Origin of the sequence: Pantoea sp. AG1095, assembly GCF_003208415.1 — a bacterium.
GTDB classification, from domain to species: domain Bacteria; phylum Pseudomonadota; class Gammaproteobacteria; order Enterobacterales; family Enterobacteriaceae; genus Pantoea; species Pantoea leporis.
This window is the reverse complement of the sequence record NZ_QKMJ01000005.1, coordinates 115,343-325,552: the sequence shown is the minus strand read 5'-3', so window position 1 is coordinate 325,552 and position 210,210 is coordinate 115,343. Positions and strand designations below refer to the sequence as shown.

The 210,210-nt window shown below is 54.5% G+C and carries 208 protein-coding genes, 5 tRNA genes, 3 rRNA genes, 1 other RNA gene and 1 riboswitch (1 of these 218 running past the window's edge); of the genes, 134 read left to right on the top strand and 83 right to left on the bottom strand.

Translation table 11 applies throughout. The features are described from left to right. The 4 genes from DEU53_RS13645 to rrf (DEU53_RS13630) all read left to right on the top strand — a co-directional run. Positions 1-206, top strand: a 23S ribosomal RNA gene (locus DEU53_RS13645); the annotation flags it as partial. 102 nt (positions 207-308) lie between these two features. Beyond that, positions 309-424, top strand: a 5S ribosomal RNA gene (rrf, locus tag DEU53_RS13640). Between the two features lie 15 nt (positions 425-439). Further along, positions 440-515, top strand: a tRNA-Thr gene (locus DEU53_RS13635). A 36-nt stretch (positions 516-551) separates the two neighbouring features. Further along, positions 552-667 (top strand): 5S ribosomal RNA (gene rrf, locus DEU53_RS13630). Positions 668-823: 156 nt separating this feature from the next. Here rrf (DEU53_RS13630) and DEU53_RS13625 read toward each other — a convergent pair. The 15 genes from DEU53_RS13625 to msrP all read right to left on the bottom strand — a co-directional run bounded on the left by DEU53_RS13625 (position 824) and on the right by msrP (position 14,892). Next, the gene (locus tag DEU53_RS13625) at positions 824-1,585 is read right to left on the bottom strand and encodes an amino acid ABC transporter ATP-binding protein (RefSeq protein ID WP_061720213.1); all 762 of its coding nucleotides are present in this window, start codon (positions 1,583-1,585) and stop codon (positions 824-826) included. An 8-nt stretch (positions 1,586-1,593) separates the two neighbouring features. Then, entirely contained in the window at positions 1,594-2,694 is a 1,101-nt protein-coding gene (locus tag DEU53_RS13620; protein ID WP_061720212.1) for an amino acid ABC transporter permease, read from the bottom strand. A 15-nt stretch (positions 2,695-2,709) separates the two neighbouring features. Continuing rightward, a complete protein-coding gene (locus tag DEU53_RS13615) occupies positions 2,710-3,888 on the bottom strand; it encodes an amino acid ABC transporter permease (protein WP_110867453.1) in 1,179 nt (392 codons plus the stop codon). A gap of 66 nt (positions 3,889-3,954) precedes the next feature. Further along, complete coding sequence (locus tag DEU53_RS13610; RefSeq protein WP_101762828.1) at positions 3,955-4,980, bottom strand: amino acid ABC transporter substrate-binding protein; 1,026 nt, start codon at positions 4,978-4,980, stop codon at positions 3,955-3,957. Positions 4,981-5,522: 542 nt separating this feature from the next. Then, positions 5,523-5,819 (bottom strand): DNA-binding transcriptional regulator Fis, encoded by a 297-nt coding sequence (gene fis, locus DEU53_RS13605; RefSeq protein ID WP_007891954.1) that lies wholly within the window; start codon positions 5,817-5,819, stop codon positions 5,523-5,525. 24 nt (positions 5,820-5,843) lie between these two features. After that, positions 5,844-6,809, bottom strand: a complete 966-nt coding sequence (gene dusB, locus DEU53_RS13600; protein WP_101762829.1) for a tRNA dihydrouridine synthase DusB — start codon at positions 6,807-6,809, stop codon at positions 5,844-5,846. A 364-nt stretch (positions 6,810-7,173) separates the two neighbouring features. Further along, a complete protein-coding gene (locus tag DEU53_RS13595) occupies positions 7,174-7,863 on the bottom strand; it encodes a carbonic anhydrase (RefSeq protein WP_110867452.1) in 690 nt (229 codons plus the stop codon). Positions 7,864-8,103: 240 nt separating this feature from the next. Beyond that, positions 8,104-8,985 (bottom strand): 50S ribosomal protein L11 methyltransferase, encoded by an 882-nt coding sequence (gene prmA, locus DEU53_RS13590; RefSeq protein WP_110867451.1) that lies wholly within the window; start codon positions 8,983-8,985, stop codon positions 8,104-8,106. Positions 8,986-8,996: 11 nt separating this feature from the next. Then, entirely contained in the window at positions 8,997-10,442 is a 1,446-nt protein-coding gene (panF, locus tag DEU53_RS13585; protein WP_101762832.1) for a sodium/pantothenate symporter, read from the bottom strand. Continuing rightward, positions 10,432-10,674 carry a YhdT family protein gene (locus DEU53_RS13580; RefSeq protein ID WP_110867450.1) on the bottom strand — a complete coding sequence of 81 codons (243 nt, stop codon included), beginning with the start codon at positions 10,672-10,674 and terminating at the stop codon, positions 10,432-10,434. The genes panF and DEU53_RS13580 overlap by 11 nt, the downstream gene beginning before the upstream one ends. 72 nt (positions 10,675-10,746) lie before the next feature. Further along, positions 10,747-12,096 carry an acetyl-CoA carboxylase biotin carboxylase subunit gene (gene accC, locus DEU53_RS13575; RefSeq protein ID WP_008101999.1) on the bottom strand — a complete coding sequence of 450 codons (1,350 nt, stop codon included), beginning with the start codon at positions 12,094-12,096 and terminating at the stop codon, positions 10,747-10,749. A gap of 11 nt (positions 12,097-12,107) precedes the next feature. Then, the gene (gene accB, locus DEU53_RS13570; RefSeq protein ID WP_101762834.1) at positions 12,108-12,578 is read right to left on the bottom strand and encodes an acetyl-CoA carboxylase biotin carboxyl carrier protein; all 471 of its coding nucleotides are present in this window, start codon (positions 12,576-12,578) and stop codon (positions 12,108-12,110) included. 21 nt (positions 12,579-12,599) lie between these two features. Continuing rightward, positions 12,600-13,052 carry a type II 3-dehydroquinate dehydratase gene (gene aroQ / locus DEU53_RS13565; protein ID WP_101762835.1) on the bottom strand — a complete coding sequence of 151 codons (453 nt, stop codon included), beginning with the start codon at positions 13,050-13,052 and terminating at the stop codon, positions 12,600-12,602. A gap of 232 nt (positions 13,053-13,284) precedes the next feature. After that, positions 13,285-13,887 carry a protein-methionine-sulfoxide reductase heme-binding subunit MsrQ gene (gene msrQ / locus DEU53_RS13560; RefSeq protein ID WP_110867449.1) on the bottom strand — a complete coding sequence of 201 codons (603 nt, stop codon included), beginning with the start codon at positions 13,885-13,887 and terminating at the stop codon, positions 13,285-13,287. Further along, entirely contained in the window at positions 13,888-14,892 is a 1,005-nt protein-coding gene (gene msrP, locus DEU53_RS13555) for a protein-methionine-sulfoxide reductase catalytic subunit MsrP (RefSeq protein WP_101762837.1), read from the bottom strand. It lies immediately after the preceding gene. A 324-nt stretch (positions 14,893-15,216) separates the two neighbouring features. Between msrP and csrD the strand changes: the two genes are divergently transcribed. The 8 genes from csrD to tldD all read left to right on the top strand — a co-directional run bounded on the left by csrD (position 15,217) and on the right by tldD (position 27,623). Continuing rightward, positions 15,217-17,163 carry an RNase E specificity factor CsrD gene (gene csrD, locus DEU53_RS13550; RefSeq protein WP_110867448.1) on the top strand — a complete coding sequence of 649 codons (1,947 nt, stop codon included), beginning with the start codon at positions 15,217-15,219 and terminating at the stop codon, positions 17,161-17,163. Positions 17,164-17,473: 310 nt separating this feature from the next. Beyond that, a complete protein-coding gene (gene mreB, locus DEU53_RS13540; protein WP_007891976.1) occupies positions 17,474-18,517 on the top strand; it encodes a rod shape-determining protein MreB in 1,044 nt (347 codons plus the stop codon). Positions 18,518-18,667: 150 nt separating this feature from the next. Beyond that, entirely contained in the window at positions 18,668-19,702 is a 1,035-nt protein-coding gene (gene mreC, locus DEU53_RS13535; RefSeq protein ID WP_008101989.1) for a rod shape-determining protein MreC, read from the top strand. Further along, a complete protein-coding gene (gene mreD / locus DEU53_RS13530; protein WP_110867447.1) occupies positions 19,699-20,187 on the top strand; it encodes a rod shape-determining protein MreD in 489 nt (162 codons plus the stop codon). Before mreC ends, mreD begins: the two co-directional genes overlap by 4 nt. Positions 20,188-20,195: 8 nt before the next feature. Further along, complete coding sequence (locus DEU53_RS13525; protein WP_101762840.1) at positions 20,196-20,789, top strand: nucleoside triphosphate pyrophosphatase; 594 nt, start codon at positions 20,196-20,198, stop codon at positions 20,787-20,789. Further along, complete coding sequence (gene rng, locus DEU53_RS13520; RefSeq protein ID WP_101762841.1) at positions 20,779-22,248, top strand: ribonuclease G; 1,470 nt, start codon at positions 20,779-20,781, stop codon at positions 22,246-22,248. Before DEU53_RS13525 ends, rng begins: the two co-directional genes overlap by 11 nt. A gap of 46 nt (positions 22,249-22,294) precedes the next feature. Next, positions 22,295-26,113, top strand: a complete 3,819-nt coding sequence (gene yhdP, locus DEU53_RS13515) for an AsmA2 domain-containing protein YhdP (RefSeq protein ID WP_110867446.1) — start codon at positions 22,295-22,297, stop codon at positions 26,111-26,113. Positions 26,114-26,177: 64 nt separating this feature from the next. Then, the gene (gene tldD / locus DEU53_RS13510; protein WP_110867445.1) at positions 26,178-27,623 is read left to right on the top strand and encodes a metalloprotease TldD; all 1,446 of its coding nucleotides are present in this window, start codon (positions 26,178-26,180) and stop codon (positions 27,621-27,623) included. A gap of 41 nt (positions 27,624-27,664) precedes the next feature. Here tldD and aaeR read toward each other — a convergent pair whose 3' ends face one another. After that, positions 27,665-28,582: an HTH-type transcriptional activator AaeR gene (gene aaeR, locus DEU53_RS13505; RefSeq protein WP_101762846.1), complete on the bottom strand. Its 918-nt coding sequence runs from the start codon at positions 28,580-28,582 to the stop codon at positions 27,665-27,667. A 258-nt stretch (positions 28,583-28,840) separates the two neighbouring features. Here aaeR and aaeX point away from each other — a divergent pair, with 258 nt between their 5' ends. The 5 genes from aaeX to DEU53_RS13480 all read left to right on the top strand — a co-directional run bounded on the left by aaeX (position 28,841) and on the right by DEU53_RS13480 (position 33,809). Beyond that, a complete protein-coding gene (gene aaeX, locus DEU53_RS13500) occupies positions 28,841-29,044 on the top strand; it encodes a p-hydroxybenzoic acid efflux pump operon protein AaeX (RefSeq protein WP_021508145.1) in 204 nt (67 codons plus the stop codon). 10 nt (positions 29,045-29,054) lie between these two features. Further along, positions 29,055-29,984 carry a p-hydroxybenzoic acid efflux pump subunit AaeA gene (aaeA, locus tag DEU53_RS13495; RefSeq protein ID WP_101762847.1) on the top strand — a complete coding sequence of 310 codons (930 nt, stop codon included), beginning with the start codon at positions 29,055-29,057 and terminating at the stop codon, positions 29,982-29,984. 11 nt (positions 29,985-29,995) lie between these two features. Further along, positions 29,996-31,948 (top strand): p-hydroxybenzoic acid efflux pump subunit AaeB, encoded by a 1,953-nt coding sequence (gene aaeB / locus DEU53_RS13490; RefSeq protein ID WP_110867444.1) that lies wholly within the window; start codon positions 29,996-29,998, stop codon positions 31,946-31,948. Between the two features lie 111 nt (positions 31,949-32,059). After that, a complete protein-coding gene (locus DEU53_RS13485) occupies positions 32,060-33,514 on the top strand; it encodes an NAD-dependent succinate-semialdehyde dehydrogenase (RefSeq protein WP_110867443.1) in 1,455 nt (484 codons plus the stop codon). A 25-nt stretch (positions 33,515-33,539) separates the two neighbouring features. Continuing rightward, positions 33,540-33,809, top strand: a complete 270-nt coding sequence (locus DEU53_RS13480) for a hypothetical protein (protein WP_110867457.1) — start codon at positions 33,540-33,542, stop codon at positions 33,807-33,809. 50 nt (positions 33,810-33,859) lie between these two features. Here the strand turns inward: DEU53_RS13480 and yhcN (DEU53_RS13475) are convergent, their stop codons facing one another. From yhcN (DEU53_RS13475) to argR, 4 genes are all read right to left on the bottom strand, one after another. Further along, positions 33,860-34,126: a peroxide/acid stress response protein YhcN gene (yhcN, locus tag DEU53_RS13475; RefSeq protein WP_008101968.1), complete on the bottom strand. Its 267-nt coding sequence runs from the start codon at positions 34,124-34,126 to the stop codon at positions 33,860-33,862. 101 nt (positions 34,127-34,227) lie between these two features. Further along, a complete protein-coding gene (locus DEU53_RS13470; protein WP_110867442.1) occupies positions 34,228-34,494 on the bottom strand; it encodes a YdgH/BhsA/McbA-like domain containing protein in 267 nt (88 codons plus the stop codon). A gap of 90 nt (positions 34,495-34,584) precedes the next feature. Then, positions 34,585-34,848: a peroxide/acid stress response protein YhcN gene (yhcN, locus tag DEU53_RS13465; protein WP_101762851.1), complete on the bottom strand. Its 264-nt coding sequence runs from the start codon at positions 34,846-34,848 to the stop codon at positions 34,585-34,587. A gap of 489 nt (positions 34,849-35,337) precedes the next feature. Beyond that, positions 35,338-35,808 (bottom strand): transcriptional regulator ArgR, encoded by a 471-nt coding sequence (gene argR / locus DEU53_RS13460; protein WP_008101964.1) that lies wholly within the window; start codon positions 35,806-35,808, stop codon positions 35,338-35,340. Between the two features lie 424 nt (positions 35,809-36,232). Between argR and mdh the strand changes: the two genes are divergently transcribed. Continuing rightward, positions 36,233-37,168, top strand: coding sequence for a malate dehydrogenase (mdh, locus tag DEU53_RS13455; protein WP_101762852.1), 936 nt, complete (start codon positions 36,233-36,235; stop codon positions 37,166-37,168). A 52-nt stretch (positions 37,169-37,220) separates the two neighbouring features. Here mdh and mscM read toward each other — a convergent pair whose 3' ends face one another. The 3 genes from mscM to rsgA all read right to left on the bottom strand — a co-directional run bounded on the left by mscM (position 37,221) and on the right by rsgA (position 42,605). Continuing rightward, a complete protein-coding gene (mscM, locus tag DEU53_RS13450; protein WP_110867441.1) occupies positions 37,221-40,556 on the bottom strand; it encodes a miniconductance mechanosensitive channel MscM in 3,336 nt (1,111 codons plus the stop codon). A gap of 15 nt (positions 40,557-40,571) precedes the next feature. Then, a complete protein-coding gene (asd, locus tag DEU53_RS13445; RefSeq protein ID WP_101762854.1) occupies positions 40,572-41,468 on the bottom strand; it encodes an archaetidylserine decarboxylase in 897 nt (298 codons plus the stop codon). A gap of 93 nt (positions 41,469-41,561) precedes the next feature. Then, entirely contained in the window at positions 41,562-42,605 is a 1,044-nt protein-coding gene (gene rsgA, locus DEU53_RS13440) for a small ribosomal subunit biogenesis GTPase RsgA (RefSeq protein ID WP_101762855.1), read from the bottom strand. A 103-nt stretch (positions 42,606-42,708) separates the two neighbouring features. Between rsgA and orn the strand changes: the two genes are divergently transcribed. The 4 genes from orn to DEU53_RS13420 all read left to right on the top strand — a co-directional run bounded on the left by orn (position 42,709) and on the right by DEU53_RS13420 (position 44,018). Further along, positions 42,709-43,257 (top strand): oligoribonuclease, encoded by a 549-nt coding sequence (gene orn, locus DEU53_RS13435; protein WP_101762856.1) that lies wholly within the window; start codon positions 42,709-42,711, stop codon positions 43,255-43,257. A 308-nt stretch (positions 43,258-43,565) separates the two neighbouring features. Continuing rightward, positions 43,566-43,641, top strand: a tRNA-Gly gene (locus DEU53_RS13430). Positions 43,642-43,669: 28 nt separating this feature from the next. Further along, positions 43,670-43,745, top strand: a tRNA-Gly gene (locus DEU53_RS13425). 197 nt (positions 43,746-43,942) lie between these two features. Continuing rightward, positions 43,943-44,018 (top strand) — tRNA-Gly (locus DEU53_RS13420). Between the two features lie 435 nt (positions 44,019-44,453). Here the strand turns inward: DEU53_RS13420 and queG are convergent. Further along, on the bottom strand, positions 44,454-45,593 hold the full coding sequence (gene queG, locus DEU53_RS13415) for a tRNA epoxyqueuosine(34) reductase QueG (protein ID WP_110867440.1): 1,140 nt from the start codon (positions 45,591-45,593) through the stop codon (positions 44,454-44,456). On the opposite strand from queG, the gene nnr reads away from it, so the two are divergent. The 15 genes from nnr (at position 45,592) to DEU53_RS13340 (ending at position 63,723) form a co-directional block, all read left to right on the top strand. After that, positions 45,592-47,109 (top strand): bifunctional ADP-dependent NAD(P)H-hydrate dehydratase/NAD(P)H-hydrate epimerase, encoded by a 1,518-nt coding sequence (gene nnr / locus DEU53_RS13410; protein WP_110867439.1) that lies wholly within the window; start codon positions 45,592-45,594, stop codon positions 47,107-47,109. The genes queG and nnr overlap by 2 nt on opposite strands. 3 nt (positions 47,110-47,112) lie before the next feature. After that, a complete protein-coding gene (tsaE, locus tag DEU53_RS13405) occupies positions 47,113-47,589 on the top strand; it encodes a tRNA (adenosine(37)-N6)-threonylcarbamoyltransferase complex ATPase subunit type 1 TsaE (protein ID WP_061723444.1) in 477 nt (158 codons plus the stop codon). Continuing rightward, complete coding sequence (amiB, locus tag DEU53_RS13400; RefSeq protein ID WP_110867438.1) at positions 47,586-49,241, top strand: N-acetylmuramoyl-L-alanine amidase AmiB; 1,656 nt, start codon at positions 47,586-47,588, stop codon at positions 49,239-49,241. The genes tsaE and amiB overlap by 4 nt, the downstream gene beginning before the upstream one ends. Before the next feature lie 43 nt (positions 49,242-49,284). Beyond that, a complete protein-coding gene (gene mutL, locus DEU53_RS13395) occupies positions 49,285-51,138 on the top strand; it encodes a DNA mismatch repair endonuclease MutL (RefSeq protein ID WP_110867437.1) in 1,854 nt (617 codons plus the stop codon). Continuing rightward, entirely contained in the window at positions 51,131-52,072 is a 942-nt protein-coding gene (miaA, locus tag DEU53_RS13390; RefSeq protein WP_110867436.1) for a tRNA (adenosine(37)-N6)-dimethylallyltransferase MiaA, read from the top strand. The genes mutL and miaA overlap by 8 nt, the downstream gene beginning before the upstream one ends. 110 nt (positions 52,073-52,182) lie before the next feature. Continuing rightward, a complete protein-coding gene (hfq, locus tag DEU53_RS13385; protein ID WP_101762863.1) occupies positions 52,183-52,500 on the top strand; it encodes an RNA chaperone Hfq in 318 nt (105 codons plus the stop codon). Positions 52,501-52,580: 80 nt separating this feature from the next. Beyond that, a complete protein-coding gene (gene hflX, locus DEU53_RS13380; protein ID WP_007892011.1) occupies positions 52,581-53,861 on the top strand; it encodes a ribosome rescue GTPase HflX in 1,281 nt (426 codons plus the stop codon). A 227-nt stretch (positions 53,862-54,088) separates the two neighbouring features. Next, entirely contained in the window at positions 54,089-55,324 is a 1,236-nt protein-coding gene (gene hflK, locus DEU53_RS13375; RefSeq protein ID WP_101762864.1) for an FtsH protease activity modulator HflK, read from the top strand. A 3-nt stretch (positions 55,325-55,327) separates the two neighbouring features. Beyond that, the gene (gene hflC / locus DEU53_RS13370; protein ID WP_101762865.1) at positions 55,328-56,332 is read left to right on the top strand and encodes a protease modulator HflC; all 1,005 of its coding nucleotides are present in this window, start codon (positions 55,328-55,330) and stop codon (positions 56,330-56,332) included. 57 nt (positions 56,333-56,389) lie between these two features. Beyond that, positions 56,390-56,587, top strand: coding sequence for a DUF2065 family protein (locus tag DEU53_RS13365; RefSeq protein WP_008103612.1), 198 nt, complete (start codon positions 56,390-56,392; stop codon positions 56,585-56,587). A gap of 180 nt (positions 56,588-56,767) precedes the next feature. Beyond that, a complete protein-coding gene (locus DEU53_RS13360) occupies positions 56,768-58,066 on the top strand; it encodes an adenylosuccinate synthase (RefSeq protein ID WP_008103611.1) in 1,299 nt (432 codons plus the stop codon). A 191-nt stretch (positions 58,067-58,257) separates the two neighbouring features. Continuing rightward, on the top strand, positions 58,258-58,701 hold the full coding sequence (gene nsrR / locus DEU53_RS13355) for a nitric oxide-sensing transcriptional repressor NsrR (protein ID WP_008103609.1): 444 nt from the start codon (positions 58,258-58,260) through the stop codon (positions 58,699-58,701). A gap of 16 nt (positions 58,702-58,717) precedes the next feature. Then, the gene (rnr, locus tag DEU53_RS13350) at positions 58,718-61,168 is read left to right on the top strand and encodes a ribonuclease R (protein WP_110867435.1); all 2,451 of its coding nucleotides are present in this window, start codon (positions 58,718-58,720) and stop codon (positions 61,166-61,168) included. A 108-nt stretch (positions 61,169-61,276) separates the two neighbouring features. Then, complete coding sequence (gene rlmB, locus DEU53_RS13345; protein WP_101762868.1) at positions 61,277-62,011, top strand: 23S rRNA (guanosine(2251)-2'-O)-methyltransferase RlmB; 735 nt, start codon at positions 61,277-61,279, stop codon at positions 62,009-62,011. An 83-nt stretch (positions 62,012-62,094) separates the two neighbouring features. Beyond that, entirely contained in the window at positions 62,095-63,723 is a 1,629-nt protein-coding gene (locus tag DEU53_RS13340) for an isovaleryl-CoA dehydrogenase (protein WP_110867434.1), read from the top strand. Here the strand turns inward: DEU53_RS13340 and bsmA are convergent. Together bsmA and DEU53_RS13330 are read right to left on the bottom strand one after the other, a co-directional pair. Beyond that, positions 63,697-64,023: a biofilm peroxide resistance protein BsmA gene (gene bsmA, locus DEU53_RS13335; RefSeq protein WP_110867433.1), complete on the bottom strand. Its 327-nt coding sequence runs from the start codon at positions 64,021-64,023 to the stop codon at positions 63,697-63,699. The two genes, DEU53_RS13340 and bsmA, sit on opposite strands and share 27 nt — an antisense overlap. A gap of 54 nt (positions 64,024-64,077) precedes the next feature. After that, positions 64,078-66,009, bottom strand: coding sequence for a methyl-accepting chemotaxis protein (locus tag DEU53_RS13330; protein WP_110867432.1), 1,932 nt, complete (start codon positions 66,007-66,009; stop codon positions 64,078-64,080). A 158-nt stretch (positions 66,010-66,167) separates the two neighbouring features. Between DEU53_RS13330 and yjfP the strand changes: the two genes are divergently transcribed. Continuing rightward, positions 66,168-66,917 (top strand): esterase, encoded by a 750-nt coding sequence (gene yjfP / locus DEU53_RS13325; RefSeq protein ID WP_110867431.1) that lies wholly within the window; start codon positions 66,168-66,170, stop codon positions 66,915-66,917. A 46-nt stretch (positions 66,918-66,963) separates the two neighbouring features. On the opposite strand, the gene DEU53_RS13320 is transcribed toward yjfP, so the two are convergent. Then, positions 66,964-67,173, bottom strand: coding sequence for a hypothetical protein (locus tag DEU53_RS13320; protein ID WP_101762873.1), 210 nt, complete (start codon positions 67,171-67,173; stop codon positions 66,964-66,966). Positions 67,174-67,559: 386 nt separating this feature from the next. Here DEU53_RS13320 and rpsF point away from each other — a divergent pair, with 386 nt between their 5' ends. The 4 genes from rpsF to rplI are packed head-to-tail and all read left to right on the top strand — an operon-like array spanning position 67,560 to position 69,000. Continuing rightward, on the top strand, positions 67,560-67,955 hold the full coding sequence (gene rpsF / locus DEU53_RS13315) for a 30S ribosomal protein S6 (protein WP_101762874.1): 396 nt from the start codon (positions 67,560-67,562) through the stop codon (positions 67,953-67,955). Positions 67,956-67,961: 6 nt separating this feature from the next. Beyond that, positions 67,962-68,279: a primosomal replication protein N gene (gene priB, locus DEU53_RS13310; protein WP_007892027.1), complete on the top strand. Its 318-nt coding sequence runs from the start codon at positions 67,962-67,964 to the stop codon at positions 68,277-68,279. Positions 68,280-68,283: 4 nt separating this feature from the next. After that, the gene (gene rpsR / locus DEU53_RS13305) at positions 68,284-68,511 is read left to right on the top strand and encodes a 30S ribosomal protein S18 (protein WP_002210155.1); all 228 of its coding nucleotides are present in this window, start codon (positions 68,284-68,286) and stop codon (positions 68,509-68,511) included. A 39-nt stretch (positions 68,512-68,550) separates the two neighbouring features. Next, a complete protein-coding gene (gene rplI, locus DEU53_RS13300; RefSeq protein ID WP_008103594.1) occupies positions 68,551-69,000 on the top strand; it encodes a 50S ribosomal protein L9 in 450 nt (149 codons plus the stop codon). A gap of 56 nt (positions 69,001-69,056) precedes the next feature. Here the strand turns inward: rplI and DEU53_RS13295 are convergent, their stop codons facing one another. Then, positions 69,057-69,710 (bottom strand): LysM-like peptidoglycan-binding domain-containing protein, encoded by a 654-nt coding sequence (locus DEU53_RS13295; RefSeq protein ID WP_158527636.1) that lies wholly within the window; start codon positions 69,708-69,710, stop codon positions 69,057-69,059. Positions 69,711-69,926: 216 nt separating this feature from the next. On the opposite strand from DEU53_RS13295, the gene fklB reads away from it, so the two are divergent. The 3 genes from fklB (at position 69,927) to DEU53_RS13280 (ending at position 71,230) form a co-directional block, all read left to right on the top strand. Next, complete coding sequence (gene fklB, locus DEU53_RS13290) at positions 69,927-70,547, top strand: FKBP-type peptidyl-prolyl cis-trans isomerase (protein WP_008103590.1); 621 nt, start codon at positions 69,927-69,929, stop codon at positions 70,545-70,547. A 128-nt stretch (positions 70,548-70,675) separates the two neighbouring features. Continuing rightward, the gene (locus tag DEU53_RS13285; protein ID WP_101762875.1) at positions 70,676-70,924 is read left to right on the top strand and encodes a type II toxin-antitoxin system Phd/YefM family antitoxin; all 249 of its coding nucleotides are present in this window, start codon (positions 70,676-70,678) and stop codon (positions 70,922-70,924) included. Then, positions 70,925-71,230 (top strand): type II toxin-antitoxin system RelE/ParE family toxin, encoded by a 306-nt coding sequence (locus tag DEU53_RS13280; RefSeq protein WP_101762876.1) that lies wholly within the window; start codon positions 70,925-70,927, stop codon positions 71,228-71,230. A 3-nt stretch (positions 71,231-71,233) separates the two neighbouring features. Here the strand turns inward: DEU53_RS13280 and DEU53_RS13275 are convergent, their stop codons facing one another. After that, positions 71,234-73,180, bottom strand: a complete 1,947-nt coding sequence (locus DEU53_RS13275; RefSeq protein WP_110867428.1) for a bifunctional 2',3'-cyclic-nucleotide 2'-phosphodiesterase/3'-nucleotidase — start codon at positions 73,178-73,180, stop codon at positions 71,234-71,236. 293 nt (positions 73,181-73,473) lie between these two features. On the opposite strand from DEU53_RS13275, the gene cysQ reads away from it, so the two are divergent. Next, positions 73,474-74,220, top strand: coding sequence for a 3'(2'),5'-bisphosphate nucleotidase CysQ (gene cysQ / locus DEU53_RS13270; protein WP_101762878.1), 747 nt, complete (start codon positions 73,474-73,476; stop codon positions 74,218-74,220). 35 nt (positions 74,221-74,255) lie between these two features. Here cysQ and DEU53_RS13265 read toward each other — a convergent pair whose 3' ends face one another. Further along, complete coding sequence (locus DEU53_RS13265; protein ID WP_101762879.1) at positions 74,256-74,819, bottom strand: YtfJ family protein; 564 nt, start codon at positions 74,817-74,819, stop codon at positions 74,256-74,258. 313 nt (positions 74,820-75,132) lie between these two features. Between DEU53_RS13265 and DEU53_RS13260 the strand changes: the two genes are divergently transcribed. Next, on the top strand, positions 75,133-75,339 hold the full coding sequence (locus tag DEU53_RS13260) for a DUF1107 domain-containing protein (RefSeq protein WP_007892150.1): 207 nt from the start codon (positions 75,133-75,135) through the stop codon (positions 75,337-75,339). Between the two features lie 64 nt (positions 75,340-75,403). Here DEU53_RS13260 and DEU53_RS13255 read toward each other — a convergent pair whose 3' ends face one another. Continuing rightward, the gene (locus tag DEU53_RS13255; RefSeq protein WP_110867426.1) at positions 75,404-76,753 is read right to left on the bottom strand and encodes a hemolysin family protein; all 1,350 of its coding nucleotides are present in this window, start codon (positions 76,751-76,753) and stop codon (positions 75,404-75,406) included. 451 nt (positions 76,754-77,204) lie between these two features. Here DEU53_RS13255 and DEU53_RS13250 point away from each other — a divergent pair, with 451 nt between their 5' ends. The 3 genes from DEU53_RS13250 to DEU53_RS13240 are packed head-to-tail and all read left to right on the top strand — an operon-like array spanning position 77,205 to position 83,067. Further along, positions 77,205-78,944, top strand: coding sequence for an autotransporter assembly complex family protein (locus DEU53_RS13250; RefSeq protein ID WP_101762881.1), 1,740 nt, complete (start codon positions 77,205-77,207; stop codon positions 78,942-78,944). Further along, positions 78,941-82,711, top strand: a complete 3,771-nt coding sequence (locus DEU53_RS13245) for a translocation/assembly module TamB domain-containing protein (RefSeq protein WP_110867424.1) — start codon at positions 78,941-78,943, stop codon at positions 82,709-82,711. Before DEU53_RS13250 ends, DEU53_RS13245 begins: the two co-directional genes overlap by 4 nt. 2 nt (positions 82,712-82,713) lie before the next feature. After that, on the top strand, positions 82,714-83,067 hold the full coding sequence (locus DEU53_RS13240; RefSeq protein ID WP_101762883.1) for a gamma-glutamylcyclotransferase: 354 nt from the start codon (positions 82,714-82,716) through the stop codon (positions 83,065-83,067). Positions 83,068-83,120: 53 nt separating this feature from the next. Here DEU53_RS13240 and ppa read toward each other — a convergent pair whose 3' ends face one another. From ppa to DEU53_RS13225, 3 genes are all read right to left on the bottom strand, one after another. Continuing rightward, a complete protein-coding gene (ppa, locus tag DEU53_RS13235) occupies positions 83,121-83,651 on the bottom strand; it encodes an inorganic diphosphatase (protein WP_007892166.1) in 531 nt (176 codons plus the stop codon). A gap of 100 nt (positions 83,652-83,751) precedes the next feature. Continuing rightward, on the bottom strand, positions 83,752-84,201 hold the full coding sequence (locus DEU53_RS13230; RefSeq protein WP_008103576.1) for a DUF441 domain-containing protein: 450 nt from the start codon (positions 84,199-84,201) through the stop codon (positions 83,752-83,754). A 70-nt stretch (positions 84,202-84,271) separates the two neighbouring features. Beyond that, positions 84,272-84,685, bottom strand: coding sequence for a lysozyme inhibitor LprI family protein (locus tag DEU53_RS13225; protein ID WP_110867422.1), 414 nt, complete (start codon positions 84,683-84,685; stop codon positions 84,272-84,274). Between the two features lie 169 nt (positions 84,686-84,854). Between DEU53_RS13225 and DEU53_RS13220 the strand changes: the two genes are divergently transcribed. Continuing rightward, positions 84,855-86,426, top strand: a complete 1,572-nt coding sequence (locus tag DEU53_RS13220; RefSeq protein ID WP_110867420.1) for a methyl-accepting chemotaxis protein — start codon at positions 84,855-84,857, stop codon at positions 86,424-86,426. A 51-nt stretch (positions 86,427-86,477) separates the two neighbouring features. On the opposite strand, the gene fbp is transcribed toward DEU53_RS13220, so the two are convergent. After that, the gene (fbp, locus tag DEU53_RS13215; protein WP_008103565.1) at positions 86,478-87,485 is read right to left on the bottom strand and encodes a class 1 fructose-bisphosphatase; all 1,008 of its coding nucleotides are present in this window, start codon (positions 87,483-87,485) and stop codon (positions 86,478-86,480) included. Between the two features lie 166 nt (positions 87,486-87,651). On the opposite strand from fbp, the gene mpl reads away from it, so the two are divergent. Next, the gene (gene mpl / locus DEU53_RS13210) at positions 87,652-89,007 is read left to right on the top strand and encodes a UDP-N-acetylmuramate:L-alanyl-gamma-D-glutamyl-meso-diaminopimelate ligase (protein ID WP_101762887.1); all 1,356 of its coding nucleotides are present in this window, start codon (positions 87,652-87,654) and stop codon (positions 89,005-89,007) included. 128 nt (positions 89,008-89,135) lie between these two features. Here mpl and yjgA read toward each other — a convergent pair whose 3' ends face one another. Continuing rightward, positions 89,136-89,678, bottom strand: coding sequence for a ribosome biogenesis factor YjgA (gene yjgA / locus DEU53_RS13205; protein WP_101762888.1), 543 nt, complete (start codon positions 89,676-89,678; stop codon positions 89,136-89,138). A gap of 115 nt (positions 89,679-89,793) precedes the next feature. Here yjgA and pmbA point away from each other — a divergent pair, with 115 nt between their 5' ends. From pmbA to DEU53_RS13150, 11 genes are all read left to right on the top strand, one after another. Next, positions 89,794-91,134: a metalloprotease PmbA gene (gene pmbA / locus DEU53_RS13200; RefSeq protein WP_110867418.1), complete on the top strand. Its 1,341-nt coding sequence runs from the start codon at positions 89,794-89,796 to the stop codon at positions 91,132-91,134. Between the two features lie 73 nt (positions 91,135-91,207). After that, the gene (gene cybC, locus DEU53_RS13195) at positions 91,208-91,597 is read left to right on the top strand and encodes a cytochrome b562 (protein WP_110867416.1); all 390 of its coding nucleotides are present in this window, start codon (positions 91,208-91,210) and stop codon (positions 91,595-91,597) included. 253 nt (positions 91,598-91,850) lie between these two features. Then, on the top strand, positions 91,851-92,189 hold the full coding sequence (locus tag DEU53_RS13190) for a glycine dehydrogenase (RefSeq protein WP_007892186.1): 339 nt from the start codon (positions 91,851-91,853) through the stop codon (positions 92,187-92,189). Positions 92,190-92,206: 17 nt separating this feature from the next. Then, positions 92,207-92,563, top strand: coding sequence for an SFCGS family glycine-rich protein (locus DEU53_RS13185; RefSeq protein WP_008103553.1), 357 nt, complete (start codon positions 92,207-92,209; stop codon positions 92,561-92,563). Positions 92,564-92,565: 2 nt separating this feature from the next. Then, the gene (locus DEU53_RS13180) at positions 92,566-92,862 is read left to right on the top strand and encodes a DUF4312 family protein (RefSeq protein ID WP_110867415.1); all 297 of its coding nucleotides are present in this window, start codon (positions 92,566-92,568) and stop codon (positions 92,860-92,862) included. 27 nt (positions 92,863-92,889) lie between these two features. Then, positions 92,890-93,666 (top strand): DUF4311 domain-containing protein, encoded by a 777-nt coding sequence (locus DEU53_RS13175; RefSeq protein ID WP_110867413.1) that lies wholly within the window; start codon positions 92,890-92,892, stop codon positions 93,664-93,666. 12 nt (positions 93,667-93,678) lie between these two features. Next, entirely contained in the window at positions 93,679-94,326 is a 648-nt protein-coding gene (locus DEU53_RS13170) for a DUF4310 family protein (RefSeq protein WP_064738408.1), read from the top strand. A gap of 103 nt (positions 94,327-94,429) precedes the next feature. Then, positions 94,430-95,563, top strand: coding sequence for an amidohydrolase/deacetylase family metallohydrolase (locus tag DEU53_RS13165; protein WP_110867411.1), 1,134 nt, complete (start codon positions 94,430-94,432; stop codon positions 95,561-95,563). Continuing rightward, the gene (locus tag DEU53_RS13160; protein WP_110867409.1) at positions 95,547-96,668 is read left to right on the top strand and encodes a DgaE family pyridoxal phosphate-dependent ammonia lyase; all 1,122 of its coding nucleotides are present in this window, start codon (positions 95,547-95,549) and stop codon (positions 96,666-96,668) included. Before DEU53_RS13165 ends, DEU53_RS13160 begins: the two co-directional genes overlap by 17 nt. After that, the gene (locus tag DEU53_RS13155; protein WP_101762895.1) at positions 96,665-97,402 is read left to right on the top strand and encodes a KDGP aldolase family protein; all 738 of its coding nucleotides are present in this window, start codon (positions 96,665-96,667) and stop codon (positions 97,400-97,402) included. Before DEU53_RS13160 ends, DEU53_RS13155 begins: the two co-directional genes overlap by 4 nt. A gap of 24 nt (positions 97,403-97,426) precedes the next feature. Then, a complete protein-coding gene (locus DEU53_RS13150; protein WP_110867408.1) occupies positions 97,427-99,337 on the top strand; it encodes a transcription antiterminator in 1,911 nt (636 codons plus the stop codon). A gap of 178 nt (positions 99,338-99,515) precedes the next feature. On the opposite strand, the gene DEU53_RS13145 is transcribed toward DEU53_RS13150, so the two are convergent. Further along, a complete protein-coding gene (locus DEU53_RS13145) occupies positions 99,516-100,415 on the bottom strand; it encodes a LysR family transcriptional regulator (RefSeq protein WP_101762897.1) in 900 nt (299 codons plus the stop codon). 129 nt (positions 100,416-100,544) lie between these two features. Here DEU53_RS13145 and DEU53_RS13140 point away from each other — a divergent pair, with 129 nt between their 5' ends. After that, on the top strand, positions 100,545-101,246 hold the full coding sequence (locus tag DEU53_RS13140) for a pirin family protein (protein WP_110867406.1): 702 nt from the start codon (positions 100,545-100,547) through the stop codon (positions 101,244-101,246). A 54-nt stretch (positions 101,247-101,300) separates the two neighbouring features. On the opposite strand, the gene dolP is transcribed toward DEU53_RS13140, so the two are convergent. From dolP to DEU53_RS13120, 4 genes are read right to left on the bottom strand one after another with little or no spacing between them, the layout of a single operon-like run. Further along, positions 101,301-101,873 carry a division/outer membrane stress-associated lipid-binding lipoprotein gene (gene dolP / locus DEU53_RS13135; protein WP_101762899.1) on the bottom strand — a complete coding sequence of 191 codons (573 nt, stop codon included), beginning with the start codon at positions 101,871-101,873 and terminating at the stop codon, positions 101,301-101,303. 14 nt (positions 101,874-101,887) lie between these two features. Then, positions 101,888-102,475: a DnaA initiator-associating protein DiaA gene (gene diaA / locus DEU53_RS13130; protein ID WP_007890352.1), complete on the bottom strand. Its 588-nt coding sequence runs from the start codon at positions 102,473-102,475 to the stop codon at positions 101,888-101,890. Positions 102,476-102,489: 14 nt separating this feature from the next. Further along, on the bottom strand, positions 102,490-102,885 hold the full coding sequence (locus DEU53_RS13125) for a YraN family protein (RefSeq protein ID WP_008103534.1): 396 nt from the start codon (positions 102,883-102,885) through the stop codon (positions 102,490-102,492). Then, positions 102,843-104,861: a penicillin-binding protein activator gene (locus DEU53_RS13120; protein ID WP_110867404.1), complete on the bottom strand. Its 2,019-nt coding sequence runs from the start codon at positions 104,859-104,861 to the stop codon at positions 102,843-102,845. Before DEU53_RS13120 ends, DEU53_RS13125 begins: the two co-directional genes overlap by 43 nt. A 62-nt stretch (positions 104,862-104,923) precedes the next feature. Between DEU53_RS13120 and rsmI the strand changes: the two genes are divergently transcribed. The 4 genes from rsmI to mdtI all read left to right on the top strand — a co-directional run bounded on the left by rsmI (position 104,924) and on the right by mdtI (position 107,384). Continuing rightward, entirely contained in the window at positions 104,924-105,787 is an 864-nt protein-coding gene (rsmI, locus tag DEU53_RS13115) for a 16S rRNA (cytidine(1402)-2'-O)-methyltransferase (RefSeq protein WP_101762901.1), read from the top strand. A 33-nt stretch (positions 105,788-105,820) separates the two neighbouring features. Beyond that, positions 105,821-106,199, top strand: an RNA gene (gene rnpB, locus DEU53_RS13110) — RNase P RNA component class A. Positions 106,200-106,717: 518 nt separating this feature from the next. Further along, complete coding sequence (mdtJ, locus tag DEU53_RS13105) at positions 106,718-107,068, top strand: multidrug/spermidine efflux SMR transporter subunit MdtJ (protein WP_101762902.1); 351 nt, start codon at positions 106,718-106,720, stop codon at positions 107,066-107,068. Beyond that, positions 107,055-107,384 carry a multidrug/spermidine efflux SMR transporter subunit MdtI gene (gene mdtI / locus DEU53_RS13100; protein ID WP_110867403.1) on the top strand — a complete coding sequence of 110 codons (330 nt, stop codon included), beginning with the start codon at positions 107,055-107,057 and terminating at the stop codon, positions 107,382-107,384. The genes mdtJ and mdtI overlap by 14 nt, the downstream gene beginning before the upstream one ends. Before the next feature lie 34 nt (positions 107,385-107,418). Here mdtI and DEU53_RS13095 read toward each other — a convergent pair whose 3' ends face one another. From DEU53_RS13095 to DEU53_RS13050, 10 genes are all read right to left on the bottom strand, one after another. After that, a complete protein-coding gene (locus DEU53_RS13095) occupies positions 107,419-108,393 on the bottom strand; it encodes a glutathione S-transferase family protein (protein WP_110867401.1) in 975 nt (324 codons plus the stop codon). 80 nt (positions 108,394-108,473) lie between these two features. Beyond that, positions 108,474-108,884: a DoxX family protein gene (locus DEU53_RS13090; protein WP_008103518.1), complete on the bottom strand. Its 411-nt coding sequence runs from the start codon at positions 108,882-108,884 to the stop codon at positions 108,474-108,476. A 208-nt stretch (positions 108,885-109,092) separates the two neighbouring features. After that, the gene (locus tag DEU53_RS13085) at positions 109,093-109,377 is read right to left on the bottom strand and encodes a YqjK-like family protein (RefSeq protein ID WP_008103516.1); all 285 of its coding nucleotides are present in this window, start codon (positions 109,375-109,377) and stop codon (positions 109,093-109,095) included. Further along, a complete protein-coding gene (locus DEU53_RS13080; RefSeq protein ID WP_192236531.1) occupies positions 109,374-109,772 on the bottom strand; it encodes a phage holin family protein in 399 nt (132 codons plus the stop codon). The genes DEU53_RS13085 and DEU53_RS13080 overlap by 4 nt, the downstream gene beginning before the upstream one ends. 2 nt (positions 109,773-109,774) lie before the next feature. Beyond that, positions 109,775-110,080 carry a YqjD family protein gene (locus tag DEU53_RS13075; protein ID WP_007890363.1) on the bottom strand — a complete coding sequence of 102 codons (306 nt, stop codon included), beginning with the start codon at positions 110,078-110,080 and terminating at the stop codon, positions 109,775-109,777. Positions 110,081-110,115: 35 nt separating this feature from the next. Further along, a complete protein-coding gene (locus tag DEU53_RS13070) occupies positions 110,116-110,487 on the bottom strand; it encodes a DUF1090 domain-containing protein (protein ID WP_146001298.1) in 372 nt (123 codons plus the stop codon). 174 nt (positions 110,488-110,661) lie between these two features. Then, a complete protein-coding gene (mzrA, locus tag DEU53_RS13065) occupies positions 110,662-111,030 on the bottom strand; it encodes an EnvZ/OmpR regulon moderator MzrA (protein ID WP_101762907.1) in 369 nt (122 codons plus the stop codon). Continuing rightward, positions 111,027-111,704: a DedA family protein gene (locus DEU53_RS13060; protein ID WP_110867399.1), complete on the bottom strand. Its 678-nt coding sequence runs from the start codon at positions 111,702-111,704 to the stop codon at positions 111,027-111,029. Before DEU53_RS13060 ends, mzrA begins: the two co-directional genes overlap by 4 nt. A gap of 334 nt (positions 111,705-112,038) precedes the next feature. Continuing rightward, complete coding sequence (gene exuR / locus DEU53_RS13055; RefSeq protein WP_008103503.1) at positions 112,039-112,812, bottom strand: transcriptional regulator ExuR; 774 nt, start codon at positions 112,810-112,812, stop codon at positions 112,039-112,041. Positions 112,813-112,900: 88 nt separating this feature from the next. Then, positions 112,901-114,202, bottom strand: a complete 1,302-nt coding sequence (locus DEU53_RS13050) for an MFS transporter (RefSeq protein WP_101762910.1) — start codon at positions 114,200-114,202, stop codon at positions 112,901-112,903. Between the two features lie 372 nt (positions 114,203-114,574). Here DEU53_RS13050 and uxaC point away from each other — a divergent pair, with 372 nt between their 5' ends. From uxaC to DEU53_RS13035, 3 genes are read left to right on the top strand one after another with little or no spacing between them, the layout of a single operon-like run. Continuing rightward, on the top strand, positions 114,575-115,990 hold the full coding sequence (gene uxaC / locus DEU53_RS13045) for a glucuronate isomerase (RefSeq protein ID WP_110867398.1): 1,416 nt from the start codon (positions 114,575-114,577) through the stop codon (positions 115,988-115,990). Positions 115,991-115,992: 2 nt separating this feature from the next. After that, positions 115,993-117,441, top strand: a complete 1,449-nt coding sequence (locus tag DEU53_RS13040) for a tagaturonate reductase (RefSeq protein ID WP_110867396.1) — start codon at positions 115,993-115,995, stop codon at positions 117,439-117,441. 4 nt (positions 117,442-117,445) lie between these two features. Beyond that, complete coding sequence (locus tag DEU53_RS13035; RefSeq protein WP_110867394.1) at positions 117,446-118,936, top strand: UxaA family hydrolase; 1,491 nt, start codon at positions 117,446-117,448, stop codon at positions 118,934-118,936. Positions 118,937-118,978: 42 nt separating this feature from the next. Here the strand turns inward: DEU53_RS13035 and sstT are convergent, their stop codons facing one another. The 3 genes from sstT to DEU53_RS13020 all read right to left on the bottom strand — a co-directional run bounded on the left by sstT (position 118,979) and on the right by DEU53_RS13020 (position 122,688). Then, positions 118,979-120,226 (bottom strand): serine/threonine transporter SstT, encoded by a 1,248-nt coding sequence (gene sstT, locus DEU53_RS13030; RefSeq protein ID WP_110867392.1) that lies wholly within the window; start codon positions 120,224-120,226, stop codon positions 118,979-118,981. Positions 120,227-120,458: 232 nt separating this feature from the next. Further along, the gene (locus tag DEU53_RS13025; RefSeq protein ID WP_008103489.1) at positions 120,459-121,430 is read right to left on the bottom strand and encodes a TerC family protein; all 972 of its coding nucleotides are present in this window, start codon (positions 121,428-121,430) and stop codon (positions 120,459-120,461) included. 271 nt (positions 121,431-121,701) lie between these two features. After that, positions 121,702-122,688 (bottom strand): Gfo/Idh/MocA family protein, encoded by a 987-nt coding sequence (locus tag DEU53_RS13020; RefSeq protein ID WP_110867390.1) that lies wholly within the window; start codon positions 122,686-122,688, stop codon positions 121,702-121,704. Between the two features lie 139 nt (positions 122,689-122,827). On the opposite strand from DEU53_RS13020, the gene DEU53_RS13015 reads away from it, so the two are divergent. After that, positions 122,828-124,516: a chloride channel protein gene (locus tag DEU53_RS13015; protein WP_110867389.1), complete on the top strand. Its 1,689-nt coding sequence runs from the start codon at positions 122,828-122,830 to the stop codon at positions 124,514-124,516. Here DEU53_RS13015 and DEU53_RS13010 read toward each other — a convergent pair. After that, positions 124,513-125,013 carry a M48 family metallopeptidase gene (locus tag DEU53_RS13010; protein WP_101762916.1) on the bottom strand — a complete coding sequence of 167 codons (501 nt, stop codon included), beginning with the start codon at positions 125,011-125,013 and terminating at the stop codon, positions 124,513-124,515. The two genes, DEU53_RS13015 and DEU53_RS13010, sit on opposite strands and share 4 nt — an antisense overlap. An 81-nt stretch (positions 125,014-125,094) precedes the next feature. Between DEU53_RS13010 and rlmG the strand changes: the two genes are divergently transcribed. Next, positions 125,095-126,213 carry a 23S rRNA (guanine(1835)-N(2))-methyltransferase RlmG gene (gene rlmG, locus DEU53_RS13005; RefSeq protein ID WP_110867387.1) on the top strand — a complete coding sequence of 373 codons (1,119 nt, stop codon included), beginning with the start codon at positions 125,095-125,097 and terminating at the stop codon, positions 126,211-126,213. On the opposite strand, the gene DEU53_RS13000 is transcribed toward rlmG, so the two are convergent. The 3 genes from DEU53_RS13000 to DEU53_RS12990 form a co-directional block, all read right to left on the bottom strand. Then, a complete protein-coding gene (locus DEU53_RS13000) occupies positions 126,214-128,217 on the bottom strand; it encodes an NADPH-dependent 2,4-dienoyl-CoA reductase (RefSeq protein WP_110867385.1) in 2,004 nt (667 codons plus the stop codon). A 322-nt stretch (positions 128,218-128,539) separates the two neighbouring features. Continuing rightward, positions 128,540-129,163 carry a response regulator transcription factor gene (locus DEU53_RS12995; RefSeq protein ID WP_101762919.1) on the bottom strand — a complete coding sequence of 208 codons (624 nt, stop codon included), beginning with the start codon at positions 129,161-129,163 and terminating at the stop codon, positions 128,540-128,542. A gap of 99 nt (positions 129,164-129,262) precedes the next feature. Then, positions 129,263-132,895, bottom strand: coding sequence for an ATP-binding protein (locus tag DEU53_RS12990; RefSeq protein WP_110867383.1), 3,633 nt, complete (start codon positions 132,893-132,895; stop codon positions 129,263-129,265). Positions 132,896-133,377: 482 nt separating this feature from the next. Between DEU53_RS12990 and DEU53_RS12985 the strand changes: the two genes are divergently transcribed. The 4 genes from DEU53_RS12985 to DEU53_RS12970 all read left to right on the top strand — a co-directional run bounded on the left by DEU53_RS12985 (position 133,378) and on the right by DEU53_RS12970 (position 137,453). Next, on the top strand, positions 133,378-134,079 hold the full coding sequence (locus DEU53_RS12985) for a response regulator transcription factor (RefSeq protein ID WP_101762921.1): 702 nt from the start codon (positions 133,378-133,380) through the stop codon (positions 134,077-134,079). 170 nt (positions 134,080-134,249) lie between these two features. Then, positions 134,250-135,281 (top strand): L-idonate 5-dehydrogenase, encoded by a 1,032-nt coding sequence (idnD, locus tag DEU53_RS12980; protein ID WP_110867381.1) that lies wholly within the window; start codon positions 134,250-134,252, stop codon positions 135,279-135,281. A 9-nt stretch (positions 135,282-135,290) separates the two neighbouring features. Next, positions 135,291-136,055, top strand: coding sequence for a gluconate 5-dehydrogenase (gene idnO, locus DEU53_RS12975; RefSeq protein WP_110867379.1), 765 nt, complete (start codon positions 135,291-135,293; stop codon positions 136,053-136,055). A gap of 78 nt (positions 136,056-136,133) precedes the next feature. Continuing rightward, positions 136,134-137,453 carry a gluconate:H+ symporter gene (locus DEU53_RS12970; protein WP_008103467.1) on the top strand — a complete coding sequence of 440 codons (1,320 nt, stop codon included), beginning with the start codon at positions 136,134-136,136 and terminating at the stop codon, positions 137,451-137,453. A gap of 30 nt (positions 137,454-137,483) precedes the next feature. Here DEU53_RS12970 and DEU53_RS12965 read toward each other — a convergent pair whose 3' ends face one another. Beyond that, a complete protein-coding gene (locus tag DEU53_RS12965) occupies positions 137,484-138,203 on the bottom strand; it encodes a polyphenol oxidase family protein (protein ID WP_110867378.1) in 720 nt (239 codons plus the stop codon). A 109-nt stretch (positions 138,204-138,312) separates the two neighbouring features. Between DEU53_RS12965 and DEU53_RS12960 the strand changes: the two genes are divergently transcribed. Both DEU53_RS12960 and DEU53_RS12955 read left to right on the top strand, forming a co-directional pair. Then, positions 138,313-139,122, top strand: a complete 810-nt coding sequence (locus tag DEU53_RS12960) for a 5'-nucleotidase, lipoprotein e(P4) family (RefSeq protein WP_101762925.1) — start codon at positions 138,313-138,315, stop codon at positions 139,120-139,122. A 682-nt stretch (positions 139,123-139,804) separates the two neighbouring features. Continuing rightward, positions 139,805-141,280, top strand: coding sequence for a SulP family inorganic anion transporter (locus tag DEU53_RS12955; RefSeq protein ID WP_110867376.1), 1,476 nt, complete (start codon positions 139,805-139,807; stop codon positions 141,278-141,280). A 129-nt stretch (positions 141,281-141,409) separates the two neighbouring features. On the opposite strand, the gene DEU53_RS23080 is transcribed toward DEU53_RS12955, so the two are convergent. Continuing rightward, positions 141,410-141,667, bottom strand: a complete 258-nt coding sequence (locus DEU53_RS23080; RefSeq protein ID WP_199559720.1) for a hypothetical protein — start codon at positions 141,665-141,667, stop codon at positions 141,410-141,412. On the opposite strand from DEU53_RS23080, the gene DEU53_RS12950 reads away from it, so the two are divergent. Then, entirely contained in the window at positions 141,575-142,999 is a 1,425-nt protein-coding gene (locus tag DEU53_RS12950) for a GGDEF domain-containing protein (RefSeq protein WP_110867375.1), read from the top strand. The two genes, DEU53_RS23080 and DEU53_RS12950, sit on opposite strands and share 93 nt — an antisense overlap. 16 nt (positions 143,000-143,015) lie before the next feature. Here the strand turns inward: DEU53_RS12950 and ddlA are convergent, their stop codons facing one another. Further along, positions 143,016-144,110 carry a D-alanine--D-alanine ligase gene (ddlA, locus tag DEU53_RS12945; RefSeq protein ID WP_110867374.1) on the bottom strand — a complete coding sequence of 365 codons (1,095 nt, stop codon included), beginning with the start codon at positions 144,108-144,110 and terminating at the stop codon, positions 143,016-143,018. Positions 144,111-144,377: 267 nt separating this feature from the next. Here ddlA and DEU53_RS12940 point away from each other — a divergent pair, with 267 nt between their 5' ends. From DEU53_RS12940 to DEU53_RS12920, 6 genes are all read left to right on the top strand, one after another. After that, entirely contained in the window at positions 144,378-146,678 is a 2,301-nt protein-coding gene (locus tag DEU53_RS12940) for a type I secretion system permease/ATPase (protein ID WP_110867372.1), read from the top strand. After that, positions 146,675-147,916 carry an HlyD family type I secretion periplasmic adaptor subunit gene (locus tag DEU53_RS12935; RefSeq protein ID WP_101762930.1) on the top strand — a complete coding sequence of 414 codons (1,242 nt, stop codon included), beginning with the start codon at positions 146,675-146,677 and terminating at the stop codon, positions 147,914-147,916. Before DEU53_RS12940 ends, DEU53_RS12935 begins: the two co-directional genes overlap by 4 nt. A gap of 5 nt (positions 147,917-147,921) precedes the next feature. After that, positions 147,922-149,805: a TolC family protein gene (locus tag DEU53_RS12930; RefSeq protein ID WP_110867370.1), complete on the top strand. Its 1,884-nt coding sequence runs from the start codon at positions 147,922-147,924 to the stop codon at positions 149,803-149,805. A gap of 341 nt (positions 149,806-150,146) precedes the next feature. Next, positions 150,147-150,851, top strand: a complete 705-nt coding sequence (locus DEU53_RS12925; protein WP_110867369.1) for an MgtC/SapB family protein — start codon at positions 150,147-150,149, stop codon at positions 150,849-150,851. Between the two features lie 468 nt (positions 150,852-151,319). Further along, on the top strand, positions 151,320-151,766 hold the full coding sequence (locus DEU53_RS22960) for a hypothetical protein (RefSeq protein ID WP_146222854.1): 447 nt from the start codon (positions 151,320-151,322) through the stop codon (positions 151,764-151,766). Continuing rightward, positions 151,763-152,119, top strand: a complete 357-nt coding sequence (locus tag DEU53_RS12920; RefSeq protein ID WP_110867367.1) for a hypothetical protein — start codon at positions 151,763-151,765, stop codon at positions 152,117-152,119. The genes DEU53_RS22960 and DEU53_RS12920 overlap by 4 nt, the downstream gene beginning before the upstream one ends. A 94-nt stretch (positions 152,120-152,213) precedes the next feature. Here DEU53_RS12920 and DEU53_RS12915 read toward each other — a convergent pair whose 3' ends face one another. The 3 genes from DEU53_RS12915 to DEU53_RS12905 are packed head-to-tail and all read right to left on the bottom strand — an operon-like array spanning position 152,214 to position 155,187. Next, complete coding sequence (locus DEU53_RS12915) at positions 152,214-153,539, bottom strand: DUF4062 domain-containing protein (protein ID WP_110867365.1); 1,326 nt, start codon at positions 153,537-153,539, stop codon at positions 152,214-152,216. Next, positions 153,539-154,558 (bottom strand): tyrosine-type recombinase/integrase, encoded by a 1,020-nt coding sequence (locus DEU53_RS12910; RefSeq protein ID WP_110867364.1) that lies wholly within the window; start codon positions 154,556-154,558, stop codon positions 153,539-153,541. Before DEU53_RS12910 ends, DEU53_RS12915 begins: the two co-directional genes overlap by 1 nt. An 8-nt stretch (positions 154,559-154,566) precedes the next feature. After that, positions 154,567-155,187: a phage repressor protein CI gene (locus DEU53_RS12905; protein WP_110867362.1), complete on the bottom strand. Its 621-nt coding sequence runs from the start codon at positions 155,185-155,187 to the stop codon at positions 154,567-154,569. 90 nt (positions 155,188-155,277) lie between these two features. Between DEU53_RS12905 and DEU53_RS12900 the strand changes: the two genes are divergently transcribed. The 11 genes from DEU53_RS12900 to DEU53_RS12850 all read left to right on the top strand — a co-directional run bounded on the left by DEU53_RS12900 (position 155,278) and on the right by DEU53_RS12850 (position 162,045). Further along, positions 155,278-155,514 carry a hypothetical protein gene (locus DEU53_RS12900; protein ID WP_034911927.1) on the top strand — a complete coding sequence of 79 codons (237 nt, stop codon included), beginning with the start codon at positions 155,278-155,280 and terminating at the stop codon, positions 155,512-155,514. Between the two features lie 34 nt (positions 155,515-155,548). Beyond that, positions 155,549-156,058, top strand: a complete 510-nt coding sequence (locus tag DEU53_RS12895; protein ID WP_110867361.1) for a phage regulatory CII family protein — start codon at positions 155,549-155,551, stop codon at positions 156,056-156,058. A gap of 2 nt (positions 156,059-156,060) precedes the next feature. Continuing rightward, entirely contained in the window at positions 156,061-156,252 is a 192-nt protein-coding gene (locus DEU53_RS12890) for a phage filamentation protein Fil family protein (protein ID WP_110867359.1), read from the top strand. After that, on the top strand, positions 156,216-156,554 hold the full coding sequence (locus DEU53_RS12885; RefSeq protein WP_110867358.1) for a DUF5347 domain-containing protein: 339 nt from the start codon (positions 156,216-156,218) through the stop codon (positions 156,552-156,554). Before DEU53_RS12890 ends, DEU53_RS12885 begins: the two co-directional genes overlap by 37 nt. Before the next feature lie 67 nt (positions 156,555-156,621). Then, the gene (locus DEU53_RS12880) at positions 156,622-156,849 is read left to right on the top strand and encodes a DUF2732 family protein (protein WP_110867356.1); all 228 of its coding nucleotides are present in this window, start codon (positions 156,622-156,624) and stop codon (positions 156,847-156,849) included. Continuing rightward, positions 156,849-157,076: a TraR/DksA family transcriptional regulator gene (locus DEU53_RS12875; RefSeq protein ID WP_110867355.1), complete on the top strand. Its 228-nt coding sequence runs from the start codon at positions 156,849-156,851 to the stop codon at positions 157,074-157,076. Before DEU53_RS12880 ends, DEU53_RS12875 begins: the two co-directional genes overlap by 1 nt. Beyond that, positions 157,073-157,390 (top strand): DUF5405 family protein, encoded by a 318-nt coding sequence (locus DEU53_RS12870; RefSeq protein ID WP_110867354.1) that lies wholly within the window; start codon positions 157,073-157,075, stop codon positions 157,388-157,390. The genes DEU53_RS12875 and DEU53_RS12870 overlap by 4 nt, the downstream gene beginning before the upstream one ends. Next, complete coding sequence (locus DEU53_RS12865) at positions 157,383-159,392, top strand: replication endonuclease (RefSeq protein WP_110867352.1); 2,010 nt, start codon at positions 157,383-157,385, stop codon at positions 159,390-159,392. The genes DEU53_RS12870 and DEU53_RS12865 overlap by 8 nt, the downstream gene beginning before the upstream one ends. Before the next feature lie 101 nt (positions 159,393-159,493). After that, positions 159,494-159,682 (top strand): hypothetical protein, encoded by a 189-nt coding sequence (locus tag DEU53_RS12860; RefSeq protein WP_049850574.1) that lies wholly within the window; start codon positions 159,494-159,496, stop codon positions 159,680-159,682. Between the two features lie 112 nt (positions 159,683-159,794). Then, positions 159,795-160,052, top strand: coding sequence for a hypothetical protein (locus tag DEU53_RS12855; RefSeq protein WP_110867351.1), 258 nt, complete (start codon positions 159,795-159,797; stop codon positions 160,050-160,052). Between the two features lie 304 nt (positions 160,053-160,356). Next, positions 160,357-162,045, top strand: coding sequence for an ATP-dependent endonuclease (locus tag DEU53_RS12850; RefSeq protein WP_110867349.1), 1,689 nt, complete (start codon positions 160,357-160,359; stop codon positions 162,043-162,045). A gap of 32 nt (positions 162,046-162,077) precedes the next feature. Here the strand turns inward: DEU53_RS12850 and DEU53_RS12845 are convergent, their stop codons facing one another. Both DEU53_RS12845 and DEU53_RS12840 read right to left on the bottom strand, forming a co-directional pair. After that, positions 162,078-163,112, bottom strand: a complete 1,035-nt coding sequence (locus tag DEU53_RS12845) for a phage portal protein (protein WP_110867347.1) — start codon at positions 163,110-163,112, stop codon at positions 162,078-162,080. A gap of 1 nt (position 163,113) precedes the next feature. Then, positions 163,114-164,880, bottom strand: a complete 1,767-nt coding sequence (locus DEU53_RS12840; protein WP_110867345.1) for a terminase ATPase subunit family protein — start codon at positions 164,878-164,880, stop codon at positions 163,114-163,116. A gap of 142 nt (positions 164,881-165,022) precedes the next feature. On the opposite strand from DEU53_RS12840, the gene DEU53_RS12835 reads away from it, so the two are divergent. The 11 genes from DEU53_RS12835 (at position 165,023) to DEU53_RS12785 (ending at position 170,457) form a co-directional block, all read left to right on the top strand. After that, positions 165,023-165,853, top strand: coding sequence for a GPO family capsid scaffolding protein (locus tag DEU53_RS12835; RefSeq protein ID WP_110867344.1), 831 nt, complete (start codon positions 165,023-165,025; stop codon positions 165,851-165,853). A 16-nt stretch (positions 165,854-165,869) separates the two neighbouring features. Further along, positions 165,870-166,925, top strand: a complete 1,056-nt coding sequence (locus DEU53_RS12830) for a phage major capsid protein, P2 family (RefSeq protein WP_110867343.1) — start codon at positions 165,870-165,872, stop codon at positions 166,923-166,925. A 3-nt stretch (positions 166,926-166,928) separates the two neighbouring features. Then, positions 166,929-167,579 (top strand): terminase endonuclease subunit, encoded by a 651-nt coding sequence (locus tag DEU53_RS12825; RefSeq protein ID WP_110867342.1) that lies wholly within the window; start codon positions 166,929-166,931, stop codon positions 167,577-167,579. A gap of 98 nt (positions 167,580-167,677) precedes the next feature. Further along, positions 167,678-168,142: a head completion/stabilization protein gene (locus DEU53_RS12820; RefSeq protein ID WP_110867341.1), complete on the top strand. Its 465-nt coding sequence runs from the start codon at positions 167,678-167,680 to the stop codon at positions 168,140-168,142. After that, the gene (locus DEU53_RS12815) at positions 168,142-168,345 is read left to right on the top strand and encodes a tail protein X (protein ID WP_061720352.1); all 204 of its coding nucleotides are present in this window, start codon (positions 168,142-168,144) and stop codon (positions 168,343-168,345) included. The genes DEU53_RS12820 and DEU53_RS12815 overlap by 1 nt, the downstream gene beginning before the upstream one ends. Before the next feature lie 3 nt (positions 168,346-168,348). Beyond that, positions 168,349-168,561 carry an HP1 family phage holin gene (locus tag DEU53_RS12810; RefSeq protein WP_009127601.1) on the top strand — a complete coding sequence of 71 codons (213 nt, stop codon included), beginning with the start codon at positions 168,349-168,351 and terminating at the stop codon, positions 168,559-168,561. Beyond that, on the top strand, positions 168,542-169,057 hold the full coding sequence (locus DEU53_RS12805) for a lysozyme (protein WP_110867340.1): 516 nt from the start codon (positions 168,542-168,544) through the stop codon (positions 169,055-169,057). Before DEU53_RS12810 ends, DEU53_RS12805 begins: the two co-directional genes overlap by 20 nt. Continuing rightward, entirely contained in the window at positions 169,054-169,482 is a 429-nt protein-coding gene (gene lysB, locus DEU53_RS12800; protein ID WP_110867339.1) for an Rz-like lysis system protein LysB, read from the top strand. Before DEU53_RS12805 ends, lysB begins: the two co-directional genes overlap by 4 nt. Then, on the top strand, positions 169,367-169,615 hold the full coding sequence (gene lysC, locus DEU53_RS23195; protein ID WP_233501783.1) for an Rz1-like lysis system protein LysC: 249 nt from the start codon (positions 169,367-169,369) through the stop codon (positions 169,613-169,615). The genes lysB and lysC overlap by 116 nt, the downstream gene beginning before the upstream one ends. Next, positions 169,578-170,018 (top strand): phage tail protein, encoded by a 441-nt coding sequence (locus tag DEU53_RS12790; RefSeq protein ID WP_110867338.1) that lies wholly within the window; start codon positions 169,578-169,580, stop codon positions 170,016-170,018. The genes lysC and DEU53_RS12790 overlap by 38 nt, the downstream gene beginning before the upstream one ends. Then, complete coding sequence (locus DEU53_RS12785) at positions 170,011-170,457, top strand: phage virion morphogenesis protein (protein WP_110867337.1); 447 nt, start codon at positions 170,011-170,013, stop codon at positions 170,455-170,457. The genes DEU53_RS12790 and DEU53_RS12785 overlap by 8 nt, the downstream gene beginning before the upstream one ends. A 12-nt stretch (positions 170,458-170,469) precedes the next feature. Here DEU53_RS12785 and DEU53_RS12780 read toward each other — a convergent pair whose 3' ends face one another. Continuing rightward, the gene (locus DEU53_RS12780) at positions 170,470-171,678 is read right to left on the bottom strand and encodes a hypothetical protein (protein ID WP_110867336.1); all 1,209 of its coding nucleotides are present in this window, start codon (positions 171,676-171,678) and stop codon (positions 170,470-170,472) included. 82 nt (positions 171,679-171,760) lie between these two features. On the opposite strand from DEU53_RS12780, the gene DEU53_RS12775 reads away from it, so the two are divergent. The 14 genes from DEU53_RS12775 to DEU53_RS12710 all read left to right on the top strand — a co-directional run bounded on the left by DEU53_RS12775 (position 171,761) and on the right by DEU53_RS12710 (position 183,264). Beyond that, positions 171,761-172,339: a phage baseplate assembly protein V gene (locus DEU53_RS12775; RefSeq protein ID WP_110867335.1), complete on the top strand. Its 579-nt coding sequence runs from the start codon at positions 171,761-171,763 to the stop codon at positions 172,337-172,339. Continuing rightward, entirely contained in the window at positions 172,339-172,692 is a 354-nt protein-coding gene (locus DEU53_RS12770) for a GPW/gp25 family protein (protein WP_110867334.1), read from the top strand. Before DEU53_RS12775 ends, DEU53_RS12770 begins: the two co-directional genes overlap by 1 nt. After that, positions 172,679-173,593 carry a baseplate J/gp47 family protein gene (locus tag DEU53_RS12765; protein ID WP_110867333.1) on the top strand — a complete coding sequence of 305 codons (915 nt, stop codon included), beginning with the start codon at positions 172,679-172,681 and terminating at the stop codon, positions 173,591-173,593. Before DEU53_RS12770 ends, DEU53_RS12765 begins: the two co-directional genes overlap by 14 nt. Then, entirely contained in the window at positions 173,590-174,198 is a 609-nt protein-coding gene (locus DEU53_RS12760; protein ID WP_110867332.1) for a phage tail protein I, read from the top strand. The genes DEU53_RS12765 and DEU53_RS12760 overlap by 4 nt, the downstream gene beginning before the upstream one ends. Beyond that, positions 174,195-175,352 (top strand): phage tail protein, encoded by a 1,158-nt coding sequence (locus DEU53_RS12755; RefSeq protein ID WP_110867331.1) that lies wholly within the window; start codon positions 174,195-174,197, stop codon positions 175,350-175,352. Before DEU53_RS12760 ends, DEU53_RS12755 begins: the two co-directional genes overlap by 4 nt. Next, entirely contained in the window at positions 175,352-175,951 is a 600-nt protein-coding gene (locus DEU53_RS12750; protein WP_110867330.1) for a tail fiber assembly protein, read from the top strand. Before DEU53_RS12755 ends, DEU53_RS12750 begins: the two co-directional genes overlap by 1 nt. 118 nt (positions 175,952-176,069) lie before the next feature. Further along, complete coding sequence (locus DEU53_RS12745) at positions 176,070-177,239, top strand: phage tail sheath protein (protein WP_110867329.1); 1,170 nt, start codon at positions 176,070-176,072, stop codon at positions 177,237-177,239. Between the two features lie 12 nt (positions 177,240-177,251). Next, a complete protein-coding gene (locus DEU53_RS12740) occupies positions 177,252-177,767 on the top strand; it encodes a phage major tail tube protein (RefSeq protein WP_101762972.1) in 516 nt (171 codons plus the stop codon). A 54-nt stretch (positions 177,768-177,821) separates the two neighbouring features. After that, complete coding sequence (locus tag DEU53_RS12735; RefSeq protein ID WP_110867328.1) at positions 177,822-178,124, top strand: phage tail assembly protein; 303 nt, start codon at positions 177,822-177,824, stop codon at positions 178,122-178,124. Positions 178,125-178,138: 14 nt separating this feature from the next. Next, on the top strand, positions 178,139-178,258 hold the full coding sequence (locus DEU53_RS12730) for a GpE family phage tail protein (protein ID WP_071531062.1): 120 nt from the start codon (positions 178,139-178,141) through the stop codon (positions 178,256-178,258). Then, complete coding sequence (locus DEU53_RS12725; protein WP_110867327.1) at positions 178,251-181,403, top strand: phage tail tape measure protein; 3,153 nt, start codon at positions 178,251-178,253, stop codon at positions 181,401-181,403. Before DEU53_RS12730 ends, DEU53_RS12725 begins: the two co-directional genes overlap by 8 nt. Then, the gene (locus tag DEU53_RS12720) at positions 181,400-181,885 is read left to right on the top strand and encodes a phage tail protein (RefSeq protein ID WP_061720452.1); all 486 of its coding nucleotides are present in this window, start codon (positions 181,400-181,402) and stop codon (positions 181,883-181,885) included. Before DEU53_RS12725 ends, DEU53_RS12720 begins: the two co-directional genes overlap by 4 nt. Further along, positions 181,882-182,982: a phage late control D family protein gene (locus DEU53_RS12715; RefSeq protein WP_110867326.1), complete on the top strand. Its 1,101-nt coding sequence runs from the start codon at positions 181,882-181,884 to the stop codon at positions 182,980-182,982. The genes DEU53_RS12720 and DEU53_RS12715 overlap by 4 nt, the downstream gene beginning before the upstream one ends. Before the next feature lie 63 nt (positions 182,983-183,045). Next, positions 183,046-183,264, top strand: coding sequence for an ogr/Delta-like zinc finger family protein (locus DEU53_RS12710; protein WP_110867325.1), 219 nt, complete (start codon positions 183,046-183,048; stop codon positions 183,262-183,264). Positions 183,265-183,333: 69 nt separating this feature from the next. On the opposite strand, the gene DEU53_RS12705 is transcribed toward DEU53_RS12710, so the two are convergent. The 4 genes from DEU53_RS12705 to DEU53_RS12690 all read right to left on the bottom strand — a co-directional run bounded on the left by DEU53_RS12705 (position 183,334) and on the right by DEU53_RS12690 (position 185,867). After that, complete coding sequence (locus DEU53_RS12705; RefSeq protein WP_110867324.1) at positions 183,334-183,744, bottom strand: hypothetical protein; 411 nt, start codon at positions 183,742-183,744, stop codon at positions 183,334-183,336. After that, positions 183,737-184,447: a hypothetical protein gene (locus DEU53_RS12700; protein WP_110867323.1), complete on the bottom strand. Its 711-nt coding sequence runs from the start codon at positions 184,445-184,447 to the stop codon at positions 183,737-183,739. The genes DEU53_RS12705 and DEU53_RS12700 overlap by 8 nt, the downstream gene beginning before the upstream one ends. Before the next feature lie 373 nt (positions 184,448-184,820). Further along, a tRNA-Ile gene (locus DEU53_RS12695) sits at positions 184,821-184,896 on the bottom strand. Between the two features lie 188 nt (positions 184,897-185,084). Continuing rightward, the gene (locus DEU53_RS12690; RefSeq protein ID WP_110867322.1) at positions 185,085-185,867 is read right to left on the bottom strand and encodes an SDR family oxidoreductase; all 783 of its coding nucleotides are present in this window, start codon (positions 185,865-185,867) and stop codon (positions 185,085-185,087) included. A gap of 134 nt (positions 185,868-186,001) precedes the next feature. Here DEU53_RS12690 and DEU53_RS12685 point away from each other — a divergent pair, with 134 nt between their 5' ends. Beyond that, positions 186,002-186,589 carry a TetR/AcrR family transcriptional regulator gene (locus DEU53_RS12685; protein WP_110867321.1) on the top strand — a complete coding sequence of 196 codons (588 nt, stop codon included), beginning with the start codon at positions 186,002-186,004 and terminating at the stop codon, positions 186,587-186,589. Next, positions 186,586-187,101 carry a G/U mismatch-specific DNA glycosylase gene (gene mug / locus DEU53_RS12680; RefSeq protein ID WP_110867320.1) on the top strand — a complete coding sequence of 172 codons (516 nt, stop codon included), beginning with the start codon at positions 186,586-186,588 and terminating at the stop codon, positions 187,099-187,101. The genes DEU53_RS12685 and mug overlap by 4 nt, the downstream gene beginning before the upstream one ends. A gap of 63 nt (positions 187,102-187,164) precedes the next feature. On the opposite strand, the gene rpoD is transcribed toward mug, so the two are convergent. The 3 genes from rpoD to rpsU all read right to left on the bottom strand — a co-directional run bounded on the left by rpoD (position 187,165) and on the right by rpsU (position 191,465). Continuing rightward, complete coding sequence (rpoD, locus tag DEU53_RS12675) at positions 187,165-189,006, bottom strand: RNA polymerase sigma factor RpoD (RefSeq protein ID WP_064738465.1); 1,842 nt, start codon at positions 189,004-189,006, stop codon at positions 187,165-187,167. 379 nt (positions 189,007-189,385) lie between these two features. After that, positions 189,386-191,131, bottom strand: coding sequence for a DNA primase (gene dnaG, locus DEU53_RS12670; RefSeq protein WP_110867319.1), 1,746 nt, complete (start codon positions 191,129-191,131; stop codon positions 189,386-189,388). A 118-nt stretch (positions 191,132-191,249) separates the two neighbouring features. Continuing rightward, positions 191,250-191,465, bottom strand: coding sequence for a 30S ribosomal protein S21 (gene rpsU, locus DEU53_RS12665; protein WP_008103436.1), 216 nt, complete (start codon positions 191,463-191,465; stop codon positions 191,250-191,252). Positions 191,466-191,746: 281 nt separating this feature from the next. On the opposite strand from rpsU, the gene tsaD reads away from it, so the two are divergent. After that, positions 191,747-192,760 (top strand): tRNA (adenosine(37)-N6)-threonylcarbamoyltransferase complex transferase subunit TsaD, encoded by a 1,014-nt coding sequence (gene tsaD, locus DEU53_RS12660; protein ID WP_110867318.1) that lies wholly within the window; start codon positions 191,747-191,749, stop codon positions 192,758-192,760. Between the two features lie 29 nt (positions 192,761-192,789). Here tsaD and plsY read toward each other — a convergent pair whose 3' ends face one another. Further along, positions 192,790-193,389, bottom strand: a complete 600-nt coding sequence (plsY, locus tag DEU53_RS12655) for a glycerol-3-phosphate 1-O-acyltransferase PlsY (protein ID WP_101762983.1) — start codon at positions 193,387-193,389, stop codon at positions 192,790-192,792. Positions 193,390-193,496: 107 nt separating this feature from the next. Here plsY and folB point away from each other — a divergent pair, with 107 nt between their 5' ends. Continuing rightward, entirely contained in the window at positions 193,497-193,856 is a 360-nt protein-coding gene (gene folB / locus DEU53_RS12650) for a bifunctional dihydroneopterin aldolase/7,8-dihydroneopterin epimerase (RefSeq protein ID WP_110867317.1), read from the top strand. A gap of 191 nt (positions 193,857-194,047) precedes the next feature. Then, positions 194,048-194,866, top strand: a complete 819-nt coding sequence (bacA, locus tag DEU53_RS12640) for an undecaprenyl-diphosphate phosphatase (RefSeq protein WP_101762986.1) — start codon at positions 194,048-194,050, stop codon at positions 194,864-194,866. A gap of 18 nt (positions 194,867-194,884) precedes the next feature. On the opposite strand, the gene DEU53_RS12635 is transcribed toward bacA, so the two are convergent. After that, on the bottom strand, positions 194,885-196,117 hold the full coding sequence (locus DEU53_RS12635) for a multifunctional CCA addition/repair protein (protein ID WP_110867316.1): 1,233 nt from the start codon (positions 196,115-196,117) through the stop codon (positions 194,885-194,887). A gap of 142 nt (positions 196,118-196,259) precedes the next feature. Next, positions 196,260-196,883 (bottom strand): TIGR04211 family SH3 domain-containing protein, encoded by a 624-nt coding sequence (locus DEU53_RS12630; protein ID WP_101762988.1) that lies wholly within the window; start codon positions 196,881-196,883, stop codon positions 196,260-196,262. Positions 196,884-197,087: 204 nt separating this feature from the next. Here DEU53_RS12630 and DEU53_RS12625 point away from each other — a divergent pair, with 204 nt between their 5' ends. Genes DEU53_RS12625 through hldE form a run of 3 tightly spaced genes read left to right on the top strand, consistent with a single transcriptional unit; the run spans position 197,088 to position 202,766 of the window. Then, complete coding sequence (locus DEU53_RS12625; protein WP_110867315.1) at positions 197,088-198,398, top strand: inorganic triphosphatase; 1,311 nt, start codon at positions 197,088-197,090, stop codon at positions 198,396-198,398. 25 nt (positions 198,399-198,423) lie between these two features. Next, complete coding sequence (glnE, locus tag DEU53_RS12620; protein WP_110867314.1) at positions 198,424-201,282, top strand: bifunctional [glutamate--ammonia ligase]-adenylyl-L-tyrosine phosphorylase/[glutamate--ammonia-ligase] adenylyltransferase; 2,859 nt, start codon at positions 198,424-198,426, stop codon at positions 201,280-201,282. A 59-nt stretch (positions 201,283-201,341) separates the two neighbouring features. Beyond that, on the top strand, positions 201,342-202,766 hold the full coding sequence (gene hldE, locus DEU53_RS12615; RefSeq protein ID WP_110867313.1) for a bifunctional D-glycero-beta-D-manno-heptose-7-phosphate kinase/D-glycero-beta-D-manno-heptose 1-phosphate adenylyltransferase HldE: 1,425 nt from the start codon (positions 201,342-201,344) through the stop codon (positions 202,764-202,766). Positions 202,767-202,803: 37 nt separating this feature from the next. On the opposite strand, the gene DEU53_RS12610 is transcribed toward hldE, so the two are convergent. Further along, entirely contained in the window at positions 202,804-203,109 is a 306-nt protein-coding gene (locus tag DEU53_RS12610) for an accessory factor UbiK family protein (protein ID WP_110867312.1), read from the bottom strand. 171 nt (positions 203,110-203,280) lie between these two features. Continuing rightward, positions 203,281-203,430, top strand: a riboswitch (FMN riboswitch). Between the two features lie 105 nt (positions 203,431-203,535). On the opposite strand from DEU53_RS12610, the gene ribB reads away from it, so the two are divergent. Continuing rightward, on the top strand, positions 203,536-204,192 hold the full coding sequence (ribB, locus tag DEU53_RS12605) for a 3,4-dihydroxy-2-butanone-4-phosphate synthase (RefSeq protein ID WP_008103416.1): 657 nt from the start codon (positions 203,536-203,538) through the stop codon (positions 204,190-204,192). Between the two features lie 59 nt (positions 204,193-204,251). Here the strand turns inward: ribB and DEU53_RS12600 are convergent, their stop codons facing one another. Further along, complete coding sequence (locus tag DEU53_RS12600; RefSeq protein WP_110867311.1) at positions 204,252-204,635, bottom strand: cell wall hydrolase; 384 nt, start codon at positions 204,633-204,635, stop codon at positions 204,252-204,254. A 272-nt stretch (positions 204,636-204,907) separates the two neighbouring features. Between DEU53_RS12600 and ygiD the strand changes: the two genes are divergently transcribed. Beyond that, the gene (gene ygiD, locus DEU53_RS12595; protein ID WP_110867310.1) at positions 204,908-205,693 is read left to right on the top strand and encodes a 4,5-DOPA dioxygenase extradiol; all 786 of its coding nucleotides are present in this window, start codon (positions 204,908-204,910) and stop codon (positions 205,691-205,693) included. A gap of 38 nt (positions 205,694-205,731) precedes the next feature. Here ygiD and DEU53_RS12590 read toward each other — a convergent pair whose 3' ends face one another. The 4 genes from DEU53_RS12590 to DEU53_RS12575 form a co-directional block, all read right to left on the bottom strand. Further along, on the bottom strand, positions 205,732-206,895 hold the full coding sequence (locus tag DEU53_RS12590) for a glutathionylspermidine synthase family protein (RefSeq protein ID WP_110867309.1): 1,164 nt from the start codon (positions 206,893-206,895) through the stop codon (positions 205,732-205,734). Positions 206,896-206,903: 8 nt separating this feature from the next. Next, positions 206,904-207,578 (bottom strand): DUF1190 family protein, encoded by a 675-nt coding sequence (locus DEU53_RS12585; RefSeq protein ID WP_061720467.1) that lies wholly within the window; start codon positions 207,576-207,578, stop codon positions 206,904-206,906. Between the two features lie 140 nt (positions 207,579-207,718). Then, positions 207,719-209,191, bottom strand: a complete 1,473-nt coding sequence (gene tolC, locus DEU53_RS12580; protein ID WP_110867308.1) for an outer membrane channel protein TolC — start codon at positions 209,189-209,191, stop codon at positions 207,719-207,721. Continuing rightward, positions 209,188-209,391 carry a hypothetical protein gene (locus DEU53_RS12575; RefSeq protein ID WP_008103404.1) on the bottom strand — a complete coding sequence of 68 codons (204 nt, stop codon included), beginning with the start codon at positions 209,389-209,391 and terminating at the stop codon, positions 209,188-209,190. Before DEU53_RS12575 ends, tolC begins: the two co-directional genes overlap by 4 nt. Positions 209,392-209,404: 13 nt before the next feature. On the opposite strand from DEU53_RS12575, the gene nudF reads away from it, so the two are divergent. Together nudF and DEU53_RS12565 are read left to right on the top strand one after the other, a co-directional pair. Continuing rightward, positions 209,405-210,040 carry an ADP-ribose diphosphatase gene (gene nudF / locus DEU53_RS12570; protein WP_110867307.1) on the top strand — a complete coding sequence of 212 codons (636 nt, stop codon included), beginning with the start codon at positions 209,405-209,407 and terminating at the stop codon, positions 210,038-210,040. Further along, positions 210,037-210,210, top strand: partial view of a DUF1249 family protein gene (locus DEU53_RS12565; protein WP_008103400.1) — the 5' portion only. The gene runs 252 nt beyond the window's last position; 174 of the gene's 426 nt are visible here — the first part of the coding sequence; the start codon lies at positions 210,037-210,039; its stop codon lies off the right edge, out of view. The genes nudF and DEU53_RS12565 overlap by 4 nt, the downstream gene beginning before the upstream one ends.

Below are 210,210 nucleotides of genomic sequence, written 5' to 3'. Positions count from 1 at the left end.
CATGCCAATGGCACTGCCCGGTAGCTAAGTGCGGAAAAGATAAGTGCTGAAAGCATCTAAGCACGAAACTTGCCCCGAGATGAGTTCTCCCTGACTCCTTGAGAGTCCTGAAGGGACGTTGAAGACTACGACGTTGATAGGCCGGATGTGTAAGCGCAGCGATGCGTTGAGCTAACCGGTACTAATGACCCGTGAGGCTTAACCTTACAACGCCAGAGGCGTTTTGGTCCGAGAGACCGGAGATTTTCAGCTTGTTTACGGACTGGTCTGCGGCGCCTGAGAGGGGGCTGCGGACAAAACAGAATTTGCCTGGCGGCTTTAGCGCGGTGGTCCCACCTGACCCCATGCCGAACTCAGAAGTGAAACGCCGTAGCGCCGATGGTAGTGTGGGGCCTCCCCATGCGAGAGTAGGGAACTGCCAGGCATCAAATTAAAGTGTGCTGATATGGCTCAGTTGGTAGAGCGCACCCTTGGTAAGGGTGAGGTCCCCAGTTCGACTCTGGGTATCAGCACCAGTTTTAAAGCGTGAGTTCGGTAAATTACAGAATTTGCCTGGCGGCTTTAGCGCGGTGGTCCCACCTGACCCCATGCCGAACTCAGAAGTGAAACGCCGTAGCGCCGATGGTAGTGTGGGGTCTCCCCATGCGAGAGTAGGGAACTGCCAGGCATCAAACACAGAAGCCCTGAACGAAAGTTCAGGGCTTTTTTGTATGCATCAGAAACCTTCCGCTGTCACTCACAAACCTAACCCAATTCAAATTGCAGTTATAAAAAAAGCCCCTGCTTTTCAGCAGAGGCGTTTCTTAATCTAACTCACTGGATATCAATGAATAACCTGTGACAGAAACGCACGTGTACGTTCTGATTTCGGATTGGCAAAGAACTCCTGAGGCGGGGCTTCTTCGACAATTTCACCCCGATCCATGAAGATCACACGATCCGCCACCGTACGCGCAAATCCCATCTCATGGGTAACGCACAACATGGTCATGCCATCTTCTGCCAGGCCAATCATCGTATCGAGTACTTCTTTAACCATCTCGGGATCGAGCGCGGAGGTTGGCTCATCAAACAGCATAATTTTCGGCTTCATACAGAGTGAACGGGCGATCGCCACACGCTGTTGCTGACCACCTGAAAGCTGGCCAGGAAATTTATGCGCATGCTCAGCAATGCGTACACGCTGAAGGTAATGCATGGCCAGCTCTTCTGCTTCTTTCTTCGGCATTTTGCGTACCCAAATCGGTGCCAGCGTACAGTTTTGCAAAACGGTAAGATGCGGGAAAAGATTAAAGTGCTGGAAAACCATGCCTACTTCGGTTCGAACTCGTTCAATATTACGCACATCGTGATTGAGATGGATGCCATCCACCACGATGCGTCCTTGCTGATGTTCTTCGAGGTGATTGATACAACGAATAGTGGTCGATTTACCCGAACCGGACGGTCCGCACAGTACGATACGTTCGCGTGGTTTTACTTTTAAATTGATGTCTTTCAATACATGGAACTGACCGTACCATTTGTTAACGTTTTCGAGTGTAATCATCATGGCATCAGCCGCATTAGTCATAGTTTGTGTCATGTTAAACCTCAGTGCGATGCACGCCCGGTGTGAAAACGCTTCTCCAGATACTGGCTATAGCGCGACATGCTAAAACAGAAAATCCAGTAGACCATGGCAGCAAATACATAGCCTTCCGTCGACATACCCAACCAGGTTGGATCAACGGTGGCTTGCTGCACGCTACTGAAGAGATCGAATAAGCCGATGATGATCACCAGGCTGGTATCTTTAAACAGCGCAATGATGGTATTCACCAGGCCGGGAATGGTCATCTTGAGCGCCTGCGGTAAAATCACCAGCATCTGGGTTTTCCAGTAGCCCAGCGACAGAGATTCAGCGGCTTCATATTGGCCTTTTGGTAGCGCCTGCAAACCGCCGCGCACCACTTCCGCGACATACGCAGACTGGAACAAAATCACGCCAACCAACGCACGCACCAGTTTGTCGATGGTGGTACCTTCCGCCATAAACAGCGGCAGCATCACCGACGACATAAACAGCACGGTGATCAGCGGTACACCACGCCAGAACTCAATGAAGATGATCGAAAGTGTACGCACCACCGGCATTTCAGAGCGGCGTCCCAGCGCCAGTAAAATCCCCAACGGCAGCGCGCCGGCAATCCCCACTGAAGCGATAATCAGCGTTAATGTCAGGCCGCCCCACTGGCGAGTCTCTACGCGCTCTAAACCGAAATAACCACCGTACATCAGGAACCAAACCACAATCGGATAGACCACCGCCCAACAAGCGATGTAGCGACCGCGACGCGGCATTGATTTGATGAACATCGGAATAATCGAGAGCAAGCCGATGACCAGCGACAGGTTGATGCGCCAGCGCAGTTCATGCGGATAGAGCCCATACATAAACTGGCCAAAGCGTGCATGGATAAACACCCAACATGCGCCTTCTTTGGTACAGTCTGCGCGCGTCTCACCAATCCAGTTAGCCTGAAATACCAGCCAGTTCAGTGCCGGAGGAATCACGTTCCAGATAAGCCAGATGCTGAACAACGTCAGCAATGTATTCAGCCAGCTGGAGAACAGATTTTTGCGTGCCCAGAGCCAAGCCTTGCTAAGTGGATTGGTCGGAATCGGCGGTGTTTCATGTGTAGTAACAGACATAATGATCCCGTTCTCTTAACGCTCAACCAGCGCAATTTTGCGATTGTAGAGGTTCATCAGCAGTGAAATGATCAGGCTGATAATCAGGTAAACCGCCATGGTAATCGCGATGGTTTCTATCGCCTGACCGGTTTGGTTCAGCACGGTACCGGCAAACAGCGAAACCATATCTGGATAGCCGATAGCGGCCGCCAGCGATGAGTTTTTCACGATGTTGAGGTACTGGCTGGTGAGTGGCGGGATAATCACACGCATTGCCTGCGGAATGATCACCTGACGCATGGTCACTGGATTAGGTAAACCCAGCGAACGTGCAGCTTCACTTTGACCATGTGGCACCGACTGAATACCGGAACGAATCACTTCGGCGATGAACGACGAGGTATAAACCGACAGCGCGAGAGTCAACGCGGCGAGCTCAGGGATCATCACGAAACCGCCACGGAAGTTAAATCCACGCAGTTCCGGCACATCCCAATGCATGGCAACGCCAAACAAGGTATGAGCAATCAGCGGCAGCAAAATCAGCAACCCAACCGCAGCCGGCCAGGTGCGACGCAGTTGGCCGGTTTTTAACTGATGCTTACGGTTGTAGCGGAACAGCGCCATGCAACCCAGCACCGCTAACGCCAGCGCGATCAGGAATGGCCATGTGCCAGGTGCGTACTCTGGCCACGGAATATACAAACCGCGATTGCTGACGAATGCCAAATCAAAAGCGTTGAGTGCCTGACGTGGGCCGGGCAGGTTACGCAGTACCGCGAAGTACCAGAAAAAGATCTGCAGCAGCGGCGGGATATTACGGAAGGTCTCGATATAAATGGTTGAAAGCTTGCGCAGCAGCCAGTTCTCAGACAAGCGAGCCAGGCCCACGGCAAAGCCAAGGATCGAAGCGAAAACAATACAGAGCGCGGAAACCAGCAGGGTGTTGGTCAACCCCACCATAAACACGCGCGCGTAGGTGTCGCCTTCGGTGTAATCGATCAGGTGCTGAACGATGCCGAAGCCGGCACTGCGATCCAGAAACCCGAATCCGGAAGTGATGCCACGATTGGCCAGGTTGATTACGGTGTTGTGGATTAAATATCCCACCACAGCAAGCACGGCAACAATCGCGACGATCTGGTAAAGCCAGGCGCGAACCGTAGGATTACCGAACGAAAAATCCCTTTTTACGGTTGGGCGTTGCGACATGTTAAAACCTCAGTGAAGATTACGCGTGGGCACCGCAGGATGCGGTGCCCGACTGGCAGAATGGAATTAACGAACTGGCGGAGCGTACTGGATGCCGCCCGCATTCCACAGCGCATTCTGGCCGCGCTTAATTTTCAGTGCGCTGTCTTTACCGACGTTACGGTCGAACACTTCCTGATAGTTACCCACTTGTTTGATGATGTTGTAAGCCCACTTGTTATCGAGCTTCAGGTCTTTACCGAAGTCACCTTCCGCGCCCAGCAGATGTGCCATATCCGGCGTAGTCGGTTTCGCTACCATGTCATCGACATTTTTAGAGCTGATACCCATCTCTTCCGCGTTCAGCATGGCATACAGCGACCATTTGACGATGGTGAACCAATCGTCATCACCGCGACGTACCACGGGCCCCAGCGGCTCTTTCGAGATCACTTCTGGCAGTACAATGAACTCGTCTGGCTTGCCAAGTTTGATACGCAGCGCATACAGCTGAGATTGGTCAGACGCGAGGGTGTCGCAACGGCCGCTGTCGAGCGCTTTAGCGGATTCGTCAGAGCGGTCGAAGGTCACGGGGGTGTACTGCATTTTATGGGTTTTGAAGTAATCAGCCACGTTCAGCTCGGTATCAGTACCGGCCTGAATACACACGGTGGCGCCATCCAACTCTTTAGCACTTTTCAGACCGGCTTTCTGGTGCGTCAGGAAGCCGATACCGTCGTAATAGTTCACGCCTGCAAACAGGAAGCCCATGCCGCCATCGCGTGATGAGGTCCATGTGGTGTTACGAGATAAGATGTCTACTTCGCCAGACTGCAGCGCGGTGAAGCGTTCTTTCGCGGTCAGCGGGGTGTATTTCACTTTAGTTGCGTCGCCAAATACTGCGGCAGCGGCTGCACGGCATACATCCACGTCAATACCGGTGAATTTGCCGTTAGAGTCAGCATATGAGAAGCCAGGCAGGCCGTCACTGATGCCGCACTGTATAAAACCTTTCTTCTTAATGGCATCCAGCGTGGTGCCAGCGTGCGCTTGTTGAGCAACGGCTAACAGCGAGGCTGCAGCGACCAGAGTGGAAAGCATCATCTTTTTCATAAAGCATCCTGTGTGGCGATATCGTGTGTTGTTATGTTTGCGCGCACTTTAATGTGCGCTGTTTTCTGTCTGTGGTGGTTAGCCATCCACAACTCTGCAAACCTGATGCCAGGTTTGCAGAATCCTGAATTCTCTGGAAAGATCTTTTAATAAACTGAAGCACTCAGAAGATTCTGGCTAATATGGCGCACCAAAAGGCAGCATGGCGAGACGACACGATCACAAATAGTGCAAAAAGTTTCACTATATGGAAGCAGTGTGAGCTAACGCTCAGGAGTGGATGTATGAGTTTGCACACTTACGGCCGAAGCGGTTGAGGATCACAGAGAAAGCGGGCTGAAGGGTGATGAAAGGATAAATGAGCGCGTAATAAAGTGAGGGTAAATGCGTTGCTAAGAAGGATGGGATATCACCGCTGCAATTGCAACTATCGTTACCATTATCGCGCCAATTGTTTCATGCGTTTTTAACCTCAGGAAATTACCGGCAGCAGAAACAAAAACGCCAGCCGCAAGGCTGGCGTTATCGCAGCAACGAACAGATTAGTTCATGCCGTATTTTTTCAGCTTCTTACGCAGGGTACCGCGGTTGATACCCATCATCAGAGCTGCACGGGTCTGGTTGCCACGGGTGTACTGCATCACCATGTCCAACAGAGGCTGCTCGACTTCTGCCAATACCAGCTCATACAGATCACTCACATCCTGACCGTTCAGTTGAGCAAAATAGTTCTTCAGTGACTGTTTAACCGAATCACGCAGTGGCTTTTGGGTCACCTGATCCTGAGAGTTAACGGTAGAAACGGTGAGTACGTCAGAATTTACGCGTTGTTCGAACATAGTTCTTTCAGCTCTTTATTTCGTTTACGCAAGATTTTCGAAGTATGCCTCCAACGCCTCCAGCTGTTCGCTGGCATCCTCTATGGCGTTGAATGTGCGCCGAAACTGGTCATCAGGAGCACTTTCCTGCAAATACCAGGAAACGTGTTTTCGGGCAATACGGTATCCTTTGCGCTGACCGTAAAAGTCGTGCAGCTCCCGTATATGTCCAATCAGCATTTGCTTCACTTCAGCCAGCGGCTTCGGTGCCAGCAGCTCCCCTGTGTCCAGATAATGCTGGATTTCCCGGAAGATCCACGGTCTTCCCTGAGCGGCACGGCCAACCATAAGAGCATCGGCTCCGGTATAGTCGAGCACCGCTCTGGCTTTATGCGGGTCAGTAATGTCGCCATTCGCAATAATCGGAATGGAAACGCTCTGCTTAACTGTCCGAATGCTGTCGTATTCAGCAAATCCCTCAAACAAACAGGCGCGCGTGCGGCCATGAATGGTGAGAGCCTGAATGCCACAGCGTTCAGCCAATTGGGCAATCTCTACACAATTACGATTTTCTTTGTCCCAGCCGGTACGAATTTTCAGCGTAACCGGTACATCCACTGCATTAACCACCGCGGTGAGAATCGACTCCACCAGTTGCGGATGTTGCAGCAGCGCTGAACCTGCCATCTTACGATTCACTTTTTTGGCCGGGCAGCCCATGTTGATATCGATAATCTGCGCGCCAGACGCCACATTAATGCGCGCGGCAGCAGCCATCTCATCAGGATCGCAACCGGCAATTTGCACGGCGCGGATACCAGGCTCGTCACTATGCACCATGCGCAAACGGGATTTGTCACTGGCCCAAACTTCCGGGTTCGACGACAGCATCTCGGAGACAGTCATACCGGCGCCGTTCTCGTAACACAGGGTGCGAAATGGCTTATCGGATACTCCGGCCATAGGCGCAGCAATGAGTCGATTACGTAGCTGATGTTGTCCAATGCGCATGAAAAAAGAAGTGACCCTAACTGTTCGCAAGGCGGCGTATATTACGCATTTTTTAAAGAAGATGAAAGGCCAAACTTTGAACAATTCGCTCTCAGAGAGCACGGAAATAGCGTTATCCAGTAAGGGATGAGTTATTAATCTTTATAATTCATGAGATTAAAAAAATATGCTGAAATTGTGTACAAAAATTTTTCTCAAAACATGACCGAAATCACAACATAAAAACCGCTTCTTCCATTAATTAGCGAAAGAAATGACGCCATTATGATTATTAATTGAACTACTTAGTCACGTAGGGTTAGCGTCACTCCCCAGAAACCTACGTCGTGGAGGAGTGACAGATATAACCTCAGACATCAGGCTACTATTCAATAACCACGCGACCATTCAGCGGCTGAACTGGGCGACTGTTGCCGTGCTCACCTAACAGTTTGGCGAACGTTTTAAGCTGTTCAGTTGATGCCGAAACAGTTTGCTTCATCACTAACCAGCGCACACCTTCGGTACAAGGTGGCGTCGTCAACGAACCGCTAAAGCGATAGTAGTTCTTTTGACCCGGAATCAAAGCGCTGAGATTAAGTGGCTGTTGCAGCGCCGCCTCTTTGTTAACTTCAGGTGGCAGTTCACGCAGGATCTCCGCCAGCGCAGGGTTTTCCGCCCCGGCTTCAAACATCACGCCAACCACCGCCAGATGTCCCTCTTCGCTGGCATGGACGAAATGCGCGGCCAGCGGAAAGCGTTTGCCATCAATCAGATTTTCGCTCGGCGTATGGAAGTGGAACTGACGCAGCGTATAAGCTTCGCCATCCAGCGCGAGCGCATCGCCATCTTTGACGTTGATCTGGATGGTGTGACCGTTATTGATGATGGATTTTTGTTTGGCTTGATAGCTCAACGTTAGCGGCGGCAATTGTCCATTCACCACCTTGCGGATAACGACAGGCGACTGGTTCACACCGCTTTTACAGGTGTGATAATCGGCGTGCAGATTGCCCCATTCATCCGGCGCTTCATAAGACCAGTTTGAGCTGTGAGCGTGCGCATACGATGCCATGCTTGTCAGCAGAGCGAATAAACAAAGTTTCTTTTTCATCATCCATTACTTTCAGCGATTTATCGAAGTGAAATGCCATCAAAGGCATTGCCAGCAGGGATAGCGCTATCGCCTGGAGCAGGATTGTAATGACTGAAATGTAAAGAAACGGCAAGGGTTGAGAAGGGCTGGCGCTTTGAGACGGGTCTCAGAAAAATAGTACGGCTTGCCAGTCAGTTAGCCGACTGGCAAGCGGGCAGGTTAGCGGCGTACGCCGGTGATGCGGCACCACTCTTCTTTCTCTGCAACCGCGTCGAGCTCAAAACGCTCAGCGTAGGCTTCACACACGCTTTCAGCCTGGCTCGCTAACACGCCGGACAATCCAAGATGACCGCCGGCTTTCGGCAGCACGCTAATCAGCGGTGCCAGCTCACGCAGCGGACCCGCGAGGATGTTGGCGACCACCACGTCAGCCTGCAAGTTTTCCGGCTGCTGGTGGGGCAGATAGAGCGCCAGACGCTCAGAGACGCCATTACGCTCGGCGTTATCACGGCTGGCCTGAATCGCCTGCGGATCGATATCAATGCCGATCGCCTGCGCCGCGCCCAATTTTAGTGCAGCGATAGCGAGAATGCCGGAGCCACAGCCAAAGTCGATCACCGTTTTGCCCTGCAGATCCAGGCCATCAAGCCAGGTCAAACACATCGATGTGGTAGGATGCGTGCCGGTACCAAAGGCTAGGCCCGGATCCAGCATCACATTGACGGCATTTGGATCCGGCACATCGCGCCAGCTTGGGCAGATCCACAGACGCTCACCGAAACGCATCGGGTGGAAGTTATCCATCCATTCGCGCTCCCAGTCCTTGTCTTCGATCTGCTCGATCTTATGGCGAAACGCGGATCCCAGCAGCGGATGCTGGCTTAACTCGGCCACCACATCGCTCATCTCGGTTTCAGCGTCGAACAGGCCGATGACATCGGTATCGCCCCACAGCAGCGTTTCGCCCGGCAGCGGCTCGTACACTGGATTGTCGTGCGTGTCCTGGAAAGTGACCGACACCGCGCCAACCTCCATCAGCGCATCGCTCAGGGTTTCGGCGTTTTCGCCGGTGCTGTTAATTTTGATTTGAATCCAAGGCATAGCGTTTCTCTTTATTCCAGTGCCGCGGCATGCGTTGCAGGCGTGCGGCCAAACAGATTGCCCACCAGGAAGGCCAGCAGGCTTAAGGTCAATGACGGAACGATCGGGTGGAAGCCCCACCACTCAATATTCAGGCTGGCAAGCAGCGTATAGCATCCCGCGCCGACCAGCATGCCGCTGATCGCGCCGGTGGAGTTGGCGCGCTCCCAGTACAAACCCAGCACCAGCGGCCACAGAAAGACCGCTTCAAGGCCACCAAATGCCAGCAGATTCAGCCAGATAATCATATCGGGCGGATTCCACGCTGCCAGCAATAGCAGCACACCGAGCACAAAAGTGATGGTGCCTGACAACATGCGCAGGCGCGCTTCATTTTCACTGTGCTGCGGGGCAATGCGCAAATAGAGATCTTTGATCAGCGTAGCGGAGGATTGCAGCAGCTGCGCGTTGATGGTCGACATAATGGCCGCCATCGGCGCCGCAAGAAATACGCCCGCCGCCATGGGCGGTAATACGGTAATCATCAGCGTAGGAATCACGCGATCGGGGATGGTGAGATCGGGCAAAATCACGCGCCCCAGCGCGCCGGCCAGATGCATACCAAGCATCAGGATCACCACTACAATGGTGCCGAGCACAATGCCACGATGCATGGCTTTGCTGTCTTTATACGAAATACAGCGCACCGCGGTGTGGGGCAGGCCAATCACCCCGAAACACACCAGCACGGCAAACGAGCTGAGGAAGGTTGGGTTGATGACATTGCCCACGCCTTCCGGTGAGGTCAGCTGCGGATCGATATCATGCAGTTTGGTCACTGCGGAGGCTAATCCGCCAGCGTGGTGAATCACTGCAAACAGCAGCAGGAAGGTGCCGATCAGCATTACCAAACCTTGCATCGCATCGTTCAGCACGCTGGCGCGGAAGCCACCGAAAGCGGTGTAGAGCGCGATGGTGCCGCCGAAGATCAGCAGGCCGGTGTCATAAGGAATGCCGGCCGCTGTTTCCAGCAGGCGCGCACCGCCAATGAACTGCACGGTCATTGCGCCGATAAACGCCACCAACAAACTGATGCTGGAGAGCCAAATAAGCAGCGTGCTGCCGTAGCGGCCATACAACATGTCGTTGAGCGTTACGGCGTTGTAGCGACGCGCCAGAATGGCGAATTTCTTGCCTAACACGCCAAGCGAAAGCCAGACGGCAGGCACCTGAATCATCGCCAGCAGCACCCAGCCAAGGCCATATTTATAGGCTGCGCCGGGGCCGCCAATGAACGAGCTGGCGCTGATATATGTGGTGGTGATGGTCATGGCCAGCACAAAACCGCCCATCGAACGGCTGCCGAGGAAGTATTCGCTCAGGAAGTTGCCCTGACGCTGCTTGCGCATGGCAAACACCGACAGCGCGGCGATCAGCACCAGATAGGCCAACAGCGGAAGAATGATTTCAGAGTCCATCGTTATCCTCCAGCGACATGTCGCGGAACAGCTCGCGCACCATCAGCCAGCACAACACAATAAACAGCAGCGGGGCGAACAGACACGAAAGCTCGAACCACCTTGGTAAGCCTAAGACGCCGATCTCATTGCCGCCCAGCCAGGCAGAAAGTCCCCAAACGGCAAGGTAGGCCAGCGTCAGATAAAGTGACCAGCGCGCCTCTTTGTTCGCTTGTAAAAAACGCCAATCCATTATGTAACCTCAAAGGCGACAAAAATGAAAAAGGCCGGAGTTAACCGGCCTCTGCTTTGCTCTGCACTGCAATTACTTCTCTTGCAGGCCGAGTTTTTTCTCCAGATAGTGGATGTTGGTGCCACCCTGCTGGAAGTTTTCGTCGGACATGATTTTCATCTGCAGCTCAATGTTGGTCTTGATGCCGTCGATGATCAGTTCCGCCAGCGCATTCTTCATGCGCGAGATTGCCACGTCACGGTTTTCACCGTAGGTAATCAGCTTACCAATCATGGAATCGTAGTACGGTGGCACGCTGTAACCGGCATAGATATGCGATTCCCAACGTACACCAAAGCCGCCCGGCGCGTGGAAACGGGTGATCTTGCCTGGGCTTGGCAGGAAGGTGTTGGGATCTTCGGCGTTGATACGGCATTCAACCGCATGACCGCGAATCACCACGTCTTCCTGTTTGATCGATAGCGGCTGACCAGCAGCAATACGCAGCTGCTCTTTGATCAGATCGACGCCGGTGATCATCTCAGTCACCGGATGCTCCACCTGAATACGGGTGTTCATCTCGATGAAGTAGAACTCACCGTTTTCGTACAGGAACTCGAAGGTACCTGCACCGCGATAGCCGATATCGATACAGGCTTTAGAGCAGCGCTCACCGATGTAGCGACGCAGTTCCGGCGTGATGCCTGGCGCTGGCGCTTCTTCGACGACTTTCTGGTGACGACGCTGCATTGAGCAGTCACGTTCCGCCAGATAGATCGCGTTACCCTGGCCGTCGGCCAGCACCTGAATCTCAATGTGGCGTGGATTCTCGAGGTACTTCTCCATGTACACCATGTCGTTGTTGAAAGCCGCTTTGGCTTCCGCTTTCGTCATGTTGATGGATTGCTCAAGATCCTTGTCGCTGCGCACGACGCGCATACCGCGACCGCCGCCGCCGCCGGAGGCTTTGATGATCACCGGATAACCGATGCGCTTAGCGAAGGCACGGTTTTTTTCCATGTCGTCGGTCAGCGAGCCATCAGAACCTGGCACGGTGGGTACGCCCGCTTTCTTCATGGCGGTGATGGCAGACACTTTGTCGCCCATCAGGCGAATGGTGTCGGCTTTCGGGCCAATAAAGATAAAGCCTGAACGCTCAACCTGCTCGGCGAAATCGGCGTTCTCAGAGAGGAAGCCGTAACCCGGGTGGATCGCGACCGCGCCAGTAATTTCAGCGGCGGAGATCAGTGCCGGGATGTTCAGGTAGCTTTTGACTGAAGGTGGCGGGCCGATGCAGACGGTTTCGTCTGCCAGCAGCACGTGCTTCAGGTCACGGTCCGCGGTGGAGTGCACGGCAACAGTCTTAATGCCCAGCTCTTTGCAGGCACGCAGAATGCGCAGCGCGATCTCACCACGGTTAGCAATGACAATTTTATCCAGCATGCTTCGCCTCGTTATTCGATGATGACCAGCGGCTCGTCAAATTCAACCGGTTGGCCGCTTTCGACCAGAATCGCCTTCACAACGCCGGATTTGTCGGCTTCGATCTGGTTCATCATTTTCATCGCTTCAACGATGCACAGGGTGTCGCCGGCATTCACTTTCTGGCCAACTTCAACGAAAGCTTTCGCGTCTGGGCTTGGCGTGCGATAGAAAGTGCCGACCATTGGTGAACGCACGATGTGGCCACTGATTTCTGGTTTAGCGGCTTCTGCTGCAACCGGTGCGGCAGGCGCCACCGCGGTAGACAACGCAGGCTGCTGCTGCATCATTGGCGCAGCATAAGCCTGCTGCATCATTGGGTAGCCGGCATTTGCAGGTGAACGGCTGATACGAACGGACTCTTCGCCCTCGGAGATTTCCAGCTCGGAGATGCCAGACTCTTCAACCAGTTCGATCAGTTTCTTAATTTTACGAATATCCATGAGTGTGGTTCCGTACTCTGTTTAATTGGAATGTGACAGGCGTTTTACTGCCGTTTGTAAAGCCCACGCGTATCCATCAGCGCCAAGTCCACAGATGACGCCAGCAGATACATCGGAAAGATAGGAGTGATGTCGGAACGGTTCGCGTGCATGCACGTTCGAGAGATGCACCTCAATAAAAGGAATGCTAACCGCCAACAGGGCATCACGCAGTGCAACGCTGGTATGCGTGAACGCAGCAGGATTGATGATGATGTAGTCCACGTTGCCGCGGGCTTCGTGAATACGGTCAATCAACTGAAACTCTGCGTTCGATTGCAAATGACTCAATTTCACATGGTGCTGATCGGCCTGTTGCGTCAGATCGCCGACGATTTGCGCCAGCGTGGTGTGACCATACTTATCAGGCTCGCGCGTTCCCAATAGATTCAGGTTGGGACCGTTCAAAAGCAGTATGTGAAATTTGTGCGCCATCTTGCTGCTATCTCCTGCAATCAGTAAGGCATCGCGTAAAATACCGCGACATCTTGCGTTTGTCACCCTTGCGGATGAAAAACCAGACTTCGCTTGCAATAAAGCCGGGCATTATATCCGTTTCGTCGACATTCGCAGCAAAATACTGGTCTTATCTGCGAAGTTGATCGAATGCGGCCCGAAGGCCACACTTTTTAACAGATCTCGCGGGAGGAACACAACCGTGCGGGGATTATCTGGGGAGAAGTCTACGCAACTTATTGTAACGCCACGCTAACAGCGCAATGGCCAGCACGGTGTAGATCACCGGCTGAGGGGAGAGCACTTTCACTGACCAGATATAGTGTATCGGCACGAGGATCGCGACCAGATAGACGCCGTTATGCAGCGTTTGCCAGCGACGACCCAGTTTGCGCTGCATGCGCTGGAATGAGGTGATGGCGAGGGCGAAGAGAATAATCCAGCTGATCATCCCCAGTAACAAATAAGGACGCGAAACCAGCTCGCTGCCGAGTAAACGCAGATGATCGTAGCCAAGTTCCAGCAGGTAGTAGCTGGTAAGGTGCAAACTGGCCCAGGCGAAACACCACACGCCGAGCAGGCGGCGAGTGCGAATCAGCAGCGGCTGTTTCAGGTAGCGTGTCAGCGGGCTGACCAGCAGCGTGGCGAGCAGCAACTTAAGCGCCATTCTGCCGGTAAAATGCTGGATATCTTTGGCCGGATCAGCGCTCAGCCAGCCCTGACTCGCTGCCATAAACAGATACACAAACGGCAGAAAAGCCGCCAGATGCAGCACGACTTTCAACGCAGTGATGTGACGTAAAGAGAGGCGCACTCAATAGTTCTCCCGTAAATCCAGGCCGCGATACAGCGACGCCACCTCTTTCGCGTAGCCGTTGAACAGCAGCGTAGGTTGGCGATCAACCTTCAGAATGCCGCCCGCACCGATAAAGCGCTCGGTTGCCTGCGACCAGCGCGGATGATTCACATGCGGGTTCACATTGGCGTAGAAACCATACTCATTGGCGGCGATCTGGCTCCAGGTCGTTGGCGGGCGATCGTGCGTCAGCGTAATCTTCACAATCGATTTAATCCCTTTGAAGCCATATTTCCACGGCACCGTCAGGCGAATCGGTGCGCCATTCTGCGGCGGCAGCGCTTTGCCATACACGCCGGTACTCAGCAGCGTCAGCGGATGCATCGCTTCATCAAGCCGCAAGCCTTCCACATAGGGATAATCCAGCCCGCCGCCGATAAAGCGATCTTTCTGACCCGGCATTTGGTCGGGTGCGTATAGCGTTTCAAACGCCACAAAGCGCGCATTGCTGGTGGGTTCAGCCAGTTTGAGCAGCTTGTTGAGTTCAAAACCGACCCACGGAATCACCATCGACCAGGCTTCGACACAGCGCATGCGGTAGATGCGCTGCTCCATGGCAAAACGCTTGAAGATGTCATCCATATCCAGCGTGATCGGTTTGGCAACTTCGCCTTCGATACGCAGCTTCCACGGATCGGTTTTCAGCGTGCCAGCGTTGGCAGCAGGATCGGCTTTATCAAGGCCAAATTCATAGAAGTTGTTATAACCTGACACCTTATCAAACGGCGTGAGCGGCAAATCGGCTTGCCATTCAGCCGGTTTAGTAAAATCTAAATCACGGCCAGCGGGCGCGGGCGGACGATCATTGCCTTTAAACCAGCTCAGCACATCGGCTTGCGCGGTGCCGGGTAAACTGGCTGCTGCTGCACCTAATCCCAACGCTTTTAGCACCTGACGGCGGCGCATATTAAAGACGCTTTCTGGCGTGACGTCGGCTTCTGTGAGCAAGTGCTTCAGGTTCATGACGTTCTCCTGTGAATAGTAAATTATGACCAGCATGCTCAACTTCAGTGTCGGGCGCGAACTTGCGGGGAAAAATGTGAAATTTCCTGGCGCATCGCCCTCTTTGAGAATAGGACGAAAAAGCCCATAGCAAAGTCAGGCCATCACGGTTTAACGCTATACTCGCGCCGTAGCGCTTATCATGCTGTGTTATGTGCGATTTTGATGCCAGTCTGGCGCTGAATCACACCTTGATTTGTGCTATTTTGCTCAGGTTTGCGCCAGGGGTAAGCGTGGCGCCAACGGATTAACACCGTTCATAACCGCAGTGATGCAGGCACAGGGATGCGATTAACAACTAAATTTTCTGCGTTTATTACCTTATTAAGTTTACTGGCGATGATATTGATGCTGGTGGGCTGCGCTTTTAGTTTTATCTGGCTATCGCAGCAGCGCGTGGAAACGCGGATGCAAACGCTGGCGACTGAAGTGGATAAAGCACTGGCTTCACAATCGCCGCAGGAAATCACGCAGTGGCTGACGCGCATGATGCCGGTGGTCAATGCCGAACAGATGCAGCTGCTGAACGGCAATACGTTAGTGTTTAGTTTAGCCCGCCATGAAAATCCGATGTTAGAAGATGAGCCCAATCGCTTTGTGCAGTTCGATTTGCCCCTGACGCATTCGCCGGGCCTCGAACTGCGCGTGGTGGTGCTGGATCCGGCCAAAACGCTGTTTCGCTCCTTTACCGGCACTTATACGCTGGTGGTCCTGTTTACGGTCGTCGCGATCATGTGCGTGCTGCTGGTCATGACCAACCGCTGGCTCAAGCGGCGCTGGCAGGATATGGAGCAATTAGAAGCGCGCGCCGATCGCATTCTGACCGGTGAACGTCGTTCGCAGGAGGACCATGTCGCGGAATGGCCGCCGAAAGCCAGTCGCGCCATCGATGCGCTGCTGGGCGATTTGCAGGAAGCGGGCGAGCAGCGTTTACGCATCGATACTTTAATTCGCACCTTTGCGGCGCAGGATCCGCGTACCGGCCTGAACAATCGTTTGTTCTTTGATAACCAATTGGCGACGTTGCTGGAAGATCAGGAAGATGTCGGCACGCACGGCGTGGTGATGATGGTGCGTCTGCCGGACCTCGATATGCTGCACGAAACCCTCGGCCCAACGCTGGTGGAAGAGTATCTGTTTGATTTGATTAATATGCTGTCGACCTTTGTGCTGCGCTATCCGGGCGCGCTGCTGGCGCGATATTTCCGCAGTGATTTCGCCGTCTTGCTGCCGCATCGCACTTTAAAAGAAGCCAACAGCATTGCCGATCAACTGATTAATGCCGTCGATTCACTGCCGCCGATGCGCATGGTCGATCGTGATGATTTGATCCACATCGGAATCAGCGCGTGGCGCAGCGGTCAGAGCGTGTCGCAGGTGATGGAAAATGTGGAGATGGCTACGCGGCGTGCGACATTGCAGGGCGGTAATAGCTGGTCGGTTGGCGAAGGCAATACGCTGGATATGGGGCGCGGCAGTGTGCGCTGGCGGACCTTGCTGGAGAACACGCTCAATCGTGGTGGTCCGCGACTTTACCAAAAGCCGGCGGTGTTGCTGGATGGAAAAGTCCATCATCGTGAATTACTGACGCGTGTGTTTGATGGCGACAAAGAAGTGGTGTCGGCTGAGTTTATGCCGCTGGTATTGCAGCTGGGTATGACTGACAGCTGGGATCGTCAACTGGTGACGCGCATCGCGGCGCTTTCGGAAGTGTGGCCGGACGAAACTCTGGCACTTCCCGTGAATATTGATTCGCTGTTGCAGCGGCCTTTTCAGCGCTGGCTGCAAAAACTGCTGCTACAGTGCAGCAAATCGCAAAGAAAACGTTTTTTATTTGAACTTGCTGAGGCCGACGTTTGTCAACACATCAGCCGTTTAGTGCCGGTTTTTCACATGTTAACCGCATTTGGCTGTCGCATTGCGGTGGATCAGGCTGGTTTGACGGTGGTGAGCAGCGCTTATATCAAACAATTCCCGATAGAAGTGATTAAACTTGCGCCGGGTTTGGTACGCAATATTGAACGACGCACCGAGAACCAGCTGTTTGTGCAAAGCTTGCTGGAAGTGTGTAAGTCATCACCAACTCAAGTTTTCGCCGCGGGTGTGCGAACACGCGCGGAGTGGCAAACGCTGTCGGGATTAGGTGTTTCGGGCGGGCAGGGCGATTTCTTTGCGCCCTCGTTGCCGGTCAACAGTAATGTAAAGAAACACTCGCAACGTTATCGAATTTAGACCTTCAGCGCGCGAAGTGCAGGCTGATGGCTGTTTTTATCGCTTATTAGTGCCGGAGCGCGCGATGCTGGCGGCTGGAAATGTTAGATTTTATGTCGAAATTCGCCGGCTAGCGCCGGGGCAATTTAGGTTAAAACGGCGTGTTAACGCCATTTAACTGCGGCAAAAGACCCTACGATCAGGCCAAAAAAGTATTCAGCGTATTTTTTCACCGAAGCCGAACGTTTTTGCGCCTTGTAGCGGCTTCGCGTGGTTGGTAAAGTAGGCGGATTTTATTTTCCGCCCCCAGCTTGCAGGATTATCCCTTAGTATGTTTAAAAAATTTCGTGGCATGTTTTCCAATGACTTGTCCATTGACTTGGGTACCGCGAATACCCTGATTTACGTGAAAGGACAAGGCATCGTGTTAAACGAGCCTTCTGTGGTTGCCATTCGTCAGGATCGTGCCGGCTCCCCAAAGAGCGTAGCGGCTGTCGGTCATGACGCTAAGCAGATGCTGGGCCGTACGCCGGGCAACATCGCTGCTATCCGTCCTATGAAAGATGGCGTGATCGCCGACTTCTTCGTTACCGAAAAAATGCTGCAGCACTTCATTAAGCAAGTGCATAGCAATAGCTTTATGCGTCCAAGCCCGCGTGTGCTGGTCTGCGTACCGGTGGGTGCGACCCAGGTTGAGCGTCGCGCCATCCGTGAATCTGCACAGGGTGCAGGCGCACGCGAAGTGTTCCTGATTGAAGAGCCAATGGCTGCGGCGATTGGTGCAGGTCTGCCGGTTTCTGAAGCAACCGGTTCTATGGTGGTGGATATCGGTGGTGGTACCACTGAAGTAGCAGTGATCTCGCTGAACGGCGTGGTTTACTCCTCTTCTGTGCGTATTGGTGGTGACCGCTTCGATGAAGCTATCATTAATTATGTTCGCCGCAACTACGGTTCACTGATTGGTGAAGCGACTGCAGAGCGTATCAAGCATGGTATCGGTTCTGCTTATCCGGGCGATGAAGTACACGAGATTGAAGTTCGCGGCCGTAACCTGGCAGAAGGTGTGCCACGTGGCTTTACCCTGAACTCGAACGAGATTCTTGAAGCGCTGCAGGAACCGCTGACCGGCATAGTGAGCGCGGTGATGGTTGCACTGGAACAGTGCCCGCCAGAGCTGGCCTCTGACATCTCCGAGCGCGGTATGGTGCTGACCGGAGGTGGCGCATTGCTGCGTAACCTCGATCGCCTGCTGATGGAAGAGACCGGTATTCCGGTAGTCGTGGCAGAAGATCCGCTGACCTGCGTAGCACGCGGCGGTGGTAAAGCGTTGGAAATGATCGACATGCATGGCGGCGATTTGTTCAGCGAGGAGTAATTCCTCAACGGCTGAGGCCCTGGTCAAATTGCGCAGGGAATAGCGCCTATGCTGACGCTGCAACGCACGACGGCGAAATGCGTCCAGCCCTGAGGCGTTGGTGATTTAGGCTAACGCTTCTTCCCTGATGTCGAGGAACACGCAGAATTTATGAAGCCGATTTTTAGCAGGGGACCTTCCCTGCAGTTGCGCCTCTTTCTGGCAGTCATTGTGGCTATCGCGATTATTATCGCCGATAGCCGCGTGAGCTCCTTTTCCCAGATCCGCAACTACCTGGACACATCGGTCAGTCCATTTTATTTTTTGGCCAACGGGCCAAGACAACTTCTTGATGGCGTTTCCGAAACCCTGGCGTCACGTCAGCAATTGGAGCTGGAAAATAAAGCACTGCGCCGCGAGCTCTTCCTGAAAAACAGTGACTTGCTGATGCTGGGGCAATATAAGCAGGAAAACGCGCGTCTGCGCGAACTGCTTGGCTCGCCGCTGCGCCAGGATGAGCACAAGATGGTGACGCAGGTGATCTCCACCGGCACCGATCCTTATACCGATCAGGTGGTTATCGACAAAGGCAGCGTAAACGGTGTTTACGAAGGCCAGCCGGTGATCAGTGATAAAGGTGTAGTCGGTCAGGTGGTCGCGGTGGGTCAGGTGACCAGCCGCGTACTGTTGATTTGCGACGCGTCGCATGCGTTGCCGATTCAGGTGCTGCGTAATGATATTCGTGTTATTGCCGCCGGTAATGGCTGCAGCGAAGATCTGCAGCTGGAGCATCTACCGGGCAACACCGATATTCGCGTGGGCGATGTGTTAGTCACGTCTGGCCTGGGCGGCCGCTTCCCGGAAGGTTATCCGGTTGGCGTGGTCTCTTCGGTGAAAGTCGATACACAGCGCGCTTACACGGTGATTCAGGCGCGTCCAGCCGCTGGCTTGCAGCGTTTGCGCTATCTGCTGCTGCTGTGGGGCGCGGATCGCAACGGCGTCGCACCGATGGCACCGGACGAAGTGCACCGCGTGGCCAACGAACGTTTAATGCAGATGATGCCGCAGGTGCTGCCGCCAGCAGGCGAAATGGGCCCACCGGCACCGGATACTTTGCAGTCTTCGCAGCAAATGGGGCCACCGCAACCCGCTAACAGCAGTCGTTCGCAAGGGAATTCTGCGAACACACGCGGAGGCCAGCCTTGAGTCGATATCGCAGCCAGGGCCGATGGGTTATCTGGCTGTCCTTTCTGATTGCCCTCATCCTGCAAATCATGCCGTGGCCGGAACAGATCTATATGTTCCGGCCATCATGGCTATTGCTGATCCTCATTTATTGGGTGCTGGCGCTGCCGCATCGGGTGAATGTTGGTACCGGTTTTTGTCTTGGTGCCATTATGGATCTGGTGGCGGGTTCAACGCTGGGCGTGCGCGCGTTAGCCTTTAGCATCATCGCGTATCTGGTGGCCTTTAAATTTCAGTTATTCCGAAACTTAGCGTTGTGGCAGCAGGCATTAATGGTTATGGTGCTGTCCCTTGCGGTGGATGTGATTGTTTTCTGGGCAGAATTCATGGTGATCAACGTTTCTTTCCGTCCGGAAATCTTCTGGAGTAGCGTGGTCGACGGCGTCCTGTGGCCCTGGCTATTCTTATTGATGAGAAAGATTCGCCGTCAATTCGCTGTTCAGTAAGGAATACTATGATAAGCCTGTACCTCGCATCCGGTTCACCGCGTCGACGTGAGCTGTTAACGCAGCTTGGTCTGCAATTTGAACGCCTGATTACCCACGTAGAAGAGCAGCGTCAGCCTGAAGAAGCGGCTGACGCTTACGTGCGTCGTCTGGCGTCAGATAAGGCGCGCGCGGGCGTCGCTGTGGCACCGCAGGATCTGCCGGTGCTGGGTGCTGATACCATCGTGGTGCTGAACGGTGAAGTACTGGAAAAACCGCAGGATGCCGCGCACGCCGCCGCGATGCTGAGCAAGCTGTCGGGACAAACTCATCAGGTGATGACCGCGGTGGCGCTGGCCGATACGCAGCGTGAGCTGGATTGTCTGGTGACCACGGACGTGACCTTCCGCACGATGACGGCGGAGGAAATTTCGCACTATATTGCCAGTGGCGAGCCGATGGATAAAGCCGGCGCGTACGGAATTCAGGGCCTTGGCGGCAATTTTGTCCGCAAGATTAATGGAAGTTATCACGCCGTGGTGGGATTGCCGCTGGTTGAGACCGGTGAGCTGCTGAGTCATTTTCAGTCACTGCGGGCGTTAAGGGGACAAGATGACGGCTGAACTGCTGGTAAATGTGACACCTTCGGAAACCCGTGTTGCCTACATTGATGGCGGCATTCTGCAGGAAATCCACATTGAGCGTGAAGCACGACGTGGCATCGTGGGCAACATCTATAAAGGACGCGTCAGTCGCGTCTTACCTGGCATGCAAGCGGCCTTTGTCGATATCGGCATGGAAAAAGCCGCCTTTCTGCACGCTTCCGACATCATGCCGCACACCGAATGCGTGGCGGGTGATGAGAAGAAAAATTTTGTAGTGCGCGACATTGGCGAGCTGGTGCGTCCCGGCCAGGATCTGATGGTGCAGGTGGTGAAAGATCCGCTGGGCACCAAAGGTGCGCGCCTCACCACCGACATTACGTTGCCTTCACGCTATCTGGTATTTATGCCCGGCGCGTCACACGTTGGCGTCTCGCAGCGTATTGAGAGCGAGGCTGAGCGCGAACGACTGAAAACGGTGGTTGCAGCGCACTGTGACGATCTCGGCGGCTTTATTATTCGTACCGCTGCGGAAGGCATTGGTTCGGAAGAGTTGTCGCAGGATGCCGCTTTCCTGAAACGTTTGTGGACCAAAGTCAGCGAGCGTAAAAAGCGTAATCAGACGCGCTGCCTGCTCTACGGTGAGCTGGCGTTAGCGCAGCGCGTACTGCGAGATTTCGCCGGTGCCGCGCTGGATCGCATTCGCGTGGACTCACGTTTGACCTGTGATTTGCTGGTGGAATTTACCAGCGAATATATTCCGGAAATGGCCAGCAAGCTGGAGCTTTACAGCGGCAAACAGCCGATTTTTGATCTGTTCGACGTTGAGAACGAAATCCAGCGTTCGCTGGAGCGTAAGGTCGAGCTAAAATCCGGCGGCTATCTGATTATCGATCAAACCGAAGCCATGACCACGGTGGATATCAACACCGGCGCGTTTGTCGGACACCGCAATCTCGACGAGACCATCTTCAACACCAACATTGAAGCGACGCAAGCGATCGCGCGTCAGCTGCGACTGCGCAACCTCGGCGGCATCATCATTATCGATTTCATCGACATGAGTAACGACGAGCATCGCCGCCGCGTGCTGCATTCGCTGGAGAGCGCGCTGAGCAAAGATCGGGTGAAAACCGGCATCAATGGTTTCTCGGCGCTCGGTTTGGTGGAGATGACGCGTAAACGCACGCGTGAAAGTATTGAACATGTGCTGTGCGCCGATTGCCCGGTGTGTAAAGGGCGCGGCACCTTGAAAACGGTGGAAACCGTCTGCTATGAGATCATGCGTGAAATTGTGCGCGTGCATCACGCCTACGATTCCGACCGTTTCCTGGTGTACGTTTCCCCGGCGGTGGGCGACGCGCTGAAGGGCGAAGAGTCACACGCGCTGGCGGAAGTGGAGATTTTCGTCGGTAAACAGGTCAAAGTTCATGTTGAACCGCTCTATACCCAAGAGCAGTTTGATGTCGTCATGATGTGATTTTGAGGTTGAGTTCCGCAAGCCAACGGACAGCAAGGAGAGGTGTGTGAGGCGGTTGCCGAGGATTTTGTTACTGCTGCTCGCCGCAATCATCGTAATTGTGGCGCTGCTGGTCAGCGGGTTGCGCCTCGTGATGCCGCACCTCAACAGTTATCGCAGCGATATTCTGCAGACGATCTCACGCGTCAGCGGCGTCACGGTGACGGCCAGCGAACTGCAGGGCAAATGGGAGAATTTTGGCCCGACGCTGCAGATGCGCAATCTCAACGTCGCGATGCAGGAAGATGGGCAACTGACCATCGGCCGCGTCAATCTGGCGCTCAATGTGTGGCAATCGCTGCTGCACTGGCGCTGGCAATTCCGCGATCTCACCTTCTGGCAGCTGCATCTCGAAACCAATCATCCGCTGTTCACCAGTGACGAACAGAAGAACAGCTTCAAACCTGCGCAAATCAACGATCTGTTTTTGCGTCAGTTTGATCACTTCGATCTGCGCGACAGCAGCATCCGTTTTCTGACGCCGTCCGGCCAGCATGCTGAACTGGCGATCCCGCGCCTTACCTGGCTGAACGAAAATACCCGTCACCGCGCCGAGGGCGAAGTGAGCCTCTCCAGTTTTACCGGCCAGCATGGCGTGGTGCAGGTGCGACTTGATCTCAACGACAGCAACGGTTTACTCAGCGATGGCCGCATCTGGATGCAGGCCGATGATGTGGATGTGCGACCGTGGATTGGTCCGTGGCTGCGTGATAACACCAGCCTTGAAAGCGCGCGCTTCAGTCTGGCCGCGTGGGCGAATTTGCGCGATGGCGATCTCTACGCCGGTGATTTGCTGTTGAGCAAAGGTGGCGCGCGCTGGCGCGGCGAGCAGGGCGATCATCAATTAGAGGTTGATGGCTTAACCGCGCACTTGTCGCGCTACCAGAATGGCTGGAGCCTTTCGGTACCGCAAACCCGCTTGAGAACGGATGGCATCGCATGGGCGCCAGGACATTTTTCCCTGCTGTGGAAGCCAGAAGATAAGCAGATGCTCGGCGCCAACAGTGCTCCGGAGATGCGCGTGCGTGCCACGCAGCTGGATTTAGAACGTCTAGCGCCCGTCGTTCCGCTGTTTGCACCGCTTTCCCCAACCTTGCTGGATAACTGGCGTGCGCTACAGCCACGCGGCCACATTGATGCGCTGGCGCTGGATATCCCGCTGCAGCAGCCTGAGCAAACGCGTTTGCAGGTGAAATGGCGCGATCTCGCCTGGCAACAGTGGGAATTACTGCCGGGTATCAGCAATCTCAGCGGGAGCGCCAGCGGCAGCTTAAACAACGGCTTGCTGGATGTGGCGATGGGCCAGGCGGAAGTGCCGTACGGCGATATGTTCCAGGCTCCGCTGCAGATTAAACAGATCACTGGCCAGCTCAACTGGCTACGCGATGCTAACGGCTTAACGCTGGATGGACATCAGCTGGATGTGCAGGCCCGTTCGCTGTGGGCACGCGGCGATTTCCGCTACCAGCAAAATTTGGGTACCGCGCCGCGCCTCGATATCCTCGCCGGAATTCGCGTTATCGATGCTGGCGATGCGTGGCGTTATTTCCCGCAGCAGCTGATGGGTCACGATCTTACTCACTATCTCAGTGACGCGATTAAAGGCGGGCAGGTGGATAACGCCACGCTGCTGTTTGCTGGCGATCCCTCGCTGTTCCCGTTCAAACACAATGACGGCATGTTTGAAGTTTGGGTTCCGCTGCGCAATGCCACCTTCCAGTTCCAGCCCGGCTGGCCAGCGCTGGAAAACCTCGACATCAATCTCGACTTCCTCAACAACGGTTTGTGGATGAAAGCCGATAAAACCAGGCTCGGCGAGGTTGATGCGCGCAATGTCAGCGCGGTGATCCCGGATTACCTGAAAGAGAAGTTGATCATCGATGGTGACATCAGCGGCGAAGGCAAAAAAATCGCTGACTATTTCGAGCAAACACCACTGAAACCGACGCTCGGCGCGGCGCTGCAGGAGCTACAGATTGGCGGCAATGTGCGCGGCACGTTGAATCTTGATATTCCACTGGATGGCGAGCAGGTGCACGCCAGCGGCAATGTGATGCTGAACAACAACAGCCTGCATATCAAGCCGTTAAATACCACGCTGAACAATCTCACCGGCCGCTTCCGTTACAACAACGGCAATCTGGAGAGTGAAGAGCTGCAGGCCAACTGGTTCGGGCAGCCAACCGGCGTGAGTTTCAGCACGAAAGAGAATCCCAACGATTTTGGCGTGAACGTCAAACTGCTGGGCGATTGGCAGCCAGGTAAACTCAAGGTGCTGCCGGATGCCATCACGCGCCAGTTAGACGGTTCTTTACCGTGGCAGGGCAATGTGGATATCACGCTGCCGCATAAAGGTGGCGCAACCTACAAAGTTGCACTGCAAGGCGAGGGCAAAGCAGTAAGCAGTCACTTACCTGCACCGCTGGATAAAGCGGCCGGTGAAGCGATGCCGATTACCATCAACGCGGATGGTGATCTTAAAGGCTTTACCTTGAGCGGCAGCGTGCGCGAGCGCCATCGTTTCAATAGCCGCTGGATTCTGGAGCCGCAGCTGCGCGTTGATCGCGGGATCTGGCTGAATGATGCGAAAAGCACACCGAAGCTGCCCGAGAAGCGCGGCATGGAGCTGAATCTCCCGCCGCTGAACGGCGAAGCCTGGATGGGGATGATGGCTGGCGCGGGCAGTGCGCGTAACGCTCAGGGCGAGCCGGAAGTGGGCGGCGCGGCGCTGCCGGGCGACTTTATTCTGCGCACACCGGCGCTGACGCTTGGTGGTCAGCAATGGCACGACGTTAACGCTACCGTTACGCAGGGGCCAGCCGGCAATACCCACTTGCAGCTGGAGAGCCGTGAAGCACGTGGCAGTTTGCAGACGGCGCAGCGCTCTCCGTGGCAGATCAACCTGAGCTATCTTTACTACAATCCTGAATGGGCTGAGAAAAGCGATGGAAAATCATCGCCGTTTGGCGGCAACAGCAGCAACATCAACTTCAGCAGCTGGCCAGCGTTGCAGCTCAACTGTGATGAGTGCTGGATTCGCGGGCAGAAGTTTGGCCATATGCAGGCGAAGTTACAGCCGCAAGGCGATACGTTAGCACTCACTAACGCCTCGATTGATTCTGGCAGCTCAAAATTAAATGTGGCGGGGGAATGGGTGAATAAACCCGGCGATCAGCGCACTTCGCTGAAGGGCAGCCTGAGCGGCGACAACATCAATGATGCGGCTAACTGGTTTGGCATGAATACGCCGCTGCGCGATGCACCGTTTAAACTCGATTACGATCTGCACTGGCGTTCTGCGCCGTGGCAGCCATCGGAAGAGACGCTAAGCGGTACGCTGAAAACCCACTTTGGCAAAGGTGAGATCGCCGATGTGAATACCGGTCGCGCCGGGCAGTTGCTGCGCCTGTTTAGCTTTGATGCCTTGCTACGCAAGATGCGCTTCGATTTCAGCGACACTTTTAGTGACGGTTTCTATTTCGATTCGATCAATGGCACCGCGTGGATTGAAAACGGTGTGATGCGTACCGATAACCTGCTGGTGGATGGCCTGGAAGCGGATATCGCCATGAAGGGCAACATCGATTTGGTGAAGCGTCAGATCGACATGGAAGCGGTGGTCGCCCCGGAAATCTCCGCGTCGGTTGGCGTCGCCACTGCATTCGTCATCAATCCGGTGGTCGGTGCTGCGGTCTTCGCCGCCAGCAAAGTGCTGGGACCGCTGTGGAATAAGATTTCACTGTTGCGCTACCACATCAGCGGACCGCTGGATAAGCCGGAAATCAATGAAGTACTGCGCAAACCGCGTGAAGACGAGAAGAAGTGAATTTGACGCCGTCGGGTAATTGCCGCAGGCTATGACTATCCGAGCACATAATGAGTGAGAAACGATGACTCTGAATCTGGTAAGTGAGCAGTTGCTAACTGCGAACAGCATTAATCAGCAGGACCTTTATTCCCTGTTAGGGCAGCTTTCAGAACGTCGTCTGGATTATGCCGATCTCTATTTCCAGTCCAGTTTCCACGAATCCTGGGTGCTGGAAGACAAAATTATTAAAGATGGTTCTTACCATATCGATCAGGGCGTGGGCGTCCGCGCCGTGAGCGGCGAGAAAACCGGTTTCGCCTACGCTGACCAGATTTCCCTGAATGCACTGCGTCAGTCGTCTGAAGCGGCGCGCAGCATTGTGCGTGAACAAGGCAACGGCAAAGCGCATACCTTATCGGCGGTGCTGAACCGTTCGTTGTATGCGCCCGTTAATCCGCTGGATAGCCTGACGCGCGAAGACAAAATTGCCCTGCTGCACCGTGTTGATAAAGTGGCGCGTGCTGCCGATCCACGTGTGCAGGAAGTGAATGCCAGTCTGAGCGGTGTTTACGAACAAGTGCTGGTCGCCGCAACTGACGGCACGCTGGCCGCAGATATTCGTCCGCTGGTGCGTCTTTCCATCAGCGTGCAAGTGGAAGATCAGGGTAAACGCGAACGTGGCTCAAGCGGCGGCGGCGCGCGTACCGGTTATGAATTCTTCCTCGCTGATGAGAGCGGTGATGTGCGTGCCGATGCCTGGGCGCGCGAAGCGGTGCGCATGGCGCTGGTCAATCTCTCCGCCGTGGCGGCACCCGCTGGCATGTTGCCGGTGGTGCTGGGCGCAGGTTGGCCGGGTGTGCTGCTGCACGAAGCCGTTGGACATGGTCTGGAAGGTGACTTCAACCGTCGTGCGACATCGGTATTCAGCGGCAAAATGGGCCAACTGGTGGCTTCAGAGCTGTGTACCGTGGTTGACGATGGCACCATTGAAGGTCTGCGCGGTTCGCTGGCGGTCGATGATGAAGGCGTGCCGGGCCAGTACAACATGCTGATCGAAAATGGCGTGCTGAAAGGCTACATGCAGGACAAGTTGAATGCGCGCCTGATGGGCGTCAATCCAACTGGCAATGGTCGCCGTGAATCTTACGCGCACCTGCCAATGCCGCGCATGACCAATACTTACATGCTGGCAGGCAAATCGACGCCGCAAGATATCATTGAAAGCGTGGAGTACGGCATTTACGCGCCAAACTTCGGCGGCGGCCAGGTTGATATCACGTCCGGTAAGTTCGTGTTCTCCACCTCAGAAGCTTATCTGATCGAGAACGGTAAAGTGACGACGCCCGTGAAAGGCGCCACGCTGATTGGCTCCGGCATCGAAGCGATGCAGCAGATCTCGATGGTCGGCAACGATCTGGCGCTGGATAAAGGCGTCGGCGTATGCGGTAAAGAGGGACAAAGCGTACCGGTTGGCGTGGGTCAGCCAACGCTGAAGCTGGATAAAATCACCGTAGGTGGTACCGCCTAACGTTGTCAGGTCGCCATGTATGGCGACCTGAACATCTGCCCTCAACCTTTCCGATGCTGCTGATACTGCTGCGCTACCTGCCTGAAATACTCGGTCAGATAATCAATGCACACCTGCACTTTCAGCGGCAGCTTGTCTTTCTCGGTATAGAGCGCATAGACCGGGCGCGGCTCCGAGTGATATTGCGGGAACAGAATATCGATCTCCCCCGCATTGATCTCATCAATCACCCACATCAACGGCACATAGGCGATACCGCAACCTGCTTTCAGCCAGCGAATCAGCGTCTGCGAATCGTTGGTGACGAAACGGCCCTGCGGCGTAAGGCGGGTAACCAATCCTTCCGGCGCAACCAGTTCAAAAGTGTTATCCGGCCGCACGCTATATTCCAGCCACGAAAAATTATCGATCTCGCTGGGTTTTTCCGGCGTGCCATGCTGCGCCAGATAGCTCTTCGCCGCGCACACCACCATCGGCATTGCACCCAGCCGACGCGAGAACAAGTTCGAATCCTGCAGCGCGCCCACGCGCACCACCAAATCCAAACCGTTGGCAATCAAATCGGGAGCAGGAATGCCCGTCACCAGATTGACCCCCAAACCCGGATATTCGCGTAACATTTCGCTGGTCATCGCCGATAACACATTCTGCGCCATCGTCGATGAGCAGCCGATCCGTAGAATACCGATCGGCGTGTTGTTAAAGGCGTACAGCTGCTCGTGTACCTGCGACGCCTCCGCCAGCATGCGGCGACAGCCCTGAAAATAGATCTTTCCGGCCTCAGTCAAGCCAATGCTGCGCGTGCTGCGATTAAGCAATTTAACCTGTAACTCATCTTCCAGTTTGGCGACAATCTGGCTGATAGACGAAACGCTAAGCTGTAGCTGGCGCGCCGCGGCGGTAAATGAACCCAATTCAACCACTTTGGCGAAAATGGACATGCTTTTAAGTCGATCCATTGTTTACTCTGGCTAAAAAGTGATTTAGCTCACAATATGTAGAAAACGTATAGTCAAGCGCGTTACTATACGCGCGCTGGGTCTCTTCACTGCACCTGAACACGGCTGTGTTAGCCCGATGATACGCTATGATTAGCTCAACGCGGCCTGAATGTTGCCATCAGTTTATCCGTCATCCCCTGATCGTAAACCCAACGTGCTATACGGCACGTGGGCAGGTATCGGTGCAATCCGGCAAGGTCGAACTAAGGATCCGAAATGAGTGTGCTTCCGGTATTTGTCGTATTCGGGCTGAGTTTTCCGCCCATCTTCATTGAACTACTGGTTTCACTGGCGCTGTTCTGGCTGGTGAAACGCGTGCTAACGCCTAGCGGGATCTACGATCTGGTTTGGCATCCGGCACTGTTTAACACTGCGCTGTATTGCTGCGTGTTTTACCTTGTATCCCGTTTATTCGTCTGAGGTTTTTTAAGTGAAAGCGCTAATAAGAAAAATCGCGCGATACGCGATTACACTCCTGCTGGTTGTCATCGCCATCGTGATCATCTTCCGCGCCTGGGTGTTCTACACCGAATCACCGTGGACGCGTGATGCCAAATTCTCTGCCGATGTGGTGGCGATCTCGCCTGACGTCACCGGCATCATCACTGACGTGCCGGTGCACGACAACCAGCTGGTGAAAAAAGGCGACACGCTGTTTGTGGTTGACCGTCCGCGCTACCAAAAAGCGCTGGACGAAGCCCAGGCGGATGTCGAGTATTACCAGGCTTTGGTGAGTGAAAAACGCCGTGAAGCCAGTCGCCGCAATCAGTTGGGGACCAGCGCCATGTCGCGTGAAGCGATTGAGCAATCCAACAACGATCTGCAAACCAGCGAGCATCAGCTGGCGAAGTCTGTGGCCACGCGCGACCTGGCGGTGATCGACCTCGATCGCACCACTATCAAAGCGCCATCTGACGGCTGGGTCACCAACCTCAATGTCTATCAGGGCGAATTCATCACGCGCGGCTCGGTAGCCGTGGCGCTGGTGCAACAGCACTCCTTCTATGTGCTGGCCTATATGGAAGAGACCAAGCTGGATGGCGTGCGTCCGGGCTTCCGCGCGCAAATCACCCCGTTGGGGAGCAACGCGGTACTGCGCGGCACCGTTGACAGTATCGCGGCGGGCGTAACCAACAGCAGCAGCACCAGCGACAGCAAAGGCATGGCAACCATCGACTCGAATCTGGAGTGGGTGCGTCTGGCGCAGCGTGTGCCGGTGCGTATTCGTCTCGACGAGCAACCGGGCAACCGCTTCCCGGCGGGGACCACGGCGACGGTGGTGATCACCGGTGCGCAGGATCGCGAAACCAAAGTCTCGCCGCTGGCACAGTTGTTCAATCGCCTGCGTGAGTTTGGTTAAGCGAGGGCGATATGATTGAGTTTTTGCGTTTCCCGGTGAAGCTCACCTTCGCGCTGGTTGCGGCGTTGATGATTGGCTTTCACTTCAATCTGGAAACGCCGCGTTGGGCGGTAATGACCGCCGGCATCGTGGCCGGTGGTACCGCCTTTGCTGCGGGGGGCGATCCCTATTCTGGCGCGCTGCGCTATCGCGGCATTCTGCGCATCATCGGTACTTTTATTGGCTGTATCGCCGCGCTCACCATCATGATTGCCACGGTGCGCGCGCCGGTGGTGATGCTGCTGCTGTGCTGTATGTGGGCCGGCATGTGCGTGTGGCTCTCTTCGCTGATCAAAGTCGAAAACTCCTATGCGTTGGGTCTTGCCGGTTACACCGCGCTGATCATCGTGGTGACGGCGGATGCCAGCGGCGGCTTAACGCTGGCTCCGCAGTACGCGGTTGAGCGCTGCAGTGAAATCGTCATCGGTATTCTGTGTGCCATCCTCGCCGACATGCTGTTCTCGCCGCGTTCGATCAAGAAAGTGATTGAGCAGGAAGTGGACGCGCTGCTGGTGGCGCACTACAAATTGCTGCAGCTGTGCGTCGCGCATGAAGACAAAGAGGAAGTGGATAAAGCCTGGAGCGCGTTAGTGCGTCGCACCACGGCACTCAACGGCATGCGCGGCCAGCTGATGATGGAATCCTCACGCTGGAAAAACTCCAGCCGCCGCCTGCAAATGCTCAACACCTTATCGCTGACGCTGATCACGCAGGCCGCCGAAACTTTCCTGATTCAAAACTCGCGTCCGGAATACATTCCACCGCACTATCGTTTGCTGATCGAAAAAGAGGTCAACAGCGTCAACGATGTGCATAAGCGCATGAAGGTGATGCGTCGCCTGATTGGCGTGAGCAGCAAAACCGTGCCGGTGACGCTGGCGAGTTGGGTCGGCGCGGCCACTGAATATCTGCTGCTGATTAACGGCATTAAAAGTAATAGCCGCATCACCACGTTGGAAGAGAGCATTCTGCAGCGTGAGGTAGTGATTCAGGCGCGCTCTGCGGAAACCCATCACGCGATGATCAACGGTATACGTACCTTCGTCGCCACCGCGCTGGGATCGCTGTTCTGGCTGTATACCGGCTGGACATCAGGCAGCGGCTGCATGGTGATGCTGGCGGTGATCACCGCGCTGGCGATGCGTATGCCGAATCCGTTAATGATGGCGAAAGACTTCCTTTACGGCATGACGGTTGCGGTGCCGCTCGGCGCGCTCTACTTCATCTTTATTCTGCCCGCGACCCAGCAAAGTGCGCTGCTGTTGTGTATCGCCATCGGCGCGCTGGGTTTTATCGGCGGCATCTTCGTGCAGCGTCGTCAGTTGGGTACGCTGGGTGCGTTGATTGGTACCATCAACGTGCTGGTGCTGGATAACCCGATGAAGTTCGAGTTCAACGTATTCCTCGATAACGTGCTGGGCCAGGTGATTGGCTGCTTTGTAGCGATGATGGTGATTCTGCTGATTCGCGATAAATCCAAAGAGCGTACCGGACGTAAACTGCTGAATCGCTTTATGTATGCCGCGGTGGCTGCGCTGACCACTAATCAGGCGCGTCGTCGTGAAAATCACTTGCCGGCGCTGTATCAGCAACTGTTTTTGCTGCTCAACCTGTTCCCCGGCGATATCGATAAGTACCGTATCGCGCTGACCCTGATTATCGGCCATCAACGCCTGCGTAATGCTGAAGTGCCGGTGAATGCGGAGTTATCGGCTTATCACCGCCAGCTGCGCTACACCGCCGATCGCATCATCTCCGCAACCAGCGATGATAAGCGCCGCTATTACTTCGAGCGGCTGCTCAAGGAGCTGGATGTGTATCAGGAGAAGCTGCAGCACTATGCTGCGCCTGATAACGTCACCGAGCCGGTGAAACGTCTGGCGCTGATGCTGGATAAGTATCAGAACACCTTAATACAAATCTGAAACTGGCCGCTGCAACCTGCAGCGGCCTTTTAGATCCCACGCTGACACAAAAACCTCTGATATTGGCATCTATACTTTCCTGACAGGACGCAAACTGACAGGAGAAAACCGATGTCCACTTCCCTGCAACAACACGAATTATTCAAGACCGGCTATTTTGCTGATGGTCAATGGCATAACGCCAGCGCCACCTTTGAGGTGACCAATCCTGCCACCGGCGAAGTTATCGCTAACGTGGCGAAAGCCGGCCAGCAAGAAACCGAACAGGCGATTGCCGCCGCGCAGCGTGCGTTTCCCGCCTGGCGCGATAAAACCGCCAAGGCGCGTGCCGAAATCCTCTATCGCTGGTATCAGCTGATCATCGAGAACAAAAGCTGGCTCGGCCAGTTGATGACGGCCGAGCAGGGTAAACCGCTTAAAGAAGCCGAAGGTGAAGTGGAATACGCCGCCAGCTTTATTCAGTGGTTTGCCGAGCAGGCGAAACGCGCCAACGGTGAAATCATCCCGCCGGCTAAACCGGGCTCGCGCATTCTGGCGACGCGCGAACCAATTGGTGTGGTCGCGGCGATCACGCCGTGGAATTTCCCGATGGCGATGCTGACGCGCAAACTTGGCCCCGCATTGGCCGCAGGCTGTACCGGCATCATCAAACCCGCTAACAACACACCGCTGAGCGCCTTCGCGTTGCTGGCGCTGGCGCAGAAAGCCGGTGTGCCTGATGGCGTACTCAATGCGGTGGCGGGCGATACGCATGCCATCAGCGACGCGATTATGGCCAGCAAGGCGGTGCGCAAAATCTCCTTTACCGGTTCCACCGCGGTGGGCAAAACGCTGATGCGTAATGCGGCTGAAACCATGAAAAAGGTCTCGATGGAGTTAGGCGGCAACGCGCCTTACATCGTGTTTGATGATGCCGATATTGATGCGGCGGTGCAGGGCGCGATTGCCAACAAATTCCGCAACGCCGGACAGGTGTGCGTCAGCGTCAACCGCTTCTATGTGCATAACGCGGTCTACGATCGCTTCGTTAATCAACTGGCCGATGCGGTGGGCAAACTAAAAGTCGGAAATGGCGTGGAAGAAGGCGTGATCGTTGGCCCGCTGATTGAGCCCTCCGCCCTGGAGAAAGTGGAAGAGCACGTCAAAGATGCATTGAGTAAAGGCGGCAAATTGCTGGTCGGCGGCGAACGTCATCCTCTTGGCGGCAACTTCTGGCAACCAACGGTGATTGGCGAAGCGCATGAAGAGATGAAGCTGGCGCAGGAAGAGACGTTTGGTCCGGTTGCGGCTTGCTTCCGCTTTGACGATGAAGCCGAGGTGATTGCGCGTGCCAACAATACCGAATTTGGCCTGGCGGCTTACTTCTACACGCAGAATTTGCACCGGGTATTCCGCGTCTCAGCGGCGCTGGAAGCGGGCATGATCGGCATTAACGAATGCGCGGTATCCACTGAGCTGGCACCGTTTGGCGGCGTGAAAGAGTCTGGACTGGGACGCGAAGGATCGGTGTTGGGGATGGAAGAGTATCTGGAAGTTAAAGCGTTGCACCTCGGCGGACTCAGCTAGCCGCAACAACCAAGAGGGCGTCATGATGAGAACCGAGCGTTTCGATTTCGACGAGATTGTCGATCAAGCCCATTTTTATCGACAGTTTAGCGATCGTTTTGCGTTAGCCGATCTCGCCATCAACGATCTTGACAATCTTTGGGATGCGATTGTCGGTGAGCAACTGCCGTTGCCGCTGGAGATTGAATTTGTAAATCTGGGGAAAGGGCAGAAACGCCGGTATGGCGCATTAATCCTGCTATTTGATGAAGCAGAAGAGGAGCTGGAAGGCCAGCTCCGCTTCAATATAAAGTAAAAAGGGCCCCGGCGAGCGGGGCCAAAGGGTTCGTCTTAATTGACGAGGAATTACTTATACAGCTCAGCTGTCACGTGGTAGCTGTCGCCGGTTTTCGCTTCAATCACTTTGTAAGCGCTGGCACCTTGCTCATCCGCTTTCTGAGAAAGCTCGGCACGATAGTCCATTGGCGAACCGCCGGTTCCGCTGATTGAAATGGTGCTGCCGGTAGGTTGCAGATTCTGCGCCTGTTGTTCGGTGACCAGTTGTGCTGCAGAAGCACCAAAGGCGAACAGGGAAAGCAGGGTAGCAGTTGCGATGGTTGTTTTGATTTTCATAATTTTCTCCTCGTTTAATCAACAACCTGCGGCAGAAAAGGGGTGGCGGGTCGTCGATCTATTGCCTGGCGCCATCAAGGCACCGGACGTTCAATTAGTGATTATTTGTACAGTTCAGCAGTTACGTGGAAAGTATCGCCACGGTTGCTTTCGATGATGCGGTAATGGCTGGCACCCTGCGCATCGGCTTTCTGTGACAGTTCCTGACGCACGTTGGTTTGGTCGCCGTCAACACCGCTCACGCTGATGGTTTGGTTCAGAGATTGCAGCTGTTCAGCTTGTTGGTTTGAAACCAGGCTGGCGGCACTCGCGCCAAAAGAAAGAACAGAAGCCATGCCCAATACTGCGATAGCTAATTTGGTTTTCATGATTCACTCTCCTGAAATGGGGGCCGGCAACCTGAGAGGCAAGAGCGTCTCAAACGGGTCGCCGTTCACATTGCTTTTTAAGCCAATAACTTATTTGTACAGCTCAGCGGTTGCGTGGTAGCTGTCACCGGTATTCGCCTCAACCACGCGATAGGCTTTCGCACCTTGCTGGTCGGCTTTATCGTTTAACTGCTGACGGATATCCATTGGAGAACCGCCCACGCCGCTGACGCTGATGGTGCCCGCAGGTTGCAGATTCGCTGCCTGTTCGGCATTAATAGAATCTGCTGCAAAAGCACCAAATGACAGGGCAGAGAGAACACTTAAAGTCGCGATAGTAGTTTTAACGTTCATGGTATTTTTCCTCGTCGTCTATTTTTATCTTTTTCTTTCGTGTGATTTGCATCACGAAAACAAGTATAGATCTAATCACTCATGAAATTAATACCGAGCTAATAATGTTTGGTTGTAATTCTTTATCCTTATGGCACTTTTTTAGAACCTGAAGTTATAAAAAACGCCTGGATCTTAACCATAGGTGGTTATTTCACCGTAAAAACAATGATCTACATCAAATTATCTTTTAGTGCGAAAGGTCGTGGTTGATCTCGCTGGCTGATACAGATAGAGAAGGGAAAGACACTGAGCACAATGTGTAAAGCAGCGTAAAATAGCGCATAAGGTTAAAAAGGCATAAAGGTCGTACCAATGATAGCGGCTGAAAAGAACCGCCAGGCATATGGATAACTTATTATTTACAAAGGGATTTGTAACAGAATGGTTACGAATGAAGCGCAAAGGGCAAGATAACCGGCAGAGGAACTGCCGGTATGCAGCAGGGTTTTATAGCTCTTGTTCGAATAAAACCAGGATCGCGTCGTACAGCTGTTTTACCGAGAAGGTGCGCGCGGGGGTAATAAAGATGGTGTCATCACCGGCAATGGTGCCGAGAATGCCTTCCGCTTTGCCCAGCGAATCCAGCAGGCGCGCAATCAGCTGCGCCGCGCCCGGACTGGTGTGAATCACCACTAACGCATCGTTGTAATCGATATCCAGCACCAGATTCTTCAGCGGGCTGGTGGTGGTGGGCACGCCGAGTTCAGCAGGCAGGCAGTAAACCATCTCCATCTTGGCGTTGCGCGTGCGCACCGCGCCAAACTTGGTCAGCATGCGAGAAACTTTGGACTGATTAATATTCTCGAAGCCGTCTTCCTGCAGCGCCTGCACGATTTCGCCCTGGGAGCTGAATTTCTCTTCCTTCAATAAGGCTTTAAACGCCTTAATCAAGTCGTCTTGTTTCGATGGGTTTCGCATAAGCTACCAATTAAAAAGGGGTTGCAGAGGGCAACAGGCCCACGGCAGATAAATTATTATGCATTTAGATGAATTTTTATGCAATAAGTCTGGTAAGAGAATCGCGGTAATGACCTGCGGGGCGGGCATCATAACAGAATATGATGTTGCACCAAAATCGCGGGTGGACGCGCAAAGCGAAGGTTGCAAAGTTGTTATATTATTGAAGTGGTAACAACAATATCGATGATCATTGCCGTCCATTGTCTTCTGGCTGCGAATGAATCATTCAGGCGACTTCTGAAGTGGAGATGTCTCGGGAGCCGATTGCGGCGTAGTGTTTAGTGCGCGACAGGTTTAGTCGCTATCGCCTGAGAAGTTGATTAAACTCGTAACCTGATGGATTTTCGGCATATCTCTGCCCCACCTTAATAAGGAGTTCAGGATGAAAGTTGCCGTTCTCGGTGCCGCTGGTGGTATTGGCCAGGCGCTCGCACTGCTGCTCAAAACGCAATTACCCGCAGGCTCAGCTCTCTCACTTTACGATATCGCCCCGGTAACGCCCGGTGTGGCGGTCGATCTCAGTCATATCCCAACGGCAGTCACCGTGGAAGGGTTTAGCGGTGAAGATGCTACGCCTGCGCTGCATGGTGCTGATGTGGTGCTGATCTCCGCGGGTGTGGCACGTAAGCCGGGCATGGATCGCGCCGACCTGTTTAACGTCAACGCCGGTATCGTGCGTAACCTGATCGAACAGGTTGCCAGTACCGCGCCAAAAGCGCTGATTGGCGTCATCACCAATCCGGTGAATACGACGGTGGCGATTGCGGCCGAAGTGCTAAAAAAAGCCGGCGTGTATGACAAGAATCGCCTGTTTGGCGTTTCCACCCTCGATATCATCCGTGCCAATACCTTTGTCGCGGCGTTAAAAGGCAAGCAGCCTAACGAGATTGAAGTGCCGGTGGTGGGCGGGCATTCCGGCGTAACGATTCTGCCGCTGCTGTCGCAGGTGAAAGGCGTGAGCTTCAGCGAGCAGGAAGTGGCGGATCTCACCAAACGTATTCAGAACGCGGGCACCGAAGTGGTGGAAGCCAAAGCCGGTGGCGGATCGGCGACGCTGTCGATGGGACAGGCAGCGGCCCGTTTTGGCCTGTCATTGATTCGTGCCCTGCAAGGCGAAGCCAACGTGGTGGAGTGCGCGTATGTGGAAGGCGATGGCGAATATGCCCGCTTCTTCTCGCAGCCGCTGCTGCTGGGCAAAAACGGCATCGTTGAACGCCGTCCGCTGGGCACGCTGAGTGCCTTTGAACAGCAGGCGCTAAACGGCATGCTGGAAACGCTGAAGAAAGATATCTCGCAGGGCGAAGAGTTTGTGAAGTGATGAACTCTAAGCGGCAATAAAAAACGCCCGGCATCTGCCGGGCGTTTTGTTTTTATAATCCGCCAGATTTGAAGGTTTTATTGGCGGGCGCACCGTTAGTCGCGGGGTTTTGCTTTCCTAACGTCTCCATGCGTACCTGGAATGGTGGGAACGGCATCTCAATGCCGTGCTCCTCAAAGCCGCGCAGAATCAGCTGATGCAGTTCATGGCGCAGCGGCATGCGATGCCCCATCTCCGCCGCATGCACGCGCAGTTCAAACAGCTGAATACCTTGCTGCAGATCGACCAGGAACACATCCGGCGCCGGCATATCGAGCACGTAGGTGCAGCGATCGGCTGCCTGCTTAAGAATGTTGGTCACTTCATCACTGTTGACTCTGGCGGGCGCTGGAATCGTCAACACCACACGCGTCACTGAATCCGACAGCGACCAGTTCACGAACTGCTCAGTAATGAAAGCCTTGTTCGGCACGATGATCTCTTTGCGGTCCCAATCGGTGATGGTGGTGGCACGCGTGTTGATGCGCGTGATGCTGCCCGTCAGGTCGCGAATGGTCACGGTATCGCCAATACGGATCGGTTTCTCAAACAGGATAATCAGGCCGGAGATAAAGTTAGCGAAAATCTCCTGCATCCCGAAGCCCAAACCCAGACCCAACGCAGCAACCAGCCACTGCAGCTTCGACCACTCAATGCCCATCATTGAGAAGCCAATCAAGCCGCCAATCAGCATCAAAGCATACTTGGTCAAAGTGGTAATGGCGTAACCGGTGCCCGGCGCCAAACTGAGATGCTGCAACAGCGCCAGCTCCAGCAGCGCCGGCATGTTACGCACCAGCTGCGTGGTGATGATCAGCACCAGAATCGCAATCAACACCGCACCCAGCGTAATCGCCTGCACGCTGTCCACGCCCTGAATGGTGGTGCTGGCATTCCACAGCGGAATGTTATCAAGGAAGCTAAACGCCGAGTGGATTTCTGACCACAGCACAATCACCGAAACCAGCGCAATCAGCGTCAGGATTGAACGCACCAGACGCAGCGACTGTGCGCTGATCTCGTCGAGATCAATGCTTGGCTCATCGATTTCAATGGTGTCAGCATTCGCTGGCGTTGATTGCTCTTTCTCTTCTTCGCTGCGCGCGCGGTTGGCCAGCATATCGGCACGACGCTGACGTGCACGGTCAAAGGCGATGCGGCGGCGCTGAATCAGCATCCAGCGGCGGATGATGTGATACACCACCAGCAGGAAGAACCAGATGCCCACCGAGGTTTCCAGACGCGCCAGCAGCGCCTGCGCGGTGGCGAGATAACCGATGCAGGAGGCGAGGGCAGCCACCAGCGGCAGGGCAATCATCAGGTTCCACAAAATGCGGTTTACGAAGTTATCGCCGTTGCCCTCTTTATCCAGATAGAGCGGAATACCGGCGCGTTTCAGGCTAACGGTAACGATACTCAGCGCGCCACAAATCAGGATGAAGCACACGCGTCCCAGCGTGCCGGAGAATTGCGGATCGTCGAGATTGGCAAAGGCGATCAGCAGCATGATCAGCGGCACAATCAGCCCCACCGACAGCGAGTAATAGCGCATGGCACGCGCCACGCGCGCTTGCGGCCAACGGAAATGCACCACAAACAAGCCATCGGGACGTGCAAACGCGGCGCTGATCATAAAGGCCCACAGCAGCGGCAGCGTGGCGGTGATGCCATCGCCAATCGCCACGGCGAATGGATAAGGCCAGGCATGCTGTAAACCGTAACCGAGCGCGGCCCACAATACCGGCAGCGGCACCGCCACCAGAATCGACCAAAATACCGTGCGCAGCGTCAGGCTGAAGCGGTCCTGCGTCACTTTACCGACGCGGCTGGCGGAGCGCTCCATAAAGGCGTTGTAGTGACGACGTGAGCTGATGCTGAAGCCAACCAGCAGAATCGCACCAATAATCGGTAACACGGTTTCGCGATTGGTAAACATCATCGCCAGCGCTTTGCCGAGCTGGCCGGCGGTATCCAGCGACAACAGACGCTTGAGATCCTGCGCCATCTCCACCGGGAAATTCAGGCCGATGGTATTAACGTCAGCGGTCCAGAACAGATAGCGATGCGTCGCATCTTTAACTTCGGCTAAGGCATCCTGCAACTGTGTATTGGAAACTTTGAGCTTGGTGATTTCCAGAATCAGCGTATCGCAACCGGAAATCAGTGAGTTCAGCAGTTCGCGCTGGGTTTTAAGTTGCGCTTCGAGGATGCGTACCTGATCGCTGCTGAACGGCGTGCCGTCATCCTGTTTGGCTTTGCGCAGTTCCTGCTGGCGCTCCAGCAGATCCTCATAATGCAGACGCTGCACCCGCAGCTGGCCCATTTCGCTGTCGATCTGCTGAGATTTCGGCATCTCCGGCAGACGGGCAACCTGCGCACGCAAGGCTTCGCCCAACAGATTGGACGCCCCCAGCCATTGCGACTGCTCACGCAACGTGCTCAGCGCCTGACGCACCTGCAAGGTCTGATTGGTGGCCAGACGCTGCTGCGAAGCGACTAAATCCATGCGCTGCGCTTGTTGATTAAGGTCTGCGGAGAGTTCGCGGTTAACGCGGAACTGATCGCTGATCGAACTCGGCAGATCGCCGCTGTTTTCCGCCAACTGCTCGGTGCGCTCCAGCGCCAGTTCAGCTTCGCGCTGGCGCTGATTGTTGAGCTGATTGCGCAGCGCCTGCAGATAGTTATCCAGTTGAGTCGCTTTGCGCTGATGCACCTCAGCGCGCATGCGCGCCAGTTCCTGACGGTTATTCGCCGAAAGCTGCGCCAGCTCTAACTCGTCCACGCGCGCTTTATTGGCGGCGTTTTCCGCCTGACGCGCGTAAATCTGCGCCTGCGCCAGCGGCGTAGTCGCCGTCGAAGCGCTCTGCGCGCGACGATCGCTTTCGGTCATCGCCCGGCGTGCATCGGTTTGCTGCTGCGGCAGCTGCGACAGTGAATCGCTGATCTCGCGCGCGCGATCCTGCTCCTGCTGCGCCTGGCGGCCTTCCTCCAGCAGCTGGCTGCTGACCTGCAACAGCTCCTGATCCAGCTCGGCGCTGCTCATATTGCTGCGCACCGCCTTGCTGCTGTCCGTCAGCGTGCCGATCTGCTGACGTAATTCGCGCGCCAGCCGCGGGAAATCATCAATCACCTGCTGATACTGCTTCGCGCGCTCCAGCGACTCATCGCGCTCGTTGAGGAAATTGATCGCCGATTCGAGCGCCTGCACCTGTTCAGTTTGCGCGGGTGAGCTTTTCGCCGATTTAGCCGCATCCAGTTCCTGCTTTAGCTGGCTGGATTGCGGAACGGTGGCTGCAAATACAGAACTGCTGAGCACAAGGCTCAGCAGCAAGGAGAGGAAAACACGCACGGGAGAGATTCCGGGTTATTTGCTAAGTGAGACGCTGTCGCCAGGCTGAGGCAGGGCGATGGCCAGCGGCTGACCGAGGCGGGTTTTGCTTTCGGCTTCAAGGCTTTCTGCCAGCTTCACGCGATTCGGCGCGAACAGGTTGATCACCGTTGAACCCAACTTGAAGCGACCCATTTCCTGGCCTTTCAGCAGCACCACCGCACCATCATGATCGGCAGACGGATAGCGCCAGCGTTTAATCACACCTTCGCGCGGTGGCGTAATGGTGCCCGCCCACACGGTTTCGATGCTACCCACAATGGTGGCACCGACAAGGATCTGCACCATCGGGCCATGATCGGTATCGAATACGCAGATCACGCGCTCGTTACGCGCAAACAAATTCGGGATGTTACGTGCGGTCAGCGGGTTGACGGAGTAGAGATCGCCCGGCACATAGATCATTTCGCGCAGGATGCCGTTACACGGCATATGCACGCGGTGATAATCGCGCGGGGCGAGATAAGTGGTAACAAACTCGCCGTCATGAAACTGATCCGCCAGATCGTCGTTACCGGCCAGCAGCGCCTGCAGGCTGTAAGTATGACCTTTGGCCTGGAAGATCTGATCGCCGGCAATGCGGCCCAGCTGGCTGATCGCGCCATCGGCGGGCAGCGCCAGTAAAGAGGCATCAGTATCGATCGGACGCGCGCCCTCTTTTAACGGACGCACGAAGAAATCATTGAAGGTGCGGTAGCTGCCGGTATGTGGCTTGCTGGCTTCCGCCATATCCACTTTGTAGTACCAGACAAATAGGTCGATGACCGCTTTAGTGAGCCAGCCACCACGGCGGCTGGCACCCCAACCGGCGAGCTCGGTGAGCCCTTTTTTAGGCAAAATATGATTCAGGCCGAGTTTAAAACGATCAAACACCGTTGCCTCCTGGCTTAATTACGTGTCGTTAACAAAAAAGGGGGCGGATTGTAGCAGCGCCCCAGCGCGTTGGCGAATGTGCCGTTGTACTGCTTAATCTGCGTCGGAGGAAAAGTTTTTACGCGTCTTTACCTGCGCCATACTTTCCAGAATTCGGTGGTAGTTATCGAAGCGGGAGATATCAATCTTGCCCTCTTCTACCGCTTCGCGAATGGCACAGCCAGGATCGGTATCGTGCTTACAGTCGCGGAAACGGCAACCGCCAAGGAATTCACGGAATTCGACAAAGCCGCGCGTCACTTGTTCCGGCTCCAGATGCCATAAACCAAACTCACGTACGCCCGGTGAATCGATCACATCGCCGCCCGCCGGGAAGTGGTAAAGGCGTGACGCGGTGGTGGTGTGCTGACCTAATCCAGAAACGTTCGACACATCGTTGGTCAGAATTTCAGCCGCTACCTCCAGGCCAAGCAGGTTATTAAGCAGGCTCGATTTACCCACGCCAGATTGGCCGGCAAAGATGCTGACGCGGCCGGTTAAGGCGCTTTCCAGTTCAACCAGGCCATCTTTGGCGTGGCTGGAAACCATCAAGACGCGATAACCAATGTTGCGATAAATTTCCATCTGCTCATCAACAAACGCGCGGCCTTCGGCATCTAAAAGGTCGGTTTTGTTGAGCACCAGCAGCGGTTCCACGCCAAGGGTTTCGCTGGCGACCAGGTAACGATCGATGATGTTGAGTGACAGCTCTGGCAGGATCGCCGAAACGATAATGATCTGATCGATGTTGGCGGCGATCGGCTTCACGCCGTCATAGAAGTCTGGGCGCGTAAGCACCGTCTTACGTTCGTGTACCGCTTCGACGATCCCTTTGCCGCCGCCAATGGCAGCGCGCCATAAAACGCGATCGCCAGTGACCAGCGAGCGAATAGTGCGGCGGATGTTACAGCGATGCACAACGCCTTCGCTATCTTCCACGTCTGCGTGCATGCCGAAACGGCTGATCACCACGCCATCAGCCGCTTCTCCAAACAGACTATCATCCGGCTCCGGCTTATCGCTCCGTTGCTGCAGACGACGCTGATGGTTGGCGCTTACGCGACGTTGTTGACCTTTCGACAGTTTGTTTTTACTCACGCATCCTCTCACGGCTTTCGCCAGGTTTCGCCCTGCTGGGCAAAACGTCTATGATACACCTGAAATGAGTTTAATGACGACTTTGGCAACAGGCGGGAAACGCATGACAGCTGGAAATGAAAACAACCTGATTTGGATCGACCTCGAAATGACCGGATTGGATCCGGAACGCGATCGCATAATTGAGATCGCTACCATCGTGACCGATGCCAACCTTAACATCCTGGCAGAAGGCCCGGTGTTCGCGGTGCATCAATCTGACGATCAGTTGGCGTTGATGGATGACTGGAACGTGCGCACGCACACCAATAGCGGATTGGTGGCGCGCGTCAAAGCCAGCGAGCACGATGACCGTGCGGCGGAACTGGCCACCATCGAGTTCCTGAAACAGTGGGTGCCGGCGAACACCTCGCCGATTTGCGGCAACAGTATTGGTCAGGATCGTCGCTTCCTGTTTAAGTACATGCCTGAACTGGAAGCCTATTTCCACTATCGCTATCTTGATGTCAGCACGCTGAAAGAGCTGGCGCGCCGCTGGAAACCAGATATCTTGCCAGGTTTTAAAAAGTCCGGTAGCCATCAGGCACTGGATGATATTCGCGAGTCCGTCGCCGAGCTGGCGTACTATCGCGAGCACTTCCTGCAGCTTTAACCGCCGCGGGTGCGCAGGAAATCATCAGGTTGTCGATAAAAGCAGCGAACGCGCGGAAAGCGCAAAATTTTGCTTTTAGACTCTTGCGACTGAAAGGATTTCTCGTATAATGCGCACCCCGTACCGGTGAAGAATTTGATTCGGAATTCGGAACGAAAAAGTAAAAGCAGTAACGGCGAAGTTCAGAATCGAGCATATTTATTTGATGCAAGGCGGCAACTGAACGAGTCACAGCGAGCTTACATCAGTAAGTGACCTGTGCGAGTGAAGGCAGCCAACGCAGCAGCAGATAAACAGGCGATGATTATGCGGGAATAGCTCAGTTGGTAGAGCACGACCTTGCCAAGGTCGGGGTCGCGAGTTCGAGTCTCGTTTCCCGCTCCAAACTTTCGTTGAGTAGTAAACCTCTAATGCGGGAATAGCTCAGTTGGTAGAGCACGACCTTGCCAAGGTCGGGGTCGCGAGTTCGAGTCTCGTTTCCCGCTCCAGAGTTTGTAGTAAACCATCCAAATCACGGATTTAGTCGTTAGCGTGATTGTTGTGACAAAAATACGAAGAGTCAGAATCGAGTATTTTAGTTTGCAACAAGGCGGCAACTGAACGAATCCCTGGGAGCTTACATGAGTAAGTGACCTGGGTGAGTGAAGGCAGCCAACGCAGTAGCAGACTAAAATACGAAGATTATGCGGGAATAGCTCAGTTGGTAGAGCACGACCTTGCCAAGGTCGGGGTCGCGAGTTCGAGTCTCGTTTCCCGCTCCAGATTTTCATATTCACTAATGTTATTTGCCCTTAGGCGCAATCAGAATTAAAACAGCTGCAGATCTTTTTTGATCGCATGCGACACCGTTTTTTTCTGGAAATTTTGCACGCCTCGCTAGCAGCGATAATGCTTGTTGTCTGATGCAGTTATCTTACAGGTTATCCACAATGTGCCTGCAAGCTTCTGACGGCGTTTTCCCCGTTGTTTAAAACTGTTTTGAACAGAGTTATCCACAAGCTCTGGACAAACCCCTGCGCGCTAAATACGACGTGAATATTTACAATAATCGCTTAATTGATTGATTTTTAAGTGGTTATAACTATTTCAGACTGTGATCTTGCCCTTAAGACGAAATTACGATCTCCGTCACGATTCAGTGGGATAATTTTATTCACAGCATGTGGAAAAGCGTTTTATCCTGTGCGACTGCTCAATCACGCATCACGTTGCAGGCCTTTTTCGACCGCGCGCACCAGCCGCTGTTTCTTCGCTGGCTGCACTTCTACCGCTTGCGCCGCGCGTTTCTGCAACTGCTGTGCAATCGCCCATTCAATATGCTCATCAAGCAGGGGATGTTCGCCGCTGCGCAATGCTAATGCCGCCATATTTTCTTCTGCCCAGGGCGCATTACCCAATGCCACCGCAATATTTCGCAACCAGCGCAAATGCCCAATACGCCGAATCGCTGAACCTTCGGTGATACGCAGAAATTTGGCTTCATCCCATTTGAACAGATCGGTGAGCGGTGGCGCATGCAGCACCGCGCGCGGCGAGAAATCATCTTCATCGGTTAACTGGCCGTAACGATTCCACGGGCAGATCAGCTGGCAATCATCGCAGCCATAAATTCGATTACCAATCAGCGGACGGAACTCTTCAGGAATTGCGCCTTCCAACTCGATGGTGAGATAGGAGATGCAGCGACGCGCATCGACCACGTAAGGTTCGACGATAGCGGAAGTGGGGCAGATAGTGATACAGGCGACACAGCGTCCACACTGCTCTTCCTGGGGCTGATCGACCGGTAACGGCAGATCAATCAGCAGTTCGCCGAGGAAGAACCACGAACCCGCTTCACGGTTGAGGATCAGCGAATGTTTGCCGGTCCAGCCTAAACCGGCTTTAGAGGCAATCGGGCGTTCCAGAATCGGTGCGGAATCGACGAATGGACGAAAATTGAGTTCGCCACAGTGCGCCTGAATCATTTCTCCGAGCTTTTTCAGTCGATTGCGCAATACTTTGTGATAGTCGCGGCCCAGCGCATAGCGGCTTACATAGCCCAGCTGCGGATTTTTTAAGGTGCTGGCAAAGGCGGCTTTAGCTGGAAGGTAATTCATGCGTACGCTAATCACGCGCAGCGTGCCAGGCAGCAGCTCATGCGGCCGCGCACGCATCATGCCGTGGCGCGCCATCCAATCCATCTCGCCATGATATTGCTTATCCAGCCACGCCTGCAGTTTGGGCTCTTCGGCGCTCAGATCGGTATCGCAAATACCGACCTGTTGGAAGCCGAGGTCGCGTCCCCACTGTTTAATTTGTTCAGCGAGCTGTTGAAGATCGAGAGGATATGACATGAGAAACCAGGCAATTGAAGCAAACGCGCGCAGTTTAACACACTCTGTCTGGCCTGCGCAGGCGATGGCGCAACTGGAACGCGATGCCGCCGATAGCCTGGGCTTAACGCTGTTTGAGCTGATGCAACGTGCTGGCCAGGCCAGCTATGAATTAGGCTGCCAGCTGTGGCCGCAGGCGCAGCATTGGTTGATCCTGTGCGGGCACGGCAACAATGGCGGCGATGGTTATGTGGTGGCGCGACTGGCGCAGGCAGCAGGATTGAATGTGACGCTGCTGGCGTGTGCGGGCAGTAAAGCTCTGCCAGAAGAGGCGCAGCAGGCGCAAGACGCATGGCTGGCGGCGGGCGGTGTGATTCACGCGGCGGATGCGCCCTGGCCGGAGCAGGTTGAGGTGATTGTCGATGCGCTGCTCGGCACCGGCCTGAATCGCGCGCCCGCCGATCCTTACGATCGCCTGATCACACTCATCAACGCGCATGCCGCACCGGTGCTGGCGATCGATATTCCCTCTGGTTTGCTGGCGGCTAATGGCACGGCGCCGGGCAAAACGGTCATCGCCGATCACACGTTGAGCATGATTACGCTGAAACCCGGCCAACTGACCGGCAAGGCGCGCGATTACGTTGGCGTTCTGCACAACCATGAGTTGGGCTTGTCGGCATATCTTGCCGCTGAGCAGGCACCGATTTCACGCTATGACGCCGGGGATTTAACGTGCTGGCTGAAACCACGTCGCGCTACTTCACATAAAGGTGATCAGGGGCGGCTATTGGTGGTCGGCGGTGACAGCGGCACGGCGGGCGCGATCCGCATGACCGGTGAAGCCGCCCTGCGAACCGGCGCCGGACTTGTGCGCGTGCTGACACATGAAGATAATATTGGCCCGATTCTCACCGCGCGACCGGAGTTAATGGTTGATGCGCTGAGCGATGAACGGCTGGATCAGGCGCTGGAGTGGGCGGATGTGATCGCCGTTGGGCCGGGGCTCGGCCAGCGCGATTGGGCTCAGAAGGCACTGAAAAAGATCGCGGCCAGTGAAAAGCCGATGCTTTGGGATGCGGATGCGCTTAACCTGCTGGCAATCAAGCAGGATAACCGTCAGAATCGCATCATTACGCCGCATCCCGGCGAAGCTGCGCGCTTGCTAGGGGTGAAAACCAGCGAGATTGAGAGTGACCGCTTACACGCTGCGCGCGCCTTGGCGAAACGCTACGGCGGCGTGGTGGTTCTGAAAGGCGCGGGCACGGTGATTGCCAGCGCGGCGGGTGACATCGCCATTGCCGATGTGGGCAACGCGGGCATGGCGTCTGGCGGCATGGGCGATGTGCTGAGCGGGATTATTGCCGCTCTGCTCGGCCAGAAACTTACATTACTTGATGCAGCCTGCGCAGGCTGTGTCGCGCATGGGGCAACAGCCGATGCCGTCGCGCGTCAGCGCGGTACTCGCGGCATGTTAGCCACTGATTTGTTCGAGCTGCTGTGGCAGTTTGTTAATCCAGAGATGATCCAACAATAAAGCATGAAGACCTGTGTTATCCCTTTGCCCGATGAGGCGGCAACCCTGAATCTGGGTGCGCAATTGGCGCGCGTCTGCAACAGCGCGCTGGTGATCTATCTTTATGGCGATTTGGGTGCCGGTAAGACCACCTTTAGCCGTGGTTTTCTGCAGGCGCTCGGCCATCAAGGCAATGTAAAAAGCCCAACGTATACGCTGGTCGAGCCCTACGAGCTCGGCTCTCGCACGCTGTACCATTTCGATCTCTATCGTCTTGCCGATCCCGAAGAGTTGGAGTTCATGGGCATCCGCGACTATTTCACCGGCGATGCGCTCTGTCTGGTGGAGTGGCCGCAGCAGGGCACCGGCGTGCTGCCTGAACCCGATTTAGCGCTGACGTTGCGCTACGTGGATGCGGCGCGTGAAGCCGAAATAAGCGCGGTTTCCGCCACGGGCGAAGCGCTGTTAACCCAATTCCAGCAAGGCAGGGATCCGGCATGATGTCACGGATGAAAATCATTGTACTGGGCTTGCTGTGCCTGTTTTCTGCCTCGGCGTTGTCTGCCACGTTATCGGATATCAAAGTCGAAAATGGCGATAGCCAGGCTACCGTCACGCTGAGCTTTAACGGTCAGCCCGTATATGGCTTTTTTCCGCTGCACAATCCCAATCGTGTGGTGCTGGATATTCGTCAAAGCGGCGCGATTAAAGGTTTGCCGCTCAATTTTAGTGGCGAAAATATTGTGCAGCGCATTCGCCATAGCCAGCCGAAGGATAAGCAAAGCCTGCGTTTGGTGTTCGAACTGACGCAGCCCGCGCAGACGCGCGCCAGCACGCAGCGCGATGGCAGTAATTATCGCGTGGTGTTCACCATTCGTGGGACGCAGCCAGCGAAGCGCCCGGCCGCTGCCGCGCCTGTTGCCACCGCGCGTGAAAGCCAGCCGAGCAGCAGCCAGGGCAATCCGTTCAACGCCAATCAGGTGACAGCGGTGACCAGCAGCAATACCACCGTGCGTCCCGGCAACTCGGTTAGTCGCAACGATGTGGTAATTGTGGCGATTGATGCCGGGCACGGCGGTCAGGATCCCGGCGCATCCGGCCAGCACGGTTTGCACGAGAAAAATGTCACCATCTCAATTGCGCGTAAGTTGAAAGCGCTGATGGATCAGGATCCGATGTTCAAACCGGTGCTGACGCGTAACGGCGACTATTTCATCTCGGTAATGGGCCGCTCAGAAGTGGCGCGTAAAGAGAACGCGAACCTGCTGGTATCCATTCATGCCGACGCCGCGCCAAATCACTCAGCCACCGGCGCATCGGTTTGGGTGCTGTCTAACCGCCGCGCCAATAACGAAATGGCGAACTGGCTGGAACAGAAAGAAAAACAATCTGAGCTGCTGGGCGGCGCAGGGGATCTGCTGGCGAACAGCCAGGCCGATCCCTATCTTAGCCAGGCAGTGCTGGATTTGCAGTTTGGTCATTCACAGCGTGTAGGTTATGACGTCGCCGTCAAAGTCCTGCAGCAGTTGCGCGGTATTACGCCGCTGCATAAGCGTCTGCCGGAACATGCCAGCCTTGGCGTTTTACGTTCCCCGGATATTCCTTCTTTACTGGTCGAAACCGGCTTTATTAGTAATGCCGCGGAGGAGCGGCTGCTTGGCAGCAGCGCGTATCAGGAGAAGATTGCTCAGTCGATTTATAAAGGCCTGCGCAATTATTTCCTTACGCATCCGCTGCAATCGATCCCAAAGGAGGAAAACCGGCCGCTGGACAGCGCACCAGCGGTTAGCGTCGCCAGCAACCCGGCGACCGGCACGGTGCAATATACCGGTGCAACGCAGCGTCATACCGTCACGCGTGGCGAAACGCTGTCGGGCATCGCGGCAAAATATGGCGTGAGCATGGCGACGTTACGTGAGATGAATAGCCTGAAACGCGATGTGGTTTGGGTGGGACAGCGCCTGAAGGTGCCCGCGAAATCCAGCGTCAGCGTGGCGGCGAGTCGTCCAACCCGGCATAAAGTGGTGCGCGGTGATTCCCTCACGGCGATTGCCGCGCACTATGGCGTGAGCTCAAAAGCCATCATGCAGGCGAATAATATGAAGTCGAGCAATGTGATGCTGGGGCAAAACTTAAAAATTCCGCAATCCTGATTGTTGGCTCCCCGTGAGCCAACCAGCCAGAAGGATCACCACCATGCCAATACAGATTTTACCGCCGCAGCTGGCGAACCAGATTGCCGCAGGCGAAGTGGTTGAGCGCCCGGCGTCGGTCGTAAAAGAGCTGGTGGAAAACAGCCTTGATGCCGGCGCCACGCGCATTGATGTCGATATTGAGAAAGGTGGCGCGAAGCTCATCCGCATTCGCGACAACGGCTGCGGCATCGCCAAAGCCGAGCTTGCAATGGCATTGGCGCGGCATGCGACCAGCAAAATTGCTTCGCTTGATGACCTTGAGGCGATCATGAGCCTCGGCTTTCGTGGCGAAGCGCTCGCCAGTATCAGTTCCGTTTCTCGTTTAACGCTGACTTCACGCACCGCCGACCAAAGCGAAGCCTGGCAAGCCTACGCGGAAGGGCGCGACATGGATGTGACGGTGAAACCGGCTGCGCATCCGGTGGGCACCTCGCTGGAAGTGCTCGACCTGTTCTATAACACGCCCGCTCGCCGTAAATTTATGCGCACTGAAAAGACCGAGTTTACCCATATCGATGAGGTGATTCGTCGTATTGCGCTGGCACGTTTTGACGTCGCTATTTCGCTTAGCCACAACGGTAAGTTAATGCGTCAGTACCGCGCGGTCAGTGAAGATGCGCAGCGGGAGCGGCGTTTAGGGGCCATTTGCGGCACCACGTTTATGCAGCACGCTTTACGCATTGAGTGGCAGCACGATGATTTAGCGCTGCGCGGTTGGGTCGCCGATCCTGAGGGTTCGCGCCAGGTTACCGATCTGCAATATTGCTACGTCAACGGACGCATGATGCGCGACAAGCTCATCAATCACGCGATTCGTCAGGCTTATCAAACGCAGCTTGGTGACGAGCAGCAGCCGGCTTACGTGCTATATCTGGAGATCGACCCGCATCAGGTGGATGTCAACGTCCATCCGGCTAAACACGAGGTGCGTTTTCATCAGTCGCGTCTGGTACATGATTTTATCTGGCAAGGCGTGATGAGTGCGCTGCAAGCCAGCCGCGCGCCGGAATTGCCCATCGCCCATGCCGAAGAACCAGCGCCAAAGTGGCAGCCAGAAAACCGTCAGGCGGCAGGCGCGAACCACTTTGCACAACCCAGCAACACGCCACGCAGCGGCGGCGCTTCTGCGGCCGCGAGTGCGAACTGGCAGAACAAAGAGCCGGTTTACAGTGCGCGTGAAGGTAATGCCTATAAGCAGTTGATGAAAACGCCGATGGTAGAAACGCCGCGCGCTGCGCCAGTTCCTGCCGCGGCTCCGGTACGTCTGCCGGAAAAGCGTGAAGCGCCGCTGGCCGCCCATGCGCAAAGCTTCGGCCGCGTGTTAAGCGTTTTGCAGGATCGTTATGCGCTGCTGGAACGTGGTAGCGCATTGCAATTGTTATCGCTGGCCGTGGCAGCGCGCTGGCTAAAACAGGCCCAGCTTGAACCAGGGGAAGAGGGTTTAAAACCACAGCCGCTCCTGATCCCGGTGCGCCTGAAAATTGCTGCGCCCGAGCTGGCTGCCATCGCCGATCATGCCGCGCTGCTGAGCCAGATGGGCATTGATTTACAACGAGAAGGGCAACACGTGACGTTGCGCGCGGTGCCTTTACCGTTACGAACACAAAATTTACAAATCTTGATTCCAGAACTGTTAGGCTACCTGGCCCGGCAGCAAGAGGTTTCTGCATCCACGTTGGCCCAATGGCTGGCGCGTCGAGATGATGCAGAAGACACTCACTGGAATCACTCGCAGGCGATTGCACTGCTGGCAGAGCTGGAAAGGCTTTGTCCGCAACTGCTTAAGTCGCCGCCTTCAGGTCTGTTACAGACCATTGAGATTGAGAGCGCGCTAAACGCGTTGAAGCATGAGTGAACTAAACCAGGCTAGCCGGCCAAAGGCAATTTTTTTGATGGGGCCTACCGCCTCCGGTAAGACGGCATTAGCGATTTCGCTGCGTCAGCAACTTCCGGTGGAACTTATTAGCGTTGACTCTGCCTTAATCTATCGCGGGATGGATATTGGCACGGCGAAACCGTCGGCAGAAGAGTTAGCACTGGCGCCCCATCGTTTGCTGGACATTCGCGATCCGGCGGAAGCGTATTCCGCCGCAGAATTTCGTCGCGATGCGTTGGCAGAAATGGCGGATATCACCCGGAAGGGGAAGATTCCGTTGCTTGTTGGTGGAACCATGCTCTACTTCAAGGCATTACTTGAAGGATTGTCGCCGTTGCCCTCGGCCGATCCCGAGGTGCGTCAGCGAATAGAGCAAATGGCGGCGGAGAAAGGGTGGGAAGCCTTGCACCGTCAGCTGTGTGAAATCGATCCGGTCGCCGGTAGTCGTATTCATCCGAATGATCCGCAGAGACTTTCGCGAGCACTGGAAGTTTTTTTTATTTCGGGTAAAACTTTAACGGAACTGACAAAAACCTCCGGCGAAGCGTTACCCTACGACGTGTACCAGTTTGCTATCGCACCTGCGAGTCGTGAACTGATACATCAACGCATTGCGTTGCGTTACGACCAGATGCTAGCGTCAGGATTTGAAGCGGAGGCTCGTGCACTGTTTGCGCGAGGTGATTTGCATACGGACATGCCTTCCATTCGCTGTGTAGGTTATCGCCAGATGTGGTCTTATTTGTCAGGTGAAATCGATTACGACGAAATGGTTTATCGGGGAATTTGCGCCACTCGGCAGCTCGCTAAACGCCAGATGACCTGGTTACGTGGCTGGCCTGAAGTACACTGGTTAAACAGTGATGAGCCAGAGTTAGCGCGTAATGCGGTGCTTAAGGTAGTTAGTGCGTAGCAGGGATGATTGTGTACAATTGGTCCGTTATCGTGCGCAAATTTTTACGCAGTTTTTCTGAACCACGGTTCTTAAAGCAACAAACAACAAGCATATAAGGAAAAGATAGAATGGCTAAGGGGCAATCTTTACAAGACCCGTTTTTGAACGCATTGCGTCGTGAACGTGTACCGGTTTCGATCTATTTGGTGAATGGTATTAAGCTGCAAGGGCAAATTGAATCCTTTGATCAGTTCGTCATTCTGTTAAAAAACACGGTCAGCCAGATGGTGTATAAACACGCCATCTCTACAGTGGTTCCTTCTCGTCCAGTGTCGCACCATAGCAATAACGCGGGCGGCAGCGGTGGTAGCAGCAACTATCATCACAGCGGAAGCAATCAAAGCGCTCAGTCGCAGCCACAACAAGACGGCGATAACGCAGAATAATTTTGCGCTGCCGTAAAGCCAGGGCTGGAGAACGAGCACGTTTTCCTGTCCTGGTTATTTTATTTTAGCGAGGTTATAGCTTGTTTGACCGTTATGATGCCGGTGAGCAGGCCGTACTGGTACACATCTGGTTCTCCCAAGACAAAGAGCTGGAAGATTTGCAGGAGTTTGAAACTCTTGTCTCTTCTGCGGGCGTTGAAGCGCTGCAAGTCATTACGGGCAGCCGTAAAGCGCCACATCCCAAATATTTTGTCGGTGAAGGAAAGGCAGTTGAAATTGCCGATGCGGTAAAAGCGAGTGGAGCATCGGTCGTTTTATTCGATCATGCCTTAACTCCTGCTCAGGAACGTAATCTTGAACGGCTGTGCGAATGTCGCGTAATCGATCGCACCGGCTTAATTCTCGATATATTCGCCCAGCGCGCCCGCACCCATGAGGGTAAATTGCAGGTCGAGCTGGCACAACTGCGCCATTTAGCAACCCGTTTGGTTCGCGGATGGACACACCTTGAACGCCAGAAAGGCGGTATCGGTTTACGTGGTCCGGGTGAAACTCAGCTGGAAACGGACCGACGCTTGCTGCGTGGCCGTATCAGTCAGATTCTCTCCCGTCTTGAACGCGTCGAAAAACAGCGCGATCAGGGCAGACAAGCGCGTGCCAAAGCTGACGTGCCAACCGTTTCGCTGGTGGGTTACACCAACGCCGGTAAATCCACTCTGTTCAACGCGATTACCTCTGCGGATGTGTACGTAGCGGATCAACTGTTCGCGACACTTGATCCGACATTGCGTCGTTTGAATGTGGCGGATGTAGGTGAAGTGGTTTTAGCAGACACCGTTGGTTTTATCCGTCATTTGCCGCACGACTTAGTCGCGGCGTTTAAAGCCACGCTGCAGGAAACGCGTCAGGCGACATTGCTGCTGCATGTGATTGACGCCGCCGATTTGCGTGTGAATGACAACATTGATGCAGTAAATGAAGTTCTGGAAGAGATTGAAGCTGACGAAATTCCGGCGCTGTTGATCATGAACAAAATCGATATGCTTGAGGACTTTGTGCCGCGTATCGATCGCAACGAAGAGAACCAGCCGATTCGTGTGTGGTTATCTGCACAGAGCGGCGTGGGTCTGCCGTTGCTGTGGCAGGCGCTCTCTGAGCGTTTAGCCGGTGAAATCGCGCAGTACGATTTACGTCTGCCGCCGGAAGCGGGCCGTTTGCGCAGTCGTTTTTATCAGTTGCATGCTATAGAAAAAGAATGGAATGAAGATGATGGCTGTGTGAGTTTGCACGTGCGTATGCCGATAGTTGATTGGCGTCGTCTGTGTAAACAAGAGCCGTCGCTAGCCAGTTATATTGTTTGAAATTGCCCAAACGCCTTTACTCAATATCTTTTAGATTGTCGTCATTATCGTTGCAGGCCGTATGTGCAGGATTCACCCGAATATTTCGGATTCCAGCAAGGCGGCAACTGAGTGAATCCCCAGGAGCTTACATCAGTAAGTGACTGGAGTGAACGAAGGCAGCCAACGAAGCTGCAATCCGAAAGATGAAGGGTAAAAAACGTAAATACAATAAATGGAGTAGAAACATGGCGTGGAATCAGCCCGGAAATAACGGACAGGACCGCGACCCGTGGGGAAGCAGCAATAATCAAGGCGGCAACTCTGGGGGAAATAAAGGAGGTCGCGATCAGGGACCACCTGATCTGGATGATATCTTCCGAAAGTTGAGTAAAAAACTCGGCGGACTGGGCGGTGGCAAACAGAATGACAATGGCCAGCGCAGCGGCGGTAGCGGTGGCAAAGTGGTTGGCATTGTTGCCGTAGCGGCAGTCGTTATCTGGGCGGCTAGCGGTTTCTACACTATCAAAGAAGCGGAACGTGGCGTCGTCACGCGCTTTGGCAAATTTAGCCATCTGGTTGAGCCAGGCCTCAACTGGAAACCGACTTTCGTCGATCAGGTTCGCGCCGTTAACGTAGAAGCCGTACGTGAACTGGCGGCGTCTGGCGTGATGTTGACGTCGGATGAAAACGTAGTGCGCGTTGAGATGAACGTGCAGTACCGCGTGACCGATCCTGAGCGTTATCTGTATGCCGTGACCAGTGCCGATGACAGCCTGCGTCAGGCCACCGACAGCGCCTTGCGTGGCGTGATTGGTCGCTCAACCATGGACCGCATCCTGACGGAAGGTCGTACCGTGGTACGTAGCGAAACTCAGCGTGAGCTTGACGAGACTATCCGTCCGTACAACATGGGTATTACCCTGCTGGACGTAAACTTCCAGGCGGCGCGCCCACCAGAAGAAGTAAAAGCCGCGTTTGATGATGCGATTGCCGCACGTGAAAACCGTGAACAATACGTCCGTGAAGCTGAAGCTTATTCGAACGAAGTTCAGCCGCGTGCTAATGGTCAGGCGCAACGTATCCTCGAAGAGGGGCGTGCTTACAAAGAACGTACGGTGTTAGAAGCGCAAGGTGAAGTGGCGCGTTTTGCTCGCTTGCTGCCTGAATATAAAGCTGCACCAGAAATCACGAAAGAGCGTCTCTATATTGAAACCATGGAACGTGTGCTGAGTCATACCCGCAAGGTATTGATCAGCGATCGTGGTAATAATTTGACAGTCCTGCCATTGGATCAACTGATGCGCGGTGGTCAGGCATCTGGCCAGGGCGGTCAGAAAATGACGAATTTAATGAAGTCTCCTTCGTCGTCCGATAGTAATGCGAGCCGTGGAGATTCTTCATCTTACAGTCCAGACAGCATCATGGATCAGCGTCGCGCCAATGCGCTGCGCAACGATACCCAGCGCCAGGGGAGGGAGTAATCGATGCGTAAGCCAATCATCGCCGTAATTATTGTAGTGCTGGTGGTGCTTTACGCGTCACTGTTCGTGGTGCAGGAAGGCCAACGCGGCATCGTGCTGCGCTTTGGTAAGGTTCTGCGTGATGACGAAAACAAACCGCTGGTGTACGCACCGGGTCTGCATTTCAAAATTCCGTTTATCGAAACCATGAAATCACTGGATGCGCGCATTCAGACCATGGATAACCAGGCTGACCGCTTTGTTACCAAAGAGAAGAAAGACCTGATCGTTGATTCTTACATCAAGTGGCGCATCAGTGACTTCAGCCGTTACTACCTGGCAACCGGTGGTGGCGACGTTTCTCAGGCAGAAGTGCTGCTGAAACGTAAGTTCAGTGACCGTCTGCGTTCTGAAATGGGTCGTCTGGATGTGAAAGACATCGTGACTGATTCACGTGGCCGTTTAACCACCGACGTGCGTGATGCCCTGAACACCGGCAGCGCTGGCAATGATGATGACGTTCAGACGCCAGCAGCGGATGATGCGATTGCGAGTGCGGCAGCACGTGTAGAACGTGAAACCAACAGCAGTGAGCCGGCACCAAACCCGAACAGCATGGCTGCGTTAGGTATTGAAGTTGTCGACGTGCGCATCAAGCAGATCAACCTGCCGACTGAAGTGTCTGACGCGATCTACAACCGTATGCGCGCCGAGCGTGAAGCGGTAGCGCGTAGTCAGCGTTCACAAGGTCAGGAAGAGGCAGAGAAACTGCGTGCACAGGCCGATTATCAGGTTACGCGCACGCTGGCAGAAGCACAGCGTGAAGCGCTGATTTCGCGCGGTGAAGGTGATGGTGAAGCGGCAAAACTGTTTGCTGATGCCTTCAGCCAGGATCCGGATTTCTATGCTTTTATCCGCAGCCTGCGCGCCTATGAGAATAGCTTCTCAGACAACCAGGATGTGCTGGTGCTGAGCCCGGATAGCGATTTCTTCCGCTATATGAAAGCGCCCTCTAACGCCACGCGTTAAGAACTGATATAAAGTCCAGGCCGACAATGTTGTCGGCCTTTTTTTTGGGAAAAAATCATGAATTCAACCATCTGGATGGCGCTGGCTTTGGTTTTGGTGCTGGAAGGACTTGGACCGATGTTTATGCCACGTGCGTGGCGGCGGATGATTCTGGCGATGACGCAGTTGCCCGATCGTCTCTTGCATCGTTTTGGTGGCGGTTTAGTGGTGGCCGGCGTGGTGATTTACGCTATGATCAGCATGCATGCGCGTTAATCAGCCTGAAATTATGTGAGGCCGCCCGACTCAATTGTGTCTGTTGGCCGCTGTTCCCCCAACATGTTGTGAGCTGCGCAAAACTCAGGCAAAAAACAGCGCAATCGTATGCTAAAAGTGCTGAAAGAGTAAAAGTCAGGTGGTAGAATCCATTTTTAAGCAATCGGTGATTTTGAAAAAATGGGTAAGAACGTCGTCGTACTGGGCACCCAATGGGGTGACGAAGGTAAAGGTAAGATCGTAGACCTTCTGACAGAGCGCGCGAATTACGTCGTGCGTTACCAAGGTGGCCATAATGCAGGCCATACACTTGTCATCAACGGTGAAAAAACCGTCCTCCACTTAATTCCATCTGGCATCCTGCGTGAAAACGTCACCAGCATCATTGGTAACGGCGTTGTCCTGTCGCCTGAAGCGCTGATGAAAGAGATGAAAGGTCTGGAAGAGCGCGGTGTGCCGGTACGTGAACGTCTGTTGATCTCTGAAGCCTGCCCATTGATTCTGCAGTACCACGTAGCAATGGATGTGGCGCGCGAAAAAGCGCGTGGCGCTAAAGCTATCGGCACCACCGGTCGCGGTATCGGTCCTGCCTATGAAGATAAAGTGGCACGTCGCGGTCTGCGCGTGAGCGATCTCTTCAACAAAGAAACCTTTGCGGTGAAGCTGAAAGAGATCGTCGATTTCTACAACTTCCAGCTGGTTAACTATTACAAAACCGACGCAGTTGACTACGAAAAAGTGCTGAGTGATACGCTGGCGGTGGCCGATATCATTACCAGCATGGTGGTTGATGTGTCTGATCTGCTGGACGGCGCGCGCAAGCGTGGCGACCTGATCATGTTTGAAGGTGCGCAGGGTACGCTGCTTGATATCGACCACGGTACCTATCCATACGTGACCTCATCAAACACCACCGCAGGTGGCGTAGCGACGGGTTCAGGTATTGGTCCACGCTATGTTGATTACGTGCTGGGTATCGTGAAAGCCTACTCAACGCGCGTGGGTGCCGGTCCATTCCCGACCGAACTGTTCGATGAAACCGGCGAGTTCCTGTGTGCTCAAGGTAACGAGTTCGGCGCGACCACCGGTCGTCGTCGTCGTACCGGCTGGCTGGATGCGGTTGCCGTTCGCCGTGCCGTACAGATCAACTCCCTTTCAGGTTTCTGCATGACCAAACTGGACGTGCTGGATGGCCTGAAAGAAGTGAAAATCTGTGTGGCTTATCGCATGCCAGATGGCCGCGAAATGACCACCACGCCGCTGGCAGCTGAAGGCTGGGAAGGCATTGAGCCGATTTACGAAACCATGCCAGGCTGGAGCGAGACCACATTCGGCGTCAAGACGCTGGAAGGTCTGCCACAAGCTGCACGTGACTACATCAAACGTGTAGAAGAAGTGACCGGTGTGCCGATTGATATTATTTCTACCGGCCCAGACCGCAGTGAGACCATGATTCTGCGCGACCCGTTCGACGCATAATCTCCTCAGGCCGGACTCTGTCCGGCCTTTGTATTTCTAATCTTTGACTCCACTCACTCTATTTTTTCTTGCAAATATCGATACTTGCCGGAAAAAAACGCACCGGCCACCACGCTCTGGTTTATCATCATATTTAAACATCACGCCGACCGGCGCATAACCATAACGTTCGATGATTCACTGAGGTATATGTGCAGCTAACAAGTTTTACCGATTATGGTCTGCGTGCCCTGATTTACATGGCGACGTTACCTGAAGGTAAGCAGACCAACATTACCGAAGTCACCGATACCTACGGGGTGTCGCGTAACCATATGGTTAAAATCATCAATCAACTTAGCCGGGCTGGCTTTGTCGCCGCAACACGCGGTAAAAACGGCGGAATTCGTTTAGGCATGGACCCGGAAAAAATCGTCATTGGCGATGTGGTGCGAAGAATGGAGCCATTGCAGCTCGTGAACTGCGACGAGTGTGTGATCACGCCAGCCTGTCGTTTGCGTAAAGCATTGCACGATGCGGTCCAGCTATTCCTCAAGGAACTGGACAAGTATACGCTGGCCGATTTGGTCAAAGATAACGATTCGCTGTACCAACTTTTATTGTCCGAACCGCCGGTGGCAATCCAAATTAAATGACATCGGAGGAACCGTAATGTCAAAAGATCCTTATCAGGATAGAGAAGCTGAAAAATACGAAAACCCAATTCCAAGCCGCGAATTTATTCTGGCACTGCTGGAAAAACGCGAAAAGCCGACCAGCCGCGATGACATCGCGCAGGAATTGAATATCACCAGCGAAGAGCAGCTGGAAGCGCTGCGTCGTCGTCTGCGCGCCATGGAGCGCGATGGCCAGCTGGTGTTTACTCGCCGTCAATGTTACGCCCTGCCAGAACGTCTTGATCTGCTTCGCGGTAAAGTGATTGGCCATCGCGATGGCTATGGCTTCCTGCGCGTAGAAGGTCAGAAAGATGATTTCTATCTCTCTGCTGAGCAGATGAAATTCTGCCTGCACGGCGACGTGATTCTGGCGCAGCCAGGCAGCGCCGATCGTAAAGGTCGTCGTGAAGCGCGCGTGGTGCGCGTGCTTGAGCCACGTAACAGCCAGATCGTCGGCCGCTACTTTACCGATGCAGGTACCGGTTTTGTGGTGCCGGATGACAGCCGCCTGAGTTTCGACATCCTGATCCCGCAAGAAGAAACGCTTAACGCGCGTATGGGTTCAGTGGTGGTGGTTGAAATCACCCAACGTGCGACGCGTCGCACCAAAGCGATCGGCAAAGTGACCGAGCTGCTGGGTGACGATATGGGCACCAGCCTTGCGGTCGATATGGCGGTGCGCACCCATGAAATCCCGCACACATGGCCGGAAGAAGTTGAGAAGCAGATCGCTAAGCTGAAAGAAGAAGTACCGGAAGAAGCGAAGCTGGGACGTGTTGATTTACGTAAGTTGCCGCTGGTCACCATTGATGGTGAAGATGCGCGTGACTTTGATGATGCGGTTTTCTGCGAGAAGAAGCGCGGCGGCGGCTGGCGTTTATGGGTGGCCATTGCCGACGTCAGCTATTACGTACGTCCGGGCACGCCGCTGGACGATGAAGCGCATCAGCGCGGCACCTCGGTCTATTTCCCGTCGCAGGTTATCCCGATGCTGCCGGAGATTCTCTCCAACGGCTTGTGCTCGCTGAATCCGCAGGTTGATCGTTTGTGCATGGTGTGTGAGATGACCATCTCCTCCAGCGGCAAACTTACCGGTTTCAAACACTATGAAGCGGTGATGAATTCCCATGCGCGACTGACCTACAACAAAGTGTGGAACATTCTGCAAGGTGATGCCGATCTGCGTGAACAATACGCGGCTCAGGTTCCTCATCTGCACGAGTTGCACAACATGTATCAGGTGCTGGAAACCGCGCGCGAGCAGCGTGGCGGCATTTCGTTTGAGACCGATGAACCCAAGTTCATCTTCAACGCCGAGCGTCGCATTGAGCGCGTTGAGCGCACCTCACGCAATGATGCGCATAAGCTGATTGAAGAGTGTATGATTCTCGCCAACATCGCCTCGGCGCGTTTTGTTGAGAAAAATGAAGAGCCTGCGCTGTTCCGCGATCACGATCGTCCAAGCGAAGACAGCATCAAAAGCTTCCGTACCGTACTGAACGAGCTGGGCTTAAGCCTGCCGGGTGGCACTAAGCCACACCCGACCGATTATGCCGCCTTGCTGAAGCAAGTGGCCGATCGCCCAGACGCAGAAATGCTGCAAACCATGCTGCTGCGTTCGATGAAACAGGCGGTTTACGATCCTGAAAACCGGGGTCACTTCGGCCTGGCGCTGGCGTCGTACGCGCACTTCACCTCGCCGATTCGCCGCTATCCGGATTTGCTGTTGCATCGCGCCATCAAATATCTGCTGGCAAAAGAGCGCGGCGAAGTGGACGGCATCACCACGCCGACCGGCGGCTATCACTACGACATGCAGCAGATGCTGCAGCTGGGCCAGCACTGTTCACTGACCGAGCGCCGTGCTGATGAAGCCACGCGCGATGTTGCCGATTGGCTGAAGTGTGACTTCATGCAGGATCAGGTCGGCAACGTGTTCAACGGCGTGATCTCCAGTGTGACCGGCTTTGGTTTCTTCGTGCGTCTTAACGAACTGTTTATCGATGGTTTGGTGCACGTTTCCTCGCTGGATAACGACTATTATCGCTTCGATGCGGTGGGTCAGCGTCTGATTGGTGAATCCGGCGGCCGTACTTATCGTCTGGGCGATGCGGTGGAAGTGCGCGTTGAAGCCGTGCATATGGACGAGCGTAAAATCGACTTCGCGCTGATCTCCAGCAAGCGTGTACCGCGCGGCGAAGGCAAAACCGAACGTGAGCGCGAGAAACGCGGTGGCAAACCGCCAGCCAAGCGTCGTCGTGATGCCGGCAAGAAGGGCACTTTCGAACCTGATTCAGCGTTCCGCGGCGAAAAGAAAAAGACTGCGGTTGCTGAAAAACCGGCTAAAACCGAGAAAAAAGGCAAAAAAGTCTCCGAGAAAACCCGTAAAATCGCCGCCGCCACCAAGTCTAAGCGCGCGTCGAAGAAGCAGCCTGACGAAGCCTGATAGTTTGGTCGCCTTGCAGGGCGACCTGACGAAACCGTTGTAGGGTGCGCGTTCCTGCGCACCTGAATCTCCGTATTCAACGATCTAAATCCAACCTTGAGCTAAGTAATGAGTGAAATAATTTTTGGTATTCATAGCGTGCAGGCGCTGCTGGAGCGCGATCCTCAGCGTTTTCAGGAAGTCTTTATCCTTAAAGGCCGCGACGATCGTCGCCTGCAGCCGCTGATCCTCGCGCTGGAAGCTCAGGGAATCCCGGTGCAGGTGGCGAACCGTCAATGGCTCGATAGCCAGGTTGAAGGCGGCGTGCATCAGGGCATCGTGGCGCGCGTGAAGCCGGGCAAGCAGTATCAGGAAGGTGATTTACCGGATCTGCTGCAGAGCCTTGAGAAGCCGTTCCTGCTGGTGCTGGATGGCGTTACCGATCCGCATAATCTCGGTGCTTGCCTGCGCAGCGCGGATGCTGCGGGCGTGCATGCGGTCATCGTGCCAAAAGACCGCGCAGCACCGTTGAATGCCACCGCGAAGAAAGTGGCCAGCGGCGCAGCGGAAAACGTGCCGTTGATTCGCGTCACCAACCTGGCGCGTACCTTGCGCTTGCTGCAGGAATACCACGTCTGGGTGGTTGGCACCGCAGGCGAAGCCGATCACACCGTTTACCAAAGCAAAATGACCGGCCCAATGGCGCTGGTGATGGGCGCGGAAGGTGAAGGTATGCGTCGTTTAACGCGTGAGCATTGCGATGAGCTGATCAGCATCCCAATGGCAGGCAGCGTCTCGTCACTCAACGTGTCAGTTGCCACCGGCGTGTGCTTGTTCGAAGCCGTTCGTCAGCGTCAGGCGTGATCCCCGCCGCAAAAAATTTTCCAGGCCAGGCATAACTGCACATCCTCTTCATACTTGAAAAATGAGTATGAGGAGGACGTTATATGATTTGGACCACTCACACCGTATTCAATCAGCCCCATCCACTCAGCAACAGCAACCTGTTCACGCGCGATATCGCCCTGTGCGAGGCCGTTACACGCGAAGGTGCCAGCTGGGATCGCGAATGGTTGGCATCCGTCGGCCTGCAACTTGGCAGTGCCGAATCTCTTGAGTTAGGCCGCTTGGCGAATGTCGAAGCGCCTGAACTGCTGCGCTACAACGCGCGCGGTGAACGCCTCGACGAAGTGCGTTTTCATCCCGCCTGGCATCTGCTGATGCAGGGATTATGCGCCAGTCGGCTTCACAATCTCAGCTGGCAGCCCGACGTTCAGCCACAGGCGATGGTGGCGCGTGCCGCACGATTTATCCTGCATGCCCAAGTGGAAGCCGGCTCGCTCTGTCCGGTGACGATGACGCACGCCGCCATTCCGCTGCTGCAGAATCATCTGCCTGAACCCTACGCGGACTGGCGCGAAGCGCTGCTCAGCGATCGTTACGATGCGCATCATCTGCCTGGCAACAAGAAACGCGGTCTGTTGATTGGCATGGGCATGACGGAAAAACAGGGCGGCACCGATGTGTTGAGCAACACCACACGCGCCGAACCGCTCGGCGTGCGCGGGGCGGGCGAAGCGTATCGCATCACCGGCCATAAATGGTTTTTCTCGGTCCCGCAAAGCGATGCGCATCTGATTCTGGCACAAACGTCACAGGGATTGAGTTGCTTCTTCCTGCCACGCTTGCTGCCGGACGGCACGCGCAACGCCATTCGCATCGAACGCCTTAAAGACAAGCTCGGCAATCGCTCCAACGCCAGCGCTGAAGTGGAATTTCAGGATGCTATCGGCTGGCTGATGGGCGAAGAGGGCGAAGGTGTACGGCTGATCCTCAAAATGGGCGGCATGACGCGCTTCGACTGCGCGCTGGGCAGTCACGGACAGATGCGCCGTGCGCTGTCGATTGCCGTGCATCATGCGCAGCAGCGTCAGGTGATGGGCAAGAACCTTATCGATCAACCGTTGATGCGCGCGGTGCTGGCGCAACAGGCACTACAGCTGGAAGGGCAAACCGCACTGCTGCTGCGGCTGGCGCGCGCCTGGTCAACACCGGCCAGCGAACATGAGCGCTTATACGCACGTCTGTTCACACCCGCCGCCAAATTTGTGATCTGCCAGGCGGGCATGCCTTTTGTGGCAGAAGCGATGGAAGTGTTGGGCGGCATTGGCTATTGCGAAGAGAGCGAGCTGCCGCGTCTTTATCGTGAGATGCCAGTGAATAGTATCTGGGAAGGCGCCGGCAATGTGATGTGCCTGGATGTCATGCGGGTGCTCGGTCGTCACGCCGAGGTGATGACCATGCTGCACGATGAGTTTGAGGCGGTGAAGGGTAGTAATCGTCACTTTGATCGCCGCTGGCGGCAATTACGCTTGCATCTCGCCAACCCGCGTGAAGGGCAGGCGCGAGAAATCACGCGCGAGTTACTGCAGCTGGCAAGTGCCGCGATTCTGCTGAAAGTGGCAGAGCCGCCGCTGGCCGATGGCTGGTGTCAGCAGCAGCTTGATCTGCGCGGCACACGGGCATTAAGCGACGATCTCTGCGCGCGCTTACTGTTGCGCTGCAGCGCCGGTTGAAGGCGCGCCATACAGAATGGCAGTGGCGTACCAGAAGCTGGGAAGGGTGGTTTCATCCAGCATCAGAATTTGATAGTAAACCGCACCCGCCTGATTGGCTTTAGAGGCAATAGCGCGCTGCGCATCATCCGGCGATCCGCGTGTGGTGGCGGTGATAGTGCCGAGCTTTGGCAGACCAACACTTTGCGCGCGTGAAAGTTCCTGCGCGTGCTGCATGGGCGGCGGCGGAGCTTGTGGCGTGGTGGTGAAAGCGGCGCAGCCGCTGAGCAGCAGCGTTAAGGCCAAATAGAGAGTACGCATAGCAACTCCTGAAGCAGGAAGATGGCTCAAGTGTAAGCCATCTTCCTGTGGCTTTTAGTCCTTCAGATGAAAAATGCTCACCAGCTGCGTCAGATGATGCCCTTTCTTACTCAGATGATTGGCGGTGGTTTCTGACTGGTTAATCATATCGCTGCTTTGATGTGTGGCCTGGCTGATGTGATTCATCGCCAGGTTCACCTGACCAATGCCCGCCGCCTGTTCCTGCGCGGCAATATTGATCTCACCCATCAGCGTTTTAACCTGCTCGATGTGATTGACGATATGGCTCATTGCATCGCGCGTCTGCTCAGATAACGTATGGCCGGCCGCCACTTTATCGATGGAGCTGGCAATCAATCCATCAATCTCTTTGGCTGCCGTAGCACTGCGCTGTGCCAGCGCGCGCACTTCCGCCGCGACCACCGCAAAGCCTTTACCGTGTTCACCGGCGCGAGCGGCTTCAACCGCGGCATTGAGCGCCAGAATGTTGGTCTGGAAGGCGATCGACTCAATCACATGGGTGATATCGGCGATGCTCTGCGACGCCACGCGAATCTCCGACATGGTTTCCACCGAACGCGCCACGGTGCTGCCGCCGTGATTCACGGTATTAGCCGCTTCACCGACCAGCGCCATCGCCTGCCGCACGTTGGCAGCGGTTTGTGCCACGGTGGCGCCAAACTGCTCCATGCTGGCCGAGGTTTCCTCCACGCTGCTGGCCTGACGGCCAATCTGCTCGCTGATGCTGGAGCTGCTGGCGGCGATGGTATCGGTGCCGCTGCTGATTTCCCGCGCCGCCGAACGTACCTGACTGACGACTTTCTCCAGTCCATCGCCAATGCCGTTGATCGCGCTGATCAGCTGACCAATCTCATCACGACGTGAAGAGTCGAGATGTGCCTGCAGATTACCAGCGGCGTACTGTTCTGCCAGATGGATCACCTGCTGCAGCGGACGCGTGATGGCACGGCGGCTGTACCACATAAAGCCAATGGCAAACGCGATCACCAGCGCCAGGCCAATCGCCATAAACAGGTTACGGCTGTGCGTGATTGGCGCCAGCAGGCTGGCACGGCTCACTTCACCGGCGTTGATCCAGTTCCAGCCCGGCAGCTGCTGCCACGCCAGCAGTTTGGTTTCGCCATCCAGCTCAACCGTCACCAATCCCTTCGGCTGGCTAAGCAGTTGCTGCTGCGTGGCGTTATCCCAGCGCGGCAGTTTGCCTTCAGCGTGACGATCAAACAGATATTGGCCCTGGCTGCTGCCCGGCGTCCCATTCAACACCGAGAAGGTGCCGCTGTCACCAAGATGGCGCGCCAGCACTTTGTCACGCATCAGCGCGTACTGCGCGTCGATCTGTACCCCGACGAACAGAATAGCGATCACCGCGCCGCTGCTATCCTGCACCGGCTGATATTGCGTAATGTAACGATGGCCGAACAGCGTCGCCAGGCCGCGATAGACCGTGCCCTGATTGACGCTGCGCCAGGCGGCGCTGCTGCGATCCAGTTTGGTGCCCACCGCGCGGCTGCCATCCTCTTTTTTCAGCGAGGTGGCGATGCGGATGTAATCTTCGCCGCCACGCACGAAGATGGTGGATACCGCACCAGTACGATCGAGAAAATCATCTACCGCGATCTGATCGAGGTTGAGGGTTTTCAGTCCCGCTCGCAGCGTTGGCGTGCTGAATTCACCTACCTGCACACGTTCGCTGTCGTCACGACTAAAACGTTTTGGCAGGAAGCTTTGGAACAGTTTGGTGTAATTTGCCACCTCTTCCGACAGCGTGGCGTTGAACATGGTGGCCATTTCATTAATGCCTTGCACCTGATTCTGCATATCGTCGGTTGCCAGCTGCTCCAGCTGACGTGCCGCGTTATGGCTCAGGGTCAAGGTCAGCGTAAATAGCACAATTGCCACGCTCAAAGACGTCAATACAGACAGCTTGATTCCGAGACCCATGGCGCTGAGAGAAAGACGCTTCATAAAGTACCTTTTGAGATTATTGAAGGGGTACAAGATCAACGGCAAAGTGGGCTAAATGTTTAGGGCAGAAATTATTCAAACTTAATGTGAAGTGGCTCGCATTTTATCAGGCAGCGCTTACACTGAGTCCAGTGATAATCATTCTCAATGGAGGCGGTATGATTGAGTTGGCAACGGAGAATCTGGCAGGCATTGAATGTATCCACGCATCACCGGCCGGGCAGCGCCAGGCGCGCTTGCCGACGGTGTTGTTCTATCACGGTTTTACCTCATCGAAAGAGGTTTACAGCTACTTTGCCGTGGCGCTGGCGCAGGCTGGTTTCCGCGTGATCATGCCCGATGCGGACATGCACGGCGCACGTTACAACGGCGATACCGACGCGCGGATGACCCACTTCTGGGAGATCCTTAAACAGAACATCGATGAAGTGCCGTTGCTGGAAAAGGCGCTGCGCGATAACGACTGGATTGCGGATGAGCGTTTTGCCGTGGCGGGCGCCTCGATGGGCGGCATGACCGCGCTGGGCGCGATGGCACGCTATCCGCAGATTCACAGCGTGGCGTGTTTGATGGGTTCCGGCTATTTCATGCAGCTGAGTCATACGCTGTTTCCGCCGCTGGTGGCGCGCACGCCAGAGCAGAAAGAGGCTTTTGCCGCGCGTTTAGCACCGCTGGCGCCTTACGATCCCAGCGAACAGCTGGAGAAACTGGCGAATCGACCTTTGCTGTTGTGGCACGGCGAAGCGGATGAAGTGGTGCCCTTTGCTGAAACGGCGCGTTTGCAGAAAGCCTTAGGCGAGGCAGAACTCGATCACCATGTGACCACGCTATCTGAAAAAAACATCGGCCATAAAATCACGCCTGCGGCCCTGACGGCGCTGGTCAGTTTCTTTAAACATCATTTATAAAAATGCGGGTTGGCGTGATTGGCGCCAGCCCGTTTAGGTTGCCGGACTAAAGTTGTGATGACAACCGTTCGGCGGCGCTGGTATTGGCACTGACTGGGTTACTGCTTGCAGGCGCATCCAGCCGATTGACGTAGACATAGCCTGATGCCGCGTTGCTGCTGTGACTTCTCATCTGCTGCGCGAAGTCAGCGGAGCTGGCAAGAGCGGGTGTAGACAGGAAGAGACCCAGTAAAGTGGCGAAAATGATCGTTTTCATTATCGACTCCTCACTCTAGGGATTGCACTCTCAGACGCGGCGAAAAGCGGAATTCGTTGCGCCTGTAAACAGTGTAGTTCTTAACCAATTTGCCGCCAGATCGTCCCTTTGAACGCCTTCTTCAGAGAATTTGATAAAACCTTCTCTAACTCACTGATGCATTTCACTTAGCACGAAAAGCCGCATCAGCTGGCACGATAGTCGCCATTTGATGAATTGTGCGCTTGAGTTTCCGCAAGGACGCCAGTATGATTACGCGTCAATTTTTCAGCTGCATTCAGAGGTGTGTTTCATTTTTTAAATGATTCGCAACCTATAACGTTCCTTGCTTCCGTGGGCCGCAGCTGACCCTGACAGGAGGCTGAATAATCCGTAAGGAGCTATCGATGCGTCATTACGAAATCGTATTTATGGTCCACCCTGACCAGAGCGAACAGGTTCCAGGTATGATCGAGCGTTACACTGGTGCTATCACCGGTGCACAGGGCACGATTCACCGTCTGGAAGACTGGGGCCGCCGTCAGCTGGCTTACCCAATCAACAAACTGCACAAAGCTCACTATGTTCTGATGAACGTAGAAGCGCCGCAGGAAGTGATTGACGAGCTGGAAACTAACTTCCGCTTCAACGACGCCGTTATCCGCAGCATGGTTATGCGCGTTAAGCACGCGGTAACTGAAGCATCTCCGATGGTTAAAGCTAAAGACGAGCGTCGTGATCGCCGCGAAGACTTTGCTAACGAATCGGCTGATGACTCAGATGCTGGGGATTCTGAAGAGTAATCCGACATGACGGCAAATCGACTGCGCCTGTCTGGCACTGTGTGCAAGACGCCGGTTCGAAAAGTCAGTCCGTCAGGGATTCCTCATTGCCAGTTCGTGCTTGAGCATCGTTCTGTGCAAGAGGAAGCCGGTTTCCACCGGCAAGCCTGGTGTCAAATGCCGGTGATTATCAGCGGCAGCACCCATCAGGTGATTACTCAACATATAACGGTCGGCACGCAACTCACTCTCGAAGGCTTCATTAGCTGCCATCAGGCACGCAATGGTCAGAGCAGAATGGTGTTACATGCCGAGCAGATTGATTTGATAGATTCTGGAGACTAGCCAAATGGCACGTTATTTCCGTCGTCGCAAGTTCTGCCGTTTCACCGCGGAAGGCGTTGTAGAGATTGATTACAAAGATATCGCTACACTGAAAAACTACATTACCGAAAGCGGTAAAATTGTCCCGAGCCGTATTACCGGTACTCGTGCAAAATACCAGCGCCAGCTCGCTCGTTGCATCAAGCGCGCTCGCTACCTGTCCCTGCTTCCGTACACTGATCGTCATCAGTAATCGGTAGTTGTCCATTAACGACTTTAAGAGGATAAGGTAATGCAAGTTATTCTGCTTGATAAAGTAGCAAACCTGGGCAGCCTGGGTGATCAGGTTAACGTTAAAGCGGGCTACGCTCGTAACTTCCTGGTTCCACAGGGTAAAGCTGTTCCTGCTACCAAGAAAAACGTTGAGTTCTTCGAAACACGTCGCGCTGAACTGGAAGCCAAACTGGCTGACGTTTTGGCTGCTGCTAACGCACGTGCAGAGAAAATCAACGCACTGGGCAACGTAACCATCGCGTCTAAATCAGGCGACGCTGGTAAGCTGTTCGGTTCCATCGGTACCCGTGACATCGCTGATGCAGTAACTGCAGCTGGCGTTGAAGTGGCTAAAAGCGAAGTTCGTCTTCCAGAAGGCGTACTGCGCACCACCGGTGAGCACGAAGTTGACTTCCAGATCCATAGCGAAGTCTTCGCTAAACTGGTTGTGAATGTAGTTGCTGAGTAAGTTCACTCAGTAATGCGAAAACGCCGGCCATGTGCCGGCGTTTTTGTTTCTGCGTTTTACTGAGCGCGGATAAAGCTGCCATCTGGCTGGCGCGTAAACAGCACCGGACCGTTGCTGCCATCCACCGTTAAACCGGTCACCACGCCTTGCGCGTTCTGACGAATCTTCACCTGCTGACCATTCTGTAACGCACTCAGCGGCTGCCCATCACCTTCGACTCGCGCCATGGCAAACACATCATTCACCGGTAAATTATTGTCGCGGAACAGCTGCGCCAGCGTCTGGCCTGATGCCACATTATAGGTGCGCCACTCGCCCTGCGAATCGGTTTTCGCCGGCGTGTTCTGCTGTTGATTATTATCGTAAATTTCCGCCTGCATCGGCACTTCTTTAGCGCCAGTGTCCGCCGGACGCTCAACCGGATATTGCGGCGTGCTGCTCGGCCAGAGAAACGCCAGCAGCAGCACCAGCAGGGCAATGACGATGCCGCGACGATGAAAAGCGGGTAGCGGATCCATCCAGCGCACATCATCCAGCAAATGCCAGACGCGCTGTAGTGCGGCGGGAACGCGGGAAGGGTGATCGGAAGCCATTCGTGAATCCTCCTCGCTGGCGGCCTTGCGCGGAATGCGTGGCAGCCAACGTTGCAACCAAGGTAATAAAGTACGCGGTGCGCGCGTCCTGCGACGTCGTGGGGCGATCTGGCCCATGTATTCTCTCTTGTTCCGACGGTGGCGGGTGAAAACCTCGCCACAGCTATAGTATGAGCAATGCTGACAGGAAGTGCCTGGCAGCATTGAAAAATTTGACCGCTGTATTGTTTCCGTTTCGCCGGGAAATGTCATCTGCGGCGCGTGAGATTTTACGCCAGCCGCCCGCGCTGGTATGCTGCCGGTTCTATTTTTCTCCGGGATTAAGGAATCAAGATGACGACCCCTTCATTCGACAGCGTCGAATCACAAGCAAGTTACGGTATCGGTTTACAGGTAGGCCAGCAGCTGCAAGAGTCTGGACTGCAGGGTCTGCAGCCAGAAGCACTGCTCGCCGGCCTGCGCGACGCGCTGGAAGGGAACTCACCGGCCGTCCCGGTTGACGTGGTACATCGCGCACTGCGTGAAGTGCACGAGCGCGCTGAAGGCGTGCGTCGTGAGCGTGTAGAAGCGATGGCGGCTGAAGGTCAGACTTTCCTTGAGCAGAACGCACAACGCGAAGGCGTAAGCAGCACCGAAACCGGTCTGCAGTTCAGCGTCATCACGCAGGGCGAAGGTCCAATTCCTTCACGTCAGGATCGTGTGCGCGTGCATTACACCGGCAAACTGATCGATGGCACGGTATTCGACAGCTCAGTCGCGCGTGGCGAACCCGCAGAATTCCCGGTTAGCGGCGTAATCGCCGGTTGGATCGAAGCGCTGACGCTGATGCCGGTCGGTTCGAAGTGGGAACTGGCGATTCCACACAACCTCGCTTACGGCGAACGCGGTGCTGGCGCCTCCATCCCGCCATTCAGCACCCTGATCTTCGAAGTTGAACTGCTGGAAATTCTGTAAGTCGCCAAGTTGATTCTCAAAACCGGCACACGATCGTGCCGGTTTTTTTATATCTGTAGAACAAGCTGGTTTTAAATTAATCAGCGTATATAATGTGCGAATCGAACGATTCACACGAAAGGTGCGGTATGCATTCACTTTCCGCCAACGAAGCCAAAACCCAATTTGGCGATATGCTGCTGAAAGCGCAGCGTGAGCCGGTCCAGATTAGCCGTAATGGAAAGCCGGTAGCAGTGGTCATCTCCGCTGAGGAGTATCAGGCGATAGAGGCCATGAAGCAGCAATTTTTGCAGGAAAAAATTGCCCGAGCCAGAAATGATATTGCCAACGGACAACTGACCGATGGTGAAACCTTTTTCGACCAACTGCTGGATTAAATGGCTAATTATCAGCTTACGGATGAAGCGCGACAGGATCTTGTCGATATTCGCCGGTTCACTATGCAGAACTGGGGTGATGCGCAATCAAAAATCTATTTAAGGCGTTTGCAGGAGACGTTACGCACGCTGGCAGAAATGCCGGCATTGGGAAAAAGCAGAGCGCTGGATGTTGCAGAAGGTGTGCTCAGCTTTCCCTATGTTAGCCACATGGTTTATTACCAGCCAGGCCAGAAAGGCATTATTATTTTGGCGGTATTACATCAGAGCAGGGTGCCAGCTACGCATCTGGCAACCCGCTTATAACAACTATTTCTTCTGCAAATCCACCTGCCACAACGCAAAACCTATCTCATCGCTGCCCACCGCTTTCATCGGGTAATCGGCGTGCTGCTCGATAAACTTCGTTGCTTTCGCGCCAGGCGCGGTCTCAAAACGGATATCCAGCGGCGTGCTGCTGTTAATCGGCGCTAAACGCCAGTTGTGATCGGCCTGCGGTTTCACTTCGCCATGCGCTTTGGTTTCGCTGCTGATATAAGCGGCAACCACCGAACGATTCTCATCCGGCGACGCGAAGGCGACATACTTATCGCCGGTGCCGGCAAACTTGCCGCCATAAGCGCGATAGTTATTGGTGGCGACCAGGAAACGGGCCTGAGGATCAATAGGTTTGCCTTGCCATGTGAGATCCTTAATGCGCGAAGCCCCCTTGTTAATCAGCGAGCACTCTGCGTCATAGCGCGCCGGCTGCGTGACATCGATTTGATACTGCACGCCATCGATCACATCGAAGTTATAGGTACGGAAATCCCAGTTAATCAGCGCTTGCGGTTTGCTGCTGTGTGGATCGATTTGATTAAACTGCGCGGCTGAACACTCCAGCCACTCTTTCACCTGTGCACCGCTGACTTTCATCACCACCAGCGTATTGGGGTAGAGATAGAGATCGGCGGCGTTACGGAAAGTGAGGTTACCCTTCTCTACTTCGACATAGCTGGCGGGATCGTTTTTGCGGCCGCCAGCTTTAAACGGCGCGGCGGCGGAGAGCACCGGCAAGCGGCCAAGATCAGGATCGCCCTGAATAAAGTGCTCGACGTAAGCGCGTTGCGCGTTGTTAACGATCTGCACCGTGGGATCGTCCTGCACCAGCGACAAGTAGCTGTACATCACGTCGGCGGATTTACCGATCGGTTTGGCAACAAAATCGCGCGTGGCGCGGTGATCCTGCTCCAGCACTTTCACCAGATCGGCATCTTCAGCAGCCAGCGATTTTTTCGCCGCGCTGTCATAAATCGGACGTGCCTCGGCTTTGCCCTGCGCAACCTGCCATTTGCCGCCCTCGTTATTCAGCACCAGATCGACCACACCCAGATGATCGCCCCACATACCGGGCATCACCGCCGGAATACCGTTAAGTGTGCCCTGGGCGATATCAGCGCCTTTAATTGCCGCAAACTCTTTGCTCGGGAAGACCGCGTGAGCGTGACCGAACATGATGGCGTTGATGCCAGCAACCTGGCTGAGGTAATAGACCGAATTTTCGGCCATGGCATGGTAGGGTTCACTGCTCAAACCGGAGTGGGGAATAGCGATGATTATTTCAGCACCTTTTGCGCGCATTTCCGGCACATAGCGCTTCGCTGTTTCAGTGATGTCATCAACCCGCACTTTTCCCTGCAGATTGTTGCGATCCCAAACCATAATCTGCGGGGGAACGAAGCCGATGTAACCAATTTTCAGCGTATGCGGCTTACCGTTACGGTCTGTAACGGTGGTTTCCTTGATTAAGTAGGGCGTGAACAGCGGTTTTCCGCTCTTTTCATCGATAATGTTGGCATTGACGTAAGGGAAACGCGCGCCGGCCAGCGCTTTTTGCAGATAAGGTAAACCGTAATTGAACTCATGATTACCGAGGTTTCCGACCGCGTAATCCAGCGTATTCATCGCCTTATATACTGGATGAACTTCGCCCGGTTTTAGCCCTCTCGCCGCCATGTAATCGCCCAGCGGACTGCCCTGAATGATATCGCCGTTATCGACCAGCACGCTGTTCTTCGCTTGCGCACGGGCCTGCTGAATTAAGGTGGCGGTGCGTACCAGGCCAAATTTCTCCGTCGGCGTATCTTTGTAATAATCGAAATCCATCATATTGCTGTGCAGATCGGTGGTTTCCAGAATGCGCAGATCCACCGTAGCAGCCTGTACCGTGGCGGCAGTTATACAGAGTGCCAATAACGACATGCTCGCTTTGAACATCGCTTGCTCCTTGTTCGGTCCAATGGGCCTCTCAAAATAATGTAAAACCATGACGAATTATCATTTCAATTTGTGATGAAGCTCGGACTTTCATCCAATATCTCCCGCTGGGCCGCGCTAAAAGCGCATTCAGCATCCCGCCATAGCCGCCGATGATGAACTATGGTATTGATATTCAAATAGATTGCCGTAGCAGACAGCACAGTCGCAGGCTGTTGAATGACAACTGCTAAAATAAGGACAGATTGGCGGTTGGTGTCTGACAGGCAGAATCAGCGGAAAAGAGGTAAAGAATGTTAGATAAAATTTGTCAGCTGGCGCGCGATGCGGGCGATGCCATTATGCAGGTATATAACGGCGCAGAGCCGGTTGACGTGACCCGCAAGTCGGATGATTCTCCCGTTACCGCGGCCGATCTCGCGGCGCATCGTGTGATTGTGCAAGGTCTGACGGCGCTTTCGCCGGGGGTGCCAGTGCTTTCTGAAGAGGATCCTCCGAGCTGGGACGTGCGTCAGCACTGGCAGAAATACTGGCTGGTCGATCCGCTCGATGGCACCAAAGAGTTCATCAAGCGCAACGGCGAGTTTACGGTCAACATTGCGCTGATCGAAAATGGCAAACCGGTATTGGGCGTGGTGTATGCGCCCGTGCTGGGCGTGATGTACTCGGCGGCTGAGGGTAAAGCCTGGAAAGAAGAGAACGGCCAGCAGACGCAAATTCATGCACGTGAAGCGCGTCCACCGTTAGTGGTGGTTAGCCGTTCGCATTTTGAGAGCGATACCGAGTTGCAGGAGTACTTGCACCAGCTCGGCGAGCATCAAACCACCGCGATTGGTTCATCGCTGAAGTTCTGTCTGGTAGCCGAAGGCAGCGCGCAACTCTATCCGCGCTTCGGGCCCACTAACATCTGGGATACCGGCGCAGGCCATGCGGTGGCGATTGCGGCTGGTGCGCATGTGCATGACTGGCAGGGGAAAACGCTGGATTACACGCCGCGAGAATCTTTCCTTAATCCCGGTTTCCGCGTTTCGCTGTTTTAAGATTTCATCGGGTCGCCATTGACGGCGACCTCCACTTACTTCTGCAACAACTCGTGAATTAACTTCATCGCCTGCTGCACTTCGTCCTGCGTCAGCGGACCATCTTTGACGTAGCGCACATGTGCGGTGTTATCCAGCACCACAATTGCGGATCCGCCTTTCTCCAACTGCCAGGCCTGACGCGCGCTGCCATTGCTATCGACGATAAACTGCGACCATGGAAACTGCTGCTTATTGCTCTCAAGGCTGCTGCGCACGAACATGCCGGTGCCCGGAATCGCATCGTCGGTATTGACGATAGTAGTGGTTTGATAACGATCGTGCGGCAGATGCGCAGCTTTGATGGCTTCAATTAACGCCGCATTCTGCTCTTTAGCAGAAGAGCGCCCGGCAATATGCAGGATAACGCGAACTTTTCCGCTTAGCTGCGCGCTATTCCAGGATTTGTAGCTAAACTTATCTTCATCTTGTTGATAAACCAGCTCTCCTTTGTCGTTAACGCCAACGGCTGGCACGCGTTCACCCAGTTTGAAGGCATGTGCCGCAGCCAGGCCCGGCAGCAAGAGTGCCAGTGCTATCACAGTGTGTCTCAAACGCATTTATTACTCTCCTTGGTGATCCGACCAGTTGTTCATGTTCCTGCAATATTAGGCGTGGATGATGCGTCTGTCGCAATGAGTTAACAGGTTTGCAACCTATGCCACAATTCCATAATGAGTGAAGGTTTATACTGGGTTTAGTGAGGCTGATAACAGAGTATTCTGTAATGATGTGTCAATTCAGTAAATAATTCACCTTTTCGGAACACGGCTAAGAAAGGATGCTCTATAGTTATGCCTCATTTGCGCTTCACGGGTTCGTACCAAATTTGGTGACGACGGAGCGTATTAAACATTTTAGGAGTTAAACAGCATGAAGATCTTCCAGCGCTATAATCCGCTGCAAATTGCGAAATATGTCAAAACGCTATTTAGAGGAAGGTTGTACATCAAGGACGTGGGCGCGTTCGAGTTTGATAAGGGCAAAGTGATGTTGCCGCGTGTCAAAGATAAACAGCATCTCAGCGTGATGTCAGAAATCAATCGCCAGGTGCTGCGGCTGCAAGCCGAGTACAACTAAGTAAGCATAAGAAAGGGCGCCGATGGCGCCCTCAGTTTTTAGTGCGGTTGTTGGCTTGTCGCCATCAATCGCGATCCTGGGACGACTCTGATTCATCCACCGTATTTTTGTTCACATTCAGCACCGGCGGACGTTCATCAATACGCGTAACCAGCAGCTGGTCGATACGGTAGCTATCGATATCCACCACTTCAAACTTGTAGCCGGAAAACTTCACAAAGTCGGTACGCTTCGGAATCTTGCGCAGCATGTACATCATGAAGCCGCCAATGGTTTCATAATTGCCAGACTGCGGGAAATCATCGATATCCAGCACGCGCATCACGTCATCAATTGGCGTGCCGCCTTCGACCAGCCATGAGTTCTCATCGCGCGCGACAATCTGCTCTTCCTGACCTTGACCCACCAAATCGCCCATCAACGTGGTCATCACATCATTCAGCGTAATGATGCCCACCACCAGTGCGTATTCGTTCATGATCACCGCGAAGTCTTCACCAGCGGTTTTGAAGCTTTCCAACGCTTCAGAAAGCGTCAGCGTATCCGGCACAATCAGCGCTGAACGAATCTGTACGCCGCTGTTCAGCGTCAGGCTTTGATTGCCGAGTACACGCAGCAGCAGCTCTTTGGAATCGACATAGCCGACGATGTGGTCGATATCGCCATCGCAGACGATGAATTTCGAGTGCGGATGCTGGGCGATTTTGGTTTTCAGCGTGGTTTCATCTTCGTGCAAATCGAACCACACCACGTTCTCGCGCGAGGTCATTGATGACGGCACGGTACGCGATTCCAGCTCAAACACGTTCTCAATCAGCTCATGTTCCTGCTTACGCAGCACACCCGCCAGCGCACCGGCTTCCACCACCGCATAGATATCGTCGGAGGTGATGTCGTCTTTACGCACCATCGGCAGTTTGAACAGACGGAAGAAGACGTTCGCCAGGCCGTTGAACAGCCACACCAGCGGACGCAGCACCACCAGACAGAAGCGCATCGGGTTGATAATGCGCAACGCTACGGCTTCCGGTGCAATCATGCCGACGCGTTTTGGCGTCAGGTCAGCAAACAGAATGAACAGGCTGGTCACGATGGTGAAGGAGCAGATAAAACTGAGCTGTTCAGCCAATTCGGGTGCCATGATGCGGCTGAATAAGCTATTAAAGGCGGGCGAAAACGCCGCATCGCCGACGATACCGCCGAGGATCGCCACGGCATTCAGGCCAATCTGCACTACGGTGAAGAACATGCCAGGTTGTTCCTGCATCTTCAGCACGCGCTGGGCATTGATATTGCCTTCGTCAGCCAGCAGCTTCAGTTTGATCTTACGGGCGGCGGCCAGCGAGATCTCCGAAAGGGAGAAAAATGAACTGATGACTATCAATAAAAGAATGACAAGCAAGCTATCGAGCATAAAAGGTCCGTTGGGTTAATCACTTGTCATTTTTGGCCTGGGCAGCGCGGGAATGGGCGTACGTCCGGTACTTGCCAGTCAAACAGGCTATCCGTGCCAAAAATGTCTGCGCCATTTCGACAAGATAAGGTTAACGTCGGGGCAGAAAGGGTGCAGGCGAGGCCTGCTGGTCGCTGATTATAGCAGCAGCGCTTATCATGCCGCTATAGGCGCGCATCAGGGGGTCGGATTAATCTGAGTGAGCGTCATTCGCGAGCTCAAGAATCGCCTTGGTTGTTGTATCGTTTAGCACATTTACCCACAATAGGTCACAATTTGGCTTAGTCGCTAAATTTGCGCCAGTAGGGGGAAAAGAGCGGCTATGCTGATGGGTAAACGCGCGCTGGTGATACCCTTCCAGAGAATAAATGCCCCTGCGGAATAGGGGCCGGCATTATTAACAGGAGTACGTGTGCCACGATTTCATATTTATTGGTTGGCCAGCCTGTTGCTTGCTGCACCTGCCGTTGAGGCAGCCAAAGTGCGCTTGCAGCTGGACGGTCTTAGCGGGGATTTGCAAAAGAACGTCAGGGCACGCTTGTCCACCATCGGCAGTGACGAGGTGTCGAACGACGGCCGTTTCCGCGCGCGCGTTGCGGAAGCGATCAAAGAAGGCCTGCGGGCGCTGGGTTATTACGAACCGGAGATCGATTTTGAATCGCGCCCGGCACCGCCGCAAGGTGGTCGTCCGGTATTGATCGCACACGTTAAGCCCGGCGAACCGGTCAAGATCGGCGGCAGCACCATTGTGATCGAAGGTGAAGCCCGCACCGACAAGGATTACCAAGCCTGGGTCAAACAGGGCACGCCGAAAGTCGGTACACAGCTGAATCACGGCGCCTATGACAAATTTAAAAACGGCTTCTCCAGCCTGGCATTGCGTAATGGTTACTTCGACGGTGACTTTAAGCAAAGCCAGCTTGGCGTTTCGGTTGAACGGCGCGAAGCCTTCTGGGACATCAATTACGATAGCGGCCCGCGCTACCGTTTCGGTGATGTCGGTTTCCAGGGCTCGCAAATCGACGAAGCCTATCTGCAAAATCTGGTGCCGTTCAAAAAGGGCGATTACTACAGCTCGCGCGATCTGGCCGAACTTAACCGCCGCTTGTCGGCGACCGGCTGGTTCAACTCGGTGGTGGTCGCGCCTGAGTTTGATAAAGGTCGTCAAAGCAAAGTGCTGCCGCTGAATGCGGTGGTATCGCCACGCGTGGAAAACACCATTGAAACCGGCGTCGGTTACTCCACCGATGTCGGGCCGCGCATTAAAGGCACGTGGAAAAAACCGTGGATTAACAGCAGCGGCCACAGCCTGGCCGCCAGCGCCTACGTTTCTGCGCCGGAGCAACAGCTCGATCTCAGCTACAAAGTCCCGCTGCTGAAAAGTCCGCTGGAGCAGTATTACACCTTCTCCGGCGGCGTGAAGCGTACCGATCTCAACGACACCAAAGCCGATACCACCACGCTGGCGATGTCGCGAAACTGGGACAGCAGCAGCGGCTGGCAGAAGGCAATCAACCTGCGCTGGAGCCTCGATCACTTTACCCAGGCCAGCGTGACCAACACCACTATGCTGCTCTATCCGGGCGTTAGCCTGAACCGCACCCGTTCGCGCGGCGGTCTGATGCCGACGTGGGGCGATTCGCAGCGCTACTCGGTGGACGTGTCGGATACCACATGGGGTTCGGACGTTGATTTCGTCATCATGCAGGCGCAAAACGTCTGGATTCGCACGCTCGCCGATAAGCATCGCTTTGTGGCGCGCGGCAATGTGGGCTGGATCGAAACCAACGACTTCGACAAAGTGCCGCCGGATCTGCGCTTCTTCGCCGGTGGCGATCGCAGTATTCGTGGTTACAAATACAAAGACGTATCGCCACGTGATGATAACGGCAAGCTGACCGGCGCCTCGAAAATGGCCACCGGCTCGCTTGAATATCAATACAACGTGACCGGCAAATGGTGGGGCGCGGTGTTCGTCGATTCCGGCGAAGCGGTCAACGACATCAAGCAGAGCAACCTGAAAACCGGCGCCGGCTTCGGCGTGCGCTGGTCTTCTCCGGTCGGGCCGATCAAGTTTGATATCGCGCGGCCGATTGGCGACGACAAGGAGCATGGATTGCAATTTTATGTAGGATTGGGGCCTGAACTATGAAGCTGTGGAAAAAGGTCCTGATTGGCATCGGTATTTTTCTGGTGCTGCTGTTGGGCAGCATCGCGTTTCTGGTGGGCACCACGCCGGGTTTGCATCTGCTGCTGAAAGGCGCCGATCGCTGGGTGCCAGGTTTGTCGATCAAACAGGTGGAAGGTGGCTGGCGCGATCTAACGCTAAGCGGCGTGAAGTATGAAATGCCGGGCGTCAGTGTGGATGCCGGACGTTTCCACCTGGCGCTGAATCTCAACTGCCTGCTGCATTCGTCGGTGTGTGTCAATGACATCGCGCTGCAGGATGTCAGCGTGGTGGTCGATAGCAAAAAAATGGCACCGGCCAGCGCCCCGCCGCCGGAAGAGGAAAGCGGCAGCACCAATCTCAGCACGCCGTATCCCATCACGCTCAGCAAAGTCGGCCTGCATAACATCAACGTTAAAGTGGATGACACCGCAATTTCCCTGCTCGACTTTACCACCGGCCTGCAGTGGCAGGATCGTGCACTGACGCTGACGCCAACCCATATCCAAAGCCTGCTGATTGCGCTGCCGAAAGCGGCCAAGGTGGTGGATGAGCAGGTGGTGCAGCCAAAAGTGCAGCAGCCGCAGCCGGATGAACAGCCGCTGGGCGAAACGCTGCAGGCGATGTTCGCTAAGCCACTGTTACCAGATATGCCGGACTTCCAGCTGCCGCTGGATATCACCGTGCAGGAACTGTTGGGCGAACAGCTGCGCATCACCGGCGATACCGACATCTCAATCACGCGTCTGCTGTTAAAAGCCAAAACCGCCGATCGTCATCTGCAGTTAGAAACCTTCGATGTCGATTCGCCGCAAGGGCAGGTGAACGCCAGCGGTGAAGCAACGTTGGCCGATAACTGGCCGGTGAATTTTGCGCTGAACGGCACGCTCAATCTCGACCCAATTAAGGGCGAGAAGATCAAAATGAACCTTGCAGGCGCGATGCGTGACGAGCTGAAGCTCGGGCTGAATCTTTCCGGTCCGGTGCGTGCGCAGCTGGATGCGACCACGCAGCCTGCGGTCGCTGGTTTGCCGCTGGCGCTAAAACTCACCAGCCCGCAGCTGCGCTGGCCGCTCACCGGCGCGGTGCAGTATCAGGCGGATAATCTCGATTATCAGTTCAAAGGCAAAGCCACCGATTACGTGATGTCGCTGCGCACTGCGGTGAAAGGCGAAGGCGTGCCGCCTGCCAGCATTGCGCTGGACGGCAAAGGAAACGAGCAGCAGTTCAATCTTGATAAGCTGCGCGTGGCGGCGCTGCAGGGCAATATCGATCTGACGGCGCTGGTGGACTGGAGCAAAGCCATCAGCTGGCGCAGCGAATTGACGCTTTCGGGCATCAACACCGCCAAACAGTATCCGGATTGGCCAGCGAAGCTGGAGGGCAAAATTGCCACGCGCGGCAGCTTGTACGGCGGAACCTGGCAGCTCAGCGTGCCGCAGCTGGAGCTGAAAGGAAATGTTAAGCAGAACGCGGTGAGCGCCAAAGGTACGTTGACTGGCAACAGCTATAACCAGTGGAAAGTGCCCGGCCTTAACATTGCGCTGGGTCGCAACCATCTGGACGTGAAGGGCGAGCTGGGCGACACGCTCAATCTCGACGCCAGCATTGATGCGCCAAAGCTGGATAACGCGCTGCCGGGCCTGGGCGGCGTCGCCAAAGGCACCATCAAAGCACGCGGCACCTTACAAGCGCCGCAGCTGCTGGCCGATCTCACGGCTACTGGTTTGCGCTGGCAGCAGCTGCAGATCCGTCGCGTGGCGTTGCAGGGCGATGTGAAATCCAGCGATCAGATCGCCGGTAAGCTGCAACTGCGCGTGGAACAGCTGCAGCAGGACGCGCTGAAAGTGAACCTGTTAACGCTGAACGCCGACGGCAACGAAAAGCAGCATCAGCTTAAGCTCGAGGTACAGGGCGAACCGGTTTCCGGTCAGCTGGCGCTGAACGGCAGCTTTGATCGCAAAACCGAGCGCTGGCAGGGCAATCTCAACAACACGCGTTTCGACACGCCGGTAGGCGAATGGCGACTGACGCGGGCGATGGCGATTGATTACCTCAACAGCAAGCAGACCGCCACCATTGGGCCGCACTGCTGGCAGAACCCGAACGCGCAGCTGTGCGTACCGGAACCGATTGAAGCCGGTGCCAGCGGACATGCGCATGTGGTGCTCAATCGCTTCGATCTGGCGATGATCAAACCGTTCCTCACCGATGCCACCAAACTGAACGGCGTGTTCAGTGGTGATGCACGCGTTAACTGGACCGCCGACGGCGCGCTGCCAACCGGCACCTTAGCGCTGAAAGGCAGCGGCGTGAAAGTGGAGCAAGACGTGCAGGGCAACAGTTTGCCTATCGCCTTCGACACGCTGAACCTGAATGCGGCGCTGCGTAACGGTCGCGCACAGCTTGATTGGCTGATCCATATCGTCAACAACGGCCAGCTGAGCGGCAATGTGCAGATCGCCGATCCTGAGAATCGGCGTCAGCTGTCGGGCAACATCGGCATCAGCAATATTTCGCTGGCGATGTTGAATCCGGCGCTGATGCAGGGCGAGAAGATCAAAGGCAACCTGAACAGCAACCTGCGCCTTGGCGGCACGCTGCAGCAGCCGCAGGTGTTTGGTCAGTTGGGGCTGAGCGATGTGGATGTCGACGGCAGCTTTATGCCGGTCGATCTCAGCGCCGCCAACCTCAACATGGTGTTCAACGGCATGAGCTCAACGCTCAACGGCATGATTCAGACGGCGCAGGGCAATCTTAACCTGAGCGGCAACGCCGACTGGAGCCAGCTGGATAACTGGCGCGCGCGCGTGGCGGCGCAAGGTAGCCGTATCCGCGTTACCGTGCCGCCAATGGTGCGCATGGATGTCTCGCCGGATCTGGTGTTTGCAGCCACGCCGGCCGCGTTCAGTCTCGACGGCAAAGTGGATATTCCGTGGGCGCGCATTACCGTGCAGGAAGTGCCGGAAAGCGCCACCGGCGTCTCCTCTGATGAAGTGATGCTGGATCAAAATCTCAAGCCAATTCAGCCGAAAACGGCGGCGATTCCGATCAACAGCAATCTGGTGATCCACGTCGGTAATGATGTGCGGCTCTCGGCATTTGGCCTAAAAGCCAGGCTGAATGGCGATCTCAAACTGGTGCAGGATAAAAACGGCCTCGGCTTGAATGGCCAGATCAACATCCCATCCGGCCGCTTCCACGCTTATGGTCAGGATCTGCTGGTGCGTAAAGGTGAGCTGCAATTCGCCGGACCGCCGGACCAGCCTTACGTCAATCTCGAGGCGATCCGTAATCCTGAGGCCACTGAAGATGATGTCACCGCCGGATTACGGGTAACCGGGCTGGCGGATGAGCCGAAAGTGGAAGTGTTCTCCGATCCAGCGATGTCACAGCAGGAAGCGCTTTCTTACCTGTTACGTGGTCAGGGACTCAACAGCGATGGCGACAGCAACGCATTAACTTCCGCGCTGGTGGGATTGGGGGTTGCGCAAAGTGGTCAGGTTGTGGGTAAAATCGGCGAGACCTTCGGTGTCAGTAATCTCGCGGTTGATACCGCTGGCGTAGGCGATAGCCAGCAGGTGCAGGTGAGTGGTTACGTGTTGCCGGGTCTACAAGTAAAATACGGTGTTGGCATATTTGATTCACTGGCGACCTTAACCTTGCGTTATCGCCTGATGCCCAAACTCTATTTAGAAGCCGTGTCGGGTCTCGATCAGGCACTGGATCTGCTCTATCAGTTTGAGTTTTAGCAATGCGAATAATTGTCTATGGCAGTTTACGGCGCAAACAGGGAAACAGTCATTGGATGACGAATGCGCAGTGGCTCGGCGACCATCAGATTGTGGGGTTTGATCTCTACAATCTGGGTCACTATCCGGGCGTGGTGGAAGGAGAAGGCAGCGTTTATTGCGAGGTGTATCGCATTGACGCCAGCACGCTCGGCGAACTGGATGCCTTGCGCACCAAAAATGGCGAATACAAACGCCAGCTTATTCAGACGCCTTACGGCAGTGCCTGGCTGTATGTCTATCAGCGTTCAGTTGCGGGTCGCACGCACATCGCGAGCGGTGACTGGTTAAGGCGAGATGGCGAAACAGAGGCATAAATAAAAACACCGTCCATTGGACGGTGTTTTTTTATGCGTGGCAGAAAAGAATCTTATTTCTTCTGCGCGCGCTCGTAAGAGGCGATGATTTCAGCTTTGGCCGCTTCTGCGTTGTCCCAGCCATCAACCTTCACCCATTTGCCTTTTTCCAGATCTTTGTAGTGCTCGAAGAAGTGGGTGATCTGCGCTTTCAGCAGTTCTGGCAGGTCGTTCACATCTTTGATGTGATCGTACTCTTTGCTCAGCTTGGTGTGCGGCACCGCAACCAGTTTGGCATCTTCGCCAGACTCGTCGGTCATTTTCAGCACGCCGACGGGACGGCAGCGGATCACTGAGCCCGGTACCAGCGGATAAGGGGTTGGCACCAGCACGTCAACCGGGTCACCATCCAGAGACAGGGTGTGGTTGATGTAGCCGTAGTTGCACGGATAGAACATGGCGGTAGACATGAAACGGTCTACAAACAGGGCGCCAGACTCTTTGTCGACTTCATATTTGATCGGATCGGCGTTAGCCGGGATCTCAATGACAACGTAGATATCTTCTGGCAACTCTTTACCTGCAGGCACCTGGTTCAAACTCATCTGGCTTTCCTTCATTAGTCATATGTTGAGTGACGGCTATTATAGCCAACTGACTCTGAAAGTATGCCCCCTTTTTGGCGTTTCGGAATGCTCCAACCCGCTACTTCGCCGTGACAAACAGCGAGACGATCCCCGCCGCAATCAGTGGTCCAACCGGCACACCACGGAAGAAGGCCACGCCAATCACCGTACCAATCAACAGCCCACCAATCACCGACGGCTGCACGCTCATAAAGTTCACGCCGCGTCCGCCCAGCCAGGCAACGAAAACCCCCACCACAATCGCGATAATTGATTGCCAGTTGGCGAACGATTTCAACAGCGAAGAAGCCGGCAGCGTACCGCTGGCCAGCGGCGCCATCACCGCAACGGTGAGGATGATGATGCCAATCTGAATGCCCTGTTTTTCCACATAGGGAAAGAATTGCGACAGCGGGGTGAGCTTGATCGCCAGCAGGATCAGAATCGAGATGGTAACGGCGCTGTTATGAACGAAATAGCTGAGGACGGCGAGGCAAACAAGAATGATGGTGGAGGCATAAGCAGCCATGGTTTCTCCCTGCAGATTAATGGGCGCGCTGGCCGATGCCAGCGCTAAGCGTATTAAACGCTTACATTAATCAACAATCGTCGGGGTTGGCGCAACTGCCTTTGTTAATTGATTGCAACATCAGCGCCTGATTACGCACCAGACTGACGCCCTGCGCACCAACTGACAGCGCGGCCATCGTGCCCTGGCTGCTAACAAAATAGCTGCGGCTGGCATCCAGCCAACTGTCGCGATAGGTCAGCCACGCGCGCTGGGCGCTGCGCAATTTGTCTTTAGGTGCGCCGGTTAATTTTTTCATTGCTTGGGTGTACTGCGCGTTCATCTCTTTATCCCAGGCTTTATTGGCGGTGCCGTAGCATTGAGACATGCCGGCGGTGCTGGATTCCTTATTCAGACACTGATCGAGCTGCTTATCGATAGGGTTTTGTTGCGCTGCCGCAAAACCACTGACCAACAAACACGCCATCGGGAGCCATTTTTTCATAGTTTCATTCCTTAGATTTTGCGGGGGCAGAGTTCAGTAAAAGTGAAGTCTGGATGATCGTCAGCCAGTTGACCATCAACAATGGATAAAGTTTCCGCGATCAACTGCCGATAATCTTTCCGTTTTAGGGCCAGCGGATTTCTGCCTTTTCTTGCAAACGGGGATAATCATGTTCAAACAGCTATCAATTCGTACTGCATTACTCACGCTTTTGGCTTTTATGACGCTGCTGCTGCTGGCAGTCAGCGCGATGGGCATCTCTGCCATCAACGCAGGCAATCAATCACTGGATGCTATTAACCGCATTCAGGGAATCGAACTGAACAGTTTGTACCAAAGCAACGCCGATCTCATGCGCGCGCGTGGCAGCGCCGCATTGGCCGTGCGCAAAATCGAAATCGGATTACTGGAGGACGGCGCCAGCGTCACCAAACAAGCTGAGGAGGATGTCACCAGTTCCCAGCGTCATCTGAAAGCCTTTATTGATGCCGGAACGGTAACGGCTCAGGGTAAAATCCTGGCCGATGCCGTAGCTACTTCGTTCGCTGCCTATCATAAGGGCGCCATCGTGCCGATGATGGATGCGTTGCAAAAGCAGTATACCGACGAATATTACCAGGTTTTGGAAGGCAACCTCTCAACGCTGGCAAGCAACTACGCGAAAGCCGTGCATGATTTTGCCGTTTATGCTGATGAAGTCTCAGCTACACGTCTGGCGCAAGCTGCACACAATGAGTGGCAGATGAAAATCATGATTGGCGTGGCGATGGCGTTGACGCTACTGCTGATCGTCATTGCCTGGCAACTGCTGCGTCGTCTGCTGCTGCGTCCACTCGATGGCGCGATTCTGCATCTGGAGCAAATTGCGGCCGGCGATTTATCCCAGCCGCTGCCCGCAGCCGGAAAGAGTGAATTAGGCCGTCTCAATCAGGCGCTGGCGAATATGCAGCTGGCGCTCAGCAGTTCGGTCAGTCAGGTGCGCGAAGCCAGCTTGCAGATTGACGTGGGAAGCCGCGAGTTAGCGGCGGGCACCGTGCATCTCTCGCAGCGTACCGAAGAGTCCGCCGCTTCGCTGGAGCAAACCGCGGCCAGCATGGAACAGCTCACCGCCACCGTGCGTCTCAATGCCAGCAACGCCAAAGAGGCCAATCAGCTCGCCAGCAATGTATCCGACAGTGCCGATCGCGGTGCCGAAGTGGTTGGCTACGTGATGGAGAAGATGCAGGAGATCACCCAAAGCGCCAATCGCATTGGCGACATCCTCAGCGTGATTGATGGCATTGCCTTCCAGACCAACATCCTGGCACTGAACGCTGCGGTTGAAGCCGCGCGTGCCGGTGAACAAGGGCGCGGTTTTGCCGTGGTCGCTAATGAAGTGCGCACGCTGGCTGGTCGCAGCGCCACCGCCGCCAAAGAGATCCGCGAGCTCATCGCAGAATCGCAGACGCGGGTGCAAGAGGGCAGCGATATGGCCACGCGCGCTGGCGAAACCATGGATGAGATCTCCAGTGAAGTGATGCGCGTCACCACGCTGATGAAAGAGATCTCCATTGCTTCGGAAGAGCAGAGTCGCGGTATCGAGCAGGTGAATCAGGCGGTGACGCAGATGGATGAAGCCGCGCAGCAGAACGCCGCGTTAGTCGAAGAAGCCAGCGCTGCCACCCAATCGCTGGAAGCGCAGTCGCAGCAGTTGCAGGATTCGATGGCGCAATTCCGTGTAGTCGCGTCTCTGCTTTCGTAGGCAGCAACAAAAAGCCCGCACGGAGGCGGGCTTTGCACAGCGGGAAAAAACTTACGCTGAATGGTCGTCCGGATATTCACGGATAAAGCGTTCAACGTCGCCTACCATTGCGTCGTTGCCGCAGAAGAACGGGCAGCGCTGATGCAGCGTTTCTGGCTGGATGTCGAGGATGCGATTGGCACCATCGCTGGCTTTACCGCCCGCTTGCTCCGCCAGGAAGGCCATTGGGTTGCATTCGTACAGCAGACGCAGCTTGCCTTTCGGGTGGCTGGCGGTGCTTGGATAGAGATAGATGCCGCCTTTCAGCAGGTTACGGTGGAAATCGGCCACCAGTGAACCAATGTAGCGCGAGGTATACGGGCGCTTGGTGGCGATATCTTCTTCCTGACAGAACTTTAGGTATTTCTTCACACCCTGCGGGAAGCGAATGTAGTTACCTTCGTTGATCGAGTAGGTGTAACCCTTCTCCGGGAAGGTCATGCGCTCGTGGCTCAGGCAGAATACGCCGAGCGACGGATCGTAAGTAAACGCATGCACGCCCACGCCGGTGGTGTAAACCATCATGGTCGAAGAACCGTAAACCACGTAACCCGCGGCAACCTGCTTGTTGCCCGGCTGCATGAAGTCGGCTTCGGTGATTGGCGTGCCCGGCTCGCTGATGCGATGGTAGATAGAGAAAATGGTGCCGACGGAAACGTTAACGTCGATGTTTGAAGAACCGTCCAGCGGATCCATTAATACAACGTATTTGCCATTCTCAGAGCCTTCAAAGATGACGAACTCGTCTTCTTCTTCCGACGCGATACCGGCCACCACGCCGCGTGCTTTCAGGGCGGCTTTCAGCTTTTCGTTGGCAAACAGATCAAGCTTCATCTGCTGCTCACCCTGCACGTTTTCCACGCCGCTGGCACCCAGAATATCCACCAGACCCGCTTTGTTGATGTCGCGGTGGATAATTTTAGCGCCAAGCTTAATGGAAGAAATCAGCGCCGTCAGTTCACCTGTGGCGTGTGGAAAGTCGTGTTGCTTCTCGACGATGAATTCGCCTAACGTTTTCATAACACATTCCCTGCATCTACGATGGAGTGGCAGCAGCTGTAACAAGCTACCAACGTATGAGCGCAGTTTAGCCGATTGAACTTTAAAAACCATAGTCCTAATCCGTTTCTTCCCTCTCAACTCGGCGTTACACTGTGCGCCGAACTTTTGAGTAATGGATCTCTTTATGCGTATTCACATCCTCGGGATTTGTGGCACTTTCATGGGCGGACTGGCGATGCTGGCGCGCTCGCTGGGACACGAAGTGACCGGCTCAGACGCCAATGTCTATCCGCCGATGAGCACGTTGCTGGAACAGCAAGGCATTGAATTGACTGAAGGTTACGATGCCAGCCAGCTCGATCCGCAACCGGATCTGGTGATCATTGGTAACGCGATGACGCGCGGCAATCCTTGTGTCGAAGCGGTACTGGAACGCAACATTCCTTACCTCTCCGGCCCGCAATGGCTACACGATTTCGTCCTGCGCGATCGTTGGGTGCTGGCGGTGGCGGGAACCCACGGCAAAACCACCACAGCCGGCATGGCAGCGTGGATTCTCGAGGCCTGCGGCCTGGAACCGGGCTTTATCATCGGTGGTGTGCCAGGAAACTTCGAGGTTTCGGCAAAATTAGGAAAAAGTCCATTCTTCGTCATCGAAGCGGATGAGTACGACAGCGCGTTCTTCGACAAGCGTTCCAAGTTTGTGCATTACTGCCCGCGCACGCTGATCCTCAACAACCTCGAATTCGATCACGCGGATATCTTTGACGATCTGCGCGCCATCCAGAAGCAGTTCCATCATTTGATCCGTATCGTGCCGGGCCAGGGCAAGATCCTGCTGCCGGAGCACGACAACAACATCAAGCAAGTGATGGCGATGGGCTGCTGGAGCGAGCAGGAAACGGTGGGCGATAACGGTCACTGGCAGGCGAAAAAGTTGACGCCGGACTCTTCACATTGGGAGATCTGGCTCGACGGCGAGAAAGTCGGCGAAGTGAACTGGGCGCTGGTGGGCGAGCACAACATGCACAATGGCCTGATGGCGATTGCAGCGGCGCGTCATGTTGGGGTGAAACCGGGGGATGCCGGTGAAGCGCTGAGCAGCTTCATTAATGCGCGTCGTCGTCTCGAACTGCGCGGTGAAGTGAACGCCATCAAGGTGTACGACGATTTCGCTCACCATCCTACCGCGATTCTCGCCACGCTGGCGGCGCTGCGCAGCAAAGTGGGCGGCACCGCACGCATTCTGGCGGTGCTGGAGCCGCGCTCAAATACCATGAAGATGGGGGTGAGCAAGAACGAGTTAGCGCCATCGCTGGGCCGCGCAGACGAAGTGTTCCTGTTCCAGCCGCACCATATTCCGTGGCAGGTTTCCGATGTCGCTGAGGCGTGCATTCAACCAGCGCAGTGGAGCGCGGATATCGATACGTTGGTGGAAATGGTGGCGAAGAAAGCCCAGCCAGGCGATTCGATCCTGGTGATGAGTAACGGCGGATTTGGTGGTATTCACCAGAAACTGCTGGAGCGGTTAGGGCGGTGATGGTGCGGCTTTTCCCCTCACCCTGGCCCTCTCCCGCAAGCGGGCGAGGGAATGTTTAGGTGGAGCTCGGCCAGCCCCTTCTCCCGCTTGCGGGAGAAGGTTGGGATGAGGGGAAAATCGCAGAAAACTTACGCTTCTGCCAACTCGCGCAGATACTGGAAAATCAGGCGGGCAGATTTTGGCGGCTTATTCGCGGCTTTCTCTTTCTGCGCGTTACGGATCATGCTGCGCAGTTGCTGACGATCGGCGTGCGGATAGAGGTTAAACACTTCAGCGACCGCGTCATCACCTTGCTCGATCAAACGATCGCGCAAAATTTCCAGCTTATGGAACAGTGCAACCTGCTGGTTGTGACGGTTCTTCAGCTTATCCAGCGCCTGGCGAATCGGATCTTCATCGCGTGAACGCAGCATCTTACCGATCAGCTGCAGCTGACGGCGGCGGCCTTCTTTCTTAATGCGCTGCGCCAGTTCAATCGCGTCGCGCAATTGTTCGTCGAGTGGGATCTTGTCGAGGGAATTTTTCCCCAGCTCAACCAGCTCGGCACCAAGGCGTTTTAGCTCTTCGGCATCGCGTTTAATTTCGCTTTTGCTGACCCAGATAATCTCTTCATCTTCTTCGTCATTATTATCCGGCACATCGTCGAGCCAGTCTTCGGGCTGCTTGGTCATCTCTTGGCTCCCAAAAAAAAGAGGCTAATCCTACCAGTTTATCGGGCGACTGCGAAATTGTTCTCTGAGTCTGATAGACTCAAACAATTCATACTTAAGATTAGACGGCAGGTCGATGAACGTATCTACTCAGGTTGCAGAACAACGTAAAGTGTTGGAACAGGCTGTCGCGCAGGCGTTGGAACTGGCAAAAGCCAGCACCGATGGCGCTGAAGTGGCGGTCACGAAAACCACCGGCATCGGCGTCAGTACCCGCTATGGCGAAGTGGAAAACGTCGAATTCAACAGCGATGGTGCGCTCGGCATCACCGTCTACCATCAAAACCGAAAAGGCAGCGCTTCCTCGACCGATCTCAGCCCGGACGCGATCAAACGCACCGTGCAGGCGGCGATCGACATTGCGCGCTACACCTCGGTGGATCCATTTGGCGCACCGGCCGATCCCGAGTTGCTGGCGTTTGACGCGCCGGATCTCGATCTCTACCATCCGTGGGAGATCGATGCCGATCGCGCTATCGAACTGGCCGCTCAGGCGGAACAAGCGTCGTTGCAGGCCGACAAGCGCATCACCAACACCGAAGGCGGCAGCTTCAACAGCCACGTTGGTATCAAAGTCTTTGGTAACAGCCATGGCATGTTGCAGAGCTACTGCTCCAGCCGCCATTCGCTCTCCAGCTGTGTGATTGCCGAGCAGGACGGCAATATGGAGCGCGATTACGCGTATACCATTGGCCGCGCTTTTGACGATCTGAAAAGCCCGGAATGGGTTGGCGCCGAGTGCGCACGCCGCACGCTGTCGCGTCTGGCACCGCGCAAGCTTTCGACCATGAAAGCGCCGGTGATCTTCGCGCCAGAAGTGGCGACCGGTTTGTTTGGTCATCTGGTGGGCATGATCAGCGGCAGCAGCGTGTACCGCAAATCGACCTTCCTGCTTGATTCGCTCGGTAAGCAGATTCTGCCCGAGTGGCTGACCATTGAAGAGCATCCGCACCTGCTGAAAGGCCTGGCATCCACGCCGTTCGACAGCGAAGGCGTGCGCACCCAATCGCGTGACATCATTAAAGATGGCGTGCTGCAGAACTGGCTGTTGACCAGCTATTCGGCGCGCAAGCTCGGCTTGCAGAGCACCGGCCACGCAGGCGGCATCCACAACTGGCGTATTGCCGGTCAGGGCCACAGCTTTGACGACCTGCTGAAGCAGATGGGCACCGGTTTAGTGGTAACCGAGATGATGGGCTCTAGCATCAACGGCATGACCGGCGACTATTCACGCGGCGCATCCGGATTCTGGGTGGAAAACGGTGAGATTCAATATCCTGTGAGCGAGATCACAATCGCTGGTAACCTCAAGGAGATGTGGCTCAATATGGTAACCGTCGGTAACGACATTGAAACCCGCAGCAATATACAATGCGGTTCGGTGCTGCTGCCGGAGATGAAAATCGCCGGACAATAAGAGTCATCGCTTTTTGAAAGCAGCCCGCAAGGCTGCTTTTTTTTTGGCCCGACAATAATAAAAGGACATACCAATGCGTAATAAGCATGTGATTGCAGTGTTGTCGTTATCGCTGTTGTTCTCCTCGGCTAGCGTGTTTGCAGCCGATTTAGAAAAAGATATGGATACGCTCAAGGATGGTCTGAGCGTGGTGAAGAAAACCTCTGACGCGCAGGAAATGCATACCGCGTTGGGTAAGATGCGCCAGGCGGCAACGGATGCTAAGCAATCCACGCCGGAAAAACTGGAAGGTCAGGCGGCCGATAGCGCGCAGATCAAGGATTATCACGCCGGTCTGGATTCGCTGATTGCCCAGATCGATGTGGTTGATCAGTTGGCGCAAGCCAACAAGCTGGACGAAGCCAAGGCCGAAGCGAAGAAACTGGAAGATATTCGCAACGCCAACCATAAGAAATTCCGCTGATAACCCGGCCAGCCCCGTGGCTGGCCTTATTCCTCTTTGCCTTATCTCCGCTTTAATCCGCATAACTCCATCAATCCTCGCATTTTGTGACCGCTTTCGCACACTTCGTGCGTCCTGAGATCTGGCGCACACTCGCCCGCAGGATTTCCACTTTGAGGTGGAAAAGTTGCGACTCAACAGCCTCAAGGGGAAAGCGTACTTTCTTATCAACGAGAAATATCTGTAATTGTCCGCTGTAAACAGGAGTAACAAGGTGAGGAGTGAAGCTGTCCCGCTGAAACAGAGCACGCCGGAAGCGATCCAGGCGCTGGCGGATAAGGTGTTAAGCCAAATTGCAGCGATCTACGCCGCGCATCATATCGAAGCCAACGCCGTGCAGCAGCAGATGCTGGCTTCGCATGTCCGGGCGATGGCATCGCGCTCTTTAACGGGTGAAGCGCTACCGGAAGTAGAAGCTGAGCTGTTTGAAGATATCTCGCCGGAAACCATGGCGCTGGCGCAGCAGGTGGTGGATCTGTTTGGCAATCTGCCCAAAGAGGAAGCCTGGTTGTTGTCCGTCCATATCGAAGTGGCGAAATCGAACGAAGCATAAATTGCGAGGAATTGAACATGGTAACTGTAGTGATTGGCGATCGTCTGGGTAAAGGTCAGAAAGTAGCAGCGGGCATCGAGAAAGCCGGTGGTCGTGCGGTGGTGGTGCCAGGCGTGGCAGCCGACATGAAGCTGGGCGATGTGATGAAAGCGGAAAACGCCGACTTCGGTATCTCCTTCTGCGGCAGCGGCGGTGCCGGTGCGATTACCGCGCAGAACAAATATGGCTACAAAGCCAAACACGGGATGCGTTCGATTGACGAAGGCGTTACCGCCATCAATGAAGGTGCCACCGTGCTGGGCTTCGGCTTTATGGATAAAGAAGAGCTGGGTGAGCGTCTGGTGCAGGCCTGGACTAAAAAACACGGCAGCTAAGTATGAAACAGCAATACGAGACGCAGGTTACGGTGCAGGGCAAAGGCGACAGTAAAGCAAAAGCCTTTGCCGATGCGCTCAGCAAGGTGCAGCAGCAAGTGCTGCGCACCAGCCAAAAGATTCTGTTGCGCATTGAACCCATAGATGTGCGGGTGCTGCGCGCGCAGGAGAGCGTGCGCAAGGAAAAATTCTTGTTCTTCTTCCTCGCGCGTGAGCGACGGAATTACACCGTTGAGCTGGACATTACCGTTAGCGTCACTGTGATCGACACCGACAAGGTGGATTTCATAGCGACTTAATAAAAACGACAACAAGGGTACGACGACATGTTTTTAATCATTTTGTTTAAGTCGTTAATCATTGGCGGATTGGTTGGCGTCGGGGTGGGAGCGGGCGCAGCGCGCATGTTCCACGCACCGACCACACAAGGTATGGGCGCGTTCCGTACCTTGGGAGAACTCAATTCCTGTGAAGGCGATCCGGCATCGCACTTCTCCTTTGGTCTCGGCTTCTTCTTTAACGCCTGGGCATCATCCGTGGCAGCGGGTTCCTTCACGCAGGACGTCGATCACCGCATTTTGCCGAACTGGGGCGCGGCGGCACTGATGGTGAAAAACCGCAACGTGGCGGAAACGCTGCACAACCCGAAACGCATGGCGATTGCCTGCGGCGTCATCGGCATGATTGTGGTGGCCTTCCTTAACAGCACGGCGTCTGCGGTTCCGGCGGCGCTGCAGGTTACCGCAGTAAAAGTGCTGGTGCCGGCGGCTAACCTGCTGGTGAATACCGTGATGCCAGTGATCTTCTGGCTGGCAGCGATTGATGCCGGTAAGAAATCTGGCTTCTGGGCCACCATTTTTGGCGGTCTGGCGCAGCTGATCATGGGTAACGCCGTACCGGGTTTGGTGCTGGGCATCCTGATCGGTAAAGGTGTGGAAGAGAGCGGCTGGAACAAAGTCACCAAGGTGATGATGTTTGCCATCGTGCTGCTGTTTGCCTTGAGCGGCTTCTTCCGCGGTTTCGATCTGAAACTGCTGCAATCCTTCCAGCTAGGTATTCCGGGCTGGCTGGATATGATCCACAACAGCGTCAGCGGCAAATAAGGAGCCATCAGCATGAACGAGAACGAAAACAAAGGGTTCTGGTACGCCGACTGGTCTTTCCCGATTTTTGTTGGCCTGCTCTCCTCCGGCGTATTTGCCGGTACGCACATGTATTACCTGTACGGCATTGGTGCTTTTAACGAAGTGGCGTTTGTCTCGATGCTGCGCTCCGGTATGGAAACCGGCGTGTATGGCGCGGTGGCGGCGTTTGGTGCCAGCTTCCTGTTTGCACGCATTATCGAAGGTTCGCTAGTGGGGATTCTCGATATTGGCGGCGCGATCCAGACCGGCGTCGGCCTCGGCGTGCCTGCGCTGCTGCTCGGTGCCGGCATTGTGTTCCCGGTCGCCAACTTTGCCGCATCGCTGGCCACGGGTTTGGTGGTGGGCTTAGCGATAGGTTATCTGATCATCCTGGCGCGTAAGTTCACCATCAACCAGAGCGACTCAACCTACGGCGCAGACGTGATGATGGGCGCGGGTAACGCATCGGGCCGTTTCCTCGGGCCGCTGATTATCCTTTCTGCCATGGCGGCGTCGATTCCCATTGGTCTCGGTTCGCTGGTGGGCGCGCTGCTGTTCTACCTGTGGAATAAGCCTATTACCGGCGGCGCGATTTTGGGCGCGATGGTGTTGGGTGCGATGTTCCCAATCTCACTCTGATACCGATGTGCGGCCATATGGCTGCACATATCCGTAGCGGCGCCATTTATTGCGCGATAAATCACGCCGCTACGAAATGAGCGTTTGTATGTGAGGAGTAAGCATGTTTGATCTGATTCTGCGCCGCGCACGTCTGTGCGACGAACAGCTGGTGGATATTGCCATCCAGCACGGCAAAATTGCCGCCGTCGGCGAGGTGAGTGGTCCGGCACAGCAGGAGCGCGATCTCGCCGGACGTTACTATGTCAGCGCTGGCTGGATTGATAGCCACGTGCACTGTTATCCCCAATCCCCGATTTATCACGACGACGCCGACACCATTGGCATGGCGCAAGGCGTCACCACGGTGGTGGATGCCGGCAGCACCGGCGCTGACGACATCGACGACTTTTATCAGCTCACGCGTTCGGCTACCACCGAAGTACGCGCGCTGATCAACATTTCACGCACCGGCATTGTGACGCAAAACGAGCTGGCCGATATGGCGCAGATTGATGGCGATGCTGTGGTGCAGGCGGTGAAACGCCGTCCCGACTTTATCGTTGGCCTGAAAGCGCGCATGAGCAGCAGCGTGGTGGGCGAGAACGGCATTCAGCCGCTGGTGCGGGCCAAGGCGATTCAGCAGGTAGCCGGAAACTTGCCGCTGATGGTGCACATTGGCAACAATCCGCCAGTGCTGGAAGAGATCGCCGATCTGCTGACCTCCGGCGACATCATTACCCACTGCTTTAACGGCAAGCCGAACCGTATCTTGTCACCGCAGGGTGAATTGAAAGCAGCGGTGAAAAATGCCATCGCGCGCGGCGTGAAGCTGGATATCGGCCACGGCGGCGCCAGCTTCAGTTTTGAGGTGGCGCGTCAGGCGATTGCGCAGGGCATTCTGCCCGACACCATCAGCTCCGACATTTACTGTCGTAACCGCATCAACGGCCCGGTGCATAGCCTGGCGCACGTGATGTCGAAATTCTTTAGCATTGGCATGACCCTGCCGCAAATCGTCGAGTGCGTCACCGTTAATGCCGCTGCTGGCTTGCGTCTGGCGGGCAAAGGGCGCTTGACCGCCGGTTATGACGCCGACCTGACCATTTTTACCGTCAAAGAGGAAGCCTGCCCGTTCGTTGATGCTGAAGGCGAACGGGTATTAGGTGAACAACATATTCTGCCGCTGGCCGTAGTTATCGCCGGTCACTGGCATCTGACTGATGAAGGGAAAGCGAATCATGTCTTCGATCTATGAAAAATATGACCTGAAACAGGTCATCAACGCCTCGGGACGCATGACCATTCTCGGCGTCTCCACGCCGTCTGCGGATGTGGTGGATACCGTCAGCTACGGTCTGAATCACTACTTCGAGATGAAAGATCTGGTCAACAAGACCGGCGCTTACATCGCCAAACTGCTGGACGTGGAGAGCGCGGTAGTGGTGTCGTGCGCCTCAGCGGGCATTGCGCAGAGCGTGGCGGCGGTGATTGTTAAAGATAACGACTGGCTGCTGGAGAACCTGCACGCCGCGCCGCTCAGCGTGCCGCACGATATCGTGGTGCCAAAAGGGCACAACGTGAACTTCGGTGCGCCGGTTGGCACGATGGTGGCGCTGGGCGGCGGTCGTTTGATCGAAGCCGGTTACAGCAATGAATGTTCGCCAGAGCAGTTGGCGGCGGCAATCACGCCGACCACGGCGGCGCTGATGTACATCAAATCGCACCACTGCGTGCAGAAAAGCCATCTTAGCGTGGAGCAGGCAGCGGTAGTGGCGCGCAAGCACGGCATTCCACTGATCGTTGATGCGGCAGCGGAAGAAGATTTGCAGTGTTACTACCAAATGGGCGCGGATCTGGTGATTTACAGCGGCGCCAAGGCGATTGAAGGGCCGACCAGCGGCTTAGTGATTGGTCGTACGCAATACGTTGAGTGGGTGAAGCGCCAGAGCAACGGCATTGGCCGCGCGATGAAAGTCGGCAAAGGGGGCATTCTCGGCCTGACGCAGGCGATTGAAAACTATCTGGTGCAGCCAAAAACCACCGGCGCCGAGATGGTGGCCAACATGACGCCGTTTATCGACAACCTCAACACGCTGAACGGCGTCACCGCCCGCGTGGTGTGGGATGCCGCCGGACGCGATATTGCGCGTGCCGAGATCAAGTTTGATGAAGCGGTCACCGGCTGGCCGACTGGCGAACTGGTGCAGGCGTTGAAAACTGGCGACATCGCCATCTATTTCCGTGGCTACAAAGCCAACGAAGGCATTATCGAAGCCGATGTGCGCAGCGTTAGCGCCGATCAGCTGCACATCATCTTTAGCGCTATTCAGGCGTTGATCAGCGGAGGAAAACGCGCATGAGTCTGAACCCGAATTTCTATCAGGATCGCCTGTGCCTTAACGTGCTGGCCGGTTCGAAGCAGAACGCCAAAGCGATCTGGCAGGCGGCTGAAGGCCATGTGCTGGTGGGCGTGCTGTCAAAAAACTACGCCAGCAACGAAGAAGCCATTGCCGATATGCGCGAGTATGCGGCGCTGATCGACAATGCGTTATCCGTGGGTTTGGGCGCGGGCGATCCCAACCAGTCAGCGATGGTGAGTGAGATCTCGGCGGTGCTGCAACCGCAGCACGTCAATCAGGTCTTCACCGGCGTGGCGACCAGCCGTGCGCTGCTCGGCCAGAATCAAACCGTGGTAAATGGTTTGATTTCACCGACCGGCACGCCGGGCCTGGTGAAAATCTCCACCGGACCGCGCAGCTCGAAGAACGCCGACGCGATTGTACCGATCGACAGCGCCATCGCCATGTTGCAGGACATGGGCGGCAGCTCGGTGAAATACTTTCCGATGGGCGGCCTGAAAGCGGTAAATGAGTATCGCGCGGTGGCGGAAGCCTGCGCGCGTCACGACTTCTGGCTGGAACCCACCGGCGGCATCGATCTCAACAACTTCGAAGAGATTGTGCGTATTGCGCTCGATGCGGGCGTCAGCAAAGTGATCCCGCACGTTTACAGTTCGATTATCGATAGCGCAAGCGGCGACACGCGCATTGACGATGTGCGTCAGCTTCTGGCAACGTGCAAGAAACTGCTGTAACAAATGAGTAACAGGTGAGGCTCCGTGAGATTTCCCAATCAGCGTCTGACTCAGCTTTTCGCTGCGCTGCAAAATGAAACGCTGCCGCAGGATGAGCTGGCACGTCGCTTTTCCGTTTCAACGCGCACGGTGCGCACCGATATCACCGCGCTGAACGCGCTGCTGGAACAGCATGGCGCGCAGTTTGTGCTGGCGCGCGGCGCGGGATATCAACTCAAAATTGACGATGCGGCGCGCTTTGGCCGCTTACAGCAAGAGAGCGCGACGCCACTGCGCGTGCCGCGTACCTCGCAGGAGCGCGTGCGCTATCTGCTGACGCGCTTTCTGACGGCGGCGTATTCGATCAAGCTGGAAGATCTGTCCGAAGAGTGGTTTGTCAGCCGCGCCACGCTGCAAAGCGATATGGCAGAAGTGCGCGAATGGTTGGGCCGCTATCACCTTAATATCGAAACCAAACCGCATTACGGCATGAAGCTGTTTGGCAGCGAGGCGGCGATCCGCACCTGCTTAACCGACCTGCTGTGGCAGATCGATCAGGAGACGCCGGACAGCCCGCTGCTGACGGTAGAAGCGCTGCACAGCGGCATTCTGGCGCAGCTCGAACCTTTGCTGCAACAGTGCTTCGCCCAGCACGCGATTCGTCTCAGCGATGAAGGCGACCGCTATCTGCAAATCTACTGCGCGGTGGCGGTGCGACGCATCAGCGAAGGTTTCCCGCTCAACGATCCGGGTGCGGAAGATGTGGGCGAGGAAGTGCGCGAGGCGGCGCACGACCTGATTAATATGATGCGTCCGCTGGTCGGGAAACCGATTTCACAGGCGGAAGAGAACTGGCTGCGGGTCAACATCGCCGCGCGCCAGATTCAGGCGCTGGCACCGAGCACCATTAACGCTGACGACGCCGATGCGCTGGTCGATTACCTGCTGAATTACATCAACACCCATTACAACTATCGGCTGCAGCATGATGAGCAGCTGCGCGCCGATCTGCTCACCCATATCAAAACCATGATCACGCGGGTGCGCTACCAAATCCATATCCCCAATCCGCTGCTGAGCAACATCAAACAGCACTATCCAATGGCCTACGATGTGACGCTGGCGGCGGTCACCAGCTGGGGTAAATACACCCCTTACACTATCAGTGAGAACGAGATCGGTTTCCTGGTGCTGCACATTGGTGTTGGGCTGGAGAGGCATTACGACGTCGGCTATCAGCGCCATCCACAGGTGCTGCTGGTGTGCGACAGCGGCAACTCCACGCTGCGCATGATTGAGGCGCTGCTGCTGCGCAAATACCCGCAATTGGTGGTGACGGCGCGGCTGTCACAGCGCGACTATGAACTGCGCGAGCATATCGATGAAGACTTCGTGATCTCCACCGCGCGGCTCAGCGAGAAGAATAAGCCGATTGCGGTGATGTCGCCATTCCCAACCGAGTTCCAGCTGGAGCAGCTCGGCAAGCTGGTGTTAGTGGATCGCACGCGCCCGTACATGCTGGAGAAGTACTTCGACGCGCAGCACTTTATGGTGCTGGATAAGCCGATGGCGCAGTCAGAGTTGTTCCGCCTGCTGTGCGATCAGTTGGAGAGCGAAGGTTTTGTCGATGCGGATTTTTATCCGTCGGTTGAGGAGCGCGAAGCGATTGTCAGCACCCTGCTCGGCGAAGGCATCGCGCTGCCGCATTCACTCGGACTGCTGGCGCAGAAAACCGTGGTCTACACGGTGCTGGCGCCGCATGGCGTGAGCTGGGGCGAGGAGACAGCATCGGTGATTTTCCTGCTGGCGATCAGCAAGAGTGAATACGAAGAGGCGATGGCGATTTACGATCTGTTCGTCACCTTCCTGCGCGAAAGAGCGATGACGCGGCTGCGCGATTGCGCGGATTTTGTCAGTTTTAAAGCGGTGGCGATCGATTGTTTGAGTCGGATGTAAGGGTTGTGCGTGCTGTCCCCCATCCCGGCCTTCCCCCGCAAGCGGGGGAAGGAGATGCAGCTTCATCACTAACATGTGGCAGCATCTTCCTCCCCATGCAGCTTCATCACTAACATGTGGCAGCATCTTCCTCCCCCATTTATGGGGGAGGACCGAGGAGGGGGAAACCCCGCACAATCTACCCGCGCTTCGCCAGCAACCTCGGAATCTCACGCAAACACCAGGCTTTGGCTTCGCCCATGCTGTCGCGGCGCCACGCCATAATAATGTCCACTTCGCGCGTATACTCGGCGCTCACCACGCGTAAACGACCTTCGGCGATATCCTGCTCCACCATCGGATACGGCATGGTCGCCACACCCAAACCGGCCAGCAGCGCGCGGCGTTTATCATCCATGCTGCTTACCGTCAGACGCTGCTGCTTATCCAGCAACTGCACCGTCAACACCGGGCGCTCGCGCGCGGTGTCCGCCACCGCGATACCGCGATACTTCACGCGCGTCACTTCTGACAGCGGCTCAGCTTCCTGATGAATGGGATGATCCGGGCTGGCAACGTAGACGCTCATCGTGCTGTACAGCTTGCGGGTGTTGATTTCGGTTGAGGCGCGGAAGTGCATATCCGGGGCAATCACGATATCGGCGCGGCCCTGTTCCAGCCGCTCCCAGGCGCCGGCTAATACTTCCGTGATGAGAGAAATTTGCGTATTGGCTTTTTCTGACAGCTTCTCAACCAGCGGGAATAAACGCTCGGAAGGCACCAGCGCCTCGGCAACAATGGTGAGATGCGTTTCCCAACCGCGCGCCAGCGCTTCGGCATCGGTGGTGAGCTTGTCGGCGGCTTCCAGCAGCACGCGGCCCCGTTCCAGCAGCATGCGGCCCACGTTGGTGAACTTGGTGCGGTGGCCGGAACGGTCAAACAGCACCACATCCAGCTCCTCTTCCAGCTTCTGCATGGTGTAACTCAGCGCGGAAGGGACGCGACCCAGTTCATCGGCCGCAGCGGCAAAGCTGCCACGACGGTCAATAGCATCCATCACACGTAAAGCTTCAAGGGTTAACGCGCGGTCTTTTGCCATGCCGATTCTCTGTCAGTAAATTTGAACATGCCAGGCAGATTAACTGGCTTACAATCCGGCGTCCAGACTTTTACCATAATCCCATCAAGCCTGCGGTCGGTTCTCACCGCAGCGCGTCGGAGGATTATCATGATGACAACCCGCTGCGCGTCCGCATGTGGCCAGGCCGATTTCGGTTGGTTGCAGGCGCGCTACAGCTTCTCATTTGGCCACTATTTCGATCCAAAATTAATGGGCTACGCGTCACTGCGCGTACTCAACCAGGAAATTCTGGCACCGGGCGCCGCATTCCAGCCGCGCAGTTATCCGCAGGTCGATGTGCTGAATCTGGTGCTGCAAGGTGAAGCCGAGTATCGCGACAGCGAAGGCAATCATCTGGTGGCGCGTGAAGGCGAGGCGATGCTGCTCTCTGCGCGTCAGGGCGTGAATTACAGTGAAATTAACATCAGCAAAGATCGCCCGTTAACCCGCATGCAACTGTGGCTGGCGGCCTGTCCGGAACGTGAAAACCCGCTGTTGCAGAAGCTCGACCTGCCGCAACAAACCAGCGTACTGATCGCCTCGCCCGATGGCGCGCAGGGCAGCCTGCAGCTGCGCCAGCAGGTTTGGGTGCATCAGGTGACGCTAGCGCCGGGCGAGCAGTACACGGTGAAATTGCACGGACCGCGCGCTTACCTGCAATCGATCCATGGTTCGCTGGATGTACAGGCCAGCAGCGCCAACCAGCAGCCGCTAGGCTGCGGCGACGGCGCGTTTCTCAGCGATGAGAACCAGATTAGCCTGCAGGCCAGAACGCCGCTGCGCGCGCTGGTGATTGACCTTCCCGCCTAACCCTCACGCACAAAAAAGGGCGACCGAAGTCGCCCTGATGCTTTGCTGTAATGCTTATTTGAGAATGGTGAAGGCCGTAGTCACGTGCTTCACGCCGCTCACCCGGCTGGCAACATCGGCCGCCGCCTTCGCTTCTTCTGCAGTAACCAGTCCCAACAGGAACACTTCACCGTTTTCGGTGGTCACTTTGACGTTGGAGGATTTCACCTGATCGCTGCCCAGCAGCTGCGAGCGGATTTTGGTGGTGATCCAGGTATCCGATGACGAGGTGCCGAGGCTGACTTTCTGTCCATTACGGATTTCGTTATACACCTCGGTGGCTCCATCAACGCCCATGGCGATCTGTTTGGCACGGCTTGCCAGATCCGGGGTTGGCGACTGGCCGGTTAGCAGTACTTTGCCCTGATAAGCGGTGACAACCACGCGCGCCTGGTTTTTGATCTGTTCATCTTTTGCCAGTGCGTTCGAGACGCGCAGCTCCAGCGTACCGTCATCGACCTGCGTGCCCACGGTGCGCGGATCAGTGGCGGTTTTGGTGGCGACGGCAGCGCCGCCGGCAACCACGGCAACACAACCTTGCAGCAGCATGGCGGTTAAGAGAATGGCGACAGCGTTCAATGCTTTCATTTGAGCTCCTTCAGTCATTCCTGGTGTGGGAATAAAGTGTTATCAATCAAATCGCACAGGCAGTTCAGCGTCAGCATATGCATTTCCTGAATGCGCGCACTGCGATGTGATGGAATGCGAATTTCCACATCATGCGGACCGAGCAGGCCCGCCAGCTCACCGCCGTCGTGGCCGGTTAACGCAACGATGGTCATATCGCGGGTAACCGCAGCTTCAACCGCTTTGACGATATCGCGGGTGTTGCCACGGGTGGAAATGGCCAGCAGCACATCACCAGCCTGACCAAGCGCTCGAACCTGCTTGGCGTAGATTTCATCGTGCAGACGATCGTTACCAATCGCCGTCAGCATCACATTATCAGCGCTCAGCGCCAGCGCAGGCAGGCTAGGGCGCTCTGTCTCGAAACGGTTAATCATGCTGGCGGCAAAATGCTGAGCATTCGCCGACGACGCACCGTTACCGCAGCTAAGGATTTTGTTACCGTTCAGCAGCGACTGCACCAGCGTCATCGCGGCGCGGGAAATCGCATCGGGCAGCGCTTCGGCTGCGGCGATTTGGGTCTGAATACTTTCGGTAAAACACGCTTTAATTCTGTCCTGCACAAGACCACCTGGTTCTATCCATCGGCATTAAAGGCATCGGGCAGCCACTCCAGCTCACGCCCGGTAATGGCAATGATGTCAAAACGGCAATTCACCGTATCAAAACTGCCGCCACGCGCCAGCAACCAGAGCGCGGCGGCACGCAGCAGCTTTTGTTGTTTCTGGCGCGTTACGCTGGCGGCGGCACCGCCGTAGCGCGCATCGCGTCGATAGCGCACTTCAACAAATACCCAGCAATCGGCGTCGCGCATAATTAGGTCAATTTCCCCGCTGCGACAGCGTACATTGCTGGCAAACCACTGCAGCCCGGCGCGCTCCAGATAGCGACGCGCCAGTTGTTCCTGCTCAGCGCCAATGCGCTGGCGGTTTACTGCACCGGAACGATCTGTCCCTGACGATACTGGTTCCATGCCAACTTCCTGTTGATCACGCAATCCGTGTCGGCGTTCAGCTTGCCGGTGTTGCCATCAATGGCAAAGCCAGGCACCTGACGCATCTGGTTAAAGTTATTCGCCAGCGTCCAGGCATCAATGCCCATCGCGTAGAGGCGAACCAGCGAATAATCGTTGTTGAACGACTTCGCCGCCTGCTGCATTAAGCCCGGATTGCTACCGGACAGCAGCGGAATATCGCTGAACTGCAGGCCATCCATCTCCAGACGGAAGTCCGGGCCTGCACCCGCCTGCGCACTGCGTGAGCTGGCGTACAGCGCGGTATTGTTGCGGCTGCTGGTGCGCATCGCAATCATCGGCTTGATCAGCTGCAGCTCATCCTGGCTGGCGACGATGTACACCGCATCCACGCTACCGCTGCTGGCATCGGCCGTTGGCGCCGGTGCGCTGGTTTGCGGTGCAGGAATCGTCAGGCCAGCAATCGCCACGCTCTGCGATTGTGCAGGCTCAACGTTGAGCGGCGTGCCGCTTAACGCGATACCCGCACCGCTGTTGATGCCTTGCTTGAGTTCGCCGACGCCGCCAAAACGCTGCTGCAGCACGGTTGAGCCACCCAGCGTTTGCCACTCTTGCGCGAACGCTTTGCTGATACGGTCGCCATAACTGCTGCGCGGCACCAGCAATAATGGCTGGCGTTTGCCTTGCTCGTAGATATGGTGCGCGGCATCGCGTGCTTCGTCTTCAGGAGAAAGCGCAAAGTAACAAATATTCGGATGGTTCTGGATCTGTTCTGGCTCGTTCAGGGCCAACACGTTAAGCGGCGTGTTGCTATTGGCGACGGTTTCAACGTCATTTTTTAGAAGCGGGCCGACCACCAGCGTGGCGCCATCTTGCTGCGCCTGCTGCATCACCTGCGCAATCGGCTGGCTACTGGTGTCATACACTTTCACCTGCGCATTGCTGTTGCCCTGTGCGGCGGCGGGTTGTGCGGCTGGCTGTGACTGCTCGGTTTGCGGCGGTGTGTTACCTGCAACGGCGGGGCTGACCACGCTATTGGCATCCGCTGGCGGCTGTGCGCTGGCATCGGCTGTATTAGCCTCAGGAGCGGCTTGCGGTGCCGGTGCATTGAGCACGCCATTGCGCGCATCGGTGAAGCCTTTCTGAATCGCATTGGCAAACACCTGCGCCTGGCCGTTAAGCGGCAGCAGCAGCGCGATGGTATTGGTCGACGCTTTGGTGAAGTTCTGCACCTGGCTGAGCTGGGTTGGCAGTGTCTTCGCGCCTGGGTTCTGCGGATAACGCGTCTGCCAGTCCTGAATCGCCGCTTTCAACATTTGTGGATCCTGGCTGTTTGCGCGCCAGGTATTCAGCAGATCGAGCCAGCCCTGCAGGGTATTTTCATCAGCATTGATCACCAGGCTGTTGATCTGATCCTGGGTCATCTGCGTCAGCGCTTGCCAGGTTGCATCGATATTGCTTTGGTGATCGGCACCTTTCAGCAGCGGCTCCTGCGCTATATAGGCACGCAGCAGCGAGAGTGAAGGGCGATTCTGTGCCGCCGCGATTTGCAGCGCGTAGTAACGCACCTGCTGGTCCTGCGACAAGCCGCCGCTTTTCACCTGGCCCAGCAGCTGTTGCGCACCGGTGAAATCCTGCTGCCCAATCTGCATCTGCGCGCGCAGCAGCAGCAGTTCTTGCTGTTGCACTTCGCTTAACTGCTGCGGCAATTGATTGAGCTGATTCGCCGCCTGCGGATACTTTCCTTCCTTCAACAGGGCACGGATGGCAAGTAATTGCCAGTCGGTCTTGCTATCATCGCTGCTTTGCTGCACCTGCTGCAGATAATAGTCAGACCGGCCAGTCGCAGGACCCTGAATATTGACGTTAGAGGTTTGTTGCGGTCCCTGACCACTACAGGCGGCTAAAATCAGCCCAGCGAGAAGAACAGGTACTAAGCGTCCTGCTTTATGACGTACGACTTTTGAAGGAAGCATACTGTATCCAGTGATGTTTTTTTCAAGATGCTCAATATTAAATCGGCAATTCGGATGAAACAATGAAACAACTCGATCGGGCAGAGATTTCTGCCAGCACGCTCTATATCGTTCCTACCCCGATCGGTAACCTGGGTGATATCACTCAACGAGCGTTGACGGTGCTCTCAAGCGTCGATCTAGTCGCAGCGGAAGATACACGTCATACCGGGCTGTTGCTACAACATTTCGCCATCAATGCGCGACTCTTCGCACTTCACGACCACAACGAACAGCAGAAAGCTGAGGTGCTATTAGCTAAGCTGCAAGAGGGCCAGAGCATCGCGCTGGTCTCCGATGCCGGCACGCCGTTAATCAACGATCCCGGCTACCATTTAGTACGTCGCTGCCGTGAGGCTGGTGTGCGCGTGGTGCCGTTGCCAGGTGCCTGCGCGGCGATTACAGCATTAAGCGCGGCGGGGTTACCGTCCGATCGTTTCTGTTACGAAGGGTTTCTACCGGCCAAAAGCAAAGGACGTTGCGATGTGCTGCGCGCGCTGGGTGAAGAGCCGCGTACGCTGATTTTCTATGAATCGACCCATCGCCTGATCGATAGCCTGCAGGATATGGTCAGCGTGTGGGGCGGCGAGCGCTACGTGGTGCTGGCGCGTGAGATCACCAAAACGTGGGAATCTATTCAAGGCGCACCGGTCGGTGAACTGCTGGCGTGGGTGCAGGAAGATGAAAATCGTCGTAAAGGCGAGATGGTGCTGATTGTTGAAGGCCATAAAGCTGATGAAGAAGCGCTGCCAGCGGAGGCGTTGCGCACGCTGGCGCTGCTGCAAAAAGAGCTGCCATTGAAGAAAGCCGCTGCGCTGACGGCGGAAATTCATGGGGTGAAGAAGAACGCGCTTTATAAGTACGCGCTGGAGCAGCAAGAGGCGTGACAAACGCTGGCAGATCGCCTATTATCCCGCGCCGAAGCTGACCAGACAGTCGCCGCTTTGTCGTCGTCCTCTTTCGGGGGGAGACGGGCAAAGGGGAGGAAAGTCCGGGCTCCATAGGGCAGGGTGCCAGGTAACGCCTGGGGGGCGCAAGCCTACGACCAGTGCAACAGAGAGCAAACCGCCGATGGCCCAGTAATGGGATCAGGTAAGGGTGAAAGGGTGCGGTAAGAGCGCACCGCGCGGCTGGCAACAGTTCGTGGCACGGTAAACTCCACCCGGAGCAAGGCCAAATAGGGGTTCACAAGGTACGGCCCGTACTGAACCCGGGTAGGCTGCTTGAGCCAGTGAGCGATTGCTGGCCTAGATGAATGACTGTCCACGACAGAACCCGGCTTATCGGTCAGTTTCGACTTTTTTAAACACAAAACCCGCTTCGGCGGGTTTTGTGTTTTCTGGGGTTGGGTGCGCGCTGGCCCTCATCCTAACCTTCTCCCACAAGTGGGAGAAGGAACCGATCGAGCGATCTTTCAAGCCGCAATAAACAGTTCCCTTTCCTGTGGGAGAGGGCTAGGGTGAGGGCATCAGACCAATAACATTAATTAAACGCCTCCACGTAAAGAAATGAAAATCCCTGAAAACATTACTGCCGCTATGCCAGAATAAGCGCGTGTTTAACTACTGAGGACAAATTTAATCCACACTGACGAGAAGCAACAACGTGGATAAGTTGTAATTTTATGGACAAAATGTTTGCGTCAAATAAGGCTCCACTCTCCTCCTCTCTCTCTGAATCAAACTGCTCAATCTGCGATCAGCACTGGCGCTTCGCGCTTTAGTTCCGTTCTCTCCTATTCTGACTTTTTAATTTAACTTTGCTAACACGCCTATTTTCGCGTGGGTGGCGTTTATTTCTCGTTCAGGAGAGAAATCATGCTGTATTGGATTTTATTAGCGCTGGCGATCGCCGCGGAAATTATTGGCACCGTCTCAATGAAATGGGCCAGCGTAAACGGTGGCAACGCCGGTTATATTTTTATGCTGGTGATGATCGCACTTTCTTATATCTGTTTATCCTTCGCCATTAAACGTATTGCCCTTGGCGTGGCGTATGCCATGTGGGAAGGCATTGGCATTCTGTTTATTACGCTGTTTAGCGTGCTGTTGTTCGATGAAGCCTTATCCGCCATCAAAGTAGCCGGCCTGCTGACGCTGATCCTCGGCATCGTCCTGATCAAATCCGGCACGCTGAGTCGCAAGGAGCTGCGCCATGGCAACGTTTAACTGGCTGCATATCGCGTGGCTGGCGCTGGCCATTGGCCTGGAGATCGTCGCCAATATCTTCCTGAAATACTCCAACGGTTTCCGCCGTCCACTGTTTGGCGTGTTATCGCTGGTGGCGGTGCTGGCGGCGTTCAGTGCGCTGGCGCAGGCGGTGAAAGGCATCGATTTGACGGTCGCCTACGCGATATGGGGCGGGCTGGGATTGGTCGCCACCGTGGCGGCAGGCTGGATTCTGTTTGGCCAGCGTCTGAGTCGGGTTGGCTGGCTGGGCGTGGGATTGTTGTTGATCGGTATGGTGCTGATTAAGTTTGCCTAAAGTACCCTCTCCACGTTGGGAGAGGGTAAGAGCATCAACCCCGGCCGTGTGGCTCATCCCAGTCAAAGGCTGGACCCAGCGAGATCACGCCGCTTGGGTTGATGGTTTTGTGGCTGCAGTAGTAGTGATGGCGAATGTGCGGCAAATTAACCGTGTCAGCGATGCTTGGCATCTGATAGATATCGCGCAGGAAGCCGCTCAGATTACGGTAATCACTGATGCGGTGACGATCGCACTTAAAGTGGGTGACGTAGACCGGATCGAAGCGCACCAGCGTGGTCCACAAGCGTAAATCCGCTTCGGTCAGTTGGTCGCCAGTAAGATAGCGATGTTGACCAAGAATCTGTTCGAGACGCGCTAACGAATGGAACAGCGACGTTACCGATTCATCGTACGCCGCCTGCGAAGTGGCAAAACCGCTTTTATACACGCCATTGTTGACCGTGTCGTAAACCCAGCTGTTCACTTCATCAATTTTGTCGCGCAGCTCCGCCGGATAATAGTCACCCGCGCGGGCACCTTGCGCATCAAAAGCGCTGTTGAGCATGCGCATGATGTCGGCGGATTCATTACTAACGATGGTTTGCTGGGTTTTATCCCACAGCACTGGCACGGTCACACGGCCGGAATAGTGCGCATCGGCGTGCAGATAGATTTGATAGAGAAACTCTTTTTGATACAACGCATCGCCGGTGGCGTCAGGGAAGTTGGCGTCGAAAGTCCAGCCGTTCTCCAGCATCAGCGGATGCACCACCGAAACCGAAATCATCTCCTCCAATCCCTTGAGTTTAAGCATTAACAGCGTGCGATGCGCCCACGGGCAGGCAAGCGAGACGTAAAGATGATAGCGACCACGCTCAGCGGCGAAGCCCGCTTTGCCGGTTGGACCGGCGCTACCATCGGCGGTAACCCAGTTACGCCAGACGGCTTCTGTGCGCTTGAAGCGGCCACCGGTTGACTTCGTATCGTACCAGGTATCATGCCAGACACCGTCAATCAGCTGTCCCATAAGCCCTCCATAATAAAAAGGGGCGAGGAAAATCCCCGCCCCTGCAATTCAGTATATGTGTTCTCTAACGCTTGTGCTGCTTAGCGTGCGGTTGCTGGCTGAACGCGCTGACGAATCAGTCGGTCAATGCTGTAAGCGCCTGGACCTACCAGACCCAACACCAGGAAGCCACCGGCGATGGAGAGGTTTTTCATGAACATCAGCTGGTTAACACCTTCCGCGAAGTTGCTGTGGAACAGGAACGCGGTCAGCAGAGTAAAGCCAGCGGTGAACAGGGCGGTAAAGCGCGTCAGGAAACCGAACAGAATCGCCAGGCCGCCACCGAACTCCAGCAGAATAACCAGCGGCAGCAGGAAGCCTGGGACGCCCATCGCCTGCATGTATTGTGCGGTACCGGCGTAACCGGTGATTTTGCCCCAGCCTGCGGTGATAAACAGAATGGTCATTAATACGCGTGCTACCAGCAGGCCTGAGTCTTCGAATTTTTTCATCATCTACTCCAACAAGGTTTTTGTTGCAGGTTGTTGGCCTGCGGGTTTTGAATCCCCTTGAACCGGTTGTTTCAGTTCACTGGGCTGATGGAGGAAGATGATAATCGCAGGTTGAAAGAGTTGTAAGCGAGATAAACTGTCAATGTTGTTCAGTAAATTTGAGGGGGAGTAAAACCGAATCAATTCGATCCGGTTTTAGAGAGAGAAGCTAGCGGGTATTTAAAGTCGATTTGATCATGCGCCAGGTGCTCCAGACGCCGAAACCGCGCTTGGCCCAGCGCAGCAGACGATTGGGGCTGCGAATCGACCAAATGGCCAATGCGCTGCTGCCAATCGCCAGATAACGACGCATGCCAATGATGGTTAACCAGCCGCGATCGTACTGCGCGGTGCTGGTCAGCCAGTCGCGGCTGTCGGCGCTGAGGTCAAGCCGCTGCTGCTGCACCTGATTGAGCAGTTCGTGAATGCGTGCTTCACGTTCGCGGCGGCTCATGAGCGATGCTCCTCCAGCAGTTTGCGATCGGTATCCAGCTCTTTACGCGTATGGCGCAACAACGTTGACTGACGCGATTTGTATAACGTCCACAAACCGAAGATGAGCGCCAGAGCAAATAGCACCGCCGTAGTAATGGCAATCGCCATCAAGCGATATTGTGCGTCCACCGCCCAGATGATCAACACCATCAGGCTCATGAGACCGAAAGCGGTAAACAGCATAGTAAGGCCCACCATCATCAGCATCTGAATCAGGTTGGCCTTTTCCTCTTCCAGTTCCACAATTGCCAGTCTGACGCGCGTCTCGACCATGCTAACCAGCGTGGTAACTACCCGTTGACCGATGTTAAAGACCCCTTTGCCGGGGCCGTGGCTTTGCTGACTATCACTCATCATTAACGCCGTGAGATTAAAATGCCGATGAGAATACCTACCGCTGCACCGATACCCACGCCGTGCCACGGATTGTCGCGCACGTATTCGTCCGCTTTTTCCGCTGCTTCACGCGTGGTTTGTGCAATACGTTCGCCGGAATCGCCGAGACGTTCACGGGAGCTTTCAATAGCGCCGCGCGCTTTATGACGCAGTTTATCCAGCTCACCTTTGGATTTATCTGCTGAGCTGCTCAGCACTTCTTCCAGGGTATCAGCCAGATTTTTCAATTCAGCGCGCAGATGTTCAGATGTTGTTTCTTTAGCCATGGAAATCTCCTTTTACAGCATTGAGTTAAGTCCGATTAATAAGGTTCAGCTTCAAGCTTTTTCAGTTCGTGCTGCGCATCGAGCAGCTTACGTTCGCGCTTCTCAATTTTGTCCTTGTCGCCATCCTGACGCTCTTCTTTCAGCTCACGCTCACGTTCGGCGATTTTGTGCTTCTGCTCAGCGATGCGTTCGCTATGTGCAGATTTCAGCTTCTCATCGGTGCAGCCTGCGCGGACTTCGGTCAACGCGCGCTCCAGCCCGGTAACGCGGCGCTGGTTGTCGTGCTGTTTTGCCATATCGATCTCGCGTTGAATATCCTGCTCTTTTTGTTGGCAGAGCGATTCAGCCGCCAGCAGCGAACCCGAGAGTGAAAAAAGAATAGCACCTAGCAGTAATTGATGTTTCATCAGGTTGTGACCTTCCATTGTTGATGACCTGCCCGAGAGCAGACAGGAGAAGCTTCCCAGCATGTCTTAGGCTTACGCTATCTCTAAGGATAGACAGCAGACGAAAAAATTCAAAGAAGACGCGGGGATAGCGAGGATTAGCTCACCGCCTGGCTTAACGTCAGGCGGTGAAATTTAGCTAAAAATTGGGCGACTGGCGTCAGGATATTGCTGCGAAGCCTGCGGGCCAGCGGCGACGACAAAGCCTTGTGGCAACAGGCGCTTCAACACTTTTTGCGCCGCCAGGCTCTGTTCTTCATTCTCAAAATGAATTACCAGCGCATCGCCGGAGGGCGTAATACTTTTGATACGCACGCCCTGCGCAGAAAGTTGCTGATAAAGATAAAAACCATCGGGCAGATTGGTGCCGCTGTTGGCAACGCGGATCTGCACCACGGTTTCATGCTGCATCAAGGTCGGAACGAAACAGATCGCCAGCAGCGCCAACGCGCCACCCAGCGCCCAAGGCAGGAAACGCCTTGGGAATCCACGGAATGTGATCATGACTGTGAATTCCCGCTACGCGCTGACTGACGTTTACGCCAAATCACTACTAAAGAACCGACCAGGCCAATCACCAGCAGCACCAGCGGCAGCAGCATCAGGCACAACATCAGCTCATCTTCGTAACGACGGAAAATCGGTGTTTTACCCAGCGCGAAGCCCAGCACGGTAAGGATCAGCACCCACAGGAAGCCACTTACCCAGTTGAAGAACTGGAAGCGCGCATTACTCAGGCCAGAAAGCCCGGCGATGGTAGGGAGCAAGGTGCGAACGAAGGCAATAAAGCGACCCACCAGCAGTGCAGACAAGCCATGCCGATGGAACAGCCGATGGGCGCGTTGATGATATTGCGCGGGCAAGTGTGAAAGCCATTTTTGTACGGTAGGCGTATTACCGAGCCAGCGGCCCTGAATGTAGCTTACCCAGCAGCCGAGGCTGGCGCCTGTGGTCAGAATCAGCAGCGTCAGCGGGAAACCCATGGTGCCTTTGGCAATCAAAACGCCGACCAAAATCAGTAAACTATCGCCCGGCAGAAAGGCGGCGGGCAGCAATCCATTTTCCAGAAACAGAATCATGAACAACACGCCATAAATGGCCCAAACCAACGTCGGGTCGGAGAGCATTTCGTAATCCTGCTGCCACAAGGCATGCAGCAATGCTTGCAAAATATCCATCAATCATTCCTGAACATCATTGTTAAACGTGCCCGTGAGGGGCTTAGGCGCAGACTGGCGTTGGTTATACATTTTAGATAAGCAGCCTGAGCAGGAGTTTCCGGATCCTTCCAGAATTGATTGTTAAATCAGCGACTTTTTAAAGCCCTGTCGCAAAGGGTAATAAAAGGGCGATAACTGTAACAAAAATAACGTTATCCAGACAGGGGAAAGTGCCTGCCGCACAGGAGTTTTACCTTTAGACGCAGGTGGTCAAAAGGAGCTTTACATGAGCTGACACTATTGCAGACTAACTGACTTTTTCAGCAACAAAACGCCTGAAAAATAAGCAGGATCAGCGTGGATTTTCGCTACCTTCAGGCAGGATGACCGGATTTTCAGCAAACATGTAACGATCAACGTTAAATTCGAAATCGTCGGTGGTGGCGTTAAACAGCATCTGCTTAGTATTTTCCAGATGCTGCCACATTGCCAGCTTACTGGCGGCGGGATCTTTGCGGATCAGGGCTTTGAGGATCTGGTCGTGATCGTCACACCAGCTGGTGATATTTTTGGCATCAATATGTTCGTGCAGCTTTAACCAGTAAGGATTGTGCAGACGGTGCAGCCACATCTTCTCGACAATCGCTGCTAAGGCGCTGTTCTGCGTCGATTGCGCAATGCGCACGTGAAACTCCATATCCCACGCCGAATCGCGCGAATGATCTTCCTGACGTGCTTTCTCCTGAATTGCCATCAGTGCCACGATATCCTGGCGTGTCACCTGCGTGGCGGCAAACTCAGCCACGTTGCTTTCAATTAGCTGGCGCGCCTGCAATAACTCGAAGGGGCCAAAATTAGCGAACTCCAGCTGGCTGGACGTTACCACGCGGTTCTGCTGCTGGCTGCTGATGACGTGAATGCCGGAACCTTTCCGCACCTCCACGTAACCTTCCACTTCGAGCATGATGATCGCTTCACGCACCACGGTACGGCTCACCTGCATCTCTTCCGCAATCAGACGCTCGGCAGGCAGTTTGTCGCCGACACGGTAGTCGGCAGCTTCAATGCGGCGTTTGAGTTCGCTGGCGAGCTGTTGATAAAGGCGTCGTGATTCGGTCAGGTCCATTGCGCGGTCCGCTGTGGGAGAAAGTTGAGTTGTTATACCACTTCAGCCGCACGGAGGAAATGGGCTGGCCGATGCCAGCCCGAGGAGGTTAGGTGCGCACTGCAGCGGACTGCACCGCAGGCTGATCGTCGAGTTCAGAAACCGGCTGGTTTTTCAGCACCGTCCAGATAACCACCGCGCCTAGCAGATCAAACACCGCCAGCGCCGCGAACAGCGGGCTGAAGCCCAGCGTATCGGCCAGCGCACCCACCACCAACGCAAACAGGGTGCTCGCCGTCCAGGCCGCCATGCCGGTTAAGCCGTTGGCGGTAGCCACTTCGTTCCGGCCAAATACATCTGAAGAGAGGGTGATCAGCGCGCCTGAAAGCGCCTGATGGGCAAAACCACCGACGCACAACAACCCAATCGCCACATACGGGCTGGTGAACAACCCGATGGTGCCTGGCGCAATCATTAACACCGCGCCCATGGTCACCACCAGTTTGCGTGAGACGATGAGATTGACGCCAAACCAGCGCTGAAACAGCGGCGGCAAGTAGCCACCGACGATGCAGCCGAGATCGGCGAACAACATCGGCATCCAGGCAAACATGGCGATCTCTTTCAAATTGAAGCCGTACACCTTAAACATAAATAACGGAATCCACGCGTTAAACGTTCCCCACGCGGGTTCGGCGAGGAAACGCGGCAGCGCAATGCCCCAGAACTGGCGATTGCGCAGGATCTGGCGTGCCGACATCTTCTTATTATTACCGGTTTGATGCTGCAACTCCTGGCCGGCAATGATGTAGTGACGCTCCTCATCGCTCAGCTTGGTTTGTTGTTTAGGATGCTTATAAAACACCAGCCAGCAGAGGGCCCACACCATGCTCAGCACGCCAGTAATAATGAACGCCATTTGCCAGCTGTGCGCCATGATCGCCCACACCACCAGCGGCGGCGCCAGCATTGCGCCAATTGACGAGCCCACGTTGAAATAGCCCACCGCCACCGAACGCTCTTTGGCAGGGAACCATTCGCTACTGGCTTTCAGGCCTGCGGGAATCATTGCTGCTTCGGCGGCACCCACCGCGCCGCGTGCCAGCGCAAAGCCGCCCCAGCTGCCCGCCATCGCGGTTGCCGCACAGAAGATTGCCCACAGCACGGCAAACACTGCATAACCAATTTTGGTGCCGAGCATGTCCAGCACATAACCGGCTACCGGCTGCATGATGGTGTAGCACGCCGAGTAGGCGGCAACGATATAAGAATATTGTTGCGTGGTGATACCCAACTGCGTTTCCAGCGTGGGCGCAGCGACGGCAATGGTATTGCGCGTCAGGTAACCGAGCACGGTGCCCAGCGTCACCAGCCCAATCATGTACCAGCGTAGCCCTTTGATCTTACGCATTATTAACCTCGTCCAGTCTGTCGTTGCGGTTTACCGCTTTAGTTATCTGGAGCGGGAAGACGTGAACAGTGCTGTTCACTCCCGCAGTTCCTTGCCTGTGCCATTAATCCCGTTAGCAACGGAGCGAGAGGTTAACTTGTTATACCGCTTTAAAAGTTGAATGCCATCACATAAACCTTGCGGCCAGTGTGTGTTAGGGCGAAAGATCGTTAAAACAGCCATTTAACGCATTATCCGCAACAAAATCGTCCATATACCCACATTGAAACTGTCATTATTGTGAGTCGGATCGCAAACAATTTTGCCTTTCGTTTAAATTGGTATGATAACTTTTAGTTAAAAGCCATCTGGCTACAAAATGAGGAAGCAGGTATGTCGCGTTTTATGAGTGAGGATTTTCTACTCGACACCGAGTTCGCCCGTCGTCTGTACCACGACTACGCTAAAGACCAGCCGATTTTCGACTATCACTGTCACTTACCGCCGCAGCAGATTGCCGATAATTACCGCTTCACCAACCTCTATGACATCTGGCTGAAAGGCGATCACTACAAATGGCGTGCGATGCGCGCTAACGGCGTGCCGGAAGCGTTATGCACCGGCGATGCCAGCGATCGTGAGAAATTTAACGCCTGGGCGCGTACCGTGCCGCATACCATCGGCAATCCGCTCTATCATTGGACGCACCTCGAATTGCGCCGGCCTTTTGGCATCACCGATGTGCTGCTGAATGAGCAGAGCGCAGATCGCATCTGGCAGCAGTGCAATGAACTGCTGGCGCAGGACGCCTTCAGCGCGCGCGGCATCATGCAGCAGATGAAGGTGAAAATGGTCGGCACCACCGACGATCCGCTCGACGACTTACAGCATCACCGCAAGCTGGCGCAGGACAGCAGCTTTGACGTCAAAGTGCTGCCGAGCTGGCGTCCAGACAAAGCCTTTAACATTGAGCTGGAGAGTTTCCTACCGTGGATTCAGCGCTTAGCGCAGGTCGCGGATGTGAACGTGCAGCGTTTCGACGATCTGCGCCGCGCCTTAAGCCAGCGACTCGATCACTTCGCCGCGCATGGCTGCAAAATTTCCGATCACGCGCTGGATGTGGTGGTGTTTGCGGAAGCGGATGACGCCACGCTGGACGGCATTCTGGCGCGCCGACTGCAAGGTGCAGCGCCTTCCGCTGAAGAGACGGCCCAGTTTAAAACCGCCGTGCTGGTGTGGCTCGGCAGCGAATATGCGCGTCGCGGCTGGGCGCAGCAGTATCACATTGGCGCGCTGCGCAACGCCAATCGCCGCCAGTTCGATATCCTCGGGCCGGATGTAGGCTTCGATTCGATTAACGATGCGCCGTTGGCGATTCCGCTGGCGCGTCTGCTGGATGCGCAAAACCGCAATAACGCGCTGCCCAAAACCATTCTTTACTGCCTCAACCCGCGCGACAACGAAGTGCTGGCGACCATGGCAGGCAATTTCCAGGGTGAAGGCGAACCCGGCAAGATGCAGTTTGGTTCGGCGTGGTGGTTTAACGATCAGCTGGATGGCATGCAGCGGCAGATGACGCAGCTGGCGCAAATCGGCCTGCTGAGCCGCTTCGTCGGCATGCTAACCGACAGCCGTAGCTTCCTCTCTTACACACGTCATGAATATTTCCGTCGTCTGCTGTGCCAGATGATCGGCAATTGGGTGGCGCGGGGCGAAGCGCCTGAAGACGAGGCGTTGTTAGGGCAGATGGTACAGAACATCAGTTTCAACAATGCGCGCGATTACTTCGGCATTGAGCTGGGAGCCTGATAATGCAGCGACTCAACCGTCACGATTTTCCTGGCGCGCACTACAGCGAGCGCGTTATCCAGTTTGGTGAAGGCAACTTCCTGCGCGCCTTTATCGACTGGCAGCTCGACTGGCTCAATCAGCATCACAATACCGATGCGGGCGTGGTGGTGGTGCGGCCGCGCAACCGTGTGGTGGAAGAGACGTTGAATCAGCAAGATGGCTTATACACCACGCTGATTCGCGGACTCAATGCGGCGGGCGAACAGGTGAGTGAAGCCCGCCTGATCCGCAGCGTGAATCGTGAAATCCAGCCGTATCAGCAGTTTGATGCGTTTCTCGCGCTGGCACGCGCACCGCAGATGCGCTTTGTCTTCTCCAATACTACAGAAGCCGGCATTGCCTTTGCGGAGCAGGATCGGCTGGACGACACGCCCGCCTCATCCTTCCCCGGCAAGCTGACGCAGCTGCTGTGGGCGCGCTTCAACCATTTTGCCGGTGCCAGCGATAAAGGTTGGCTGGTGGTGCCCTGTGAACTGATCGATTACAACGGCGACACGCTGCGCGAGCTGGTGCTGCGCTACAGCCAGCATTGGCAGCTGCCGCCGGCGTTTGCCCGCTGGGTGCAGGATCACTGCGCGTTCTACAACACGCTGGTGGATCGCATTGTCACCGGTTATCCCGCGGATAGCGCGGCGATCGAAGCGTCATTAGGCTACGAAGATCGCTATCTGGTGGCGGGCGAAGTCTATTACCAGTTTGTGATTCAGGGACCAAATGCACTGGCGCAGGAGCTGCAGCTGCACGCGCTGGCACCAGAAGTGAAGCTGGTTGACGACATCACACCGTACAAAGCGCAAAAGGTGGCGATCCTTAACGGCGCGCACACCGCGCTGGTGCCGGTGGCATTTCAGGCCGGGCTGGAGAGCGTGGGAGAGGCGATGGATGATGCGCAGATGGCCGGCTTTGTCGATGCGCTGCTGCGCGAGGAGGTCATTCCCACGCTGGATCTGCCGCGTGACGAGCTGCACGCCTTTGCCGACGCGGTGCAGCGTCGCTTCCGCAATCCCTTTATCCGCCATGCGTTGCTCTCCATCGCCCTTAACGGCATGACCAAATTCCGCACCCGTTTGCTGCCGCAATTGTTGTTGTCGCAGCAGCAAAACGGGCAATGGCCTGTGCGGCTGACCTTCGCCTTTGCCACGCTGCTGGCCTTTTATCGTGGTGCAGAGGGCAAACGTCACTGGCCGCTGCAGGACGACGAACAGTGGCTGCAGCGTTTCGCTGAACTGTGGTCAGCAGTAAATAACGATAAACAGACTCCAGAACAGTTGGTGCGCGCGGTACTCAGCGACGCCAATCACTGGGGCGAAGATCTCACTCAGCAGCCCGGATTAGTGGCTGCGGTCAGCCAACACCTGCAAAACATCATCGTCCACGGGATGCGGACGGCGTTGACACAACTGAGATAACGCTATGCAAGATGCCATTAGAATCCATTCACGCGACAACGTTGCTGTGGCGTTGCGCGATTTGCCAGCCAATACCCAGGTCGAAATCAATCAACAGGCGATCATCTTGCAGCAGGAGGTTGGACGCGGCCATAAGTTTGCGCTGCAGCCTTTAGCCACCGACGCGCTGGTGATCAAATACGGTTTGCCGATCGCGCACGCCACTCAACCGATTGCGGCCGGCGAAATCATTCACTCCAGCAATGCGCGCACCAACCTAAGCGACGTGGATGAGTACGACTATCAACCCGATTTTCTCGATCTGCCGCCGCAAGCTGGCGATCGCGACGTGCAGATCTATCGTCGCGCCAGCGGGGAAGTGGGCATCCGTAATGAGTTATGGATCCTGCCCACCGTGGGCTGCGTCAACGGCATCGCGCGGCAAATCCTGACGCGCTTTATGAAAGAGACCAATGACGCCGAAGGCATTGACGGCGTGCATCTGTTCAGCCATCCGTTTGGCTGTTCGCAGCTCGGGCAGGATCACGAGAACACCCGCACCATGTTGCAGAACATGGTGCGTCATCCCAATGCCGGCGCGGTGCTGGTGATTGGGCTTGGCTGCGAGAACAATCAGGTTGATGTGTTTCGTGAAACGCTTGGTGGCTTCGATAGCGATCGCGTGCAGTTCATGGAGTGCCAGAAGCAGGATGATGAAGTGGAAGCGGGGCTGGAACGTCTGCACGAACTCTATGGTGCCATGCGCGCGGATCAACGCCAGCCGGGCAAACTCAGCGAGCTGAAGTTTGGCCTGGAGTGCGGCGGTTCGGATGGTTTTTCCGGCATCACCGCCAATCCTATGCTGGGCTGTTTCTCTGACCAGATGATTGCCAACGGCGGCACCACGGTGCTGACCGAAGTGCCAGAGATGTTTGGCGCTGAGCGCATTTTGATGAGCCGCTGCCGCGATGAAGCCACCTTTGAAAAAACCGTGGCGATGATAAATGACTTCAAGCGCTACTTTATCGATCACCAGCAGCCGATCTATGAAAATCCATCACCCGGCAACAAAGCGGGCGGCATCACCACGCTGGAGGAGAAGTCGCTCGGCTGTACGCAGAAGGCCGGACAAAGTCAGGTGGTGGATGTGCTGAAGTACGGTGAGCGCCTGCATACACCGGGACTGAATCTGTTAAGTGCGCCGGGCAACGATGCGGTTGCAACCAGCGCGCTGGCGGGCGCTGGCTGTCATATGGTGCTGTTTACCACCGGACGCGGCACGCCGTACGGCGGTTTTGTGCCGACGGTGAAGATCGCCACCAATACGCAGCTCGCCGAAAAGAAGCCGCACTGGATCGATTTTAATGCCGGGCGTTTGCTTGAAGGAATGAGTATGGCGGAGATGCTGGCGGACTTCGTCGATATGATTGTGGCGATTGCCAATGGCCAACCCGCACGCAACGAAACTAATGATTTTCGCGAGTTAGCCATCTTTAAAAGCGGTGTGACCTTGTAAAACCAGGTCGCCATGAATGGCGACCTATTCAAAAACCTTACCTTACTCCGATTCTGACACCGTACGACGCGGCTGGCGCTCGGCTTCGGCCTGGCATACGGCCGCGGTAAACAGAATATCCGTCGAGGAATTTAGCGCGGTCTCGGCGGAATCCTGCAGCACGCCAATAATAAAGCCCACCGCCACTACCTGCATCGCCAAATCATTTGGAATACCAAACATGTTGCAGGCTACCGGGATCAGCAGCAGCGAACCGCCGGCCACACCGGATGCACCACAAGCACATAGCGACGCCACCAGACTCAACAGAATGGCGGTTGGAACATCCACCGCAATACCCAGCGTATGTACTGCCGCCAGCGTCAACACCGTGATGGTGATGGATGCGCCAGCCATGCTGATGGTGGCACCCAGCGGGATCGACACGGAATACGTGTCTTCATCCAGATTGAGACGTTTCGCCAGCGCCATATTGACCGGAATGTTAGCCGCTGAACTGCGGGTGAAGAACGCGGTGACGCCACTTTCACGCATGCAGGTAAACACCAGCGGATACGGGTTGCGGCGAATCTTCTGGAACACCAGCATTGGGTTGATTACCAGCGCCATAATCAGCATGCAGCCGAGCAGCAGCGCCAGCAGATTGGCGTATTCCCACAGCGCATCGAAACCGGTTGAGGCGAGAATGGAGGCCACCAGACCAAAAATTCCCAGCGGCGCACAGCGGATCACACAGCGCACGACCCAGGTCGCGGCATTGGACGCGTCATTAAGAAACGCTTTGCTGCTTGGGCTGGCATGACGAAACGCCAGCCCCAATCCCAGCGCCCACACCAAAATACCGATGTAGTTGGCATTCATCAGCGCTTCAATCGGGTTCGACACCATGCTCATCAGCAAGCCGCGCAGCACTTCGGTAATACCCGACGGCGGCGTAATTTGCGTGGCGCCGACGTTCATCGACAGCGTCTGAGGGAACAGATGGCTGAAGATCACCGCCACAACCGCAGCAAAGAACGTGCTGAGCAGATACAGCATGATAATCGGGCGGATATTGGTTTTTTGTCCCTGCTGATGGTTAGCGATCGAAGAGATTACCAGCACCAAAACCAACAGCGGCGCGACGGCTTTTAGCGCACGCACGAACAGCTCACCCAGCAAGCCAACGGCCAGTGCGGCATCGCGTGAGAACCACGCCAGCGCCACGCCCGCCACCAGGCCGATCATGATTTGTTTTACCAGGCTTCCTGCGAACAGTGCGCCCAGACGTCCAATAAAGTTGTTTTGCATATCACAGTCTTTTTATATTCGCGGTCATGAGTATTGTGCGCGGTTCCACCACGCACAACGGTTTGCCCGGCGGAGTATAAGGAAAAGAGCTTATGAGGAAAGAGATAATTCTGTGCATGCGCAGCAGATCGGTTTTTTGATCTGCTGATGATGGGAAGTGTGACAGATATATAAAAGGTGAAGGTTGCCACTGGCGAAACAAAGCAGGGGCGATTAGCGCCCCTGCAGAAGATTATGGTGAGATCTTCTTCTGGTCGTTTCTGTGGTTTACCCAGGCGTTGATCAGCAGCGTACCGCCGAGAATTACACCCACCACTGTCAGCGAGATGCCGACGGGAATGTGATAGAACTCGACAATCAGCATTTTGATACCGATAAACACCAACACAATCGCCAGGCCATATTTCAGCATCGAGAAACGCTCCGCGACGTTAGCCAGCAGGAAGTACATGGCGCGCAGGCCAAGAATCGCGAACAGGTTGGAAGTCAGCACAATGAACGGATCGGTGGTCACCGCGAAGATCGCGGGAATGCTGTCCACGGCGAAAATCACATCGCTCAGTTCAACCATGATCAGCACCAGCAGCAGCGGCGTAGCAAACAGCACACCGTTTTTGCGGGTGAAGAACTTCTCGCCGTCCAGACTATCGGTCATGCGCAGATGTTTGCGCAGCCAGCGCACCACCGGTTTGTCGCCCACCGTGCTGTCATCTTCCTCTTTCGCCAACGCCATTTTCAGGCCGGTGAACAGCAGGAAGGCGCCGAACACGTAAAGGATCCAGCTGAACTGAGTAACCAAATAGCTGCCAGCGAAGATCATGATGGTACGCAGCACAATCGCGCCCAATACGCCATAAATCAGCACGCGGCGCTGTAGGTTGGCCGGTACAGCGAAGTAGCTAAACAGCATCAGCCAGACAAAAACGTTATCCACCGCCAGCGCTTTCTCTAAAACGTAGCCAGTGAGGAAAGCGAGGGTTTGCGCGGTGGCGACTTCACGCCCGGCGGTACCGTCGAGATACCACCAGAAGGCGGCGCTGAACAGCAGTGAAACTGACACCCAAATCAGCGACCAGACCGCTGCTTGTTTGAATGACATGGTTTGTGCGCCGCGTCGGCCTTGTAATAGCAGGTCGATCGCCAGCATGATGAGCACTACGACAGCGAAGCTGCCCCAAAGTAACGGTGTGCCAACTGAGTGCATAGTCGTATCCTTTTCCAGAAATAAAAAAGCGGCTGAAGTCAGAAGACGTCAGCCGCTTTGATCGTGCTGCAAGCAAACCTCGCCTTCCGGCAAGGTCTCACTTACAACTCAGAATAGATTCCGGGTTGCCTGACGACCGGATGCGTAACGCATATTGCGTGGCGCATCGTAATGACGATCAATCAGCGTAGAAGTTACTCCCCTTTGCAGCGCTAAACATACGGAGTTCGATAATCGCTTTCAAGAGGGCTCTGGAAATGTTTTGCAATATTTACACTTCAGCCTGATCCGCCGGGAATACCACGCCGGTCTGGCGGCGAATTTCCGTGAGTAGCTGTGCCGTAATACGTGAGTTTTCTAAGGCCGCATGCTCAACTTCACCGGTTTCCACCAATTTGGCGAAGGTTTCGGCTTCATACAGCATGGTATTGATGTGCTGCGGCTGCGTCAGGTTTTGGCTCTCGCCACCGCGCGGGATAAAGCGCAGTTGCTGGCACTCGGAGATCTTTTCAATCACCAGTGATCCCGCTTCGCCCTGAATCTCACTCGGGATCAGTGAATCGCTGACCTTTGAGTGCAGCAGCGTGACATCAAAATCGCCGTAGCCCAGTACCACCACGCCATGCGCATCAACGCCACTTTCCAGCAGGGAAGCTTGCGCCTTGACCTGCTGTGGCGCACCCCACAAGGTGACAGCGGCGGCGAGGCAGTAAAAGCCGATATCCATCATCGAGCCATTCGACCAGCGAGGATTAAAGGTATTCGGGTTCTCACCATCCAGATAGCGCTGATAACGCGAGGAATACTGGCAATAGTTGATCAAGGCTTTACGCAGTTTGCCCAATTGCGGCAACGTTTTTTGCAGTTGCAGGAAGGTGGGCAGGCTGGCGGTTTTAAAGGCTTCGAACAGCACCACCTGATGCTGGCGCGCGCAGGCAATCATCGCCTCGGCTTCACGCAGGTTAGACGCCATCGGCTTCTCGCAAATCACATGCTTGCCATGCGACATAAACAGTATCGCCTGCTCACTGTGCAGCGCATTCGGACTGGCGATATACACCGCATCGATCTCACTGCTGGCGGCAAGCTCATCCAGAGAGGTGAAGGTCAGCTTGCAGGGATAATCCACCACAAACGCGTCGGCCTGCTGCTGATTACGCGAATAGACGCCGCTCAACTTCATTTTGCCGGTTTCATGCGCGGCGTCGATAAACTGGCGGGTAATCCAGTTGGTTCCCACGATGGCGAAACGAATCACGTGCTGCTCTCCTGCTAAAGTAAAACGGCAGAGTAACATGTTCATCTGAGCGCCAGGCAGGCGAAATTTGATCCTGAGATCCGCATTCCAATATGATGATGCCGCACAACTTTTTAACCGACTTAGCGGGGACGCGCGGGTGAGTGGAAGTAAACATGCTCTGAACTGGACCACATTACTGATCGCCATCCCCGTTGGATGTGTGGCCTCGCTGGTGACGCTGGCCTTTCGCGGCGTAATTGAATTGATCAACCATCTGCTGTTCAACAGTGACAGTGAAATCACCGTGGCGATGCATGTCTGGCCGTGGATCTTCTGGCCGCTGCTGGTGGGCGCGGGCGGCGTATTGGCCGGTTTTTTCCTGCGCTATGCGGTGGCGATTGAGAAACAGGAAACGGTGCAGACCGATTATCTGGAGGTGATCAACGCGCGGCTCGATGCGGTACCAACCAAAACCTCGCTGTTCCGTGCGCTGTCATCGATGGCCAGCATCGGCAGCGGCGCGTCGATTGGTAAAGAGGGGCCGATGGTGCAGCTATCGGCGCTAAGCGGCAGTTTAATAGGGCGCTGGCTGCCGAAATCGCTGAATCTGCGCAACAGCGATATCGTGGCGATGGCCGCTGCTGCCGGGCTTTCATCGGTGTATCACGCCCCTTTGGCGTCGGCGATATTTGTCGCGGAGATCGCTTTTGGCATCTCGGCGCTACAACGCTTGATTCCGCTAATTGTCTCGTCGGCGGTGGCGGTGATGACCATGTGGTCGCTGGGTTTTCGCAGCGCGCTATATCCGTTATCCGAAGCGCTATTCCAGATGGATATCAGCAGTTTGCTGATGACGTTGCTGATTGGTTTTGTCGCCGGTATCGCCGGCTGGCTGCTGATCAAACTGATTGCGCGCAGCAAGGCGCTGTTTGGCCGCGTGCGTTCGCTGCCGCTGCGGCTCGGCGCCGGTGGATTAGCGGTAGGCTTTTTGGCGCTGATCTCCACCGATATTCTCGGTAACGGTTACGAAGTGATCGTGAAAATCATTGATGGCCAATATCTACTGATGGGATTACTGGGATTGCTGGTGCTCAAAACGTTGGCGACCACGCTGTCGGTGGGTTCCAACGCGGTGGGCGGGCTGTTTACCCCTTCCTTATTGATCGGCGCACTGCTCGGCGTGGCGCTGGCGCAAATGGGTGTGATGCTGCATTTACCGGTCGGCAATACTTTGCTGTATGCGGCCATCGGCATGGCGGCGGTGCTGGCGGCGGTCAGCCAGGCACCGTTAATGGCGATGCTGATGGTGCTTGAGATGACGCTGAATAGCAGCCTGTTGTTCCCGATTATGATCGCGTCAGTGCTGGCCTCGATGGTGGTGTATCGCCTGCAATCGTCCAGCACTTATCCGGTGGTGAGCAGCCATTTCAGTCGTTCCGAAGCCAAGTATGATTTCGATAACATGCGTGTCGATCAGTTGATCATTCCCGGCGCGGCGTTGCAGCCAGAAGAGTCAGTAGGGCAGGCGCTGGCGGTGAGCTCGCTCAAGCGGGAACGTTATGTCTATGTGATTAATAGTGAAGGGCAATTTCTCGGCGTGGTGTCGATACACGATATCTCACGCAAGGTGTTGTCGCACGAGATCACGCTGCATTCGCCAGTCAGTAGCGTGATGGACAATAACTTTCCCTGCATTTATCAGAATCAAAGCATGCGCGAAGGCTGGGAAGCCTTTGCCCGCGTCACGCTTGAACGCCTGCCGGTGCTAAATAATCCGCAGGAGCGCCGTTTTATGGGCGCACTGACCAAAACCAGCCTGATCCAAAAAGCGCAGGAGTTTCTTTAAGCCGCGTTGCCGCGCATCGCCTGATCGGTCATCCACAAGCGTGCGTCAAATTCGAGCTGATGATAATCCGGTTCCATGTGGCAGCAGAGTTGGTAAAACGCTTTGTCGTGCTCTTTCTCTTTCAGGTGCGCCAGCTCGTGCACCACGATCATGCGCAAAAACGCTTCCGGTGCGAGGCGGAAGAAAGTGGAGATGCGAATCTCCGCTTTGGCTTTTAGATTGCCGCCTTGCACGCGCGAAATCGCCGTGTGCAGCCCCAACGCGTGCTTCATCACCTTGATCTTATTGTCCCAAATCACTTTGCTCACCGGCGGTGCGCTGCGCATATAGCGGTTTTTCAGCGCCTGCGTGTAATCATAGAGCGCGCGGTCGCTGACGATATTGTGCGTATCAGGATAGCGTTGCTGGAGAAAGGCCCCTAAGCGCTCATGTTCGATCAGCGTCTGAACCTGCTCGAGGATGTTTTCAGGGTAGCCCTGCAGATAGATTAATGACATTGGGATTCCCGGCGAAAGACAGTATACTGCGCCCCCTTTTTAGGGCGAAAATCGCGCAAAGTGTACCACGCCGGAGATTCCATGAGCCAACTTGAACTGACCAATCGCACGCTGACGCTGCACCGCTTCCCGCCAATGCGTGAGGAAAGCCCGCTACAGGCGTGGGATTCCGCCGATGAATACCTGTTGCAGCAAGCGCTGCCTGAGGGACCGGTTTTGGTGTTCAACGACAGCTTTGGCGCGCTGACTTGCGGGTTGGGTGCTCGTCCGGTGTGGCACGTCAGCGATTCACTGCTGAGCGAACAGGCGGCAAAACAGAACCTGCGACTCAATGAGATGGATGAAGATCAGGTGCATTTTCTCGATAGCCTGGCGCCATTGCCGGCCGCACCGGCGGTGGTGATGATCAAAATCCCCAAAGCGCTGGCGCTGCTCGAGCATCAACTGCGTGCACTGCGCGAAGTGGTGACGCCGGACACGCTGATTCTGGCGGCGGCGAAAGCCAAAGATATTCACAACTCCACGCTGCAACTGTTCGAGCGCATCCTCGGCGAGAGCAAAACCTCGCTGGCGTGGAAAAAAGCGCGTCTGATTTACAGCCGCTTCACTGCGCCGCAATTAGCGGATCAGCCCGCCACCACCGTTTGGCCGCTGGATGATTCTGAATACCAGATCCACAATCACGCCAACGTGTTTTCCCGCGCGTCGCTGGATGTGGGCGCACGCTTCTTTATGCAGCATCTGCCTTTTGACATTGAAGGTGAGATTCTCGACCTGGGTTGTGGCAACGGCGTGATTGGCTTGCTGGCACTGGAACAGAACCCAAACGCGGACGTGCTGTTTTATGATGAATCCTACATGGCGGTGGCATCAAGCAAACTGAACGTGGAAGTGAACCGTCCGCAGGATATGGCGCGCTGTCAGTTCCGCGTTAACAACGTGCTGAGTGGCTTCCCGTCCGATCGCCTGCACGCGGTGCTGTGCAATCCACCATTCCATCAGCAGCACGCGGTGACCGATCATCTGGCATGGCAAATGCTGCGTGATGCGAAACGCTGCCTGCAGTATGGCGGCGAGTTGCGCATCGTCGGCAACCGCCACCTCGGTTATCACGTCAAAATGAAAAAGCTGTTTGGCAACTGCGAGCTGGTGGCGTCCAACGCCAAGTTCGTGGTACTGCGTTCGGTCAAACTGCGCTAATTACACACTCAGCGCCAGTTCGGTCGCCTGAGCGATAGCGCGGCGAGCATCCAGCTCCTGCGCCACATCCGCACCCCCAATCACACGTACGGATTTGCCACGCGCGCTGAGCTGGTCCGCCAGCAGGCGCAGCGGTTCCTGTCCGGCACAAATCACCACGTTATCCACCGCCAGCGTCATCGCTTCGCCCTGATGACGCAGATGTAATCCGGCGTCATCAATCTGCAAATATTCGACGTCGCCCCACATCTGCACGCCGTGCGCCTGCAAGCTGGCGCGGTGGATCCAGCCGGTGGTTTTCGCTAAGCCTGCGCCCGGCTTGCCGGATTTGCGCTGCAGCAGCCAGATTTGCCGAGCGGCGGGCTGTGGCTGTGGCGCAATCAAACCGCCTCGCGCCTGCAGGCTGCGATCGATGCCCCAGCTTTGGTAGAAATCGTCATGGCTGGTTTGATGCAGCAGAAACTCGGCGGTATCAAAACCAATGCCGCCCGCGCCAATAATCGCCACGCGTTTTCCCACCGGTTTTTTATCGCGTATCACATCAAGGTAGCTCAGCACGCTGGGATGATCGATGCCAGGAATCGTCAGCTGGCGCGGCAAGATACCGGTAGCGATGATCACTTCGTCAGCGGCTGCCAGTTCGTCAGCGCTGACGCGATGTTCCGTTTTAATCGTTACGCCTGCGGCAGCAAGTTGGTGACGAAAATAGCGCAGCGTTTCACTGAATTCAGCTTTGCCGGGAATCTGTCGGGCGATATTAAACTGCCCACCAATTTGCGCATCGGCCTCGTAAAGCGTGACCTGATGGCCGCGCTGCGCCGCCTGCAGCGCGAACGCCATACCCGCGGGTCCCGCACCCACCACCGCCAGCTGTTTCGGTTGCTTGGTGGCGATCACCGGCATCAGCGTTTCGTGGCAGGCGCGCGGATTCACCAGACAAGAGGTGATTTTGCCAACAAAGATTTGATCGAGGCAGGCCTGATTACAGGCAATGCAGGTGTTGATGGCATCGGGCTGGCCGGTTTCTGCTTTACGGACGAAAGCCGCATCGGCGAGGAAAGGGCGCGCCATCGAGACCATATCAGCGATGCCATCACGCAAAAGCTGTTCAGCGACATCGGGATGGTTGATGCGATTGGTGGCGATGACCGGCACCGATACGCGCTCGCGCAGGTGCTGCGTGACCCAGGCAAAACCAGCACGCGGCACGCAGGTGGCGATGGTGGGAATGCGCGCTTCATGCCAGCCAATGCCGCTGTTAAACAGCGTAACGCCGCACTGCTCCAACGCTTGCGCCAGTGAAAGCGTCTCTTCCAGCGAGCTGCCGTTATTGACCAAATCGAGCATCGACAAGCGGAAGATAATGATGAAGTCGCTGCCGACGGCATCACGCACCGCTTGCGTCACCGCTAACGCAAAGCGCTGGCGTCGCTGCACATCGCCGCCCCAGTCATCCTCACGCTGATTGGTGTGCGCCACCAGAAACTGGTTAATCAGATAACCTTCCGAGCCCATGATCTCCACGCCGTCATAGCCGGCCTGTTGCGCCAGTTTGGCGCAGTGCGCGAAGTCCTGAATGGTTTGCTGAATATCCGCATCGCTGAGCGCTTGGGGCGTAAAAGGATTGATCGGCGCCTGTAATGCCGATGGGGCAACCAGGTCACGCTGATAGCTGTAGCGCCCGGCATGCAGTATTTGCAGCGCGATTTTGCCGCCTTCTGCATGCACCGCATCGGTGATGATACGGTGCCAGTTGCACTGACTTTCCTGGTTGAGGATCGCTCCGCCTTGTGCCACCACGCCTTGCGGATTGGGCGCGATACCGCCAGTGACAATCAGCGCCACGCCTTCACGCGCTCGCTCAGCGTAAAAAGCGGCCAGACGCTCTGCGCCCTCAGCGTGTTCTTCCAGTCCGGTATGCATCGAACCCATCAGGAAACGATTTTTAAGCTGGGTGAAACCCAAATCCAGCGGGGCGAACAGGTGGGCATAATGCTCAGACATAATCACATACTCAGAGAGTGGTCGGATGAGTGAACTCTAGCGGGATTTTGCAGGGAAGGAAGTGTGTGGCGTTCAGCCTGTGAGAAGTATCAAAAAAAAGCAGGGCGGTAAGTCGCAGACGAAAGTATCGGACTTCTTTCGGCAGGCACGGGAAGAAACCTACTCGCCCTGTAATAGCATGAAGAAGGGGCTAATAAATTAGCTCTGTGGTTATTAATTCCTTTATAACTCAATCTTTTTAAAAACTGTCCGGGGTTAGGACAAGGCATATCATGCCACGCCATAACGTTATTAATCAGCAAGACTAGTCTTGATTTTTCTTTCAACAAGCCCCATTGCGACGTGCAAGTTCGATGATATCAACCAGGTTTTTTGACTCAAGCTTTTGGAATATCTTTGTTTTATAAGTGCTGATTGTTTTATTATTTAATCCCAATTCGCAAGCGATGGTTTTATTGGACTTCCCCTGTGCGAGCTGTCGCAAAATTAAATTTTCACGGTCAGTCAGGCGAGAAAGCATATCTTGCTCATTTGCATAACGCTGACGTTTGTCCAGAATGTCGCCCGGTAGATAATTCACATTATTAGAAACGCAGCCAATGGCGGCGATCAGTGTTTGAATGGGATCGTAAGTTGACACGAACCCGTTCGCGCCCTGGCTAAGTGACTGTATTGAAAGATGGTTGTTGCTATCCCGACTAATCAATATGACTTTCATCCACGTCTTTGATTTGACGATATCGCGTAGAAATGCGATGCCATTTTTTTCTTTAAAGTCAGGGTCTAATATTAGTATGTCGATGTGTTGATGAATGATATCATCAATACCATCGTTAATTGTGTGCGCAGTAGTGACACAATTAAAGCCATTCATTAATAATAAAGCCTGCACGCCGGCGGCAACCAAACGATGCTCATCAACGATGAGAATTTTTGCATTAAACATATCTCTCCCTTTAACGGCACCGTAATGATGACGTTGACGGCCATTATGTCCGGCAGATTAATAGGGCGAACCGAGAAATGTCTCGATAAGATTATGATTCTATAAATCTTGATGTTTTTTCAGGCGATGTTTCTCAAATTCTTGTAAGGACTCATTAACACGTTTCATTTCCTCGACAATCTGCTGAATTAACACTTGCGGATCGAGGGCTTCCTCGCGGTGTTTCTCCAACTTGCGGCCCAGTTCAGTCAAGTTTGGAGCATTTAGCATTGCTGCTCCTCCTTTTAATTTGTGACCCAGCTGTGACAGGGCGCTGGCATCATCGGTTTGCTGAAGTGATACCAACAACTCTTCGTGGCTGGTTCGTATGCTATTGAGTAACACCAGACAACCTTCACTATCCTGTTCGGCCAGTTGTGTTAACAGCTTTGGGAAAGAGGAGATACTCGCTGCCGGCGGGGCCTGGATTTCTGGTTTTATGGCGCTGCGCCGGGTACAACGTGCAACCTGAGCAAGTAAGCTCTCTAAATCCAGCGGCTTGAAAAGACAATCGTTCATTCCCGCCTGAAGGCAGCGTTGCATAATATGCTGCTCAGCCGATGCAGTCAGGCCGAATAGCATGATCGGTGTTAACTGATGCTCATGCTCGTATAGACGCAGCGCTTCAGCGAACTGAAAGCCGTTCATGCCCGGCATATTACAGTCTGTGATGATGAGGTCGAAACGTAATGGATCCTGCTGCCATAACGTCAGTGCTTCTGCCGCACTTTCACTCACCATGACTTGATGGCCGGCCAGTTCAAGCTGTTTCCCAAGCAGTAATCGGTTGGGTGCGTGATCATCGATGATCATCACGGAGAGCTTGTCGGAGATCAGCGGCTGCGACAAATGAGGCTGTGTTTGATCCTGCGGTTCACCGGGCAAGGCACGGAAATAAAAAGAGAACACCGCGCCTTCCCCTGGCGCACTTTCCACAATCAGCTCACCGTCCAGTAGATGCGCCAGATTACGACAAATGCTTAATCCTAATCCGGTGCCAATTTGCTGCTGCTGACGATCGCCCACCTGCACAAAAGGTTCGAAGATGGCGTGCTGTTGGTCCTCCGTCATGCCACAACCTTGATCGCTAACTTCGATCACGAATTCACAACCGTCCTCCTCCTGCGCAATGCCCTGCATGAGTACGACAGTGACAGTGCCGTAATCGGAAAACTTAATGGCGTTGCTCAATAGGTTGGAGAGAATTTGATTCAGCATCAATGGGTCTGTTTTCACCCAGTAAGCAGCAATATCCATCTCTACCCGCAGTTCAAGTCCCTTAATCTCTGCTTTATTACGGAATAGCGTAACCGCTTGATCGAGAACATCAGGAAGGTAGACCGTTTCTAACGTTGGTTGATAAAGGCCGGACTCGATTTTCGACAAATCGAGAATATCGCCAATCAATGACAGCAACGCGCGTGCCGAATGGTACGCAACCCGGATGTTCTCTGAGAGTGAATCAGCCGGTTGCAAGCGAGTTTCGAGCTCCAGTAAGCCAATCATGGCATGCAGTGGCGTGCGGATTTCATGGCTCATGCTGGCAAGAAATTCACTTTTGGAGCGGTTGGCTTTATCAGCCACATCTTTGGCGAGTTGTAACTCCTGCAGCAGCGCATTGCGTTCAGTGACATCCAGCCAGCCCCCAATAACACCTGCGACATCACCGTGCCGATCGCGAAACGGCAGTATCCAGTGATAAAGCTGGAATGTCCGCTGTTCAAAATCCATGTGTATATCGCGCATGACGGCTTCGCCATCCAGTAAGGTTTTTTGATAGCCATCTTCAATACTGTGAATACTGGCGTTATTGCCAGTGAGAACATCCGACAGTCGTTTACCGATGACATCTTCTCGCTGGAAATCCATAAAACGTAGGTAGGCATTGTTGCAATCCACTAATCGGGTTTGTTTATCGCGGATATACATGGCAACGGGCGAGTCATTGAAGAGTGTATGGGTGAAATTGAGCTGATTTTTCAATGCATTTTCAGCCTGAATACGCTGCTGAATAACCTTCCGCAGATGACGGTTCCACAGCAAAATAAGGGCTATCAATCCGGCCGAGACGGACACGATCAGCAAGATAACTTGTTTGTAACTCTGCCATGAAGCACTGAGGAACGGCATCTCTGACTGACGCCAATGTGCCAGCAACTTGAACATGGTTTCGGGAGGAATCGCGATCAAGGCTTTATTGAGAATGCTAATCAGCGTTTCATTACCGGGTTCAACACGCATGACAAAACGTGCCGGGTCTGCACCCAACGTGGTTTCAATAATCAGGTCATCTGCGTAATGGTTGTGGAGCAGATAATCCACAAAAATCTTTGGCAGCACTACCGCATCGATTTCATGCGCCTGCAATTCACGCAAGGCCTGCAAAGGATCGTTGATATAGGCGAGGTTCAGATGGGGATAATGCAGAAGCATCCAATCCTTCATCTGCCGATTGTTCAGCATGAGAGCCGAGCCAAAGGGAAAAGGATCCCGAGCCATAATATTCCGAGGGCGTTTATGGCGAATAATGACCCAGTGTGAAACCAGCCATGGGCGGGTTATTAACTGAGGTGGCATATCCGGGGTAAGCATCTCAAGCGCATACAGATGTGGAAAATGCTTATCGGTTTGGTTACGTCCACTTTCTTCCTGAACTTCTGAATTAAATGTAATGCCACTTTGGTTGGCTATCAGATCTAAAACATCAATGATCATGCCGCGAAACGGCATGCTTCCGTTGCGACTGCTGAGTGGAGCGAGGGTTTGCGGTAGTGCGGTGTTAATACGCGGGTGTGCCTGTAGCCATTTCTCCTCTTCATGCTTGAGTGCAAGCGGATTACGCTGCAGCACATGGTACGTATCCAGTTGCCAGCGCTTCGCTATCTGCATGCGAATAGAGAGAGGAATTTGTGTTAAGGCAAAATTAATCGCTTCGGCAAGTTGTGGATAACGCGGGCTAATGCCAAAGCTGAAATTCATCGGAATAGCGTGGTTATCTTTGGTTATTTCCAGCGCATTTGCGAACATGAAGCGATTAAGGTGCGTAAGTGTGGCGGCATTGCCCCATACACGCTCTGTTTGGCCAAATACTGTTGCTGCGACAGCATCGTAGTAACCAGGAAAGCGAACTAAAAGGTCGCTCTTAAAAGTCTCTTCTAAATGTGCACGCATCAACGCTGAACCAGACCAGGCCATGCGATTGGGTTCATCAATTTTTAATGGAGCGTTCTGCTCAGACTTAAAACCGATCGCTGCATAATCCAGCATCCAGGGGTCGCTGGCGATCAAGGTTTGCGGCTCTGATACTGAGGGGGGGTCTACATAGATCGCCAATAGTTGCATTTCTCCGCTGGTTACGGCTTCCTGGGCCGCGCTATGGCTGGCGTAATAATGGATTTCTATTGTGGTATCCAGCATATTCTGAATCAGAGAGAGATAATCCGCACTCACGCCTTCGAATCGTCGCGTATCTATATCCATAAAAAGGGGCGGTTGTGGTTGCCCAGCGACAGCAACTTTGAGAACGTGATGACGAAACTCCGAAGAGATTGGTTCAGCCAGTTGTAAAGCAGGTTGAGCTACATCATATCGCGCCAGTAATTGCAGTTTTTTCTCTGATGCTATTAATGAACATGAAACTAAAGTCAGAAAAAATAATGCCAACAAGCGAAAAGTATTAAGATTAATTAGCACGCTGCCTTCTTAAGGTATCCATTAATGTCTATCAGGACCAGGGATTATAAAGATATTATTATCTTTCGCTCGCTCTATTCTTTTATTGTTAATATTTTGCGACCATTCTCAAATATTTGATTTTTAGCGAAAGAGAGTGGGTGATGACGATGTCACTATATGATGTTCATTTCTTAGCTTATTCAGTTAGTTAGATTGCTCCTTTTCTTTCAAGACAATTCTTATGTGGTCTTGTTAAGGAGTTAAGTCAGACTTTTCCCACTTTTACGTGAGCAGGCAAGTAAGAATCTATCACGGAAAAATATAAACCTAAAAGGGGTATATAAAAATGACCGCTATTAGGGTGACGCTATCGATTTAGAATTCTGATGTTGTGAAGGCTATTTTTTTCACAGCTGTTGTAATCGACACCATTTATTTATTGAAGCGGGTGTGACAGTCAGAATTGGACGAAGTTAATGCTGTAATAAAGGAATAAACAAATGGTATATGCACACAATAAACAAGTGCGTGTGGCTGTCCTTGATGATCACCCCATGGTCCGTACCGTTTTCGAGTTGTGTTTGAAACATGAGCCCGATATTCATTTGGTGGGTACCTGGGCTTCAAGTAATGAATTATTTAATCAGCTGAGAAGTACCGTAGTCGATGTGCTGGTACTGGATTTCCTGCTGGGTGAACGTGAACTGGATGGTTTGGCACTGGTGAAGCAACTGCGTAATCACCATCCCCAGCAAAAAATTCTGATCTCTTCTTCAATGGAGAGTCCGGCCATCGTCAAAATGGTGCTAAGTGCAGGCGTGAAAGGCTTTATTGGCAAAAGCCACAATATGCAGGAAATTACCCATGCGATTCGTCAGGTGGCGCAGGGACGTTTGTTCTTGTCTAAAGAAGTCGCCTACGAGGTTGAAAATCTCTATGTCATGAGCGAAGAGTCGCTGGATGACAGCCTCGATTTTAGCAGCAAAGGCAATATGTATGAGAAGGTGAAAACCCTCAGCCCGCGTGAAGTTGAAGTGGTGCGTTGTTTTCTCGATGGTTTGAGCGTGTCGCAAATTGCCGTGAAGTTTAAGCGCAGTCGTAAAACCGTGAGCGGGCAGAAACAATCGGCGCTGAAAAAGCTCGGTTTACGTTCGGATTCTGAGCTGTTCAAATACAGCCACGACCTGATGTCAGGCTATTAATTCTCTCCACGGGCGGCCACTTACGGCCGCCTGTTTCCTCTTCGGCATCGCAGACTTCACGTTCCAGGTAACAGCTTTTCGTAACATGTTTTTAGGTGATGTTCATCACAGTTTTAAGCCGCATAACCCGGTCTGATGGCCCCCATTGCTACAGCTCTTATGGGGACGTTATGAATATCGAAACGCAATCCGGCGTAATCACTGGAAAAAAACAAGTCAGCGTTGCGCAGCAGCAGGTGAAATGGGACGGCAAAGGTACGCTGGTGCGTATCACGCGTGGCGGCATTTGTGGATCCGATCTGCATTACTATCAGGAAGGCAAGGTCGGTAGTTTTGAGATCAAAATGCCGATGATCCTGGGCCACGAAGTGATTGGTTATGTGGTGGAGAGCGACAATCCAGCACTTAAACCCCAACAAAAAGTCGCGGTAAATCCCTCTAAGCCTTGCGGCGCGTGCAAATATTGCCAGCGCGATCAGGAAAACCAGTGCACCACCATGCGCTTCTTCGGCAGCGCCATGTATGTGCCGCACGTTGACGGCGGTTTTACCCAATACAAAGTGGTGGATAGCGCGCAATGCGTGCCGTTCCCGCAGGATGCCGATGAAACGGTCATGGTGTTCGCTGAGCCGCTGGCGGTGTGTATTCACGCCACGCAGCAGGCAGGTGATCTCACCGGCAAGCACGTGTTTATCTCAGGCGTGGGTCCGATTGGCTGCCTGATTGCGGCGGCGGCCAAAGCGCGCGGCGCGGCCTCCATTGTGTGCAGCGATATCAGCGAGCGTTCACTGGAGATGGCGCAGCAGATGGGCGCAAGCGAGGTGATTCATGCCGCCGACGGCGATTTCGCGCCCTATCTTGCCGACAAAGGCTATTTCGATGTGGCGTTTGAAGCCTCCGGCCATCCTTCTTCGCTGCAGCGCTGCCTCGATGTGGTGTGCGCCAAAGGTACGCTGGTGCAGGTTGGCATGGGCGGCACCATTCCCAATTTCCCGATCATGGCGCTGATTGCCAAAGAGATTAATCTGGTTGGTTCCTTCCGCTTTACTCATGAATTCAACACCGCCGTCGAATGGCTGGCCACCGGCGTGGTAAACCCGTTGCCGCTGTTCAGCGGTGAGTATGCCTTGCAGGATATCGATGCCGCGCTGCAGTTTGCCGGCGATAAAACCCGTGCCGCTAAAGTCCAGTTAACCTTTTAAGGAGCAGTGATGAGCCAGTTATTTTCCCTCGAAGGCAAGCGTGTGCTGCTGACCGGTTCGGCGCGCGGCATTGGATATCTGCTGGCGCGCGGCCTGGCGGAAGCCGGTGCTGAAGTGATCGTCAACGCCACTACGCACGAAGGCGCAGAGAAGGGCGCGGCGCAGCTGCGTGAGTTGGGCTTACGCGCGCACGCTAAAGCGTTTGATGTCACGCAATCGGCGCAGGTAAAACAGGCGGTAGATGAGATCGAAGCGGAGTGGGGCGCGATTGATGTGCTGGTGAATAATGCTGGCATCCAGCGTCGTCGGCCGTTCCTTGAATTCCCGGAGCAGGACTGGAATGACGTTATCGCGGTCAACCAGACCGCCGTATTCCTGGTTTCGCAAACTGTGGCGAAAAAAATGGTCGAGCGTCAGCAGGGTAAAATCATCAATATCGGTTCGATGCAGAGCGAATTAGGGCGCGACACCATCACGCCTTACGCGGCCTCCAAAGGCGCGGTGACTATGCTGACGCGCGGCATGTGCGTGGAGTTGGCGCGTCACAATATTCAGGTGAACGCCATTGCGCCGGGCTATTTCGTCACGGAGATGACTCAGGCGCTGGCTGACGATCCTGCCTTTACCGGCTGGCTAACCAAGCGCACGCCAGCCGCTCGCTGGGGCAAACCGGAAGAGCTGATTGGCGCGGCAGTGTTCCTTGCTTCCAATGCATCGAACTTCGTTAACGGGCATCTGCTGTTCGTTGACGGTGGCATGCGCGTCGCCGTGTGATGACCGGGCGCGGCTGGCATTATCATCGGGCCGCGCCTAAACCTTAATCACCCCTCTGTATTCCTAAGGATAATAAAAATGCCAATAACCATCATTGTGCTGGGTGTGATACTGCTGCTGGTGTTGATGATTGTATTTAAGGTCAATGGCTTCATTGCTTTGGTGTTTGTCTCGGCGGTGGTCGGTATTGCCGAAGGCATGACGCCACTGAATGTAATGGCCTCGATCCAGAAAGGTATCGGCTCGACGCTGGGCGGATTAGCCATGATCCTCGGCTTCGGCGCCATGCTCGGGCGGCTGGTTTCCGATACCGGTGCCGCACAACGCGTGGCTACCACGCTGATCGCCGCTTTTGGTAAAGAGCGGCTGCAATGGGCGCTGGTGGTGACCGGACTGATCGTCGGCCTGGCGATGTTCTATGAAGTTGGCTTCGTACTGTTGCTGCCGCTGGTGTTCACTATCGTGGCGGCTGCCGGTTTGCCGCTGCTGTACGTCGGCGTGCCGATGGTCGCCGCGCTCTCGGTCACTCACTGCTTCCTGCCGCCGCATCCTGGCCCAACGGCGATTGCCACCATCTTTGGCGCCAATCTCGGTACCACGTTGCTCTACGGCATGATCATCACCATTCCAACGGTGATTATTGCCGGACCGGTTTTCTCGAAGTTCCTTAAAAGCTTTGAGAAGTCACCGCCGGAAGGGCTCTACAACCCAAAAATCTTCACGGAAGAGGAGATGCCAGGCTTCGGCATCAGTATTTTTGCCGCAGTGATTCCGGTGGTGCTGATGGCGATTGCCGCCGTCTTCGAGTTGACCACGCCGAAAGAGAACGCGCTGCGTCAGTTCTTCGAATTCATCGGTAATCCGGCAGTGGCGCTGTTTATCGCGGTGGTGATAGCGGTGCTGACGTTGGGGCTGCGCAATGGCCGTAAGATGGAAGAAGTGATGGATATGTGCGGCGAGTCGATTGCCGCCATCGCCATGATCATCTTTATCATCGCGGGCGGCGGTGCATTTAAACAGGTGCTGGTGGATAGCGGCGTGGGTAACTACATCGCCGATATGATGAAGGGATCGTCACTGTCACCGCTGCTGATGTGCTGGACGGTTGCGGCAATGCTGCGCGTGGCGCTGGGTTCAGCCACGGTGGCGGCGATCACCACCGCCGGTATTGTGACGCCAATTATCGCTGCCACGCATGCCGATCCGGCCTTGATGGTACTGGCGGTGGGTTCCGGTAGCGTGATCGCTTCACACGTGAACGATCCCGGCTTCTGGCTGTTCAAGGGCTACTTCAACCTGAGCGTGGTGGAAACCCTGAAAACCTGGACGGTGATGGAAACGTTAATCTCGATTCTCGGTTTAGCCGGCGTGTTGGCGCTCAATGCCATAATTCACTGATCGATAAAGCTTCACAAGGATGTGAAGCCCTTAACCGCGCGTGCGGATCCACGAGAAACGTGACTGATAGCCGCTGTCAAAATGGGTGTTGTAGCGATAGCTGGCACCCGATTCCGCCATGCAGTAGGTACAGACGTTCAGCACTTCAATATGTTCCGCCACCACTCCCCGCTGTAACAACAAGCCTCGCGCCAGGTTAGGCAGATCAAACCAGATTCCATCCTGCTGGGCCCGCGCCTGCGGACGGATCGCTTGTGCGTTGTGCGGCTGCTGGGTGGAGTAGGGTAACGGCGGAAGATCGTGACGATCCTGCATATGTGTCACCAGATCGTTACCCAGTTCATAGCAGCACGGCCCGATCGCTGGACCGATTACCACACGCAGCGTTTCACGGCTGGCGCCGCGCTCTAGCAGACGATCAATCGCGTTGTTCAATACACCACCGAGCGTGCCTTTTAATCCGGCGTGCACCGCCGCAACCTGCTGTTGTTGCGGGTCGGCAAATAACACCGGCAGACAATCGGCGGTATACACCGCGACCGGCAGATGATCTTCGCCAATCAAGCCATCCGATTCGCAACGCTTAGGCGGGATGTTTTGGCTTGCCAGCAACACATTGGCGCTGTGACGCTGTTGACCATAAGCCGCCTCTGCCGGAACGGGCTGGCCAGCCGGCTGAAAGGCGTATTCCAGCCAGGAAAAGTCATCCAATAGTCTTGATCGTGGACCGCTGTGGGGGTGCTGTACCATAAGTGTCTCCTCTCACCAAACCGCTGCTTTCTGCTGCCCACAGCTTACGTTAACTGCTACATTTTTAAAGCTTTACAAAAACTGACCCTAATCACTTAAGGATGAAATGATGAAGAAAACCACCTTGCTGGCGGCATCCGGCTTAATGGCGCTGGCATTAACCGGTTGTGCGCAGCCTTCTAAACAGCAGGCTCAGCAGCAGCTCGGCCAGCAATCGGTGCTGGCAGTAAACTGGTTCCAGCAATCCGGCGAATATCAGGCATTGAGTTGGCAGGCATTTAACAGCGCGCGCATGGCCTTCGATCAGGCGCCATCGCTGGCGGGTAAACCGAAAGCGGTTATCGTCGATTTAGATGAAACGATGATTGATAACAGCGCCTACAGCGCGTGGCAGGCGAAAAACGGCCAGCCCTTCTCGGGTAAAACCTGGTCAGCGTGGACGCAGGCGCGTCAGGCAACGGCCGTTCCGGGCGCAGTGGAGTTTGCCAACTACGTCAACAGCCACGGCGGCACTATGTTCTATATCTCCAACCGCGACCAAAAAGATTTTGCCGCAACGGTGGAGAACCTGAATAAGCTGGGCTTCAGCGGCGTGAGCGAGAAAACGGTGCGCTTGAGCACCGGCAATTCTAATAAGCAAGAGCGCTTCGACGCGGTGAAGAATGCCGGTTACAACGTGGTGCTGTATGTGGGCGACAACCTGAATGACTTTGGCGGTTCAACCTGGCATCAGGGAAATGCGCAGCGTCAGCAGTTCGTTAGCCTTAATCATCAGCGTTTTGGCACCCAATTCATCGTGTTACCGAACCCGCTGTATGGCGACTGGGAAAGTGGCATGGCGGAAAACTACAACAAACTCACGCCTGAGCAGCAACTGCAGGTGCGTGAAGCGCGTATGAAAGCGTGGAACGGTAAATAATTTGTCAGGTAAAATAGCGTCTGCTTAGGCAGGCGCATTCATGTCCTTTTCAGGTCCATCAATATTTACATAACTCCGTAACTATTATTCCCCTCACTGTTTTCCTGATCTCTTACTAAATTCATGGCAACTGAATAGCGAAATATCTTGTCTTATTTGCTGAATGGCAGTGAATCGCACTAATCATAAATTTTTTAATTAGGAATTCTCCCAGCTCATAAGGATTAAATTATAGCGTCGCTAAAATGGCATATAATTTTTGCGTGTATTTTTTTGTAATTGCACCGAAAATATCACATTTAAAATCGCTCTTATTTAATTGTTAATAATGCTTTTTATCGATCCTGCTCATCATTCCGCACCTTGCATAAACTTACCTGATTCATACGTTTATTGAAGTTTTGTTTACAAAAAGATTCGTTTTGTCGACGTCAGAAATATTCATGATGCAAGGTAATGCTTAAGCGTCTATAAACTATTTTTGTGAGGAAGTTCTGCTTTCATCCTCAATGGTTCTCCATAGCCGCGTTTAATGACGTCGCTATCTGCCTGAAAGCGATCTTTTTAAATGTTGAGAGAAGATTATTGTGATGACCCTGAAACCCTTATTAGTGATAAATCGTACTCTGGCTTTGCGGCGCCGCGCGCGGTTAATTCAGCCATTTGCAGAGGAATCAACGCCATGAATTTAAGCACGCTTCGTCAGGATATTCCGGCTGGTTTGGTGGTGTTTCTGGTCGCGCTGCCGCTCTGTCTTGGCATCGCGCAGGCGAGTGGATTGCCGCCCTTTGCGGGTCTGCTCACCGGCGTGATTGGTGGGTTGCTGGTGACTGCGCTGAGCCCCTCGCGTTTTGCGGTTAGTGGTCCGGCGGCGGGATTGGTAACGATTGTGGTCGCATCGATCGCCACACTAGGCAGCTTTTCCGCCTTTCTCACCGCGCTGATTCTGGCGGGTGCGTTGCAGTGCCTGTTTGGCTTACTGCGTGCAGGACGTTTTATCGCCTTAGTCCCGAGCAGCGTGATTAAAGGCATGCTGGCGGCGATTGGTATTTTGCTGATTATGCAGCAAATTCCGGTAGCATTCGGCGCGGCGGGCGATGTTGAGCTGTTGTCGCTGGTAAACGGGGAATTTCATTTTTCCAGCAGCGCGATGCTGGTTGCTGGCGTGGGATTGGCTATTTTATGGCTGTGGACCACGCCGCTGATCAAGGCAGTTAAAGTGCTGAGCTGGATGCCCGGTCCGCTGGTAGCGGTGCTGGTGGGCTGTGCGGCGACGGTGTTTGGCGATCGCCTGTTTCCAGCGTTAGCTGATGGCTTGCCGCGTATCGCGCTGCCCGCGTTCGACAGCATGTCGGCGCTGGTGGCTGAACTTGAAACGCCAGACTGGCAAGCGTGGCAGAATCCTGCGGTGTGGATGGTGGCGATCACGCTGGCGCTGGTCGCGAGCCTTGAAACGCTGCTCAGCCAGGAAGCGCTGAAGAAACTGCGTCCGCAACATCCTGCACCTTCACCCAACAAAGAGATGTTTGCGCAGGGCATTGGTAACCTGACCGCTGGTTTCCTTGGCGCGATGCCGATTACTGCAGTGATTGTGCGCAGTTCGGTGAACGTCAGCGTTGGCGCGCAAACCAAACTGTCGATTCTGATTCATGGTGTGCTGCTGTTAATCTGCGGCCTGTGGTTCAGTAATCTGCTTAACGCGATTCCCCTTGCCAGCCTTGCGGCGGTGCTGCTTTATACCGGCTATAAGCTGGCCACGCCGCGCCTGTTCATTGAGCAGATGCGCATGGGACCGCAGCAATATGTGCCATTCCTTGCCACCATTGGCGGCATTATTGTGTTTGGCATGCTGGCCGGCATCGGAATTGGCATCGCTACGCAAATCCTCTACAGCATCTATAAAAGCCATCGCAACGCCTTGCAGCTTACGCGACATGACGATCACTACGTTTTACGCCTGCAGCAAAATCTGACCTTTATGCACAATCCAAAGCTGCAGGGATTGCTGGCGGAGATTCCTGAAAACAGCGTGGTGATTGCTGAGCACGGCAATGCCCAATATATGGATCCCGACGTTAAAGCGGTGCTAAAAGACTTTGGTGAAAACGCACGTGAACGTGGCATTCGTCTGAGTCAATGGCCTGTTGCGGTGAAATAGCCATAAGTCAGTGCTGGAACAACCGTTTTTAAAACTAAAAATCGGATATCTCGGATAGCCGATTTTTTTATTTACAGGGCATAATTGCCACAAGTTTTATCCTTTGTCTCTGGCGTTTCCACAATGCCATTAGGCGCGACGCTGCTTTTTATGGCAGGTGAGCGCCGCCCAGCCGCAGAGTAGGATGACGAACACTTGCTTAATTACCGAATCATCGCACGGGTATTTCCGGTTTAATGCTTGCTGATGCTTAGGGTTGATGCAGGCACTTTCCAGGTTACAGGGTTCAGACGTATGCGCGTTATGCTGTTTGAAGAGAATAATTTTAAAAAGAATGCCCTCACGCTGTTCTTCATTACGCTGTTTTTCTGCTTTATCGGCAGCCATTTACGCATCCCTGAAGAGTTCTCACTATTCTGGCCGGTGAATGCGCTGGTGGCGGGATTAATAGTGAGGAATCCGTTTTTGCACACTACCTCCAGCTATCTGGTGTGCTTCAGTGCGATGATTTTTAACGACACGGTATTTTCCGGCTGGGCGCTGCCAGCGTTTACCGTCAATTTTGCCAACATTCTGTTTATTCTCGTCGCGGTTAGCATGCTGATCAAACATCTGCAACGTCCTTCCGCCCACAGCCAGGTGTTCAATGCCATGCGCATTTTTCCCGCCTGTTTTCTTGGCGCGGCGGCTTGTGCAACCTGGGGCGCGTGGGCACAGGATATTGATTTCAATGCGCGCTTTATTGTGGCGTGGAGCGACTGGTTCAGCGAACAGTTCTCTACTTCGCTGATGCTGCTGCCGGTGATGCTGGCACGCCCGCTGCGAACGGTTTCACCGCGCACCTTAATGCATCCCGGCAAATTGCTGCCGCTGGCGGCGGTGATTCTATCGCTGACTGTTGGGGCACTAATTGGCGGGGCCGGTAGCCTGACATTCCCGGTTCCTGCGCTGATCTGGTGCGCCATTGTGTTACCGATTCCATTGACTAGTTTAGTGATCCTGATAACCGGTATCACGGAGATTGTGCTGGTGTCGCATGGTGTGATGAACATCCAGGGAGACGATGCACTGCTACCGATTAGCCATCTCACCTCGGCACGCCTTGGCGTCGCCACCGTTGCGCTCAGCCCGCTGCTGGTGGCGGTGAGCATGGATGCCATTCGCCAGTTAAATCATCGCCTTGCACTCCGCGCTAATTTTGATTTTCTCACCCAGTTGCTGTCCCGTTCCGGTCTGTATGAAAGCTTAAGAAATGAACCTTTCTCGCTACAACGGGAAGCAGGCGTTATTATGCTTGATGTCGACTATTTCAAAGCCATCAACGACAATTTTGGCCACGATGCCGGTGATTGCGTGCTGGAAGAGATTGCGCGGCGCATTCAGCGCGTGGTTGGCAATCGTGGCATGGTGTGTCGCTTTGGTGGCGAAGAGTTTGTGATGGTGATGTTCGATTGTAGCCATAGCCAGCTTTACCAACTCGCCGAAACGGTACGTCAGGCGATGGTCAAAGAGAAGTTCTGGATTCAGGGCAACACGGTGACGGTAACTGCCAGTTTAGGTCTGGCGCGCGGCAGTGCGCAGAACGAACGTGAATGGCCAAGCGTGATCAATCGCTTAGTGTCAGCGGCGGATAAGAATCTTTATCTTTCCAAACGCAATGGCCGTAATCAAACCTCACCGGCGATGGAGCCGCGCAGCATGATGAATGACGTGGCCTGAGCCACGTCATGGCGATTCAAACGCTACTTTTCAGTTGGCTGGTTTGCTGGTGACGCTGCTGAGCCAGCTCAATCAGACGGGAAATCAGATCGCTGTAGCTCAAACCCGCTGCCTGCCATAACTTCGGATACATGCTGATATTGGTAAAACCTGGCAAAGTATTCACTTCATTGACAATGATCTCACCGCTATCCGTCAGGAACACGTCAACACGCGCCATGCCAAAACACTCCAGCGCCTGAAACGCAGTAATTGCCACCTGACGAATCGCCTCGCTGGCTTCATCGCTGATTGCCGCTGGCACCACCACTTGCGCACCGCTTTCGCTGATGTATTTGGTGTCGTATGAGTAGAAGGCATCATGCACCACCACTTCGCCGCACGGGCTGGCTTCTGGCGTATCGTTGCCCAGCACGGCACATTCAATCTCGCGCCCCTTAATCCCTTGCTCGATCAAGACCTTGCGATCAAACGTAAAGGCGAGATCCAGCGCGGCATCGAACGCTTCAGGGCTCTCGACTTTGCTCACGCCAACGGACGATCCCTGGTTAGCCGGTTTGATAAACAGCGGCAGGCCAAAGCGTGCAATCACGGCCTCAGCATCAATGTTCGCTCGCTGTGCCTGCGTCACGCTCAGCCAGGGGGCAACGTTCAGTCCGGCATCACGCAGCAGCCGCTTGGTAAAATCTTTGTCCATGCTGACGGCAGACCCGAGCACGTCAGAGCCGACAAACGGCAGATTCGCCATACGCAATAAGCCCTGTAGCGAACCATCTTCACCCAGCGTGCCGTGCACGATGGGGAAAATGACATCCAGCTGTGACAACGGCTGCGCCTGCTGACGGGTAATCAGCTGCTGGGAAGAACTGCCCGGAACCAGCGCGACATTTTCACCTGAACGATTAAGCGCAATCAGCTTCGGGTTCTCAGCGTTGAGCAAGTATCCCGAAGCATCATTGAGATGCCATTCACCCTGTTTATCGATTCCCAGCAACACCACCTCGTACTTGCTCTTATCGATGGCTTCGAGGATGTTTTTGGCTGATTGTAATGACACCTCATGCTCGGCCGATTTGCCGCCAAACACGATCCCTACGCGCTGTTTTACCATTGCTATTTGTCCGATTGCGATAAAGCGAGCCAGTAAGATAACACGCCCAGGACGAGCATCAACAGCCTTGCATTTTTCTGCGCCAGGCAGTGCAAAAAGCCCGCCTCCGTGCCTGCAATCACGAGTTTAAACAATTATTCCTAACCGTTTGAGACAAGTCTTGGACTGCTCAAAACCTGCCTTCTGTCAGAATTTTCCCAATTCAAACAGGTGCAACGGTGGGCAATGTGCTCACCGTTTTTTTGTCAGGTTTACAGGAGTCGGGAAATGGTCGACCAGAAGCAGGATGCTGTGGAGCAGGATGCGCGTTCTGTTGCTCGTATTGAAACCACGGTAGATGACACGCTGTTAAAAAGCGTGGCTTGGATCTGCAAACACTACAAACGCGAGAAAAGTGAAGAAGCGCTGGTGGCAGGTTTGCCAAAAGCGACATTGCTCTCACCATCACAGGCCATGACAGCGCTCGAAAACGCCGGCATTACCGGCGGCATGGTTGAGCGTCGTCTGCAGGATCTGCCGGAGCAGTTGATGCCGATGATTCTGCTGCGCAAAGGGGGCGGCGGTTGCATTGTGCTGTCGCGCCGCATTCACACTAATGAGGAAAATCAACGCGAATTGCGCTTCCAACTGGTGATGCCAGAAGTCAGCGCTTCAGCCGTTGAGATGAATCTGGCCGAGCTGAATGAGATCTACGCGGGCTTCGCCGTCATGGCGAAACCCACTGCTGTGGTCGATGAGCGTGCCAGTGAAATGCTGCCGGAAGTAAAAGGCCATTGGCTGTTCACCACACTGTGGCGCTATCGCCGCTATTACCGCAGTGCCGCGATTGCGGCGGTATTGATCAACGTTCTCGGTCTTTCCAGCATCTTCTTCACCATGAACGTCTATGACCGTGTGGTGCCGAACCAGGCCTTCGTGACGCTGTGGTCACTGGCGATTGGCGTGACCATTGCGATGATCTTCGAAGCCGTTACCCGCTTCGTACGCGCGCATCTGCTGGATATGGCGGGTAAAAAGGCCGATTTAGTGCTCGGCAGTATGCTGTTCCGTCAGGCACTTTCTATCCAGATGGAACACAAACCCGCTTCCTCCGGTACCTTCGCCAACCAGATTCGTGAGTATGAATCGGTACGTGACTTCGTGGCATCTGCCACGCTGGCGGCAATTTCCGATCTTCCTTTCATTCTGATGTTTGTGGGTGTGATCTTCTTTATCAGCGGTCCGCTGGCGATCATTCCACTGATGATGATCCCATTGATCATCATCGTCAGTGCCGCGATCCAGTGGCCGCTGGCGCGCATTATGAAAGAGAACTTGCGTGACGCCTCACTCAAACAAGGCGTGCTGATTGAATCAGTTGAAGGTATGGAAACGCTGAAAGCAGTGGGCGGTGAAGCACACATGCAGCGTCGCTGGGAAAATTTCAGTGCACTGCAATCCGCTAACTCGATGAAATCAAAACGCTACTCAACGCTGGCAACCGGCGTGGTGACGTTCCTGCAGCAGTTTCAGACGGTGATGTTGGTGGTGGCCGGTGTTTATCTGATCAATGAAGGCACGTTCACCATGGGTGCGATGATCGCCACCGTGATGCTTGCCAGCCGCGCGACTGGCCCGCTCGGTCAGGTTATTGGCCTGGCTGTACGTTATCAGCAGGCAAAAGCGGCGCTAACGTCACTCAACAAGCTGATGGAGATGCCTATTGATCGTGACAGCAGCAAAACCTATCTCACCGATCCGCCGTTGAGTGGTGAGATCACGCTGACCAACGTCAACTTCTCCTATCCGGCACCGCCAATGAAGCCCAACCCGGAGATCCTTAAAGATATCTCGTTGAGCATTAAAGCCGGGGAACGCGTCGCGATTCTTGGCCGCATCGGTAGCGGCAAATCCACCTTATTACGTGTGATGGCGCGCCTTTACCAACCGGTGAAAGGTCAGCTTTCGGCCGATGGTCTGGATGTTAACCAGATTGATCCGGCGGACTGGCGCAAGGCTGTTGGCTTTGTCGGTCAGGATGCGCGTCTGTTCTACGGCACGCTGCGCGAAAACGTAATGATTGGGCGCCCGGACGCCACCGCCAATGAGCTGCTGCGCGTGCTGAATCTGACCGGTTTGGACCACGTTGCGGCACGCCATCCAAGTGGTATCAATTTAACGGTTGGCGAGGGCGGCGAAGGCTTGTCTGGCGGTCAGCGTCAGCTGGTTTCTCTGGCGCGAACGCTGCTCACCCGTCCTAAAGTGCTGCTGATGGATGAGCCAACCAGCGCCATGGATAGCATGACGGAAAACCAATTCCTCGCGCATTTACGTCGCGCCAGTGAAGGACACACGCTGATTGTGGTGACGCATCGTCCATCCATTCTGGCATTGGTCGATCGCATCATCGTGGTGGAAGAAGGCAAAGTGGTGGCGGATGGCCCGAAAGATCAGGTGCTTGCCGCTTTAGAAGGAAAAAATAAAGCCCGCAAACAGCCGCGTCAGGCGGTTGAACCGGCGGTACGTGCGCCAGCTCCCGCTAACGATTCAGCGCCGAAGCAAGCAGCAGCAGAGGAGGCCGCAGTATGAGCAAGTTAATGTCATGGCGTAAGAGCGAGAAAGGTATGTCTGCTGCTGATGCCGAATTTATGAATGACGTGCAGGCTTCTCTGCTGTCGCAAACCACGCCGGGTTCCAAGCTAGTGATGTGGATCATCATCGCGGTGTTAGTTGGTGGCCTTACCTGGGCCAATTACGCACGAGTGGAAGAGATCACTAAAGGTGATGGCAAGGTCATCTCACGCAGCCGTGAACAGGTTATTCAAAGCCTGGAAGGCGGCATTCTGGCAGAGATGAATGTGCGTGAAGGTACGGTTGTAGATCGCGGTGATGTGTTACTGAAAATTGACCCAACGCGTGCGCAATCCAGCTATCGCGAAGTACTGAGTAAAGTGGTGGGTCTGAAGGGCAGCATTGCACGCTTACGTGCTGAAGCTTATTCATTGCCACTGGCGTTTGATGAGCAGGTACAGAGCGATCCCGCCGTTGTGGCGCAGGAAACTAAAGCTTATGAATCGCGCAAACGTGCGCTAAGTGACAGCATCAACTCATTGCAACGCAGTTACGCACTTTCGATGCGCGAGATTCATCTGGCTGAGCCGTTAGCGGCCAAAGGTCTCTTGTCGGAAGTCGAACTACTGCGTATGCAGCGTCAGGCAAATGACATTCAGGCGCAAATCGTCGAACGTCGTAACCGCTATCAATCAGATGCCCACACTGAGCTGGGACGCCTGGAATTAGAACTGAGCCAGGTTAGCGAAAACCTGATTGGTCGTGCCGATATTGTTGATCGCACCACGATCGTCGCACCGGTGCGCGGCACGGTGAAAAACGTACGCGTTAACACCATTGGCGGGGTTATTCAGCCGGGTGAGCACATCCTTGAAATCGTTCCGCTGGAAGAGCAGTTGCTGGTGGAGGGAAAAATCCGTCCGTCGGATGTCGCCTTCCTGCGTCCAGGCTTACCGGCCAAGGTGAAAATCACCGCCTATGACTTTGCCATTTACGGCGGGCTTGATGGGCACGTGGAGTATATCAGTCCGGATACCTTAAAAGACGATCAAAAAGCCGCCAGTGGACGCCCGGATGATACCTACTATCGCGTACTGATCCTGACGGATAAAAGCACGCTGCACGCAGGTAACAAAGAGCTGCCTATCATTCCCGGCATGATCGCTACCGTCGAGGTGCGCACGGGAGAGAAAACCATTCTCGATTACCTGCTGAAGCCGGTCCTGAAAGCTAAAGAAGCATTCCGCGAGCGTTAATAATCATGAAAAATAATAACAAGATGCGCCATGCACAGGCGCGTCATCTCTCTCTGCTTGCCGTTTGTATTGCCGTTGTGATGGCGCCCGCGGTTAACGTGATGGCGGATTCCACCAGTGAGTTGATGATGTTTGCGGAAATGAGCGGCCAGCGTCCTGTCGCTCCTGCGGCAGCGCCGGTGCGAACGCAACGTTTGCAAGGTTCTATGGCGCCTGCATCTGCTCCAACGACACCTGCGGCAAAGGTTGCGCAACTAACGTTCACTGCGCCAGCGCCGCTGTTTGTTGAAAGACAGATACCGGAGGTCGCGATTACTCCGCGGGTTCAGCCGTCAGTTGCGCCAATCGTACCGGCCCCAATAGCAGAAGCGCCGCACCAGCGCGAAGCCGCCGAACGTCCTGCACAGATCAGCGCGAAAACCAGCCAGCATGCTGAAATTCAGGGCGGAGGTTTCCTGACGGAGGATCAGCGTCGCCCTGAACCACAGCCGTTTAACCCGATGCAACCGTCGCGAAATGTGAGTCAGCAGCAGGCGGCAGCAACGAAAACCTATGCTCCAGCTGAAACCGCTAAGGCAGATTTTAGTTATGTTAGCCCTCCAGCAGCGACTACAGCGGCAGAAACGACTTCACCCGTTACGTTAAGCGGCGGAGTTAATGAAACAGTTGCCGAGAGTGAAATACGGCAAAAGTTTCTCTCAGCTGCGCGTATCACCTGGCGAATCAGCCCGGCGCTGAAGTCCTATATCGCTCAGGGTGATGCGGCTGAAGCCAGCGTGGATGAAGCGAAAGGTCAGCGCTGGCCACAAGTTGATGTAAGCGCCGCTTCGGCAACCAAAGAGTTTGGTGGTGGAACTAAAAATTATGAATACCAGGGGAATATGCCGTCTTTAGGTGTTTCAGTAGCGGCTAATCTAATCGACTTTGGCCAAACCAGTCGCACCATTGAAAGTCGCGAAGAGCGCGTTAAGTCAGCCTTACAGTCGGTGCAGGCACAGCGAGAAGATTTGGCGATGCAGGTAAGTAACGCCTTGATTGAGTGGAATAAACAGCAGCACGTCATCACCATCAGTAAGCAGTATTTGGCGCGTATGGCGGAGCTGACCAAAATGCTCAGCGGTATTGTTCAGTCAGATACTGGACGTCGCAGTGAACTGACGCAGGCAAAAGGGCGCTTACTGCAAGCGCAAAGCTACCTGGAAAATGCCGAGTCTCGCGCGCGGGATGTTGAAATCACTCTGAATCGCCTGATGGGCAACAACCGCGTGACGTTACCAGCCAGCGATAAGTGGGCGCTTTCCTTTGGTGATTTAAACCGCCAACTGACGAGTTTGGATGTCCATCCTCTGATCTTGCGCGCCAGCGCTGAGGAGCGAGCAGCCTTTAAAGAGGCGGAGGCAATCAAAGCTTCTGGCCTGCCAAAGCTCAACTGGACGGTAAGCAAAAACACCCGTGAAGATCAGCTCGGACGACAACAGGCATGGCAAACCGGCCTGAACGTTAGCTGGGGCTTATTCCGCGGCGGTTCAACCAACGCCCAGGAAATTGCGGCGATTAAACGTGCCGAAGCGAGTCGTCAGCAGGTGCAGGAGCAACGCCGCGATCTGGAAAATCGTGTGCGTGCTGCCAACCAGAATGCCCACTCAACAGCGGAACGCGCCGTGCTTTACAAAAACCTGATTGTGGAATCCGATCGGATTCGTAAGGACTTCTTTGATCAGTGGTATCACTTAGGCCGCCGTTCATTGCTGGATGTATTGAGCGCAGAAAGCGATCTGTACAACAACCAGGTTAGTGAAGTCAGCAACCGTTTCGATAGCTATGCCGCCATTATCAGCGGATATGCTAACTCGGGCACGCTAAGTCGTTGGCTAACGACGGGGCGATAACAATTCCATACACCCGCTTCGGCGGGTTTTTTGTTTTAACCCAACGTAAACGAACGGGCTATTTGAGTTGGCAACGCTGCGTAAGTCACTTTAGAATCGCGGCGGATTTTTACCCAAGAGGAGAACGGCATTGGACACAAGTCCCAAACGATTACAGCAGGACCTCGCGGTAAGATAGCCTTCACGCTGTCTTAACTGCGCGTTAAGACGGTGAATTTCCTTCCAGAATCACCCCTTTTCATAAGCACAATGCGGCTGGTTCCCAGCGGTATTTGCACTGTCTGTAATCCATTTATTAACCTGTTGTTCCGCAAATAGAAAGCTGCGGATTGAGGTCTATCATGGATTGGAAAATCTTTTTACTGCGCGTCACCGTCGCGCTGGTTTTGGGCGCGCTGATCGGCAGTGAGCGCCAACTACGTCAACGCATGACTGGATTACGCACCAATGCGCTGGTGAGCACTGGCGCTTGTCTCTTCGTTCTGATGACACAAAGCGTGCCCGGCATCGCTACGGATGCGTCACGCGTTGCGGCTTATGTGGTTTCCGGTATCGGTTTCCTCGGCGGCGGAGTCATCATGCGCGATGGCTTGAACATCCGCGGATTGAATACCGCCGCCACCTTGTGGTGCACCGCCGCCATTGGCGTGCTGTGCAGCATGGGATTGCTGCTGGAGGCGGCCCTCGGCTGCATGGTGATCCTGTGCGCGAATATACTGCTGCGTGAACTGGCCTTGGGTATCAACCGCCAAACCATCGTCTCAGCAGCCGAAGCGATGCAACACTACAAAGTACAAATCATCTGCCTCGCGCAGGATGAGGTTCAGGTTCGCAGCCTAATGCTGCACACGCTGGGCGGCAGCGGATTGCGCCTGCAATCACTGCACAGTGAGGATTTGGATCCGCCGCATCGCATGGAGGTGAATGCTGAGGTGATTGGCAATCCCACGTTAACCGATCAGCTGGAAAGCCTGGTGAGCCGCATCAGTCTGGAGAAGGGCGTAAGTTCGGTGCGGTGGCAGGTGAATGAGTTGGAGCGTGATTGATATTTAGATGTGCTTTAGAAAACGTATCGCCATTTGATCGCCACTATGAATGACAAACAAAAAAGCCACCTCAAAAGGTGGCTTAACTGCATGATTTTCATCGCTAAATTTGGTGGCCCCTGCTGGGTTTGAACCAGCGACCAAGCGATTATGAGTCCCATTTTGAAACGAGTGAAATCAGCAACTTACTGATTTTTATATTTTCTTTAGGCCGAATAGCGATGAAAAGTGGCGCATAGCGTTGCGCTCTGCTGCCACTTTGCTGCCATTTGTCATAAGCCATATACGGCTAAAGGGAGCTCAATGAATTAATGTTACGGCAACCTTATTCTAAAAGTTTATGCTACTTGATTCATTTATGGTTAGGGCTATTCTATCCAGCATCATAATCCTATTGGGCAACACACATTAGCGGCAAGAAACGTAGCGAAATTGTGCTTCTCAAAATTTACAACTGGGAGAAAAAGCGTGGCAAAGGAAAATGTGCAACAACCAGATGTAGAGCCTTCTGAAAACGTAGCGGCATTACCCGCGACAAATACACCGAAAGGAAACTCTGGGAGAAGATCATTCTCAAACCTTCGTAGAGAACTAACGGATGATGAGCTAACTTCTGCGTCAGTACAGCGTATGTTACTGGATGAGTTAGAAAGATTAGACAGTGAGTGTGATAATCTTCGTTTGGTTAGAGAAAAATTTCATAGTTGCGACAAACGCGTTGGTGTGTTGGAGGAAAGGTTCAAAGCAAAAGTATCGCTTGAAATAATGCACGTAACTTGTTTTTTATTATCTGGCTCTGCACTTGGATACGCAGCCTCAAACTGGGGAGCTCAACCAACAGTTTCAATACTGGCATTAATTTTTGGAGGCGTTCTTGCTATAGCAGGAGTGGTTGCTAAGGTGGTTAAGCCATGAAAGTTAATATCACCGCCATACGTGAACCTGGTAACTTAGAAAAAGAAAGGCTAGTTATACGAGTTGAGAGCGCATGTGACATCGGTCAGTTCGTATTACTACAAACAGGATTTGAGGGTGAAGTGGTCAACACTGGAGTGTATGAAACATTTTGGTTCCCAGACAAACCGGTGCGAGCAGGAGACTACATTGTCGTTTACACGAAGAGTGGAAAATTTAGTGAAAAACCATTTAATGATGCTACATCTCATTTTTTCTATATGGGTAATTCCCAGCCAATATGGCATAAACAAAATCGAAGTGCAGTACTAATGCACGCTCCTGAATGGCAAAGCTATCAGGTTAAGCCGTAATGATTTTTTTATTAACTGAGGATTGATTAAGTCGCCTCAGTTAATTTTAAATCATCATCAAGGAAAATTAAGGTGATTTATTTTTTTAACCTTGTTAGTCAATGATTATTTCAAGTGATGAAGCCTGCCATTCTCTGTATTCATCGCAAAGTATTTGTATCGACATTAAAAAACGACCACGTTTTTCAGGCAGTAAATATGCTTCTGAAGTTAATAGCTCAATGGTATCCTGTCGAACGCTTTTCCTATCCCCGTAAATTGAACCGTCATCCTTGATCGTGATGTGATAATTTTGGTTGTGGGAAAGTATATTTCTATAAATATTGTTAGGTATATTTCTTCTGAGGAAAGATGAACTACCAAAGAGGTCGGTTTTTTTATCTTTAAACTGATCTTGATATTTTTCCTCAGCTTCAGTAACTATGTCTAATGGAAAGTGTAAGTAAGGAGTATCTATTTCATCTATTTCTTTTTTATCTGCAAAGTGTATCCCTTCTGAAAGGAAAATTCTGATTGAAACATTGTTCGCTTTCACAGGTCCTACATTTTTTAATTTAAATGTTAGTTTACCTGTTTTAGCTGCTTGGTAAAATCTCATAGCCTCATTATGCTGGTCAACTCTCTCCTGGCTGGGTTTGGAAGAGTTGTACTCTTCTAAAGATGCTTGAGTAATCAATTCCAATAAATGAGTTGGAATATTATCTTGATGCAGGTCCGGGATGAAAGTTTCAATTTCTTCAGGTTCAGGTAAACTATAGATCATTGGGCCTGATTCGACGTCATGGTCATTTACTAATAAAGATAATACTGGCAGATCTACTTGGTTCATCTCTTCTAATTGTTGAATGCGTTTAGTCAGGCGGTTATTCTCTTCCATTACGTGAATGAGTTTTGTTAGTGCTTCGGGATCTGTTGCATTCCCGCGTATCCAACCTGTTCCTGGTTCCTCTGTGAAAACTTTATAAAGTGCTGCGGAAACCTTATTTATTAGCTCCGCCCCATCGTCCCAAAAATCACATAGTTGCTCCTTGACTCTACCTTTAAATGCTTCGAGCTTTTCAACTAACTCTGGTTCAATATCACGATGCTCACGTTTTGTGGAAAAATTTTCGCCGGGTAGGAAACACAATGTCGGTATATTTTTTGATACCGCATAATTAAATTCTTTCTCGGTATAGCTGATGCCATCCTCAGGGGATATGCTTCCATATCGCTCGCCAATTATGAGGATGTAGTAATCACTATTGTCGATAGCTTTTTGTATTGTCGCCCATTGCTTCCGGCCACTGGCACTAAACATTTCCATTCCAGCAGGAATATGGTTCATGCTAAGAATGTGTTCAGTAACCTGCCTACGAATAGGGAAAAGATCGGTGTATGTTGAACTAACAAATATTTGGTAGCGTACGTTTTGCGCCATTACGACTCCATTCGATTTAAGGGATTTAGTAACATAGCTTCAGACAAGTGATCCGGTGCAAAATGCGCATACCGCATCGTTACCTTTATATCTGTATGCCCCAATATTCTTTGAAGCACAAGAATATTGCCGCCGTTCATCATGAAATGGGATGCAAAGGTATGACGTAACACATGCGTAAGTTGCCCAGCAGGTGTCTCAATACCAGCGCGTTGCATGGCCTTCCTAAAGGCGGAGTAACAAGGTTTGAAGAGCACCTGTGCTTTCCTGCTGGATGGCAGATCAGCCTGTAATTTCTCAGTTATCGGCACCGCTCGGTTTTTCTTGCCTTTAGTTTTCACGTAGATGATCTGACCGGCGCGGATTTGGTTCCCCTTCAAGCCTTCGGCCTCACTCCATCGTGCGCCAGTTGCCAGGCAGATTTTCACAATGGTTGTCAGATCTTTAGATCGGCTGTTTTCACATTCGGCGAGGAGGATTCTGATTTCCTCAATGGTGAGATACGCCATCTCAGATTCACTGATTTTAAACTCGCGAACGTTCTCTAACGGGTTCGGTGCGGTCCATTCATCTAACCGGTGTAGCTCGTTAAACATCGCCCTAAAATACGCCAGCTCTAAATTGACCGTGCGAGGCGTAACAGTCTTCACTCGAGTGGAGCGCGTGATCTTCCCGCTTAACCGCTGCTCGCGATAAGACGCAAAAATTTTTGCGTTAAACTCGGTTGCGAGTGGGTTTCCCATCGCCTCGCAGGCGAACGCCATTGTGGTTCGCCGCTTTTCACCATCCGCCAGCGTAATACCATGCGTGTTGAACCACAATTCAACCAGCTCAATTACCCGCCGCTTATCTGCTTTCTCTCCCAGCCAGGGCTTATCTTGAGCCTGTTCTTTTACGAACTTCTCATAGGATTGCGCTTCGCCCTTCGTCGCAAACTGGCGGCGAATCCTTTTGCCGTCACGGCCGTTTGGGAAAACCTGTGCCTGCCATTTCCCGTTGGGTAATTTGTTTATCGCCATTCCATGCCTTAAAGGTATTCGGTGCGGGTGATCACTTTGCCTAAAACTACGATGTCACTTGATTGGCATTCAAATGACGATTTCCCATTCTCGACACGTATTCTTCCACCAGGAAAACGTACCAGCTCTCGGATGCTGACTAACTTATCAATCTCGATAAGCCACAGCCCATCGACGATCTCGCCTTCATAGGTATCAACCAAATAAGTGCTTCTATCTGCGTTGATCACAAACGGGGCATTCAAGCCTTCGGGTAGTGATGCTTTATCCAGAATGAAATCATCCATGGCTTCTAAAATCCCATTTGAGATTTTTTTATGTGTCGCAATCACAACACGGGATTCCTCCACTTCCATAAAGCGTGCACCTTTACCTGTAGTAAGCCAGGTAAGTGATGCTCCCGTTTCTACGTGGCAGATGATCACCCAGTCAGCTGGGAAGGTATCGCGGGCTGAACGGTTGGCTAACGTGCTTTGCGAAACGCCCAAATGGGTGCATAACGCCTGACGGCTGCTGAATCCGTACGCTTCAACTAAACGAAGAATCGCGTCTTTACCGCCCCGGTTACTCTCTACCGCTTCACGAACCACTTTTGCATCATGGCGATTTGTGTTTTCTTTCGTTGACATATCCGATTTGTGATCCTATTCTTCGGTCTGTGATGAGATGAATAGCGTTTAATAGTGAGATCTAATACCTAAACCGAGGAATACTGCATCATGACCCGTAAACTTTCAATGCGCCCATCAATCAATCTGGTGATTTCGGAACCGTACATTACTGTCGAAGAGTTCTGCCGTCGCACTGGTTACAAGGAAGGTACAGTTCGCCAGATGTATCGCGAGAACCGTTTGCCCATCAGGAAGAAAGAGGGCTTAAACGGACTTATCGAAATCAACATGGTTGCTCTCACTATCGAAGCCGCTGCTGGCTGCGAAATCACAATGCAGGCTTGATGCATCCATATTGGGATAACGTGAGGTATTAAGCATGTTTGATTTCAGTGTCTCCACACAAAGCCATTTTGATGAAGCGTGCCGCGCGTTTTCCGCAAAGCACAACATCATCCAGCTGGCTAAAAAGGCGGGGCTTAATCCGCAAACCATCCGAAACAAGCTAAACCCGGATCAGGTTCATCAGCTTACCGTTCGTGAAATGCTAATCCTGACCGACCTAACGGAAGACTCAACGCTGGTTGATGGCGCATTGGCTCAACTGCAATGCCTGCCATGCGTGCCGGTAAACGAAATCGCTCAGGAGAACTTACCGGCTTATGTCCTCAAAGCTACCGCCGAAGTCGGGCAGTTGGCTGCTGGCGTTGTGAGTCAGAAGAAATTTACCTCGGCCTGTAGGCGTGGATTTGTGCAGAACGTTAATGCCGGCATTCGTTGCCTGACGTTAGCTGCGATAGCCGTTCAAACGCGCGTGCATTCAAATCCTGCAATGGCTGGCACTGCCGATGTGTTAAGCGGGATCGGCGCATCGATAGGGGTTGTATAGTCATGGCGTTTTCAGTGGCGCCGCTTCTAAAACGGCAAAGCCCTTCACACGCATTCGGTCATGGCTGGATTGCAGCTGAAAATGGCAGGCGCTGGCACCCGGCAAACTCTCAAGCCGAATTGCTGGCAGGTTTAACTGGCAACAGGAAAAAAGCGACATGGCTTACAAAGCTGAAAGCATCACTGTTCAAATGAGCGCCGGGCAGCGAGTTAGCGCGCTTAATCATATTGCCGCACTTCGCACCATGATGTACGGCGATTGCGGTAATGAGTTAAAGCGGTTCATCAGTGAAATGCGTAATACTCGTGATCCACAGTACGAACAAAATAACCGGGCGATGAGTGCCATTTTCTTTCTGGCAAACATCAATAAAGAACGTCACAACGTTGAATACAGTGAATTGACGAGTGACGAAATTACCGCGCTGATAGGTGCAATGAATCACTTTCGCGCAGTCGTGAGTTTATTTCCTAAGAAGCTAACGCTTCCAAATTAATTAAACCAAAAAATAAATGGCGTAAACCCGCCGGGCATTTTTTTGCCCAAATTCTGGAGAAAGTTAAATGCGAAATATTGAAACCCGAAATTTTGAAGCCGATGCAGAAGTGCTAAACGCGATGCTGAGTAAGGCCAAAAGTGAGCAGCGATTAGATGATGCGCTGGCTGTATCCGTTCGCCTGGCAGCATTAGCTATTCACGCAAGAAACAAAGAAATGTCAGCCGCTGAAATTATCGAACTGCTGGATAAAGAATCCGCACGCTTCGAGAACCAATCACGGGAGCTGCACTAATGGCCGACTCAATGGATCTGGTTCAGCAGCGCGTCCAGGAAGAACTGGCGCGCAACTTGGCAACCGCTATTCACCGTCCTGCAGGAGCGAGCGAGTTTTTCTGCCTGTCATGCGATGCAGCTATTCCAGAAGGGCGTCGCCGAGCATTGCCGGGTGTCGAGCTATGCGTTACCTGCAAAGAGATTAGCGAACTGAAAAGCGTGCATTACAAAGGGGCCGCGCTTTGAGAGTCCAGGTTGATGATCGCTATGCAGTGCGTGCGCTGAGATCCAGTGAGCCGGGCAAGCCGCAACAGTTGGTGCTGGAGAAATTCAGCTGGCTTGAGATTGATGGCGTTCGCCAACGCGTGCCGCAAACCATGGCCGTATATGAGTCGGCAGTGCTCCTCATGCGCGATTTGGCTGCTGATGTCATTGGTCGCCATGTTTTGCACGGCCAGGTGAAAACAACTGCGGCCTTTATGGCGGAAACTCGCCGCATTGCTGAGTTGGTCGAGGCTGCAGTGCAAGAGTTGGCTGAACTTCAGGCCGCTCATGTCTGAAAGCCTTCCTGATCTCCTTACTGGTGAATATCACGCCGTAAATCAGCAGCGGCGTGAAGTCTTTGGCATGTCCGCTCCGGCGGATATGTCCCTTTCTGAGCGCCGTCTCTGGAATGTGAATCCAGAGGACCACAACTGGCGCAGCCAATATCTGCAAAATATGCCGGATTATCTGGCCGGTTACTTTGCCGATCGCTACAGCAAAATCCTCTCAGCAAATAATGGCCGCCGTCGGGCCAATGCGTTTCTGCGCCAGACTATCGGTCAGAACGTATTGCCACGCCTGCAGCTGGTTCGCCGTCGCTATCGTCTTGATGAAGCCGCTCAACATGAACTGCCGTTCATAAAGCAGCTTGATCGTCTGCCCACGCTTGACCGGCAGGACGTGCGCGATCTGGCTTATAAAGTTGCATCCTATCTTTCGCTCAGCCTGGCTGAGTTTGTCGATAAAACCTCAATGCCGCAGGAAGCGGATGAGCAAACCATAACCTGCATTGCCTATCGCTACGTTGCTGAGCTGGCCGCATTGACCGGCACACAGCCGCCATATTGGGCGGAGTTTAAAGCCTGCAAAGGTGAGCTGAGTCTGCGCAAGGCGCAATCCGGTTTGTTACGCATGATGGCGCCTGAATGGTGGCGTGGCCGTCTTAAGCAGATGCGGGATCTCCAGCGCGAGCACATGGCAATCGCTGTTGGGCAGGTGCAAAAATCTGCTTCACCTTACGTTTCACGCGGCACGCTGGCCGAATGGGTCGAGCAGAAGAAACGCAATCGCGAGTTCTTCAAAAGATACGACCTGATGAACAAAGAAACCGGTGATCGTGTCGCGATGGATGAAATGGTCAACCGCAGCACCGCGAACCCGGCCATGCGCCGCCGCGAGCTGATGACCAGAATGCGTGGCTTTGAAGACATCGCCAACGAAACCGGCTGCGTAGGGGACTTTTATACGATCACCGCGCCGTCGCGTTATCACTCCGTTTATAGCCAGGGCGGTTTCATTACCAAATGGAATGGCTCAAGCCCGCGCGATACGCAGCGCTATCTCTGCCGAGTTTGGGCGCGCATCCGCGCCGCACTGTCACGCGAAGAAATCCATGTTTTCGGTTTTCGCGTCGTGGAGCCGCATCACGACGGCACGCCACACTGGCACATGCTGCTGTTTATGCTGCCTGAACATCGCGAGCGTGTGCAGCAGATCTTGCGTGAGCACGCCAGCAAAGAAGACGCCGACGAACTGACCACGCCGCAGGCGCGTAAAGCGCGTTTTCACGCTGAGCCTATCGATCCCACCAAAGGCAGCGCTACGGGTTACATCGCCAAATACATCTCCAAAAATATCGATGGCTTCGCAATGGACGGCGAAAAGGATGATGAAACCGGCTCAAACATGCGTGATATGGCTAAAGCCGTTTGCGCGTGGGCGTCTCGCTGGCGCATACGCCAGTTTCAGCAGATTGGCGGCGCGCCGGTCACTGTTTGGCGCGAGTTGCGCCGTCTCGGCGATACCCGCCTACCGAACGAGAAGATGGACGCTGTGCTGGCGTCTGCTTCCGTTGCCAGCTGCTGGGCGTCTTACACCATGGCGCAGGGTGGCCCGCTGGTCGCGCGTGATGACTTGGTGATCCGCCTTTGCTACGAGATTACCGAAATGGGCAACGAATACGCGGAGGACGTGCAGCGCGTTCAAGGCATCTACTCGCCTCACTATCAAGATTCTGAAGTATTCACGCGTCTGGTGAAGTGGGAAGCCGTTGCCAAATTAGCCGACGCGTCAGCGGAGGCTGGGCCTTCTGGCGGCATCGCCGCCCCTTGGAGTTCTGTCAATAACTGTACGGGGCCGGAGCGCCGACGGTTAGAGCTGGAACTAAAAGCCCGTGGTTTTGAGGGGCATGAAGAGGAAATTAGCCTCCTTTCCCGAGGGTGCAGCATAAATTCCGGCGCGCGTATGCGGCTTTTTTACCGAAACGGCAGACTCCAGGAACAAAAGATAACCATCTGATTAATCCAGAGGATTTCTCACGGAAGGTAAAAAAACATTTCACATTTCGAAACTCATAATATACTGTACGTATAACCAGTTGTTCATTGTGCGGAGGGAATATGCAGGATTATTTTTTGGAGTCGATGAAGCTCCAGCGTATTGATTTATTTATGAAACTTGTTGCTGCTAGTGATTGCACGGATGACGAGAAGCAGCTTGCCATTCAGTGGGTCTCTGAACTGACCGATGAGCTGATGAGGAAAGTCAGAAGCCACGAATATTCGCGCATGATGCACGCTTCAGATTAGTTTTTTCAGATGTCACGCGTAGCAAGATGTGATCGGATGGAAGCTACATATCACGCCGGGATGCTTACGGAATGTGAGTCCGAACATAACGAGAGTTGCGAGGCATTAAGCCATGGCTAAAAATCCCGAAAAATTTCAGATCGTTTACCGAGGTGAGGTACTCACTTACTACAAGCCAGGTGAATGGGTGTTTTTCCAACGGCCGAAAGAATGCGGCGGGGGTTACTGGCTAGGTAAAACCTACGACTTCGTTTTCATGCTTGAGATTCCGTATCCGGTTTCTTTGCGGCAGGGCATGGATTTTATGGATGAGGCAGAAGGATTTGGCGCCCATAAACCCGCTTCTGTGGACGACTTCAAACTGGAGTGATGAGTGCATGACTATGCCGCATGAATTCGCATGATCCGAAAAGGATCGCTTTACCCTCGGCCCGCCAGTACTGGCGGGCTTTCGTTTATGTCATGCAGGTGCATGAAAACCGCATCGTAAAGCGGGCAGGCGTGGCGGGGGTACGAGCGCGCGCTGCAAGTAAGTATGTAGACGTAATTTAAGATTTGACATATAAATTAACTATCAATGGAAAAATCAAGGGATGATACTAAAAGAATTTTTCAAATAAATTTTTTGAGGTTTAATTTTAATTAGTTTTACGATAATTAATAAGGATGATTGCATGTTAGAAAGACTTTTATTTAATGCTGGTAGTAATCCAGCCTCAAGTGTTCCTTTATCTGTCGATTTAACGCCGCTTACAATCTTTGTAGGACCTAATAATAGCGGAAAATCTCGTGCGCTAATTGAAATTGAAACTCAGCTAAAAGCTCATCATTTCACCAAGGGGCATGTTATTAATCAGGTTTTCATAAAGAAAACTCCACGTGATGTGGCCATTCGTGAATTAAAGGAATTGGAGATTAAGCCCCAAGCCGACGAGAGGGTTTATGATGGGCATATAATAATTTCTAGACTAAACATACAGAATGGAGGGCTATCAAGGCTAAATATTCCTTTAAGTAATATACTGAGTGAATTCGAAAATCCTAATGCGAATAATAAAAACTATTTGAATCAGTATTATGCAATGTTTACGTTGAGACTTGATGGGCGGAGCCGATTATCTTTAACTAGCGATCAAGGTGCAGGAGACCTTCAGAGTGCGCCATCTAATAATCTTATGTATTTATTTAAAAATGATGACCTCAGAGCTGAGCTTAGAAATATAATTTATAGTGCTTTTGATAAGTATTTTGTAATCGATCCTACAAATATTGGTATGTTAAGAATTAGACTTTCACAAGAACCTCCCGAAAATGATAAGGTAGAACGGGGTTGGGATGAAGAATCGGTTGATTTCCATTCTAAAGCGCGTTTGATTTCTGAATTCAGTGATGGTGTAAATGCTTTTACTGGAATGATGATTTCTCTTATTGCTGGATCTCCCAAAGTAACTCTAATTGACGAGCCAGAAGCTTTTCTACATCCATCTTTATGTTCAAAGTTAGGTAAAGAAATATCAAGGGTATGTGCTCATAGCAATAAAAACGTGTTTATTTCAACGCATAGTGCAAACTTTTTGATGGGGTGCGTTCAAAGTAAAGTTCCAATGAATATTGTCAGACTAACCTATGATGGAACACAGGGAACATCTCGACTACTTACTAAAGAGCAGTTAACTCCTCTCATGAGAAATCCTTTATTGAGGTCGATAGGAGTTTTAAACGCACTTTTTTATAATTTTGTTATCGTTACCGAAGCTGATGCAGATAGGGCTTTTTATCAGGAAATAAATGAAAGACTTTTAGCTGCTGGAGATCCAAGGGGTATTGAAGGGTGTTTATTTTTGAATGCACAAAATAAGCAAACTGTGTGGGATATAATTAAACCCTTACGGGAGTTGGGAATACCAAGTGTTGGGATTGTTGATATAGATGTTTTAAAAGAAGGTGGTGCAGTTTGGAAAAAACCAATGGATGGGGCATATATTCCAGTAATCAGACACGAACCAATGAATAATCAAAGGGCCGCTCTTCTTAAAGCTTTCAATGAAACTGGGCTAAATATGAAAACTCAAGGTGGCATAAATATTCTTTCAAAAGAACAAAAAGAAGCCTGTGGCGACTTTTTCAACTCTCTTTCTGATTATGGTGTTTTTATAGTTCCGTGTGGTGAGATAGAATCATGGCTAACTAAATTGGATATTTGTCGAAATAAAGGTTCTTGGTTGACTAATATTTTTGAACGGATGGGGGATGATCCTTCTGAAGCCTCATATGTGTCACCTACTGATGATGATGTATGGGATTTTATAGGAGCTATAAAAGAGTGGCTTTCTAATCCAAGCAGAAAGGGAATCCCACTTTAAATAAAAGCAGAGCCGCATTTCGGCTCTGCTTTTTAAGTGATAAGATTATATTCACTGAATTTTATGACTTCATCATCCATCCACATATTTAGTTCTTGTAAACGTTTTTGAAGGGGAGTTAGTTCATTTCTTACAAATACCCGGCTCGCCTTCTCCACATCCCCAAACCCCCCAACATTATTCGGCATAATCCCCATCATCTGCGGTGGCACGCGGTGCGCGGCCATCATGTCGTCACGGCTCACGTTCTTAATGTTGAGAAACTCATCCTTAGCCGCCACCTCTGACAGCGGGATAATCTGGATCCCATCTTTCTTCCCGTTCGGTGAGTACATAAACAGGTTGCGGAAGTTACCCGGCCCCTTGGCGCTTTTCATTGCCTGGCGGATGTTGTTCACGTCTTCCTGATTCTGTGCCGCGTCGGTCATGTACATGATGAAACCGGCGTGGCTGCCGTTCAGGTAGTATTTGCGACGGAACAGCGTTGCCGACTCGTTTAGCAGGGTGGACGGGATCGCCGAAAGGTATTCTGGCAGGCCGTAAACCTCCTGATTTAAATCCGGCTCCATTAGGTGAAATACGCTGCCTTTGGTGAACTCATAGGGCTGCGTGTTCATGCCGTACTGCACGAACCAGTAGGTGTCTAAATCGGTGCCACGTCGCGTAAATTTTGCCAGTGCCGGCTCAAGCGCCAAAACGCCGCCGAGCCTGTTGGTGCGCTTCTCCAGATAGGCGTTGCCGAACACCAGATAGTCCTGCACGAAGCGGCTGAACGCCTGCTGACTCAGCAGCGGGTGGGGAATGAAGGTGCTGGTCAGGATGTTGCGCTTCACGTTGATCGGCGAGCTGTGATGCACGGCGGCGCGGAACGTGCGGGCCAGCCCGTCAAAGCTCACCGGCGGTTCATACCACTTATCCATGACCACGCATTCCACGTAGTCCAGCAGCTCGCGGCGGTCCAGCACCGGCACCGGGTCGCCAAAGGTGAATGCTTCCGCCGCCGGGCCGCCGGTCATCTGTTGCTGCTGCACGGGCTGCGTGCGCGTACGGTTCCTGTGTTTGCTCATTTTAAAAAATCTCCATAATGTTGCCGGTGTGGGCGGCTTCGCCCTGTAGCGGTTCGTTTGCCAGCGCATGCATGGTCGCCCACGCCAGATCGGCGTGGCTTGCCTCTTCGCTGCGGCTGGCTTCGTAGGTCGGGCGGTTACCGCTGGCCGTGGTGGCGCGGCGGATTGCCATGAATGACTGCGCGATGTCGAGATGTCCGGCGTCGAACTCCAGGCGCCCGCTGCTGATGATGTCGAACGCCTTCAGCACCAGGGCGTTTTTCACGTTCGGGTTGTAAACAAACTCCTTCACCGCCGGATAAAACATCTTCACGTTCTCGTATACGCCGAGGCCGACGCCGGTGGAGTCGATGCCGATATAGGTCACGTTGTACTGCTGCGTTAGTTTTTTAATGGACTCGGCCTGCGCGCGGAAGTCCATGCCGCGCCACTGGTGGCGCTCCAGAATGCGGAACTTACCGCCCGGCACGGCAGGTGGCGCGATCACCACGCACCCGGCGCTGTCACCGTTCTGCGTGCCTTTCGCCGGGTCGTAACCGATCCACACTTCACGCCAGCCGAACGGACGCAGCGCCAGTGCTTCGAAGTCGCTCCAGATTTCCCAGCTGTCCACCATGCACTTCTGCAGCAGCTGAAGCGGGAACACGGACGCTAGGTCGTCTACGAATTCGCACATCAGCAGGTTCTGATACTCCGGCGGGCTGTATTCGAGTCGCAGCTGGTCGAGGTCAAAGAGGTTACAACCGCCGCGCACGGCGTCCTCAACGGTAACAATCTGGCGGAACTGGCCGTCATCGCAGAAGCGGCCCGGCGACAGGTTCATGTGCGACAGGTCGATGTCTACGCGGTCCGCTTTGGCGCGGCCACGGTTGAATAGGCCGCCGGACCAGAACGGATAGGCGCTATGCGTGAGGCTGGACGGGGTGGAAAAATAGGTCTGGCGCCACTTCTTGTGCAGCGCCATGCCGGACGCCACCTTACGCAGCTCCTGAAATTTCGGGATCCAGAAATATTCATCCAGGTACAGGTTGCCGTGGTAGCTCTGCGCGGTGCGGGCGTTGGTGCCGAGAAAGTACAGGCACGCGCCGTTGCCGAGCGTCATCGGGTCGCCTTTCAGCTCTACGTCCACCTCTTTTGCGAACTCAATGATGTACTGCTTAAAAACGTGCGCCTGCGCCTTGCTGGCTGACAGGAAAATCTGGTTGCGCCCGGTGGTCAGCGCATCCAGCAGCGCCTCGCGGGCGAAGTAATAGGTGGCGCCAATCTGGCGCGACTTCAGCACGTTGCGGATGCGGTGCTTGTTGCCCGCGTCCCACCACTGGCGCTGGTAGCCGAACATCGAGCCGTGGAAAATCTCCTGTAATTTCTCCACCTGTTCGTCGGTAAACACGTTCTTTTCAGGCGGCTTACGCGGCCCGCTGTTGCGGTTCGCTACGTTCGGATTGAGATCCGCCTCGTTGCCACCGTTGCTGAACTTGCCGATACGGGCATGGCGCTCGGACTGACGCGCCAGCAGGTCAATCTCCTTGAAGTCTCTCCCTTCTTTTGTCTCCTTCATGATCAGCTGGCAGTAGCGCGCGGCGGTGGTCAGCTGCATCTGGTCAAGCGGGCCGTAGTTGCCCCACTTGTCGCGCTTTTTCCAGCTGTGAACGGTTGCGGGTTTCTCTCCCAGCATTTCAGCAATGCGGGCGATACGGTATCCCTGAAAGTACAGCAGCATGGCCTGCCTGCGGGGATCGAGGTCTTCGGGGGCGAGTGTCGTTGTCATGGCCCCAAAATACGGCCCCGCCGAACCCTTTTCTGCCGTCTGCCGTTGTGTGGCTGCCCGCACAATGTGCCCGCGTTGTTTCGACCCCCTCTGAACCGCAAACATAAGGCTTCTAAGCGATTTACCCAACGGAGCCTGACCTATGGCAGTTAAAGCAAAGCGTTTTCGTATCGGGGTGGAAGGTGCCACTACGGACGGACGCGAAATTTCCCGCGAATGGCTGGAGCAGATGGCCGCCGCCTACAACCCGGCGGTTTACACCGCGACCATCAATCTAGAGCACATCAAATCGTACTCGCCGGACAGCACCTTTAACCGTTACGGCACGGTAAGCGCGCTGGGAACTGAAGAGATCACCGACGGCCCGCTGGCCGGAAAGCTGGCGCTGTATGCCGACATCCTGCCGACGGATTCCCTCGTGGCGCTGGTAAAACAGGGCCAAAAGCTTTTCACCTCCATGGAAGTCAGCACCAAATTTGCCGACACCGGCAAAGCCTATCTGGTTGGCCTGGCTGCCACCGACGACCCGGCAAGCCTCGGCACCGAAATGCTGGCCTTCAGCGCGAAAGCCGAGCTGAACCCGCTGGCGAACCGCAAGCAGCACCCGGAAAACCTGTTTACCGCCGCCACCGAAACCGTGATCGAGCTGGAAGAGGTGGAAGACAAGCCCGCCCTGTTTGCCCGCATCACCGCGCTGTTCAGCAAAAAGCAGCTGTCCGACGATGCCCGCTTTTCTGACGTGCATCAGGCGGTGGAGTTGGTTGCTACCGAGCAGCAGGAATTCAGCACCCGCACCGATAAGGCGCTGGGCGAGCAGGCGGATCGCCTGAGCCAGCTGGAATCCCTGCTGGAAACGCAGGTGAACGATTTCACCGAACTGAAGCAGCAGCTGGGCCGCGAAGATAGCCGTGCCGATTACCGCCAGCGCGCACCGGGCAGCGGCGCGCCAGCTGCACACCTCACCAACTGCTAAAGGAGCAGTAACCAATATGAAAACTAAAACCCGTTTTGCCTTTAACGCCTACCTGATGCAGTTGGCAACCCTGAACGGCGTGCCGGTTGAGGCGCTGGCGAGCAAGTTCAGCGTAGAACCAACCGTGGCGCAGACGCTTGAAGATACCATTCAGCAGTCGGCGGCATTTTTAACGCTAGTTAACGTTGTTGGTGTGGATGAGCAGTCCGGCCAATTGCTGGGGCTTGGCGTTGGCAGCTCGATTGCGGGCACCACCGACACCACCGCTAAAGAGCGTGAGCCAACAGACCCGATGCAGATGATCGGCATTGAGTACAAGTGCGAGCAGACCAACTTCGATACGGCGATCACCTACGCGAAGCTGGACATGTGGGCGAAGTTCCAGGACTTCCAGACCCGTATCCGTAACGCCATCGTGCAGCGTCAGGCGCTTGACCGAATCACAATCGGCTTTAATGGCCTGGTCCGCGCCAAAACATCTAACCGCGTCGAAAATCCGCTGCTACAGGATGTTAATAAGGGCTGGCTGCAAAAGCTGCGCGAGGATGCGCCGGACAACGTACTGGGCAGCAAAACCGCCAACGGCGAAACCACTTCTGAGCCGGTTAAAGTAGGCAAAGGTGGCGTGTATGCCAACCTTGATGCGCTGGTGATGGATGCGGTTAACGAGTTGATTGATCCCATTTTCCAGGACGACGACGAACTGGTGGTGATCTGCGGCCGCGAGTTGCTTTCCGATAAGTATTTCCCACTGGTGAACAACCAACAGGCCAACTCTGAGAAGCTGGCCGCCGATATCATTATCAGCCAGAAACGCATGGGCGGCCTGCAAGCGGTGCGGGCGCCGTACTTCCCGGCCAACGCCGTACTGATTACCCGCCTGGATAACCTGTCAATTTACTGGCAGGAAGAAACCCGCCGCCGCTCGGTGATCGATAACCCTAAACGTGACCGCATCGAAAACTTCGAATCGGTCAATGAGGCCTACGTGGTTGAGGATTACCGCTGCGCCGCGCTGGTTGAAAACATCACCATTGGTGAGTTCTCCGCAGATGCTGGCGCGGGAGCGTAAGCCATGAGCCTGAGTCCCGCACGGCAGCACCGCCAGCGCGTCCAGGCTGAACAGGCCGCCCGTCAGGGCGGCAGTGTTCGCCATGCCAGCGGCTATGAGCTGATGCTAATGCAGCTCGGCGAAGATCGCCGCCGCCTCAAGGGCATTCAGTCCACCGTGAAGAAGGCCGAAATCAAGGTGGAAGTCCTGCCGAAATACGTGCCGTGGGTGGACGGCGTGCTGGCTGCCGACGGCGCGCAGCAGGACGACGTGCTGATGTACGTAATGCTCTGGCGCGTTGATGCCGGTGATTATGCCGGGGCGCTCACCATTGGCCGCCACGCTATCCGCCACGGCTGGTCGATGCCGCAGGGCTTTAACCGCAACGTGCAGACGCTGCTGGCCGAGGAGATGGCCGACGCCGCCAAAAACGCCCTCATGGCAAAAACCGTTTTTGACCCCGGCCTGCTGATGCAGACGCTCGACGTGATCGGCGATCTGGATATGCCCGATCAGTCGCGCGCCCGCCTGCACAAGTCGCTCGGCTGGGTGCTGCGCGAAAGCCAGCCGGTTTCCGCGCTGAACCATCTGCAGCAGGCCATGCAGCTCGACGAGCGCTGCGGGGTGAAAAAAGACATTGAGCAGCTGGAGCGGAAAATCCGCAACGCCAGCTGATAACCGGACGTGCCCACGCGCGGGGCGGCACGGGGTGGCGACAGGCAGCGCCGCATCAAAACCCCGTCCACCGCCCACCTATTCAGGAGAAATAAGGCATGCAGTTTGTAGCGCCGGAAAAGGCGACGGGAACGCCGGAAATTATCCCCAACAACTCATTCTGGCCGGACATCGATCTGGCGACGTTTCGCAGTGTCATGCGCGTTGACGGTACGGTGACGCCGCAGCGTCTGAAGCAGGTGGTGCTCACCGCGATGGCGGAAGTGAACGCGGAGCTTTATCCGTGGCGCGAACAGCAGGAGCTGCGCGGCTTTAACGGGCTGGCCGATGTACCGGCGGAGCAGCTGGCAGGGCGCAGCGTACGTCTGCATCACTATGAAAATGCGGTGTGGTGCTGGGCGCGCGCGGTGCTGAACGAGCGTTATCAGGACTTTGACGCCACCGCTGCCGCTGCCAAGCGCGGGGAAGAACTTGAAGACGCCACCGGCGATCTGTGGCGCGACGCACGCTGGGCCATCAGCCGCGTACAGAATGCGCCGCACTGCACCGTTGAGCTGATCTGATGAAAGTGCGCGCGCAGCAGTACGACACGGTGGACGAAATCTGCTGGCGTCATTACGGGCGCACGCAGGGCATGACGGAGCAGGTACTGCAGGCCAATCCGGGGCTGGCGGAGCACGGCCCCATTTTACCGCACGGGCTGGAGGTGGAACTGCCGGACGTGACGGCGGCGGCCACCGTGCAGGCCGTCCAGCTTTGGGACTGAATCATGTGGGAAAGAATCCGCGCCGGGATCGTCTGGTTTATTGCTGTCGGTATGGCATGGCTGGGCGACATGTCGCTAAAAGACGTTTCAACCGTGGCCGGGGTATTAATCGGCCTGCTGATGGCAATCATCAGCTGGTACTACAAGCGCAAAACCTATCAGCTGCTGGCCGCCGGGCGCATCACGCGGGAGGAATATGAATCTGCAAACCGTTAAGCGCTGCACTGTTGGCACGGTGCTGGCTATCGCCGCGACGATGCCGGGTTTCCAGCAGCTGCACACCTCCATCGAGGGGCTAAAGCTGATCGCCGATTATGAGGGCTGCCGCCTGAAGCCATACCTGTGCGACGCGGGAAAATGGACCGACGGCATAGGTAACACCGTCGGCGTGGTACCGGGCCGGACCATCACCGAGCGGCAGGCGGCGGGGAATTTCATCACTAACGTGTTACGCGTTGAGGCGGCACTGGCGCGCTGCGCTGCGGTTTCCATGCCGCAGCCGGTCTACGACGCGCTGGTGTCGCTGGCGTTTAACGTCGGCACCGGCAACGCCTGCGGCTCAACCATGGTGGCGCTTATCAAACAGCAGCGCTGGCGCGATGCGTGCTATCAACTGCCGCGCTGGGTGTACGTGAAAGGCGTATTTAATCAGGGGCTGGATAACCGGCGACAGCGTGAGCTGGCATGGTGCTTAAAAGGAGTAACAGCATGATGCGCGCGCTGGCGGCGATAGTGATCGTTCTGATTGCCGCGCTTGGCGTGCAGTCGTGGCGACTCAACGCCGCCCACTACAAAATCGACGCGCAGGTGAAGGACTTAGCCGCGCAGGGTAAAAAGCTGTCACAGAAAAACGGCCAGCTGATTGCCCTCAACATTCTGACGCAGACCAGCAGCCGGGCGCAGACGCAGCTTTTCGCCGCCGCCGAGCAGAACGGCACGCTGCTGCGTGACCGGCAGCGCACCATTGAGGAACTTAAACGTGAAAATGACGAGCTTCGCCGCTGGGCTGATGCCCCTTTGCCTGATCCTGTTATCCGGCTGCGCCAGCGACCAGTCCTCACCGGAGGTCAGTCTTACCGTGAGTGGTTGTCCGCGAATCACCCCGTGCCGCCTGGACGAAGCCGCGCCGCGCCGTAACGGCGATCTGCTGGCGCAACTGGACGACACCGAGGCCGCCTGGGCGGCCTGCGCCGATAAGGTAGACACCATCATCAGTTGTCAGGATAAAGACGATGAACAAGCCGCAGTCCTTGCGAAACGCCCTGAATAAAGCCGTGCCCTACGTGGCTGACAACCCCGACCGCCTGCACCTGTTCGTGGACAACGGCGCGGTAGTTGCCACCTCCGCCACGTCGATTTCGTGGGAGTATCGCTATACGTTGAATGTGGTGATCACTGATTTCACCGGCGACCAGAATCTGCTGATGGCGCCCGTTTTATTCTGGCTCGGCGTCAACCAGTCGGACGCCCTGCAGAACGCCACCGAGCGTGAGCGGCTTTTCACCTTTGAGGCAGACATTCTGGGCAATGACCGCTGCGACATTAGCATGAACCTGAAGCTCACGGAGCGTGTGATCGTGAAGGAAGTGGACGGCGTGATGTCGGTTGAGGCGGTGCCGGAGCCGGGAGCGTCAGGCGATGCAGAGGAAGGCTGGACGGTGCGCCGTGGCTGAGCTGCATGACGTTGAGGCGTGGCTGGGTGCGCTGCTGTCGCAGCTCGAACCGGCGGCCAGAACAAAGATGCTACGTGAAGTGGCGCGCGATGTGCGACGCATTCAGCAGAACAACATCACGCTGCAGCGCAGCCCGGACGGCACAGCATGGGAACCGCGCCGCGTCACCGCCCGCACTAAGCCGGGCCGCATACGACGCAAAATGTTTGCGAAGCTGAAAACGGCGAAGTATCTGAAGGTGAAGGCAAACGCAAATGTGGCTGAAGTTGCGTTTGTTCCCGGCGTGCAGAAGCTGGCCCGCGTCCATCATTACGGCCTGCGCGATAAGGTGAACCGTCGTGGCACTCAAGTTAAGTATGCCGAACGGCAATTACTCGGCATCAATGAGGAAACGGCAAATACATTGAAAGATCGTCTTCTCTTATTAATAGGGCTATGAATTTCCATGCCGTCAAATTGAATACTTAAATTTTAATGCTTTAACGTCATCAATAAATATCTTTGGAGTCCAACCCTTAGTTATATGGCCAATAAGATACTTATCTGCTGCATCAAAAATAGTATCAGTTACTGGTCCTGATAAAGCTGGTGCTATGAGTGGTCCAATCAATGATCCTATTTCAGGTTGCAAGTATTTTCCTGCATAGTAGCCAGCTGTAGCCATTGATACATACTTTGTAGCTTTTCCCCAGCGAGTTTGAAAAAATCCTGTTGGGTTGTTAGCACTCTCGGAATATAGCCTATGGACTTCTATCTGGCTTGTTGAGCTGTTAATAGTTTTTAGCCAATTGCGAAACTTTTTAGTGTTTTTGTTATTTCTCAATTTTAACAACTCGTCCATTGGTTGTCCAATGGACTCGAATACTGCCTTCAAGTCAGGGAAGTCTTCAAAGTGTAAGATTGATGTGAAAATTTCTTCCTTGGACATGCCTTCAATCTTTTTCATTGAATCCTCGAATAAAATTTGGATATTACTTGTTAAGCTGGAAGTTGCGTGCTTATTTATGACGTATTTATATCCTAAAAGATCTGATGCGCAACGAACTAAGATTTTTCGCTCATTTGTACTAAGTTCATCTTTGTCTCTTCCATTGAGAACTAAACCTAGTTTTTCCAATTTACCACTATCAAGCGCTGAGTGAGCAAAACTGACACAATCATGCTCCATTCCAGCAGGCACTGAAAAATAACAATCTCTAATTTTCCGTGTTAGTGACCTTGCGTCCCTCCTTTTTAGAGGTGACTTCATAAATCCTAAACCTTTTATTATCGACTCCTCAGGATCAACATATGGTCCTGAGTCGTGGCGACCAGAACATAACGGATATACTCCTTTCACACTCTGTTCAATATACATAACTAACGGTGTCCACAAAGTGAAGCTAAGTGCTTTGGTTTCTATAAGCTCTTCTATTCCCCGCAGTCCTATTTCGTTGAGCAAAAGACATAATGGTATGTTTTCACCTTCAACTTTGAAATTAACTTCTTCATTGAGTACAAAACTTTCAAAAAGTGATGATTTTAATTGGTTGTATCTGTATGGAAACCTATCAACTTCCTCCCGAGTTGGTTCAATTGGCCCTTTAATAAAGTATTTTCGACAGAATTCATTCATTTCATCATTGAAAACTGCGTTTTCTAAAGTGCGTTCTGCGAGCATATATTCCCTTATTGTTTTTGTGTGGTGACTGTAACAAATGAATTTATTAACTACTCTTGTAAAAGTAAATCATTATGTTTTTATGAATGCAAAACTCACCGAAATCATGCGCCTTATCACCAATCTGATCCGCACCGGCATCGTGTCCGAAGTGGACGCGGATAAATGGCAGTGCCGGGTGAAAACGGGCGATCTTGAAACCAACTGGATTAACTGGCTCACCTTCCGCGCCGGGAATACCCGCACATGGTGGCAACCCTCCATCGGCGAGCAGGTTGTGCTGCTGAGCCTCGGCGGCAATCTCGAAACTGCCTTCGCGCTGCCGGCCATTTATTCCGATGCCTTCCCGCCGCCCGATTATTCAGAGAACGGCAGCACCACCGTGTTCAACGACGGCGGCTGGTTCCAGTACGAACCGGACACCGGCCAGCTGCTGATTAAGAACATCAAAAGCGTTCGCATTGAAGCCGCCAATGGCATTCAGCTGATCACCGACCAGCTGGGCGTTGATGCAAGTCAGATGCTCATCAATAGCGAAACCGTGATGAACGGCGCGGTGACTCAGGGCGGCGGGGCAATGAGTTCCAACGGCGTAGTGGCTGATGCTCACCTACATGACAGTGTGAAATCGGGCGGCGATATGTCAGGAGGTCCGCATTGATGTATCTCGGCATGAACCGCGACACCGGCGCAGCCATCACCGACACAGAGCACATTCGCCAGAGCGTGCGCGACATCCTGATCACGCCGGAAGGCAGCCGCATCGGGCGGCGTGAATATGGCTCGCTTCTATCAGTGCTGATTGACCAGCCGCAGAACGACGTGGTGCGCCTTCAGGTGATGGCGGCGGCGTACACGGCACTGAGCCGCTGGGAGCCGCGCATCCGCCTCAGCTCTTTGAACATAACCAGCGCCTTTGATGGCTCCATGGTGGTTGAGCTGACCGGCCAGCGTGCCGACGGCTCACCGCTCGCAATGTCAGTGCCTACGGGGGTGAACAGTGGCAGTAATTGACCTTTCGCAGTTGCCCGCACCGGAAGTGATCGAAGTGCCGGACTTTGAAACGCTGCTGGCCGAACGTAAGGAAGCGCTGATTGCGCTTTATCCAACGGACGAACAAGCCGCCATGCGCCGCGTGCTGGCGCTGGAATCCGATCCGATAGTGAAGTGCCTGCAGGAAAGCGTTTACCGGGAAATCCTGCTGCGCCAGCGCATCAACGAGGCGGCGCAGGCGGTGATGGTGGCTTATGCGCTCGGCAGCGACCTCGATCAGCTGGCCGCGCGCAGTAACGTGCAGCGCCTGACCATCACCCCGGCCAACCCGGATGCCGTGCCGCCGGTGGACGCGGTGATGGAATCGGACGACGCGCTGCGCGTGCGCGTGCCGGAGGCGTTTGAGGGCTTATCGGTTGCCGGTCCGACGGCGGCCTACGAGTTTCACGCCCGTAGCGCGGACGGGCGGGTGCAGGACGTTTCCGCCATCAGCCCGTCACCGGCGACGGTGCTTGTCACCGTGCTGAGCCGCGAGGGCAACGGCACGGCAGCCGCAGATTTACTGAGTACAGTGGACGCTGCGCTGAACAGCGAGAGCGTGCGCCCGGTGGCGGACCGCGTGTCCGTGCAGCCTGCAACCATCAACGACTACCGCGTGCAGGCAAAGCTGCACCTGTTCGACGGCGTGGCCGCCGCGCCCTGTCTGGAGGCGGCAAATGAGCAGCTGGCTGCTTATCTCATTGAGCAGAAAAAGCTGGGCCGCAGCGTGCGCCGCGAGTCCTACGGGGCGGTGCTGCGCGTGGCCGGTGTGGACTGGGTGGAAATCACCGAACCGGCCGCCGACATCATCATGGACCGCACGCAGGCGGGCAACTGCACCGGCACCGACGTGACGGTGGCGGACGACGAGGGGGCGTCATGAGTAGCAGCCTGCTGCCGCCCGGCTCATCCGCGCTGGAACGCCGTCTGGCGCAGGCGTGCAGTCGGATTTCCGGCCTGAACGTGCCACTGCGCGACCTGTGGAACCCGGACACCTGCCCGGTGAACTTTCTGCCCTATCTTGCCTGGGCGTTTTCGGTGGACCGCTGGGACGAAAGCTGGGCGGAAAGCGTGAAGCGCAAGGTGGTGAAGGACGCGTTTTACATCCATCAGCACAAGGGCACCATCAGCGCGATCAGGCGCGTGGTCGAGCCGCTGGGCTATCTTATCCGCGTGATTGAGTGGTGGAAAACCAACGATGAGCCGGGCACGTTCCGGCTGGACGTGGGCGTGCTGGATACCGGCATCAACGAGGAAATGTATCACGAACTGGAGCGCGTGATTGCCGACGCCAAACCGTGTAGCCGCCATCTTATCGGGCTTTCGATCACCCTGGACGCAAACGGCACGGTGCCGGTGGCCGTCGCCAGCTACAGCGGTGACGAGCTGACCGTTTATCCCTATACCCCTGAACTAATCAGCGTCGGCGGGCCGGTGTATTCCGGTGCGGCGGTGCATCTTATCGACCTGACGGAAGTGAGCGCATGACGACAAAATATTTTGCCCTGCTGACCAATCAGGGCGCGGCTAAGCTTGCCAACGCTGCTGCGCTCGGCACGAAAGTGAACATCACGCAACTGGCCGTCGGCGACGGTGGCGGCACGCTGCCCACGCCTGACCCGGCGCAGACGAAACTCATCGGCGAGAAGCGCCGCGCGTCGCTAAACTCACTGACGATTGACGCCGCCAACGGTAGCCAGATTATTGCCGAGCAGATTATCCCGGAGGGTGAGGGCGGTTTCTGGATCCGTGAAATTGGCCTGTTCGATGGCGATGGCGTGATGATTGCCGTGGCTAACTGCGCCGAAACTTACAAGCCGCAGCTCGCCGAGGGCAGCGGGCGCACGCAGACGGTGCGCATGATTATTATCGTGAACAGCACCAGCGCGGTGACGCTGAAAATCGACCCGTCGGTGGTGCTGGCCACGCGTAAATACGTGGACGACGGCGTGATCGTGGCGAAGCAGTACGCCGATAACCTTCAGACACAAACGAAAAAGTACGCCGACACGCTGCAAAAGGAGGCAAAGGATTATGCCGATAAGCAGATGCAGGAGGCGAAGACGTTCAGCACGGATGCGCTTAAAAAGCACGTTGATGATGCCAATCCGCATCAGCAATATTTGCAGACCTCGCAGGCGCTGGCGGACATCAAAGCAGCCGGTAAGGTGGCTGAAGCACTGAAAAATCTCGGTGTTGGCGAAGGCGCACCGCTGATCGGTTCACCGTTCCCGTGGCCGCACGCGCAGCTACCCAATGAGCTGTTTGATTCTATGGCAGGCATGGTATTTCTGAAGTACAACGGCGCGAGTTTCAGCGAAACGCTTTATCCGAAGCTGGCGATTGTTTACCCCGGGCTGAAATTACCCGACATGCGCGGCGAGTTTATGCGCGGCTGGGATGACGGACGCGGGGCTGATGCCGGGCGTGCGCTTCTGAGCAGTCAGGGGCATGCTTTCCAGCAACATACGCATACTTACACGGGACTGCAGCGCGCAACCGACAGCGACCGTGGAAGTAATGACTCCCTATGGAGTATTGACGGTACGCAGGGCTATACCACAAGCGGGGCATCGGGTAATGCCGCAACTGAAACCCGTCCGCGTAACGTCGCATTTAACTTCTTAGTGAGGGCTGCATAATGGCCGCAGTAAAAAAAACAGCGCTGGATAAGGCCGGGCTGGCAAAAGCGTCTGGCGTGATGACGGTGTACAACTACAACCCGGAAAACGGTCTTTTTGTAGGTTCCTCTGATGAGTATCTGACCGAGGGCGTCGGCATTCCGGCCAACTCAACGTGCGATGCGCCACCTGTAAGCGTTGCGGGCACGGTCAACGTATATTCAGAATCGGGCTGGCAGCAAATCGCCGATCATCGCGGTGAAGTGGTTTATCTCACGGCGACTGGAGAACCCATTGAGATTAGTCAGCCTGGCGATTATCCGGCGGATACCACGGCTCTTGCGCCCGCCACGGTTTTTGACTTCTGGAACGGCGAAGCGTGGGAAACAAACGCGCAGGCTCAGCAGGCGGCGGCAGTCAGTGCTGCGCAGGCTGAGAAGTCGGCCCGAATCAGCGAGGCCAACAGCGTGACGCAGGCGTGGCAGACGCAGCTCATGCTCGGCATCATCACAGACGGCGATAAGGCATCGCTGACAAAATGGATGCAGTACATTCAGGCCGTGCAGTCGGTTGACGTTTCCGCCGCGCCGGACATCAGCTGGCCGGTTAAGCCAGAGTAACGATCAGGCCCGTTTCGGGCCTGTTTCTTTTGTGTCATCCGCCGCACAACGTCCACAGGATGCGCCTGCGTCCGGCACCTTTCACCATAGCGGAACCCCTTCACAGGAGAACCGCCATATGGCACAGGATTATCACCACGGCGTGCGCGTTGAGGAAATCAACGAGGGCACCCGAACCATTACCACCATCAGCACGGCGATTGTCGGCATGGTCTGCACCAGCGATGACGCCGACGCGGCCACGTTCCCGCTTAATCGTCCGGTACTGCTGACCGACGTACTCACCGCGAGCGGTAAGGCGGGCGAGTCCGGCACGCTGGCGCGCTCGCTGGACGCCATCGCCGACCAGGCGAAACCCGTCACCGTCGTGGTGCGCGTGCCGCAGGGCGAAACTGAGGCTGAAACCACCGCCAACATCATCGGCGGCGTGACCGACGGCCAGCGCACCGGCATGAAGGCGCTGCTGGCCGCGCAGGCGGTATGCGGCGTTAAGCCCCGCATTCTCGGCGTGCCCGGCCACGACACGCAGGCCGTAGCAACCGAGCTGCTGAGCGTGGCGCAGAGCCTGCGCGGTTTTGCCTACCTGTCGGCGTACGGCTGTCAGAGCGTTGAAGAGGCGATTGCCTACCGTGCGAACTTTAGCCAGCGTGAAGGCATGCTTATCTGGCCGGACTTCATCAACTTCGACACCGTGCTGAAGGCGGACGCGACGGCCTTCGCCACCGCCCGCGCGTTGGGCCTGCGCGCCAAAATTGACGAGCAGACCGGCTGGCACAAATCCCTGTCGAACGTCGGCGTGAACGGCGTTACCGGCATTTCCAAAGACGTGTTCTGGGACCTGCAGGATCCGGCCACCGACTCCGGCCTGCTGAATCAGAACGATATCACCACGCTGATTCGTAAAGACGGCTTCCGCTTCTGGGGTTCGCGCTGCCTGAGCGATGACCCGCTGTTTGCGTTTGAGTGCTACACCCGCACCGCGCAGGTGCTGGCGGACACCATGGCCGAGGCGCAGATGTGGGCGGTGGACGGCGCGCTGAATCCGTCGCTGGCCCGCGACATTATCGAGGGCATCCGCGCCAAGCTGCGCAGCCTCGTGAGTCAGGGCTATCTGATCGGCGCGGACTGCTGGCTGGACGAGAGCGTGAACGACAAGGACACGCTCAAGGCGGGCAAGCTGCTGATCGATTACGACTACACGCCGGTGCCGCCGCTGGAAAACCTGCTGCTGCGCCAGCGCATCACCGATCAGTACCTGGTCGATTTCGCCAGCCGCGTCAGCGCATAAGGAGACTGAATCATGGCATTACCCCGCAAGCTCAAACACCTCAACCTGTTCAACGCAGGCGACAACTGGCAGGGGCTGATTGAGTCCGTGACGCTGCCGAAAGTCACCCGCAAGTTCGAGAAGTATCGCGGCGGCGGCATGGCCGGTGCGGTGGACATCGACATGGGCCTGGACGACGGCGCGCTGGATACGGAATTCACCTGCGGCGGCGTTGAGGCGAAGCTGTTCAAGCAGATGGGCACCCTTACCGTGGACGGCGTGCAGCTGCGCTTTACCGGCTCCATTCAGCGCGACGACACCGGGGAAGTGCAGGCGGTGGAGCTGGTCGTACGTGGCCGCCACAAGGAGCTGGATTCCGGCGAGTGGAAGACCGGCGAATCCAGCACCACCAAGGTGTCCGGCACCAACAGCTACGCCAAGCTGACCATCAACGGCGAAGTGCTTTACGAGATTGACCTGGTGAACATGGTTCACATCGTGGACGGCACGGACCTGATGGAAGCGCACCGTAACGCGCTCGGCCTGTAATCAACCCGGCAGGGGAGACCCTGCCGCCTTTTACCCTTTTAGCGAGACATCATCATGACCGATAAAAACACTGAAAAAACCGTTGAGCTGGACACCCCGATCCTGCGCGGCAAGACCGAAATTAAAAGCATCGTCGTTCGCAAGCCGCAGTCCGGCGCGCTGCGCGGTACCCGCCTGCAGGCGCTGATGGACATGGACGTAAACGCCATGATCACCGTGCTGCCGCGCGTCACCACTCCGGCGCTGACCACGCAGGAAATCACCGAGATGGACCCCGCCGATCTGGTGAGTCTGTCGGTGGAGATGGTCACTTTTTTACTGAAGAAGTCGGTGCTGTCGGATTTAGCGACGGCCTGACGGTAGACGATCTGGTGGCGGACATCGCCACCGTCTTTCACTGGCCGCCGTCCGTTACCGAGTTCATGACGCTGACCGAGGTACTGGAGTGGCGGCATAAGGCGATAATGCGACACGGGACCAGCGATGAGTGATAAAGACTTGCGCCTGCAGGTTGTTCTTAACGCGGTAGACAAACTGACCCGCCCCTTCCGTTCTGCCAAGGCCAGCACCCGCGAGCTGGCCGATTCCCTGCGCACCGCGCGCGCCAGCCTGAAGGACTTAGACGCGCAGGCCGCGCGCATCGACGGATTCCGTAAAGCCCGCTCGCAGCTCGCCATTACCGCGAATAACCTCAAGGGCGCGCGCGAAGAGGCGGCAAAGCTGGCGACGCAGTTCAGCGCCACTAACCGGCCCACCGCCGCGCAGGCGAGGGTGCTGGAGCAGGCGAAGAACCGCGTGCGCGAGCTGCAGCAGAGCTACAACGGCCTGATTGGTTCGGTTCAGCGGCAGCGCGCCGCGCTCACTGAATCCGGCATTGATACCAAAAAACTCAGCCAGGCACAGCGCGACCTAAAAGGACGCGCGGACGAGGCGCGCGCGGCGATTGACCGCCAGCAGAAGTCGCTGAAGCGGCTCGGCGAACAGCAGGCCAAAATCAACGCGCTGCGCGAGCGCCACGCCCGATCGCTTGAGGTGCGCGATAAAATTGCCGGTGCCGGTGCGGCGACCACCGTGGCCGGGCTGGCGATGGGCGCGCCGGTGCTGGCCGCCGTAAAATCCTCGGCGGGTATGGAAGACGCCATGAAGGGCGTGGCGAAGCAGGTTAACGGATTGCGCGACAACGACGGCAACCGCACGGCGCAGTTCTACGACATGGAGGCCGCCATCAAGGCCGCCAGTGAGCAGTTGCCGATGGACAACGGCGCGATTGACTACGCCGCGCTGGTTGAGGGCGGCGCGCGCATGGGCGTGACCAACCAGAACGAATCCTACGAGGACCAGAAGCGCGACCTGCTGGCGTTTGCCACCACGGCGGCTAAGGCGTCCACCGCGTTTGAGCTGCCCGCCGGTGAGCTGGCCGAGGGGCTGGGCAAGATTGCGCAGCTGTACAAAATCCCCACGCGCAACATCGAGCAGCTGGGCGACGCGCTGAACTACCTGGACGACAACGCGATGTCCAAGGGATCGGACATTATCGACGTCTTGCAGCGCATGGGCGGCGTGGCCGACAGGCTGGACTACCGCAAGGCGGCGGCGCTCGGCTCCACGTTCCTCAGCCTCGGCGCAACGTCGGAAACCGCCGCCAGCGCGGCAAACGCCATGGTGCGCGAACTCTCCGTTGCCACCATGCAGGGCAAGACCTTTATGGGCGGCATGGAGCTGCTGAAGCTCGATCCGAAAGCCATCGAAAAGCAGATGACCACGGACGCCATGGGCACCATCCAGCGCGTGCTGGAGAAGGTGAACAACCTGCCCGCCGACAAGCGCCTCACCGCAATGACCATGGTGTTCGGCAAGGAGTTCGGCAAGGATGCGGCGAAGCTCGCCAACAACATGCCGGAGCTGCGTCGCCAGCTGCAGCTGACGCAGGGCAACGCGGCCAGCGGCTCCATGCAGAAAGAATCCGACATCAACAAGGATTCGCTGTCCGCGCAGTGGCTGCTGGTGAAAACCGGCGCGGCCAACACGCTGAGCAGCCTCGGCGATACGCTGCGCACGCCGCTGATGGAAATCATGGACGCGGTGAAGCGCGTCACCGGCACCATGCGCCGCTGGGTGGAGTCCAACCCCGAGCTGGTCGGCAGGCTGATGAAAATAGCCGCCGTGGTGGCAACGGTAACGCTGGCGCTCGGCACGCTCGCCGTGGGCATGGCCGCCGTGCTGGGGCCGATCCTGATGCTGCGCTTCGGATTAAACATGCTCGGCCTGAAAGGGCTGGCAAAGCTCTCGCCGCTGCTGGGCGGGCTAGGCAAGGCGTTTGCAAAACTTGCGCCCGGTCTGGCGTCGTCCGGCGACGGCATCAAAAAGCTGTTCTCACTATTCAGCGGCGGCGAGGCCGGAGAATCGGTGAACTGGCTGGAGAAAATCCGCGACGCGCTGGCGTCCCTGCGCGGCGGTGACGATGAGGACGAGGGCGGCGGCATCCTGAACGCTTTCCGCGAGGGCGCTCTGGAGAAAATCAAGGAGAAGGCGCAGGACGCGGGGCAGACGCTGGTTGCGTCCTTCCGTAACCCGATGGCCGGGGTGCGGGCGCTGGGCGCGCAGGTGCGCGGACTGGCCGGTGCCGCCCTTGCGCCGCTGGCTGCGTCGGTGCGCGGTGCCGGTGGCGCGCTGATGTGGCTGGTGAAGTCGCCGCTGGCCCTGCTGCGCACGGTGCTGACGGGCGTGGTGTGGGCGCTCGGCGCGCTGCTGAGCCCCGTCGGGCTCGCCGTGGCGGCGCTGGCCGGTGTGGCGCTGGTTATCTGGAAATACTGGGCGCCGATTAAAGCGTATTTAGGCGGCGTGGTGGACGGCTTCCGGGCTGCAGCTGGGCCCATCAGCGAGGCGTTTTCACCGCTCCAGCCGGTATTCCTGTGGATTGGTGACAAAGTGCAGGCGCTGTTCGGCTGGTTTAAAGACCTGCTTACGCCGGTACATTCCACCGCCGACGAGCTGAAGAACGCCGCCGAGATGGGCAGGCAGTTCGGGCAGTGGCTGGCCGACGGCCTGAACATGGTGATGCATCCGCTGGACAGCCTGAAAGCCGGGATCGGCGAACTGCTGGATAAGTTCGGCCTTGTTAATAAGGCTGCTGCTGGTACGAAGCTGCCGGTGCCACCGCAGGCGGCCAGCGTCAGTCCAGGCGGAAAAGTCACGCTGCCTGCGGGCGGCTTCCCGGCGTTTGCGGGCATGTACGACATCGGCGGCAACATCCCGGCGGGCCAGTTTGGCGTTGTGGGTGAGAACGGGCCGGAAATCGTCGGCGGACCGGTGAGCGTGACCAGCCGCAGGCGCACCGCGCAGCTGGCGGCCATGGCGGCAATGACGCTTGGCATGACAGCCGGAACGGCGGAGGCGAAGCCGCTGCACCCGCTGAGCCTGTCCGCGCAGAGCTACCGGCAGGATGCGCCGCGCCAGCAGTCCGCAGTAACTACCGCGCCCGTGAGCATTCACGCGCCGATCACCATCGTGCAGCAGCCAGGACAGAGCGCGCAGGACGTGGTGGACGAAGTGATGCGCAGGCTTGAGGCGAAAGAGCGGCAGGCGCAGTCCCGCGCCCGCAGCAGCTACCGAGACCGTGGAGGATTTGACTCATGATGATGACGCTGGGCCTGTTTGTTTTCATGCTTAAAACGGTGCCGTATCAGGAGCTGCAGCTCCAGCGCAGCTGGCGCTTCCCGTCGAACAGCCGCGTGGGCGTGCGTCCCTCGCTGCAGTTCCTCGGCCCGGATAATGACACAATCACGCTGTCGGGCGTGCTGCTGCCGGAAATTACCGGCGGCAGGCTGTCGCTGTTCGCGCTGGAGCAGATTGCCGAGCTGGGGCGCGCGTGGCCGCTGATTGAGGGCAGCGGCACCATTTACGGTATGTTCGTGATCGAGAGCCTGAGCCAGACCAAAGCGGAGTTCTTCAGCAACGGCGTGTGCCGTCGAATTGAGTTCACGCTGACACTGAAGCGCACCGACGAATCGCTGGGTGAGATGTTCGGCAGCCTCAGCGATCAGCTGTCGGCCATGCAGGGCGCAGCCACCGACGCCGCCGGTAAAGTCGGCGCGGCAGTGGGCGGGCTGTTCTCATGATGGCGAGCAGCTGGATTAACGGCCAGGCGAACGCGCCCGCTTTTCGCCTGACGCTTGCCGGGGCGGACGTTACGCAAAAGATAGAGCAACGGCTCATCAGCCTGACGCTTACCGATAACCGGGGCTTTGAGGCGGACCAGCTGGACATCGAGCTGGAGGACGCGGACGGGCAGCTGCTGATGCCGCGCCGGGGCGTTGAGCTGTCGCTGGCGCTGGGCTGGAAAGGTGAGGCGCTTTTCCCGAAAGGAACCTACACCGTGGACGAAATCGAACACAGCGGCACGCCGGACCGGTTGACCCTGCGCGCGCGCAGCGCGGACTTTCGGCAGACGCTGAACACGAAGCGCGAAAAGTCGTGGCACCAGACCAGCGTGGGCGAGGTGGTGAAAGAGATTGCCGGGCGGCACAGGCTCAAAACGGCGATGGGCGACGACGTGGCAAAGATGGCCGTGGACCATATCGATCAGACCAACGAGTCAGACGCCAGCTTTCTGATGCGGCTGGCAAAGCAGTGCGGCGCGGTGGCCTGCATCAAAAATGGCAACCTGCTGTTTATCCGGCAAGGGCAGGGCAAAACGGCGAGCGGCAAAGTGCTGCCCGCCATCACCCTCGTGCGCAAGGACGGCGACGGCCATCGCTTTACGCTGGCTGACCGCGACGCTTACACCGGCGTGATTGCAAGCTGGCTGCACACCCGCGAGCCAGCGACGAAGCCGGAAACCACGGTAAAGCGTAAGCGCCGCAAGCCTGCTGCGCAGAAGAAGGAGCCGGAGGCGAAGCAGAGCGACTATCTGATCGGCACGGATGAGAACGTCCTGGTGCTGAGCCGCACTTATGCGAGCCGGGCTAACGCAGAACGCGCCGCAAAAATGCAGTGGGAGCGGCTGCAACGCGGGGTGGCGACGTTCTCTATTCAGCTGGCGCGTGGCCGCGCAGATCTCTACACGGAAATGCCGGTGAAGGTAAGCGGGTTTAAACAGCCGATCGATGCGGGGGAGTGGATTATCACGACGCTGAGGCACAGCCTGAGCGCTGACAACGGTTATACGACCAGCATTGAGCTTGAAGTGAAAATAGATTCACTTGAAATGGAATAGTGCTATCTCAAAATGGTTAAATTGAGATAACATTTATCTCAATTGGGTTTTGGAGACGACATCATGATGAATTGCCCTTTGTGCGGGAACGCCGCACATACCCGCAGCAGTTTTCAGGTATCAGCAACAACTAAAGAGCGCTATAACCAGTGCCAGAACATTAATTGCAGCTGTACTTTTAAATCACATGAGACAGTTTCAGAGATCATTATGAAGCCGGGAACGGTTAAGCCAGTGCCACCGCATCCGGGAAGAAATCAGCAGCAACCGTTGTGGTTATGATCATCGATATAAATGCATCAACTTTGATAGGAAAACTGCCCCTTTTTAATACACAGGGGCAGGAAAATTTTACTTTTCAATAATTTGCTTTTGTACTTTTTCAACTTGATCAGTTGAAAGACTATCTATTTGAGCTGCTAAAGTTTTAGTTATAAGCTCTCTTTTTTCTTGATTTGATAAAGTCGTGTTTTTTTCAATAGACTTAAGTGTGTTACTAAATGCTTCGTCAATTGAGCTACCTTCAAAGGCTTCATATATTGATTTTAGGTTCATTAGTAAAACTCCAATAAGCTCACAAGCTAAGTAATGAAGCCAATCAATACTAATGCCCTTCGCTTCGATATTACTTTTGAATGTGTGAATTAACACTAACGGAAAAAATCCGATCAACAAGCCGAAGGATGTCCGTTTAGGATAGCTAAAGAGGACAATATTCAGAGCAGCATTAATTCTCTTTGTTACAAGGTCCATATCAACCATGTTGAACCTCGCCAGGTAAAGAAGCTGACTCAGGTTGAGGTTTTATTTCATCATTGAGAATTTTCCTCTTCCCTCCATCGCTATTATTACCAATATCGTCAATGTTTTCGTGTATAAATTTTATGAGTGCCAATGCCTCTGTTGCATTGGCACCAAAATAACCGTTAACAACTCGATATGTAAGTATTCTTTCTTTGAATTCTAATAAGCAGTATAGAATCCCTCCCGGTAGCAAACAAGTTGGTCCGAGATCTCGCCAAACCACAGCTAAAACTCCAAGGATAAGCAATATAATTGCTATGAACTTAGAAACCAAAAGAGATTTTTTTTCACTCAAGAGGAAAAGATTAACAACAGTTTGGTTTTTGTTTTCTGCTATCTTTTTTTCAATTTTCTTGCTAATGGATAAGCTAATTGTTACCGCTGCACTTCCTGCGTTAATTATTTTAAGGGAGGATTTATTTTGTAATTCATTTTTCTCTTTGAGTAGGTTTGTGTTTTTTTCGCGAAGGTTTTTAATCTGTATACCCTCTAAATCCTGTATGTGTTTTACCGATTTTTTAAAAAGCTCGCGACATACCACACCAATTAAAACCCCAAAGAATGATGTGATGAATGTATTTTTTATACCTGACATGCCAATTATTTTTGCAACCAGCAATGCACCACACCCTGCTAAGAGTAAGCCAAGAATGCTGATCATATATTTTCTTTCTATTTTCATTGTCTTTGACCCAAATAAGAAAGCATTAGATATTAATTCATTCAATTAACTTCTATTTTCTTCATCATAGTGATTTAACAATCACAAAGTTATAAGTGACAAATTTCGCACAAATCGGTGGACAGAACCATCATAACATTGGCTACGGTCTAAATGTCCATACCATAGTAAAAATCACTTCGCATGATTGATTTCCTCAGGGAGTTAAAGAAATCAGGGTGCCGGGGCAGTTTGACACCGACAGGATGGTGAATGGAAAAACCTGCTGCCATTTTGCTGCCAATGGCGAATATAGCAAACAAAAAAGCCACCTCAAAAGGTGGCTTAACTGCATGATTTATATCACTAAATTTGGTGGCCCCTGCTGGGTTTGAACCAGCGACCAAGCGATTATGAGTCGCCTGCTCTAACCACTGAGCTAAGGGGCCAGCGGAGCGGGGATTATAGAGTATCTTGTTAGGGTGATCCAGAGTTCGCCATTTGGATGGTGAAAATTACAGCAATAGCTGACTCATTGATCTCAAAAGAAAATTCTATCGTCCCACGCTCTATCGCTTATTAAGCGCCCAATCATCATTGGTTTTTGAGACCAGGCTCATTCGAAAGTTTGCTGATACTACAAATAGCGTGATGCAGGCTTGTTAAGCGAGATAAAGGGCAATATGGCGATGCGTGCCTCTTCATAACTCTGCCAAAGTTGCACATCTTCAACGGATGGGATGGTCACCAACTCGCCGGCATCAAGTCCACGTAGCGCAGCCGAGACTAAATCATCCACTTCCATCAGCATCTCAGCGGGAAGTTCGTTAATGGATTTTCCTGCGCGCTCGAAGATCTCAGTGCGCGTTAAGCCTGGCAACACCGCCTGCATACGCACACCGCTTTCGGCTAATTCACGATGCAAATTACGGGTCAGGGAAAGCACATACGCTTTGCTGGCGTTGTACGCGCCATTCGCCGATTCGCTCACTAGCGCTAGCACTGAAGCAATATTCACTATCGTACCATTGCGACGTGCACGAAACGCCTGCGCAGCAGTGTGGGCCAGCTGTGTCAGCGCCACGATATTTAACGTCAGCATTGTTTGAATTTTCGCGATGTCACCGTCGATGAATTCACCTTCAACCGTCATGCCCGCATTGTTTACCAGCAGAGTAATCGCTTTATTTTGCTGGATTTCGTGATCGACTCTTTGCAAATCATCATGGTTGGTGAGATCGGCCGCTAACACGCTGACTTCAACGCCATGTGATTCACGCAAAGATTGCGCCAACAGATTGAGCCTGGCTTCATCGCGCGCCACCAGAATCAAGTTTGTGCCGCGTGCTGCCAGCTGTTTTGCATAGGTCGCGCCAATTCCGCTTGATGCGCCGGTGATCAAAGCCAAGTGTTGTGGCATGGTGTATTCCTTTAAATGATGGTTATCATATTTACGAGGTTTAATATGACGATCATAATATTTGTCGTCAAGCTAGAATATGATGGTTGTAATAATTACACTGATTGCTATCAACGATTTCGGAGTCAATGAAGATGGAAAAGCTGAGCCATAAAGCGCGTACGCGACAGCGCATTCTGGATGAAGCCTCTGTGGTAATGCGCGAGAACGGCACTGAAAGCATCGGTGTCGCGGCGCTGATGAAGCGCGTGGGCTTAACGCACGGCGGCTTTTATGCCCACTTCGCCTCGCGCGAAGATTTAGTGCAAGCGGTGATCGCTGAGATGTTTGCCGATTCGGCGCGCCGCTTTGCGGATATCACCTCAATTAACGATCCCGCTGAACGACTGAGTCAGTTAATCGATAGCTATTTATCCGAGCATCATTGCAACACGCCGGGTGAAGGCTGTCCGCTGCCTGCGCTGGTGAGTGAAATGGCACATTTACCGGTTGAGGCGCGCACACTATTTTCCCAGCGGCGAGAAGCCATGCGGCAGCGCCTGGCGTTGACGCTACATGAACTTAACCATCCGCATGCGGATGACGCCGCGACCACCATGTTGGCTGAAATGGTTGGCGCGGTGGCAATGGCACGTGCTTGTCCGGACGACGAGGAAGCACGTACGATGCTGGCGAGCAGTCGTCGGTCGGTAAAACAACGCGCCGGACTGGAGATGGCATGAGCGAGCACGATATCCGCGACATTATTGCGCCTGATTTACAGGTGCTGTTTTGTGGCATCAATCCGGGCAAATCGTCGGCGCACACCGGATTTCACTTTGCGCATCCCGGTAATCGCTTTTGGAAGGTGATTTATCAGGCCGGCTTTACGCGCGAGTTACTTAAGCCCGAGCAGGAGCAGCGGCTGCTGGAAACTGGCTGTGGCATCACCATGCTGGTGGAGCGTCCAACGGTGCAGGCTAACGAGTTGGACGGCGATGAATTACGCGACGGTGGTTCACGCCTGCAGCAAAAAATTCTGCACTATCAGCCGCGTGCGTTGGCGGTGTTGGGCAAGGATGCTTTTCAGAAAGCGTTTCGTCAGCGCAAAGTTGAGTGGGGCGAGCAGCCGCAAACGCTGGGTGAAACGCGTTTGTGGGTGCTGCCTAATCCAAGCGGGTTAAATCGTGCGACGCTGGAAGAGATGGCCGCATCCTATCGCCAACTGCATGATTGGCTGCAGAGCAACGCGTGAAAGAGCTATTCTTCAGGCAATAAAAAACCCCGGCAAACCGGGGTTTTTTCGTCTCGACAACGATTAATCGTCGAGGAAGCTACGCAGTACTTCTGAGCGGCTTGGGTGACGCAGTTTACGCAGCGCCTTGGCTTCGATCTGACGAATACGCTCACGCGTTACATCAAACTGTTTGCCAACCTCTTCCAGCGTGTGGTCGGTGTTCATATCGATACCGAAACGCATACGCAGAACTTTCGCTTCGCGCGCGGTCAGGCCGGCCAACACGTCGTGGGTCGCTGAGCGCAGGCTTTCCGAGGTTGCGGAATCCAGCGGCAGCTCCAGCGTGGTGTCTTCGATAAAATCGCCCAGATGCGAATCTTCATCATCACCAATCGGCGTCTCCATAGAGATCGGCTCTTTAGCGATTTTCAGCACTTTGCGGATCTTATCTTCAGGCATCAGCATACGTTCAGCCAGCTCTTCCGGCGTCGGTTCGCGACCCATCTCCTGCAGCATCTGACGCGAAATACGGTTGAGTTTGTTGATGGTCTCAATCATATGCACCGGAATACGGATGGTGCGCGCCTGGTCAGCGATAGAGCGGGTGATAGCCTGACGGATCCACCATGTAGCGTAAGTTGAGAACTTATAACCACGACGATATTCAAACTTATCAACGGCTTTCATCAGACCGATGTTGCCTTCCTGAATCAAATCGAGGAACTGCAGACCACGGTTGGTGTATTTCTTGGCGATAGAGATAACCAGACGTAAGTTTGCTTCAACCATCTCTTTCTTCGCACGGCGCGCTTTCGCTTCGCCGATAGACATGCGACGGTTAATGTCCTTCACCTGCTCGATGGTCAAGCCGGTTTCTTCTTCGATCTGCTGCAGTTTGTACAGCGAACGATTCACATCATCTTCAACTTCCAGCAGCTTCTCAGACCAAGGCTTGTTCATCGCCAGCGCGGCTTTGAACCAGCTTGGGTTGGTTTCGTTGCCGGTGAACAGCGTGATGAAATTTTTCTTCGGCATTTTGCACAGTTCAATACACAGCTTCATGATCAGGCGCTCTTGCGTACGCACGCGCTCCATCATTTCACGCATATTGTTTACCAGGTAATCGAACTGCTTCGGTACCAGGCGGAACTGCTTGAACACTTCAGAGAGATTCTGGATTTCGGCTACGGCGTCAGCATGGCTGCGACCTTTCGCTTTGATGACGGTACGCGTGGTTTCATACTGCGTACGCAGGTCGCCAAACTTCTCGCGAGCCAGTTCTGGATCGATAGAATTATCGTCGTCAGAGCTGTCGTCATCCTCTTCATCTTCTTCTTCATCGTCGTTACGATCTTCCTGAGATAACTCAGAACCCACGTGCGTGGCGGTCGGCGCGATATCTTCTTCCGCGTTAGGATCGATGAAGCCGATGATCAAGTCAGACAGGCGATAGTCGCCCGCTTCAACGCGATCATACTGATCGAGTAGATAGGTGATCGCTTCCGGATATTCGGCTACAGAGCATTGGACCTGGTTGATACCGTCTTCGATGCGCTTAGCGATGTCAATTTCGCCTTCGCGCGTCAGCAGTTCAACGGTACCCATTTCGCGCATGTACATGCGCACCGGGTCGGTGGTACGGCCAATTTCAGATTCAACACTGGATAAAACCTGAGCGGCGGCTTCTGCGGCATCTTCGTCAGTATCGGAGCTGTTTTCATTCAGTATCAGATCATCAGCATCAGGCGCTTCTTCAACAACCTGAATACCCATGTCATTAATCATCTGGATGATGTCTTCGATCTGATCGGAGTCGACGATATCTTCCGGCAGATGGTCATTGACCTCAGCATAGGTCAAATAGCCTTGCTCCTTACCACGGGTGACAAGTAGCTTAAGCTGTGACTGCGGGTTTTGCTCCATAAGACGGTATCCACACTTCTGTTAATTAGATTGGTGTCGGTCGGCGCGAGCCAACTATAACAGTGAAGGCGTTGTGTTTTTGCCGCTGCCTACATCGCGGCCAGGGCTGAAGCCCATCTATAATCGGCACTTAAGCCGCTTGTGTTCTTTCCGAGGCTAACTTACTTGCCATTTTCAGTGCTGGCAGTGCTCGCAATCCTCACGTACTTCAGTACGCTCCGGTTGCTGTGCGCTGGCAGCACTGAAACTGGCTGCGACGTTGACGCCTCTAAATTTGTGCTGTGTGTTTCCGGCTTCGCTTATCGCGTCTATCATTCCGGAAATCACTGAACCAGAATGCTGTTTTTAACGTACTTGCAGTTCTGATCCCGTTAAAATCTTATTTTTTCGCTAATGCCTGGCTTAAAGCCCAGAATTCACGGCGTTCGACGGCGCTTAGGCCTTCAGTTCGCTCGCGTGCGATCAGCGCTTCAAGGCGCTGTTCGAGTGCGGAATCGTAAATGCTCGCCAGTGAATCCTGGAACACTTCTTCCGCCTCTTCATCCACTATCATGTGGTTCCAGGTGGCCAGTGTTTCAAGGGGCTGGCTAAAATTTGTTCCGCGATATAACTCTAGTAGCTGTCCGGTGGTCAGGCCAGGATTCTCTGTACAACGGCTGACTAACTCCACAAATAGCGGTAAACCCGCCATTTTTGACTGCTCAAGTCCATCCAGTGTAGGCACGATGGAGGCAAATTGCGGATTCTGCACTAATAACGCGATCAAAACGCGCATGGTGGTGCGCTTCAACGGTGGGGCAGTTGGCAGCACTCCGCTTTCTGCCAGCTTCGGCATCAGCTTGTCTAACTGGTTATCGTCAAGAATCCCGAGTTTATTACCCAAGGTTTGACGCATATAAATGCGCAGCGTTTCACCGGGAATTTGACTAATCAGCGGTAACGCCAAGGTCGCCAGCTTGGTCTTGCCATCGCGTGTACTCAAATCCACTTGCGGCATCAGGCTGTCGAACAAAAATGTGGAGAGCGGTGTAGCCTGCTCCATCCGCGCTTCAAAGGCTGCTTTGCCCTCTTTGCGTACCAGCGTGTCCGGATCCTCGCCATCGGGCAAAAACATAAAGCGTAGCTGACGACCATCATTCATGTAAGGCAATGCGGTTTCGAGCGTACGCCATGCCGCTTCACGTCCGGCGCGATCGCCGTCGTAACAGCAAATCACGGTATCCGTTGAGCGGTAAAGCAGCTGAACGTGTTCAGCGGTGGTCGAAGTGCCCAACGAAGCTACGGCATAATCGATGCCAAACTGCGCCAGCGCCACCACGTCCATATAACCTTCGACAACCAGCAAACGCGTGGGTTGCGGATGATTTTTCTGCGCTTCATAAAGTCCGTATAACTGGCGGCCTTTATGGAAAATCGGTGTTTCCGGTGAGTTCAGATACTTTGGCGTATCGTTGCCCAGCACGCGGCCACCAAAACCAATCACGCGGCCACGCTTATCGCGAATAGGGAACATCACACGATCGCGGAAGCGATCGTAGGTGCGGCCTGAGTCATTACTGACCAACATGCCCGCTTCCATCAGTGATTCGCGATCGTCTTTCTGCTGCCCAAAGCGCTTCAGAGCATTATCCCAACCCGCAGGCGCATAGCCGATAGCGAAGTGATCGATCACTTCCTGACTAAGACCGCGCGTGGCGAGATAGTTCTGTGCAGATTGCGCTTGTGGATTACGCAGGCTCTGTTGATAGAAGCCGTTCAGGCCATCCAGCAACTGATAAAGACTTTGACGTTGATGGCGCTCCATCTGGCTAGGACCGTTGCCCGCTTCATACGGCACTTCTAAGCCATGAAGCGTGGCGAGCTCCTCAACGCTCTCAACAAATTCCAGACGATCGTGATTCATCAGGAAGTCGATGGCGTTGCCTTTGGCGCCACAGCCGAAGCAGTAATAGAACTGCTTCTCACCGCTTACGGTGAAAGAGGGGGTTTTCTCGTTATGAAAAGGACAGCACGCGTGATAGTTCTTACCCTGCTTTTTCAGCTTAACGCGGGCATCGATAATATCCACGATGTCCGTGCGGGCAAGTAAGTCGTTGATAAATATGCGTGGAATTCGTCCAGCCATAAGCCCCGATTTTTCAGCTCATAAACGACAACAAGCCGCGCTTCCTTTCGGAAAGCACGGCCTTTTACTTGACTCTGTCTGCGTTTATCACGCGGCGGAAGCAAGCTTCCGCAAGAAATTAGTACAGACGAGTGCGGCGTGCGTTTTCGCGAGCCAGTTTCTTGGCATGACGCTTAACTGCAGATGCTTTAGCGCGCTTACGCTCAGTGGTAGGCTTCTCGTAGAACTCACGGCTACGAACTTCTGCCAAAACACCTGCTTTCTCGCATGAACGCTTAAAGCGACGCAGTGCTACGTCGAACGGCTCGTTTTCACGTACTTTAATTACCGGCATGTAACTCTTACCTCGATAAAATTCGGTTTTTGCTGCTGACTGCGGCGCCAGCACATTTCAAAATGGTGCAGCATTTTACTCCAGCCGCGGCCGACTTGTAAAGCACCATGTATAATTTAGAACCAACAGGGGCATATGCCATCGCGGCTGCCGGTTTTTTCAGGCCGTGGAGTATAGCGCACTCTTTGTGCGACAGAAAAACACTTTTTCAGGGGCAAAGTCTCTGGCGTGAGAATTGCCTGTGTTACACTGCGCGCCGCACGAAGAGGGTGATAAAAGCTATGCGAGTTCTGGGTATTGAAACGTCCTGCGATGAAACCGGCATCGCGATTTACGACGATGCGTCCGGTCTGCTGGCAAATCAACTATATAGCCAGGTGAAACTGCATGCCGATTACGGCGGCGTGGTGCCGGAACTGGCATCGCGTGACCACGTCCGTAAAACCGTGCCGCTGATTCAGGCGGCACTGAAAGAAGCGGGCCTTGAGCCACAACAGATTAACGGCGTCGCCTACACCGCCGGGCCCGGATTGGTGGGGGCGCTGCTGGTTGGCGCCACCATTGGCCGAGCGTTGGCATTCGCCTGGAATGTGCCGGCGGTGCCGGTGCATCATATGGAAGGGCATCTTCTGGCGCCGATGCTGGAAGAGAATCCGCCGGAATTCCCGTTTGTCGCGCTGCTGGTTTCCGGCGGGCATACGCAATTGATCAGCGTGACCGGCATTGGTGAATACACCTTATTGGGCGAATCGATTGACGATGCGGCTGGCGAAGCGTTCGATAAAACCGCCAAGCTGCTGGGGCTGGATTATCCCGGCGGACCGATGCTGTCGCGTATGGCGCAGCAAGGCACGCCAAACCGTTTCCGCTTCCCGCGGCCAATGACCGATCGTCCGGGGCTGGATTTCAGCTTCTCCGGCCTGAAAACCTTTGCGGCGAATACCATTCGCGAGCATCAGGGCGACGAGCAAGCTCGCGCGGATATTGCTCGCGCATTTGAAGATGCGGTGGTTGATACCTTAATGATTAAGTGCAAACGCGCGCTTGAGCAAACTGGCTTTAAACGTTTGGTGATTGCGGGTGGCGTCAGCGCCAACCGCACGTTGCGTGAGCGCATGGTCGAGATGATGCAAAAGCGTGGCGGCGAGGTGTTTTACGCACGCCCTGAGTTTTGCACCGATAACGGCGCGATGATTGCTTACGCGGGCATGGTGCGCCTCAAAGGCGGCACCAGCGGTGGACTCAGCGTCAGCGTGCGGTCGCGCTGGCCGCTAGCAGAATTGCCCGCCATCTAAAATAAAAAACCGGCCTTGCGCCGGTTTTTTTATTTCTTCTTATTCCGTTTCCAGATCTTATTTTCCTGGCCGCGCCATAGGCGCTGGATGTTGTCGTGGTGCCGCAACAGAATCAGACACGAGAGCATCGAAACGGGGAAAGTAAATTGCGGTTTGAACCACCACACGTAAAAGGGTGCGATCAGCGCGCTGACAATCGCGCCAAGTGATGAATAGCCGCTTAGCAGCACCGTCAGCAGCCAGGTGCCGGTCATCAATCCCGTCAAATCCCAGCCAATCGGTGCAATCGCACCAAAGGCCGTCGCCACGCCTTTACCGCCGCGAAAACGAAAGAACACCGGATAGATGTGGCCCAGACAGGCGGCAATCGCCGTGAGGCCAAGATAGAGCGGGGCAACGTGCAGCAGATAAGCGATCCACACCGGCAGCATGCCTTTTGCCACGTCGAAAATCAGCACCGCCGCAGCGGCGGCTTTACCACCAATGCGCAAAACGTTGGTCGCGCCAGGATTGCCTGAGCCTTGCGAGCGCGGATCGGGTAAACCAGCCAGTTTACAGACCAATATCGCACTGGAAATCGAGCCGCAAAGATACGCGAAAATAATCATACCAAGCGCGATAGCACTCATAGCGTCGTACCGTTCCTTTTGGGTCGTTTTGTTCTCGATAAGCGTGGATAATACGCATAATCCGCCGGAAGTGGTATCCGGCTTAGCCAAAAACAGAGACTGACATCATGGATATCGTATTTATCGAGCAGCTTACCGTGTTCACAACTATTGGCGTTTACGACTGGGAACAGGGCATGCAGCAGAAGCTGGTGCTCGATGTCGAAATGGCGTGGGACAACCGTCACGCCGCCGCCAGCGACGATGTGAATGATTGTCTGAGCTACGCCGATGTCACGGAAGTGATCCTCAATCATCTGCAAGGCCAGCGTTTTGCCCTGGTCGAAAGGGTAGCAGAAGAAATCGCCGATCTGTTGATGAATCGTTTCACAACCCCTGGAGTACGCATAAAGGTAGGCAAACCGGGCGCTGTAGCGCAGGCGGCCAGCGTTGGCGTACGTATTGAGCGCGGGACTATTCCGAAATAAATCTTCCGTGATTGCCATCACAATGAAACCAAACCAAATTATGGTGTGTCTCACTTGAGACCGTTGCGCTAACCAGCAGGAAGTGACCGAATTTCTTAAGGTTTCCTTCAGCGTGACGCAGGCATAATTTCAGGCGGTAGCCCTTTGCGACCGCCTTTTTACTGTTTAAAACGGATAGAGGAAATATTTTGATGGCAGACATTCACCAGCTTTGGGTAGCTGCAATCCTGGGGGTTGTAGAAGGCCTCACGGAATTCCTGCCGGTCTCTTCCACGGGCCACATGATTATTGTTGGCCATCTGTTGGGTTTTGAAGGCCAGACCGCTGAAACCTTCGAAGTGGTGATTCAGCTCGGTTCAATTCTGGCTGTGGTCGTGATGTTCTGGCGCCGCTTGTTTGGTTTGATCGGCATTCACTTCGGTGAGGTCAAACATGAAGGCGTGGGTACGGGCAAATTAACCCTGATTCATATTCTGTTGGGTATGGTGCCTGCGGTGGTGATTGGTTTGCTGCTGCACGACCAAATCAAAACGCTGTTTAACCCGATCAACGTGATGTATGCGCTGGTGGTCGGCGGTGTGCTGCTGCTGGTGGCGGAATACTTCAAGCCGAAGCAGCCGAAAGCGGTTGGCGTTGACGATATCACTTACCGTCAGGCATTTATGATTGGCTGCTTCCAGTGTCTGGCGCTGTGGCCGGGCTTCTCGCGCTCAGGTGCGACGATTTCTGGCGGTATGCTGATGGGCGTGAGCCGTTATGCGGCGTCAGAGTTCTCGTTCATTCTGGCGGTACCGATGATGATTGGCGCCACCGGACTGGATCTCTACAAGAGCCTCGGCTTCCTGACGATGCAGGATTTCCCAATGTTTGCCGTCGGTTTTGTAACGGCTTTCGTCGTGGCGCTGCTGGCGATCAAGGTGTTCCTTGAGCTGATCAAGCGTATCTCGTTCGTCTCTTTCGCTATCTACCGCTTCATTGTTGCGGCCGTGGTTTACGCCATCTTTATGTAAATTGCCCCGCGCGGCTGGTTACACTGGCCGCGCGTTAATCAATTGCGCCTGCAGCACCGCCACACGCCGACGCGTCAACTCTTCCCGCACTTCCGCCCCTTTAAAACCTGCTGCCACCACCTCTTTGGTTGGCACCGCTTGCGCCAGCGCAAACGCCTGACGCAAATAGTCGCCTTGCGGATAAGTCATGCTTTCCAGACCCGCACGCCCGCGCGCATCCGCTTCGCTGGTCAGCGCCATCTTCTCCACGCGATCGGGCTTGCGCCAGGCATCAATTCGATCAAAAAGCGCGATTAACGCGTCAGCTGGCTGGCGCTCAATGGTGTGCACCACGTCATGGAATTCGGTCACCACTAACGCCAAATCACGCACCTGATTCGGCACGCGCAGGCGCTGGCACAGCGCTTCAACAATCGGCACGCCCGCGAGGCCATGACCATGATGGCTCGGCCATTTTTCTGCTGGCGTCAGCGCCTTACCGACATCGTGGAACAGCGTAGCGAAACGCACATCAAGCTGATCCGAGAGCGCAGCGGACATAGCCAGCGTCATCAGCGCATGGATGCCGGTATCAATCTCGGGATGCCATTTGATCGGGGCCGGAATGCCATAAAGATTATCGATTTCCGGGAACAGCACCTGCAGCGCGCCGCAATCACGTAATACCTGGAAATAGACCTGTGGATTACGCGTCAACAACGCTTTTTCCGTCTCTTTCCACACCCGTTCTGCGGTGAGATGCGCCAGTTCGCCGCTGACCGCCATTTCGCGCATCAGCGCCTGGGTTTCATCAGCAATACGGAAATTCAGATGGGCAAAGCGGGCGGCGAAACGCGCCACGCGCAGTACACGCAGCGGATCTTCGTTAAAGGCGCTGGAAACATGGCGCAGCTGGCGTTTCGCCAGGTCGCGCTGACCGCCATATGGATCAATCAGCTCGCCGCTGTCGCTTTGAGCGATGGCATTGATGGTGAGATCGCGGCGCTGCAAATCTTGCTCAAGCGTGACATCCGGCGCGAACTGCGTCACAAAGCCGGTGTAACCGTTGCCGCTTTTGCGTTCCGTACGCGCCAGCGCATACTCTTCACGGCTTCGCGGATGCAAAAAAACCGGAAAATCCCGGCCAACCTGCTGATAACCTTCCGCCAGCATCGCATCTGGCGTCGCGCCTACAACAACCCAATCTCTATCTTTTACCGGCAAACGCAGTAAGGCATCGCGCACTGCGCCACCGACCAGAAACGTCTTCACTCAACCACTCCAGAGGCAGATCAAAAATTGCGTGCTGAACACGCTTGTTACTTTATTGTTGCATACTTTGGCTAAATATCGGGCACGCCAAAAAGGGCATCTTACGATCCCCTTAAATAAAAGAACAAATCTGCGTGGCGCGTTAGTTCATCCAGCGATCGTTTTTCTTACGACGCGGTACCATATGCGGCAGCAACAGACCCAACAGCAGACCAACGCCCAGCACGCCGCCGCCATACATAAACCATTGCATGATGATGGTGCGCTGCTTGTCATCCAGTTGCACATTGGCGGCGCTGACTTTCTTCTGCGCGACAATCAGCTCATTTTTCAGCTTCTGATTCTCCGCTTTCAGGCCATCAATGGTGCCGTCGCTGTTGGCGACTTTGTTCTGCATCTCAGAAGTGCGCTGATTCCAGCTGTTGTCAATATTCGCTAGCTTGGCCGTCAGATCTTTAACCTGCTGCTCCAGTTGCGGTACGCGGGTACGCAGGCTAGGACTGGCGCTCAGTTGCGACAGTGGAATCCAGTTAGTTTTGCCTTCTGCATCACGAATCTGACCATATTGAGAGTCGTTATTGGTCTGCAGCAAGGTCACTTCCTCTCCGGCGTTCAGCTTACCGATCAGGCGATATTGATCGCCCGGACCGCTGCGCACCCAAGTGGATAATTCATCGGAGATGTAGCGTTTTTCGTCAGCAGCATGAGCAGGTGTGATGGCGCTGAAAGCCAGCAAAGAAAGGGCAGCAAGTGTGATTTTTTTCATTCGATGTCGTTTTTTCTTAATGGCGTAAAATTACCGGCACAGTCTGGAGACGCTTCTCAAAAATCTGAATGAGAACTATCCTGGTCTCAATCCGGTGCGAAAAGGGTCGTAAAAGCACAAGAAAGCGGAGACAGCGGGCTTCCGGTGCATTACTCTTCGCCAGATTAAACTCGTAAGTGCCAGCAGCGTATTGAATAAAAAATTATGACCATCGAAATCGAATTAAAGTTCATTGCTACACCGCAAGCCGCCGAAAAACTGGCGGAAAAGCTTGCCGCGTGGCCACATCAGCACTTCGCCGCGCGCGAGCTGACCAATATCTATTATGAAACCGACGACAACCAACTGCGTCGCTGGGACATGGGCCTGCGCATTCGTGGCGTTGACCAACGCTATGAAATGACGCTGAAAGCGGCCGGTAAAACCGTTGGCGGTCTGCATCAGCGTCCGGAATACAATGTTGATCTCACGGAGCCGCAGCTGGATATCGCACGCCTGCCAGCCGAGATTTGGCCGCAGGGCACCGATATTGCTGCACTGCAATCGCGCCTGCAGCCGCTGTTCAGCACTCATTTCCAGCGCGAAGCCTGGTTGGTGCAATTTGGCGACAGCGAAATTGAAGTGGCGTTTGACCGCGGCGAAGTCGCTGCCGGTGAATTCAGCGAACCGCTTTATGAAGTCGAGCTGGAGCTTAAAAGTGGTCAACGCGATGACATGCTGAAGTTCGCTGAAGCGCTGGTTACGATGGGCGGCTTACGTCTCGGCAGCCTGAGCAAAGCCGCGCGCGGCTATCAGCTGGCGCAGGGTAACTTACCGCGCCCCATCCGTACGTTGCCATTGCAGAAAATCGCCGCGAAAGCGTCGGTTGAGCAGGGCATGATCAACGCAATGACTGCGGCACTGAATCATTGGCAATATCACGAAGAAGTGTGGCTGCGTGGTAATAAAGATGCCAAAGCAGCGGTAATTGATGCGCTGGAAACGCTGCGTCAGGCGTTCTCACTGTTTGGTGCGTTGGTGCCACGCAAAGCCAGCAGCGATCTGCGCCAGAAATTAACCCGTCAGGAAGAGTTGCTGGCCGATGATGAGAACAATGCTGAAGCTACCTGCTTTTCGTTAACTTCGGTTGAGGCTCAGTTAGCACTTACTCACTGGCTGGTCGAGTCGCAGTGGCAAAAATGGCTCGACGACAAGAGCAAAAGCAAGCTGCAGGGATCGTTCAAGCGCTTCAGCGATATTATGCTAAGTCGTATTGCCGCCGATCTCAGAGAAACATTCGTTGATGTTCAACTGTTTAATGAGTTCCAGGATAAAGCGACGCGCCTGAATCGCCAGCTGTTGGCGGTGAACCTGCTGGCGGGTGCTTATCCGGCCGAAGAGGTGAATGTTTGGCTGGACGGTTGGCTGGAGTTACAGCATGCGATTCGAGAGAAGCAGGAACGTGGCTTAATGCATCTGGTTAACCTGGCCGTGCGCCCCGCACCTTTCTGGCTCAATAGCGGAATCAAACGCTAACGAAAAATCCAATCAGGGAGAGAAGATGTTGTTACCGTTACCGGCGCTCATGCAGGCGCAGTTGGCTAATGTGGCAGAGCGACTTAATTTGCCATCCTCAGCGTTCACGCCAGAACAGGCGGGCGCGCTGACCTTTAGTGACTTTATCCTCGATAACCTGCAGCAGCATCCCGAATGGTGGCAGCATCTGCAACAGCAAGCGCCTGTGCCAGATGAGTGGCAGCACTATGCCCGCTGGCTGAATGACGTGCTGCACTCGGTTGAAAATGAAACCTCCCTGATGCGTGAACTGCGTTTGTTCCGTCGTCATATGCTGGTGCGCATCGCCTGGATGCAGGCGCTGCAACATGCCACTACCGAACAAAGTTTGCAGCAACTCAGCACGCTGGCGGAAATCCTCATCGCTGCCGCGCGCGACTGGGTTTGGCAGGATTGCAGCCGCGACTTTGGTACGCCATGCAATGAAGCGGGTGAAGCCCAGCCGATGCTGATTCTCGGCATGGGTAAACTCGGCGGCTGTGAACTCAACTTCTCTTCTGATATCGATCTGATTTTTGCCTGGCCGGAAAACGGCGTAACCCAAGGTGGACGGCGCGAGCTCGACAATGCGCAATTCTTCACGCGCATGGGGCAGCGGCTGATCAAAGTGCTCGATCAACCAACGGTGGATGGATTTGTCTATCGCGTGGACATGCGCCTGCGTCCGTTTGGTGATAGCGGTCCGCTGGTGCTGAGTTTCGCGGCACTGGAAGATTATTATCAGGAGCAGGGCCGCGACTGGGAACGCTATGCAATGGTCAAAGCCCGGCTGATGGGCGACGATCACGGCCACTGGAGCCAGGAATTGCAGCAAATGCTGCGGCCGTTCGTCTATCGCCGCTATATCGATTTCAGCGTGATTCAATCGCTGCGTAACATGAAGGGCATGATTGCGCGCGAGGTGCGTCGACGCGGCTTGAAAGACAACATTAAGCTCGGCGCCGGCGGCATTCGTGAAACGGAATTCATTGTGCAGGTGTTCCAGCTGATTCGCGGCGGACGTGAGCGCTCACTACAACTGCGCTCCTTGCTCCCTACGCTCAAAGCGATTGGTCAGCTGGCTTTGTTAAGTCAGAAACAGGTCGATCATCTACGTGAAGCCTATTTGTTCCTGCGTCGGCTGGAAAACCTGCTGCAAAGCATTAATGACGAGCAAACGCAAACGCTGCCAGAGAACGAGCTCGACCGCCAGCGTTTAGCCTGGGCGATGGGCGCGGCAGACTGGACCGCGCTGATGGCGCAGCTTGAGCTGCAAATGGCCGGTGTGCGCGCCATCTTTGACGAGCTGATTGGCGACGATGCACCGGATGTCGACGATCAGCCGCAGTTGGCTGAGTTTGCCGGGCTGTGGCAGGACGCGCTGGAAGAGAGCGATCTCATCCCGGTGGTACCGCAATTGGACGATGCGCAGCGTCACGCGCTTTACAACGCGTTGAACAACTTCCGCCAGGATGTGAGCCGCCGTACTATTGGTCCGCGTGGTCGTCTGGCGCTCGACCAGTTGATGCCGCGTCTGCTCTGTGAAGTTTGTCCGCGCGAAGATGCCGATGTGCTGCTGAATCGTCTGACGCCGTTGTTGCTGGGCGTGCTGACGCGCAGCACTTATCTGGAATTACTCACCGAATATCATGGCGCGCTGCGTCATCTGATTCGTCTGTGTGCCGCGTCACCAATGGTTGCCAGCCAGTTGGCGCGCTATCCGCTGCTGCTGGATGAGTTACTCGATCCCGCAACGCTGTATCAACCCACCGCGACCGACGCTTACCGCGACGAACTGCGCCAATATCTGCTGCGTATTCCCACCGATGACGAAGAGCAGCAGTTGGAAGCATTGCGCCAGTTTAAACAGGCGCAGCACCTGCGCATCGCCGCTGCCGATATTGCTGAAACGCTACCCGTAATGAAAGTGAGCGATCACTTAACCTGGCTGGCAGAAGCGATTATTGAATCCGTGGTGCAGCAAGCCTGGCAGATGATGGTGCAGCGATATGGTCGTCCATCGCATTTGACTAGCGACAGTGAGCGCGGTTTTGCGGTTGTCGGTTATGGCAAGCTGGGTGGTTGGGAGCTGGGTTACAGCTCTGACCTTGATTTGGTGTTCCTGCATGATTGTCCGGATGATGCGGAAACCGATGGCGAGCGCGTCATTGATGGTCGCCAGTTCTATCTGCGCCTGGCGCAGCGTGTAATGCATCTGTTTAGCACGCGCACGTCGTCCGGCATTTTATATGAAGTGGATGCGCGTCTGCGTCCTTCTGGCGCGGCGGGTATGCTGGTCAGTACTTTTTCCGCTTTCAACGAATACCAGCGCAGCGAAGCATGGACCTGGGAACATCAGGCGCTGGTGCGCGCGCGCATCGTGTTTGGCGAACCTGCGCTCTGTGAACGCTTTGATGAAATCCGCCGTAACGTTCTTTGCCTGCCGCGAGACGTTGAGACGTTGCAAAAAGAAGTGCGCGAAATGCGCGAAAAAATGCGGGCGCATCTCAGCAACAAACAGAAAGGTCGCTGGGAAATTAAGACCGATGAGGGCGGTATCACCGACATTGAATTCATCGCGCAATACCTTGTCTTAAGCTACGCGGCCGATCAGCCAGCGTTGACGCGTTGGTCGGATAATGTCCGCATTTTCGAATTGATGGCGCGTCATGGCATTATGCCGGATGAAGAGGCGCAGGCTTTGACGCATGCGTACGTCACGCTGCGTGATGCACTGCACCATCTGGCATTGCAGGAATTACCGGGCCATGTGGCGCCTGAAGCCTTTGTCGCTGAACGCGCGGTGGTCAACAACAGTTGGCAGCGTTGGTTAAGCGGTACCCAATCTGACAGCGCGGAACAGTGAGCCTGATGGCTTATGTGGTAATATCCCGCGCATTATTTTGACCGTGTTGGAGTCTCTGAATGAAAGTAACACTGCCCACTTTTGGCAAGGCCACTGTGCTGGTCGTCGGCGATGTGATGTTAGATCGCTATTGGTATGGCCCAACCAGCCGTATTTCCCCGGAAGCGCCGGTGCCGGTGGTGAAAGTGGATACCATTGAAGAGCGTCCAGGCGGCGCGGCAAACGTCGCCATGAACATTGCTGCGCTCGGTGCAGCATCACGGCTGATTGGCTTGACCGGCGCCGATGATGCCGCGCGCGTGTTGAGCGAAACCCTGCAAAAGGTCAACGTCGACTGTGATTTTGTGGCGGTACAAAGCCATCCAACCATCACCAAATTGCGCGTGCTTTCGCGCAATCAGCAGCTGATTCGCCTCGATTTCGAAGAGGGTTTTGAGGAGATTGATCCGCAGCCGATTCACGATCGTATGCGTCAATCGCTGACGCAAGCGGGTGCGCTGGTGCTGTCTGACTACGCCAAAGGCGCGCTGAACAGCGTGCAGACCATGATTCAATTAGCGCGTGAAGCTAAAGTGCCGGTACTGATTGATCCTAAAGGCACTGATTTTGAACGTTATCGCGGTGCAACGCTGCTGACGCCGAATTTGTCTGAATTCGAAGCGGTTGTGGGTAAATGCAAAAGCGTGGAAGAGATTGTCAGTCGTGGCATGCAGTTAATCGCTGATTATGAGCTTTCCGCGCTGCTGGTAACCCGTTCTGAAAACGGTATGACGCTGCTGCAGCCGGGCAAAGCGCCGCTGCATCTGCCTACGCAGGCGCAGGAAGTGTATGACGTGACCGGTGCGGGCGATACGGTGATTGGCGTGCTAGCCGCAGTGCTGGCGGCTGGCGACAGCCTGGAAGAAGCCTGTTTCCTGGCGAATGCTGCGGCTGGCGTCGTCGTCGGGAAGCTCGGTACTTCCACTGTCAGCACTGTTGAGCTGGAAAATGCCATTCACGCCCGTCCGGAAACGGGATTTGGTGTGATGACCGAAGCGGAGCTGAAAGCCGCTGTTGCGCTGGCGCGTCAGCGTGGTGAGAAAGTGGTAATGACCAACGGCGTGTTTGACATCCTGCACGCTGGCCATGTTTCTTATCTGGCGAATGCGCGCAAGCTGGGCGATCGCCTGATTGTGGCCGTTAATAGTGATGCCTCGACGAAGCGTCTGAAAGGCGAAACGCGTCCGGTCAATCCGCAAGAAAACCGTATGATTGTGCTGGGTGCGCTGGAAGCGGTGGATTGGGTGGTGCTGTTTGAAGAGGATACGCCACAGCGTCTGATTGCGGGAGTGCTGCCAGATCTGCTGGTAAAAGGCGGCGACTACAAGCCGGAAGATATCGCGGGTAGCAAAGAAGTGTGGGCAAACGGTGGTGACGTGCGCGTATTAAACTTCGAAGATGGCATCTCAACCAGCAACATCATCAAAACGATTCGCAGTCATTAAGTGTGAATGGGCGGGAGGAAAACTCCCGCCCATTAGCTTACTGCGGAGTATCAATTTTCCCAGCGGGATCTGGCGTGACGATCGCCGGCGCGGGTGCCGCTGGACTTTCACTTTCTAACTTCGCCAGGCGCTGTTCCAGCGCAGCTAATTTCTCGCGCGTGCGCAGCAGTACCTGCGTCTGCACATCAAACTCTTCACGATTAACCAGGTCCATGCGCGTCAACTGCGCCTGCAATACCTGACGGATTTTCTTTTCGACATCATCGCCAAAATCGCGAATCCCTTTCGGCATCGCTTCATGTACCTGGCGAGCCAGTTGTTCAATTTTTTTCGTGTCGATCATGATTATTTCCTGGTTACGGTGGCCGATAGCTGCGCGTGTTCGGACTCAATAGCTATTAAGTGTAATGCCTGAAACGAAAAGGTTAAACCTGAAATCCGCAACGCAGGAAATGCAAAAGCATTTGCACTTTTGTCGATTGCCCGACCAGATGATTGGCGTTATAGTTTGTTCGCTTATTCTCAGGGCGGGGCGAAATTCCCCACCGGCGGTAAATCAGCTCTTGCTGAAAGCCCGCGAGCGCTCTCACAGTAATGTGAGAGGTCAGCAGATCCGGTGTAATTCCGGAGCCGACGGTTAGAGTCCGGATGGGAGAGGGTAACGACATCAGCCGGGCTTTGCCCGCGTCACGTTTTTGCCATGTGTTTTGTACGCACTCCTAAGCACGCCCTGGTTCTGGTAACTCATATTTTATAAGGTTTTTTTACCATGAATCAGACGCTTCTTTCTGAATTTGGCACGCCTGAACAGCGTGTAGAGCGCGCCATTGATGCGCTGCGCAACGGCCGCGGTGTAATGGTGCTCGACGATGAAAATCGTGAAAACGAAGGTGACATGATCTTCCCGGCAGAAACCATGACCGTTGAACAGATGGCATTAACCATCCGTCACGGCAGCGGTATTGTGTGCCTCTGCATCACCGAAGAGCGCCGTCAGCAGCTTGAGCTGCCAATGATGGTGGAAACTAACACCAGCGCTTACGGCACCGGTTTCACGGTGACAATTGAAGCTGCAAGCGGTGTGACCACCGGCGTTTCTGCTGCCGATCGCATCACCACGATTCGCGCTGCGGTGGCTGATGGCGCGAAGCCTTCAGACCTTAACCGTCCGGGCCATGTGTTTCCGCTGCGTGCGCGTGAAGGCGGCGTTCTGTCGCGTGGTGGACACACCGAAGCGACTATCGATCTGGTGACGCTGGCGGGATTTAAACCTGCAGGGGTATTGTGCGAATTGACCAATGATGATGGCAGCATGGCGCACGCGCCAGAAGCGATCGTGTTTGCAAAGCAACACGATATGCCGGTCGTCACCATTGAAGATTTGGTGGCATATCGCCGTCAGCGAGAAACGCGTCACGCCAGTTAACTGAATTAATACAGAAGAAAGAGGCCGGATAGATATCTATCTGGCCTCTTTTTTTTGTTTTAACGATTGGCGTAAAACACGTGATTGCCAATTACTACTGTACGCTGAAAGGTATGACGCCAGGCCGGTTTAGCATGATGTGCATGGAAAAAGGTCGCGCCTTTCGTTACGTCCTGTAATTCCCCTTCAACAATCTTCTGTGCCAGCTTTCTGGCGCGTTGCCAGCTTTTATCTTCATGTGGTGGATAACGATAAGGATGCTTTTTGAGAGACGTCCAGGAGAACTGCTTAGGTGCATACACCACAGGACAGATCTCTTTGACATCCCAATTGGCACGGTTCATGGTCACCGTACCAACGGCTATTTGTCCTTTAATCGGTTCGCCACGCGCTTCATGGTAGATATTCATCGCCAGGCACAATATTGCTCCCTGAATTAACATAAATTCCAACTCATCTTTCTAAAACCGAGTGGAGTTTAAGAAGTAGATTGATTGGATGTAACAAGACTGGTCTCGCTCGGTCTTAGGTGCGGGCTATATCACTGATATCTAAAAGGCTCGCGTGCAATATTAAGACCTAACTTGTGTCGAATTTTCCGCCCTATATCATTCAAATTCTCTGACAGAGACCATCATACTTATCAGCGTTAATCCCCCAGCGAAAGCGCGTATCGTAGCGGTTAACAAAGCGACACTTCGTCAAAGGATTAATCATGAGCACTACACGCATGCCTGCGCTGTTCCTTGGTCACGGCAGCCCGATGAACGTACTGGAAGATAATCGTTATACCCAAACCTGGCAGCAATTGGGCGCAACCTTGCCGCGTCCACGTGCGATTCTCGCGGTTTCGGCGCACTGGTACACACGCGGCACGGCGGTGACGGCGATGAATAATCCGCGCACTATCCATGATTTTGGTGGTTTCCCGCAGGCGCTATTTGATGTGCGCTATCCCGCGCCAGGATCGCCAGAACTGGCTCAGCAAGTGATGAATTTACTGGCTCCGATCGCCGTTCATGCCGATCAGGAATGGGGTTTTGATCATGGTTCCTGGGGCGTGCTGGCAAAAATGTATCCCGATGCCGACATCCCAGTGGTGCAACTGAGTATCGACGGCACTAAACCTGCTGAATGGCACTACGCATTGGGGCAAAAGCTGGCGTCATTACGAGATGAGGATGTGATGATCGTGGCCAGCGGTAACGTGGTGCACAATCTGCGTATGCTGCGCTGGCAAGGCGCAGAAACCGCGTATCCTTGGGCGGAGAACTTTAATCAGTTTGTCCGTGAGAATCTGGATTTCCACGGTGAGGCAGCAGATCACCCATTGGTGAACTTTATGCAGCATCCGGATGCACAGCTTTCGAACCCAACGCCTGAACACTATCTACCGCTGCTCTATATTCTTGGCGCGCGTGCCGCTGATGAAGCGATCAGCATTCCTGTGGAAGGGATGGAGTTGGGGGCGATCAGCATGATGTCAGTGCAGATTGGCTAATGCGCAAGGCCGCCCGAAGAGTGCGGGCGGCATAGCCTTTACTCAACAAAGGTATGCGGATAGAAGCGCGACAGATCCTGCGTGATCAAGGCACGATCTTCGCGTAAGCCGATGCCCGCAGGTTGATCGTCAATCAGCCAGCTACCGATCAAGGTATAGCTATCACCGAATTTCGGTAGCTGATAGAACTGCTGGATAATCATGCCTTCTTCGCCATACGGACCATCGGCGCGGGCGATCTCCTGACCGTTTTCAATGATACGAATATTGGCACCTTCGCGTGAAAACAGCGGTTTCACCACGTACTTATCCAGCTGCGGCGCGTTCTTATCATCGGCAAAATAAGCGGGCAGCAAGTTGGGATGATTAGGGAACATTTCCCACAGCAGCGGTAACAGCGCTTTATTGGAAATGATGCTTTTCCAGGCCGGCTCCAGCCAACGCACGCCCGCATCCGCCAGCTTGGTAGAAAACACTTCGCGCAGCATGAATTCCCACGGATAGAGCTTAAACAGATTGCTGATGACCTGATCGTTTACGTCGGTAAACTGGCCTCTTTCACCCAATCCAATCTCGTCAATATAGAGAAATTCGCTCGGCAAGCCGGCTTCAGTGGCGCAGTCCTGCAGATATTGCACCGTGGCGCGATCTTCCTCAGTATCACGGCAGCAGGAGAAGTGTAGCCAGTTGAAACCGAACTGCTGATGCAGCGTGGCGAAGCGCTCAATCAGCTTCTCTTGCAGGCTGTTGAACTGGTCGCTGCCCTGCGGCAGATTGCCCGCTTTGACCTGGTCTTCCAGCCAAATCCACTGAAAGAAGGCGGCTTCATACAGCGAGGTTGGTGTATCAGCGTTGTTTTCCAGCAGCTTAGCGTCACCTTTGCCATCCCATGCCAGATCGAGGCGCGAATAGAGCGAAGGCTGGCGCAACTTCCAGGAATCACGCACAAAGTCCCAGGTGTGCTTAGGAATACAGAAACGGGTGAGCAGCTCGTCACTGTTCACCACTTTTTCCACCGCCTGCAAACACATCTGGTGCAATTCGGCGGTGGTATCCTCAAGCTGTTCAACCTGCGCTAGCGTGAATTGGTAGTACGCATCTTCACACCAGTAAGGTTCGCCATACATGGTGTGAAACTGGAAACCATATTCCGCGGCTTTTTCACGCCAGTCTGGACGTTCGGGGATTGCAATACGTTGCATGCTGCGGCTTAGCCTCCCAGCGAGCGGCTGCCGGTGCCAGAAGCACTGCTGCGCTGCATGGTGTTTTGTTTTGCCACGCTGTCACCAAAGCCGCCACGCGTAATGGTGGAAGTGGTCGCGGGTTTCGGCGCCATTGCTGTTTTCGGCACGTTGATGGTGCGGCCCGATGTGGCATTACCGTAGTTTTTACCCGCAGCATCAACAAATTTACCGTTTGCCGGGCTGTTCGGATTTTTTGGCGAGAACAGGGGCTGCTGGGCAAACCCTGCGCCGCCGCTCATCATACGTCCCATCATGTAACCGGCCATCAACGGCATCCAGAAGCTACCGCTTTGCTGAGCTTCAGCATTGTTTGCGGTGGTGCCCACACCCGCTTGTGCAGGCGTTTGCTGGCATTGGTTTTCACCAAACTCAGCCACACAATCTTCGCGTGTAGCGTATTTTGGCGCGGTACGTTCGGCTTCTTTCTGTGCGTTGTTATACGCAGTGGTACATTGCGCGCTCTGGCCTGGATTGGCTTTGGCGCAATCATCCGCGTTTTGATAGAGCGACACCGTTTCGTCACTCTGCTCGCAGCCTGCCAGCATAAACACTGCGCTAACGGCAAAGGCGACTGGCGTTAAGTGGCGTGCCTGCCAGCTTTTACGAAAAGCGGCATGGCGAATATTTTTCGTCCGTTTCATTATTTTCATCCTGTGCCCAAAGGTGGGGTAAGGATAGGGGATGAGCGGTGGAAAATGAAGCGCGAAGCCAGATGGGGAAAGGATCTTTACGTAGCTATACGATTGAATGCGAAAGGGGCCGCATACGGCCCCCTGGGGAATTAATTACCGAATGGATTTCCGCTGCTGCGTGCGGCAGCTGGACGGGCTTGTGCGGCAGTTGAAGGCGATGAAGCTTTCGGACCGTTATCCACACGCGCGGCCTGCTGGTTATTCTCCGGCGCCACCACTTCAGGAGTCGTGGTGATCTCTTTGCCCAGCGTGCTGTTCAGCTGCTGCAGATCCTGCTCGTTCAGCGTACCCAGCGCATATTTGATATTCAGCTGGTTGATCAGATAGCTATAACGCGCATCAGAAAGCTGCTGTTTAGCATTGAACAGCGTGGTGGTCGCATCCAGCACATCAACGATGGTACGCGTACCGACCTGATACCCGGCTTCCATCGCATCCAGTGAGCTTTGTGCAGAGACAACGGCCTGCTTATAAGCATCAATGCTGCTGATAGAGGCATTCACGTTATTGAATGATGAACGTACCGTCTGAACCGCACTACGATGCGCGCCTTCCAGCTGTTCGCTGGCCGCGACATAGTTGTACTGCGCTTGTTTCACCTGCGAGGTGACCGAGCCGCCGCTGTAAAGTGGCATGGTGAAGCTCAAGCCAACCTGGTTAGAACCTGTGATGGAATCGGTGCTGCCAGCGCTCTGATTGGCGCGACTGCCGCCATATTTGCTATTCGACATACCGGTTGAGGCGGTCAAATCCAGCGTCGGCATGTGGCCGGTTTCGGCTGAACGAATCTGTTCACGCGCCAGATCCTGGCTCAGACGCGCAGACAGCAAGGTCAGGTTGCGGCTTTCCGCTTCTTTCAGCAGGCTGGCAACAGCATCTGGACGCGCGGTTTTGAAACGATCGATATTCAATGAAGCCAGCGACAGATAATCCATGCCGGTAATCTGACGCAGCGATTCCACCGCATTATCGAGGTTGTTACGTGCGGTCACTTCGTTAGCCAGCACGGTGTCATACTGTGCACGGGCGTTTTGCACGTCAGTAATCGCGACCAAACCCACGTTAAAGCGCTGAGTGGTTTGATCCAGTTCGCGGTAGATAGATTGTTTCTGTGCTTCGGTGTAAGAAAGCGTGTCGATTGCCTTTAACACGTTAAAATAGGCAGTCGCCGTGTTAAGAATCAGGTCTTGCTGAGCAACCTGATAGGTAACATCTTGAATACCAGCCTGTTTTTCCTGCAGCGACAGCGCACGCCATTTCGACATATCGAAAATAGTTTGAGTTAATTGCAGAGAGGCGCTGGTCGTGTTGGAATGAAGTCCGCTGCTGTCACGGTAGCCATTGTTATAAGTGTAATCTGCGCCCAAGCCTAACTGCGGCAATAAAGGACTACGCGCTTCATTGATTTTCTCAAATGCAGCGTCGCGGTTAGCGGCTGAAGATCGCAGATCGGGGTTGCTAAGGCGCGCCTGCTGATAGACCTGCAACAGGTTTTCTGCCTGGCTGGCAAGGCTGAATCCGCCCAGAGTCAGCCCAATAAAAAGTGGGAGCAGTTTTTTCATTTGCATTCCTTTTGTTGCAGCAAAATGCACTGGTAGTGCTGCAGGTAAGCCAAAAAAATAATCGCCGATTCTACAGAGGCGGCGTCAGAGATAAGTTGGCTGAACGTGCCTTCTTCCCCTAATTTACGTAAATAATTCAAAAAGAACCACTCGGACGGAGCGGTAGACTTGGCTTTTCTTTGCTCCATCCCAATCTGCATAAGGAATCAGACGATGGCGAGTGAAAAAAAATCCCCTGTGACTTTCACAAAAAACGATGTAGAAATTATTGCACGCGAAACGCGTTACGATGGTTTTTTTTCCATCGTCAGCTACCGTTTCCGCCACCGTCGTTTTAATGGCGAAATGAGTGGTGAAGTGGTGCGCGAAGTTTTTGAGCGCGGACACGCCGCCGTGCTGCTACCCTATGATCCCTTGCGTGATGAAGTGGTACTGATCGAACAGATCCGCATACCCGCTTTCGATTCCAGCCCAACGCCCTGGCTGCTGGAAATGGTGGCTGGCATCATCGAACCTGGCGAAACACCAGAAGATGTCGCACGACGTGAGGCGGTAGAAGAGGCTGGCCTTAAGGTTGGCCGCGTCAAACCGATAGTGAATTACTTAGCCAGCCCCGGCGGAACGTCTGAACGTTTATCGGTGCTGGTGGGTGAAGTGGATGCCAGCCAGGCAGAGGGAAATCACGGGCTGGAGGAAGAGAATGAGGATATTCTTGTCCATGTGGTGAGCCGCGAACAAGCTTATCGCTGGGTGGAAGAGGGGATTATTGATAACGCGGCATCTGTCATCGCCTTGCAATGGCTGGCGTTGCACCATGAAAAACTACGACAAGAGTGGAAGCTAAAATGAAACAGCGCTATACCCCTGACTTTCCCGAAATGATGCGCCTGTGCGAAACCAATTTCGCCCAGCTGCGTCGCCTGCTGCCGCGTAATGACGAGGCAGGCGCATCGGTGATTTATCAGGTGAATGGCGCCAGCTATCAGCTCACCATCGAAGAATCGACGCGTTACACCACG

Bases quoted from the DNA above. Each gene is read 5' to 3' on its own strand.
- DEU53_RS13625 (WP_061720213.1), bottom strand. From the start codon at position 1,585: ATGACACAAACTATGACTAATGCGGCTGATGCCATGATGATTACACTC.
- DEU53_RS13620 (WP_061720212.1), bottom strand. From the start codon at position 2,694: ATGTCTGTTACTACACATGAAACACCGCCGATTCCGACCAATCCACTT.
- DEU53_RS13615 (WP_110867453.1), bottom strand. From the start codon at position 3,888: ATGTCGCAACGCCCAACCGTAAAAAGGGATTTTTCGTTCGGTAATCCT.
- DEU53_RS13610 (WP_101762828.1), bottom strand. From the start codon at position 4,980: ATGAAAAAGATGATGCTTTCCACTCTGGTCGCTGCAGCCTCGCTGTTA.
- fis (WP_007891954.1), bottom strand. From the start codon at position 5,819: ATGTTCGAACAACGCGTAAATTCTGACGTACTCACCGTTTCTACCGTT.
- dusB (WP_101762829.1), bottom strand. From the start codon at position 6,809: ATGCGCATTGGACAACATCAGCTACGTAATCGACTCATTGCTGCGCCT.
- DEU53_RS13595 (WP_110867452.1), bottom strand. From the start codon at position 7,863: ATGGCATCGTATGCGCACGCTCACAGCTCAAACTGGTCTTATGAAGCG.
- prmA (WP_110867451.1), bottom strand. From the start codon at position 8,985: ATGCCTTGGATTCAAATCAAAATTAACAGCACCGGCGAAAACGCCGAA.
- panF (WP_101762832.1), bottom strand. From the start codon at position 10,442: ATGGACTCTGAAATCATTCTTCCGCTGTTGGCCTATCTGGTGCTGATC.
- DEU53_RS13580 (WP_110867450.1), bottom strand. From the start codon at position 10,674: ATGGATTGGCGTTTTTTACAAGCGAACAAAGAGGCGCGCTGGTCACTT.
- accC (WP_008101999.1), bottom strand. From the start codon at position 12,096: ATGCTGGATAAAATTGTCATTGCTAACCGTGGTGAGATCGCGCTGCGC.
- accB (WP_101762834.1), bottom strand. From the start codon at position 12,578: ATGGATATTCGTAAAATTAAGAAACTGATCGAACTGGTTGAAGAGTCT.
- aroQ (WP_101762835.1), bottom strand. From the start codon at position 13,052: ATGGCGCACAAATTTCACATACTGCTTTTGAACGGTCCCAACCTGAAT.
- msrP (WP_101762837.1), bottom strand. From the start codon at position 14,892: ATGAACCTGAAGCACTTGCTCACAGAAGCCGACGTCACGCCAGAAAGC.
- csrD (WP_110867448.1), top strand. From the start codon at position 15,217: ATGCGATTAACAACTAAATTTTCTGCGTTTATTACCTTATTAAGTTTA.
- mreB (WP_007891976.1), top strand. From the start codon at position 17,474: ATGTTTAAAAAATTTCGTGGCATGTTTTCCAATGACTTGTCCATTGAC.
- mreC (WP_008101989.1), top strand. From the start codon at position 18,668: ATGAAGCCGATTTTTAGCAGGGGACCTTCCCTGCAGTTGCGCCTCTTT.
- DEU53_RS13525 (WP_101762840.1), top strand. From the start codon at position 20,196: ATGATAAGCCTGTACCTCGCATCCGGTTCACCGCGTCGACGTGAGCTG.
- rng (WP_101762841.1), top strand. From the start codon at position 20,779: ATGACGGCTGAACTGCTGGTAAATGTGACACCTTCGGAAACCCGTGTT.
- tldD (WP_110867445.1), top strand. From the start codon at position 26,178: ATGACTCTGAATCTGGTAAGTGAGCAGTTGCTAACTGCGAACAGCATT.
- aaeR (WP_101762846.1), bottom strand. From the start codon at position 28,582: ATGGATCGACTTAAAAGCATGTCCATTTTCGCCAAAGTGGTTGAATTG.
- aaeX (WP_021508145.1), top strand. From the start codon at position 28,841: ATGAGTGTGCTTCCGGTATTTGTCGTATTCGGGCTGAGTTTTCCGCCC.
- aaeB (WP_110867444.1), top strand. From the start codon at position 29,996: ATGATTGAGTTTTTGCGTTTCCCGGTGAAGCTCACCTTCGCGCTGGTT.
- DEU53_RS13485 (WP_110867443.1), top strand. From the start codon at position 32,060: ATGTCCACTTCCCTGCAACAACACGAATTATTCAAGACCGGCTATTTT.
- DEU53_RS13480 (WP_110867457.1), top strand. From the start codon at position 33,540: ATGAGAACCGAGCGTTTCGATTTCGACGAGATTGTCGATCAAGCCCAT.
- yhcN (WP_008101968.1), bottom strand. From the start codon at position 34,126: ATGAAAATCAAAACAACCATCGCAACTGCTACCCTGCTTTCCCTGTTC.
- DEU53_RS13470 (WP_110867442.1), bottom strand. From the start codon at position 34,494: ATGAAAACCAAATTAGCTATCGCAGTATTGGGCATGGCTTCTGTTCTT.
- yhcN (WP_101762851.1), bottom strand. From the start codon at position 34,848: ATGAACGTTAAAACTACTATCGCGACTTTAAGTGTTCTCTCTGCCCTG.
- argR (WP_008101964.1), bottom strand. From the start codon at position 35,808: ATGCGAAACCCATCGAAACAAGACGACTTGATTAAGGCGTTTAAAGCC.
- mdh (WP_101762852.1), top strand. From the start codon at position 36,233: ATGAAAGTTGCCGTTCTCGGTGCCGCTGGTGGTATTGGCCAGGCGCTC.
- orn (WP_101762856.1), top strand. From the start codon at position 42,709: ATGACAGCTGGAAATGAAAACAACCTGATTTGGATCGACCTCGAAATG.
- nnr (WP_110867439.1), top strand. From the start codon at position 45,592: ATGAGAAACCAGGCAATTGAAGCAAACGCGCGCAGTTTAACACACTCT.
- queG (WP_110867440.1), bottom strand. From the start codon at position 45,593: ATGTCATATCCTCTCGATCTTCAACAGCTCGCTGAACAAATTAAACAG.
- tsaE (WP_061723444.1), top strand. From the start codon at position 47,113: ATGAAGACCTGTGTTATCCCTTTGCCCGATGAGGCGGCAACCCTGAAT.
- amiB (WP_110867438.1), top strand. From the start codon at position 47,586: ATGATGTCACGGATGAAAATCATTGTACTGGGCTTGCTGTGCCTGTTT.
- mutL (WP_110867437.1), top strand. From the start codon at position 49,285: ATGCCAATACAGATTTTACCGCCGCAGCTGGCGAACCAGATTGCCGCA.
- miaA (WP_110867436.1), top strand. From the start codon at position 51,131: ATGAGTGAACTAAACCAGGCTAGCCGGCCAAAGGCAATTTTTTTGATG.
- hfq (WP_101762863.1), top strand. From the start codon at position 52,183: ATGGCTAAGGGGCAATCTTTACAAGACCCGTTTTTGAACGCATTGCGT.
- hflK (WP_101762864.1), top strand. From the start codon at position 54,089: ATGGCGTGGAATCAGCCCGGAAATAACGGACAGGACCGCGACCCGTGG.
- hflC (WP_101762865.1), top strand. From the start codon at position 55,328: ATGCGTAAGCCAATCATCGCCGTAATTATTGTAGTGCTGGTGGTGCTT.
- DEU53_RS13365 (WP_008103612.1), top strand. From the start codon at position 56,390: ATGAATTCAACCATCTGGATGGCGCTGGCTTTGGTTTTGGTGCTGGAA.
- DEU53_RS13360 (WP_008103611.1), top strand. From the start codon at position 56,768: ATGGGTAAGAACGTCGTCGTACTGGGCACCCAATGGGGTGACGAAGGT.
- rnr (WP_110867435.1), top strand. From the start codon at position 58,718: ATGTCAAAAGATCCTTATCAGGATAGAGAAGCTGAAAAATACGAAAAC.
- rlmB (WP_101762868.1), top strand. From the start codon at position 61,277: ATGAGTGAAATAATTTTTGGTATTCATAGCGTGCAGGCGCTGCTGGAG.
- DEU53_RS13340 (WP_110867434.1), top strand. From the start codon at position 62,095: ATGATTTGGACCACTCACACCGTATTCAATCAGCCCCATCCACTCAGC.
- bsmA (WP_110867433.1), bottom strand. From the start codon at position 64,023: ATGCGTACTCTCTATTTGGCCTTAACGCTGCTGCTCAGCGGCTGCGCC.
- DEU53_RS13330 (WP_110867432.1), bottom strand. From the start codon at position 66,009: ATGAAGCGTCTTTCTCTCAGCGCCATGGGTCTCGGAATCAAGCTGTCT.
- yjfP (WP_110867431.1), top strand. From the start codon at position 66,168: ATGATTGAGTTGGCAACGGAGAATCTGGCAGGCATTGAATGTATCCAC.
- DEU53_RS13320 (WP_101762873.1), bottom strand. From the start codon at position 67,173: ATGAAAACGATCATTTTCGCCACTTTACTGGGTCTCTTCCTGTCTACA.
- rpsF (WP_101762874.1), top strand. From the start codon at position 67,560: ATGCGTCATTACGAAATCGTATTTATGGTCCACCCTGACCAGAGCGAA.
- priB (WP_007892027.1), top strand. From the start codon at position 67,962: ATGACGGCAAATCGACTGCGCCTGTCTGGCACTGTGTGCAAGACGCCG.
- rpsR (WP_002210155.1), top strand. From the start codon at position 68,284: ATGGCACGTTATTTCCGTCGTCGCAAGTTCTGCCGTTTCACCGCGGAA.
- rplI (WP_008103594.1), top strand. From the start codon at position 68,551: ATGCAAGTTATTCTGCTTGATAAAGTAGCAAACCTGGGCAGCCTGGGT.
- DEU53_RS13295 (WP_158527636.1), bottom strand. From the start codon at position 69,710: ATGGGCCAGATCGCCCCACGACGTCGCAGGACGCGCGCACCGCGTACT.
- fklB (WP_008103590.1), top strand. From the start codon at position 69,927: ATGACGACCCCTTCATTCGACAGCGTCGAATCACAAGCAAGTTACGGT.
- DEU53_RS13285 (WP_101762875.1), top strand. From the start codon at position 70,676: ATGCATTCACTTTCCGCCAACGAAGCCAAAACCCAATTTGGCGATATG.
- DEU53_RS13280 (WP_101762876.1), top strand. From the start codon at position 70,925: ATGGCTAATTATCAGCTTACGGATGAAGCGCGACAGGATCTTGTCGAT.
- DEU53_RS13275 (WP_110867428.1), bottom strand. From the start codon at position 73,180: ATGTTCAAAGCGAGCATGTCGTTATTGGCACTCTGTATAACTGCCGCC.
- cysQ (WP_101762878.1), top strand. From the start codon at position 73,474: ATGTTAGATAAAATTTGTCAGCTGGCGCGCGATGCGGGCGATGCCATT.
- DEU53_RS13265 (WP_101762879.1), bottom strand. From the start codon at position 74,819: ATGCGTTTGAGACACACTGTGATAGCACTGGCACTCTTGCTGCCGGGC.
- DEU53_RS13260 (WP_007892150.1), top strand. From the start codon at position 75,133: ATGAAGATCTTCCAGCGCTATAATCCGCTGCAAATTGCGAAATATGTC.
- DEU53_RS13255 (WP_110867426.1), bottom strand. From the start codon at position 76,753: ATGCTCGATAGCTTGCTTGTCATTCTTTTATTGATAGTCATCAGTTCA.
- DEU53_RS13245 (WP_110867424.1), top strand. From the start codon at position 78,941: ATGAAGCTGTGGAAAAAGGTCCTGATTGGCATCGGTATTTTTCTGGTG.
- DEU53_RS13240 (WP_101762883.1), top strand. From the start codon at position 82,714: ATGCGAATAATTGTCTATGGCAGTTTACGGCGCAAACAGGGAAACAGT.
- ppa (WP_007892166.1), bottom strand. From the start codon at position 83,651: ATGAGTTTGAACCAGGTGCCTGCAGGTAAAGAGTTGCCAGAAGATATC.
- DEU53_RS13230 (WP_008103576.1), bottom strand. From the start codon at position 84,201: ATGGCTGCTTATGCCTCCACCATCATTCTTGTTTGCCTCGCCGTCCTC.
- DEU53_RS13225 (WP_110867422.1), bottom strand. From the start codon at position 84,685: ATGAAAAAATGGCTCCCGATGGCGTGTTTGTTGGTCAGTGGTTTTGCG.
- DEU53_RS13220 (WP_110867420.1), top strand. From the start codon at position 84,855: ATGTTCAAACAGCTATCAATTCGTACTGCATTACTCACGCTTTTGGCT.
- fbp (WP_008103565.1), bottom strand. From the start codon at position 87,485: ATGAAAACGTTAGGCGAATTCATCGTCGAGAAGCAACACGACTTTCCA.
- mpl (WP_101762887.1), top strand. From the start codon at position 87,652: ATGCGTATTCACATCCTCGGGATTTGTGGCACTTTCATGGGCGGACTG.
- yjgA (WP_101762888.1), bottom strand. From the start codon at position 89,678: ATGACCAAGCAGCCCGAAGACTGGCTCGACGATGTGCCGGATAATAAT.
- pmbA (WP_110867418.1), top strand. From the start codon at position 89,794: ATGAACGTATCTACTCAGGTTGCAGAACAACGTAAAGTGTTGGAACAG.
- cybC (WP_110867416.1), top strand. From the start codon at position 91,208: ATGCGTAATAAGCATGTGATTGCAGTGTTGTCGTTATCGCTGTTGTTC.
- DEU53_RS13185 (WP_008103553.1), top strand. From the start codon at position 92,207: ATGGTAACTGTAGTGATTGGCGATCGTCTGGGTAAAGGTCAGAAAGTA.
- DEU53_RS13180 (WP_110867415.1), top strand. From the start codon at position 92,566: ATGAAACAGCAATACGAGACGCAGGTTACGGTGCAGGGCAAAGGCGAC.
- DEU53_RS13175 (WP_110867413.1), top strand. From the start codon at position 92,890: ATGTTTTTAATCATTTTGTTTAAGTCGTTAATCATTGGCGGATTGGTT.
- DEU53_RS13170 (WP_064738408.1), top strand. From the start codon at position 93,679: ATGAACGAGAACGAAAACAAAGGGTTCTGGTACGCCGACTGGTCTTTC.
- DEU53_RS13165 (WP_110867411.1), top strand. From the start codon at position 94,430: ATGTTTGATCTGATTCTGCGCCGCGCACGTCTGTGCGACGAACAGCTG.
- DEU53_RS13160 (WP_110867409.1), top strand. From the start codon at position 95,547: ATGTCTTCGATCTATGAAAAATATGACCTGAAACAGGTCATCAACGCC.
- DEU53_RS13155 (WP_101762895.1), top strand. From the start codon at position 96,665: ATGAGTCTGAACCCGAATTTCTATCAGGATCGCCTGTGCCTTAACGTG.
- DEU53_RS13145 (WP_101762897.1), bottom strand. From the start codon at position 100,415: ATGGCAAAAGACCGCGCGTTAACCCTTGAAGCTTTACGTGTGATGGAT.
- DEU53_RS13140 (WP_110867406.1), top strand. From the start codon at position 100,545: ATGATGACAACCCGCTGCGCGTCCGCATGTGGCCAGGCCGATTTCGGT.
- dolP (WP_101762899.1), bottom strand. From the start codon at position 101,873: ATGAAAGCATTGAACGCTGTCGCCATTCTCTTAACCGCCATGCTGCTG.
- DEU53_RS13125 (WP_008103534.1), bottom strand. From the start codon at position 102,885: ATGGAACCAGTATCGTCAGGGACAGATCGTTCCGGTGCAGTAAACCGC.
- DEU53_RS13120 (WP_110867404.1), bottom strand. From the start codon at position 104,861: ATGCTTCCTTCAAAAGTCGTACGTCATAAAGCAGGACGCTTAGTACCT.
- rsmI (WP_101762901.1), top strand. From the start codon at position 104,924: ATGAAACAACTCGATCGGGCAGAGATTTCTGCCAGCACGCTCTATATC.
- mdtJ (WP_101762902.1), top strand. From the start codon at position 106,718: ATGCTGTATTGGATTTTATTAGCGCTGGCGATCGCCGCGGAAATTATT.
- mdtI (WP_110867403.1), top strand. From the start codon at position 107,055: ATGGCAACGTTTAACTGGCTGCATATCGCGTGGCTGGCGCTGGCCATT.
- DEU53_RS13095 (WP_110867401.1), bottom strand. From the start codon at position 108,393: ATGGGACAGCTGATTGACGGTGTCTGGCATGATACCTGGTACGATACG.
- DEU53_RS13090 (WP_008103518.1), bottom strand. From the start codon at position 108,884: ATGAAAAAATTCGAAGACTCAGGCCTGCTGGTAGCACGCGTATTAATG.
- DEU53_RS13085 (WP_008103516.1), bottom strand. From the start codon at position 109,377: ATGAGCCGCCGCGAACGTGAAGCACGCATTCACGAACTGCTCAATCAG.
- DEU53_RS13080 (WP_192236531.1), bottom strand. From the start codon at position 109,772: ATGAGTGATAGTCAGCAAAGCCACGGCCCCGGCAAAGGGGTCTTTAAC.
- DEU53_RS13075 (WP_007890363.1), bottom strand. From the start codon at position 110,080: ATGGCTAAAGAAACAACATCTGAACATCTGCGCGCTGAATTGAAAAAT.
- DEU53_RS13070 (WP_146001298.1), bottom strand. From the start codon at position 110,487: ATGAAACATCAATTACTGCTAGGTGCTATTCTTTTTTCACTCTCGGGT.
- mzrA (WP_101762907.1), bottom strand. From the start codon at position 111,030: ATGATCACATTCCGTGGATTCCCAAGGCGTTTCCTGCCTTGGGCGCTG.
- DEU53_RS13060 (WP_110867399.1), bottom strand. From the start codon at position 111,704: ATGGATATTTTGCAAGCATTGCTGCATGCCTTGTGGCAGCAGGATTAC.
- exuR (WP_008103503.1), bottom strand. From the start codon at position 112,812: ATGGACCTGACCGAATCACGACGCCTTTATCAACAGCTCGCCAGCGAA.
- DEU53_RS13050 (WP_101762910.1), bottom strand. From the start codon at position 114,202: ATGCGTAAGATCAAAGGGCTACGCTGGTACATGATTGGGCTGGTGACG.
- uxaC (WP_110867398.1), top strand. From the start codon at position 114,575: ATGTCGCGTTTTATGAGTGAGGATTTTCTACTCGACACCGAGTTCGCC.
- DEU53_RS13040 (WP_110867396.1), top strand. From the start codon at position 115,993: ATGCAGCGACTCAACCGTCACGATTTTCCTGGCGCGCACTACAGCGAG.
- DEU53_RS13035 (WP_110867394.1), top strand. From the start codon at position 117,446: ATGCAAGATGCCATTAGAATCCATTCACGCGACAACGTTGCTGTGGCG.
- sstT (WP_110867392.1), bottom strand. From the start codon at position 120,226: ATGCAAAACAACTTTATTGGACGTCTGGGCGCACTGTTCGCAGGAAGC.
- DEU53_RS13025 (WP_008103489.1), bottom strand. From the start codon at position 121,430: ATGCACTCAGTTGGCACACCGTTACTTTGGGGCAGCTTCGCTGTCGTA.
- DEU53_RS13010 (WP_101762916.1), bottom strand. From the start codon at position 125,013: ATGTCATTAATCTATCTGCAGGGCTACCCTGAAAACATCCTCGAGCAG.
- rlmG (WP_110867387.1), top strand. From the start codon at position 125,095: ATGAGCCAACTTGAACTGACCAATCGCACGCTGACGCTGCACCGCTTC.
- DEU53_RS13000 (WP_110867385.1), bottom strand. From the start codon at position 128,217: ATGTCTGAGCATTATGCCCACCTGTTCGCCCCGCTGGATTTGGGTTTC.
- DEU53_RS12995 (WP_101762919.1), bottom strand. From the start codon at position 129,163: ATGTTTAATGCAAAAATTCTCATCGTTGATGAGCATCGTTTGGTTGCC.
- DEU53_RS12985 (WP_101762921.1), top strand. From the start codon at position 133,378: ATGGTATATGCACACAATAAACAAGTGCGTGTGGCTGTCCTTGATGAT.
- idnD (WP_110867381.1), top strand. From the start codon at position 134,250: ATGAATATCGAAACGCAATCCGGCGTAATCACTGGAAAAAAACAAGTC.
- idnO (WP_110867379.1), top strand. From the start codon at position 135,291: ATGAGCCAGTTATTTTCCCTCGAAGGCAAGCGTGTGCTGCTGACCGGT.
- DEU53_RS12970 (WP_008103467.1), top strand. From the start codon at position 136,134: ATGCCAATAACCATCATTGTGCTGGGTGTGATACTGCTGCTGGTGTTG.
- DEU53_RS12965 (WP_110867378.1), bottom strand. From the start codon at position 138,203: ATGGTACAGCACCCCCACAGCGGTCCACGATCAAGACTATTGGATGAC.
- DEU53_RS12960 (WP_101762925.1), top strand. From the start codon at position 138,313: ATGAAGAAAACCACCTTGCTGGCGGCATCCGGCTTAATGGCGCTGGCA.
- DEU53_RS12955 (WP_110867376.1), top strand. From the start codon at position 139,805: ATGAATTTAAGCACGCTTCGTCAGGATATTCCGGCTGGTTTGGTGGTG.
- DEU53_RS12950 (WP_110867375.1), top strand. From the start codon at position 141,575: ATGCGCGTTATGCTGTTTGAAGAGAATAATTTTAAAAAGAATGCCCTC.
- DEU53_RS23080 (WP_199559720.1), bottom strand. From the start codon at position 141,667: ATGGCTGCCGATAAAGCAGAAAAACAGCGTAATGAAGAACAGCGTGAG.
- ddlA (WP_110867374.1), bottom strand. From the start codon at position 144,110: ATGGTAAAACAGCGCGTAGGGATCGTGTTTGGCGGCAAATCGGCCGAG.
- DEU53_RS12940 (WP_110867372.1), top strand. From the start codon at position 144,378: ATGGTCGACCAGAAGCAGGATGCTGTGGAGCAGGATGCGCGTTCTGTT.
- DEU53_RS12935 (WP_101762930.1), top strand. From the start codon at position 146,675: ATGAGCAAGTTAATGTCATGGCGTAAGAGCGAGAAAGGTATGTCTGCT.
- DEU53_RS12930 (WP_110867370.1), top strand. From the start codon at position 147,922: ATGAAAAATAATAACAAGATGCGCCATGCACAGGCGCGTCATCTCTCT.
- DEU53_RS12925 (WP_110867369.1), top strand. From the start codon at position 150,147: ATGGATTGGAAAATCTTTTTACTGCGCGTCACCGTCGCGCTGGTTTTG.
- DEU53_RS12920 (WP_110867367.1), top strand. From the start codon at position 151,763: ATGAAAGTTAATATCACCGCCATACGTGAACCTGGTAACTTAGAAAAA.
- DEU53_RS12915 (WP_110867365.1), bottom strand. From the start codon at position 153,539: ATGGCGCAAAACGTACGCTACCAAATATTTGTTAGTTCAACATACACC.
- DEU53_RS12910 (WP_110867364.1), bottom strand. From the start codon at position 154,558: ATGGCGATAAACAAATTACCCAACGGGAAATGGCAGGCACAGGTTTTC.
- DEU53_RS12905 (WP_110867362.1), bottom strand. From the start codon at position 155,187: ATGTCAACGAAAGAAAACACAAATCGCCATGATGCAAAAGTGGTTCGT.
- DEU53_RS12900 (WP_034911927.1), top strand. From the start codon at position 155,278: ATGACCCGTAAACTTTCAATGCGCCCATCAATCAATCTGGTGATTTCG.
- DEU53_RS12895 (WP_110867361.1), top strand. From the start codon at position 155,549: ATGTTTGATTTCAGTGTCTCCACACAAAGCCATTTTGATGAAGCGTGC.
- DEU53_RS12890 (WP_110867359.1), top strand. From the start codon at position 156,061: ATGGCGTTTTCAGTGGCGCCGCTTCTAAAACGGCAAAGCCCTTCACAC.
- DEU53_RS12885 (WP_110867358.1), top strand. From the start codon at position 156,216: ATGGCTTACAAAGCTGAAAGCATCACTGTTCAAATGAGCGCCGGGCAG.
- DEU53_RS12880 (WP_110867356.1), top strand. From the start codon at position 156,622: ATGCGAAATATTGAAACCCGAAATTTTGAAGCCGATGCAGAAGTGCTA.
- DEU53_RS12875 (WP_110867355.1), top strand. From the start codon at position 156,849: ATGGCCGACTCAATGGATCTGGTTCAGCAGCGCGTCCAGGAAGAACTG.
- DEU53_RS12865 (WP_110867352.1), top strand. From the start codon at position 157,383: ATGTCTGAAAGCCTTCCTGATCTCCTTACTGGTGAATATCACGCCGTA.
- DEU53_RS12860 (WP_049850574.1), top strand. From the start codon at position 159,494: ATGCAGGATTATTTTTTGGAGTCGATGAAGCTCCAGCGTATTGATTTA.
- DEU53_RS12855 (WP_110867351.1), top strand. From the start codon at position 159,795: ATGGCTAAAAATCCCGAAAAATTTCAGATCGTTTACCGAGGTGAGGTA.
- DEU53_RS12850 (WP_110867349.1), top strand. From the start codon at position 160,357: ATGTTAGAAAGACTTTTATTTAATGCTGGTAGTAATCCAGCCTCAAGT.
- DEU53_RS12845 (WP_110867347.1), bottom strand. From the start codon at position 163,112: ATGAGCAAACACAGGAACCGTACGCGCACGCAGCCCGTGCAGCAGCAA.
- DEU53_RS12840 (WP_110867345.1), bottom strand. From the start codon at position 164,880: ATGACAACGACACTCGCCCCCGAAGACCTCGATCCCCGCAGGCAGGCC.
- DEU53_RS12835 (WP_110867344.1), top strand. From the start codon at position 165,023: ATGGCAGTTAAAGCAAAGCGTTTTCGTATCGGGGTGGAAGGTGCCACT.
- DEU53_RS12830 (WP_110867343.1), top strand. From the start codon at position 165,870: ATGAAAACTAAAACCCGTTTTGCCTTTAACGCCTACCTGATGCAGTTG.
- DEU53_RS12825 (WP_110867342.1), top strand. From the start codon at position 166,929: ATGAGCCTGAGTCCCGCACGGCAGCACCGCCAGCGCGTCCAGGCTGAA.
- DEU53_RS12820 (WP_110867341.1), top strand. From the start codon at position 167,678: ATGCAGTTTGTAGCGCCGGAAAAGGCGACGGGAACGCCGGAAATTATC.
- DEU53_RS12815 (WP_061720352.1), top strand. From the start codon at position 168,142: ATGAAAGTGCGCGCGCAGCAGTACGACACGGTGGACGAAATCTGCTGG.
- DEU53_RS12810 (WP_009127601.1), top strand. From the start codon at position 168,349: ATGTGGGAAAGAATCCGCGCCGGGATCGTCTGGTTTATTGCTGTCGGT.
- DEU53_RS12805 (WP_110867340.1), top strand. From the start codon at position 168,542: ATGAATCTGCAAACCGTTAAGCGCTGCACTGTTGGCACGGTGCTGGCT.
- lysB (WP_110867339.1), top strand. From the start codon at position 169,054: ATGATGCGCGCGCTGGCGGCGATAGTGATCGTTCTGATTGCCGCGCTT.
- DEU53_RS12790 (WP_110867338.1), top strand. From the start codon at position 169,578: ATGAACAAGCCGCAGTCCTTGCGAAACGCCCTGAATAAAGCCGTGCCC.
- DEU53_RS12780 (WP_110867336.1), bottom strand. From the start codon at position 171,678: ATGCTCGCAGAACGCACTTTAGAAAACGCAGTTTTCAATGATGAAATG.
- DEU53_RS12775 (WP_110867335.1), top strand. From the start codon at position 171,761: ATGAATGCAAAACTCACCGAAATCATGCGCCTTATCACCAATCTGATC.
- DEU53_RS12770 (WP_110867334.1), top strand. From the start codon at position 172,339: ATGTATCTCGGCATGAACCGCGACACCGGCGCAGCCATCACCGACACA.
- DEU53_RS12760 (WP_110867332.1), top strand. From the start codon at position 173,590: ATGAGTAGCAGCCTGCTGCCGCCCGGCTCATCCGCGCTGGAACGCCGT.
- DEU53_RS12755 (WP_110867331.1), top strand. From the start codon at position 174,195: ATGACGACAAAATATTTTGCCCTGCTGACCAATCAGGGCGCGGCTAAG.
- DEU53_RS12750 (WP_110867330.1), top strand. From the start codon at position 175,352: ATGGCCGCAGTAAAAAAAACAGCGCTGGATAAGGCCGGGCTGGCAAAA.
- DEU53_RS12745 (WP_110867329.1), top strand. From the start codon at position 176,070: ATGGCACAGGATTATCACCACGGCGTGCGCGTTGAGGAAATCAACGAG.
- DEU53_RS12740 (WP_101762972.1), top strand. From the start codon at position 177,252: ATGGCATTACCCCGCAAGCTCAAACACCTCAACCTGTTCAACGCAGGC.
- DEU53_RS12735 (WP_110867328.1), top strand. From the start codon at position 177,822: ATGACCGATAAAAACACTGAAAAAACCGTTGAGCTGGACACCCCGATC.
- DEU53_RS12725 (WP_110867327.1), top strand. From the start codon at position 178,251: ATGAGTGATAAAGACTTGCGCCTGCAGGTTGTTCTTAACGCGGTAGAC.
- DEU53_RS12720 (WP_061720452.1), top strand. From the start codon at position 181,400: ATGATGATGACGCTGGGCCTGTTTGTTTTCATGCTTAAAACGGTGCCG.
- DEU53_RS12715 (WP_110867326.1), top strand. From the start codon at position 181,882: ATGATGGCGAGCAGCTGGATTAACGGCCAGGCGAACGCGCCCGCTTTT.
- DEU53_RS12710 (WP_110867325.1), top strand. From the start codon at position 183,046: ATGATGAATTGCCCTTTGTGCGGGAACGCCGCACATACCCGCAGCAGT.
- DEU53_RS12705 (WP_110867324.1), bottom strand. From the start codon at position 183,744: ATGGTTGATATGGACCTTGTAACAAAGAGAATTAATGCTGCTCTGAAT.
- DEU53_RS12700 (WP_110867323.1), bottom strand. From the start codon at position 184,447: ATGATCAGCATTCTTGGCTTACTCTTAGCAGGGTGTGGTGCATTGCTG.
- DEU53_RS12690 (WP_110867322.1), bottom strand. From the start codon at position 185,867: ATGCCACAACACTTGGCTTTGATCACCGGCGCATCAAGCGGAATTGGC.
- DEU53_RS12685 (WP_110867321.1), top strand. From the start codon at position 186,002: ATGGAAAAGCTGAGCCATAAAGCGCGTACGCGACAGCGCATTCTGGAT.
- mug (WP_110867320.1), top strand. From the start codon at position 186,586: ATGAGCGAGCACGATATCCGCGACATTATTGCGCCTGATTTACAGGTG.
- rpoD (WP_064738465.1), bottom strand. From the start codon at position 189,006: ATGGAGCAAAACCCGCAGTCACAGCTTAAGCTACTTGTCACCCGTGGT.
- dnaG (WP_110867319.1), bottom strand. From the start codon at position 191,131: ATGGCTGGACGAATTCCACGCATATTTATCAACGACTTACTTGCCCGC.
- rpsU (WP_008103436.1), bottom strand. From the start codon at position 191,465: ATGCCGGTAATTAAAGTACGTGAAAACGAGCCGTTCGACGTAGCACTG.
- tsaD (WP_110867318.1), top strand. From the start codon at position 191,747: ATGCGAGTTCTGGGTATTGAAACGTCCTGCGATGAAACCGGCATCGCG.
- plsY (WP_101762983.1), bottom strand. From the start codon at position 193,389: ATGAGTGCTATCGCGCTTGGTATGATTATTTTCGCGTATCTTTGCGGC.
- folB (WP_110867317.1), top strand. From the start codon at position 193,497: ATGGATATCGTATTTATCGAGCAGCTTACCGTGTTCACAACTATTGGC.
- bacA (WP_101762986.1), top strand. From the start codon at position 194,048: ATGGCAGACATTCACCAGCTTTGGGTAGCTGCAATCCTGGGGGTTGTA.
- DEU53_RS12630 (WP_101762988.1), bottom strand. From the start codon at position 196,883: ATGAAAAAAATCACACTTGCTGCCCTTTCTTTGCTGGCTTTCAGCGCC.
- DEU53_RS12625 (WP_110867315.1), top strand. From the start codon at position 197,088: ATGACCATCGAAATCGAATTAAAGTTCATTGCTACACCGCAAGCCGCC.
- glnE (WP_110867314.1), top strand. From the start codon at position 198,424: ATGTTGTTACCGTTACCGGCGCTCATGCAGGCGCAGTTGGCTAATGTG.
- hldE (WP_110867313.1), top strand. From the start codon at position 201,342: ATGAAAGTAACACTGCCCACTTTTGGCAAGGCCACTGTGCTGGTCGTC.
- DEU53_RS12610 (WP_110867312.1), bottom strand. From the start codon at position 203,109: ATGATCGACACGAAAAAAATTGAACAACTGGCTCGCCAGGTACATGAA.
- ribB (WP_008103416.1), top strand. From the start codon at position 203,536: ATGAATCAGACGCTTCTTTCTGAATTTGGCACGCCTGAACAGCGTGTA.
- DEU53_RS12600 (WP_110867311.1), bottom strand. From the start codon at position 204,635: ATGTTAATTCAGGGAGCAATATTGTGCCTGGCGATGAATATCTACCAT.
- ygiD (WP_110867310.1), top strand. From the start codon at position 204,908: ATGAGCACTACACGCATGCCTGCGCTGTTCCTTGGTCACGGCAGCCCG.
- DEU53_RS12590 (WP_110867309.1), bottom strand. From the start codon at position 206,895: ATGCAACGTATTGCAATCCCCGAACGTCCAGACTGGCGTGAAAAAGCC.
- DEU53_RS12585 (WP_061720467.1), bottom strand. From the start codon at position 207,578: ATGAAACGGACGAAAAATATTCGCCATGCCGCTTTTCGTAAAAGCTGG.
- tolC (WP_110867308.1), bottom strand. From the start codon at position 209,191: ATGAAAAAACTGCTCCCACTTTTTATTGGGCTGACTCTGGGCGGATTC.
- DEU53_RS12575 (WP_008103404.1), bottom strand. From the start codon at position 209,391: ATGCAGATTGGGATGGAGCAAAGAAAAGCCAAGTCTACCGCTCCGTCC.
- nudF (WP_110867307.1), top strand. From the start codon at position 209,405: ATGGCGAGTGAAAAAAAATCCCCTGTGACTTTCACAAAAAACGATGTA.